Genomic DNA, 227508 nt, shown 5'->3' with positions numbered 1-227508 from the left:
GTAAAGGGGTTCCAGCCGTCGGCGATCTTCTTGGTGGTGGCTTCGGCCATCGCCTTGACGTCGTCGGGCATGTTGGTGAACGGCGCCAGCTTGACGGCGCCGTCCTTGATGCCGAGCCATACATTGTCGGGCTTCCAGGTGCCGTCGAGTGCCGCCTGGACCCGGCTGATGTAGTACGGGCCCCATTCGTCGGTCAGTGCGGTCAGCTGCGCGTGCGGTGCGAACTTGATCATATCGGAGGACTGGCCGAAGCCGTGCAGCTTGCGCTCCTCCGCCACCTGCAACGCAGCGGTCGAGTCGGTGTGCTGGACGATGATGTCGGCGCCTTGGTCGAACAATGCCTTGGCGGCGTCGGCTTCTTTGCCCGGATCGAACCAGGAGTTCACCCAGACGATTTTGGCTTTGAAGTTCGGATTGATCGACTGTGCGCCTAGCATGAAGGAATTAATACCCATCACCACTTCCGGGATCGGGAAAGAAACGATGTAGCCGGCGACCCCCGACTTCGATTGCTTGGCGGCGATCTGACCAAGTACGTAACGGCCTTCATAGAAACGCGCATTGTAGATGCCGAGATTTTTGGCGGTCTTGTAGCCAGTGGCGTGCTCGAACATCACCTTGGGGAATTTTTTGGCGATCTTCACTTCCGGGTCCATGAAGCCGAAGGATGTGCCGAAAATGATCTTGCATCCCTCGCGCGCCAGGCGCTCGAAGGCGCGGTCGGCATCGGGGCCTTCGGAGACGTTTTCGAGATAGGCGGTCTCGACCTTGTCGCCGAGTGCCTTTTCCACCTCGAGGCGGCCCTGGTCGTGCTGGTAGGAGTAGCCGAAATCGCCGATCGGGCCGGTATAGACCCAGCATGCCTTCAGCTTGTCCGCCGCCTCAGCTGAGGCCGCCAGCGACAATGCGGCCGTCGTCGCCAGCAGGGCAATAAGCAGTTTTTTCATTTTGTTACCTCTCTGAGTTAAGCCTTGGAGCTTCCGTCTTTTTGTTGTCAACGATCCGGAACGAATGGCTGGCCCAAGGAGGCCGGCGTGTTCATCATCGTCAAACGCTTGTTGCGTGAGATTAGAACGAGAACCACGACGGTTGCCAGATAGGGCAGCGAAGAAAGCAGTTGCGAGGGGACCGGAATGCCGAATGCCTGTGCATGAAGCTGGCCGATCCAGACCGCGCCGAAAATATAGGCGCCGGCCAGCACCCGCCACGGCCGCCAGGAAGCGAAGACGACCAGAGCCAGCGCGATCCAGCCGCGGCCGGCGGTCATGTTCTCCACCCATTGCGGCGTGTAGACCAGCGATAGGTGGCCGCCGGCTAGGCCGGCACAAGCGCCGCCGAAAATCACTGAGAGATAACGATAGCGGATGACATGGATACCAAGCGCATGGGCCGATGCGTGGCTGTCGCCGATCGAGCGCAGCGTGAGCCCGGTGCGGGTTCTGAACAGGAACCACATCACGGCAGCGGTCAGCGCGATCGAGATGTAGAAGATTGGATCCTGGCCGAACAGCAGCCTGCCGACGACCGGGATTGCGGTCAGGCCGGGAATGTCGAGGTTTGGCAGCCTCTCGCCAGGCTGGCCGACAAAATTCGTCCCCATCATGCCGGAAAGCCCGAGGCCGAGCAGTGTCAGCGACAGGCCGGTTGCCACCTGGTTGGTGGCCAGCGACAGCGTCATGACGGCGAACAGAAGCGAGAACACTGCCCCCATGGTGATTGCCGCCAACAGCCCTATCCAAGGCGAGCCGGTGAGATAGCCGGCGCCGAAACCGCCGACGGCACCCATGATCATCATTCCTTCGACGCCGAGATTGAGCACACCCGAACGTTCGACCACCAGTTCGCCGATCGCCGCGATCAGCAGCGGCGTCGCCGCCGTCGCGATCGTCAAGAGGATGTTGACGGTGACGTCCATCAGCGGGCTCCCTCCAGCTTCGGCGCTGCCTCGAGCTTCGGCGCGGAAAAGCCGATCAGGCGAATGCGGTAATGGATGAGCGTGTCGCAGCCGAGCACGAAGAACAAAAGCATGCCCTGGAACACGCGCGCCACCTTGTCGGAGATGCCGAGCGCGCTTTGCACTGCCTCGCCGCCCAGATAAGTCAGCGCCAGCACAAGGCCTGCGGCGACGATGCCGAGCGGATTGAGCCGGCCGAGGAATGCCACGATGATAGCGGTAAATCCGTAGCCGGGCGAAATCACCGGCTGCAATTGTCCGATGGCTCCCGAGACCTCCGAAATCCCGGCAAGTCCGGCCAGTGCGCCCGACAGCAGGAAGGCAAAGAAGACCATACGGTTAAGGCCAAACCCGGCGAAGCGCCCTGCCCTCGGGCTTGAGCCGAGCACGCGGACCTCGAAGCCTTTCAGCATACGGCTCATCAGGATCCAGATCAGTATCGCCGCGACCAACGCGAAGACAAATCCCCAGTTTGCCCGGCCGGATTCCGGGAGGAGTTCCGGCAGTATGGCCGAGTCGTTGAACTGGATGGTTTGCGGGAAACCGTGGCCCTGCGGATCGCGCCACGGCCCGCGTACGAGCCAATCCAGGAAGAGCTGGGCGACATAGACCAGCATCAGGCTGGTCAGGATCTCGTTGGTGTTGAAGCGCGTCTTCAGCAGTGCCGGGATTGCAGCATAGGCAGCCCCACCGACCATGCCGAAAAGAAGCATCAGCGGCAGCACCAATGGGCCTTCGAACTGCGGAAACAGCACAGGGAAGATCGAGCCGACAATGCCGCCCAGGATGAACTGACCTTCGGCGCCGATGTTCCAGATGTTGGCCTTGTAGCAGACCGACAGTCCGACCGCGATCAGGATCAGGGGGGCGGCCTTGATCGCCAGCTCATGCAACTGCCAGACCTGGCTGATCGGTTCGATGAAGTAGATGCGGAACGCAGTCAACGGGTTGACGCCGAGCAGCGCGAACATGATGGCACCGGCTATGATCGTCAAAACGAAAGCGATGAAAGGCGAGAGTGCCGAAAACAGCATCGAGCGCTGCGGGCGTTTTACAAGTTCGAGGCGCATCAAGCCGTCTCCAGCGTATGTTCGGCATGACCGGGTTCGGCGCCGCCCATCAGCAGCCCGATTTTCTCGAATGTCGCTTCAGCTATCGGCAGCGGCTTCGACAGTTCGCCATTGTGCATGACCGTGATCGCATCGGAAATCTCGAACAGCTCGTCGAGGTCCTGGCTGATCACCAGCACCGCCGAGCCGCTGCGCGCCAGTTCGATCAGCGCCTGGCGGATGTGGGCCGCCGCACCCGCATCGACCCCCCAGGTCGGCTGATTGACCACCAAGACGCTTGGCCGGCGGTCGAGTTCGCGGCCGACGATGAATTTCTGCAGATTGCCGCCCGAAAGGGCCGCAGCCTCTGGGTCCGGCGCGCTCTTGCGCACGTCCATTGCCTTTATGATGCGTTGAGCAGCGGTATAGATCGCATCGCTCTTGACCATTCCACCGGCGCCGACAAACATCTTGCCGTCGGTGGCGTGGCGCGACAGAAGCAGGTTTTCCGAAAGCTTCATGCGCGGTGCTGCGCCGTGGCCGAGCCGCTCTTCCGGAACGAAGGCAGCGCCCATCAGGCGCCTGCCGGTGATGGCGAGGCCGCCGGCATCCTTGCCGCGGATGCGGACCGAGCCGGTATCCTCCTGCAGCACCTCGCCGGAAACGGATTCGAAGAATTCACCCTGGCCGTTGCCGGCCACACCGGCAATGCCGATCACCTCGCCGGCCCGGACTTCAAGATTGATGTTCCTGAGCGGGATCGAGAACGGGGTCGCCGGCTTGCGGGTGAGTTCGCGGATTTGAAGCAGCACCGGCGCGGTCTCGATACCCTCGGCCGGCGCCCGCACCACGGCCTGGACCTCGTTGCCGACCATCATCCGCGCCAACGAAGACGCGGTTTCCTGGCGCGGATTGCAATGGCCGACCACCTTGCCGTGACGCAGCACGGTGGCGCGGTCGCAGATGCGTTTGACTTCTTCCAGCCGGTGCGAAATGTAGAGGATGGACTTTCCTTCCGAACGCAACCGTTCGAGCGTTTCGAACAGCTTATCGGCTTCCTGCGGCGTCAGCACCGAAGTCGGCTCGTCGAGGATGATGAGTTGCGGCGTCTGCAGCAGGCAGCGGATGATTTCGATCCGCTGACGCTCGCCGACCGACAGATCACCGACCAGCGATAGCGGGTCGAGAGGCAGGCCGTAACTGTAGGAGAGCGCCCTCGCCTTGGCCGCGATCGTGCTGATCGGCGAGCCGTCATCCAGCGACAGCGCGATGTTCTCCGCCGCCGTCAGCGCTTCGAACAGGGAAAAATGCTGGAAAACCATGCCGATGCCGAGCTTTTTTGCGGTGCCTGGGCTGGTGATCCTGACCGCCTGGCCATTCCAGAAAATCTCGCCAGAATTCGGTTCCAGCGATCCAAAAAGCATTTTCACCAGCGTCGACTTGCCGGCGCCGTTCTCGCCAAGCAACGCATGGATCTCGCCCTTGGCGATGTTGAGATCGACATGGTCGCAGGCTGTCAGCGTGCCGAATATCTTTGTGAGGCCGCGAACCTCAAGCAGGTTTGCGCCGTCCTGATCTGCACTCACGGTGCCTCCATCTGGTTTGCCAGACATGTTCTGTGTTCCCGCAAGCATCGTATGCGCGCCCTGCTCTCTACGGTAAGCGCCTCACGACTTGAAAGAGCTTCAAGAATTTCAGCGGAAACTCAAGCGGTAAAGAGCAGTTCGCAAGAACGGCGGCGTCGGCGGGCCGAAACTGCGGGCGCTCAAGGGATAAGTATCGTTGTCCCGGTGGTCCTGCGCCCTTCGAGATCGGAATGCGCCTTGCCGGCCTCGCTGAGCGCGTAACGCTGGTTGATCTTGATCTTGACGGCGCCGCTGAGCACCACGTCGAACAATGCGGCGGCGGAAGCCTCGAGGTCTTCGCGCCTGGCATTGTAGACGAACAGCGTCGGCCGCGTTGCGAACAGCGAGCCCTTCTGCGCCAGCAACGAGATGCTGAAGGGCGGGATCGGCCCAGACGATTGACCGAAGCTGACGAACGTGCCGAGCGGCCGCAGGCAATCGAGCGAGGCTGGAAACGTGTCGTTGCCGACCGAATCATAGACGACGTCGCATTTCTTGCCACTGGTGATAGCCGCGACGCCGGCAACGAAATCCTGTTCGCGATAGTTGATCACGTGGTCGAAGCCATGCGCCTTCGCGAGTTCGATCTTGTCGGTCGAGCTCGCGGTGCCGATCACCGTCGCGCCGAGATGCTTGGCCCATTGACCGAGGATCAGCCCGACACCGCCGGCCGCCGCATGAAACAGGATCGTGTCGCCGGCTTTCACCTTGAATGTACGGCGCAACAGATATTGGGCCGTCATGCCCTTTAGCATCATCGCCGCGGCCTGTTCGTCGCTGATGCCGTCCGGCACCTTCACCACTCGGTCGGCAGCGATCACGCGCTGCTCGGCATAGGCGCCGGTGGTCACGGCATAGGCGACGCGATCGCCGGGTTTGAGCCAGTCGACATCCGAGCCGACCTTCAAGACCACGCCGGCCGCCTCGCCGCCGGGGATCAGCGGAAATCCGCCCTGCGGCGGATAGAGGCCCGAGCGATAATAGACGTCGATGAAATTGAGACCGATCGCGCTGTGCTTGACCAGGATCTGTCCCGAGCCTGGCTGCCCGGGATCGGCGTCCTCATAGGTCAGGACCTCCGGACCGCCATGGGCATGGATGCGGATCGTTTTGGACATTTTCAGGCTCTCTTGGGATCAGGCTTTCTTGTCCGGCTTGGCGCCGAGATTTGGAAAGAACTGCATGATAGCGCCGATGCAGGCGAGGTAAAGCCCGGTGACCGTAATCCCGATCTTGATGAAATCGCTGACCTGCTCGCCCAGCACGCCGATCTGGTCGTAGAAGGAGGCAAGTGCCGCCTGCGCCAGCGCCAGCGCGCCGAAAGCGCACCAAAGCAGCGTCATGCCGAGATTGATTGGCCGCAGCCGCTTCACCCGCACCGGATGGATGAAATTGATCGGCACGAAGGTGAGAATGCCGGCCACCACGACCACGGCGAAGGAAACCCATTGTCCTGGTTCGATGACGAACAGCGTGAACACCACCATGTTCCAGACGACCGGAAAGCCTTTGAAGAAATTCTCCTTCGTCTTCATGCCGGTATCGGCATAGTAGATCGCGCTCGACACCACGATTATCGCCGCAGACAGGAACGACAGGCGCTCGCCCATGAAGCCGCGCTGATAGAGCGCGAAGGCCGGAATCAACACGTAGGTCACGTAGTCGATGATGTTGTCGAGCAGTTCGCCCGACCATGTCGGCAGGATTTCCTTGACGTCGAGCTTCCTGGCGATCGGCCCGTCGATGCCGTCGACGAAAAGCGCCAGGCCCAGCCACCAGAACATCGCCGTCCAGCGCTGCTCGCTTGCCGCCACCAGCGACAGAAACGCCAGGAATGAGCCCGACGCGGTCAAGAGATGGACCGAGAACGCCCGCGCCTGAGGCCATGTGACTTTCTTCTTCGGCCGCGGAATCCGGTCGGCGATTTTCCTGGCCGTCGTCTTCTTGCTCACGGGCCCCGCCAATCCAGCTTGCAGATTTCGGCCGAGCGGCCAGCAAAGTTCCAGTTGCGGCCAAAGGCCCGCATCTTGCTCTTGTCGGATTTGGCGACGATGATTTCCGGCGCAATCCAGTATTCCGAATTGCTGATGACCGTATCCTTGTCGCGATCCTTGCCGGTGATCGGCGTCACCGCACCATCGATAATCTTCGGTATCTGGAAGATACGTGTTTTCTCACGCGTCTCGTAGGTGATCGGCACCTGCTCGACGCCGAGGAACTGTCCGACCAGGATGGAGAGCAGCGATGTGGTTCCACCGGCCTTGCCGGTGAATATCTTCGTCAGTCCCTTCACAGCGTAAACCGAGGCGCGCTTGTCGATGAAAAGGCCGGCCGTCCAGTTGCCGCGGCTCATATAGCCGGGGATTTCCATGATCAGCCCAAGATTGAGACCGGACAGGTCGACCTCGCCGAAATGGCCGGCATCGATGCGGAACCCCGCCCAGGTTTGGCAATAGCCTTCCGTAGGCGGATGGTTGCCGAGCGACAGAACGCAAGGGCAAAAAACCGTGCAATTGCAGGAGAGGACGAGTTCTCCCTTCATTGCCCAGTTTTGGTCTGTCATCGAATTGTCCCCCTCATGTCGAGACTACTAGTAGCGCTGCTGCCCAGACAAGCAGTATCGCACCGGCCAGCCGCGTCGGCAGATTGCCTGCCGTCTGTTTTTCGACCAGGCTGAACAAGCCGATCAGCGCCATCCAGAACACGTTCATCACACCGACGGCAAACATTACCAGCATTAGAGCCCAGCAGCATCCAAGGCACCACAGGCCCTGCTTCATGCCGAGCCGCAAAATACGAATGGGCCTGGCGCTCCAGTTGGCGAACAGGACCGAGAACGGATTTCTGCACTTGTCCAGACAGACTCCCTTCAGCCAGCTGAACTGATAGAGACCAGCGATCGACAGCGCGGCTGCCCCGGCAATTCCAACCAGCGGATCGAGCATCTGCCCGGATGAGGCGAATGCATGGATTGCGAGCGTCAGGGCAGCGAACATTGCCGAGGCGACAAGCCAGACGCTCAAATATCCAGCGACCAGGATCAGCGGATGGACGGCCGGCTCCCTCTTGATCCGGGCGGTATCCGCGATCTCGCAATAGGTGCGGATCATCGGCGCCGCGGAGGGCAGCATGGTCGCGATGGCCATCAACAGCCACATCGCGGTGAGTGCCCCGCCTTGCGCGCCTAGGCTTGCGCGAAGCGGCGCCGGCGCAAGGCAGAGGGCGAAGAAACGCGCAAGGAAATCCGGCAACGGCAGTAGCTGCAGGTATTCCAGCACGGCGTCGCCGGGTACGTCGGCGCCCGGGAGCCGGCTCACCGCCCCCCGAACTGCCATTGCGCCGAGAAAGAGCCAGGCAAGGGCAACGCCCATGCCGGCAACAACGCTCACGGTCAGTCGAGGGCTGCGCGCAACGCTCGCCATCGCGCGGCCGGTACCGTCGAGGTGGCTGAAATCGTCTTGTTGGCCGGTCATGGCAACCGAATGGGCCGAATCGCCGCGTTGATCAAGCGGCATCACCTGACCTATATGGACCAGCAGGTCGGACAGGCCTCACCTCGCAATCCGGAAGCCGAATTTGAACCACCGGGAAACAGCACGGATACTGGTCGCCGGCAGCGGCCCTGCGGGGCTGATCGCGGCGCTTGGCTTTGCCGAGGCGGGCTTTCCCGTGACGCTCGTCGGACCCGACGCTGCCGGCCCCGACGGCCGGACGACAGCCTTGATGAACCCTGCCCTAAAGATGTTCGAACGGCTAGGGATCTTCGACGGAATCAGGCCGCACGCAGCGCCGCTCAAGGTGATGCGTATCGTTGACGCAACCAACCGGCTGATCCGCAGCCCGACAGTGACCTTTCGCGCCAGCGAGATCAACGAAGAGCAATTCGGGCTGAACTTGCCCAACAGCGTTCTCAACCGCACGCTAGCCGAGGCTGTCGCGCATTCGGGCATCGAATGGCGAAAGTCGATGGTGGAGGCATGGCGCCTCGATGCCGACCATGCACATGCCGTTCTCGCCGACGGTAGCGAGATCGAGGCATCGTTGGCAGTTGCCGCCGATGGCCGTCAATCGCCGGCCCGCGAGGCAGCCGGCATCCGGACCTCGGTCCGATCCTTTCCGCAGGCGGCGCTGGTGCTCAATTTCGGTCACCGCAGCGACCATGCATTCACCTCGACCGAATTCCACACCGAGACCGGTCCGTTCACACAGGTTCCCCTGCCCGGCAACCGGTCCAGCCTTGTCTGGGTGCTCGAACCCGAAATCGCCAAGGATCTTGCAGCACTCGACGAGGCGGAGCTTTCGACGCGGGTCGAACAGCGGATGCAATCGATGCTGGGCCGCGTGTCGGTTGAGCCCGGCCGGCAGGTCTACCCACTTTCAGCGGTGAGCCCGTGGCGGTTTGCGCATCGCCGCGTGGCACTTGTCGGTGAAGCCGCCCACGTGTTTCCCCCAATCGGCGCGCAAGGGCTTAATCTCGGCATCCGGGACATTGACGACCTGATTGGTACCGCAAGCAGAAACCGCTCGGACCCGGGCGCCGCCCAGGCGCTTGCAGCCTATGATTTCAAGCGGCGGCCGGACATTCTGGCGCGCAGCAGCGCGGTCAACCTACTGAACATGTCGTTGCTTTCCGACATGCTGCCGGCCCAGCTGATGCGCAGCGCTGGTCTTGGCGCGCTTGAGGGGTTTGCGCCGTTGCGGGCGTTTTTCATGCGCGAGGGTCTTCGACCCGGCAGCGGTTTTGCGGCGTTTTTTGGCGGATTGCGAAAAGCGGCCGCGCGATAGCGATCGTGGCGCCGCCCTTGATCCGCATCTTGTGATGCTCAAACCGGCATCAGTTGATCGGGATTGAATTGACGCGGCGTCTGCGCCAAATAATGACGATGTCGACCGTAAGGTCTGGGCCGATCTTTGCCTGACCGGTGCGTAAGAATCTAAAGTCCTGGAGCGTTTCCTTGCGTGTTCCAGGATGCGTGGCGTTCAAGAAGTTCAAGTGGTGAGTGCGATGAAGACAGCCAAATTCTCGATCGGACAGGTGGTTCGCCACCGGCTGTTTCCGTTCCGCGGCGTCATTTTCGACGTCGATCCGCAATTCGCCAATACCGACGAATGGTACGAGGCGATCCCCGCTGACGTGCGGCCGCGCAAGGACCAGCCCTTTTATCATCTGCTCGCCGAGAATTCGGAGACGGAATACATCGCCTATGTGTCCGAGCAGAATTTACTCGAGGACCGGTCGGGCGAACCGGTCCGGCATCCGCAGATTGGTGAAATGTTCGACAAGAAGCCCGACGGGCGCTACGAGCCGAAGCACCAATTGAGACATTGACTTAGTCGGGATCTGGCTGGGCTCGGACAGGCTTGAGACAAGTCTGGACCCGATAATCAGCCGATTCAATAAAAAAGCGGGGCATGAACCCCGCTTTTTGTTTTGTTCGAAAACCCGTCGATCAGTTGGCGGCCTTCGCCTTTTCCTGTTCTTCCTTGAGCTTCTTGGCAAAATCCTGATTGTTCTTGGCGACGAACTCCTGGAGCTTCTTCTGTCGGTCCTCGATGTCCGACTGCTGCAGCGGCGGGCCGTCGAAGGCGCCGCTGAAGCCGGTCAGCGCGATCTTGATCGGGTTCGGCTGGTTCTGGAAATTGACCGAGGTCAGCGTCAGGTTCGAACCTTTCTTGAAGGACGCGACGAGCTGATCGGTCAGCGGCACTTCCGCCACGCAGCGATCCGGGAAACAGATCACGTACTCGAGCTTCTGCGCCTTGCCGGCGTCGATCTGGAGGCCGATGCCGGGAGGAACCAAACGGCCGGTCGGAACCGTCACCTGGAACACCTTGCGGTTCACCTTGCCCTTCAATTCGATCAGGCTGACGCCGGTGATGAGCTGACCATTGCCGGCGGTGGTGATGTTCTGGACATTGCAAATGTCGACATCTTCCTGCTTGGTGCAGGCCTTGAACCAGCCTTGCGGAATCTGCTGTTGCTGCTGCGCGACAGCAGCGGGAATCCCGGCGCCCAGAATGCCGACCACGCCAGCGGCCATGACCGACAGGCGGTACGCGTTGCTGTTCAGGCTCGTCATGTCGTGCATTCCTCTCAAATGATCCCGGGACCGGCTTTTTTCATGCCGTGTGGTCCAGCTACCTGTTGCCGAAATGAGGCAACAGAATGACTTCGGACGGCGTGTTACACTGCAAGCGACGCCGAATCCAGCCCGGGCCACGCGAATCTTGGCCGAGGGACTGGGTTGAGGGATTGGCCGGTGCACGACCGGCTCATGTATGCTGCGCATCGAATCGGGAAGGAGACGGTCATGGGCCGCGTTGTCGTTTGGCTGATCGCCACAATCTTGTTTGTCGGCCTTTCCCTGCAGCCGGCCCTGTCGGAACCGAAGCACGCGCTTGCCATGCAGGGCGAGCCGGCGCTGCCGGCCGACTATGATCATTTCAACTACGTCAATCCCGACGCGCCGAAAGGCGGCAGCATTACCTATTGTGTCGTCGGCAGCTTCGACAATCTCAATCCGTTCATCCTGAGAAGTCTGCGCACCACCGCGCGCGGCATGATGGATCAAGCTTTTGGCAATCTTGTCTTCGAGCCGTTGATGCAGCGCAACTACGACGAGGCCTTCAGTCTCTACGGCCTGCTCGCCGATACCGCCGACATGGATCCCGAGCGCAAGAGCATCGAATTCCACCTCGATCCCAGGGCCAAATGGTCGGACGGCGAGCCGGTGACGCCGGAAGACGTGTTGTTCACCTATGATGTCTTCACCGAGAAGGGTCGGCCACCTTACAGCCAGCGAATGAAAGCGATCGCCAAGCTCGAAAAGACCGGCGACCGCAGTGTGCGCTTCACCTTCAACGAAAAGGCGGACCGCGAATTTCCCCTAATCATTGCGCTGACGCCGATCATCCCGAAACACGCGTTCAACAAGGACACTTTCGACAGGACGACGCTGAAGCCGGTGATCGGCAGCGGGCCTTACACGGTGGCGCAAGTCGTGCCCGGCCAGCGCATCGTGTTCAAGCGCAATCCGGACTATTGGGGCAAGGACGTGCCGTCCAAGCGCGGCTTCGACAATTACGACCAGATCACCATCGAGTATTTCCTCAACGCCAACGCCAAGCAGGAAGCGTTCAAGAAAGGCATCTGCGCCATCGACGACGACAGCGACCCGGTCAAACGCGAGCGCGATCTCGACTTTCCGGCCTTCCACAGGGGCGAGGTCATCGCCGAAACTTTCGATACCGGCATTCCGCCGGTGTTCAACGGTTTCCTGTTCAACACGCGGCTGCCGAAATTTTCCAATCCGATCGTACGGCGCGCGCTCGGCATGCTCTACGACTTCGAATGGGCCAACAAGAATCTGTTCGGCGGCAAATACACGCGCACGATGAGTTTTTGGCAGAATTCCGAGCTGTCCGCGCTCGGCCACCCGGCCAGCGAAAAGGAAAAGGCCCTGCTGGCCCCCTACCCCGGCCGCGTGCCCGCAGATGTCATGGACGGCACCTACAGGCCGCCCGTTACCGATGGCTCCGGCCAGGACCGCAAGGTGCTGAAGGCGGCATTCGAGCTGCTGAAGAGCGCGGGCTATACGGTGCAGGACGGCGCGATGCTCGATCCCCAGGGAAAGCCGTTCGGTTTCGAGATCCTGACCGCCTCGCAGGACGAAGAGCGACTTGCCGCTATCTATCAGCGCACGCTTGAGAAGCTCGGCATCGATGTCAGCATTCGCAGCCTCGACGGCGATCAGATCCAGTCGCGCAAGCAGCGTTTCGATTTCGAGGTGCTGGTCGGCTCGACCGGTTTCAACAACTCGCTGTCGCCCGGTATCGAGCAAGCCGGGCGCTGGGGATCCGCTGCCGCCAAGGCCGAAGGCTCGTTCAACCTAGCGGGTGTCGCCGACCCAGCAGTGGACGCGGCGATCGAGGCGATGTTGAGAGCTCGCTCGAAGGAGGACTATGTCGCTGCTGTCCGGGTCCTCGACCGGCTGCTGATCTCAGGCAATTACATGGTGCCGACCCAGCACAACAACCAGCAATGGCTCGCTTATTGGAACTATCTGGAACATCCGCAAAAGACGCCCATATACGGTTATCAGTTGCCGACCTGGTGGCGCAAACCGAAGTGACCTCTTCAGAACAGGAGATCAAGATGAACGACGAGAACTCGATTACCGTCGATGTGGTCTCCGACGTCGTGTGCCCCTGGTGCTTTATCGGCCAGAAACGGCTCGACAAGGCGATTGCCGCCGTTGACATCGACGTTCACATACGTTGGCGGCCCTTCCAGCTCGACCCGACGATTCCGCCCGAAGGCAAGAACCGCCGCGACTACATGGTAGCGAAATTCGGCAGCGAGCAACGCATCCGCGAGATCCATGCCCGGATCGAGCCGTTGGGCGAGGCTGAGGGGATTTCCTTTGCCTTCGACGCCATCAAGGTCGCGCCCAATACGCTGGATGCGCACCGGCTCATTCGCTGGGCCGGGACGGCCGGCGAGGCCGTTCAGAACCGGCTGGTGCGCCGGCTGTTCCAGCTGAATTTCGAAGAAGGCGCCAATCTCGGCGATCATGCCGTGCTGATCGAAGCCGCCCGCGAGGCCGGCATGGATGCCTCCGTCGTCGAAACGCTTCTGTCGACGGACGCCGATGTAGAGGCGGTGCGCACCGAAATCGCCACTGCTTCGCGCATGGGCATATCGGGCGTGCCGTGCTTTCTGCTTGAAGGCAAATATGCGGTGATGGGCGCCCAGGACGCCGATACGCTTGCCGATGCGCTGCGCCAGGTGGCTGCGGCCAAGGCACGCGGCGAACTGGAGACGGCGAACTGAGCCGGACTATTTTCGACTATTTCACCGTCACCTTGGCCTTGCTGACGAAAAGGCCATGGCCATGCTTGCCGGTTCAGGTCAATCCCTTGGTGGAGGACTGGCAGGAAAACAGCCCCTTGCTCCAGCTGTTGCCGTAGGCCTTGCTCGCCCGGGTTCGTGATCTGTGTCGGAATCGATGTCGGTCCGCATCCTGGACGTAGGGGCAACGTCGTTGCTTGGCTGATTACGGGCTCTCCCGACAAGGCGGCTTCACCCACGAATCATACAGGTCGCGTTCTGGCCGCCAACGAGGTCGGACCTGGCCGTAAGGGCGCGCTGAAGATCGGTTCAGGCTGTGAAGATCGACCGCTGGACGGCGCTTCTACGTTCACAAAGCTGTGTGAGGGCCTTCCCCAAGGGAAGGTCCCTACTTTCTCCGGTGCAGGCAAGTAACATATTGAAATTGCATTGATATCAAGCGCCTAGAATTCCGACGGCACAGCCCCGTGATCATCCACTCTGTTGCTCCACTGCAACGGCCGGCGAGTTAAGCCACCCGCGGCTGGTGAAAAGCTAATGGAAAATGATCAATTGGTGTTACTGTCCGTAATAAAAGAAAAATCGTTTGGGCGGGATAGTGATTCGGGTCGATAGACCAACGCGACATTCAATATCGGAAAAATGGCTCCGCGGTGCCGCAAGGCAGTCGCCCCTTACGCCCGTATCGTCGATGCGCAGCTTCTGGGGCCTGATGCGGGCCTACTGGTTTTCGGACAAGTGGGTGGAAGCCTGGACCTTGACGCTGGTGATCGCGCTGCTCACCGCGCTCTCCAGCAAGTCAGGCGTGTGGTTTGCCGTAGCATCCGGAGAGCTGGTCAACTCGATCGCCTTTTTCCATGATGCCGCGAACACCACCCCGCTTCAGACACTGCTGGCCAATGCCGGGATACTTGTCCTCCTGGTCTTGCTCAAGGATGCGGGTTTTACCGGTATCCGCAGCCTGGTATCCGCAACGTTGCATCGCAAGTGGCGCGGCTGGCTGGACAGCCAGTTCAACGAAGCCCTGCTTGATTCCAATCACACCCATTTCCACGCTCAGCATGGCTCGTCAGGTGCCGCCGCTCCCGACAATATCGACCAGCGCATCCAGGAATCGATCAAGGATATGACGGGCGGCGCCATCGGCCTCGCGATGGGGGTTTTGGCCGTTGCTACTTCATTGTATTTCGTCGGCCAGCAACTGCTTGCACACTCGGCGGAGGTCAAAGGGCTGGAGTTCCTCGGCAGCTATGGCAGCGCCGTCCTCGCCTTTCTGGCAGTCGCCACCTACGTGCCGTTGAACACCTGGATCGCCGTCAAGCTGGGCAGGCTGCTGGAACGGCTCAATGTCAGGATGCAGCAGGCCGAAGGCAGCTATCGCGGCGAGCTGATCACCTTTCTGCGCCGCAGTTTTCATGTCGCCGCATCGCAAGGCGAGAACGTGCAGAAGGCAGTGCACAGCCAGCGCTATGTCGACATCGACCGCACCTGGGCGCGGCTGAACATCGTCAACACAGGCTACAATTCGTTCGAGCTGATCTACAATTTCATCGGTGCCCGCATTGTCGCCTACGGGCCAGGCTTGGTTCCCTTCATCCATAACGGGTTCGATCTCAAGGGCTACATAACCGGCTCCGAGATGGTCAACTCGCTGATCAGTCAATGCTCGTGGTTCATCCATGTCATGCCTGCCATCGCCGCGCTGCGGGCCAACAGCCAGCGCGTCACCGAACTCGCAAACGCGATCGAAAACGTTCAGCACCCGCAGGAATTTTATCAGCAGACCGGCCGCTCCGATTTTCGCTACGACCGCCAAAACCCTGTTTTCGGCCTGACCATCCAGAAACTAGAGCTGGCGCATCAGGGCGAGGACGCAACGCCCTTCCTGAGTGCCGCGAACTTGCGCTTCCGGCGTGGCGAATGGACTTTCCTGAAGGGCGAATCCGGTTGCGGCAAGACCTCGCTGATCAAGGCGATCAACGGCCTTTGGCCCTATGGCCGCGGCACCATCGTCTTCCCGGAAGGGGTCAGGAGTTTCTACGCCGCCCAGGAGGTGAAGCTGCAGCAGGTTTCGCTGAAGCAATTGGTCTGCCTGCCGGGTTCCGAGCATGATTATCCCGACGTGCAGGTCGCATCCGCCCTGCACAAGGCCGGCCTCGGCGATTTCATCGAGCATTTGGCCGATGAGAGCCGTGAAGGAAAGATCTGGGATCAGGTTCTCTCGGGTGGGCAGAAACAGAAGCTGGTTGTCGCCCGTATCGTGCTGCAGCAGCCGGGATTGCTGTTCCTCGATGAAGCCACTGGCGCTCTCGATCCCGATGGACGGATCGCCTTCCACCAGGCGATCAAGGACAATTGCCCTGATGCAACTGTGATCTCGATCATGCATGAGGCGACGCCGCCGAGATCGCTCGCGGGCACCGAATTCTACCACAGCGTCGTTGCGATCGCCGACGGCGTCGCCACCAAGAAGCCGCTGGTTCCGAGCTTGCCGGTCGAGCTCACCACCATCCTCACGCAGCCGACGCGGCCGGCCGAGGACAAGTGGCTGCGCTTTCCCCGCCGGCTTAAGCAGAGATAGCTGCGGCACCGTTGCCAGCATCCAGCCAGCCTGCCACGTAGCCCGATCACAGTCTCGCGATCCAGTCGGTTTGCCGCCGTTTTAACCCGCTCTCGCGATTGACTTGGCAAGGCGCGCTCCTATGTTGCGCCGGCTTGCAGAATCTCAATCCGAACTCGCGAGCAGAAAGGTCACCGCGCCATGCCTGGCGACAGTCACAGTCGAACGCAACCGCCGTCCGCTTGACGTGATCTGACAGGCTCACGTCCTGCCGGACGGCAAGGAGTGAGCCATGAACGAGTTTTCCCCCGTTGCGGGCGGCGACGCCGTCGCCATCGCCCGCGTACTTGCCAACGAACACGTCGCCGACATGGTCGAGGCGCTGAACCAGGAGCCCCGCGAGACGGCATCGGAGCTGCTTTGCGAAGTGCCGTTCGAGCGGCTGGTCGAGATCTTCGACCAGCCGAAGCTCAACGGCGCATCCGAACTCGTCGAGGCACTACCCCGCATCAAGGCAGGCAGACTGCTTGCCGCCATGTCGGTCGACCGCGCCGCCGACATACTGCGCGATCTGAACGAACCGGCTCGTTCCGAGCTGCTCGGCGGCCTGGCGCCACCGCTGCGCGCGACGCTGCTTGCTATTCTCGGCTACCCCGAGGGCAGCGCCGCCTCGCTCATGACGACTGAATATGTCAGCGTGCCGCCGGACTGGAGCGTTGCCCGCACGCTGGATTACATTCGCAAGGTCGAGCGGACGCGCGAAACCGTCTACGCGATCTACATCGTCGATCCGCAAACGCAGGTCCTGTTGCGCTCGACCAGCCTGCGTCGACTGATCGCTGGCGAACCCGACGAACTGATCATGGCAATAGCGCCGGATCGTGCGCCTATCACTGTTTCACCGCTGACCGATAGTGAAAAGGTTGCTCAGTTGATCTCCAAATATGATCTGCTCGCCGTCCCGGTCGTGGACAACGGCAAGCTTCTCGGCATCGTCACCATCGACGACATTATCGATACGATGATCTCGGAAACGACCGAGGACGTGCATCGTTTCGGCGGCATGGAGGCTCTCGACGAGCCCTATATGAAGATGGGTTTTCTGGCGATGATCCAGAAGCGCGCCGGGTGGCTGTGTGCGCTGTTTATCAGCGAGATGCTGACCGCCAATGCGATGCAGAGCTACGAGGGCGAGCTGGAAAAGGCGATCGTGCTGACCCTGTTCATTCCATTGATCATGAGCTCCGGCGGCAATTCCGGCTCGCAGGCGACCTCGCTCGTCATCCGAGCCCTGGCGCTGCGCGAGATCGGCCTTGGCGACTGGTGGCGGGTGGCCCTGCGGGAGCTGCCCACCGGCCTGGTGCTTGGCTCGATCCTTGGCGTAGTCGGCGTCGGCCGCATCGCGCTCTGGCAATATTTCGGCTTCTACGACTACGGCCCGCACTGGCCGCTGATCGCAATGACGATCGGCGCCACGCTGGTTGGCATCGTCACTTTCGGCTCGCTGTCTGGATCGATGTTGCCGTTCGCCCTGAAGCGCATCGGCTTCGACCCGGCCAGCGCATCGGCCCCGTTCGTCGCCACGCTGGTCGACGTCACCGGGCTGGTGATCTATTTTTCTGTGGCGCTGGTAATCCTGCGCGGAACATTGCTGTAAGATCACGCACTTCCATCGCGGCAATCTCGTTGCCGCGATGGGTCGTCGTCGCGTCAGACGCGCTCACCATCTCTCACCCGGTAAGTCGGTTTGTACATGGTGACGAGTTCTTCCGCCGCGGTCGGATGCACCGCCATGGTGCGATCGAAATCATCTTTGGTCAGCCCGGCCTTCAGCGGTATGCCGAGAAGCTGCGCCATTTCGCCGGCGTCCGGCCCGAGGATATGGGCGCCGAGGACTCTTTTCGACGCGCCGTCGACGACCAGCTTCATCAGCATCTTTTCATCGCGGCCGGAAAGCGTGTGCCGCATCGGCCGGAAGGTGGCGCGGTAGATTTCAAGATCCGAAAAGCGCTTTGCCGCCTCATCCTCCGACAGGCCGACCGTGCCGATCTCGGGCTGTGAAAAGACTGCGGTAGCGATCGTGTCATGGTCGGGCGCCATCGGATTGTCCTTGAAGGCGGTCTCGACGAAGCACATCGCCTCGTGGATCGCCACCGGCGTCAATTGCACGCGGTGGGTGACGTCACCGATCGCCCAGATGTTGTCGATGTTCGTGCGGGAGTATTCGTCGACCTGGATTGCCCCGGTTTTGGTCATCTCGATGCCGACGCCTTCCAGCCCCATGTTCTCGGTATTGGGAATGCGGCCGATGGCGAGCATGACCTGGTCGACCGTCAGCACGGTGCCGCCGGTGACAAGCGCGTCGAGCCGGCCGTCAGGGCGCTTCCTGACCCACTCGGACACGGCGTGGCAGAGGATTTTTATCCCCTTCTTTTCCATCGTCTCGTGCAGCATGCGTCTGAGGTCCATGTCGAAGCGGCTGAGTATCTCCTTGCCGCGATAGACCAGAGTCGTGTCGACGCCCAGCCCATGAAAGATATTGGCGAATTCGACGGCGATATAGCCGCCGCCCTCGATCATGATTGCCTTCGGCAGCTCCTTGAGGTCGAAGGCTTCGTTGGAAAAGATGCAGTGCTCATGGCCGGGCAATGCCGGATGCGGCGCCGGGCGCCCGCCGGTAGCGATCAGGATCTGGTCGGCGGTAACGGTGCGATCCTCACCGAGAAGATGCACCACATGCGGATCGACCAGGGTGGCGCGCGAATGAAAGACCTCACCGCCGGCGCCCTGCACGTTCTTCTTGTAGACGGCCTCCAGCCGGCTGATTTCGCGGTCCTTGTTGGCGACCAGCTTCTGCCAGTCGAAATGCGCCTCAGGCACCGTCCAGCCAAAACCGGCAGCGTCGGCGAAATGCTCGGGGAATTGCGAGGCGTAGACATAAAGCTTCTTCGGCACGCAGCCGCGGATCACGCAGGTGCCGCCGTAACGAAATTCCTCGGCAATGCCGACACGCTTGCCGAGTAGAGCCGCGACGCGCGCCGCCCTCACCCCGCCGGAGCCGCCGCCGATGACGAAAAGATCGTAGTCGTAACCGGCCATGGTCCAGCTCCTGCCCCTCAAACAACGAGACAGGTAGGCTGCCAGCCACCAAAAGAAAAGCCCGGACTTGCCGGGCTTTCTGGTCCAGTGGCGGTCAGGCCACTCGGAAGTCCTTGATCAATTCGGCGTGGCGTCCGCGGGAGCAGCGCCGTCTGCCGGGGCGGCACCCTCGGCAGGTGCAGCCTGCGCCTTGGCATTCGCCGCTGCACCCAGGGTCTCGCCGACCTGCTGGGCGAGATCGCGAGCCAAGCCGTTCTGCCAGATCTCGGCAGCCTTCACCAGTTCGCGCGTCACGATCGGGCCGTTGTCGAGCAGCTTCTTGCCGGACTCGGAATTGTAGAAGGCGGCGATTTCATTGAGTTCCTTTTCCGAGAACACCTTTGCATAGGCAAGCGCTGCTTCCTTTTCCAGGTCGGCGCGGCGCGATGCCAAGGCCATCGCCTTCTCGTTGATCGTCTTGGCGATCAGTTCCTGCATGTCCGGGTTCTTCTGGATCAGCTGCTGCTCGAGCGCCGCGGCCGCTTGCGGCAGGATGTTGTCGAACGTATCCGTCGCATGGATCGCCGCGACCGCGGCACGCGCCGCCTTCAGATGCGCATCAGTGACGTCCTGCGAAAACGCCGGCGACGAAAACGCGAAAACGGCCGAGGCCGCCAGAATGGCAAAAAAGCGGCCAACCCGGTTATGCAACATCATGATCGGTAAAACTCCTTGGTTTTCGGGCGGCATGGACGGTTTGGATGCCGTCGCCGCCGGCTATGATGGCCGTTGTCGCCAGCCCGATGAAAAGACCGTGCTCGACCACGCCGGGAATGGAGTGGAGAGCATTCGAAAGCGCTCTTGTATCCGGAATGCGGCCAAAAGATGCATCGAGGATAAAATGGCCGCCGTCTGTAACAAATGGCTGGGTCCCCGTCATCCTCAATGTAACAGGGCCGGAAAGGCCCAGGTTTGCAGCCGCCACGCCAACCGCAATTTCGGTGGCGCGCAGGCCAAACCGGTTGACTTCGATGGGCAGCGGAAAGCGGCCGATCATCTCGACCATCTTGGAGCTGTCCGCGATGACGATCATGCGGGCGGAGGCCGCCGCGACAATCTTTTCGCGCAGCAGCGCGCCACCGCCGCCCTTGACCAATGTCAGCGCCGGATCGATCTCGTCGGCGCCGTCGATGGTGAGGTCGAGCTCCGGTGTTTCCTCGAGGGTCGACAGCGGCACACCAAGCTCGGTGCAAAGGACGGCGGTGCGCTCCGAGGTCGGCACGCCGATGACAGTCAGGCCGGTGGCGACCTTGTCGGCGAGCAGCCGCACGAACTCATCCGCTGTCGTGCCGGTGCCGATGCCGAGCCGCATGCCATCCGTCACATGGGCCAGCGCTGTCCGCGCGGCCTCAACCTTCAATTGCCTCGCATCCATGCCGGGCCCCAAGATTTGTTTCGGCGCTCGTAGCATTTTTGCCGAGCTGGTCAAAGGACCTTGCCCGCGGTGGATAAGCCGGCTTGCCTGAACGGGCCGCAGCGGTTATCGCCTGCCGGCAATCGAATCGTCACAGGACAGGCCATGACCCGACCGACCATCGTGTTCGACCTCGACGGGACGCTGATCGACACGGCGCCGGACCTGCTCGACAGTCTCAACCACAGCCTTGCCGCCAGCCAGCTCGCGGCCGTCGACGAAGCCGGCTTTAAGCGTTTCGTCGGCCATGGCGGCCGCGTGATGATCGAGCGCGCCCATGCAGCGCAGCACAGGTCGCTGGCCGTGGAGGAGCACGATCGGCTGCTAAAGCTGTTTCTGGACCATTACACCGTTAACATTCCCGGCAAGTCGCGCCCCTACCCGGGTGTTCCCGAGGCGATCGCACGGTTCGAGGCAGCCGGTTACCTGCTGGCCATCTGCACCAATAAATATGAGGCCAATTCGGTGGCGCTGATCGAGGCGCTCGGTATGACCAGGCATTTCGCGGCGATCTGCGGTCAGGATAGTTTTCCGTTCCGCAAGCCCGACCCGCGCCATCTCACGCAGACTATCGCGCGCGCCGGTGGCGACCCGCACCGTGCACTGATGGTCGGTGATTCGCAGACCGACATCGACACGGCGAAAGCCGCCGGGATTCCGGTAGTGGCAGTCGATTTCGGCTACACCGATCGTCATGTGCGGGAGTTCGAACCATCGGCGGTGATCTCGCATTTCGATTCGCTGACGCTCGATCTGGTACAAGGGCTGATGGCTGCGGCAGAAGGCTGAAGCCGCTCATAGTCCAGACGGCCAGATGACGGCCGACAAGTGGTTGACTTCGCAGGCCGGCCTCCCTTATATCGCGGCGCGCTTGGCCTTCGGGCAACGAGCGGGCGATTAGCTCAGCGGGAGAGCACACCCTTCACACGGGTGGGGTCGCAGGTTCAATCCCTGCATCGCCCACCATCTTTTCGGCACTTAGCCATCACCGACGGGGAAGGCTGCCGTGATCGAGAACCAGCGCATGATCGCATTGGTTTTCCGTGCGCTTTTCCGCAAGCTATAAGACTGACAGGCACACTTACGCTCGGCACAATTGCCGGTCTGGACGATCCGCAAGCCCGAGTCCGGGAACAAACCCGTATGTAGATGAGTTTCTGCTCATCGAAATGTGAGGGAAAGCCATGTCCAGACTTGTTTTGGCGGCCGCCGTGCTGCTTGTCGGCGGATCGGCCTTTGCCGCGGACAAAAATCCGGTGCCGCCGCAGAATGCCAAGAAGCTGTCGGAAATCATCGCCAAGGTCGAGCAGCGCGACGACTTCCGCTACATCAAGGAAATCGATTGGGACAGCGGCGCCTACACCGTCATTTATTACACGAACGACAAGGCGAAAGTTGAAATCACCTATGATCCGGTGACAGCCGCGCCGAAATGAAGCTGGGCGCCAACGGTCCAGATTCTAAAAAATGGCGCTCCTCGAAGGCCCCCGGCCTTCGGCACACCCTTGCGTAGATATGACTTTGATGGCTGACTGGGTGCTATCATTGCTCGCGGGGGTGGGCATGGCGACGGTAAAGCACGTATTGAAACGCTTTCTGATGATGCTCGCGGGTTATTTCATAGCGGTATTGGTCGGGCTGATCGCGGTGGCGGCGATCTATGGCGGGCTGAGTTCGCTGCCAAATGCGCCGAATTATTTCGATGTCATGGGTGTCACCCCCGTTGCGGTGCTGCTGTTGCCGCCGCTCGGCATGTTCATCTATTTTCTGACGATTGTGATGACCGGCCTGCAGACACTGATCTTCGCACTGATTGCCGAGTTTTTCTCGCTGCGCAGTTTTTGGCTGCACATGATCTTCGGCGCGGCGGCCGCGGTTGGCGGCTTCGCCTTGATCTGGCCCAGTGTACCGGACGACACGAACCCGGAGCGCTGGGCCGATATCGGCATCATTGCCGCGGCAGGCGTTGTCGCGGGCTTGGTCTACTGGCTCATCGCCGGACGCGATGCGGGTTTCCGGCGTCCACTGTTTCAGCGCTAGAACCGCATTCGTCAGCTTGCCGGCGAACGCACCGCTTCCGTGCTGTCGAGCGCCTGCTGCAGCCTTGTATCGCGGCCGTAGACGTCGTTGAAGTATTCGACCTTGCCGGACAGGTCCGGCCATGCGGTGAAATAGGCGACATAGACCGGGATCTTGCGTGTCACGTCCTCGGTCGAATGTCCGTGTTTCAGTCTGTCCTCGATGTAGTCGACCGAGGTGCCGAGCACGGCAGCCGCCATGCCGCGCGGATCCTGCAAGCGAACGCAGCCATGGCTGAGCGCGCGCATGTCGCGCTGGAAAAATGACTTCTGCGGTGTGTCGTGCATGTAGATGGCGTGCTTGTTGGGAAACAGTATCTTCAGCTCGCCCAGCGCATTGGCCTCGCTCGGCAACTGGCGCACGCCGTAGGGTATCTTTGCGCCATAGGCACCCCAATTGACCGAGGATGAGGGAATGCGCTTGCCGCGGGCATTGACCACCTCATAGCCGGCGCGGTCGAGATAGCCAGGATCCCGCCGCAGCCGCGGCAACATCTCGTTGACCAGGATCGACTGCGGCACGCCCCAATAGGGATGAAAGTCGACCTGCTCGATCTGATCATAGAAGAAAGCAGTCTGGTTGGTGGGCCTGCCGACCACGGCGCGGGTCTTCAGCCTCTCCTCGCCGTCGTCGATATAGCTCGCGGTGAAAGCCGGCTGGTTGATGAAGACGCGCGGGCTGCCGAGGTCGGAAGGCAGCCAGCGCAATTCCTCGAGCGCGACCCGAACCTTCTGAATTTTGTCGGCCTTGGACGTTCCGGCCAACGATGCGACGGTACGCGGGCCGATGACTCCGTCGCCTTTCATGCCGGCCCGTTTCTGCACCGCCTTGATCACCGGCACCAGTTCCGGATCGTAGACCTCGCTGGTGGCGAGCCTCGCCAGCACCTCGCCATAGGCACCGCCCATCTCGTCATCGAGATTGCGCGCGATCCTTGTCAAAAGCTTCGGCAGCTCGGGGCTGGTCTGCCCCGGTTTCAACAGCAGATTGGGATCGACGACGATCTCGTCCTCGGCGCTGGCCTGTAGCGATTCCAGTTCGACGCGCAGCGCCTGATACTCGGAATTCTGTGGATGCCGTGATTCGAGATAAGTGCGCACTTGCTGGGTATGGGCCAGCGTCTTCAGTACCCCTTCCATGTCGAGCGGCTTCGGCGGAAAATCGTAGTAGCCGGTGATGCGGTTGGGATCGACGCGGCCGCTTTGTGCGTCACGTGCGTAGCGCAGGACACGGGCCGACATCGCCATCTCGAAGCGAACCAGCTCTTTCAGGCGCTCATCGGCATTGCCCGCCGATGCGCTTGCTGCCGGAACTTCGACGGTGTAGTCGGCGGGCGTCAGGCCGTAGCTCGCGGCCTCGCCCAGCACCCGCACAGCATCCTCGGCACGGCTGTTGGGACTGGTTCCCGTCACCCAGATGAAATCCGGATTGGCTGAGTAGTACGCGATCAGCGCCTTGGCGATGTCCTTCTCGGCGTAGAGATCATAGCCGTCGAGCCCGGCAATGGCTTCGCGGAATGCAGCCCCGGTGGCCGTCGGCTCGAATGCAGCATCCTGAGGCGTTGCCGGTTCAGGCGCTGCCGACAGTGCCGAAAAATCGACGCGCACCAGCGGATCGCTCTTGTAGGTGTAATAGGACGGGCTGCTGATTTGCGCACCACCACCCCCACCGGAAGCGGCTGGCGCCTTGGGCTTGTATTTTGACGGTGGCGGCGGAAAGTTACCTTTCGGCGGTGCGTGTTTGACGCCGCCGCCGAAAAGCATGTCGAAGAACCCTTGCGCTTCAACCTGCGGCGTTCCGAAGGCCAGCATTGCTGCGGCAACCGCGAACGGCAGCACGGTTGCTTTGTTTACAAGGAGTTTCATGGATCACCCGCTCCGGTTGAACCGGATCCCGTTCCGCACCGCTTTCACGGTCTCGCCCACCCCATGGCGGATGTAAGGCGTGACTACACTGATTCATACTGATTTCGTTAAGCTTCCATAAATTTCGGAACGTCTGTTGCAGAACGGTTTCACAACGTCGTGACGGGTCAAGCGAATCCGTCGCCGTCCTCGGCCAGAACGGCAACCGTCCAGTGACCAAGTCTCACGCGTTTGCGCCGCCGTCGATGGTCAATGCCGCGCCTGTCACGAAGCGTCCTTCGGGACCGGCAAGCCAGGCGACCATGCCGGCGATCTCGTCGGCCGTTCCGAAGCGAGGCATCGCCATCTTCTGGCGCTGATGCTCGGCGTGCGGGCCGGCTGCCGGGTTCATGTCGGTATCGGTCGACCCCGGATGGACGACATTGGCGGTGATGCCGCGCGGACCGAGATCGCGGGCAAAGGCCTTTGGTCAGGCCAACCAAGGCAGCCTTGCTGGCCGAATAAGCGCTCGGCGCGTCGCGCTCGGCCCTTCTGGCGACGGTGGCCGGGGCAATGGCGGCTTGGATAGCGATGGCCGGCACCGGGGTGGCGGCGTGACGATCGAACCCAGCAGACAAGAACAGACATTCAGATCACTGCAGAGACGGCTCCAGCCTGCCGGCAACGAAGCCAACGGCACGCTCCACCACACCCCTGTCGGCGAGAATGCGGCGGTGGCCGAGCCCGTCGGCCCAGTACAGCCGCACATGGTCTCCGGCGCGCGCGTAGAGCCTTGCATGATCGGCGGACACTTCGCGGTCGTCCGGCGCGTGGATCACCAGCGTCGGCAGCAGCGTGCTTGCCAGCTGGCGATCACCGGTAAACTCGTGCAACGGCCGGCCGGCGATACGCTCGACCCGGTCGGCCATGGCGACCTGCGAGCGCGAGCCGACATTCAGCATGCGACTGAAATCAGCAAAGATTGCCGGCAGTGAGCTCGGCGCAGCGATAAGCACCAGTCGCCCGGCCGCCAATCGCGGGATGTTCCTGATTGAACCGGCAACTGCATTGGCGGCAACGGCACCACCAAAGGAATGGCCGACGATCGCGGCAAACGGCCCGAACCACTCGCCGGCAACCCGTGCCGCATCGACCGCACTGACCAGGGTAAGCCGGCGGCCCTGCGACTGGCCGTGGCCCGGCAGGTCGAGCGAGACGACCTTATAGCCAGCATCGCGATAGGCCTCGATCAGCGTGCGCATGTATTCGGTGCGCGAACGCCAACCATGGATGACGAGCACGGTGCCGGCAGTGGCCCTGCCCGGCTCGGGCCGGAATTCATGCACCATGACGCAGCCGGTTCTGGTCTTTAGCCGGTGATGTCGTGCCTGGGTCATGAAATCGGCGGCGCGATCGATTGCGCGGCGCTCGCCTTCACTCAAGCTCTTCTCATGCGGCGTGCGGCAGAACAGCTCGAATGCAGCGCGCCCGGTGAGTCGCGGTGCCACATGCTCAGCCACTCCGAACGTGCCGCGGATGACCTTCAGTCCAAATGATGCCATAGTGGCGATCCATTCATTGGTTCAAGCATGAACATAATAGTTCAAACATGAACATTAAGCAAGACCTGCCCTGGGACAACCCGCGCTTTCGCAACTGGGTGGCAGTGGCGCGCGCATGCCACGTGCTGGAACGCACCCTGGCGGTGAAGCTGGCGCCGCTCGACCTGAAGCCGGCGCAGCTCGACGTGCTGATGAACCTCTACCGTCATCCCGGCATGTCGCAGCACGACCTCGCTCGCCGGCTGCTGGTCGGTCGCTCCAACATCACCATGCTTTTGCCGCAGCTGGAGACTCGTGGCCTGCTGCGCCGCGAGGGCGACGAGAAGGACAAGCGCGTGCTGCGGCTGACGTTGACCGCGACCGGCGAGGCACTGCTGATGCAGGCGCTGAAGGTCCATATAGCGCTGATCGAGAAGGCGATGAGCCAGTCGACGCCGGAGCAATGCGACATGATCGGCGAACAGATGCGTAGGGTTGCCGAGGTTTTGAAGACCGCCTGACAGCCCAGCGCTCCACCAACAAGTGCTTCACCACATCGATTTTTTCGCGCGCTCCGGCCATTCCTTGTCGTAGACCTCGCCGTCGATGTTCTTGCGGCTGGTGATTTCCAGGATTTGGCCGGGAGTCGGCAGCGATCTCGGGTCGACATGCCTTGCCGGATTCCACAACTCCGACCGGTGGATGGCGCGGGCGCACTGGAAATAGACCGCATCGACCTCGATGACCGTCACCGAGCGCGCCGGCTTGCCTTCGACTGCGAACGAGTCGCAGAGCGCGGCATCGGTGGTGATGTGGGCGCGGCCATTGACGCGCAGCGTCGTGCCGGAACCCGGCACCAGGAACAGGAGCGCGACGCGCGGATCGCGAAGGATGTTCCTTAGCGAATCGGCACGGTTGTTGCCGCGCCGGTCTGGCATCATCACCGTTTTCGGATCGTGGATGCGGACGAAGCCGGCGAGATCGCCGCGCGGCGAGCAGTCCAGCCCTTCAGGCCCGCAGGTTGCGAGCACGGCGAACGGCGAAGCCTCGATGATAGCTGCGTATTCGGGAATCAGCTGATCGAGTTCTTTGACCACCGACGCCTCGCCAGGCGGGCCATAGAGCGTTTCGAGCTGTTCGACGCTGGTGATCATGGACATGTTTTCGTCTCCAAAGCTTTGCCGGCTGCTCCAGATGCATGACGTTTTCACGACATCGTGCCCGCTTGCCGGTCATCAGGAAACGGGTGTCGAGGCAACGCGAAGAAGGGCAAACCGCTTTCACCTACACAATCGCACCGACGGATACGGAGACCGAAAATGGATAAACCGCTCGACCGGCGACGCACCGCCATGGAACTTATTGAAAACATGTTCAATGTTGAAATGCGTTTCCTGCAATCAGGATCGGAAAGCCTCGATGTGCTTGCCAGCGCATTCCATGCCGAGATTGTGGTGCATGAGCCGCAGTCCCTGCCCTATGCCGGTGACTGGAATGGCCTCGACGGCGTTGGCGCTCTTTTCCGCAAGATGCGGGAAATCTGGAGCGACGTGGCGGTGGAGGATCTTCAAACCGCCCAGAACGATAACGTGGTGTTCATGAGCTGCATGCTTTCGCTGACGTCGCGAGCCACTGGTGCAACAATCATACAGCCGTTTGCCGAAGTCTTGCGCTTCAAGGATGACCGACTGATCGAAGGCACGCCGTTTTACTATGACACCGGCGAGATCCTGGCGATCCTGCGCTGAGCATACCGCGAAACCATTCAGCGGTCGCGGCTCAGCCCCTTCTCTTCCAGCTCGGCGAGATAGGCGGCCCAGCGTGCGTCCTTCTCATGACCCAACGTATGCAGGTAGTTCCAGGTGAAGATACCGGTGTCGTGGAAATCGTCGAAGGTGATGCGCACGGCATAGTTGCCGACCGGCTCGATCTTCAGGATCGCCACATTGCGCTTGCCGGGAACGGTGACGCGCTGTTCGGGCGAATGGCCCTGCACCTCGGCCGATGGCGAGGCGACCCGCAGAAGCTCGGCCGGCAACTCGAACGGCTGATGTCCCGGAAAGGTCACGGAAAGCAGCTTGCGATCTTTCGAGACCCTGAGTTCCTTCGGCGCTGTCATGGTGGTGGATCCTGCGGAGAACCGCCCTTCCCTACGCCGCTTCGTGTCGAGGGAAAAGGCCGCATCGAAAGTTCCGACATGATCTGTCGGCGTCGGAATGTTACCGGAGATCGCGAGCTGATATCTTGAATGGCAAGTTGGCTCGTATCACATAGCTATATATAACGAAGCCGTTCACGGCCACGGGAAGCGTACAGCATGGATATGATCGATCCTTTCGGTCGCACGATCACCTACCTGCGCGTGTCGGTTACGGACCGCTGCGATTTTCGCTGCACTTATTGCATGGCCGAGGACATGACGTTCCTGCCCAAGAAGGACCTGCTGTCGCTGGAAGAGCTCGACCGGCTCTGCACGGTCTTCATCGAAAAGGGCGTGCGCAAGCTTCGCCTCACCGGCGGTGAGCCGCTGGTACGCAAGAACATCATGCATCTTGTGCGCCAGCTTTCGCGGCATCTCGAGAGCGGTGCGCTGGAAGAGCTGACGCTGACCACCAATGGATCGCAGCTTTCCCGCTTTGCCGCCGAGCTCGCCGACTGCGGCGTCAAACGCATTAACGTCTCGCTCGATACTCTCGATGCCGACAAATTTCGACAGATCACCCGCTGGGGCAATCTGGACAAGGTCATGGATGGCATCGACGCCGCGCAGGCGGCCGGGCTGAAGGTAAAGCTCAACGCTGTGGCGTTGAAGGACTTCAATGACGCCGAATTGCCGGACATGCTACGCTGGGCGCATGGCCGCGGCATGGATCTGACGGTCATCGAAACCATGCCGATGGGCGAGATCGATGCCGACCGCACCGATCAGTATTTGCCGCTGTCGCTGCTGCGTGCAGCACTCGAGCGCCAATTCACGCTGAGCGATATTCCCTACAAGACCGGTGGCCCGGCCCGCTACGTCCATGTCGCCGAGACCGGCGGGCGGCTGGGCTTCATCACGCCGATGACGCATAATTTCTGCGAAAGCTGCAACCGGGTCCGGCTGACCTGCACCGGCACCCTTTACATGTGCCTCGGCCAGGAAGATGCCGCAGACCTGCGCGCGCCACTGCGTGCGTCGGAAGGCAACGAGCTGGTCGCCGATGCCATCGACGAAGCAATCGACCGCAAGCCCAAAGGCCATGACTTCATCATCGATCGCCGCACCAACCGTCCGTCGGTGTCGCGGCATATGAGCGTCACCGGCGGCTGATTTTTAGCCGATTTCGTGCAAGAACAATCGCCTTGGTATCAGCGCGAGGCAAGGCGTGCAGCGGTTTCTTTTAGTCCTGACGTTTTTCGGAGTGATGGCGGGGACCATGGCAGTTGCCGCGCCATTTACTTATACGAACGAGCGCTTCGGTACCGTCTGCACCTTTCCGGATGAAATCTTCACTCTTCGCCAGGCTGAGCCGGATAATGGCGATGGACAACGGTGGCTCACTGCCGATGGCGCCAGCCTGATCTGTTCAGGCATTCTCAATGTCGATGATGACACCCCGAAAGCCTTCCTCTCCGCCGAGAGGGCCAGCAAGGAACCTGGCTATAAGATCACCTACAGCAAGACCGGCAAGGACTGGGCGGTGCTGTCGGGCATCAAAGGCGGGAACATCTTCTACGAACGCCGCCTGTTCGGAAAAGATGGTGTCATCCGCACGGTCTGGATCGACTATCCGCCAGCCCTGAAATCGAAATACGACCCGCTCGTCGGTGCCATCGCCGGCAGCCTCAGGGGGCCGTGAGCATCCGGCCCGTCTCGACGTATTCGCAGCCTATTGTTTTTGCTGATGAATTAAGGCTGACGCGTGTAGTCGTACTGCACGGCGAGCCATTTCCTGCCGCTGCCATTGGCCGGGAGGAAATGCTGCTCGGCCACCTCGTGGTTGTCGCCATCCCTGGAAATGATGAAATCGGAGGCCGTGTATCGCCCTTCGACCTCGGGCCTGAAGCCGACGAAACCAAGCGGCTCGAACAGCAGTGAAATCTTGCCGTCCTCTTCGCCACCAAAACTCCAGGCGGGCATGATCCCTGCCGGGAAACGGGTGTCCATGGAGACATACTTCCAGCGGCCCTCCACCCGGTCATAGCTCAAATAGGCTATCCGCTGGAAGTCCGGGATTTTCGACCCGGGCGCCGGGCGCATCACCTCCTGCATGAAGGGGCCGATCATCGTACGTTCGGCCACCAGCCCGGTCATCACGATCGGCTGCGCACCGGGGGTTGGCCAGATCGTGTTGACGACGTTCCACTTCCCGATGCGGCGAGCGAGCTCATTCGCTTCGTGACCCGGCGTGGACATCCGTTCGACTGCCGATGCCGAAGCGCCGTTCTCGGCCAACGCAGGCGCTATCGCCATGAAGATGACCGCCAGTGCAGAAGAGAACCGGAAAGCCGACGAAACGTGCCGCCTGCTGCCTGTGCCAAGCCTGGCCGCATTGCCTCGTGCATTCGTCATGGACCACCTCCCCAGACAAGATCAGAAGCCTACAATGACCAATTTGGCGACTCTTGCCGAGCAAATTGATCTCGTCGAGAATTTTCCTCGAGCGGCAGTGTGATCGATTTGCCATCCGAACCGAACCTTTAAAAGGGCACCTTTCGGGGTCACACCAGAAAAGGTCTTGTCCGCAAACGGTCACCGGATTTACCGCAAGCCCATTCGGGCCTAGCCTCTGCTCTGGAGCGGTGCTTCGCCCAGTGGGGGAATACGATATGCGCAAACTCATTCTTTCTCTTGCATTGCTCAGCCTCGCGGCCCTGCCCGCGGCGGCCCAGTCGATCGGCGGCACCTATGCCGTGGCCGGCACCAATTTCGATGGGTCGTCCTATGGTGGCGACGCGACGATCACGCTGACTAGCGAGACGACCTGCACGATCCATTGGGAGACAGGCGGCTCGTCCTCGGACGGCATCTGCATGCGCAACGACGATGCCTTCTCCGCCGGTTATGTCATGGGCAAGGCGGTCGGTCTTGTCGTCTACAAGGTGCAGGACGACGGCTCGCTGCGTGGCCTGTGGACGATTGCCGGCAAGGAAGGCAACGGCACCGAGGTACTGACGCCCAAATAAGCCCTGCCGCTCTTGCGCGACAGATGTTACGGGCCATAGAAAGGCTGTGGCCCAGCCCTTTGACGTTGCTGTTTTGCGGGTGCCTGCTAGACGCTTGCTGCAGGACTCACCCGGTAATCTGCCTTGCCTCTTTCGCCAAACCTGCGCGGCGCGTTGTTCATGATGGTGGCCATGGCTGGTTTCACTCTCAACGACGCTATCACCAAATTCTCGTCGGAATCGATGAACATGGCGCAGGTCATGCTGATCCGCGGCGCCTTCGCTTCGCTTTTCGTTGGCCTGCTTGCGTGGCAACGCGGCGCGCTTGCCCGGCCAGGTTCGATGCTGCAGCCGACCGTTGCGCTGCGCGTTGCCAGCGAGGCCGGCGCCACGGTGTCCTTCCTGGTTGCTCTGGCGCATCTTCCGATCGCCAATGTCTCCGCCGTGCTGCAGGCGCTGCCGCTGGCGGTGACGATGGGCGCAGCGCTTGTGTTCAACGAGGGCGTCGGCTGGCGGCGCTGGCTGGCTATTGCCATCGGTTTTGCCGGCGTGCTGATCATCGTGCGGCCGGGCTTCGAAGGGTTCAGCGTCTTTTCTCTGCTGGCGCTGGCCAGCGTGGCATGCTGTTCGGTGCGCGATCTCGCCACCAAGCGGATACCGCAGGCAATTCCGACATTGCTGGTATCGAGCGCCACCGCCCTTGCCATGACGTTTCTGGGCGCGGCATTGCTTTCACCGATGGGCGGCTGGACACCGATGACAGGACAAAGCACGGCGTTCCTGGCGCTGGCGGCGGTGCTCGTGCTCATCGGCTACCACTTCATCATCACGGCGATGCGGGTGGGCGATATCTCCTTCATCGCGCCGTTCCGCTACACCGCCCTGCTCTGGTCGATCCTGCTTGGCTTCACGATCTTCGGCGATGTCCCGGATCTGCCGATGATCGGCGGTGCCACGATCATCATCGGCTCAGGCCTCTATGCACTCTACCGCGAACGGATCGTCGGCCGGCGAAAAACAGCCGCCGAAAGCACTGGACCGGACATGGCGCCGGACGGCATATAGAGTGACTGTCGACGACTGTCTGATTTGAAAACTGGATTTTGGGTCTGGGCAGCAAACGATGGGCCGACATATCGCAGGGATCATTCTGGCCGGCGGCCGGTCGAGCCGGATGGGCGGCGGCGACAAGACGCTGCTTGCGCTTGGCGACGGTACCCTGCTCGACCGTGTCGTTTCGCGCCTTGGCCCGCAGGTCGGTCCGCTTGCGCTAAACGCCAATGGCGATCCGACACGGTTTGCCGCGACGGGGCTTCCGGTGCTTGCCGACACCGTCAAAGGTTATGCCGGGCCGCTTGCCGGGATACTGACCGGCCTCGAATGGGCTTCCGACACGACCTGCCAGGGGCTGGTCACGGCTGCCGGCGATACGCCTTTCCTGCCCAGGGATATGGTCGAGCGGCTGCTCGCGGCAGCCGACGAACGCCCCGGCTCGATTGCGGTCGCCTGTTCCGGCGGCAAACGGCATCCGACCTTTGCACTCTGGCCGCTAGGGTTAGATCAGGTCTTGCGACAATTTCTCGTCGAGGAAGACAACCGGCGCGTTGCGGCGTTCATCGACCGGCACGGTTTTGTCGAGGTGGAATTTCCTATCCTGAAATCCGGCGGGGCCGAGATCGATCCGTTCTTCAACATCAACACTCCCGACGACCTTGCCCAGGCCGTGCATCTGTTGCAGAGCATCGAGCCATGAAAAGACGTATTTTCGGCATCACCGGCTGGAAGAACTCCGGCAAGACGACATTGACCGAAAAGCTGGTGGCCGAACTCGTCCGGCGCGGCTGGAAAGTGTCGACGGTAAAACACGCCCATCATGATTTCGACATCGACAAACCCGGAGCGGACAGCTTTCGCCACCGGCAGGCGGGAGCGATGGAGGTCGCGGTCGTGTCGGGCAGGCGCTGGGCGCTGATGCACGAATTGCGCGGCGAGGACGAGCCGACGCTAGACGCGATCCTGTCACGGCTGGCACCGTGCGACATCGTGTTGGTCGAGGGTTACAAGCGCGAAGCGCACAAGAAACTCGAGACGAGACGGCTCGAGGCCAAGGACCGGACACCGCTCTCGGCAGGCGATCCACACATTGTCGCCATCGCCTCCGACTTCCCCATTGTCGGCGAAGACCTGCCGGCCTTCGATCTCGACGACACGAATTCGATAGCTGACTTCATCGAGCGCGCCACAAGCCTGTCGCGCTGAAAATGCGGCAGAAGACAGTTTCCGCCCACTTGCTTTCCAATTTAGGCGTCTGACCCGGCGTCATCGCTTTCTGAACATGACCTTCCCTCAAGCGACGGTTTTGCAGTTGCTTTTTCTTGGGAAAGAATGGGAGTATCGCATCAGCGGGCGGTCAAAAGCACCGCCCACAGAGCCGTTCGGGAACGACGGCCGGGACCAACAGAGAGGACCATTATGCGTATTGCACTGCGTATCGCGCTTGCCGCTTCGGCTGCGCTGCTGACGCTTGGCGTTGCCCAGGCCCAGGAAAAGACCTTGAGGATCGGCACCGAGGGAGCCTATCCCCCATTCAACAATCTGACAGCCGACGGCCAGCTCGTAGGCTTCGATATCGACATTGCCAAGGCGCTCTGCGACGAGATGAAGGTGAAGTGCACCTTTGTCGCGCAGGACTGGGACGGCATCATTCCCGCCCTTCACGCAGGCAAGTTCGACGCCATCGTCGCGTCGATGTCGATCACGCCGGAACGCGCCGAGAAGGTCGACTTCACCCACAAATATTACAATACGCCGCCGGCGATTGCCGCCCCCAAGGACACTGACATCAAGGGTGTAACCAAGGAAGATTTGGCCGGCAAGACGATCGGCGTGCAGGCGTCCACCACGCATTTCAACTATTCGACCAAGACTTATACCGACAGCACCGTCAAGCCGTACCCGACCGCACAGGAATACCAGCTCGATCTGGCCAATGGCCGGCTCGATGCCGCCAATGACGACATCGTCGTGCTGCAGCAATGGCTGGATTCGCCGGACGGCGCCTGCTGCAAGCTGGTCGGCACAATCAAGCCGGTCATCGAAATCCACGGTCCGGGCGCCGGCATTGCCGTGCGCAAGGGCGAGACCGACCTGGTCAACCAGTTCAATGCGGCAATCGACGCCATCCGAGCAAACGGAAAGTACAAGGAAATCAACGACAAATACTTCAAATATGACGTTTATGGCGGCGAGTCCTGATCGACCGACATACGAGGACTTGAACGGCGGGAGATTCCCGCCGTTCTTATAAGGATGCCGCGCACGAGGGGTGACGCGGCACGGGTCTCAAAGAGCCTCAAGGAGAACAGGCAGGCGGATGCAGAGCGCACTGACGCTTCTCAGTTGGGGACCCGAAGGCTGGCTCGACGACATCGCCGCGGGTGTGTTTGTCACAGTATGTCTTGCGCTGGCCACTCTGCCCTTCGGGCTGACGCTCGGCTTTTTCGTGGCGCTGGCCAAACAGTCGGAAGAGCCGTCGCTGAGACTGGCCGGGAACATCTACACCACGATTTTTCGCGGAATACCCGAGCTGCTCACGCTGTTTCTGATCTTCTTCGGCATCCCATTGATCCTGCAGTACATTGTCCGCCTAGTGAGCCCTGGAACGTCCGCCGACGTCAACAGTTTCGTCGCCGGCATGATCGCGCTCTGCTTCATTTTCTCCTCTTATTCCAGCGAGGTGTTTTTATCCGCCTTCCGCGCCATTCCAAAAGGGCAATATGAGGGAGGCTATTCGGTTGGCCTGTCCAGCGGCCAGACGATGCGGCTGATCGTGCTGCCGCAGTTGATCCGCATCGCATTACCCGGACTTGCCAATCTCTGGCTTATCCTGCTCAAGGACACCGCGCTCGTCTCGGCCGTTGGCCTCAACGAGATCCTCAGGCAGAGCGGGGTTGCCGCGCGCGTCACCAAGCATGCCTTCCTGTTTTACGGTTTTGCCGGCCTGATCTATCTCCTGCTGGCGATCGTCTCCTCCTTCGGCATCAATGCGATCGAACGAGCGGTCGGCGGCAGCGAGGTCAAGAGATGAGCCTGGCCACCGACACGCTGAAGGTCGACCGGCCGCCGCCGCCCGCACGCGGCTGGTCGCGTCAACGCATCCTCGGCCATGTCCTGGTCGGCCTGTGGATCGCTCTCGGCATTGGCATGGTCGTCTACCTGGTCGCTGCGTGGAACCCGGAGTTCTTCCAGAAATATGCACCCGGCTACATATCCGGCCTCGGCATCACCCTGTTGCTGGTTGCCATCTCGATTGTGCTTGGCGCGATCCTGTCGGTGCCGATCGCCTATGCACGCATGTCGAAGAACCCGATCCTTTCGGGGTTCGCCTATGCCTATGTCTATTTCTTTCGCGGCACGCCGCTGTTGGCGCAGACCTTCCTGGTCTACTATGGGGTCGGCTCCTTCCGGCCGGAGCTCGAGATGGTCGGACTGTGGGGCTTCTTCCGCGAAGCGTTCAACTGCGCGATCTTCGCCTTTTCGCTGAATACGGCCGCGTACCAGGCCGAGATTTTGCGTGGCGCAATCGAGAGCGTGCCGAGGGGCCAGTGGGAAGGTGCCGCCTCGCTCGGCCTGCACAAACTGCAGACGATGTGGAAGATCATCCTGCCGCAGGCGCTGATCGTCGCGTTGCGCCCGTATGGCAACGAGATCATCCTGATGATCAAGGGCTCGGCAATCGTCGCCATCATCACGGTCTACGATTTGATGGGCATCACCCGGCTCACCTATGCGCGCACCTTCGACTTTCAGTCGTACATCTGGGCGGCGATCATCTATCTGATCATCGTGGAAACATTGCGCCACGGCGTCGAGTGGATCGAACGGCGCATCACCATCCATCTGCACCGCTGACTCCCATCGCCTTGCCTGATCCGGTAAGAAGACCGCAAAGCAGGCTACTAAGGGATTCGAAAACATGGCTTCGGTGGCATTTCTTGGTCTTGGCGTCATGGGCTATTCGATGGCCGGACATCTCAAGAACAAGGGCGGTCACGACGTCACCGTCTACAACCGCACCAGGGCCAAGGCCGAGCAGTGGGTTGCCCAGCATGGTGGCAGCTTCGCCGCGACACCAGCCGAGGCGGCCGCGGGCAAGGACTTCGTCTTTTCCTGCGTCGGCAATGACGACGATCTGCGCTCGGTGACGACCGGTGCCGAAGGCGCCTTCAATTCCGTGAAGAAAGGCGCCATCTTCATCGACAACACCACGGCATCGGCGGAGGTCGCGCGCGAACTGGCGCAGCAGTCGCAAGCGCTCGGGTTTGCGTTCCTCGACGCCCCGGTCTCCGGCGGCCAGGCAGGCGCCGAGAACGGCATGCTGACCGTGATGGTCGGCGGCGAGCCCGACGCCTTCGACAGGGCCAAGCCAGTCATAGATGCTTATGCCCGCATGGTCGGATTGATGGGACCGGCCGGGGCTGGCCAGCTCACCAAGATGATCAACCAGATCTGCATCGCCGGCCTCGTTCAGGGCCTGGCCGAGGGCATCCATTTCGGCAAGAAGGCAGGGCTCGACATCGAAAAGGTCATCGAGGTGATTTCCAAGGGTGCGGCCGGTTCCTGGCAGATGGAGAACCGGCACAAGACGATGAATGCCGGCAAATATGATTTCGGCTTCGCCGTCGACTGGATGCGCAAGGATCTTGGCATCTGCCTCGCCGAGGCCGACCGCAACGGCGCCAAACTGCCGGTGACGGCACTTGTCGACCAGTTCTACAAGGACGTGCAGGCGATGGGCGGCAAGCGCTGGGACACGTCCTCGCTGCTGGCGCGGCTGGAGAAATAGGACTTCACCGTGGCCGAGCTTTCGCCTCAATCCAGCGCCGATGAAATCGTTGCTCATCTGCGCTCGATCGCCTCGGAGGAAAATCGGCTTGGCATGCTGCGCTACGGCATCAAGATCGAACGTGCGCTCGGTATCTCGCATGGCGTGCAGCGGCAGATTGCCAAGAAAATCAAGCGCAACCATGAGCGTGCCTTTGAGCTTTGGCAGACAGGCATCATGGAGGCGCAGTTCATCGCTTCCGTGACAGCCGATCCGGAGCGGTTCTCCGCCGCGGATGCAAGACGATGGGCGGCGACTTTCGACTCGTGGGATATCGTCGACGGGGTCTCCGATCTCTTTGTCGATACGGATTGCTGGAAGGAATTGATCGCCGAATTCGCGGTCGACGAACGGGAATTCGTTCGACGCACGGCTTTTGCGATGATGGCCTGGTCGGTAGTCCACCGGAAGAAGGAACCCAAGACGACCTTCCTCGAATTCCTGTCGATCATCGAAGCGCATGCGACCGACGGCCGCAATTTTGTGAAGAAGGCCGTGAACTGGGCGCTTCGTTCGATCGGCAAGCGATCGATGAATTTGCACGGCCCTGCCCTTGCCGTGGCGCTAAAACTGGCGGCCTCGACAGACAGGACCGCACGCTGGATCGGCAAGGACGCCGTGAAGGAACTTTCCGATGCCAAGACGCTCGAGCGGCTCGCCGCCAGAAAAGCTTGACCTGAGCGAAGTGCGCTTCACGGAGGTGACGCAATCGACGCGCGCCGATTTCGAAAACCTGTTCGAGCAACCCGGCGGGCTGGTGTATGGCTTGGCGCAATCTCGACCGCCGCGAGCATGTCGAGAACGACGAGAAGAAACGCGCGATGATGACGCTGATCGACGCCGGCACGCCGGTCGGCATTGTCGCCCAGATCGATGGCCGGACCGTCGGCTGGTGCTCGATTGCGCCGCGCGAGACCTACCGCAAGCTGTCACGGCAGCAGGACGATAGCGAGATGGGCATCTGGTCGATCGTCTGCTTCTATGTACCGAGAGCGCTGCGCGGCGGCGGGCTGGCAAGCGCATTGCTCGACGCGGCCATCGATCACGCCTTTGCCAAAGGCGCCAGGACGATCGAAGCCTATCCGGTCGACCAGGCGTCGCCGAGCTACAGCTTTATGGGTTTTCGGGACACGTTCGCCGCCCGCGGCTTTCGCGAGATCGGCATGACCGGCTCGCGCCGGCATGTGATGCGGCTTGAACGTTGACCTGTGGGCAGCGGCGGTTTTACTTGATGTCACCGGCAGCAAGGTCAAGGCTCAACAGTGGAGCAGCAATGAGCAACCGTCTCAAATCAGGAGCGATCCTGGCGGCCGCGGTGTTCGTGTCCATTGTGGCAGACAGCGCTTGCGCCGGGACGATGCATATTTTCTGGAAGGATCTGCGCCCGGCGACCCAGGCAGCCGCCGAAAGCGTCGGACTGCCAATGATTGCGGCCAAAATGCCGGATCATGGCGAGACGCTCTCACTCAACTTGCAGGACAAGACCGTGCAGCTCGCGGGCTATGCGCTGCCGGTCGATCGCGACGGTGATCTCGTCTACCAATTCCTGCTGGTGCCGTGGACGGGAGCCTGCAGCCACATGCCGACGCCGCCGCCCAACCAGATCGTCCTCGTCACGCCTGCACACCCTTACAGGATGTCCGAGGCCTACCAGCCGGTTTCGGTGACCGGCGCATTACGGCCGGGCATGGAGAAGAGCCAGCTTTTCATCCTTGACGGCGTCAGCGTCATCCAGTCGGGCTACACCGTGCGCAAGGCCGAGGTGGTCAATGTCGACACCGTGCCGGACACGATCACGCTGCCGGTCAACTCGCCCTGGAGTTTCCTCAACAAAAAGAAGAACTAAACAGAAGAATCTCAGGCGGCGTTCGCGCCGGACTCCTTGTCGAGCATCATGTAATCCAGCGGCATCTCGGTCGTGTATTTGATCTGCTCCATGGCGAAGGAAGACGACACGTCGCGGATCTCGATCTTGGCGATCAGCCGCTTGTAGAAGGCGTCGTAGGCGGCGATATCGGGCACCACGACGCGCAAGAGATAGTCGACGTCGCCGCTCATGCGATAGAATTCGACCACTTCCGGGAATTCCTGGATGACCTCCGAAAAGCGCCGCAGCCATTCATGGCTGTGCGAATTGGTGCGGATCGAGACGAACACCGTGACCCGCACATTGACCTTTTCATGATCGAGGATGGCGACGCGCCGCTTGATGACGCCCTCTTCCTCGAGCTTCTGGATGCGCCGCCAGCACGGCGTCGTCGACAGGCCCACCTTCTTGGCGACGTCGGCGACTGCAAGCGTCGCATCCTCCTGCAGGAGGCGGAGAATTTTTCTATCAAGGCGGTCCATTGGGTGCTCCCCTGATGCAAGTCGTCCAAGTGCGCAGCGGCCTTGGCACAACGACATGCATAAAAACAAGAATTTAACGCGCGTCCCCTCATGCGCGACGCGCTTCGAGGAATGGATTACCATAATCCCTCTTGTTCGAGCCTATTACAAGAAAGAAATTCTGCCGCACAGTACGAAAGCGAGTGATTTCTTGCTGGATGCCTAGCCGAGGCGATAGCGGATTTCCGATCTCAGAAATGGCAGCAAATCCATTTCAAACCATGGATTGCGCTTCAGCCAGCCGGTGTTGCGCCAGGACGGGTGCGGCAGCGGCAGGACTTTCGGGTCGGTCGCCGCCGCCCAGATGGCACGCCAATCCATGACCGTTTCCGTCAGCGAGGGACGGCGCGCCGCGCCCATATGCCAGCTTTGCGCGTAGATGCCGATCGTCAGCACCATATCGACTTGCGGCATCAGCGCCATCAGCGATGTGCGCCATGCCGGCGCACATTCGCGGCGCGGCGGCAGGTCGGCGCCCCTGGCGTCCTGACCGGGAAAGCAAAAGCCCATCGGCACGATGGCGAATTTGTCCGTGTCGTAAAATTCCTCGCTGCCGACGCCCAGCCAGCTTCGCAGCCGGTCGCCGGAGGCGTCGGTGAACGGCATCCCTGTAATGTGAACCTTGGTACCCGGCGCCTGGCTGGCGATCAGGATACGCGCACTCGAAGATGGCCTGAGCACGGGCCGCGGTTGGTGCGGCAGCGGCCTGGCGGCCGGGTTATCGACGCAGATGCGGCAGGCGCGTACCCTCGCCGCCAAGGCTTCCAGCTCTTCGCTCATTCGGAACTCGTTGTCAGGCGGCGGCACTCGGCCGGCTGGAGATTTCCCGATGCCAGCGCAGCACGTTGGTGCACTCTTCGGGTACCTTGATGCGAGCCGGCTTCATGAAGTCGATGGCGACCAGCCCGGTGATGTCGGCGATCGAATAGGCATCGCCGGCGATGAATTCCCTGCCGGCGAGCTCAGTGTCCAGAAATCTCAGGAATTCGATCGCCTTCGGCTTGTTGGCCTCGCCCCATTCGGGGATTTGCGGGATCTCCCATTCCCTCATTGCGGGGTGGATGTGCCGGAACGCCGCGGCGACGCAGCCGAACAGATTGAACTCCACACGTCTTTGCCACATCTCGACGATCGCCTTGCCGAGCGCGCCACGCCCGAACAAAGCCGGCTCGGGGTGCAGTTCCTCGAAGTAACGACAGATTGCGACGGATTCGGTGATGACTGTGCCGTCGTCGAGCTCGAGCACCGGCAGACGCTTCAGCGGATTGCGCGAGCTGACCGGCTGCTCTTTGTGCTCCAGCGCGCCCATGTCGACGGGCATCAGCGGAACCTGAAGTCCCTTTTCGGCCAGAAAAATCCGAACCCGACGTGGATTGGGCGCGCGCCCGCCGTCGAACAGCTTCATCTCTATCCTCCTCGTCCGTCTCGACGAACTATAGGCGACAGCTCACCAGAAGCGAAAAATTTCGCGCAAGGCGTCGCCGATCGACGCCAAGGTACCGTGCTTTCTTTCGACCAGCTCATGGCCGTGGCTCTCGCGCCAGTTCTTCGGCTCGTCGAAAGTTCCGCCCCAGATGCCGGCTTTGCCCGCGCGCGCAGCAGCTTCCTCGGTCTCGAAATCGCCAAAGGCGACCGCCCAGCCGGCCTCGACCTGCGCGCGGTTGAGATCCTTGCCGCCGGCCTTGCAGTCGCCGAGCAGCCTGCCGTAGCGGTCGCGCTGCCAGCCGCTGCAGGAGACGGCTTTGCCGGCGATCAACCGCACCAGGGACTGCCGCGCGAGCTTGCCGCAGGGATAGTCGGCACCGTCCTTGCGGCAGATCTGCGAATATTCCGGCGCATCGATGCCGCGCATGCGGATACGCTCGCCGCCGAGCGTGATGCTATCGCCGTCATTGACGGTGGCCGCGCCCTCCGTCTTGCGCGTCTCGATCCGGTCGAGGCGCGCCGCCAGGAGGATCGCCAGGCCGAGCACGATGAGTGTCAGCCCATGATCCATTAGTCGGCGCCACAGGCTTCGCGGACGTGGCGCATAGTATCGCTGGCGCGGCCATCGCGACCACGAACGGCTCATATGGCAAACCGTTGGTTAATCATTCGAACGTAGCTTAACGATTTGAAATTGCTGCCCGTGTAAATTGAAGACTTCATGCCCCTGCAACGCTCGACCACGGCGGACAAGTTTATTGTGGACCGCAGGAAACGCCATCGCAACAGCGATGTCGCGCGCGCGGTGCGCAAGACGCGCGACCGTCTTTCGCAGCAAGCCGGAAATCCCGACTTCGACCGCGAGCTGTTGAAGCTCCACGCGCTTTCGATGACCGGCGGCGTGATCGTCCTTCCGCTGCTCGTTCTGGCAACGGCCGCGGCAGGCTTGCTCGCGGGCATCGGCAAGGAGATCGGCGTCTGGGCGCTGTTCACATTCATCTGCTATACCATCGTTGCATTCATGGCCAAACGCGTCACTCAAGCGTCCGAGCTCAACCCGCTGGAAACGCATAGGGATTTCCTGATCGGCCATTTTCTGTGCGGGCTTGGCTGGGCTTGGTTCGCATGGCTCGGCTGCGAAACTTGCCAAATGGATCAGTTCCAGGTCGCCAAGGCGGTGGTGCTGCTGCTCGCCATGTCGGCAACCGCGATCCTGGCATCGTCCCTTCGCGGTGCGCTGTTGGCGACCTTCGCCCTCCCGGTCGCCATCTATGCCTATGCCAGTGCAAAATTATGGATGCCGGTCGAAGTGATCATGGCCGGGTTGCTGATCTCGTCGCTGCCGTTCTTCGCCTATGTGGCGCGCCAGCTCAACCGTTCCTCGCTGATGCTGTTTTCGTTCCGCTCCGAAAAGGATGCGCTGATCGCCGAAGTGGAGACGGCGAAATCGATGTCGGACGAGGCACGGCGGCGGGCGGAAGACGCCAATCTGGCGAAATCGCGTTTCCTGGCCTCGATGAGCCACGAACTGCGCACGCCGCTCAACGCCATTCTCGGCTTTTCCGAAGTAATGGCCAACGAGGTGCTCGGCCCGATGAGCAACCCGACATATCGCGACTATGCCCGTGACGTGCACGACTCCGGACAGCATCTGCTCGACCTGATCAACGAAATCCTCGACCTGTCGCGCATCGAAGCGGGCCGTTATCAGCTCAATGAGGAGCCGATGATGCTGCTTTCCGTCGTCGAGGATTGCTGCCACATGATGGAGTTGAAGGCGCGCAACAAGGACATCCGCATCGTCCAGGATTTCGAAAACGCCTTGCCGCGCCTGTTTGCCGACGAACGCGCGGTGCGGCAGATTGTGCTCAACCTCTTGTCCAATGCCATCAAGTTCACCGCGACCGGCGGCGAAATCCGCGTGCGCGTCGGCTGGACGGCGGGCGGCGGGCAATATCTCTCCGTCAAGGACAATGGGCCGGGCATACCGGAAGACGAGATTCCGATCGTGCTCTCGGCCTTCGGCCAGGGCTCGATCGCCATCAAGAGCGCCGAACAGGGTACAGGGCTTGGCCTGCCGATCGTGCAAGGCCTGCTGGCCATGCATGGCGGCGAATTCCAGCTCCATTCCAGGCTGCGCGAAGGGACCGAGGCGATCGCCATCTTCCCGCTGAGCCGGGTGATGGAGGAACTGCCGGCGCTGCCGACCAAGGCGGTTGCTTCACGCCGCCGCTGAATGCTACCCGCCGACCGCGGCTGCCATGCCGGAGCTGGTCAGCGCGGCCGCCTTGACCAGGCCGGCGGCAAGCGCCGCCCCTACCCCCTCCCCTTGACTGACGCCCAGATCGAGCAGCGGGCGAAGGCCGAGGCGCTCGGCGGCCTTGGAATGACCAGGCTCCGGCGACAGGCTTGCGAGCAGACAATGATCGAGCGCGGCGGGGTTGGCGGTATGTAGGACGCCAGCGGCCGCAGTTACCGCAAACCCATCGAGCAGCACCGGGATCTTCTGCATCCGCGCCGCCAGAATGGCGCCGCAGATCGCTGCGAATTCCCGTCCACCGACCCGGCGCAGCGCTTCCAGCGGGTCCTTGAGGCTCGCGCCGTGAAACGCGATCGCGGCATCGACTAGCTCCGCCTTGCACCTTTGCATCGCCGTGTCGGCCCCTGATCCAGGGCCGACCCAGTCGGCGCCGGTGCCGCCGAACAGTGCCGTGCAAAGGGCCGCGGCGACAGTCGAATTGCCAACGCCGAGATCGCCAAGGCAAAGCAGGTCGGTGCCGCCGGCAATCGCCTCCATGCCGAAGGCCATGGTGGCGGCGCAACCGCGCTCGTCCAGTGCCGCATCCTCGGTGATGTCGGCTGTCGGAATGTGCAGAGCCAGATCGAACACCTTCAAGCCGAGATCGTTGGCGATGCAGATCTGGTTGATCGCTGCGCCGCCGGCGGCGCAGAGCTCGACTGCATTTGCCGTAGCGGCGGCGGGGCGCGGCGAAATGCCGTGGCGGGTGACGCCATGATTGCCGGCAAAGATCGCCACCAATGGTCGCGTCACCGCCGGCGGCGCGCGACCGCTCCAGCCGGCGAGCCAGGCGGCGATGTCCTCGATGCGGCCAAGCGAGCCTTCGGGCTTGTCTGCCTTGGCAAACAACTGGCGCACCCGGGTGTTGGCAGCCATATCTGCCGGCGGCAGGCTCACCAGGAGGTCGCGAAAATCGTCGAAGGGCAGTGCGCTGGTCATGTCGATGGCAATCGTCCTTGTGAATTGGTGAGCGGCATAGCCGCCTTGGCGGGCCGACACAACCTCGGCACAACTTCGAGGTATTGACGCGAAAGCACCTGCTGGCGGCGCATCCCGGAGGGCTTGCATTGACTTTGTCGTTGCACCATGTGGAGGCTAGCCAAGGAAATCCTTATGACGGCCATTGAATCCCCGTGCATCCTGGTCTGCTCGATCGATATGAAAACCGGCTTCTGTTTCGGTTGCGGCCGCACGCGCGAGGAAATCGCAGCCTGGATCGACATGACCCCGCAAACCCGCCGCAGCGTCATGGCCGAGCTCCCGGCAAGGCTGGAAACGGTCGAGCGACGCCCCCGCCGGGAAACCCGTCGCAGCCGCATGGCACGCGAACGCGACGCCCTCTCGTGAACCGGCCGCACAGATGAACCGACTGCTGTGGATTCTGATCGTCGCGATCGGGGCAGGTGTACTCCTGCTCATGCTCAACGATTCCGCCGGCAGTACATTCGGCATTGAGAATTACGATTTCAGCCAGTTGATCTGGCTTGGCGCTTTAGCGGCACTCGTCGGCGCCGGCCTGCTCAGATCGGGCAGGCCGTTGGGCACCATGGCCCGCAGCCTCGGCGCCTGGGGCGCCATCGTGCTGGCGCTGATCGCCGGCTATCAGTACCGCTATGAGTTGCAGGATTTCGCCAGCCGCGTCACCGCGGGCCTTGTTCCCGGCAGTCCGCTGGCGCTGGGCGTGGAAGAAGGCCATGCCACCGTCACCCTGGACAAGGCCGGCAGCGGCCATTTCGAAGCGCGCGTCACGATCAACGGCACGCCGATCCTGACGGTTGTCGATACCGGCGCGACCAGCACAGTGCTGACCGCCGAGGACGCTCTGGCGGCCGGGTTCAATTCGGCGGCTCTCCACTTCACCATCCCGATCTCGACCGCCAACGGCATGACGCGCGCAGCGTCGGTGCGAAGCGACGAACTGTCGATCGGCGGCATCGTGCGCAAGGACATGCCCATCATGATCGCCGCACCCGGCACCCTCGGTCAGAGCCTGCTCGGCATGAATTTCATTAGCTCGCTGTCGGGTTTCGACGTGCGCGGCGACCGCATGATCTTGCGGGATTGAGTTTGCTCAGGCCGCCTCTGCGGTCCTGCCGAAATCGACCTCGGCGAAGGCTGACTTCAGCACCTCCGGTCCGGCACCCGGCCGTGTCGCCTCGGTGGAGAGGATCTGCCGGTAGCGGCGTGCACCAGGCAGGCCGTGAAACAGCCCGACCATGTGCCGGGTGACATGCCCGAGCCGTCCACCCTGTTCGATATGGCGTGCTGCATAGTTCGCCATGGCGTCGATCAGCGCGGCAAAGTCGAACAACTCAGCTGTGCTGCCGTAAAACGCGGCATCCATGCCGGTCAGTATCCCTGGCGTGTGATAGGCAGCGCGGCCGAGCATGGCGCCATCGACATGGTCGAGATGCGTCAGCGCTTCTGCGAGAGATTGAATGCTGCCGTTGATGCCGATGAATTTGTTTTGTTTTCTGGCTTTCAGCCGATAGACGCGGTCATAGTCGAGCGGGGGGATGTCACGATTTTCCTTTGGGCTCAGTCCTTCCAGCCAGGCCTTGCGGGCGTGCACCCACAGCGCGTCGGCGCCAGTCGCGAAAACACCATCGGCCAACGCATCGAGTGCCGGTTCCGGATCCTGCTCATCGACGCCGATGCGGCACTTGACGGTAACCGGTATTTTCACCGCCGCCTTCATCGCCGCAACGCAATCTGCGACGAGCACAGGCGCCTTCATCAGGCAGGCTCCGAAGGTGCCCGACTGGACGCGGTCGGACGGGCAGCCGACATTGAGGTTGATTTCATCATAGCCGAAGGCTTCGCCGATGCGCGCCGCCTCGGCCAGCTTTCCCGGATCGGCGCCGCCGAGTTGCAGCGCCACCGGATGTTCGCTGTCGTCGAAGCCAAGCAGCCGCTCGCGTGCGCCGTGGATGACCGCATCGGCCACCACCATCTCGGTGTAGAGCAGCGCCTCGCGCGTCAGCTGGCGATGGAAGAACCGGCAGTGCCGGTCCGTCCAGTCCATCATAGGTGCCACGGCAACTTTGTGGCGTAACATATTCATTTTACTAGTTTCTCTGTCTCAGTCCGTCCGATACTCCGTTCGAATGACAGAGCAATTTAGCAAGAGATACAACACCTAACTAACCCGATATACGATTTTGCCGCCGCAACTGAAAGCAAATTGGCATGTCACAATGTCACTGTACGCACCAGTTAGATGCCTGCCGTGGAACGATGCACCGCCGGCGGCATACCAGTCAGCCAAGGCGAAGCGTGTTGCGGGCGATCTGCCACGCGGATTCGACATGCCGCCGCGCCGCCGCCGCCTCGTCCGGCTTGCGCGACCGGATTGCATCCATGATTTCGGTCATTTCGGTGATCGCCGGCTTTCAGGACCCGACTTCCGGCGATGTCTTGCTGGAAGGAAAATCACTGCTTGCAGTGCCTTCGCACAAGCACAACATCGGCATGGTCTTCCAACGCTACACGCTGTTCCGCATCTGACGGTGGCCGAAACCGTCGCTTTTCCGCTGCGGGTTCGCCGCCGGCCGGACACCGAGGTGAAGAAAAAGGTCGCCGACATGCTGGCCCTGGTGCGGCTCGAAAGCTTTGCCGGGCGCTTACCCGGTGCGCTGTCGGGCGGCCAGCAGCAACGCGTCGCGCTGGCCCGGGCGCTGGCCTACGATCGTCCGATCCTTTTGATGGACGAGCCATTGTCGGCGCTCGACAAGAAGCTGCGAGGAAATCCAGGGCGAAATCCGCCGCATCCATCGCCAGACCGGCGTCACTATTCTCTACGTCACCCACGATCAGGAAGAGGCGCTGCATCTGTCGGACCGAATCGCCCTGTTCAAGGATGGCCGCATCGAGCAGACCGGCACCGGCGAGGATCTCTATCTCAGGCCGGCGACCGATTCCGTTGCCGGCTTCACCGGCAATTCCAATTTCCTTGCTGCCGAACATCTCGGCACCACCAACGGCACGACAACGATCCGCATGACAGACTGTTGGGTCATATCCGGAGTCAGGGCCAACGGCACGTTCGGCAAAGGCCAGAAGACCAGGCCTGATGATCCGGCCCGAAGCCTTTAGCATGGAGCGGAGCCCGGCGAGCGCGGAACTGAATGTCGAGATCGTCGACATCGCATTTTACGGCTAGCGCCGGCGGATCGTCGCGCGCATCGCCGCTGGGCAGGAGGTTGACATCAGGCCGACCTCCGCCGCCATGCAATCGCAGGATGTGTCGCCCTGCACCCGGCAGGTCTTTTTCGATCCGGCTGCTGCATTCCTGTTTCCGGCCTGACTAAGCCGCGGTGGATCGCCGCCCTTCAACGCTTCGCAGCGATGGAGGCGTGCTTAGGATAAGTTGTGGTTCGGTCCATCATCAGCTTCGGTCGGCAAGCGCGTAACGTGTTCGACACTACCGGCTGCTGATTGGATGGCGGGGGTAGCTCGTGTATCCATTGACAGTCGTCATGCTCGGTTGGAAGATGAAGAAGGTCAGCGGCGATAGCCATACGGGAAGGCAATGGTCCAACCGCCAGATACCGGACACCATCCTGGCAGCGTCGTCGCGGTCATCGTCATTTGTTTGATCATCGTTGCTTTGTTCTTCATAGGCTTCAGATACTCAAGGCCGGGCCAGGGTACTCTCGTTATTCCTGGCGGTACGCAGCAGCAACCGTGAATCCGCCCCTTGGCGCGCGCTGATGCGGAGCCGTTCTCGTGCTGCCAAAAGTAGCCGGCGGGACTGGGGGACGCAGCAGAATGGTCCGGCGCGTCGCAGCCGGTCTTTTTGCTCCCGCCGCGCATTCCTTTCCCACCTAAAGAACCAAGCCTGGCCGGCGTGGTGTCGACCATGCTGGGAGATGACGAGCCCTCATCCACCAGGCACTAGACGGCCCTGATCAGCCGGAGCAAAGAAAGCGCTTCGAAAAAGGTCCCTTTGCGAAAGGCGAGATAGGTCGGCTCTTCGACACCATGGAACCGGCGCTTGAAGGCCGCCTGCCCCTGCAGGTTGAAGCGGGTGCGATTGACCCACGGCGATTCATAGGCACGCTGGAAGGCGCGCCGCCAGAAATCGCTTTCGGCAAACCCGCTAGGTCCGATTTCGACAAGCGGCGACAGGCCGAGGGTGACCACGGAAACACCTTCGTCGCGAAAGCGGTCGACCGCGAATTTGGTCAGGCCGATCTCGGCATGCGCCGAGGCATCGATGTGCTTGCGCTTGAACGACGTGGTGTAGCCGATGACCTTGCCGTCGCTGAACAGCGGATCGAAATCCAGCAAGGCCACGAGCTCTCCATCCGGACCGTGCAGGACGAAACGGCGCATATCGACGCCAAGGTGATCGGCAAAAGGCCTGTTGAGAAACCTCATCTCCCAGCGCTTGACGATGCGGTCGGCCCGCCAATTCTGGGAGAGCCTGGCAATCTCGTCGAGGAAGACGGTCCCATTGTCCTCCGCGAAGGAAAACCCCTTCCTCAAGAGCCAGCGTTCGGAATAACGCACTGTCTCATTGCGCTTTCCGGAAAAGTCGTGGCCGGGCAGGACAAGCCTGGTGTCGACGCCGAGGCGGTTGACCTGATAGCCAAGTCCGGCAAGCACGTGCGCCGTCTGTTCGCCGATCTGCACGAACCACGGGCTGCCGGCAACCTCGATGAAACGTTCGATATAGTCGCGCCGATCGGCCGGGGCAGCCATTGGATCACCGAGCGCGAAGTGATGTCGCGTTTTGGTTCCGTAAGCGATGTAGCCCTGGGCATCGCCGAAGTAGTGAAGCCCCTTCTGCACGGCGGTCGAATAGGCAAGGGAAAAATCACCATGGCGACGGACCAGCAACAGGCGCTCGACATGGTTCAGCCGCAGCCGCGGTATTTTACGCCCGCGGTTTTCCAGGAAACGATCGAGGCGTCTTCGCAGTGACGACATGGTCGACTTTCGCGTGCCGGCTAGGCCGATGAAAGAGCTGACGGACCCCAAACCGATCATATTGCCGCGAGCTGATCCTTATCTCAGCGCGTCATGCTTCCCCAGCCGGAACCGCCAGATTCCTAGGCGCAATCTGCCCCGGTCCCGCCCCGAGGCGGCACCACGCGTTGTTGCCGACGCCGATGCCACTTCGGAAGCGCCCAGGTCACCTGCCAAACACGATGCTCTTATCGAACTGCGCTCTGAGAAGATTCTGCCTGATCGGAAGCCAGGAACTCGTCGCGTTCTGCTATCCACAAGTCGGCATAGTCGACATTCTGCCACTCGGCAAACCACGGGCCGCCGCTCGTATAGTGGACCGCCTTAGGTGTGCCGACAGCAGGCTTTTCGTTCCAGCCTTCGAGCCAATTCCACTCTACCGGCAATGAACCCAAATCTTTGTCGGCAACCCACTGCATTCGGTGAAGATAGGCGCCACTTTCCTGATTCACGACCTCTGGCGTGAGCGATTTGACCGAAGGATGCGCGCAATTGAACAGCATCAGCGACGACCAGTTTTTCCGAGGATAGGATGTCTGGACCACGCCATCCATCTTGGTTGTGGCCTTCGGCGTATAGTCATGCTGGACGCAATAGACCGCCTTGTCCGAGTCCGTATATTTCAGCAGGCCTGCGACGTCACCAAGCCACAGGAAATCGCAATCACAAAACAGGGCCCAGCCCGTGTAGTCGGCGAGAAAAGGCGTGAGGAAGCGCGTGTAAGTGAACTCCGTCGAGGCGAGTGGATCTTTTTCCCGCCAATACAGCCGGCGGGCACGCATCTCGTCTTGTTTGATCGGAATGACGGAGACAGGCGCCGACGCATGTTTGAGCAGCGAGTGTCGCGCGACGTCGTACGCGATCGGCTCACGGCTGTCCCATCCGATAAATACCCTAAACGCATCAGTCATATTCACTACCCTGGCTTTCGATTTTATCGGTCGTACACTAACTAGTTGGCGATGGCTCGGCAACAATTGCGGTCAACCGAGCCGGTTTCTCACAGATTTGTCCTGGCCTCAGCCTTGCTTTTTTGGGTGGACCCGGCCTCGCATTCCCAATGCGACACGCGCCCATTTCTGATAGGTGTAGCTGGCCGAATACGCGGCCACCATCGCACCAATGGAACCGTCCAGAAATCCCAGCCGGAAAATATAGCTGCGCACATAGGCCCAGACGGAACGCAAAACTGCCTTGCCTATCGAGCTTTTTTTGCCCTCGGCAAGCAGCTGCGCGGCGGATGCTTCTGCGTACCGGCCGATCTTGTCGTGGGCATCTGCCAGGTCGGTGATCGAGTCGTGCTCGATCGGCTGGGACAATCGCCCGACCTTTCCGTTCAACACTACTTTCTCGTGCACGGTGTCGTCGCTGAAGCGCCCGGAGCGGCGACGGAAGAGCCTGAGCACTAGATCGGGCGACCAGCCACTATGGCGGACAATGTGCCCGCAAAAGCGCGATCTTCTCGGTATTTCGAAGCCGTCATAGGCTTTTGGGTCGGCGATTACGGCCCTGATTTCCGTGCCGAGCGGCGCCTCCACCCACTCATCGGCATCCAGCGAGAGGATCCAATCGCCCCTTGCCGCGGCCAGCGCACGGTTTTTTTGCGCGCCGAAACCGGGCCAATCAAGGGTCATCAAAACCTTGGCCCCCAAGTCACCGGCAATCTCCCTGGTGCTGTCGCTGCTGTCATTGTCGAGAACGATGATTTCGTCTGCAAAATCCACCGAGCGAAGGCAGCGCGCGATGGACGCCTCCTCGTTGCGGGTGATGATAATGACCGAGAGCGCCGGCACGGTCAGAAGGTTCCGGCATCAAAGCTGCCACTGTCATTCGAATGCATCTGCAGCATCGGCTCCCGGCCCGTTAGCACATTGAGGGTACTAATCTAATTCAACAAAGTCGAAAATCATTTCAGATCAAGGCTTTCATACAGCGCCATCATTCGCTTGATCATGACATTGAAATCATAGTGTTCGGCCGCCACTCTCACCCGGGCTCCGGTTTCAGGTCGTGACGCCAACTGCAGCGCGTGGGCGAGCGCTGCTGCGAGGTCACGTTCGCTGGCCGCATCGCAAACGAGCGTCGGCTCGAACCGCTCGACAAGCTCGCGCGCTCCACAGCCGGTGCTTACCACGGCGGGCAAGCCGCTGGCCATCGCTTCGATGACCACTGTGCCGAAAGGATCATAGATGGAAGGCAGCACGGCAATATCGGCCGCGCCGTACCACGGCAGCATGTCTTTCTGCGGCCCCAGCATCTTGAGCCGTGCGCCGAGACCGAGCCTGTTACCGGCCTGCCTGAAGGCGTTGGCGCGCGAATCATGGCCGATGACCCACAATTCCGGCTCGCCATCGAGCCTGGCGACAGCCTTCATCAGTGCAAGCAGTCCTTTTCGCGCAAAGCCCGAGCCGACAAACAGGACGACCGGCCTGTTTTCGTCGACGTCGAGCTGCGCGCGGACCGCGGCCCGATGCTGTTGGCGCAGTTGCGGATTGAAGCGGTCGAGATCCACCCCGTTGGGAATATGGTGCACATTTTCGGCCGGATAATCATAGTGACGGACAATGTCCTCGGCGACCATCTTCGAAATCGCTATGACAGCTTTGAGCCGTGGACTGGCATAGGTTGCGCGCTCGAGGCGCAGCGTCTGGCGGTGAAAGGGGCTCAGCGCCATTGCCGCCCTGCCGAGCCGCGTCTCGAAACGCCGCCGTTCGGCAAGATAGGCGGCATGAACGCCCTCCCCGGCCCGGAAAACATCGCAGCACGGGAGGCGATCGTTGCTCTGCACCAGCGCCGGTGGCATCTCGGCGATCTTGCGGCAGGCGGCTTGAGCAAAGGACGCCGCCCGCAGCGAACGCGGAAAGCGGCGGCCGGCGCAATGGATGAATTCTACGCCTTCATAGCGCGGCCAGTCACCCGAGAGCACGGCCACCGGCCGCTGACGCGCGGCAAATGCGGCCATGATGTTTTCCAGCATGATCTCGCCGCCCCCAAAGGGCGCATAACGCTGGCGCACGAACAGGATCGGCCTGTCGAATTGATTTTCGATGCCACGAATGCCGGCATGCATTGGGTCAGGGCTCCGGCCTTGTTGCCATCTGACGATGTCTATAGAGGCCAGCGCGCATCGGCAACAGTTGGAAGGCTCACTCGCGGAACTCAGAACAGGCCTGTGTCCATTGTCCGCGACTGCTTGCGATTTGCCTGACGGTGCTGCATGTAGAAATTAACTGCAAACAGCGGATCAGCGCCAGCCGGGTAGTGACCGCTATGAGGGGGAAGCGACGGCTTGAGCAAAGCAACCTGGCCCGCCATTGTCCGCCGGACGATTACCGACACCGCCATATATCGGCTGAGACGCACCTTCGGAAGGCGGGCAGAAGTGTCATCGCTACGGCCGATAACGCCCCTTAAAGCGAATGACCTGCCTTTGATCCTCGTCATCCGCAACGAGGCGGACAGGCTGCGCCCGTTCCTGAAGCACTATCGCGAGCTCGGCGTCACCAGATTCGCCGTCCTCGATGATCGCTCAACCGACGGAACAGCTGAGCTTCTGGCCGAGCAGCCAGATGTCGATCTATTCAGCTCGCCGCTCACCTATTCTCAGTCGGACCTGGGAAACCTTTGGCGGCAGCGTCTTGTGCAGATTTATGGTCAGCCTCGCTGGTATCTGACCGTCGATGCGGACGAATATCTTGTCTATGACGGCATGGATCAGAATCCGCTCGGCGCGATGGCCGCCTGGCTCAAGCGGCGCGGAATGACACGCCTGCTGGCGCCGATGATCGACATGTATCCGAGCGGAAACATCTGGGACGTACCCTTCGATCCCATCGTGCCGCCATGGCAGGTTGCGGACCATTTCGACGGCAGCGGCTATGAGGTGACGAGGAGCCCCCGGCATCTCAAGATCACAGGCGGCCCGAGGACCCGGCTTTTCGCCAGGCAGCACAAGTTGACCAAGTTTCCTCTGATATATGTTGATCGCCAGACGATTTTTACGTCGATTCACGCACCGCTGCCCTACTGGCGAAACTATATAAAGGGATTGGCCGGCCTGCTTCATTTCAAGTTCTTCGCCGATTTCAACGACAAGGCGCAGGTCGCGGTGGCGGAAGGTCAGTATTGGAACGGCGCTTCCAAATATCGCCAGTATCATGAGGTATCGAGCGGTAAAGCCGCTCTCAGCGCGATGAGCGAACAGTCAATGCTGTACGAAGGCGCTCACAGCCTATTCCAAACGGGTTTGATCGACAAAATTGATTGGTAGACGGCACTCCGGCAGATGCCGAACCAACATCATGCATAACCGAACGCTTTCATGAGCTGGGCACCTCGTCCTTGTACCAGGTCCTGTAACTCGGCGTTTCCAAGTTCGGAGCGCCATCTCCCGCTCCCGTCATAGATTGGCTGATTGACCTGGTGGTTCCGGAGCACCTCGTGTGGCGTCTCGACGCTGGCGTCGGTCGGCTTGAACCATTGCTGCGGGTTCTTGTGGTAGTCGAGGAGATCCGGGCTGAAGGTCACATCAAGAAAGCCGCATATCTGCTCGACCACTTTGGCCGGTTTCTCGACCAGATCCTCATAGCGATAGATCAGCACATCCGGCTTTCCCCGTTCCGCGAGAACCAGCGCATTATCGTTGATCCAGCGGTCGAGAGCCTCCTGTGGGTCGTCAAGTCGTTTCGTCAGCGACGCCACGACGTCGCGCCCGTCTCGCACCGGCATGATGAAACGCGCGCCGGGCACGAGCCGGCGAATGCGGGCCACACGGCGGATATGCCGCGGCGTCTTTTCAAGCAGCACGTTCTTTCCAGCCTCGCGCGCCGCCCGCTTCAGTTTCCAGAAGCGGAACATGGCCAGTGGCGTCCACTTGAAGAAAATGTTGGTTTCCTGAAGCGGCAGGTAGACGTCAGGATGCGACGCAAGGATCGTCGCAATCAACGTCGTCCCGCTATGGCCGCAGCCGCAAATGAATCCGGTCCGCATCACCATGTCGGCAATGCCCCCTAACCCAAGGCGACCCGGGCGCGGTTATCGACGCGAGCGTAGCACAAGCCGTTCGTGCTAAAGACCTTGTCCAGCTTCTCCCAATATTCGAACTTGGCTAACTGCTCGTCACAATAGGCCACGTCGTTCTCGGAAAGATATTCGCCGTAACCGCCTATCTTACCCTTGCGCACCTTGAAGCTTTCGGGATCATTCGCATCGCGCGGCTGTAATATCTTGCCGTATCGATCGGACAGATCACCGGTCGATTCACTCACTTTCATCTTGTCGAAGGTTCGGTTGTTCGCCACGTCGACAAGCGTCTGATCGTCAGCCTGCTGGTTCAGGAATCCAAGGATCGCGCGAAGGACACCAGCCGTATCCCGATGCATATCTTCATATTGAAGATACCGGATTTCGCGCATCCGGGGCATGGCCGCGAACCAATGCAGATTGAATCTGATGATCTTTTCAATCCCATGATTGTCGCTTCTGATAAAATCACTGAACGATCCGGCTGGAAGCATGTGGCGCTTCTGAACCTGAAAGTACCCTGAGACCACCGTATCTCTTGGATCGCGAACAAGCATTATTGTTCTTCTCTTCTTGTATCGAGATTTATTCTCCTTGAGGCTCGATTTTGGTCGAAGTAACTTGTGGTCGGTTCCGTCGTGAATGTATTGAACTTCAACTCCGAGATCGTCCAGCATGACACGCAGCCACGTGCGCCCTGATTTTGGAAAGGATACGATAAGAGGAAGAGGCGGCGCTTTGGCCTGGAAAAATTTTAGAAAGGACATGGGAGAGACCTCCTTTAGATTATCAGAGCTGGCGCCCGAACCGCTGCAGGCCAGACCAACCCCATTACTGGGCGCCTAAGCCTACGGCTGATTCGAACACAAGGCAGAAATGCCGGCAAGAATTGCGATCCTCTGCGGGGCGAATTGGCCTTTACTATATCCCGGTTCGGAATGCCTTATGTTTTTTGGCCTGTTGCGACGAGTGTTCGACACGGGCGCTCCATTCCGCGATCCGTCGGCCGAACGCTTAATGCGGATCGCGTCGATGCGTATTCAGTGACGCGCTTTCGGACGACATGCATTAGCCACTCACTTTTGTGATCCATGGCGCCAGGATGGCCTCGGCCTCGCTCATCACCACGGACCAGGGGCGTTCCCGTTTCGAGACCAGCACGGCCGATGGATAGTAGGGCGTGCGGTCGCCCTCGACCGGCCAGGAGCGCTTGAAGCCGTCGCCCAGAATGAAAACCGAGGGGATGCCGAGCGCGCCCGCCAGATGCGCTCCGGTATTGCTGATGGTCACCACGGCGTCCATCGCGGCAACCTGCGCGGCGAAAAGGTCCATGTCGACGAGCTGATCGACCGATCTGTCATAAAGAATGCGCTCCGGCTCACCGTCGGTCAGGATCTTCAGATCGGTCTCGATCTGGCCGTACTGCAGCGAGACGAACCGGAGGTCCCGGCGGCCGATCAGGTTTCGCCAGGCGGCAAGCGGCGGCAGGTCTTTGCCGGGATTGGAGCTGCCCCATGCGACACCGACCAACGGCCGCCCTTCCTTCCGGTAGCGGGCGCGAAGTTCAGCGACCCGGGCCGGATCCGGCTTAAGGGGCACGAAATGCTCGCGGATCGTCGCCTCGTCGGTCTCGAAAACGGCAGTCAGATGCTGGACGCCGGCGAAGGCCTGCGCCTCGGCATAGACGGCCTTGCCGCCAGCACCGACCGGCCGCACATCGGCAGTTGGAAAAGTGCGCTGAAAGAGCGGTACCAGGCGGCGCTCGACGAGGACGATCGAACGGGCGGCGCGCGCCAGGGCACAGCCGACGGAGCTGGCATGATGGATCGCGGTGGCCAGACCCTGCTTTTCGGTTTCCATCAGATCGATCAGCAGTGTCTGGCCAGAAATATCCTGGCCCAGCCACTCGCCATCGACGCGGCCGTTGACGATGTGGCGTCGTGCAATCCTGAGTTCGGCGGCTGCGCCATAGGCGCCCATCCGCATCAGCGCCTTGCTGAGCTCGTCGATCAGGTGGACCTCGCCCCTCGATTTCGCAATGGATCCAAGAGCCAGGGCTTTCGGCAGTGCCGCCGGCCAATCGCGGGACTCGACGCTTCGCCGATAATCCGCCATCTGATCGGCAATGTCGCCGTCACGCCAGCGAAGGAAGAGCTGCCGCCGGTGACGTCGGAACCAGACCTTGTATTTGTAGCCTGCAAGCGCGACAGCGCGGCGCAACCGGCCGAGAAGTAGGCTACCTTCCATCGCCAGCTCCGCCGATGATTTGCATGACCCGTCCGCCTGCTTCCTGCACTGCCGACGCCCAGGTTCGGCCGCCTTTTCGGACCAGTCGAACGCTCGGATATGCGGCGACGGTCTCGCCGAAGGCAGGCCAGGACAGTCGAAACCCGTCGTCGAGCATGACAACCGTCGGCACGCCGAGCGCTCCGGCCAGGTTGGCGCCGGTATTGCTGACCGTCACCACTGCGTCGAGCGCCGCGATTTGGGCGGCAAAGCGGTCCATGTCCGTCAACTGGTCGACGGAAGCGTCATGGATGATGCGGCCCGGCGCGTGGCGCTCGAACTCGGAGAGAGCCGGCCCGACATCGCCATATTGCAAGCTGACGAGGCGCCCCGGCAGGCTGCCGAACAGCGTCCGCCAATCGTCCAGAGCCGGCAGATCCTTGCTCTTGTTCAGGCTTCCCCAGGCAAATCCGATCAGCGGACCTGGGCCGCCATCGAGATAGGTGCCGCGCAGCTCGGCAACCAGTCGGCGGTCCGGCTCCAGCGGAACGAAGGGCGCGCGTGCCGCCGGGTCGTCCGGCCAGAAATGCTTTGCGAGTGTCTCGAAACCGGCAACGACATCGGCGTCCACTGCCGCCATGTCCTCTTCCCCTTCAATCCTAACATCGAGCGCAGGATATGTTCTGCGATAAAGCGGTGCCAGTCGCGGCTCGACGAAGACGATGCATCGACCGGCAGCCGCGACGACTGGACCAAGCAGCGACGCGAACTGGAAAAAGATCGCCAGGTCGCCTTCGCGACGATCGACGAGAAGCGTGCGACCCGCAAGATCACTGCCATCCCAATCGGGTCTGCCGCGCTGCTTGCTCGCCGCCATCAACTGCCAGATGCGATTTCCGCCGTCGAGACGCCTCAGTCCGCGCCCCGCTTTCTTGATCAGGCCGAGATCGCCAAGCTGCTCACCAAGCGCGCCAAGCGCCAGTGCATGGTCGCGAGCAGTTTGCCAGTCACCACGCTGCACGCTTTCCTCCATCAGCCTCATATGCCTTTCGGCACTTTCGTCGGCGTGGCGCGAGGGACGTCTAAGAAGTTCCTTTGCCCGCTCGAGAACCTTCTGCAGCCGCTTGCCGGCGGCGCCTTGCGGGCGCAGATCGGCGGTTTTTGCTTTCTGAAGGATGGTTCGTCTGTTCTGCACGGCGATGTTCTATCGTCCTCGGGGAGCGTCGGAAAGCGCCGTCAGGATCGATGAGAGCCGCCGGCCGGCCTCGTCGAGCACCAGCGACCAAGTGCGCCCCTCCTTGCGAATGACAATGCCCTTCGGATACCAGGGTGTCCGGTCGCCGGTCACCGGCCATGCCGTCTGAAAATTATCGTCGATGAGGAAAACAGTCGGCACGCCAAGGGCTCCGGCAAGATGGGCCGCCGTATTGCTGATCGTCACGACAGCATCGAGTGCGGCGACCTGTGCCGCGAAACCGTCCATGTCGACCATCTGGTCGACGCCGTCGTCAAAGATCAGACGCGCTTCATTGCCGTTGCGAAGGCGCCGCAACGCCGGCTTGATCTGTCCGTACTGGAGCGAAACGAAGGTCGCTTGTGTCTGGGCGATGAACCGTGCCCATTCAGGAAAATCAGGCACGTCCTTGGTGTGGGATTTGCTGCCCCAGGAGAGGCCGACCAGCGGCAGATCCGTCATCGCCCGATAGCGCTTGCGGAATGTCTCGACGTGTTCAGGATCTGCCCGCAGCGGCACGAAGTCGGCAGCAAGCTTTTCGGCATCGCGTCCGAACACCCAGGCGAGATCTTCGAAAGTCGCACGTTTGTTGGCGACCACATTCCGCTGCGCCGGGACCACGGTCGCCTTCGGGAACGTTCGCTGCAGAATTGGTACCAGGCGCGGCTCGACCCGGATTGTTGCGCTTTGCGCATAGGCAGCGGCAGCGCCGGCCAGTCGCGCGTGGCGGATAACCCGGCCAAGGCTGCGCGGGTCATCCTCCACAAGGTCGATCAGCAGTGTATCCGATCCGAGATTCTCGCCGGTCCACTCGTTCGCGCTTTTCCCTTTCCGCAGCCGGCGAGCGGAAAGCCGAAGCTCAGCTGCCCGCGCAAAGTTGCCAAGCCGTTCGAATGCCTGGCCCGCCTTCTGCATCAGCTCCGGGTCGCGATTATGATCGGCCGCGACAGCTATCTCATTGGTACCGGCTTCAAGGCCTTTCCAGTCCCTGCGAACGATCAGGGCCTCAACCCTGGCTTGCAGCTCAAGAATGGACCGCGGCTGCTTGGGGCCGGAAAACAACCTGCGCACCGCCTTTTTGTACCGGCGCACCTGAAGGCCCAGTCCACCAATCACATACCGAACATAGGAACCGTGATAAAAGCTGGTCATCGGCCTTCAGCGCAATACGCTCTGCCGCAGCTTTTTGCCGCTTTCGACCATCGGATCGGGCGTCTCCAGGTGGAATATCGAACGATATATCTCGCTGTGCTTGGCAAGCTGGTCATGCGTTCCAGCATCGACAAGCTGTCCGGCGTCAAATACGAGAATACGATCGGCCGCCTTGATTGTAGACAGCCTGTGCGCAATGCAGATCACTGTGCGCTGAAATGTGTTGTCGAAGGCTGCCTCCATGACTGCCCGTTCGTTTTCACCGTCAAGCGCCGATGTCGCTTCATCATAGACGATTACCGCAGCATTCTTGAGCAGGGCGCGTGCGATGGCGACGCGTTGTTTCTGCCCGCCCGACAGATTGGTGCCGCTCGGCCCGACAAGCGTGTCGAGCCCGTTTTCGAGCGCCGAAGCGAAGCTGGTGACCCGGGCGAGGTTCGCAGCGGACTCGATTTCCTGATCCGTGGCGTTCGGGCGGCCGTCGCGAATGTTGTCGCGGATCGAGCCTTCGAACAGGAAGACGTCCTGTGACACCAGTGCGATATTATCGCGAACGTCGGCCAGGCTGATCTTCGAAATGTCCTTTCCGTCGATCAGGATCCTGCCCTTGTCCGGCTCCATCAGGCGCAGGATCAGATTGACGATGGTGGTCTTGCCGGCGCCGGAGCGGCCGACGATCGCCAGCTTCTCACGAGGTCGCACGTCGAAGGAAACACCCTCGAGCGCCGGGCTGTTGCCGTCATAGGAAAAGGCCACATCTTCAAAGCGGATACCACCATCGACGTCGGCCAGGCGCTCGCCCGCGATTGCAAGTCGCCGCTGCTCGGGCGTGTCGATCAAATCATACATCTGTTCGACGGCGACCATTTGCTTCTGGATGTCGACATTGACCCGGGCCAACCGCTTGGCAGGCTCATAGGCAAGCAGGAACGCGGTAATGAAGGCCATGAATTCGCCGGGCGTCTTGCCGTTGCCGAGGGTCTGCCAGCTGGCGTACATAACGAAAAGCCCGATGATCACGCCGCCGCCGGTCTCCATCAATGGGCTCATCAATGCTGACGTCCGGTTGATCTGGATGCCACGTCTTTCCATCTTGCGGACGGCCTTTGCAAAGCTGGCAACCGCCTTGTCCTCGAGCTGGAAGGACTTGATGGTGCGGATGCCTTCGACGGCTTCCGTGCCGATCGACTGGACCTGTGCGGCCAATTCCGTCTCGCCCCTCGCCAGCGCCTTGAGCTTCCTGGTTATCGCGCCGACTGACAGGAACAGCATCGGCAGAACCGCCACGGATATTAGCGACATTACCGGGTCCTGCTTGACCATGACGCTGGCCAAGGCAATCAGGGTCAGCAGATCAGAGACGGCGCTGCTCGTGAGGGTGAGAATAACGGTCGCCCCGGCGCGCGCGTTGAACATGATCTTGGAGATAAATTTTGCCGGATGCTGGTTCGCGAAACGGCTGATGTCGAAATACACCATTCGGGAAAATTGACGGTTTTGAAGGTCTGAAACGATAGCCCGGCGAATCTTCCCCGTGGTGATGGTCTGGCAGTAGGCAGCTATGCCCTTGACCAGGAAAATGCCGATAATGACGACGCTGATACCCGATACAGCGGCAGCGTCTCGCTCGACATAGATGGTGTTGATCATGACTTTCATGATCCAGGCCGCTGCCCCGGTCGCCGCAGCAGCAGCGATCGAGCACAGCAAACCTGTCACATACAGCATCTTGTGCGGCGGCAGATTTTCGCCAATCAGACGCTTGATCAGCGGATATGCTGGGGCCGTTGACACTCGTTTCTTTGCAATCATCTCGTCGCCGCCCGTTGCGATCCCGTCCGGTCTTTGTGTTGTCTTGAAGCGCGAAACGGTTTCGATCACCTGTCTGTGGCTTCGTTCCCGACCGCAGTCAATGCCGAACCGGACCCTTGCACGTCATCGGCTTACGACCGTCGGTTCCTCGCATACGAGCATAGCGGACCCAGCCACGCGGCTCTTGCGCCATTCGCTGTCGGCCGCGCTATGCCCGGTCAGTGTTTCGCGAGGACCATGAGATGGCTTCCAAGAGGCGAGGTGTGATTGCTTTTGATTGAAAAGCCCACATCCGAAAGCACCGCGATCATCTCTCTATCCTTGCCAGGAGGAACGCGGGCAACGATCGTTTGAGCACGCCTGGCGATATCGCACAGCACGCGTCGCGCCTTGTCCGCGCCGAGGCTCCACTGCATGTGATGGTAGACCGCCAGCAGCATGACGATGTCATACTGCGGTTGGAGAACATTTTGCAGCTTCCGGCTGCCAAGATCGAGACAATCGAACCGGCTTTGAACCGGACAACCCAGGAAGATCATCCTGGCCGTCTCGATATGCGGCTTGAGAATGTCGATCCCATGGATCGAACTCGGTCCTAGCTTGGATATCTCATAGGCGACAACACCCATGTTGCAGCCAACATCGAGAATGGACTTCCCGGCGTAGTCGACCTCTGCTGAGAATAGGCCGTCCAGTCGGTCGTCCCACGTTCCCTTGAATCTCTTTTGCTTATTTGACCACCACAAATCATTGTTCTCCAAAAGCGGCGCCGGACTGGTTTCCTTGACGGAGGACGACTGTGCGCTGGGCCTTGGCCCCGGACCAGTTGCTGGCGCGCAAACGACACTGTCCAGAATGTCCTGTAAACGTAACCGCGGGAGAAAGGAACTCCTGATCACAGCATCCTGCGAAGACGTTTCGGGAAGCTGACGAACATCAGCCCAACAGATCGACACATCGGTTGGAAACCGCAATGTCGCTTGGCGCCCCCTACCCGGGCCTGCCCTCGAGTTCCTGAAACGTACGCCCTTTCGGCAAGGCAAGCCATGTTTGTTCTTGCTTTGTGCCGGCAGCTATGCTACTAATTTGCCTATGGTGCTGATTTGCACCAACGACCGTCTTGCCGCGAGATGCGGTTTTTCAGCCAGGCTCGATCAAAGCTCGCCCGCATTGCCGGGCTTTTTGGCCAACAAGGTCGAGCGCCGGCCTTTTCGGCAGCTTCCGAGAAGGGAAATCGGAAAAGCAGCTTCCGGTTCTCGTCGCAGATTTCGAAGGAAAGGTCTGTCAGGACTGGGCTGCCGCTGAGCAGACCCTCGGCCAGGATTTCCTTGGCCGAAGCCATGGCGTTGTCCTGGGCGGCAGACAGGCCATCCAGGTCCTGCCCCTCGAAATCTTCCGTCAAGCGGCCGTCATTGTTGGTAGTGTCTCAGTTTGAAATTTGAGACCGGTCAGCCTATCAGAATGCATGAAGTCATATTTCTTGGTTGGGACAATAGGGAAGGCCCAAACTGAAGCGGAGTTGGACCGACAACTCCCCGGCCAACGGCACCCTTGGGTGCTACCCAGACTCGGTGGAGGCGATGCTATCGCCTACGTCAGTTTGGAAGCCAACGGGGATGTCCAAGTCGATGTTAGCGGTCGGCACCACCCGAAGGATCAAGTCGTATTGCGCCTGCTGCGATTGCTCCGAAATGAAGTCGGCGGCACTATCGAAGATGACGGCTAGATGCCGCGTTTTTGTACGGCCCACGCTTGCCCGGCTTCGGCCCCTCCAAGAAGAACAACGGCGAAGGCAAAGAAAAGATGCTCACTTGGACCACGCTGAGCTCATTAAATGAAAACGATCTCCTCTACCGTGGCGCGGTGTTTCGCTTCCGTGCAGTAACACCAATCGAAGAGATCCGAGAATATATGCTGTTTGAAACCTTCGAAGCATCCGGTCTAGGGCTTGTCCGGTGCAGCGGCTATGGCGCGGGCCACGTCTCGTCTATTTGCCGAAGGAAGCGAGGGCAAAGGGCGCAATGGCAATATCGCCAATTTGGCTTGCCTCGCATTGGCGCAAATGGATCGGTCATTCTACCCCAAGCGAAGTTTGGGTATCCAAGGCGGCGCGGGAGCCGCCGGAGCGGCTGCCAGCCAGTGATGCCTTCGAGATGAAGCCGGGCAATCTTCCGCCCGATAAAAAATGAATTCAAACTGAGACACTACCTCATTGTTTCAGAAATGAAAAAATATCTCGGCATGCCTGCTCCGGCTGGTTGGTTTATGTCGTCGCGAGCGGTCTCAGGAACAGCGTTGGATTCGTACAGGACAGCACTGTACGATTTTGACATCGGGATTCATGGCATTCAGGCCTTCATGCGTCAGGTCGATCGAACAGCACCCCCAGCCCATGCTCGAACGCACATGCCGCAATCATTTCGTCCAGGGCTTTTCCGGAGACCGGGCAATTCGGCATGACAGCCGTGATCGCCATCTCAGCCGCTGCGGTGGAAACCTCATCGTGGCGCCTCTTCCTGGTCTCGATATATTGCTCGATCAGAATTTTCAGGCGCCGCGCTGCAATCTCGTCAACGACCATCGTTCTCCCTCGATTCGGCACAATGTCCGTCTTCCGGGTGAAAGGTCCGCTGCCATTGGGTAGCAGCGGACCACTCGGCTGGGTGACCCAATGGCCCGAGGCGGGGGTCTCGGACCGTCACACAATAGCTTCGAGAGGCCACTCGTTCCACAGAACGCTGTCGTTGGTAATATTCGTACACTGAACATTGCCGCAGGCAGTCGGCGACTGTGCGATTTTTCGGCCAAGCTGCAGTCGCCGGATACCGGATCAGCTCCGGCTTTGATAGCTGTAGATGCCTGCGCCGATCGCGACCGCTCCTACGGTGATCAGAATCGATGGCACCCCCATCAACGTCGCGACGATCCCCCAGACGATGGCGACGGCGATTGCGCCGGCAGTTCCCAGGACCAGTCTAAGCCGTTTCGACATTATCCATTCCCCCAAAAAATGCATCTTTGGCCCTTCCGGTCGAAATACCGCAATGCGGCACCATTGTCTGCGCTTCGTCCAACTTTCTATGCCCGCCCCTGAGCCCGACCGCTGAGGCGTAAGCGATCCGTATGCGGCCCTGTTGCAAACACCCACTCGACAGCGAGGAAGCTTTGGGCGCGAGCCCGAGAAGCGAGGCGTCAGAAAGCGAGGTATCTATGCAAAATTTTCGGAATTTACTCCGGTTCTCGATCATGGCCATGGCGGCCACGACAACCGCAATAGTCATCACGGGCCTTACGCCTAAGACAACCGAAGCGACTTTGATTTGCCATAGGTTGGTCTGCCAGAAGGCGAGCAATGAACCCAGTGCCTTCGGCACCAAAAATCAGCGTAAATCCACCTGCGAAAATGTAAGCGAGGGCGCTAACAACCGTCCCTCCCCGCACAATGTCAACAAGGGGCCCATCGGCAGCTCAAGCAGCAGCGGTTCGAGCGGACAAGCAGTTCGAGTGGCCGCAGCGGCTCGAGCGGCAGCAGCGGATCAAGCGGCAGCGGTGCTTCGAGCGGCGGCAATGACGGCAGTAGCGGGTCCAGCAGCGGCAACGATGGGACAAGCAGCAGCGCCGCAAGCGGCTCCAGCGGTTCGAGCGGCGGCAGCAGCGGATCGACGGCGGCGGATCGACCAGCGGAACAGGCGGTACCAGCGGCGGTGGCCACTCTACTTGACCCATGCCGGCGACCTGGCGGCCGCCAACGGCAATCAATCCTCATAACAACGGGAGTAGTAGCTTGACGCTCCAACCGAAATCGGCGACCGCGCCCCTCACCGGCCCCGCAGGATTGCTTGGTCTTGCGCTGGCTGTCGCGATGCTCGTCGACAGAAGCTGGCCTGTGCATTTGCAGGCCATGAACGCGTCTGTTCGCAAAAGCGCGTCGGTCGCCGATCGGGCGCTCCGGCTGAATGCCACCCGTGATCTGACGGTCTGCGGCAGTTGGCGCGCCTATCGCCTCAGCGCGTGATCGCGATGCCGCTCCTCGCCGCTCATCGGCAACGGCCGATCGCCCTCGAGCAGGCGGGTGATCCGTGCGAAGCCGGTAAAAGCCTTTCGCGCTTCCTCGGCCGACATCCGGCCGGCCATGGCAGCAGCGCAGCAATTCACGGCGCACTGGTAAACTGGCCCGCGCCGCCCGGCCGGCCATTTTCGCAAGAATGCCATTGCTTCGGCAACGCTGTCGATCTCCTCCACGGGCTGTCCCTGTCCGCGCAAAATCCGCACAGGTGAAAAGAATTGCAAACGGTCCATCGTTCCTCCCCGTCGACCGGTTGCGTGCGATCGAACCCCACTAAACTCGCGAACCGGGCTTTGGTTCCCGGCAAAGAGGGCTTGGCTTGGAAAATGTTGGCCGGACCAGACGAGCAGCGGTGGAAACGCCCGGCAGCCCCTATCGGATGACATCTTGCCCCAATTGGATGACATCTTGCTATGGTACGGGAACGTTAGCGCGGCTGATGCATTTCGATGCCACGAACAGTCTTGTTTGAGGGAAATGCCAAAACATGAGAATAGCCCATGTGGCGCCGCTCCATGAATCCGTGCCACCCCGGTTCTATGGAGGGACGGAGCGCATCGTCTCCTATCTGACCGAGGGATTGGTCGAGCTTGGCCATGACGTGACCCTGTTCGCCAGCGGCGATACCAAGACATCGGCGAAATTGGTGGCGTGTCGCGAGCGCGCGCTCCGTCTCGATCCGCGCCCGCACAAATCCGAAACCGCGGCGCATCTCGCGATGCTCGCCGAGGTGAGGAACCGGGCGCAACAGTTCGACATCATCCATTTCCATCTCAGCCACTTCCTGCATTTTCCTTTCTTCGAACACATACCTGACCGCACGGTGACGACACCGCATGGCAGGCTCGACTATGTCGACCTGGCCCCGGCCTACGAACGTTTTCCGCGCTTTCCGATGATCTCGATTTCGCGCAGCCAGAGAACCGGGCTACCCACGGCCAATTGGCTGGCGACCATCCATCACGGGCTGCCGATCAATATCTACGAGCCGACTTTCGAGACGGATGCGGACGAGCCGTATCTGGCCTTTCTGGGCCGGCTGTCGCGCGACAAGCGGCCGGACCGTGCCATTGAGATCGCCTTGCGCTCCGGGCTGAAACTGAAGGTTGCGGCAAAGATCGGCGACGACGACCGCGCTTTTTTTCACGACACGGTCGAGCCGCTGATCGACGGCGACCGTGTCGACTACATCGGCGAGATCGAAGAGGACAGAAAAGCGGAATTCCTCGGCAAGGCGGCCGGCCTGCTGTTTCCGATCGATTGGCCGGAGCCGTTCGGTCTTGCCGCGATAGAGGCTATGGCCTGCGGCACGCCGGTGATCGCCTGGAAATGCGGTGCCCTGCCGGAGATCATCGACCACGGCGTGACCGGTTTCCTTGTCGATTCAGTCGATGCTGCTGTCGCCTCGATACCGGAATTGCTGCGCCTCGACAGGCGACAGGTGAGAGCCGTATTCGAAAACCGTTTTTCTGCCACGAGAATGGCCCACGACTATGTGACTGCCTATGCGCGCCTGATCGGCACTCCCGGTGAAGCGAGAGCGTCCTGATCGGCGTCATTGTGGACGTTGGAAACGAAACGACAGAGCTTGTGACGTATGAATCAACTCGACGAGCGTAAGCTTGATCCCGCTGTAGCCCTTGCCTCGCTCGACGAGGTTGCGCCCCGGGAGCCGCACCGACTGTTCGCCCTCAAGCAAGGCGACTGCTTCGCGGTGGCCGACGCTTATGGCGACATCCGCGGCGCCGGCGACGGCTTTTTCCGAGACGACACGCGTGTGCTTTCGGAATTCCGGCTGACGATCGGTGGCCGGCAAATGTCGCTGCTGGGCGCATCGCTCAGCCAGGACAATGTGCTTTTCACCTCGAACCTGACCAATCTGCCGATCCAGAGTGTCGGTGGCCGCGACATTCCGCAGGGCGCGATCCACATAGAACGCGTCAGGCTGCTTTGGCAGGACCGGCTGTTCGAGCGCATCACCCTTTCGAACTACAGCCAGGAATCGTCGGCCATTCGGGTTTCCTTGCATTTCGCAGCAGATTTCCGCGACATGTTCGAGGTGCGCGGTTCGACCCGGCTCAAGCGCGGAATAGCCCACGCCGCCGAGACCAGTCCGACATCCGTGGTGCTTCGATATGACGGGCTGGACCAGCTCGTACGCCTGTCGGCGATCTCGTTCTCGCAGGCGCCGGACAATTTGACCGCCAGCCGTGCGGATTTCCTGGTTGCGGTGACGAAGCGCAGTAGCGAGGTCCTCTATATCGAGGTCGGCCCGGAGGTGGCGGAGACACCCGACCGCGACCGTTTTCGGGCTGCCGCCGCCCGCGCTCGCTTCGGCATGCGCGCCAAACGCCGCCACGGCGCGACGGTGCACAGCTCCGGCCGCGTCTTCAACGACTGGATCGAACGCGCGCGCGCAGACGTGGCGTTGCTGACCACCGAGCTTGCAACCGGACCTTACCCCTATGCCGGCATACCCTGGTTCTCGACGGCGTTTGGCCGTGACGGGGTGATTTCCGCACTGCAGATGCTGTGGTTGAATCCTGGGCTGGCGCGCGGCGTACTTGCCTTTCTCGCCCAGCATCAGGCAACCGAAACGTCGCCGTTCAGCGATTCGCAGCCGGGCAAGATCATGCACGAGACCCGCAAGGGCGAGATGGCGGCGCTGCGGGAGCTCCCGTTCGGCCGCTATTACGGCGGTGTCGATACCACGCCGCTCTACATTCATCTCGCTTGCGCCTATGCGGATCGTACCGGCGACATGGCGTTCGTCGACAGCCTGTGGCCATCGCTCTGTGCAGCGGCCGAATGGACGGAAGAGACAAGCCGCGCGACCGGCTTCGTTACCTACCAGCGCGGCGCCGAGACCGGCCTCGCCAACCAGGGCTGGAAGGACAGTTTCGATTCCGTCTTCCATGCCGATGGCCGCATGCCCAAGGGGCCGATCGCCCTGGTCGAGGTGCAAGGCTACGTCTTTGCTGCGTTCCGTGGGCTGGCGGCGCTCGCCCGCCGCCGCGGCGAGGACGACAAGGCCGATCATTGGGAGGAACGCGCCGAAACCATGCGCGCCGCGGTGGAACGCCATTTCTGGATGGACGATCTCAATTTCTATGCACTGGCGATCGATGGTGCAGGCGAGCTCTGCAAGGTACGGACGTCGAATGCCGGCCATCTTCTCTATGTCGGGCTGCCCGAGCCGGAACGGGCGCAGATGGTCGCCGATCAGCTGCTCTCCGCGTCGTTCCACTCTGGTTGGGGAGTGAGGACGCTGGCCGACGATGCGATATTCTTCAATCCGATGTCCTACCACAATGGCTCGATCTGGCCGCACGACACCGCCATGTGCGGTGCCGGCCTGGCACGTTACGGCGTGCGCGACAGCGTGGTCCGGCTGATGAGCGGCACGTTCGAATCGGCTGTCCATTTCAACATGCGGCTGCCGGAACTGTTCTGCGGCTTTACCCGGTCGCCGGGCGAAGCGCCGATCGCCTATCCCGTCGCGTGCCTGCCGCAGGCCTGGTCGGCGGGATCGGCCTTCATGCTGATGCAGGCCTGCCTTGGCCTCGAAATCGACGGCTGGAAGAGCGAAATCCGGGTCACCCGCCCAAGGCTGCCGATCGGCATCGACACGCTGACATTGCGGCATCTGGGTGTCGGCTCGACGGTGGTCGACCTCACATTCCAGCGTGTCGGCGACCGGGTCGTCGCCTTTCTCGCCGATCGGTATGAGGGGATGGTGCCGCTCATCGTGCGCACTTGATGCCGCCGCGCTGCGACGCATCGAAATGATGCCCGGCATTGCAATCGTCCGGAACCGATAGCCTCTTTGTGCGTTGCAAAATGGGCAGCGGGGGATGCTGTCGTCGTCACACGGCAGCGAACCAGAAAAACAAACAGAAACGGCTATCGGCCGGCCGGAGGCGAGATCACATTCGATGTCAGATTATACTGTAAACCTGCTCTGGGTTTTGCTGATTGCAAGTTTTGGCTTTTCCGCTTTTGCCATTCTCCTATCGATATCCCGCCAGCGCCGCGGCCGCGCAACGGCGGCCGCATACACGCCGAGCGAGGATGTCGCGTCGGAAGCGGCACGCAAGGTGCTGCGCGAGTTCGAAAAGAACGGCCAATCGGCCGATGCGGCACTCGTCACGTGGTCGCCCGACACCTTGCGCAAGATCCTGGCCGATGACCTGCCGGACGCACAGGTCATCGTCGTGTCCAACCGCGAACCCTACATCCACAACATCAAGGATGACGGCGTGCAACTTTTAGTGCCGGCCAGCGGGCTGGTTTCGGCACTCGAGCCCATCACCCGCGCCTGTGCCGGCACCTGGATCGCCTATGGCGGCGGCACGGCAGACCGCCTCACAGTCGACAAGGACGACCGGGTGCAGGTGCCGCCAGGCAATCCGTCCTACACGCTGCGCAGGGTCTGGCTGACGGAGGAGGAATATCAAGGCTATTATCTGGGTTTCGCCAATGAGGGGCTATGGCCGCTTTGCCATATCGCCTTCACCCGCCCCGTGTTTCGCGCCTCGGACTGGGACGCCTACGAGGCCGTCAACCGCAAATTCGCCGATACGGTGGTTGCCGAAGCCCGCAACGAACGGCCGATCGTGCTAGTGCAGGACTACCATTTTGCGCTGCTGCCGCGCATGATTCGCCAGCGCCTGCCGGACGCGATAGTCATCACCTTCTGGCATATCCCCTGGCCCAATTCGGAAGTGTTCAGCATCTGTCCGTGGCGTGAGCGGATCCTGGAGGGACTGCTCGGCAGTTCGATCATCGGCTTTCATACCCAATTCCATGCCAACAACTTCACCGAAAGTGTCGACCGCTTTCTGGAGAGCCGGATCGAACGGGCAGACGCGGCAATCTCCTATGGTGGGCAGACCACATTGGTCCACGCCTATCCCATTTCCATAGAATGGCCGGCCCAATTGCTGGCAAAACTGCCGTCTGTCGAGGAGTGCCGCGCCCGTGTCCGCGACAGATTCGGCCTGTCAGCGGATACCAAACTGTGCATCGGAGTCGAGCGCCTCGACTACACGAAAGGCATTCTCGATCGCTTCCATGCCTTGGACGAATTGTTCACGAAATATCCCGAATGGATAGGCAAGGTGGTTTTCCTGCAGATCGCGGCGCCGAGCCGGGGGACATTGCCCGCCTACCAGCAACTCCACGACGAATGCCGCCGCTATGCCGACGAGCTCAACCGGCGCTATGGCAGCGAGACATACAGTCCTATCCTGATGGTCGCCGAACATCATCGGCAGGAGCAGGTCTACGAGGTCTATCGCGCCGCCGACATCTGCATGGTCACCAGCCTGCATGACGGCATGAACCTTGTCGCCAAGGAATTCGTCGCAGCGCGCGACGACGAACAGGGCGTGCTTTTGCTCAGCACCTTCGCCGGTGCGTCGCGCGAGCTGCTGGAAGCACTGATCGTTAACCCCTACGATGCGGCCATGATGAGCGAGGCGCTGTTGCAGGCGCTGACGATGACGCCGGAAGAGCAGCGCGAACGTTTGCGGCCGATGCGTGAGATGGTCCGCGACAACAACGTCTACCGCTGGGCCGGCAGCATGCTGCTGGACGCCGCGCGCCTGCGCAAACGCGGCGATCTCGACAGGGTGACCGGAACCGGCGAGCGCCCGCCATCGAACACCAACAACGTCATCTCGATGTTCGAGCGGGCACGGAAGGCAGCATCGTGAAAAGCTTTGAACAACCGCCGGCGTTGAACCTGTCGGAAGGGCAATGGGCGCTCTTCCTCGACATCGACGGAACCTTGCTGGAACACGCTGCCCATCCCGACGCGGTGTTCGTCGGCGAGGAATTGCGCAATCTGCTTGGACGCATCGAGCGGCGGCTGGATGGTGCGGTCGCTTTCATCACCGGCCGATCGATCCCCGCCGTGGACAAGCTGTTCCATCCGCTGAAGCTGCGGATCGCCGGACTATATGGGCTGGAGCACCGGCTGACGCCGACGGGTCCCATCGATGCCGCCGACGCGCCGGCCGACATCGCCGCCCTTGCCGACGAGATCGAGGCCGAACTGGGCAGCGGCAAGGTCTATGTCGAGCGCAAGGGGCCGGTCCTTGCCGTTCATACAAGAGCAGCACCGCAACTGCTTGCGCCCGCAATCCAGCTCGTCGAACAGGCATTGGCCCGGCTTCCGAAGGGTTATCGGGTGCTTCCGGGAAACGCCGGCGTCGAGCTCATGCCCCTGGAAGCCGTCAAAGGTGCAGCCATCCGGCGTTTTATGGACATTCCGCCCTTTGTCGGCCGGCGGCCGATATTCCTCGGAGACGATACATCGGACGAACACGGTTTCGAGGCGATCAATGAAATTGGCGGCATCTCCATCCGTGTGAAGCCGAACGGGCCGACGGCCGCAAACTATGCCCTCGACGACGTGACCGGCGCAATAGCCTGGCTCAAGGCCAGTTTCGAGACATCGGCGGTCTCCGGTGCTCTACCGGCCGACAAGCAGGCAGAGACCGAATCAAGGGCGAAGATCAACATCGCAGCCACGGCATCGTCCGGCCGATAAGCGCGGTTCTCATTGAATGTCTTTAAGGCCAAAGCCGGCAAATCGTCTGCTTGCCGGTTCCCCTGCGTCAGGCTTAACCTGCTCCCATGCGTGGAGGCGCGTGCCATAACGAGGGGAGGACATAGCAATGACCATACAAGGCGCATCACCGGACCTGTACAATGACGATCTCGCCCCGGCGAAGGTTCGAAACTGGGGACCGTTCTCGATCTTCAACGTCTGGACGTCGGATGTCCACAGCCTGTGGGGCTACTATCTGGCGGCCAGCCTGTTCCTGTTTTGCGGCGGCTTCGTCAACTTCATCATCGCCATCGGTATCGGTTCGCTGATCATCTATGCATTGATGAACATGGTCGGCTATGCCGGCGTGAAGACCGGGGTGCCCTACCCTGTCCTGGCGCGTGCCTCCTTCGGCATCTGGGGCGCCAACATACCGGCGCTGGTGCGCGCCATAGTCGCCTGCTTTTGGTACGGCGCGCAGACGGCGGCTGCCTCAGGCGCGATCGTAGCTCTGCTGATCCGCTCGCAGTGGTTCGCCGACTTCAACCAGAGCACACATTTCCTCGGCCACTCCGGGCTCGAGGTGATCTGCTTCGCCGTCATCTGGGCGCTGCAGCTCCTGATCATCCAGAAGGGCATGGAAACGGTGCGCCGCTTCCAGGATTGGGCCGGACCGGCGGTGTGGGTGATGATGCTGATCCTGGCCATCTATCTTTGCATCAAGGCAGGCACCTTCGCCTTCACCAGCGACATCCCGATGGATGTGCTGCTGGAAAAGACGAAGGACGCGGGCGTGCCGGGCACGCCGGGCTCCTGGACCTCGCTGTTTGCGGTGGCGGCTATCTGGGTGACCTATTTCTCCGCCCTCTATCTCAACTTCTGCGATTTCGCCCGCTATGCGCCGGACAAGGCATCGCTGCGCAAGGGCAACATCTGGGGCCTGCCGGTCAATCTCATCCTGTTCTCGCTTGTCGCCGGCGTCACCACGATCGCCGCCTTCGACGTTTATGGCGAAGTGCTGCTGCATCCCGACCAGATCTCGGCGAAGTTCGACAGCTGGTTCCTGGCGGCGCTCGCAGCGCTGACTTTTGCGGTGGCGACGCTCGGCATCAATGTGGTGGCGAACTTCGTGTCGCCGGCCTTTGACTTCTCCAACGTTTTTCCACGCCAGATCGACTTCAAGAAGGGCGGTTACATCGCGGCGTTGATAGCGCTTGTGCTTTATCCTTTCGCGCCCTGGGAAGGCAGTGCTGCCTCGTTCGTCAACATCATCGGCGCGACGATGGGGCCGATCTTCGGCGTGATGATGGTCGACTATTACCTGATCCGGAAGGGCGAGGTCGACGTCGAGGCGCTCTACAGGGAGAATGGCGAATTCCGCTTCCAGGGCGGCTGGCATGTCAATGCCTTCATCGCCGCCGGTATCGGCGCGGTCTTCTCCTCGATCCTGCCCAACTTCACCAGCCTGCTGCCGTCATGGTGGGGCGTCTATGGCTGGTTCTTCGGCGTGGCAATTGCCGGCGTCATCTATTACGTGCTGCGCACGATGGCACTCGGTGCCGGAGCCAGGATAGCCAAAGCTTGAGCGATTCGGGGCGGCGCAAGCCGCCCCGTTCATTCTGCGACCATCTCGGCCAGGCGGCGTACGGTGTTCCAGTTGCGCGAGGTGCCGATGCCCAGGCGTTTGTGACTGACCGCTGCAAGCAGCCGCGAACTCGGCGTCTCGCGCGAAAAGACGATCCAGATGTCGCCGCCGACAATCCGCAGCTTCTCGCCCTTGCCGGCATAGGCCTCAAGCGCCGCGGCGGCCTCGTCGCGAACGGGCGCCCGCATCACGCGCACCGCCACCTGGTCCGCGGCCTCAGCCGATTCGGCTGGGAACGGATTGCCGGCCGCCAGCCCCAGCCAGCAGTCGGCGCGGCGCACGATGATGTCCACGTGGCGGCCGAAAGTCTTTACGAACGCCGCCTCCAGCCGCTGCTCCAACGCCGCAAGTTCTGTTTCTTGCGCCTCGAAAACAAGATTGCCGGTCGCCACCAGCGTGCGCGGGTTATTCAGGCCCAGGCCTTCGGCCATCGCCTTCAGATCGGACATGACGACCCGCCGCCCCTCGCCCAGAACAATGCTATAGAGCAGCGCGACGTAAGTTTGCATGGGCGGCTGTTTAGACCAGACGCGACTGCTCTACCGCCGCTTCGATGAAGCTGGCAAACAGCGGGTGTGGATCGAGCGGCCGGCTTTTCAGCTCGGGATGGTACTGCACGCCGATGAACCAGGGGTGGTCTGGATATTCGACCGTTTCCGGCAGCACGCCGTCCGGCGACATGCCGGCAAACACCAGGCCGCAATTCTCGAGCCGCTCCTTGTAGTCGACATTGACCTCGTAGCGGTGACGATGGCGTTCGGAAATCTGGGTATCGCCATAGATCGCAGCGATCTTCGATCCCTTGGCGAGGTCGGCCTGGTAGGCACCAAGCCGCATGGTACCGCCAAGGTCGCCGGTTTCCCTGCGCTTTTCCAGCATGTTGCCCTTCAGCCATTCGGTCATCAAGCCGACGACCGGCTCCTCGGTCGGGCCGAACTCGGTCGATGATGCGTGCTCGACGCCGGCCAGCGAGCGCGCCGCCTCGATGCAGGCCATCTGCATGCCGAAGCAGATGCCGAAATACGGCACCTTGCGCTCGCGCGCGAACTTCGCCGCCAGGATCTTGCCCTCCGAGCCGCGCTCGCCAAAACCGCCGGGGACGAGAATGCCATGGACCTTCTCCAGCCATGGCGCCGGGTCTTCCTTCTCGAATATCTCGCTTTCGATCCAGTCGAGCTTGACCTTCACCCGGTTGGCGAGGCCACCATGCGACAGCGCCTCGATCAGCGATTTGTAGGCGTCTTTGAGGCCGGTATATTTGCCGACGACGGCAATGGTCACTTCGCCTTCCGGATTGTGGATGCGGTTGGACACCGCTTGCCACCGTTCCATGCGCGGCTTCGGCGCCGGATCGATGCCGAAGGCGGCCAGCACTTCCGAATCCAGCCCTTCATTGTGATAGGCCATCGGCACGTCGTAGATGTGCGGGACGTCGAGCGCCTGGATGACGGCGCTTTCGCGGACATTGCAGAACAACGACAGCTTTCTGCGCTCTTCCTTGGGGATCGGCCGGTCGGCGCGGACCAGCAGTATGTCGGGTGCAATACCGATGCCGCGCAACTCCTTGACTGAATGCTGCGTCGGCTTGGTCTTCAGTTCGCCCGCGGTCGGAATGTAAGGCATTAAGGTCAGGTGGACGTAGACGGCGTTGTTGCGCGGCAGGTCGTTGCCGAGTTGGCGGATCGCCTCCAGGAACGGCATCGCTTCGATGTCGCCGACGGTGCCGCCGATCTCGCACAGCACGAAATCGTAATCGTCATTGCCGTTGAGGACGAAGTTCTTGATCTCGTCGGTGACGTGCGGAATGACCTGCACGGTGGCGCCGAGATAGTCGCCACGCCGCTCGCGCTCGATGATGTTCTTATAGATGCGGCCGGTGGTGATGTTGTCTTGCTGGTTGGCCGAGCGGCCGGTGAAGCGCTCATAATGGCCAAGATCGAGATCGGTCTCGGCCCCGTCATCGGTCACAAAGACTTCGCCGTGCTGATAGGGCGACATCGTGCCGGGATCGACATTGAGATAGGGATCGAGCTTTTTGATGCGTGCGCGATAGCCCCGCGCCTGCAAGAGAGCCCCAAGGGCCGCCGCAGCAATGCCTTTTCCAAGTGAGGAAACCACGCCGCCTGTGATGAATACATATCGCGCCATGGGAGTCATCGCTTAACGCGGCCGAATTGATTCCGCCAGAGAAAAAACCGCCGCGAAGGCTTTTTCCCAAGAAGGCGCTCTGGTCGTTGGCGTATCAAAACAAAAGGGCCGGCGAGGCCGGCCCTTTTGGCACGATCTGTCAAAGCGTCAGATGATGACGACTTTGGTGCCTACTTTCACCCGGCGGTAAAGGTCCATGACGTGCTCGTTGATCATGCGGAAGCAGCCATTGGAGGCGCTGGTTCCGATCGACTGCGGCGCGATGGTGCCGTGAATGCGCAGGTGGGTATCCTTCTTGCCGTCGTAAAGATAGATGGCGCGCGCACCGAGCGGATTGTCGCCGCCGCCGGGCATACCGTCCTTGTATTGGCCATAGTGCTTGGGTTCGCGCTTTTGCATATCCAGCGTCGGAATCCAGCGCGGCCATTCCTGCTTGTCGCCGACGGCAACCGTACCCTTGAACTGCAGGCCTTCCCGGCCGACCGCGATGGCATAACGGCGGGCGGTTGACGATGATTCGACGAGGTAGAGACGGCGAGCGCTGGTATCGATGACGATGGTGCCCGGGTTGTAGCCAGTGAATTCGACCTCCTGCGGCACGAATTCCGGCTTGACCTTGAACTGCCGCTTGGCCTGCTTCCTTTCGAGTGCGGCGTCGAGCGCGCGTGTTTCCGGAAGCAGCGACATTGACGACGAAGTTGTGCCGCCGAACAGTCCCGCGAACAGCCCGACGCTCTGCGGCTTCTGCCCCACCGGTTCGCTGCGCAACTCGCCATTGTTGCCGGTCAGGGCAACGTTCATGGCCTCGGCCGGGATCGGCTCGGCCGACTGGATCGGCGCAATCGGTTCGATGATGTTGAGGGTCTTCTTCTTCTTGGCTGGCGTAGCGTCAGCCACCTTCGCCGCCGCGAGCGGCTGGCTCTTCTTGGCAAGGAATGCCTGCCGTTCCGCATCGGCTTTGGCTTTCGCCGCCTCCCGCATCGCCAGCTTCCTGGCTTCGAGTGCTTTGGCGCGAGCGGCTTCCTTGTCGGCTGCGATCTTGGCTTCGATCTTGCGGATCTGCGCAAGGTCGTCCGGCGTCGGATCTTTCTTCTTCTTGAGAAGCTTCAATTGCGCCGCATCGCTTTTGGCAGCGACGTTGACGACGTCGGTTGTTGCTGCGGCTTTATGGGCCGAGTTTGCCGTCGGCATGGCCGCGTAAGCGGGCGCACCTAGGCTGAGCACGGCACAAAGGCCGGCAAAAATGAAGCTGCGAAGCTGCATGGGGAAGATCCGATCGTTCAATGCTTGTTGCCCACGGCATCGCCCGGCGCCCCCCAAGGACGCCGAGAATGCCGCGTGCAACCTATAATCGATTAGCCGGAAGCGCCTCAAGCGCGCGGTGCGGTCGAATCTTCGTGATCGTGCGGCATTTGCCGCGACTGTGTTCAAACGACAACAGATCGCGGCATAAGATGCCCGATTACTGGTTGGGGACCTGCGGCGTGGCCGGCGCGGTGGCGCCGTTTGTCGCTGGCGGCGTCGCCGGAGCGGTTGCCGGCGGCGTCGTTGCCGCGCCATTGCCGGACGGCGGGGTCGGCGCCGTGGTGCCCGAAGGCGGCGTCGGCGTCGTGGTTCCGGGCAATTGGTTGAGTACGCCCTTGCCTGCCCCGTCCGAGGTCGCCGGCACGCGATCGAGAATGTCGATCGGCTTTTCGCCATAGCGCGCTACGATCGACAGTGTCAGCGAAGTGACGAAGAAAGCTGCGGCCAGGATCGCCGTCGCCCGCGTCAGCGCATTGGCGGCGCCACGCGCGGTCATGAAGCCCGATCCGCCGCCGATGCCGAGGCCGCCGCCTTCGGAGCGCTGCAGCAGCACCACGCCGACAAGCGCGAGCACGACCATGAGGTGGACGACGATCAGTACGGTTTCCATAATTTATCCTGGCAAGGCCTGGTGCGGCCGCTGATTTGGAGGCGGCTCAATACAATGCTTTGACGGCATTTCCAAGCCCGTGGCCGGAATATGGGAAGCAATGCGTCCTTTGCAACGATTTCGGCGCCGGCCGTCCGCTCAAATGCAGCAAGCAGCCTTGTATCAAGCGATGTTTCGATAGGCTTCCGCGATGCCGAGGAAGTCCGCCGCCTTTAGGCTGGCGCCGCCGACCAGCGCGCCATCGACATTCCTGACGCCTAGCAACTCGACGGCGTTGGACGGCTTGACCGAGCCGCCGTAGAGAATGCGCATCTTGGCCGCCGTATTGCCGAGCTTCCGGGCCAGTTCTTCGCGGATATGCGCATGTGCCTCGGCGACGTCGGCGGCGGTCGGGGTCAAGCCGGTGCCGATCGCCCATACCGGCTCATAGGCAATGACGGTGTTGGAAGCCGTGGCGTTTGGCGGGACCGAGCCAGCGACCTGGCGCGACAGCACGTCGAGCGTGGCTCCTGCTTCGCGTTCGGCTCTTGTCTCACCAATGCAGATGATGGCCACCAGCCCGGCACGCCATGCGGCGGAGGCCTTGGCCTGCACTAAGGCATCGTCCTCCTTGCGATCGGCGCGGCATTCGGAATGGCCGACAATGACATGGCTGGCTCCTGCATCCTTCAGCATCTCGGCCGAAATGCAGCCGGTATAGGCGCCGCTTTCCTCGGTGTGGCAATCCTCTCCGCCGGCCCGCACCGGTGTGCGCGACAGAATCTCGGCGGCGTGCGCAAGTAAGGTCGCCGGCACGCAGAGCACCGCTTCGGTCTCGGCGTCGAGCCCGCTCATGAAGCCGTTGCCGATCATCCTGAGCTCGTTGAGCGAGGCGCTGGTACCGTTCATTTTCCAGTTGCCGGCGACGAGCGGGCGGATTCCAGGCGTCATGGGATTGTTTCTCCGGGCAATTTCCAGCTGGCCCTCACTATCAAAATCAGGCCACAAAGCAATCGACAGTGAGCAGGAAGGGCGCTATTGCGCTTGTTTCAGACTCGGCGCATGCGAAATGCGCAAAAATCGGAAGTACTCATGCTTGGTATGTTGAGAAGTGCGGCAGGGACCTGGGTCGCGAAACTGCTGCTGTCATTGTTGGTGTTGAGCTTCGCCGTCTGGGGTATCTCGGGACGGCTGATGGGCGGTCTTGCCGGCCATGACGCCGTGATCACGGCCGGAGTCACCAAGGTCTCTATCAACGAATACCGCCTCGCCTATGATCGCCAGCTCAGCGTCATGTCGCAGCAATTCGGCCAGCGCATCAGCCGTGAGCAGGCGACGGCGCTCGGCATCGACAACCAGGTGCTGGCGCAACTCGTATCGGGTGCCGTCCTCGACGAGCAGGCCCGCAAGCTCGGCCTCGGCCTGTCCAAGGACCGGCTCGCCGAACTGACGCGTGAAGACCCGGCGTTCAAAGGGCCTGCCGGAACCTTCGACAGGAGAACGTTCGAGTACCTGCTTCGGCAGATCGGCATGCGGCCGGAAGACTATTTGAAGAACCGCGCCCAGGTCGCGGTCCGCCAGCAGATCGTCGAGGCGGTTTCGGACGGCCTCAAGGCCCCTGATACATTCTTCAAGGCGGTCGCGCTCTATCGCGGCGAAGATCGCACCATCGACTACCTGACCTTGCCGAAATCGCTTGTCGAGCCGATAGAAGCGCCGTCCGACAGCGTGCTTTCGGCCTATTTCGAGGACAACAAGAAAACCTACGCCGCGCCCGAATACCGCAAGTTCTCCTATGTCAGGCTCGAGCCGGAAGACATCATGGATTTGAGCGCGGTGACCGACCAACAGGTCAGCGACGACTACAACAAGAACAAGGCGCGCTACACCACGCCGGAGATGCGCACCATCGAGCAGCTTGTATTCAAGACGCCTGATGCCGCAAAGGCGGCGCTCGATTCGCTCAGGACCGGCGCGACTTTCGACAAGATCGTCGCCGCCGAGGGCAAGACCCCGGCCGACACGCTGCTCGGCACGCTGGCCAAGGACAAGATCGCCGACAAGGCGGTCGCCGACGCCGTCTTCAAGCTCAACGTCAATGAGGTCAGCCCGGTCGTACAAGGCGCATTTGGTCCCGTTCTGCTGCGCGTCACCGAGATCAAGCCGGAAGTGGTGAAGCCGCTGGCCGAAGTATCCGAGCAGATACGCAAGGACCTGGCACTGGGCGAGGCAAGCCGCATCTTGCTGGACGTGCACGACAATTACGAGGATACGCGCGCCTCGGGCAGTTCGCTCGCCGAGGCAGCCGCCAAATTGAAGCTGAAGGTCGTCACCATCGACGCCATCGACCGCACCGGCCAACGGCCGGATGGAAGCATCGTCAAAGACCTGCCGGAATCGCCGGCGCTCATCAAGGCGGTGTTCGAATCCGAACCCGGAACCGACAATGAAGGTCTCACCACCGCCGATAACGGCTTCGTCTTCTACGACGTGAGCGCGATCACGCCGGCCCGTGACCGCACATTGGACGAAGTCCGCCAGAAGGTCGTGGCCGACTGGACCGCGGCGGAGACCACCAAACGGCTCACCGCAAAAGCGCAAGAGCTCGAGAAGCGTCTCAAGGCCGGCGCGACGCTCGAGGTGATCGCCGGTGAGCTCAAGCTCGAAAAACAGACCAAGCGCGGCGTCAAGCGCGATGCTGACGACGTCGATTTCGGCAAGGAAGGGGCCGCCGCGATGTTCGGCGTCGGCGAAGGCGGCACCGGGCTGATCCCCTCGCCCACGGGCGACGGACAGATCTTGTTCAAGGTTGCCGAGGTATTCGAGCCCGCCGGGGCCGACGCCAGCTCAGTACCCCAGGACGCACAGAAATCCTTCACATCCGGCATGTCCGACGACCTGCTCGACCAGTTGGTAGCGCAGTTGCAGACGCAATATGACGTCCGCATCGATCAGACGGCCGTAACCCAAGCCCTGGCCAGATGAGCGCACTGAAGATCCACATCGCCAAGGTCGCCGCCGGCAGCGCTCTTTCTTTCGAGGAGGCGCGCGAGGCCTTCGACATTATCATGTCGGGCGATGCTACTCCGGGCCAGATAGGCGGCTTCCTGATGGCATTGCGCGTGCGCGGCGAGACCGTCAGCGAGATCGCCGGCGCCGTCGCCACCATGCGCGCCAAGATGCTGCGCGTCGAAGCCCCCGAGGGCGCCATCGACATTGTCGGCACCGGCGGCGACAATTCGCACAGCGTCAACATTTCGACCGCATCCGCCTTCGTCATCGCCGGCAGCGGCGTGCCCGTCGCCAAGCACGGCAATCGCGGACTGTCCTCGCTGACCGGCGCCGCCGATGTGCTGATCGCATTGGGCGTCAAAATCGACATCCCTCCGGAGACGATCGGCCGCTGCATTCACGAGGCCGGCGTTGGCTTCATGTTCGCGCCGGCGCATCACCCGGCGATGAAGCATGTCGGCCCGACCCGGGTCGAGCTCGGCACCCGGACCATCTTCAACCTGCTGGGCCCGCTTTCCAATCCGGCCAGTGTCAGACGGCAAATGGTCGGCGTGTTCCTGCCCGAATGGATCATGCCGGTGGCAGAAACGTTGAAGGAGCTTGGCGCCGACCACGCCTGGGTCGTCCATGGCGACGGCTATGACGAGATCACCACCACCGGCGAAACGCAGGTCGCCGAATTGGCCGGCGGCGAGATACGCAGCTTTGTGCTGACCCCGGAAGCAGTCGGGCTGACGCGTCACACCAAGGACGAGTTGCGCGGCGGCGACGCCGCCCACAACGCCCAGGCACTGCGCGACATGCTGGGCGGCGCCGCTGGCGCCTTTCGCGATACGGTGCTGATGAATGCCGGCGCCGGGCTGGTGGTGGCCGGCAAGGCGACGACGCTTGCCGACGGCATGGTAACGGCGGCGCAGGCCATCGACAGCGGCCGCGCGCTGAAAGTGCTCGACAGGCTGGTCGAGATTTCGAACGGTTAAAACCATGTCCGACATCCTGCGCAAGATCGAGGCTTACAAGCGCGACGAGATCGCGGCGGCCAAGGCACGCGTGCCATTGGCCGAGATCAAGGCACGGGCGACGGATGCCGACGCGCCGCGCGGCTTTCTTTCCGCCCTTGAGACTAGGCGCAAATCCGGCGGGTTCGCGCTGATTGCCGAAATCAAGAAAGCTAGCCCATCCAAAGGCCTGATCCGCGCCGATTTCGATCCGCCGGCGCTGGCCAAGGCCTATGCGAAAGGCGGTGCCGCCTGCCTTTCGGTGCTGACCGACACACCCTCTTTCCAAGGCGCGCCCGAATTCCTCACCGCTGCGCGCGCTGCCGTCGAGTTGCCTACCTTACGCAAGGATTTCCTGTTCGACCCCTATCAGGTCTACGAGGCCAGGGCATGGGGCGCCGATGCCATCCTGATCATTATGGCCAGCGTCGACGACGCGTTGGCAAGAGAACTCGAAGCGATAGCTTTCGGGCTCGGCATGGACGCGCTGGTCGAAGTGCATGACGAGGCGGAAATGGAACGTGCGCTGCGGCTGTCGTCGCGGCTGATCGGCATCAACAACCGCAATCTCCGGACCTTCGAAACCAGCCTCGAGACCTCGGAACGGCTGGTAGCGATGGTACCGAGCGGCCGCCTTCTAGTCAGTGAGAGCGGGATCTTTTCGCATGACGATTGCCGCCGGCTGGAGCGGAGCGGCATCGCTACTTTCCTGGTCGGCGAGAGCCTGATGCGTCAACAGGACGTGGCCGCGGCAACGCGCCTGCTGTTGACGGGCAAGGCGCCGGCAGAGGCGATCTGAGATGGCGGCCGCCCTCACCCATCTTGGCGCGCAGGGCGAAGCCAACATGGTCGATGTCGGCGACAAGGCTGAGACGGTGCGCACGGCAGTCGCGGAAGGTTTTGTCGCGATGCGGCCCGAGACGCTGGACATGATCCTCGCCGGCGACGCCAAGAAGGGCGACGTGCTGGGCACCGCGCGCATTGCCGGCATCATGGCGGCCAAGAAGACGCATGAACTGATCCCGCTCTGCCATCCGCTGCTGCTGACCAGGATATCTGTCGACATCGAGCCGGACGTCGCACTGCCCGGCCTGAAGGTGACGGCATTGACCCGCGTCACCGGCAAAACCGGCGTTGAGATGGAGGCCCTGAGCGCCGTCTCGGTCGCTTGCCTGACCATCTACGACATGGCCAAGGCGGTCGACCGCGCAATGGTCATCTCCGGCATCAGGCTGGTTGAAAAGACCGGCGGCAAATCCGGCGACTACAAGATCACCGGGGCCACCGAGGCAGGCCGCTAATGGCGCTGGTCCCAGTTGCCGAGGCGCTCGAGCGCCTGCTGGACGGAGCAGTTGCACTGCCGGGCGAACGCGTCGCGCTGCTGGATGCCGCCGACCGCGTGCTGGCGGAGCCGGTTGTGGCGCTCCGCACCCAGCCGCCGTTCAACGCCTCCGCCATGGACGGCTATGCCGTGCGGGCGGCCGACATCGCGTCCCTACCGGCAAGGCTTTCGGTGATCGGCATGGCGCCGGCCGGACGCGGCTTTGCCGGAACGGTGCAGCAGCGGCAGGCCGTGCGCATCTTTACCGGCGCGCCGCTTCCCGAAGGCACCGACACTATCGTTATCCAGGAGAACGTCCGCGACCTCGGCGGCGGCAGCGTCGAAGTGACAGAGCCGACGGTGCAGGGGCGCAACATCCGCCGCCTTGGGCTCGATTTCGCCAAGGGCGATGTCCTGCTGCCCAAAGGCCGCCTGCTCGATTCGGCCGCCTTGTCGCTGGCGGCATCGGCCAATCACCCCGAGGTCGGCGTGGTCAAACGGCCGCTGGTCGCCATCATCGCCACCGGCGACGAATTGCTGCCGCCGGGCAGCGAGCTTGGCCCCGACCAGATCATCTCCTCTAACGCCTATGGTGTCGCTGCCGCCGCACAGTCGGTCGGTGCGCGGGCGCTCGACCTCGGTATCGCGCCGGACCGCAGGGAGGCGATCGCGGCATTGGTTGAAAAGGCCGTGAAGGCTGGCGCGAACGTCATCGTCACACTGGGCGGTGCCTCGGTCGGCGACCACGACTTCGTCCATGACGTGCTGACCGGGCAAGGCATGACGCTCGATTTCTGGAAGATCGCCATGCGACCGGGCAAGCCGCTGATGTTCGGGTGGCTGGGCGACATTCGCTGCATCGGCTTGCCCGGCAACCCCGTGGCGAGCCTGGTCTGCGCTCAGCTCTTCCTGAAGCCGCTGCTGGCGCGCCTCGGCGGCCGCGCCTTTCAGCAGGATATCCGTCGGGCACGGCTCGGTGCTGCCATGCCGGCCAACGATCTCAGGCAAGATTATGTGCGGGCTGTTGTCACAGACGACGCCGGTGCGCTGGTGGCGACGCCGTTCGGCATCCAGGATTCCTCGATGCTGAAAATGCTGGCCGATGCCAACGGGCTGATCGTCCGCGCGCCGTTCGCGCCTGCTGCGGCGGCGGGCTCCCCCTGCGACGTGCTGATGCTACGCTGAACCTGCCTCACTCCGAGGTCAAGGTCCGGGTCAGCGGATGGTCTGGATCGGCCAAACCGTCGATGATGTTGAAATGATGCCGGTCGGGCTCGACTACGGAGCTGGTCGCGGCACCCAGGCCGATCCAGATGTTGGCCAGCAACGCGCTCTGGCGCAGGAATTCGGCGCGCTCGCCGCCGCCGGCCCAGCAGGTCAGGCGGGCCTTTTCCATCGGGCGCAGCAGCACCGGACTTTCGGCCTGCGCCTCGGCCTCATCGATCGCCAGCGTCTCGTTCATGCCGGTGCGCATGATCGGGCGCAAATCATGCACCCCCGAGATCGACACCACGTGACGAACGCGCCGGACCACTTCGGGCGCCAGCGGCGTCGTCCTCGTAACCATCCGGCTAACAAGATGGCCGCCGGCCGAGTGCCCGGTCAGCATCAGCGGCCCTGCGACCATCGCCGCCGCCTTGCCTATCGCCGCGCCGACTTCCTTGACGATGCTGCCAATGCGTATCTGCGGACAGAGCGTGTAGGACGGCATGGCAACTGCATAGCCGCGATCAACAGCGCCCGCGGCAAGATGTGACCAGAAACTCTTGTCGAATGCCATCCAGTAGCCGCCATGGACGAACACCACGACCCCCTTCGGCTTGGTGGCCGGCAGGAAAAGATCGAGCCGGTTGCGTGGGTTGTCGCCATAGGCCAGGTCGAGCCGCGCCCTGCCCTCGGTCAAAAGCGCGTCGCGGAAAACCTGCGCGGGCTCGACCCAGGCCGCCGGCCAGCGATCGCTGCCGGCTATGTTGGCGCCGTTGGCATAGGCGTTGTCCCAATCGGCAATGTGACGTTCGAACACCCTGCGCCCTCCCTGGCAATATGGCCTTGCAACCTGGCCGCGAGCATCGCGCGGCGCGTCGTCGCCAGCCTCACGATTCCAGCTCTCGCATCGATCTCAAGTGACAGCCGCCTTGATGGCGAAGCGCGCATCCTTCCACGCACCGGTGCGCAGGATGTCCTCAAGCACTTCGACGGCCTGCCAGACATCGGCATAGCCGACATAGAGCGGGGTGAAGCCGAAGCGCATGGTCGATGGCGCGCGAAAATCGCCGATCACGCCACGTTCGATCAGCGCGCGCATGATCTGGTAGCCATGCTCATGCATGAATGAAATCTGGCTGCCGCGTTTTTCCCCATCGCGCGTGCTTTCGAGCGTGAGGCCGTAAGTGCCGCACTTTGCCTCGACAAGCTCGATGAACAGATCGGCCAGTGCGATGCTCTTCTTGCGCACCGCCGTCATGTCGACATCGTCCCAGATGTCGAGCGCGCCCTTCAGCGTGCGCATCGAAAGGATCGGCTGGGTGCCGCACAGAAACCGGCGGATGCCGGTGCCGGCCGCATAGCCTGGCTCGAAGGAGAAGGGCCGTGCATGGCCCCACCAGCCGGTGAGCGGCTGCTGAATGTCGGCAAGATGCCGCTCAGCCGCATAGATGAAGGCAGGCGCGCCCGGGCCGCCATTCAGATATTTATAGGTGCAGCCAACGGCAAAATCGGCGTTGGCTTTGTCGAGCTCGACTGGCATCGCGCCGGCGGTGTGGCAGAGATCCCAGACGATCATCGCCCCGGCTTCCTGGGCCCTGCGCGTCAGCGCCGGCATGTCGCGCAGTTCGCCCGATTTGTAGTTGACGTGGTTGACCAGCACCACGGCGGTGCGATCGTCGATCAGCTCCTCGATGGTCGGCGCGTCGACCGCCGAGAGGCGCAGCAGCGCATCTTTTCGCGTCGAAACCACACCCTCAGCCATGTAGAGGTCTGTCGGAAAACTATCGCCCTCGGCGACGATGACCTGCCGCTCCGGTCGCATGGCCATGGCGGCGTGCAGCAGCTTGTAGATGTTGACCGACGTCGTATCGCAGACCACCGTCTGGCCGACCGCGGCACCGATCAGGCGCCCTAGCTGGTCGCCAAGTTCAAGCGGCATGTTGAACCAGCCGGCCGTGTTCCATGCGCGGATGACATCATGCGACCATTCTTCGGTCGCGGCCTTGTACAATTCATCGAAAGCGGCACGTGAAGCAGCTCCTAGCGAATTGCCGTCGAGATAGATCACTCCTTGCGGCAAGACAAAGCGGTCGCGCATCGCGCCCAGCGGATCCGCGGCATCCATCGCCTTTACGGCCACGAGATCGGGAATTCCCGTCATGATTTGCCTGCTCCCCCAAAAAATCCAACGCAACGCCGGACACGCATCAACTGTTCTTCTGTTCTTCCATTACCTGGTTGCGCGTGCAAGGCTCCACCGGCGAGAAGCAGCCTGACCAGGCGGTGGAAACCTGGAGTTAGCCCGAGGTTGGCGTTTTGAGTTCGTTTCGTTCACGGCGCATTGACCAAACCGCACAGTCGATAGGGGTTCACTTCCGTGCCCTTTGCCGACCGACGGCCGATGCCAGTACCGCCTTCTAGGAGGCCAGAACGGCGCAAATGAAAGCAGAATCAATGCGATGAGGCTCGCGGCGGCGAAAATACGGTACGCCGGTAGGGGACGTCGTTTGTTTCCCGAGCCTTAACGCATTCATTAAACTTTAAACAGTTGCGGAACACAACTGGAACAGATAGTGTCTGTTCTGGGTTTGTTTTCTGATTCTGTTGGGGGTCGCTATGCTGACACGCAAACAACACGAACTGCTTATGTTCATCCACGAAAGGTTGAAGGAAAGCGGTATCCCACCGTCCTTCGACGAGATGAAGGAAGCGCTCGACCTGGCTTCCAAATCCGGAATCCACCGACTGATTACGGCGCTGGAGGAGCGCGGCTTCATTCGCCGTTTGCCCAACCGGGCCCGTGCACTGGAGGTGCTACGCCTGCCTGACTCGATCGCCCCCGGCCTCAATGCGGCACGCAAGTTCTCGCCGAGTGTCATCCAGGGCAGTCTTGGGCAAGGTGCCCCTCGGCAGGGCAAGCCGACATCGTCGCGCGTCCCTGCAGCCGGCAATGACGACGATGTCGTCGCCGCCGTTTCGATCCCGGTGATGGGCCGCATCGCCGCCGGTGTGCCGATCGATGCTATCCAGCACCAGACGCATTCGATTTCGGTGCCGCCGGATATGATCATGGGCGGCGAGCATTATGCGCTCGAGGTCAAAGGCGATTCGATGATCGAGGCTGGCATTTTCGACGGCGACACGGTGATCATCCGCAATGCCGATACGGCGAGCCCCGGTGAGATCGTGGTGGCCCTGGTCGACGAGGAGGAAGCGACACTGAAGCGGTTCCGCCGCAAGGGCGCCTCGATCGCCCTGGAGGCCGCCAATCCGGCCTACGAGACGCGCATCTTTGGACCAGACAGGGTCAAGGTGCAGGGCAAGCTCGTTGGGCTGATCCGCCGCTACTGAGTTGCGCCCTTGGTGCCGGCTTTTGGATTGTCGGCCCGGTATGGCGGCAGGCCGCGCGCCGCGCGTGAAAATTTCCGCTGCACGTGCCAGGGCCGGTATGATTTTTCGACGGCGAAGCGGATTTCGGCGCGTGTTGCCGCTTGTGGATCGAAATAGACGGCCGCACTTCCTGCGCGCGCCAGTTGCCGTTTTGTGACGACGAGGACCAGCCGGTCGTAGTAGCAGGGATTATGGGCGGTGGCGTCGTCGATGACGATCAAGCTGGCGAAGGCGCAGGCTGGCCGTGCGGTATCGCGATCCTTGGCTTGCGCAATGATCGCGCCGGATGGATGCCTGGCGAGGCAGAGACCGTCCGTGCAAATGAACGGCATGCCCGGCGGTAGGTCGGCCGGATCGGCAATGTCGAATTGCGGATCGTTCTTTCCAGGTGTTTCCGGCGCGACGATAGCCTCTGATGTGAGCGCGCGTTTCCAGTTGTCGATGGTGAACTCATTCGGGCGTGCCCGGTTGACCGCGAGCTCACCGCTGCCGATCGGCAGCGCGACCAGCCGTGCGTCCTCCGAGATCAATACGTCGGGTACGCGTGTCTGCGTTGTCGTCAGCAAGCCGGCGAGCGCAAAAGGAAGTGCCGCCAGCCGCAACCAGGTCGTCGCCATGCTGGCAATGACGAGGGCGATCGTCACCAGAAGGACGGATCTCAGCGAAATCAGCCCGACCGCATCGATCGGCGAGCGCTCCGAGATCCACCCGGACAGGGCGATCATCGCCGTCAGCCCCTTGCCCATCACGTATAGGAAAGGCCCATCCGCGCCGAACGGCATCGCCAGCGCACTGAGGACGGCGAAGGGCATGACGACCAGTGAGACGATGGGCATGATGGCCAGATTGGCGAACAGGCTGAGCGGCGCCACGCGCTGGAAATGCCATATGGCGAAAAGCGCCGTGGCGCTCCCTGCAATGATCGAGGTCATCGCCAGGCCGCCCATGCCCAGCAGGACCTTTCGCGTGGCGAGGCGTAGCGGCGACCGCCGCGGCGGCGGCGTGGTGGCCCTGCCGGCGCGGTAGTCGGACCAGCCGGCATAGGCGCCGACAAGGGCCGCCGTCGCGGCGAAGGACATCTGGAAGCTCGGACCGACCACCTCGTGTGGCGACACCAGAATGACCGCGATGGCCGAGATCGCCAGGTTGCGCATGGTGAGCGCGGCCCGGTCGAACAGCACGGCGATAAGCATCACCGCCAGCATGATGAAGCTGCGTTCGGCCGCTACCACAATGCCGGAAAAGACGAGGTAGGCCGCAATCGAAAAAAGCGCGGCGGCCGCGGCATATTTCTTGACCGGCCGTCGCGATGAGAAATCGGGAAACAGCGCAAAGGCGCCGCGTAGCAGCGCCATGATGGTGCCGGCGACCAACGCCATATGCAGCCCCGAGATAGAGATGATGTGATAAATGCCTGTACGCCGCATCGCTTCGTTGATCTCCTCGGGAATGCCTGCGCGCACGCCGACGATCAGCGCAGCAGCAATCTCGCCCTCGGCGCCGCCGATGCGGCTGCGGATATGGTCGGCGATGGATTCGCGCGCGTCTTCGATCGCGGAAGAAAGCCGCGCGGCAAGCGGCATGCTGCTCGACGACACGACTTTCGGATTGCCGAGAAAAAAGCCGCTGCCGCCGATACCGGCGAAATAGCTGTCGAAGGAGAAATCATAGCTGTCGGGCCGCACCGGGCCGGTCGGCGGCAGCAGCCGCACATAGCCGGTGATCTCGGAACCGGCGGCCAGCTCATCCGGTATCTTCATCGCCGAAACGCGGACCCGTTCCGGCATGTAGCGCAGCGTCGGCCTGGCGGTTGAGATCACATCGATTGTCAGCCGGATGCGGCCGCTAGCCATGGGTTCGTACGATACGACGCGACCCGTCAGCCGCGTCGAGATTTCAGAACCGAGCACATGCGTCCCGACACGCCAGGTCTCGAACTTGGCGGCAAGCACGCCAAGCACGCAGAACAACGCCACCATGAAGCACAGGCGGGCTCTGGGCCAAGAGCGCGAGACGACGGCACAAAGGGCCGCGAGGAGCACGAGTGCGATCGGCTGTGGAAAGGCCGGCTCCACCGCCATCGCGAAATACACGACCACCCCGCATGCGAGGAACACCGGCACCAGCAGGAAGGCGATGCCACGGTCGAGTTCCAGGCCGGCCGCCGAGGTTACGCTGTTGCGGATACGGGACGGTGACGAGAGGCGGAAACGCCTGGGCAGGCGTACGATGGGCTCGCCCGCGGGCACGAGAACCGTTGCTGGGTCGCTGGCCGGCAGCGACGGAGCATCGAAGCGCGGAGCGGGTAGCAATGCCGGTGCCGGCAGGACAGGCGGGGGAGCGGCAAACAGCAAGCGTTCGCTGACGCCGCTGCCAACGTCCTCGCCCTCGCCCGCACCACGGCCTCGCACAGCCATCGGGTCTGCCCCTTGCGCCCTCGACCTCCTATGCTACATGAACGCGCAACGCGCGAAAGTCCGCGCAACAACATTCGCTTCCTACGCCCGCCTGGGTCGCTTCCTTTATCTTCACCGCGCCTCGCGTTCGGCAGGGTAGCCCGCCGGGCTCTCGGCCCGACTTCATCGGCCGGTTTCAACCTGACGACAGCCCTCTTAGCTGACCTCCGTGACCGGCTCGCTGGCGTCTTAGTCGAGCAGCTTGGCTGGTCCGCCTTCATCGACTGCTACGACCGGCCGAAACCCTGTTCTAGCTTGACCCGCCCTATTTCGGCAGCGACGGCGACTACGCCAAGGAGCTTTTCGGCGGTGACCAGTTCGAGGCAATCGCGACCAGACTGTCTGTCAATCAACGACGTGCCGGAGATCCGCGCGGCCTTCCGGGCCAACAGCATCGAAGAGGTTCAACTGCTCTACAGCCTGGCTGGCGGCAAGGGGACAGCCGCGCGAGATTTGATTATAAGCGGCAGTCGATATTAGAGAGGGAGCGGATGACCGAAAAGGAAGAGACCGAGAAATCGGCACGATCTGGGTGGGTGGTATTCGGGTTTGCGGCAACCGCAGTTTATTTCACGGCATTGGGCTCGATCCTAGGCAATAGCGGGCCGGATAGCCTTTTGCCAATCAACAAGGCCAGCCTCGCGCTAAACACATTCGGCGATTTTGTCGCAGGGATCTGCGCTCCACTTGCCTTTCTTTGGTTGTTCGTGGCCACCATGGTCCAGTCACAAGAGCTTGCTCTGCAACGGCAGGAACTGCGGCTGACGAGGAGGGAGTTCGAACTCAATCGAGACATTTTAAAACAACAGGCAGAAGAGGCCCGCGCCCAAGCCGCATTCATAGGCAAACAGACACAACTCCTGGAAGGCGCCGAGGTAGATCGGTTGATCGATACGCACCAAGCCGCCTTTATTCGCCGGTATCGCAAAGTGGGTGGACGTACGATAATGGTTGGCGAAGCTGACGACGAGGACAGGCAGATGATCCAAATAGGGGTTCAATCTTCAGATCCCCTGAATTTCGTCGGGGCGGCCACAGATGTCCGGGTGATCGCCTCACAACTTCGCCGCGCCAAAAATAAATCTCCTGACAAAGTAGCTTATTTTTCTAAGCCACACTTTCAGCCACTCGGAGATGCGCTCAATGAAATTGCGGAGATGATGGACCGCTCATCGCCAACCATGAAAGCCAAGCTCAAGGAAGCCAACTTCGCTACCGCTGTGGCCGCTGCGGATTACCTTCTCGCCCAGTGCGTGGATTACCCCAAGAACTTAAAGTTAAATGATCGCCTCTAAACACTCTGGCAGCTATTCAGCGCACGCTAACTGAATCGCAGTTGGTTTGCCGGCTAGATGGTGCCTTTAGTCCTCGGGCGGGATATTCCACGTTTTTAATTCGGCTTGCAGGCTGCTAATCTCGTGCTTTCGTTCCGGTGGGGCCTGGAGACGCACAATCTCAAGTTTCCCTTGCCATCCATGCCGAATAGCCAACAGGAACCGTCGTCGATCCCCAGTTGCGGACTGCAATTCTTCCGCGAGGTTCGTCAAACGCATTCGGCATTTGTTCAATTGCATATCGAGGTCGCCAACCACCCCAGAAATTAGGTGCTGTCCGATAAGACAAGCACGGCGTCCGTGTTTTTTCATTTGGTTGGTCGTCGAGCGTAATTCCATCAAGAGCACTCCCAAGGACGTCTGCACTTTCTCTTGAGGCGTCTCTGGAAATTCTTCATGCAGGCTATTGAAGTGCAGCGCGGAGATGTGCCCGGCGATCTTCTGGTCAGAGAACGAAACTGGCTCCCAGCTGTGTGCAAATTCGTTCCTAATCCGCCGAAGCCTCTCCAGATCGTCGTACTGGGGCTTTGTCACCAATCCCAGAGAGTAGGCCATTTTGATTCGTGCTGACAGCGTTCCAAGAGGGGCGTTGAACCCTTCAAGGAGTGTCGATGCTGGCGCGCCCTCAATTAGAAATGCCGCTATAAGATCGCCGAGCGCTTCTTCTGCGAAAGCTGCGAGCGCGAGAACCAATCCACGCTCGTCAAGCGTGCCCATGATTTGATTAAGGCGATTGAGGTCCCCAAAGACCTCATCTTCTTTCGCTTTCTCTTCAGCTTTGTCGTTCATCTGGCCTTTGAAATCCTGGTTTTCCGCCTTTCGCTGACACGCGCCGCCTCGCGCATAGTCGGCGCGAGGCTGCTATCGTGCGGTGAAGCTGGCGGCGGTCTGACGGTACGCCAAAACGGAGCTCAAACACCGAAAATTCCCGCCTTTGACGATAATGAGCTAACTCCGATCTGCTGCCAAGTGAAGTTGCCCGGAGGTGCCAAACGATTGCGCGCTACACGGCAGGACGGGAACCGATGCGGCAAACAGCAAGCGTTCGCTGACGCCGCTGCCAGCGTCCTCGCCCTCGCCCGCACCACGGCCTCGCACAGCCATCGGGTCTGCCCCTTGCGCCCTCGACCTCCTATGCTACATGAACGCGCAACGCGCGAAAGTCCGCAAACCCACTTCCTTCGCCCGCCTGAGAGTTCCATGCCCGATAAGGTCGTCACCCGTTTTGCCCCCTCGCCCACCGGCTATCTGCACATTGGCGGCGCGCGCACGGCGCTGTTCAACTGGCTGTACGCCAAGCATACGGGCGGCACGATGCTGCTGCGTATAGAGGATACCGACCGTGAGCGGTCGACGGATGCGGCGACGGCAGCCATTCTCGACGGACTTTCCTGGCTCGGACTCACCTGGGACGGCGCGCCTGTCTCGCAGTTCGAGCGCGCGCCGCGCCATCGCGAGGTGGCCGAGGAGCTGGTGCGCGTGGGCAAGGCCTATTACTGCTACGCGACGCCGGCGGAGCTGGAGGCGATGCGCGAGGCAGCGCGAGCCAAGGGGCTTCCGCCCCGCTATGATGGACGCTGGCGCGACCGCGACCCGTCGGAGGCGCCGCCCGGCGCCAAGGGGGCGATCCGCATCAAGGCGTCGACAGACGGCGAGACGGTGGTGCATGACCGCGTCCAGGGCGACGTGCGCTTTCCCAACAAGGATCTCGACGATTTCATTATTCTGCGCTCGGATGGCAATCCCACCTACATGCATGCCGTCGTCGTCGACGATCACGACATGGGCATCACCCACATCATCCGCGGCGACGATCATTTGACCAACGCGGCACGCCAGACCGTAATCTATCAGGCCATGGGCTGGGAGGTGCCGTCGATGTCGCATATCCCGCTGATCCACGGTGCCGACGGCGCCAAGCTGTCGAAGCGGCACGGTGCGCTTGGCGTCGAAGCCTATCGCGCTATGGGCTACCTGCCGGAGGCGCTGCTCAACTATCTGGCGAGGCTTGGCTGGAGCCACGGCGACGATGAGATCATGTCGATCGCCGACATGATTGCATGGTTCGACATTGGCGACGTCAACAAGGGCGCCGCCCGTTTCGACTTCGCCAAGCTCGAGGCGCTTAACGGCGTGCATATGCGCCGGATGAACGACGCGGCGCTGCTCGACATCTTCATCGCCACTCTGCCCTATCTTGAAGGCGGCCCGGCAATCGCCGCGCGCCTCGACGACAGACGCAGGGCGCAACTGCTTGCCGCTTTGCCGGGCCTGAAGGAGCGCGCCAAGACGCTGGTCGAACTTGTTGAAGGGGCTGCATTCCTTTTCGTCGAGCGGCCGCTGCCGGTCGACGAGAAGGCGGCGGCGCTGCTCAGCGGTGAGGCGCGCGCGATCCTGCGGGGCGCTCATGCGGCACTAGCCACGGTTTCGGAGTGGTCTGCCGCCTCAGCCGAAGCCGCGATCCGCGACTATGCGCAGGCCGCCGGCCATAAACTCGGCGCCGTGGCCCAACCTTTGCGCGCCGCGGTCACCGGCAAAAGTACCTCGCCAGGTGTCTTTGATGTGCTTGCCGTGCTTGGCCGCGAGGAAAGCCTGGCGCGGATCGCTGATCAAATCGATTAGCAAACTGGCCTAAGAAGATTGGCATTGAAAGGTGTGTTTCGCAGTGCAACATTGGGTCTTGGCCTAATCTGCCGCGCAGATTCAATTGCGGGCGCAAATGTGCGTATTCCGATGCTTTTGACGTGTTGGGTTCAGATATTTTGCCTTTGCCGGCCTGAGGAAACAAAAAGGAGTTTGCTATGACCGAACCTGCGACAAAAATGGAATTTGGCGGCAAAACCCAGGCATCGACGGCCAAGCTGGAACTCGGCGGCAAAACCCATGAATTCAAGATACGAAGTGGTTCGGTAGGACCTGACGTCATCGACATCGGTTCGCTCTACAACACCGCCGGCATCTTTACCTACGATCCCGGCTTTACGTCGACGGCGAGCTGCGAATCGGAAATCACCTTCATCGATGGCGATGCCGGCATTCTTTTGCACCGCGGCTACCCGATCGACCAACTGGCCGAGCACGGCGACTTCCTCGAAGTCTGCTATCTCTTGCTCTATGGTGAACTGCCGACCAAGGCGCAGAAGGACGATTTCGACTACCGGGTGACGCGCCACACCATGGTGCATGAGCAGATGTCGCGCTTTTTCACCGGCTTCCGCCGTGATGCGCATCCGATGGCGGTGATGTGCGGCGTGGTCGGCGCACTGTCGGCCTTCTATCACGATTCCACCGACATCTCGGATCCTTATCAACGCATGGTCGCCTCAATGCGGCTGATCGCCAAGATGCCGACAATCGCGGCGATGGCGTACAAATACCACATCGGCCAGCCGTTCATCTATCCGAAGAACGAGCTGAATTTCGCAGCCAACTTCCTGCATATGTGCTTCGCCGTGCCTTGCGAGGAATACAAGATCAATCCGGTGCTGGCGCGTGCGATGGAGCGCATCTTCATCCTGCACGCCGATCACGAACAGAACGCCTCGACTTCGACCGTCCGCCTGGCCGGCTCGTCGGGCGCCAATCCCTTTGCCTGTATCGCTGCCGGCATCGCCTGCCTGTGGGGTCCTGCACATGGCGGCGCCAACGAGGCAGCCCTGAACATGCTGGGCGAGATCGGCCATGTCGATCACATCCCGGAATTCATTGCGCGCGCCAAGGATAAGAACGATCCGTTCCGATTGATGGGCTTTGGCCACCGCGTTTACAAGAACTACGATCCGCGCGCCAAGATTATGCAGAAAACCGCGCACGAAGTCCTGGGCGAGCTCGGCATCAAGGACGATCCGCTGCTCGACATCGCCATGGAGCTGGAAAAGATCGCACTGACCGATTCCTATTTCATCGAGAAGAAGCTCTACCCCAACGTCGATTTTTATTCCGGCATCACCCTTAAGGCGCTGGGCTTCCCCACCACCATGTTCACCGTACTGTTCGCGGTCGCCCGCACCGTCGGCTGGATCGCGCAGTGGAAGGAGATGATCGAGGATCCGCACCAGAAGATCGGTCGCCCGCGCCAGCTCTATACCGGCGCGCCGGAACGGGATTACGTGCCGATCGCGAAGCGGTGAAGGTAGCGAGTAGCGAGTAGCGAGTAGCGAGTAGTAGCTGAAGCAGCTTGGCCGTTACCGCCAGCACCATTTCCTACTCGCTATTCACCATTCACCACTTCCTCACCATCCCCGTCACCACCCCCGCAGCAATCTCGCCTGACGGCGTGGCGGTTGCCATACGCCCGGCAATGTCGGCAAAACCGTGCTTCTGCCAGGTGCGGTAGGCGGTATCGGAGAACAGCGCTTCCAGTTGCCGCGCCAGATAATGCGGCCGCACATATTGATTGTAGTGTTCCGGCACAATCGGCCGGTCGGCAATGAGATTGGGCAAGGCTGCGCTCCATACTTTGATCAGCGGCTGCGCCATGCGCATGACCGGATCGAGCCGGTAGCAGGAGATCATCGGCACACCTGCCAGTGCAAGTTCCAGCGATACCGTCCCCGACGCGATCAGCGCCGCATCCGCCTTGCCGAAGGCCTGCCATTTGCGTTCGGCATCAAGGATGATCTCCGGCTTCTCGTCCCAGCTCGCAACCGAGGTCCTGACCAGATCGGCGACGTGCGGGACCGTCGGCAACAGCAGGCGCAAGCGGTGCCCGCGCGCCCGCAGGATCGACACCGTCTCGCCGAACGGCCCGACCAGGCGTCGCACCTCGCCGCGACGCGAACCGGGCAATACAAGCAACGTTTTGACGTGATCTGCGGACAGGTCACGTGGCTGCGCCTGCGCCCTGGCGGCACCGACTATGCCCGGATCGTGTGCAAGGCGATGCCCGACATAGGTCCCGGGCGGCCCGCCCAGGCGAGCGAGTTCCTTCACCTCGAACGGCAGGATGCAAAGAATGTGATCGACATACGGTTTCATCGCCGCCGCCCTGCCCGGCCGCCAAGCCCACACGCTCGGGCAGACATAGTGAACGATCGGGATAGTCGGATCGGCGGCACGCACCTTTTTGGCGACGCGCAGCGAGAAATCCGGACTGTCGATGGTGATAAGGCAATCGGGCTTTTCACCGGCAATCGCGCTTGCCGTCTGGCCGATCCGCCGCATCAGGCGCGGCAGGTCGCGCAGGATAGCGCTAAGCCCCATCAGCGCGATCTCGCTGCCGTCGAACAATGGCGCCAGGCCGAGTGCCTGCAAATGGCGGCCGCCGATGCCGACAAGCCGAACGTCGCGCCCGGTCATGCGTTTTAACGCCTGCACAAGATCGGCACCAAGCAGGTCGCCGGACTCCTCGCCGGCGACGACGGCTATCTTCAACGGCCGCTCATTCGCCATGCGCCGGCTCCGCAGCAGGCAGCCCGATCACGAACAGGCCGAGCGCATTGGCACGCCCGATGGTGGCGGGACCTTCGAGCACCAGCGAGCGGCCGGCTTCTACGGCAATGCCGGCCAGTCCGGCGGCATGCGCCGCCTCGACGGTCAGCGGGCCAATGGAGGGCAGATCGGCACGCAGTTCCTGACCGGGCTTGGCGCATTTGACCAGGACACCGCGCGTCCGGCCAGCCAGCCTGCCGTGCCCGCGCAATTCCCTTGTCCGCTCGAGCAGCCCGTCAGTCCCTTCGACGCCTTCCAGCGCAATGGCGCGGCCGCCGACCGCAACAGCCGCTTGGCCGATATCCAGCGCGCCGATGGCTTTTGCCGCCGCGTGCGCTGCCTCGATGTCGCGCCAGTCGGCTTTGCGTGGCGCCGCCTTGGTCAGCAGGCCTTCGGCTGCGACCAGCTCCGGCACGATCTCGTGAGCGCCGACGACTTTGATGCCGCTGCGCTCGATCCTGCGCACGAACAATTTCAGCACCGTATCGTCTCCCCGGGTTACACCGACGAAGAGGCTGGGCAGCCAGGCGAGCAGGCCCAAATTGAGGCGCATGGCGCTCAGCCTGGGGCGGCGCGTGATATGACCCGCGGTCACCAGATGCGTAACGTGATGCCGCTTGAGGATCGGCACCAGCGAGCCGACGTCTTCCAGCCTCAAGACCACCTGCTCATATGGCTCGAAATCGGCTATGCGATCGACCTCGCCCGCCGCCATCACGATGAAGGGCAATTTGCCTTGCCGGGCGAGCGCTCGGGCAATTTCGACCGGGAGGCTGCCGCCGCCGGCGATGATGCCGACCTTGGCATCTGGCGCGAGATCAAGGCCCTTTCCGGCAGCCTCAATCTTCGTCATCTGCTCTCAGTCTTCATCATCGGTATCGTCGCCGTCGCCACCCTTGAGCGACGGCACGGCATAGTGCCGCTTGCCGCGACCGGCGATGAAATCGACAATCTTCATGGCAGTCGGCGACGAGGCGAACTCCGCCTTGGCGAATTCGATGTTTTCGCCGACGGTCCGGGAGCGATCGAAGATCGTCTTATAGGCTTTGCGCAGCAAATGGATCTCCGAACGTGGCAGGCCGGCGCGCTTCAGCCCAATGATGTTGAGGCCGCGAAGGCTGGCACGGTTGCCAACGGCGATGGCGTAGGGAATGACGTCGCCGACGATCGCCGAGCAGCCGCCGAGAAACGCGTTATCGCCGATGCGGACAAACTGATGAACCGCGGTCAGGCCGCCGATGTAGACATTGTCACCGACTTCGCAATGCCCGCCTAACGTCGCTTGATTGGCGAAGGTGGCGTTCTTGCCGACCACGCAGTCATGGGCAATGTGGGCATAGGCAAGGAAATTGCCGTTGTCGCCGATCGTCGTCTCGCCGCGGCTGGAATCGGTGCCGACATGCATGGTGACGCCTTCGCGGATCGTGCAGTTCTCGCCGATCACCAGCGTGGTACGGCCGCCCTTGTGCTTGGTGTTCTGCGGTGGTCCGCCCAGTATCGCCATCGGATAAACCTTGGTCGATGCACCGATGGTGGTCGCGCCAATCACCGAGACATGGCTGACCAGCTCGACGCGGTCGCCGATCACGGCATCGGGGCCGACGTGACAGAAGGGCCCGATGCGGGCGCCTTCGCCGATTTGGGCGCCTGCCTCGATGACCGACGATGGATGGATGACTGTCTGGATTTTCATTAGCATTCGTTTGTCAGCCGCTTGCGACCATCATCGCCGAGATCTCGGCTTCCGCCGCCTTGGCGCCATCGACGAGGGCCTCGCAAGCGAATTTGAGAAGATTGCCGCGTTTCTTGATTTTCTTCACATGAATTTTCAACTGGTCGCCTGGAACGACCGGCTTGCGGAACTTGGCATTGTCGATGGTCAGGAAATAAACCAGCGACGGCTTTTCCGTACCAAGGCTGCGGATGCAGATGGCGCCGGCCGTCTGCGCCATCGCCTCGATGATCAGCACGCCGGGCATGACCGGCTGGTCAGGGAAATGACCTTGGAAATGCGGCTCGTTTATGGTGACGTTCTTGATGCCGATTGCGGATTCGTCGCCATCTATGTCGACGATACGGTCGATCATCAAGAACGGATAGCGGTGCGGCAGGAGCTTCATCAGCCGCATTATGTCAACCGCTTCGAGCGTCGCCGCTGCGATGTCAGCCATTTCCCCCCTCACCCTGTCTGCGCGTCCGTGCAAGTCTGCGCAAGGCCGCTATCTCGCGCATGGCTTCCGCCATCGGCTGCGCCGGATATCCTCCCCAAATCTCACCGGCAGGCACATTGCTCATAAACCCGCTTCTTGCCGCAAGCTTGGCGCCGGACCCGATGGTCAAATGATCCGCAAGGCCGACGCCGCCACCCATGGTGACGTTGTCGCCTATCGTCACTGAACCGGAAATACCCGAAAGCCCGGCTATTATGCAATTGCGGCCGATGCGAACGTTGTGCGCGATCTGCACCAGATTGTCGATCTTGGTGCCCTGGCCGATGATCGTGTCGGACATGGCGCCGCGATCGACGGTCGTATTCGACCCGATCTCGACGTCGTCCTGGATGATGACGCGGCCGATCTGCGGAACCCGCTCAGGACCCTTTGCGCCGGCCACAAAGCCGAAGCCATCCTGGCCGATCCTGGCGCCGCCATGAATGATAACGCGATTGCCGATCAATGCATATTGCACGCTGGCACCTGGACCGACATAGCCGTCGCGGCCAATCTGCGAGGAAGGACCGATAACCGCATGAGGGGCAATGACGGTTCCGCTGCCGATGGCAGCGCGCGGTCCGATGACCGCGCCCGCTTCGATGATCGCACCGGGCTCGACATGGGCGGTCGCATCGATATGGGCGTGCGGCGAGATACCGGTTTCGCCGGTCATCGGTCCAGGCGTCGCAGCCGCCGGGAAAAGCAGGCGCCCGACCATTGCGAAAGCCTGCTGCGGGCGCGGATGCACCAGAACCGCGATGCCCGCTGGCGCCTTGGCGGCAAATTCGGCAGGGCAGAGAACCGCTGCCGCCCGCAGTGACTGCATCAGGGCGAAATTGCGCCTGCCATCGACGAAGACAAGGGCGTTCTCGCCGCCTTCGTTGGCGGGAGCCAGAACGTCGATCGAAACATCGGAGAGAGCGGAATCGACAAGCATCGAGCCGGTCAGATTCGCGACTTCGCCGGCCGTATACCGGCGTGAGGGCGCGAAGAACACCGGATCGGTCATTCCAGAAGCAATATCCAGCTAGCGCATGACCCCGAAATCGGAAATCGATCCTCGGAAAGGATCATGCGCAAAATCAAATTGCTACAACGTTCTTTGAGCGTCCGATAGGACGCACTGCGCTGTAGTGTCGGATCACTGACATCCGGATCCAAACGAGCCGGAAGCATCGTTACCCGCACATTAGAAGCGGGTCGATATGCCGAAGTTGAATTCCTGCACGTCGTCGGTCTTTTCCTTCTTGACCGGGATCGCATAGTCGATGCGGATGGGGCCGAAAGGCGATGCCCACATCAGACCGACGCCGACAGAAGCGCGCCATTCCATGCCGGTCGTCGACTGATTGACGAGGTTGGAGGCAATCTTGCTGCCGTAGAGCGTTGCCGCATCGGCGAATACCGCGCCGCGCAAACCGAAGCTTTCCGGGATGACCGGCAGCGGGAACTGCGCTTCCGCCGAGGCATTGAAGTAAGTGGTGCCGCCGAGATGGTCATTGCTGTTGTCCGAGGCAACCGGACCGATGCCGCCATATTCGAAACCGCGGATCATTCGATCGCTGCTCTGGAAATGGTCGAAGACACGCAGGTCGCCGCTGCCATATCCCTGGACATGGCCGGCACCGCCAGAAATGAGGCCTACCAGATCCAATTGTTCGGACAACGTCTGATAAATGCTGCCGCGCGCTGTCACCTTGATGAACTTGGCGTCGCCGCCCACGCCAGCCACTTCCGTGCCGACGTTGGCAAAAATGCCTTCATGGGGATTCTTCATGTCGTCAATGGTATTGTAAACTAGGCCGAGACTAACCGACGATTTGAGCCACGGACTCTCTTCGACACCGTTTATAATCGCCTGGGAGACATCGCAGGTGGCAGGGTCGCAGTCCTCGTCGAACTCATACTTCTCCTGAGCGATATTATACGCGAGCTGCGTCGAGATGTTGTCGGTAATCGGCAGGCCGAAGCGCACTGTCGCGCCCGTCGTGTCGCTATCGTAATGGTCATAGTTTCGAGTCTGCTTGTAGATGTCGAATCCGGCAGCGATACGGCGACCAAGGAAGTACGGTTCGGTAAACGAGAAGCTGTAATCGCGCGAGTTCTTGCCGCCGCCAGCCGCCACCTTGATGAATTGGCCGCGGCCGAGGAAGTTCCGCTCACTGATTGAACCTTCTACGGACGGACCAGCCGTCTCGCCACCAGTCGAATAACCGGCACCGACCGAGAACTCACCGGTCGATTTCTCGACCACGTCGACCACCAGCACGACTTGATCAGGCTCAGAGCCCGGAACGGTGGAAATCTCGACTTTCTCAAAATAATCGAGTGCTTCCAGCCGCCTCTTCGCGCGCTGGATGAGAACCTGATTGAAAGCGTCGCCTTCGCTGACATCGAACTCGCGGCGAATGACGTAGTCGCGCGTCCGATCGTTGCCGCGGATCTCGATGCGCTCGATATAGGCCTTGGTGCCCTGGTCGATCGTATAAACGACAGAGATGGTGTGGTTTTCGAAGTTGCGGTCACCGCGCGGCGTCACCTGGGCAAAGGCATAACCAGAACCGGCGACCTTTTCGGTCAGCGCGATGATCGTGTCCTCGACATCCTTGGCGTTATAGACATCGCCCTTGTGGGTCTCGACCACCGATTCAAGCGACTTGCTGTCGACCTCGGGGATCGTGCTTTCGACGCTGACGTCCCCGAACGTATACCGCTCGCCCTCCTGCACCGTGATGGTAACGGTGTATTTGTTGGTTGTGTCGTCGAGTTCGCCGACAGCCGAGACGACCTGGAAGTCGGCATAGCCGTGATTATAATAGAAGCGGCGCAGCAGCTCCTGGTCGGCGCGCAGCTTGTCCTCGTCATAAACATCGTCGCGCAGCACGAACGACAGGAAGGACGAGCGCTTGGTGGAGATGATGTCCGACAGACGGCGGCTCGAATAGGCGCTGTTGCCGACGAAATTGATCGCCGCAATCTGGGTGCGGCCGCCTTCGTTGATGTTGAAGACCACGTTTACCCGGTTGTCGCCGAGATCCATGATCTGGGTGGTCACGGCGGCATCGTCGCGGCCGATACGCCGGTAGGCGGCCTTGACCGCCTCGACATCGGCGTCGAGCTGTTGTTGCGAGAAGGTGCCGCGCGGCTTCAATTGCACCGCGGCTGCAAGCGCGTTGTCCTTGAGCTTCTTGTTGCCCTGGAACAGCACCTGGTTGACGACCTGGTATTCGGAAACCTTGATGACCAGCGTCGATCCGACCTGGTTGATCTGCACGTCCGAAAACAGCCCGGTGCCAAACAGCGCCTTGACCGCATCGTCGATGTCGGAGCTGGAAAACGCCTTGCCGGGCTTGATTGTCACGTAATTGCGGATGGTGTCCGCGTCGACACGCTGATTGCCGGTGACTTCGACTCTGGAGACGACAGCCGCCTCGGCGGCCGATGTGGCAACGAACTGCACTGCGAGCGCGCCTGGTACAACCAGAGCAGCGGACATAGCCACCGCGGACGCGGCGCTCAGAAACTTGGATGCTGCCTTCATCGGGCTTTTGTACCTTTTCTCGAAGTCCCCACGGCGAGAAAACCGGACGTGCGGTAATTTCCCCTACCGTATTAACCGGATTTTCCCTACACGCAAGGCTTCTGGTTAATTTGTATTTACTTAACCCTGTGGCGTGGCTTTCGCGTCACGCATATCCCCACGCATGGTAAACGGCGTCTCAACATTGGTCGCGCTGAAGCCAAATTTCTTCATGATTTCAGCACCCAAACAGATCGTTCCAGAAAACAAAACCCATGAAGCCGAGCACCAGGATGAGGCCGCTCCGATAAGCCATTTCCATCATCCGTTCGGACACCGGCCGTCGGATGACAGCTTCCACGCCGTAGAACAGAAGATGCCCTCCGTCGAGGGGGGGAATCGGCAGAAGATTGAGAATTCCTATCCCGACTGACAGATATGCAACAAGCTGGACGAGCAATTCGAAGCCGAGCTTTGCCGCCTGGCCCGACATCTTGGCGATCTTGATGGGCCCGCCCAGCTGGCACTTGTCCTCGCGGCCAACAACGAAACGCTGCAGGAACTGGCCGGTGCGCTGGATGACGTGGCCGGTTTCCTGGATGGCCGCCCCGACTGCCCCGGCCGGGCTGTAGGTGATCAGCCGCGGCTGGCCGAGTTCCTTGTTGTTGATGACGCCGATCACGGCCACCTGGGCTTTGTTGCCCAATGCGTCTTGTTGTTCCATCAAACGCGGCGTCGCCGTGACGGTGATTTCCTTGCCGCCGCGTAACATAACGAAGGTGATGCTGTCGCCGGCGCGGCCCGAAACCAGACGCTGGACGTCGGCAAAGGTCTCGACCTTGCTGCCGTCGACGCTGACGAATCGGTCACCGGGCATGATGCCGGCCGCCGCTGCCGGACTGCCTTCGGTGACTTCAGCCACCATCGGCTCGTATACCGGCCGACCATATATGGAAAACAGCACGGCAAAGACGGCGATCGTCAGCAGGAAGTTGAACAGCGGCCCCGCCACGACGGTCGCCGCCCGCTTCCAGATCGGCTGCGTGTGGAAGGCAACCTTGCGTTCGTCGTCGCTCAGCGCCTCGACCTCCTCCGAGCTGGGCTGGCTCGACGTCGCGTTCATATCGCCGACGAACTTGACGTAGCCGCCGAGCGGTATGGCGCAAAGCTTCCAGCGGGTGCCGCGGCTGTCGTTGAAGCCGATGATCTCTGGGCCGAAACCGATCGAAAAGGCTTTTGCGCCGATACCGCACCAGCGGCCGACGAGGTAATGGCCCATTTCGTGGACGAACACGACCACGGTCAGCACGAACAGGAAAGGCACCAGCGTACCGAGGACAAGGCCGTCCGTGCTGAAAACCGCGTGAAGAATCTCGTTCAATTCATGCCCTCAAATTCATCCACGGCGCAGATCACGCCGCGACTGTGACATCAATCCAGGCGAATCCATGACGCAGCCCCGCGCCGGCCCACCGACGATGCCGTTCAAACCGGAAACAGCCCCTGTGCCGGATGGTCGGCGGTCGCGGAAATCCAGCCGATGACGTATAGGGCGAAAGCCGCCGCGACAAGCCCATCGACCCGATCCATGATGCCGCCATGGCCGGGTATCAGCGTGCCGGAATCTTTACGGCCGTGGCGTCGCTTGACCCATGATTCGAACAGGTCGCCGGCCTGCGCGACGATCGAAAGCACCAGTGCGACCACGCCAAGCACGGCGAGGTTGCCCGTTCCGGCTACTGCGGCCAGAAGCAGACCGGCCACTACGCCGCCGACCACCCCACCGAGCGCCCCGCTCCGCGTCTTGCCCGGCGAGATCGACGGCGCCAGCCTTGGGCCACCGACGGAGCGGCCGACGAAATAAGCAAAAATATCGGTCGCCCAAACCACGGCGAATAGGAACAGAATGGCCAGCAGCCCTGAATGGTCGCCATCACGCAAGAAGGCCAGCGATAAGCCCGATACGGCCGCATAGGCAAGGCCGGATGCTTCCCACGGTCCTGCCTTTCGCATCGACGCCGCGATGGCAGTGACAGCAACCAGAGCCGCCACGAGCGGCAGCAGCAAAGACGCAGGCAGGCCGGCGACGAGGGCACCAATAAAGACCACGATCAGCGCCTCGGGCAGAAAGCCGAGACCTGCCATAGGACTAGCACCTGCCGGGGCAACGGGGCGGCTCATCCGCGTCCACTCGTAGAAGATCACCGCCGCCATGGCAGCGCAAAGCAACCGGAAGGGCAGTCCGCCGAGCCAGGTCAGGCCAAGCGTCACGATGGCAAGCACGACGGCCGAAATGACCCGGAGTTGGAGGTTGCTCATTCCTCAGCCTGAGGCGACATCTTGGGCGGCAAGTCCGCCGAAGCGGCGCTCGCGGCCGGCGAAATCGCGCAGTGCATCGGACAGGTGCTCGCGACTGAAGTCGGGCCAATAGCAAGGCAGAAAAACGAGTTCACTATAGGCAGCCTGCCATAACAGGAAATTCGACAACCGAAGCTCGCCGCTGGTGCGGATGACCAGTTCCGGATCCGGAATGCCCTCTGTATCGAGCGAGCTGGCAAAGGACTCGGCCGTGATCGCCTCGCTGTCGATCTCACCGCGCGCCACCGCAGCTGCGAGCTTGCGCGCGGTGCGCACGATCTCGTCGCGCCCGCCGTAATTGAAGGCAATGACCAGCGTCAGCGCTTCGTTGCGGAGAGTGAGCGTTTCGGCTTCCTCAAGCAGGCCCCTTATGTCGGGCTGCAGCCCTGCCCTGTCACCGATGACCCTGATCCGCACCCCACTCTGGTGCAGCTCGGCGAGGTCACGTCGGATGAAAAGCTTCAGCAGGCCCATGAGGTCGCTGACTTCAGATTTCGGTCGTGACCAGTTTTCCGACGAAAAAGCGTAGACGGTCAGGAAGGAGATGCCGAGGCCGGGGGCGGCGCGCACTGTCTTGCGCAGCGCCTCAACGCCGGCGCGGTGACCAGCCAGCCGAGGCAAGCCGCGCGCCTTGGCCCAGCGTCCGTTTCCGTCCATGATGATCGCGACATGCGCGGGCGTTGCCATGTTCTCACTTCCGGGCCAGCCGTGGCCAGACCCTAGACCTGCATGATTTCCGCTTCCTTGTCGGAAAGCAGGTGGTCGATGGTGCTGATTGTCTCGTCGGTCAGTTTCTGAACCTGGTCGGCCCGTTTGCGATGGTCGTCCTCACTGATGTCGCCGTCCTTTTCCGCCTTTTTCAGAAAGTCCATGCCGTCCCGGCGAACGTGTCGTGCGGCGACACGGGCATTCTCGGCATAACCGTGCGAGATCTTCACCAGCTCCTTGCGGCGCTGTTCGTTGAGCTCGGGCAGCGGAATCCTGAGATTGGTACCGTCGACGATAGGATTGAACCCGAGATTGGCTTCACGGATGGCACGGTCGACCGCGCTGACCATCGACTTGTCCCAGACCGAAACCGAAATCATGCGCGGTTCCGGAACCGACACTGTTGCCACCTGGTTGATCGGCATGGTGGTGCCATAGGCCTGCACCTGGACGGCATCGAGCAGGTTGCTCGACGCGCGGCCGGTGCGCAGCGAAGCCAGATCATGCTTGAACGCGGCGATCGCCCCGTCCATGCGCCGTTTGAGATCGTCGTATTCGCCATTCATCATCGTCTCCTCGACCCGTTAACCCGGGTTCACTGCTTAGGGTAAGCCCTGTTCGAGCCTCATCCGCAACCGATCCCTTTCGGGTTCATGGTCCGGTCAATCGTCTGCGACGACCGTGCAACGGCCGCCACCCCTCAGGATATCGCCGAAACCACCCTTCTCGTGGATCGAATAGACGATTATCGGAATGTTGTTTTCGCGCGCAAGTGCAATCGCCGCCGTATCCATGATCGAAAGCCCGCGTTTGATGACTTCGTCATGGCTGATCCGCTCGAAACGTGTCGCGTGCGGGTCCTTCTTGGGATCAGCCGAATAGACACCATCGACCTGGGTGCCCTTGAACAGAGCATCGGCTCCGATCTCGGCGGCGCGAAGGGCTGCAGCCGAATCGGTGGTGAAGAACGGATTGCCGGTGCCGCCGGCGAAGATAACGACCTTGCCCTGGTTCATGTAGGCGGTCGCCTGACGCTGCGAAAAACTTTCGCAAAGCTCGGGCATGGCGATCGCCGACAGCACCACGGCGTCGACGCCGATCTTGTTGAGCGAGGTGCGCAGCGCCAGCGAATTGATGACGGTGGCAAGCATGCCCATATGGTCGCCGGTGACGCGGTCTCCGCCTTTTGACGCGACTGCGACGCCACGGAAGATGTTGCCGCCCCCTATGACGACACCGACTTCGATGCCCAATGCGCGGGCCTCGGCGATGTCGGCGGCGATGCGGTCGACCACCGATACGTCGATGCCGAAATGCTGCTCGCCCATTAACGCTTCGCCCGATGCTTTCAGCAAGACACGTCGGTAGAGGGGCTTCACCGTCATCTGGTCCTCGTCATCGTGCGTGTGACGCGTTTCGGTGCGCCCCGAAACACTGGGCGTTCCGATACACGAAGGGCGCCACGATGTCACGCGGCGCCCGAGCCCGAAAACTCTCTTCCAGCTTCAGCTTACACGGCAAAAGCACCTTGCATGAACGGGTTCGGCATGTTGCCAGCCGGCTTGTCACCGACTGTCTGACCTCCGGTAAGGCCATCCTGTATTTCCGAGCCGAAGAACGAATACGAAAAAGGGTGTGAAAGACCGGCTCACCGCATCGAGCCGTGCCCGAAGGTCCTGCGCAATGTCGAAATCGAGCGCGCCGAGGTCGTCCTTGAGTTGATCCTACGCCGCGCAAGAATCGGCCGGGCATCCTCGCGGACACCCGGCCGAAAAAGACTTTTAAACGAATAGTTTACTTCTTGACCGCTGCCGCGACTTCCGCCGCGAAATCGGTCTCTTCCTTCTCGATGCCCTCACCGAGCGCGAAGCGCAGGTAGGCAGCGATTTTGGCTGGCGCGCCGATCTCGCTTTCGGCATCCTTCAGCGCCTTCTCGACGGTGATGTCGGGATTGAGCACGAAAGCCTGCTTGAGCAGCACGACCTCTTCGTAGAACTTGCGCAAACGGCCCTCGACCATCTTCTCGATAATCGCTTCTGGCTTGCCGGACTGGCGTGCCTGGTCGGCGAAGATCGCCTTCTCGCGCTCCACCGCGGCCGGATCGAGCTCTTCAGTGGTCAAGGCCATCGGATTGGTGGCAGCGACATGCATGGCAACCTGACGGGCGAAGGCGTTCGCGGCATGCGCGTTGCCTGTCGTCTCGATGGCCACCAGCACGCCGAGCTTGCCAAGGCCGTCGGCGACCGCATTGTGAACGTAGGTTGCGACAGCGCCGTGCTCGACGGTGAGCTTGGCCGAGCGGCGGAAGCCCAGATTCTCGCCGATGGTGCCGACGGCGTCCTTGATGGTCTCGGCGACCGACTTGCCCGAGCCCGGATAGGGAGCGGCGGCAACGGCTTCGGTCTTGCCGCCATAGGCAAGCGCGACCTTCGCGACATTGGCGACGATCTCTTGGAACGCAGCATTGCGGGCAACGAAGTCCGTCTCGGAATTGACCTCGACGATCGCTGCCTCGCGGACGCCCGAATCGACGCCGATCAGGCCTTCGGCAGCGGTACGGCCAGCCTTCTTGTCGGCCTTGGAAATGCCCTTCTTGCGCAGCCAGTCGATGGCTTCTTCCATATTGCCGTTGGTCTCGTTCAACGCCGCCTTGCAGTCCATCATGCCCGCGCCGGTCAAGTCGCGGAGTTCTTTGACCTGTGCAGCCGAAATGCTCATTGTCGCCTCTTTGTCTAAATGCACTGACGCACCATCGATTTTCGATGATGCGCCTGGTGCCGGTAGCGCTTACCGCGCCAACATATTGGAAAGATGAAGGCCGCAGCCGGCCTTCGCTACTATGCTTCCGGGGTCTGGGCTGCCGGGCTCTCGGCGGCCGGGGTCTGCTCGAGCGCCGGCTCGACCGGAGCCTCGACCGATGCGCCGATATCGACACCGAGCGCGCCCTGCTGACGGGCGATGCCGTCGATAGCTGCCTTGGCGATCAGATCGCAATACAGCTGGATGGCGCGGGCCGCGTCGTCATTGCCGGGGATCGGGAAGTCGATCTTGTCCGGGTCGCAGTTGGAATCGATGATGGCAACGACCGGGATGCCGAGACGCTTGGCCTCGAGAATGGCGATCGCTTCCTTGTTGGTGTCGATCACGAACATCAAATCGGGCGTCGAACCCATATCCTTGATGCCGCCCAGCGCCTTGTCGAGCTTTTCACGCTCGCGATCGAGGTTGAGGCGCTCCTTCTTGGTCAGGCCCTGAGCCTCGCCGGCCAGCATCTCGTCGAGCTTGCGCAGGCGCTGGATGGAATTCGAGATCGTCTTCCAGTTGGTCAGCATGCCGCCGAGCCAGCGCGAATTGACATAGTACTGGGCCGAGCGCTGCGCGGCATCGGCGACAATGTCGGAGGCCTGGCGCTTGGTGCCGACGAACAGCACGCGGCCGCCCTTGGCAACAGTGTCGGAAACCTGCTTCAGCGCCTGGTGCAGCAGGGGCACCGTCTGCGAGAGGTCGATGATGTGGATGTTGTTGCGGGCGCCGTAGATATAGGGCGCCATTTTCGGATTCCAGCGGTGGGTCTGGTGGCCGAAGTGAATGCCAGCTTCCAATAGCTGGCGCATGCTGAAATCAGGCAGAGCCATTCTTATTTCCTTTCCGGTTAGCCTCCACGGACACAGGCATTTTTGGACTTTGTCCTCAAACGCCACCGGAGGTTTCAGCCGGATTTCTCCCGGGCAGACACCAAAGTCCGTGTGTGGAATGAGCGCGCATATAGAGGGGAAGCGCGACAAACGCAAGCGGTGTGGCGTCTTGCGGCTCAGCGTGCGGCGATCAGCGCACCGGTGTCATTGTCGCATCTTCCCCTTCGGCACCCGCACACGCCGGAAAACAGCGACGATCTCCTCGCGGGTGCATTCGATGGCGCCTAACCGCACTGCGCGGTCACGCTCCAGCCCGGTTATGTCATAATGCGGCGCCGATGTCTTGGGTGGCCCTTGATAGGACGAGCGCTTGACGCCGAGCTGCGCGGCGAAGCGATGCAGCTCGTCGGTATCGTCTGCCAGCAGATGACACCAGCGGTGGCCGACCCATTTCCAGATCGCCGCATCGACATAGACCGCCATGAGGTTTGCCGCACTCCTTCATCTTGCGCCGACCAACACGCCGCTAACGATGATAGAAGGGATTGGCACAGAAAATGAAGGCGCCGCCGGCCTCGAGTTGCGTCATCGTCCTGGTGACGGTCTCCTGCATCCGGTCGTGCAGTTCGGCGAGTGCCTCCTCTACGGAGCCTTGATAGGCGTGCAAGCCAAGCGGCTCCGGTACCCGGACATAGGCGCGGCGTGGGCCTGCCGGCTGCGGCACGAAACGGTTGATCGTATCGCGCAGCGTACCTTTGCAATAGTCGTTGCGGATCCGCTTCAAATGTTCGGCGATCTCCTCCTGCGTGATGCGCGGATTGGCTGAGGCCCACGGCCCGACACGCTGCAGTCGCTGGATCGTATCTGCCAGCGTTCGGACCTGCGCCTGGTTTTCGGCGCCGTCTATGTTCTCCCGCAGCCAGCGCCGCGAGCGCCGCAAAAGCTCGGCAGTGTCGAGCGTGTCGGCGTCGACCGAGACAAGTTCAGCAAGGCGACGGCCGAGTTCCGCGAGCAGGTCTTTTTGACGTGCGTCATACGAAACCCGCTCATCGGACCGCAGGCCATATGCAGCCTCATCGCGCGACAGCAACGTCGCATAGATATGATGGATGCGCTCCGGCAGCGAATCGGCGGCACGGCGTTCGATCTTCAGGCTGTGCTCGACATAGGCACATTCCTTTGCCAGCGGTGCCTCGACATTCCCCGTGAAAGCAAGCTTCCAGATCACGGGCGCGATCCAAACCTTGAAATCCGGATCCGTCAGGCGGCCGCGCTTCAGCGCCTCGAACCGCATTTCGACCGCACCTGGCAGCAGCGGGGCAACGATGTTGGCATGCCAGCCGACACCGCCTTCGGGATGCAGGAGCACGCCGTGCCCCTTCAGCGCCCAGGCCACCGAATGTTCCTTGGCGGCCGCGCTGTTGCCCGGGATTTGCGCGATCAGATTGTTGGCCAACCAGAATTTCTGCATTAGCCGGCCAAGCCCGTTGACGACGCCGTGCGTGGCCCAGGATGCCGTCAGCGGGCTTACCCGCGAGACGACCTCCTTGTCGATCATCCAGTCGGTAAAGAATTCGGGATGGTTGGGCGTGATGAACGTCGCCTTGCCCGCACCGCAACAAGCCTTCAGCCTTTGCCGGTCATCCTCTGGAAAATAGATGTGGCGGACATTGGCGACGCCGCGCAAACCGGCCAGACGGTTGAACGGCAACAGGTCGCGAAAGCCTGGAATGCCGTGCAGCATGACAATTCGGTTGACGAACGTCATGGCCTTGATCAGCGTCGCATTGGGCCGCGGCGCCACAAAAACGTCGATCCTGCTCAACCTGCTCCCCCACGGCGCTTACCGTCGTTAGGCGATGATGGGCAATTGCGGCATGCTCAAGTCGATACGACACGCCCGCAAGATCAAGCGCTACTATCCCGGATAGCGGCCGGCGGCTTGTCGTTGGTTCGAGCCTATTTCGACGGGCAGGTCTTTGGCTGATCGAACAGCGACAGATTGACCAGTTTGCCGGTCATCGAGAACTCGCCATAGTCCATGACGAGATCGCGCGTGATGCCGTTCTTGTGCAGCTTGAAGCTGATCCGGTATTCCGGCACCTCCTCGCCGCCTTTGTCGGCATCATCGAAATAGGCGATGTCGACCGGCCAGTATTTGTCGGTGGCGAGCTTGGCCAGCGCCGGCGCTTCCGGATCGGCGTTGTCGGCATCGGCTTGCTTGCCGACGACGACGGTGGTGGTCACCACCTTGTTGGCATCCTCAGAGCCGTCGAACAGGTTGGTTTCGTAGAAGCGCTCGCCCTTTTCCGCCTTGCCGATCATTTCGACCATTTGCTGGGTCGGGAACTGGGTCGGCGCGAGTTCCAGGCTGTTCTTCTCGGGCTTGTCGATATCGACCTTGAGACCGTTGGCCTCCTTCGTTGCGGTACCCTTGACCTCCTTGTCGAGGTTCTGGTCAACAAAGGATTTGTTCACGAAGGAGAAGGTCTTGCCCTCGGCGTCCTCAAAGGTGGTCATCTGCTGGTCTGTCAGCCTGGTGTTGTCGCTGGTTACGATCTGGGTCACCAAACGGAACTTTACCGTATAGCCCTCGCAAGGGGAGCCGTTGAACTCGTAGACCATGCGGCCAGTGATGCCGGTGATGCCGGAGCGGTCGGAGGCTTTGTCGAGTGAAATGTCGTAAACCGCGCGATGCGCCTGCAGCGCCGGCACCGCAAAAGCGGGAGCCGCCCAGGAAGCCGCTGTCAAGAGAACGGCGTTGAATGCGAGGCGCGTTGCGCGCATGGGGTGCTCCGATCATCGCGGCTAATGGCAGGCCGCATGGAAAGATGGTCCAGCTTAAAAAAAGTCGTGGCGGAAGCGAGGCAAAAATAGCAATTTCGGCCCGGCCTGCGCGGCACCTTCAAGCAATAGGGAAATAGCATGAGCGAAACAATCGAAAAGCGGCTAAGCGATCTCGGCGTGACGCTGCCGGCCGCCGCCGCGCCCGCCGCCAATTACGTGCCCTATTGCAGGACCGGCAATCTGCTGTTCACCGCCGGGCAGTTGCCGCTCAAGGACGGCAAGCTCCAGGCGAGCGGACTGCTTGGCAGCGATGTCGACACCGCGACCGGCAAGGAAGCCGCAAAATACTGTGCGATCAACATATTGGCGCAAGCCCAGGCAGCACTTGGCGATCTCGAGAAAATCCGTCGCTTGGTGAAGATCACCGTCTTCGTCGCCTCGGCACCGGACTTTGTCGAACAGCATCTGGTTGCCAACGGTGCCTCGGATTTTCTCGCCGCGGTGCTCGGCGATCGCGGCACGCACGCTCGCTCCGCCGTCGGCACCGCCTCCCTGCCGCTTAATGCCGCAGTGGAAATCGAAGCGATCTTCGAAGTCGAATGACCGGGACTGCAACCATGACCGATCTTTCCTGGCTGACCGCCCGGCCCGTCGCCCATCGCGGCCTCCACGACATGAACAAGACGCGCTGGGAGAACACCCTTTCCGCCTTCGCCGCGGCGGCCGAGCGTGGCTACGCGATTGAATGCGACGTGCACCTGTCTTCCGACGGCGTCCCCGTCATCATCCACGATGGCGATCTGCGGCGGCTGACCGGCGAAAACGGCTTCGTCTGGCAGCGTACGGCTGCCGAAATCACCGCGCTGAAGGTCGGCGGCACCGCCGACCATTTGCCGACGCTGCAGCAGGCGCTTGATCTGGTCGACGGCCGTGTGCCGATGGTTGTCGAACTGAAAGGAGCTGCCGGGCACGACGACGGCCTGGTCGAAAGCGTCGGTAAGATGCTCAAGCAATACAAGGGCAAGACTGCGATCATGTCGTTCGACCATTGGCTGATCCGAGAGTTCCCGAAATATGCTCCCGGCATACCCGGCGGGTTGACCGCCTACGGCAACGACAACCACCTGATCGAGGCGCATTTCGCCATGCTGGCGCATGACATCGCCTTCACCTCCTACGCCGCCGGCGATCTGCCGAACCGGTTCGTCTCCTTCGTGCGAGAAAAACTCGGCATGCCGGTGATCACCTGGACCGTGCACGACCGGCCTGCCGTCGACCTGACCTTCAAATATGCCGACCAGATGACGTTCGAAGGATTCGAGCCAGATCTGGTACGGCTTGCTTGAGCGGGCTTGTATGGGTCAGCAGCGAGCTTAAGTAAGCCTCATGGATCAAGGGGACGACTGCGAAAGACAAACGGCGAACGCGGAGCTGTCGATCCGCATCGCGGCGGGCATCGGGGCCTTTACCAGCGCTGAATGGGACAACCTCGGCGGCACTACACGCGGCGATGCCGAAAACGGCTACAACCCACTTGTTTCATTAGCTTTTTTGAGCGCGCTGGAAGATTCCGGCTGCGCTGTTCGGCGTACCGGCTGGCAAGGCCATCACCTGAGGCTGGAAACCGCCCGAGGCAAGCTGCTCGGGGCGGTCCCCTGCTATCTGAAGTCGCACAGCCAGGGCGAATATGTATTCGACCATGGCTGGTCGGACGCATTCGAACGCGCCGGCGGGCGCTACTACCCGAAGCTGCAATGCGCGGTGCCGTTCACGCCCGTCACCGGCCCTCGCCTGCTGGTCGGCAAGGGCGAGCACAGTCCCACCGTCAAGGCCGGTCTTGCGGCCGGCCTGAAGGCGGTGACGGATAAGCTCGGCGTGTCTTCCGCCCATGTCACCTTCGCGCCGGAGGACGATGTCCAGATATTCGCGGCGGCCGGTTTCCTGCATCGCACCGACCAGCAGTTTCACTTCTTCAACGAAGGTTTTTCGAGCTATGACGATTTTCTCGCGACATTAGCCTCGCGCAAGCGCAAGGCAATTAAGAAAGAGCGGCGCGAGGCGCTCGCCAACGGCATCTCGATCGACTGGCTGACCGGCAAGGATCTGACCGAAAAGGCCTGGGACGACTTTTTCGCGTTCTACATGGATACCGGCAGCAGGAAGTGGGGCCGGCCCTACCTCAACCGCGATTTCTTCTCCCTAATCGGCGAGCGCATGGCCGACGACACCCTGCTGGTCATGGCCAAACGCAACGGACGCTACATAGCGGGCGCCATCAACTTCATCGGCTCAGACGCGCTCTACGGCCGCAACTGGGGCTGCATCGAGGACCACCCATTCCTGCATTTCGAAGTCTGCTACCATCAGGCAATCGATTTCGCCATCTCGCGCAAGCTGAAGGTGGTTGAAGCCGGTGCTCAGGGCGAGCACAAGCTGGCGCGCGGCTACCGGCCCGTGACGATGCATTCGGCGCACTATATCGCCCATCCAGGTCTGCGCAATGCAGTGGCCGACTACCTCCAGCGCGAGCGGCGCGAAGTCGAGCGAATGAGCGAATATCTGGAAGAGCACACCCCGTTCCGCAAGGACATGGCGGAGTAGGGTAGCGAGCCCAATCGCCCAGCCGCGCGGGCCCGCACGGCCGATGTCGATCGATCATCTTGCCCGCCCGGAACAGCTTCGCTACACGAGACAGCGAGCCAAGAACCGGAGCGCGCGCCATGGCCGAAGCAACCTACGACAGCAGCAACATCTTCGCCAAAATCCTGCGCGGAGAAATCCCTTCGCATCGCGTCTACGAGGATGAAGCGGTCATTGTCTTCATGGATGTGATGCCGCAAGGACAGGGTCACACGCTGGTGGTGCCGAAAGCGCCGTCGCGCAACCTGCTTGACGCGGATCCGGCGGTGCTTGGCCCGCTCTTCGCTCACGTCCAGAAAGTTGCGCGGGCCGTAAAGAAGGCCTTCGATGCCGATGGCGTCACGGTTATGCAGTTCAACGAACCAGCTTCGGGGCAGACTGTCTTTCACCTTCACGTCCATGTCATTCCGCGCTTCGAGGGGATTCCCCTGAAACCGCACAGCGGACAGATGGAAAAGCCTGAAGTCCTGGCCCAGAACGCCGGCAAGATAAGGATGGCGCTGGCAAGCTGAACCGGCGCAAACTGCTCCGGCGGGCGCCGGGTGCTTAACCGGAGGGTGTCACAAAAAAAGCCCCGTTTCCGGGGCTTTTTTACTGGCTGGTTCGTCAGTTCTTACGCGGCAGTTGCGGCACGAGACTGCGCTTGCCGCCGTCCTTACCTTTGGGCTCCGGCTTCTGCGCCACCGCCTTTTTTGCAGCGGGCTTCTTCGCCACCGCCTTCTTGGCCTTCGGCATGTCGTCCGGCTCTTCCTTCTTCGGCTTCACCGGCGCCTCGTCGGCGAGCGATTCGAGCTTCAGGCCGGTCTCGCCGGTTTCCTTCTTCTCGACGGTGACACGCACCGTGCCGCCCTTTTTGAGCTTGCCGAACAGCACCTCGTCGGCCAGCGGCTTCTTGATGTGCTCCTGGATGACGCGGCCAAGCGGCCGGGCGCCCATGCGCTCGTCATAGCCCTTGTCGGCCAGCCATGCGATTGCATCCTGCGACAAGTCGAAGGTCACGCCACGCTCGGAAAGCTGCGCTTCCAACTGCATGACGAACTTCTGCACCACCTGATGGATGACCGGCACCGGCAGCGAGCCGAACGGAATGATCGCATCGAGACGGTTGCGGAACTCCGGCGTGAACAGCCGGTTGATCGCCTCGACATCGTCGCCTTCGCGCTTGGTCGAACCGAAACCGATCGCCGCGCGCTGCGCATCGGATGCGCCCGCATTGGTAGTCATGATCAGGATGACATTGCGGAAGTCGATCTGCTTGCCGTTATGGTCGGTCAGCTTGCCGTGGTCCATGACCTGCAACAGGATGTTGAACAGGTCCGGATGCGCCTTCTCGACTTCGTCGAGCAACAGCACGCAATGCGGATGCTGGTCGACGCCGTCGGTCAGAAGGCCGCCCTGGTCGAAGCCGACATAGCCGGGAGGCGCGCCGATCAACCGCGAAACGGTGTGGCGTTCCATATATTCCGACATGTCGAAGCGGATCAGCTCCACGCCGAGCGAGGCGGCGAGCTGCTTGGCCACTTCCGTCTTGCCGACACCGGTCGGGCCCGAGAACAGGTACGAGCCGATCGGCTTTTCCGGTTCCCGCAGGCCGGCCCGCGCCAGCTTGATGGCCGAGGTCAGCGCTGTGATCGCGGTGTCCTGGCCGTAAACGACGCGCTTCAACTCGATGTCGAGGCCTTGCAGCACCTTCTCGTCGTCTGCGGAAACCGTCTTCGGCGGGATGCGCGCCATGGTGGCGATCGTCGCTTCGATCTCCTTGATGCCGATGGTCTTCTTGCGCTTGGCTTCCGGCACCAGCATTTGCGAGGCGCCGGTCTCGTCGATCACGTCGATCGCCTTGTCCGGCAGCTTGCGGTCGTTGATGTAACGCGCCGAGAGTTCGACCGAAGCCTTGATCGCCTCGCTCGTGTAGCGGACCTTGTGGAACTCCTCGAAATAAGGCTTGAGGCCCTTCATGATCTCGATGGCGTCCTCGACCGTCGGCTCGTTGACGTCGATCTTCTGGAAGCGCCGCACCAGCGCGCGGTCCTTCTCGAAGAACTGGCGGAATTCCTTGTAGGTGGTCGAGCCGATGCAGCGGATGGCGCCGGACGACAGTGCGGGTTTTAACAGGTTCGATGCATCCATGGCGCCGCCGGAGGTGGCCCCTGCCCCGATCACGGTGTGGATTTCATCGATGAACAGCACGGCGCCGGGATAATCCTCGAGCTCCTTGACGACCTGCTTCAGCCGCTCCTCGAAATCGCCGCGATAGCGGGTGCCGGCCAGCAGCGTGCCCATGTCGAGCGCGAAGATGGTGGCATTGTGCAGCACTTCGGGAACGTCACCCTCGACAATGCGCTTAGCGAGGCCTTCGGCGATAGCCGTCTTGCCGACGCCGGGATCACCGACATAGAGCGGGTTGTTCTTGGAGCGGCGGCACAGCACCTGGATGGTCCGGTTGATCTCGCTCTCGCGACCGATCAATGGATCGATCTTGCCGGCCTTGGCCTTGTTGTTCAGGTTGACGCAATAGGCAGTCAGCGCGTCCTGCTGCTGCTTCTTCTTGCCGCCTTCCTCCTGCGGCTCGGCTCCGCTCTGGCTGCCCTGCTCGTCGTCGGCGCCGCGCGGGGTACGCGTCTCGGAAGCGCCGGGGCGCTTGGCGATGCCATGCGAGATGTAGTTGACCGCGTCGTAGCGGGTCATCTGCTGTTCCTGCAGGAAGTAAGCGGCGTGGCTTTCACGCTCAGCGAAGATGGCGACGAGCACGTTGGCGCCGGACACTTCCTCGCGGCCTGACGACTGCACATGGATCACCGCGCGCTGGATGACGCGCTGGAAACCGGCAGTCGGCTTGGAATCTTCATCGTAGCCGGTGACGAGATTGTCGAGCTCGGTGTCGATATAGGTGAGAACCGTATGCTTCAACTCGTCGAGATCGACGTTGCAGGCACGCATGACGGCCGCCGCCTCGGTGTCGTCGATCAGGGCGAGCAGCAAATGTTCAAGGGTTGCATATTCATGGTGCCGCTCATTGGCGAGCGTCAGCGCTTGGTGAAGCGCCTTTTCCAGGCCTTGGGAGAAAGCCGGCATGTTACCTCACTTCTTCTCCATCACGCATTGCAGCGGATGCTGATTCTGTCGGGCGAAATCCATGACCTGAGACACTTTGGTCTCGGCCACCTCGAATGTATAGACCCCGCACTCGCCCACCCCATGATTGTGAACATGAAGCATTATGCGTGTGGCGGCTTCGCGGTCCTTCTGGAAAAAGCGCTCCAGCACGTGGACCACGAATTCCATGGGTGTGTAGTCGTCGTTAAGAATGAGGACCCGATACAGACTGGGCTTCTTGGTCTTGGTTTTTGTGCGCGTGATGACGGCCGTGCCGCGACCGGCCTCATTGCCGTTGCTGCCGTTCTGCATTCGCACCACGTAGCTCGTGGCAGTCAAACCTGTAGTCACGTAGTCCTGCCTCTTTCGAATCCTCATGCATGCTCGACATGTAGGTGTTCGATGGACGATTTTAAGCCCTTCTGTTTAGCTGACAATATGGCTAGGTGGCCAAACTTGCCCGATTTTTCAAATCGTGAAGACCGTAGGCCCCCGATTTCGAGCTGGCATGAAAAAACCCGGCCGTGCGTTCGCGACCGGGTTTGTCTTTGCAAGCCCAGGGGCCGGCTCGGAATGTTCGTCGAATTTACTTCGCCTTGGCGACGATCGATTCGAACGGCTTGTAAGCTTCCTTGGCGAGTTCGGCATAGAGATCGCCAAGCTTGGTGGCCTCGGTGACGAAGCTCTCATAGGACTGCTTGGCATAGTCGGACTGGATCTCGATCGCCTTGTCCAGCGACTTGGCGGAAAAGAGCTTCTCGACAGCGGCGCTACCGGCTTCGAAGCTTTTCTTGGTGTACTCGCCCGCCTCGGCGGCGATAGCCTGTGCACCCTTGGACAGCGAGGCGAAGCTCTTCAATCCGGTGTCCGCAAATTCCTTGCCGTATTTGCTGAAATCTTCATAGGTCTGGGTCATTTCACGCTTTCCCTTGAACGGTTGCCTTGGACGATAGACGCGCCTTGTCGGGCCGCGTTGTGCAATGCGTGTAAATATATTGTGCAGTGCACAAAAGTCAAGATTCCCGCGGCAATGCGCATCGTGAGCTGCCGGCAATCGCTAAGATTCGAATAAAGAGAAGCTCAATCCCGCAGAAAATGGTGAACGCGGCGGTTACCATAAACGGATTGGTAACGCTGCCCGCGTTAGCGTGGCCGAAGGTGAGGCAGGACCCCTTTGCCGCCTCCAAGGCAACGGAAATTCAAAGGAACTATCAGTGCGTAAGGCGTTGTCGGGCTTCGTTTCCAAATCCGCGTCCCCCCTCAAAACGATCATGATCCTCGCTATGGCGATGAGCTTCGTCGTCGCGGACGCGGCTTCATCCATGGCGGCCAAGTCGGCGGCCATCGTCATCGATGCCAAGACCGGCAAGGTGCTTTATTCGTCGGATGCCGATGGCCGGCGCTATCCGGCTTCGCTTACCAAGATGATGACGCTTTATCTGACGTTCGAGGCATTGGCGAAGGGCAGGATCAGCAAGAATTCCCCGGTCGTGTTCTCGGCCAATGCCGCTGCCGAGCCGCCGACGAAGCTAGGCGTCAAGCGCGGCAGCTCGGTCACGGTCGAGACCGCGATCCTGTCGATGGTGACCAAATCGGCAAACGATTCCGCAACGGCGCTTGGCGAGATGCTCGGCGGCAATGAAGCCAATTTCGCCCGCATGATGACCGCCAAGGCGCGGGCGCTGGGCATGAGGGGAACCGTTTTCCGCAACGCCAACGGCTTGCCTGATCCCGGCCAGTTCACAACCGCGCGCGACATGGCGATGCTCGGCATCGCCCTGAGAGAGCATTTTCCGCAATATTACGGCTATTTCTCGCAGCGCTCCTTTCTTTATGGGCGGCAGCGCATCAACGGCCATAACCGTCTGCTCGGACGCATCAAGGGCGTCGACGGCATCAAGACCGGTTACACCCGCGCCTCCGGTTACAATCTGGTCTCCTCGGTCTCGGATGGCGATCGGCGGATCGTAGCGGTGGTCATGGGCGGCAGATCCGGCGGCAGCCGCGACAGCCAGATGGCCGGGTTGATCAATGCCTACATGCCGAAGGCCTCGTCGAGCGGCGGCGGCGTGCTGATTGCCAAGGCTGGCGGTGGCAATCCGATTTCAGCCTTGGCCAAGGTATTTCTACCGAACCATGACGCGCCGACACCGGACAGTAAGCCGAACGACGATGCCGTTGCCTCCCTTGTCGAGGAAAATGCGCCCGTCGTTGAAGAAACCACTCCGGTCGTTCAGGCCAAGAGGGTCAAGACGACGGCCGCGGCGACCGTGGACGACGTGGCGACAGCCCGGGTCGCCGCAGCCTATGCCGAACCGGCGGCAGAGGTCGATCCGGTCAGCACGGCCTCGGTGCCATCCGGCTGGGCAATACAGGTCGCCTCGTCGCCAAAACAGGCCGAAGCGAAGGCTTTCCTCGACAAGGCGACGAAGCAGGCACCCTCCGTTCTGGCCGATGCCTCCGGTTTCACCGTCGCCTTCGACAAGGACGGCGTCACCTACTACCGCGCCCGGTTCGGTGGTTTCGGTTCGAAGACCGCTGCCTGGAAGGCCTGCAACGCTTTGAAAAAGAAGAAGATCGAGTGCTACGCCGTCCAGCAGTAAGCGGCGCGCGAAACGATATCTTTCCCGAAAGTTCTGCGTCGAAGGAGACTAGTTGTGATTGGAGAGCAAGACGTCCTTGGCTTCATTGATCCGCGCCGCCAGGAAAGACGTGCCACCGATATCGGGGTGCAGGCGCTGCATCAGGCGGCGGTGCGCCTTGCGGACATCCGCCGCGGCAGCCCCCGCTTCAAGACCAAGGATCTTGTAGGCCTCCTCCTTAGTCATGGCGCCAGAACCTGGCGCAACACCCAGCCCTTCGCCGTCATTCGCATCAGCGTCTTTGCGCCAGATGGGAAATCTGCCGTCAAGATACGTCTCTAGCAATTGGCGGCTCTCCGGATCGCCGGAGAGTTCGCGATAGAGTTGCTGCAATTCGGCACGCCCCATCGAGCCAAGCATCTTGCCTTCATGGCGCCCGGCCAGCACGAGGCCTTCGAGGCCGCCGGTATCGTGATCGAGTTCCATTTCAAGCGCCGCGGTACGAACTGTCGAACGCTTGCCTTGTGCCAGTTTTGCCGCCGGCCGATTCATGCGCATGGAGCCGTACCAGGCGAGCGCAACCGACAGGATCAAGCCGCCGATGCCCTCGCGCCCGACCAGCAGCACGGCGACGCCGACCAGCCCGAGCAGTACAGGTCCAAGCGTTCTCATGCCGCCTGCAAGCTTCGCCGCATCGGCGCGCAGGAAGATGGTGAGCATGCCGAGAAGCACTAGAAGCAACGCTACAAAAGCGATAATTGCGCTCATCAGTTTCCGCCGCCCCGCATATGCTCGATCATCAGCCGGTCTTCCGGTCTGCCCCGGGCCTCCAGTGCTTTCAGCCCGCCGGTCGCAAACACGGCGACGGACGAAAGCAGGCCGGCCAAGGTTGCGGCAGCCCGCCGATCGAAGCGGAACCAGGCCCCTTTCGACAGCCGCGCAATCTCCTTGAACGCCTTTTCCGCGGCGGCATCATCGCCCTCCTGAAAGACGAAGACAGGAACGCCGTGCAGACCGAGGCTGCCGGCCTTTTCGGCCAGATCATCTATGTTTTCTTCCATCGCGTCGCCGATATAGACCAGCGCGTTGACCTTGGCCGCCGCCGTCTGTTTCAGGGCATGGGCGAGCACCTTGCCGATCTGGGTATGGCCGCTGCGGCAGTCGATGCGCGTCATCAGCTGCTTCAGAGCTTCGGTATCGGTGACGAATGCGGAGGAGCGGCACTCGCCAAGGCCGCGAAAATAGACAAGTTGAACCTTGAGCGCCCCGGCCTTGCCGACGGCGTCGAACATCTCGGCCTGCAGCGCACAGGCGAGATCCCAGGTCGGCTGGCGGCTCATCGTCGCGTCGAGGGACAGGATCAGCCTGCCTGACCCGGTGGCGGATGCAGCGAGCGTCCTTGCCTGACGGAGAAACGCGTCGATCTCGCCGGTGCTCGATTGAGACTCGACCGGTGCAGGATTGGCCCTTGCAGGCACGGGCTGCTTCTTGTCGCTCATGACATTCAAGATGTGGCGTTGTTCCCCGGCTTGCAAGCCCAGATGAGGCGACCTGGAGGACCGATGATGCAATTGCGGACAAGCACTTCGGCTGGCGGTCTTGGCGTTGCGGTTCTCGGCGTCAGAGCAGGCCGAGATCGGCAAGCTCTCGCCTGAGCTTCGGCGGCATCTCGATCAGCCCGGCTTTGCCCTTGCCGAGATCGGCCGGCGCGTCCGCCTGCTTCAGGTAGCGCCATCCCTGGAATGCACGGCGCGGTTGCCAGTCAGTGCGCACGACGTCGGGATCGAGGATCAGATGGCAACGGCCGATGCCCTCGTCATCGGTGAAGGGGCGGATTTCGGTGATCAGCTGGCGGCATTGGACATTGCCCTTGATCACCCAGTAGAGCGAGCCGCCGTCGGTAATCTCGACGCCGCGTGTCGGCACCATGCGGGTGGTGTGGTAGTGCTCGGCCGGTTCGCCGGCGCGGCGCCGCTCGTCGAGACGGAAGGCAATCCACTCTTCCAGATCCTCGACGCTGTCACAGCCGACGCAAAGCTTTATGAGATTGAGAGACATCGTTTAAGGTTTAGTCCAGCACGCGAACGCGTCAACGGCCTGATCGACTTCTCCACAGTGGTGGTCCAGGCCACCAGATTGGCTCTCAGCACTCCACGACATTGACTGCCAATCCGCCAAGGCTGGTTTCCTTGTACTTTTCGTTCATGTCGAGGCCGGTCTGGCGCATCGTCTCGATCGCGGCATCGAGCGGCACGAAATGAACGCCGTCGCCCTTGATGGCCAGCGAAGCGGCGGTCACCGCCTTGACGGCACCAAGCGCATTGCGCTCGATACACGGCACCTGCACCAGCCCGCCGACCGGATCGCAGGTCATGCCGAGATGATGTTCCAACGCGATCTCGGCAGCGTTCTCGACCTGCTCGGGCGTGCCGCCCATGACGGCGCACAATCCCGCCGCAGCCATTGCCGAAGCCGAACCGACCTCGCCCTGGCAGCCGACTTCCGCCCCCGAGATCGAAGCATTGGTTTTGATGATGCCGCCGACGGCCGCCGCCGTCAGCAGGAAATCGCGTATGCTGGGCTGGTCGGCTTCTGGATGGAAATGCAACCAGTAGCGCAGCACTGCGGGCAGAGTGCCGGCCGCCCCATTGGTTGGCGCGGTGACGACACGGCCGCCGGCGGCGTTCTCCTCATTGACCGCCATCGCATAGATCGACAGCCAGTCGTTGGCGAGCAGCGGGTTGGGCCGGTTCTGCTGCCATTGCTCCTGCAGCTTGTCGTGCAGCATCCGGGCACGGCGGCGCACCTTGAGTCCGCCCGGCATGATGCCGCCTTGCGACAGGCCGCGCTCGATGCAGCCCTTCATGGCGCTCCAGATGCCGTCGAGGCCGGCGTCGAGCTCCTCGCGCGACATCTGCGTCTCCTCGTTGACGCGCTTCATCTCGGCAATGGAAAGCCCGCTTTTCGCTGCCATGGACAGCATTTCGACGGCGTTCTTGAACGGATACGGAACCTTCTTGCCTTCGGTTGTCGCCGAGCCCCTTGCTTTCATCCGCTGCAGTTCCTCCTCGGACACTACGAAGCCGCCGCCGATCGAATAATAGACGCGCCTCAGCAGCAACCGGTCGCCGGCGTCATAGGCAGAGAAGGCCATGCCATTGGCGTGACCCGGCAGCGGCGTCTTGCGATCCAGCACCAGATCCATTGCCGGGTCGAAACGATAGGACGGATGGCCGGGCGGCGAGATCCGCTTCTCGGCGGCGATGCGAGCGACGATGCCGTCCGCCTGGTCGGGATCCACCGTCTGCGGCGTCTGGCCGGCGAGGCCGAGCACCACGGCACGATCGGAGCCATGGCCGATGCCGGTATAGGCGAGCGAGCCATGCAGGCTGGCCGCGATCCGGTCGACCTTGGCGCCGGCCGGGCGCGGCCAGTCGTCTCCCGCAATCTCGTCGAGAAACCGCCGTGCAGCCGTCATCGGCCCCATCGTGTGCGAACTCGATGGGCCGATGCCGATCTTGAACAGGTCGAAAACCGAAAGGAACACGTGGGCGTTTTCTCCTGGGACCTTGTTGAGGTCTACATATAGGAATTCCCATGGTGTTGTCCGCTGTTTTGAAGATTGCGGCGCTGCACCTGCCGACCTTGTTTGCTCCGGCAGCGACATTCCAGCTTCGGCCATCGAAGCGTCCCCTCCGCCTGTGGTAAAAGCAACGCATGAGCGATTCCTTTCATCTATCGATGGCCGACCTTGCGGCGCTGGGGTTCTTCCTTGCCGCGTGGGTGCTGCATACGCTCGCCGCGGACGGAATGCTGGTCAGCCGCGTCTCGCTGACGAGGGCGATGAACGCGCAGCGCGAGGCCTGGATGCGGACCATGGCCGAGCGCGAGATCCGCATCGTCGACACCGCCATCATGAGCGGCCTGCAGCAGGGAACCGCCTTCTTTGCCTCCAGTTCGCTGATTGCGATCGGCGGCTGTTTTGCTTTGCTCGGCGCCTCCGACCAGGTTCTGACCGTGCTGAGTGACCTGCCGCTTGGCGCCACGTCCTCACGCGCGGCGTTCCAGACGAAGGTGTTCGGCCTGGTGCTGATCCTGGCCTTTTCCTTCTTCAAGTTCGGCTGGGCTTACCGGCTGTTCAACTATTGCTCGATCCTGATCGGCGCCGTGCCGATTCCGCATGGCGAGGCGTCGCGCAATCCGGTCACCGAAACGGCAGTCTGGCGTGCGGCGCGCATGAACATGCTGGCCGGGAAGCATTTCAATTCGGGCCTGCGCGGCGTGTTCTTCTCGATTGGCTATCTTGGCTGGTTCGTCGATCCCGCCGTTTTCGTGCTTTCGACGCTGCTGCTGCTGGCGGTGCTGGTGCGCCGCCAGTTTTTCTCGGCGGCGCGGCAGGCGGTGCTCGGTCAGCCGCCCGGCCCGGGAAAAGGCCGATCGATGCGGCCCGACAGCCAGTAGGCGGTGAGCCCTATCCATTCGCGGATCGCAACAGTGGTGACCTCCAGCCAGTCGCCGGGATAGGGGAACGTGGCGATGCCTTCCCTACCGGAGGTGCGATAGTCGACTGGCCACGGAATGGTCGAAAAGCCGGCTTTGTCGAACAGCGCCTTGGCGCGTGGCATGTGGAAGGCCGAGGTCACCAGCAACCAGGTCTCGCCTGGTTTCGGCATCACCAGTTCCCTGGTAAAGACAGCGTTCTCGTAGGTGTTGCGGGATTTGCTCTCGAGGATCAGCCGATCGGCCGCCACGCCGAGAGCGGCAAAAAGACGCGGTGCGGTATCTGCATCGCCTTCGCCTCCGCGGAAGATTTCGATGCTGCCACCGGAGATAACGACTTTCGCTGTCGGAAACCGCCGCGCCAGCACGGCCGCCTCGACCATCCGGTCGCCACTGGAGTTCATTTCATAGCCGCCACGCACCAGATTGACGGCACCATCCAGACTGCCGCCAAGCACTATGATACCGTCGACCTTTTCCGGCAGCGGCGGCCTGGGGAAGCGCTCCTCCAGCGGATTTAGCATCATGGGGCCGAGCGGGCTCCATGTCGCAACAACAAGGATGAGGAAGGCAAGAGTGCTGCCAACGGCCGCCAATCGCCGCCGGCCGAACATCGCCGCGACCAGCCCCGCCAGCAGCAGGAAGATCGCGAGATTCAACGGCTGAACGAAGAACCAGAGAATCTTGGAGACATAGAAGAACATCCCTCACCCCCTCAGATGAGAAACGATCCTACCACCATTTATCCGGCTGAAATGTGCCGGCCGCCTGTTCGATGACATGGGCGGTCTGGAACAGCGTTTCCTCGTCGAAGGGCCGGCCGATCAGCTGCAGGCCGAGCGGCAGCCCCTTGGCGTCGAGCCCAGCCGGAACCGCTATGCCGGGCAGGCCGGCCATGTTCACTGTCACCGTAAAAATGTCGTTGAGATACATCTTGACCGGGTCGGCGGCCATGTCCTCGTCGGCGATGCCGAAGGCGGCGGAAGGCGTTGCCGGCGTCAGGATGACGTCGACGCCTGCGGCGAACACATTTTCGAAGTCGCGCTTGATCAGGGTTCGAACCTTCTGCGCCTGTAGATAGTAGGCATCGTAGTAGCCGGCGGAAAGCACATAGGTGCCGATCATGATGCGGCGCTTGACCTCGCGCCCGAAGCCGGCGGCGCGGGTCTTTTCATACATGTCGACAATGTCCTTGCCGGGCACGCGCAACCCATAGCGGACCCCGTCGTAACGGGCGAGGTTGGACGAGGCTTCGGCAGGCGCCACGATGTAATAGGCCGGCAGCGCGTATTTGGTGTGCGGCAGCGAGATATCGACGATCTCGGCGCCGGCATCCCGCAGCCAGGCAATGCCTTTCTGCCACAGCGCCTCGATCTCCGCGGGCATGCCGTCGACTCTATATTCCTTGGGGATGCCGACCTTCATGCCCTTGATCGGGCGGCCGATCGCCGCCTCGTAGTCCGGCACCGGCAGGTCGACGGACGTCGTGTCCTTCGGGTCGACCGAAGCCATCGACTTCAACAGGATCGCGGCATCGCGGACGTCGCGCGCGATCGGCCCGGCCTGGTCGAGCGACGAGGCGAACGCTACGATCCCCCAGCGCGAGCAGCGGCCATAGGTCGGCTTGATGCCGACTGTGCCAGTGAAGGCGGCGGGCTGGCGGATCGAGCCGCCGGTGTCGGTGGCGGTGGCGCCTGCGCACAGGAAGGCCGAGACGGCTGATGCCGATCCACCGGACGAACCGCCCGGCACCAGTTGGGCATTGTCCAACGTGCGCGCGGTCCTGGTGCCGCACGCCGAAACGAAGCCACCCTCGCCCTGATGTGTCGTCGGCATCACCACCGTGTCGAGGCGCGAACGCCGCCACGGGTTGATCACGGGCCCATAATACGAGGTCTCGTTGGACGAGCCCATGGCGAACTCGTCCATGTTGAGCTTGCCGAGCATGACGGCGCCATCCGCCCACAGATTGGCCGTGACCGTCGATTCGTAGCGCGGCATGAAGCCGTCTAGCACATGGCTGCAGGCCTGGGTGTGGACGCCTTCGGTGCCGAACAAATCCTTGATGCCGAGCGGGATACCCTCGAGCGACCCGCCCTCGCCCTTGGCCAATTTCGCGTCGGAGGCCTTGGCCATGTCGCGCGCCTTGTCGTCGGTGACCACGACATAGGCATTGAGCGCCGGATTGGCTCGCTCGATCGCCGATAGATAGGCCTCGGTGATTTCGGTGGCAGTGATCTCCCTGGAGCGCAGTTTGGTGCGGGCCTGCGAAATCGTCAGCTGGGTCAGGTCGGTCATCAGGCAAGGCTCTTTTCGTAAAACACCGACCACTCGGAATCGGGATAATCCAGTACCGGGCCGCAGCGCGAAAAGCCGGCGCGTTCGTAGACGGTCCAGGCGGCGGGATGACGGTCGCCCGTCTCCAGCACCAGACGCTTAAGCCCTTCTTGGCGCGCCAGCGCCTCGATACGCTCGACAATCTTCGCGCCGATCTTGCGGCCGCGATGCGAAGGTCGCGTATACATCCGCTTGACCTCGCCGACCACAGCATCGTGGCGCTTCAGTGCGCCGCAAGCGATGGCAAGGCCGTTATCGCGGGCGATGAAAACGGTCGTGCCGCGATCCGCCATCTGCTCGACGGTCAAATGATAGCAATGCTCCGGCGGCGTCAGTTCCAGCAATGTGGCGTTCAGCTCTTCGACCAGCCCACGCACATCGTCCTGCAGCGGCGTCTCAGCGGCGATGTCGATTGCCATCGGCCTGCTACTCCACGACCTTCGGCACAAGGAAGAAATTCTCTTCGGTCGCTGGCGCGTTGGCGACGATGTCAGCTGCCTTGCCGCCGTCGGTGACGACATCCTGGCGCTTTTTCATTGCCATCGGCGTGACCGAGGTCATCGGCTCGACGCCGGAAACATCGACCTCATTCAACTGCTCGACAAAGCCCAAAATGGCGTTCAATTCGCCGGTCATACGCTCTGCATCCTCCTCGCTCACCGCAATACGGGCAAGGTGCGCGACGCGCTTCACGGTTTTTATATCAACGGACATGTTTGTGCCTCGGGGAAAACCAGCGCTATAGCGGCGCAACGCGTGCCGCGCAACATGCATCGTGCCGACAACTGCCCTATGGCATCGTGACGCCGTCGCAGAGGAAATAACTGCCGCCGTTACCGCTCTGCTCGCCTTCGTCGGCGGCAGGCCGAACCGATACCAGGTCGATCTGCTTCGGGCTCATCTGTGTCAGTGAGAGAACATCGGGAAAGACGTAGCCCGGCTCCTGGCATATAGCGGTCACCGCCCAGCTTGGTGAGCGTGTCGCTTTGGTGATCTGCAGGAATTCACAATTATATTCGATGCTTTCCACCCCATTTGCCGACAGCACGATATTGCCGCCCTCGATCACCGTCTGCAGCGTATCCTTTTTGGTCTGCGCGCAGAGATCCTCCGATTGCAGATAGACCCCGTTGATGAAATCCCCGGCGGCCAGCGCCGGCGACGCGGCAACCAGCATGGAAATGCAAAGAGAATTTCTCAGATCCATGTCGTCATTCCGGTTCGCTGTCGCTACAGCGTAATCGTCTCGCCGATCTTCGGCAACGCCACTTTCACACCCGATCCGTCCAGCCCGGCCACAAACTTATCGGCGGTCTGATCTATCATCGGAAATGTGCCGAAATGAGCGGGAACGACCGTCTCGAACTTGAAGAAACGCTGGCAGGCAAGGGCTGCCACCGCGCCGCCCATGGTGAAGCGATCGCCGATCGGCACGATGCCGATCTTCGGTTCATGCAACTCGTTGATCAGGGCCATGTCGGAAAAGATGTCGGTGTCGCCCATGTGATAAAGGGTCTTGTCCTCGGGGAAGTGCAGGACAAGCCCGCCCGGATTGCCGAGATAGGTATTCTCGCCGCCCTCGCCCGGAAACGACGATGAATGCAGAGCCTGAACGAAGGTGGTGGTGAAGCCGCCGCAATCGACCGTACCGCCGATATTGCCGGGATTGATCTGCTTGTTACCGACGCCCTTGCCGACCAGGTACATGCAAATCTCGAAATTGGCGACCACCATCGCGCCGCTCTTCTTGAGCACTTCGATGGCGCCGCTGATGTGGTCGCTGTGGCCATGGGTGAGCAACACGTGCGTGACCCCTTCGGCCGGCCCTTCCCACCCACCCGTCCACGACGGATTACCGACCAGATAGGGGTCGATGAGGATTTTCGCGCCTTCGATGTCGATTCGGAATGCCGAATGTCCGTACCAGGTCAGTTTCATCAATGCTTTCCTCGATTTTTGCTTCGGTAGAGGATAGAACGCCGACGGCGAAATTAAAGTGCCGCGCACGCTTTGCGCGTATAGGACGTGCGGCGTCGCGGTCAAAGGAAAAGCCATTGGGCATCATCACCATCGAGGAGTTGCCGGCCCGGCTCGGCGGCGGCAAGACCCTGGCCGGTCTCGACCTCGGCGACAAGACGATCGGCGTGGCGGTTTCCGATCGCGGCTTGTCCTTCGCCCACCCGCGCGCTGTCATCATGCGCAGGAAATTCTCGCTCGATGCCGCAGTGCTGCTCGCTCTGCTACAGAAGGAAAATGCCGGCGCCGTGGTGATCGGCCTCCCCATCAATATGGACGGCTCGGAAGGCGCGCGCGCCCAAAAATCCCGCGCTTTCGTGCGCAATATGGCTGGATTGACCGATCTGCCCTTCGTCTTCTGGGACGAGAGGCTGTCGACGGTGGCGGCCGAGCGGACGTTGATCGAGATGGATTTTTCCCGCAAGAAACGCGCCGGCAAGATCGATTCGGCAGCTGCGGCCTTCATTCTACAGGGTGTTCTCGACCGGCTTCAGAGCCTGCTTGCAAACCCTTAACGCCAAGACCAATTGCTTCGCAGATCGCTAGTTTTTCACCACCCTTCGACACGCCAAGGATGGCCCGTATCTGTTCGTCGCGAATATGAACGAATTTTTCCGAAAGGACTTCGACGCGACTGAGGGCCGACAAGTTGTCAACTTGTCTGGAAGATTGCACCTGCCAATCTTGAAATGCCCTCTGTATTGATCTTCTGAAGCCGTCATCATCGCTTACCTGCCGCGGTGCGATTGGCGCAATCGGGAAAAGGCTCCTCCGTGCACATCAGTGGCCCGTCACGCTGCATCAACCCTTTCGAGCTTGGAAGCTTTAATCATTTCGCGCGCCAATTTTTTGGCTGTTTGTAGACCTTGCTTGTAATCGTCCGCCGCCATTGAAAGAGATTCGGGAGATGTTGCCCCTTCAAGATCGTCGGCCGACCAGTCGTCAGAAAGACGCTTGCTGATGGCGTAGCAAGTCACTTTCCCGACGCGAAACGCCGCTGATCGGCGTGCTGCACGGAGGCATTCCGATCGCACAACCTCGGGCTCCCCCGTGCCTACGAGTTCCCGTTCCAAATCGGCGGCCATACGTTCTATGATTGGGTACAGGCCATTGACAAAGAGCGTTTGAGATTCGCTGTAGTATCGTCCAGCACGGCCTTTTACGCCCTTGTCGGAAATCTCATCGGGGTCTAACAGGATCGTGATGGTGGGCACGCGCTCCAGCGCCTGCATCGCTTTGGAGGGCTTAGAACCGGCTGGTGCTTTGCGAACTTTTTCCTGCGTAGCACGTGCACCACTGCGGCCAGTCGGCTCATCGGGGCCGATGAATTCAGTGTTCCCAGGAAGATCTTGGTCGATATCTACGCGCTCGCTTGCGTCGCTACCCTCAAAGTGGCTTTCCATGTTCAACGCGCTAAAGTTTCTAGAAGGTTTGAACGCCACCGTAGGCACGCGAAACTCATCTAAAAGTTTTTGGAGGTCGGTTTGGATGTCATCCAGATTGTCATCGGATTCCGGTGACTCGGATCGAATGACATCTTTCACCCAATCCGGCATCAACTCCCGGACATAGTCGACAAAGTCTTCTGCGGTCAGTGGTGCACGGTCTTTGGGCCACATGAGCCCATCGCGATATTGGTTGGAAAGCGCCATCGTGTCAGGGATTTCGATTTCAACCGTAAGCACCTTCGAGCCAAACGGGATACCGAATTTCGGTGCTGCTGCTGACCAAGCTTTGCTGGTTTTGATGTCATAGCGTTCGCTCTTATGCACCACCGCGCAGAAGGTGGTGGACGAGGTTGCCGGATTGGCTCGAGCACTGAGCGAATGACTCGACATCGGGTGCTTCGGGTCGTGAATGTAATGGATAGTCAGGCCGGTGTCAGCGTCGTGGACGCGCTGGCTATTGGGCAGCTTATCGAGAACGTCCGCGAGTGGTCTGAGTTGCCGGTATTTGCCAGTTTCATCTTTGCCGCCTCCTTTGGTCATCGCGACGTCGATGCGAACTTCAACTCCCTCGGAGAAGGCGGCGAAGCGACGAAAGATGGTACTTGGTACATAGCTGCGATCGACAGATTTTCCTCTGCCCAAAGGTTCCGCGACGGTGTCATGATCCTCGCTTTCACCGAAAAGAATCACTTCGGTCCAGTCGTATTGCGTTTGTCTGCCTTCGGCGACAGCCGCCGCAGTGACGTCATAGACGGTATCGTAACTGCCGTCCGGCAGCATCGCAGGGAAGCGGACATATGTGCCTTCTTCCTTGTCGTAGCCGATGGTTATTTCGGACACTGAGCCGTTCTTGCATGAACGATATCTGATCCCGGCCTTAGACATCGTCAGTCCGGACACTTTGGCTCCGATCCCAAAATTGGCATCAAGAGCCATGTCCTTGCCGATCGATGAGGATAGGTCGGTCGCCCTCTTAAGCTCCGCACCGTCCATGCCAGGACCGGTATTCCAGAAGGCTAATTTGCGCACTCTATCGATCTCGACAGGATAAATCTCGATGCGCCGATTTCCGACCGGTGCCAGCGCCGCGCTTTCATCTGCGTTCTTGAAGAACTCTCGAATTAGGGTGCTGACAGGCGCCTGTTCAATCAGGCGATTAATAAGGAACCGTTTGTCGTTGATGTTAAGCGGTTCGGCTTTCACTGCGGTTGCCCCTTGAGCTTGAACTTGTTGAAAGTCTCACCTGTGGTGGAACTGAATTTTCGCTCTATTTCCGTCGTCGCGTCACGCAAGGCTTTGACGATCGTTTTAACATCAGCATCCGTGTATTCGTACGCTCGACTGTTCGAAAGATTGCCGATTTTCCTGATAGCGTCCAGCGCAAGCTGGGTACGCCCTTCCGCCAGTCTTACAAAATTTTCACGTTTCTCATTTTTTCCTGCCAAATCTTCCTCCGCATACATCCGATGAATATCAGATAGCCAAGACGCTCGGCAAAAGTCAAACATATTTTCATGAATTTCACGATGATATTCACATCATGAATTACGGAAAATGCTAAGTGGCGGAGATGCGTGACCCCTATCGCTTGGCGCGCCTTGGCATGCTGGAGAATTCCATATCGCGAAACACGGATTGCGATGTTTGTATTGTCGCACGTTGCTGCGTGCCCCGTCCGACCGGGATTCTTTGCTGAGAAAGCTAGCTTTGAAGCTTCTTGGCCAAATCTGTTGGTATCAAGAGAGCTCCATCAGGGCCGAGATCGACATACTCCATCAGATTCGCACGGCTAAAAATCTTCCAGATTTTTTGGCTTGCGCGTGCGAAAATGGCCTCTAGTCTAGAAAAAGGAGCATTCGACACTGCCGTTGAAGGGCCCGAAAGCCTAGCTCTCCCGGCCACGCGCCCTCATTGAAGAGGCGGTGAACGAAGAAGTCGCGTTTCGATTTCACCCATTGAGGTATGCGATACCTGCATGTGCCACCCCATGCTTCGACAAGGTCGTGATAAGATTTCCTAGGGTCGAGCTTTGAAGCTGGTCTCGCTTCTGGATCAGTTCCCACGCGGCGCTATCGGCTCCGAGGAGCTTCGACACCTTAATCCGGCCACAAATCGACATCGCATTGATGATGGCATCCTCCATCAGAGAGAGATGCACGAACGTGGAACCAATTTGGTAGCAATAGTGAATTCGTTCGGCGTTGATGTCCTCTTCCTGCGCAACAATCGTGCGAAAGCCTTGAGCATCAAGTGGTGCCCTTTTGCTCATGAGCGTCGAGCTATCTCCTCCAGGTTCAGCCCACTGGCCGCGAAATGTGCCTTGAGCACTTTGCGGTACTCCTGGCTCGTGCCGTCAATTGCTTCAGCTAGATCGATCTCAGTAACCTCGAATTTATCGGGAATTGAGAAAAGCAGTTCGTGGCCGATGACGCAGTCAACGACATAGTCGTAGCCAACACTGTGATCTTCGTGATGTTCGACAGCGCACAGACCAAAATGTTTGTTTATGAGTGGATTTATATTCTTGTACAAGAACTTAGCGCGAGCCTACGAAGGTCCACGTTCTCGCCAGGCGAGCAAAAATGCTGGATAGCATTGCGCGCTTTGCGCAACTTTTCAAAGCTATCCAAGTCGGGAAGGCGTTCGCCGGTAGCTACCCAGAGCAGTTTTGCAAGATGTTCAAAATTGTAGGTCTTTCCCTTCTCGATGATATGTTCGATTTTTAAATCTTGATTGACCGGGTCGTCGAGTTGAAATAGGTCGCGAAATATTAGGAGCGGATGCTCCTTTGCTACGATCGCTTTGATGAACAATTCGCCGGCCATGGCGGCGTTTAGAACAGACATATCGGTCCAGTGATCCATGCCAGGATCGTAATAAACCGCATGTTGATTAGCTTGGGTTAGCGCCCCAATCGCTACGTCGAGGATTCGAGCGGGTATATTTTTCAAAGCCTCATGCATATGCTTCAGGTGCTCGGCGTCGATGCCTGGTCGAAATAGCGGTTGCGCATCGCCGTGATCCAGCCACCAATCGCCTTGCGGCGGCGAAATGCCCAGAACCCCGTCAGCAGCAGCCCATCGAACACGCAAGCTTTCGCCACCATGCCCGGAATGAGTGCCGGATCGACGCCGAGCATCTGTCCATAGAGCTGGAAGACGAGATCGTGCAATTGACGGCTCAGCATGACGTAGCCGAAATTGATGTCGTTGAGCGACAGAAAGAACCAGCCCCAAAACAAGAGGAGCGGAGCCGCCCAAAGCGCGAACAAGGTGCGCATCAGCGGTCGTCCCTCGAATCCAGCCGGCCGGAAATGCGGGCAAGCGGGGAATTATGCGCCGCTGCCTTGGCCATGACATGCGCGGCCGCTCGGATGTCGCCGGTCCCTGGAACTGCCGCGGCAACGGCCGACCGCCTCTCGGCGAGCATCGCGACATAGGACGCCAGAAGTGCCGCCAATTGCACCGCGACAACCATGAACAGCCCATTGATGCCTTGCGCGGCGCCGCCGATGACTATCAGCGACAGCACGCCCAAGGCGGAGATGAAGGCGATCCGCACGACACTGTCGGCAGGATCCGGGTTGGTCGCGTGGCTGGTCAGTGCTTCAACAAAGGCCCAGCAGAACAACACCGCGACGACAAGCAGTGCCACGGCGAGGGGTGCCACGACGACGGCGTTTTCGAGATCGGCAAATCGAGTGTTCTGGACGGGAACGCCCAGTACGCCAAGGGCCGTCGCCACGCCTCGATTCCCGTCGATGCAGATGAACGCCAGCAGGGCGAAAACGGCCGCCCAATGCAATGCCAGAAAAGAGCTCAGAATATGCCGCATGACGCTCCCGCTTCGCAGGGCAAAGCCGCTCAAGCTGAACAGTCCTTGCCTTAACCATAACATTGGGCTTTGCCACCGGCCGCCGCAATGGAAACCATTCGTTAAGGTTAACGGCCATCCACAGGGGCGCGAGAGCGGCAGCGAATTTGGCGACGGCACCTAGTTGATCGGCGGGTAGAGCGTATCGATGATCATGCGGGCATCATGGCGCGAATCGATCATACCATAGGTATTGCGCCACTGGCCGGCGAGGCGCGTTTCCACGAAGGCGTCGGCGATCCGCCCTGCCCCCAGCCTGCGAAGCTCTGCCGCCGCCGCCGACAATGCCAATTGCTCGGTCAACAGCCGCGCCGAGCCCTCGTCGGTTGCTGCGACCTGCATTGCCGCCTTGAGCACGCCGACGGTGCCGCGTCCGCCGGCGCCTAGATCGCGGTCGATGCCGGCCAGCACGTCGTCGAACAGGCCTGGCGCGCGGCCGAGCACGCGCAAGACGTCGAGCGCCATGACGTTGCCTGAACCTTCCCAGATCGCGTTGACCGGAGCTTCGCGATAGTAGCGGGCGAGCGGCCCCTCCTCGACATAGCCATTGCCGCCGAGGCACTCCATCGCTTCATAGAGCAGCGGCGGCGCAATCTTGCAGACCCAGTATTTGACGACAGGCGTCATGGCGCGGGCGAAGGCTGCCTCGCCGCGGTCGCCGGCCGCCTCGTCGAAGGAGCGCGCCAGCCGGAACGACAGCGCGGTAGCGGCGGCAACGTCGAGCGCCATATCGGCCAACACACGCTGCATCAGCGGCTGCTCGATCAGATTGGTTCCAAACACCTTGCGGTGGCGCGTGTGGTGGACAGCCTCGGCCAGTCCGGCCCGCATGATCGCCGACGAGGCGACAGCGCAGTCGAGCCGCGTCAGGGTCACCATATCCATGATCGTCTTCACGCCGGCGCCGGGCTCGCCGACCATCTCGCCGATGGCACTGACGAATTCCACCTCCGACGAGGCATTGGAGCGGTTGCCGAGCTTGTCCTTCAGCCGTTGAAAACGGAAGCCGTTACCGGATCCGTCGCCGAGCAAGCGGGGCACGAGAAAGCACGACAGTCCCTCCGGCACCTGTCCGAGCACCAGGAAGGCATCCGACATCGGCGCCGACATGAACCATTTGTGGCCGGTCAGGCGATAAAACCCGCTGCCGGCGCGCTCCGCCTTGGTGACGTTGGAGCGGACATCGGTGCCGCCTTGCTTCTCGGTCATGCCCATGCCGAGTGTCAGCCCTGCTTTTTCGACCGGCGGCTTTTGGCTTTGATCGTACTTGCGCGTCGTCACCCGCGGCGCCCATTCGCGAAACAGCTTCGGGCTGGCCATCAGCGCTGCCAGCGAAGCGCTGGTCATGGTGATCGGGCAGAGATGCCCGGTCTCGAGCTCAGCCGTGAGATAAAAGCGCGCAGCGCGCACCTGGTGGCGACGGCCGATCTCGGCGTCGCCATTCTCCCAGACCGACGAATGCAACCCGTTGGCAACAGAGCGGCGCATGAGCGCGTGATAGGCGGGATGGAACTCGACCTGGTCGATGCGCCGGCCCTGGCGATCATGGGTCCTGAGCTTCGGCGTCTCGACATTGGCAAGACGAGCCAGCTCCTGCGCCTCATGGGTCAGAACGAAACGGCCAAGCCCGTCGAGGTCTTTACGCACCGGATCGGAAAAGCGCTCGGCAAGCTGGATCAGCAACGGATCGCCCCGCCAGGCGTTACCGCCGGCCAGCGGCGGCGGCTGGTTGGTCACGTCGTCAGTCACGCTTCGTCCTTATCACCTGAAGGCTGCGAATCCAAAGCCAAGGCGGTTTATAGCCTATGGCCAGCGGCGCGCGACGAAAATCCCGGGGAGAACCGATCCAATCCCAAGCCGATGCTTGCAGCCGCGGAGCCTCCCCCCTATAGCAGCGACTTGAGATGACCGACGCATCGTCCCTGCCACTTTATCCCCACCGCCATCTTCTGGGCATCCGCGATCTTTCCCCCGCCGACATAGAGCTTCTGCTCGACCGGGCGGACCGGGCCGTTGCCATCTCGCGGCAATCGGACAAGAAGACATCGACGCTGCGCGGCCGCACCCAGATCAATCTGTTCTACGAAGCCTCGACCCGTACGCAATCGTCGTTCGAGCTGGCCGGCAAACGGCTCGGCGCCGACGTCATGAACATGTCCGTAGCGAGCTCTTCGGTGAAAAAGGGCGAGACGCTGATCGATACTGCGATGACGCTGAATGCCATGCGTCCCGACATATTGATCATCCGCCATCAATCGGCCGGCGCGGCAGCACTTCTTGCCCAAAAAGTCGGCTGCTCGGTGGTCAATGCCGGCGACGGCGCCCATGAGCACCCTACCCAGGCGCTGCTCGACGCACTGACCATCCGCCGCGCCAAGGGTCCGCTGTCGAAGCTGATCGTGGCGATCTGCGGCGACATCCTGCATTCGCGCGTGGCCCGCTCCAATATCATCCTGCTCAACGCGCTTGGTGCCCAGGTCAGGGTCGTCGCCCCTTCGACGCTTTTGCCCGCCGGCATCGAGAAGATGGGCGTCATCGTCACCCGTTCCATGGCCGAGGGTCTGAAGGACGCCGACGTGGTAATGATGCTGCGCCTGCAGCGCGAACGCATGGAAGGCGCTTTCGTACCGTCGGTGCGCGAATATTTCCGCTATTTCGGCCTCGACGCCGAGAAGCTGAAGGCGGCCAAGGACGGTGCGCTGGTTATGCATCCCGGCCCGATGAACCGCGGCGTCGAGATCGCCTCGGAGATCGCCGACGGCCCGCAAAGCGTCATCCAGGAACAGGTTGAGATGGGCGTCGCCGTACGCATGGCGGTGATGGAAGCGCTGCTCGACCCGCGTCGAAACCACGAGGGTCGGGGCCGATGAGCATAACGGTCTTCAGCCGCGCCCGCATCGTCGACCCATCGCGCGGCATCGATGAGATCGGCACCGTCATCGTCGAAGGGCGCAAAATTGTTGCCGCTGGCAAGGCGGCCTTGAACCAGGGCGCGCCCGAAGCCGCCACGATCATCGAGTGCGCCGGCAAGGCGATCATCCCCGGCCTGATCGATGCGCGTGTCTTCATCGGCGAACCGGGCGGCGAACACCGGGAGACCATCGCTTCGGCCAGCGTGGCGGCAGCGGCCGGCGGCGTCACCTCGATTGTGATGATGCCCGATACCGACCCGGTGATCGACAATGTCGCATTGGTCGAGTTTGTGCTGCGCACCGCCAAGGATACAGCCATCGTCAACATCTTTCCGGCAGCGGCGATCACCAAGGGTCTCGAAGGCCGTGAGATGACCGAGTTCGGCCTGCTCCTCGAAGCCGGCGCGGTCGCCTTCACTGACGGTCGCCACACCATATCCAGCGCGCTGGTGATGCGCCGGGCGCTGACCTATGCGCGCGATTTCGGTGGCGTGATCGCCCACGAAACCCAGGATGCCGATCTCGCCTCGTCAGGCGTGATGAATGAAGGCCTATATGCAAGTTGGCTCGGCCTTGCCGGTATTCCGCGCGAGGCCGAATCCATCCCGCTGGAGCGCGATCTGGCGCTGGCGCGGCTGACCGGCGGCGCCTATCACGCGGCCAAGATCTCGACGGCGATGGCGGCGGCTGCTGTGACGCGAGCCAAGGCCGAAGGCGCCAATGTCACATCCGGCGTGTCGATCCACAATCTGTCGCTCAACGAGAACGATGTCGGCGAGTACCGCACCTTCTTCCGGCTGACGCCGCCGCTGCGCGCCGAGGAAGACCGGCTGGCGATGATCGAAGCGATCAAAGACGGCACCATCGACCTCATCGTCTCCTCGCACGACCCGCAGGACGTCGACACCAAGCGCCTGCCCTTTGCCGATGCTGCGGCCGGCGCCATCGGGCTGGAAACGCTGTTAGGCGCAGCGCTGCGGCTCTATCACAATGGCGACGTGATGCTGCTGCGGCTGATCGAGACGCTATCGACCGCGCCGGCAAGGTTGTTCAGCCTGCCCGGCGGCACGCTGAAACCGGGGGCATTGGCCGACCTTGCGCTCGTCGATCTGGACGAGCCATGGGTCGTTAGCGAGAGCGGCATCCGGTCACGCTCGAAAAACACCTGTTTCGAAGGCGCGCGACTGCAAGGCAAGGTCTTGCAAACGATGGTGGCGGGCCGCACAGTGTTTTCGGCCTAGGACGAAGCGGGTGTCACGTCTTCAAATTCGCTCAGCCAAGGAAAGTTCGGGGGAACAATGGTTTACAGTCCCGTATTGGCATTGGTGTTCGGCTATCTTCTCGGCTCGATCCCGTTTGGCCTGCTGATCACCCGTGCCGCCGGCCTCGGCGACGTGCGCAACATCGGCTCCGGCAACATCGGCGCCACCAATGTGCTGCGCACCGGCAACAAGGGCTTGGCCGCGGCCACGCTGCTGCTCGATGCGCTGAAGGGCACTGCGGCGGTGTTGATCGCAGGCCGCTTTGCGCCCGAACTCGGACTTTGGGCCGGATTCGGCGCGTTTTTAGGTCATCTTTTTCCGGTCTGGCTCGGCTTCAAGGGGGGCAAGGGTGTCGCCACTTACCTCGGCGTGCTGATCGGCCTTGCCTGGCAAGTGGCGCTGATCTTCGCCGTCGTCTGGCTGGCGGTGGCCTTCCTGTTCCGCTTCTCCTCGCTTGCGGCACTGACGGCAGCGGTCGTCGTGCCCGTTGCCCTGTATTTCCTGAGCACCCAGCAGATTGCCGGGTTTTTCGCGGCGATGAGCCTCATCGTCATCGTAAAGCACCGCGCCAACATTGCGCGGCTGCTTGCCGGCACCGAGGGTAAGATCGGGGCCAAAGAGTGAGCGAGCCCGACGCCGGGCCGCGCCTCAGCGACCGGCAGCGGCTGAGCTGGCTTCGTCTGATCCGCACGCCGAATGTCGGCCCGGCTTCCTTTCGCGACCTGATCAACCGGTTCGGTTCGGCCGAAGCAGCATTATCGATGCTGCCCGAGCTGATGATTTCGGGTGGCGCCAAAAAAATCGTCCGCATCCCGTCCATTGCCGAGGTCGAGGCGGAGCTGGAGACGGCCCGGCGGGCCGGCGCCCGCTTCGTCGGCATCGGCGAGGCGGATTATCCGCCGCTGATGAAAAGCATGGATCATCCGCCGCCGCTGCTCGCGGTCAGGGGCAACAGCGCGGTGTTCCGCTTGCCAGCGGTCGCTATCGTCGGCGCTCGCAACGCATCGCTGGCAGGCATCAAGATGGCGCGGATGCTGGCGGCGGATCTCGGCCGCGACGGCTATGGCATTGTTTCCGGCCTGGCGCGCGGCATCGATACGGCCGCGCACCGGGGCAGCCTTTCGACCGGCACGATCGGCGTGCTCGCCGGCGGCCTCGATTTGCCCTACCCGCCCGAAAATGCCGGCCTGTGCGACGAGATCGCCGAGGGTGGCGGCGCCATCATTTCCGAAATGCCGTTTGGCTGGCAGCCGCGCGCACAGGACTTTCCGCGCCGCAACCGGCTCGTCGCCGGTGCTGCATTGGGATTGGTAGTGGTCGAGGCCGCACAGCGCTCCGGCTCGCTGATCAGCGCCCGCCTCGCCGGCGAGATGGGGCGGCTGGTTTTCGCCGTTCCCGGTTCACCGCTCGATCCGCGCGCCGCCGGCGCCAATGGCCTGCTCAAGGACGGCGCCACCCTTGTGACCGAGGCCGCCGATATCACCGGTGCCATAGCGCCGCTGGTCGGCGGCTGGTCGCCAAGGACATCGCCGCTTGAAGAGCCGCCCGACTTTTCGGCAACACCGCCGCCGCGCGAGGACGATCGCGACCGCGTCGTCGAAGCGCTCGGCCCGACGCCGGTATCAGTGGAAGAGATCATCCGCCACACCGGCCTGCATCCCGCCCAAGTGTTCATGGTGCTGCTGGAGCTCGACCTCGCCGCCCGGCTCGAACGCCATGCCGGCGGCAACGTCTCACTGATTTGACCCAGAACTTGCGCATGTCCCGGCAAGCAATTCCGACGTGATCCGATGGCCGATCCGAGCAACAAACCAAAGCAGACGCTGTTCACTCGTATGACGGCCCTTGTCTGGTCAGCTCTGAGCGTCATGCTGGCGCTGCAATGGTCGATGGATCTCGGCATGTCGGGTTTTCCCGACGGCTACATCACGCCCTTTGCAAGAGCGACCAGCACGCTTCTGGGCCTTCTGACGGCAGCCTGCATGGCCCAGGGTCTCTACTTTTTCCTGGCCGGCGCGTTCGGCAGGAAGGTAAGCGCCGTCGTTCTTTTCCTGCAAATCCTTGCCGCGGCGGTTCTTACCGTGGCGCCAGTGCTTATCGTGAAGGATTGTCCGGGTTCTCAGGTGTGCAGCAGAGCCTATGAGGCGCTCACCGGCACGATGATGGACGATGGCGCGGGCGGCTAACGCCACTGCATGCGTTCGGCACGAGGCTGTCACCCATGTCGTAGGTACAAACTGTTACCCATGTCTCCGGGCCGTACACAAAATCACCTATGATGACGACGTGAAGGGCTTTGGCATCCGCGTCAGCAAGGCCGGTGCCCGTGCCTTCATCCTGAACTACCGGACTCGCTCGTCGATACACGATCGGCTCTTTCCCTGACTGGAAGTGCGGCGCGGCCCGTGAGGAAGCGAAGCACCTCTAGAACGACGCAAGGTCAGCGAGTATTCAACCCTCGCCGACGAATTTCTTCTCGGTATGTCTCTAGGACCCTATCAGCCCAAGAATTAGGGGGATCCAAAAGAACCGGGAATTTCTTCGCAAGGCCGCCGTATGTCGAAACTAATTCCGTGTCTGTCATAAGGGGGATTTTTTCCAGCACGTCGGCAAATTGGTCATCGAGTTCGGTCATTGTCTACCGCCGTTCCAGTTCACTAACTCTGGCCTCCAGCGAAGCGATTTGCTGCGCCAGTTCCCGGAGCAATTTCTGCTGATTGTTGTGGTTCTCGACCTCCCGGTCGTTGATAAAGTTGACGCAGGCCACCAAGCGCTCGCTTACGGCATTGATGTGATCGGCGAGATCGAAGCCGTACATCGTCGCGCCTCGTTTACACGTGCCTTCATCCATGAGGCCGCTTCCGGCTGGCAAAGCGGTCATCATCAGGATTATTCCCGAAAGTAGAAGCGTTAGCCGGCACATCTCAAATCTCCCCGCATTGAGCGCGCGAGCTTTGTCCCTTGTTGAGGAAAACGCAAGCTCGCCGGCCAGTGCAGTGACCTTAATCCACCATGTCACGCAACGGCTTTTTGCGCTTGGGCGGCCTGTACTTCTCGACCGGCTTGACCTTCCCGAGATCGACCGTCACCAGCGGTCCCAGGTCGATTGTCACCTTGCCGCCTTCCTCGTCTATGCGCGTGACCTCGCCCATCAGCTCGATCTGCTGACCCCGCTTGACCTTGGATTTGCTGTCCACGATCGAATGCGGGAAGTTGTAGGAGGGGATTGAGACGCTGATACGGTCGTCGGTGACCCGCCTGCGTACCGTGGCCGTGATCGCAACCACGTCACCGATGCCAATGCCCCGCGCCATGTACGGGAGTCTGGGGCGGCCGGTGCCTTAATCAAGATTTTGCTAATATAGACTCAGACTGCAAGCTTCGTGCGTTTCCTCCTCTCTACTGCCCCGATTTGGCGAATTTGGCCCGCTGCCTCACGGTGGCGGGCTTCTGACTTAGCCTGTTTGCTCACCCGTTTACACAACGGGCTCTGAACTGACTTCCGACGCTTTGAGGGCCAAGTCTGTCATTGCCCTTCCCCAGCGGATAGCGTCTTGCATTTCCTCGATCGAGGTGACTTCAACGGCCAAGCCGTCACCTTCCCTTTCGTAGCGCAGAAACACAATCCAGTTCGGTCTGCTGTTAAGGTGACCTGCACAATTCGAATGAGCGATTCGATTTCGCACCTTTGACCGCAATTCATACTGCCGCTTGTGTTTCTTCATGCTACGCGCCGCGGCCTCGCCGCCTGGTTGTGATCTTAGCTTTCGATAAATCTCATTAAACCGCTTTGGTGTAGAGAGCTGCTGAACAAAGTCGGCACCGTCCACCGGGTGCATATTGAGTATCTTCGCGACCATCAGGCCCATTGCGCCGTCTAACTTGGCCCAGACCAGGATGACATCCAACATGACCTCGCGGTGTCGAGCGGTCAGTTGATTTAGCGCTATGTCATTCAAGGCAATGTTGATGGGCGTCATAGTCTGGCCTTTCATTTGGCGCATCTGTTCGGACATAGTGCGGACACCAACTTCCGCGGACACAAAAACCCGCCCTCACCTCTCGCAACCTGTTGAAAACTGTGGATTTGGTGAGCGCGATGGGATTCGAACCCATGACCTACTGATTAAAAGTCAGTTGCTCTACCGGCTGAGCTACGCGCTCCCGCGGGCTCAGAAAGGCCGCCCTCGAAATTGCGCGGAACATAGGGAGAGTGCCTCTGCCGGTCAACCGGAAAAAGACGGCTCCCAAACCGGACTTTCCTGTCGCGTCATCATGCCGTGCGGTGCGCTTCGGCGTTGACGGAATTGCCTCCGTCTCGCGCAAGTCCGAAGCTCGCGCTTTGCGGGACAAGCGCAAGCAGCGAATCGAGAGAACCTTTGCAGATCAGCAACTTGGGATTCTTAGCGGAACAATTTGCGCAGCCTGCCCGTTTTTCCGCGACAAGGGACACGCGTTTCAAGGAGAAGATCATGAATAGAATCATGTCGGGCCTGCTGGCGACCACCCTTTCGATCTCATTCGCTGCCGCGGAGATCGTGCCAGTCAACGCTCAGCCCAGCTATGCGCCCCCTGCCCAAGGGCTCACCTCGAATGTCCAGACCGTTCAGTACGAGCCGTGGCGGAGGCACCGGAATTTCAATCGCGATTTCTCGCGTCGCGATTTCTCCCGGCGCAGTTTTGCGCGTGACGACGGCATGTATTGGCGTGGCCATCGCGGCTATCGCGAATATCGTCGCGGCTATCGCCGCCATGGCGACTACTGGTTCCCGCTGGCCGCTTTCGCCACCGGTGCGCTGATTACCGGCGCTATCATCAACAACCAGAATCGAGTCTATCGCGGCGATGCCCATGTGCAGTGGTGCTATGACCATTACCGGAGCTATCGTGCCTCTGACAACACCTACCAGCCCAATTACGGTCCGCGCCGGCAGTGCCGGTCGCCTTACTGAGTCGTGATTAGAGACTGTAAGCCCGCGCCCGCAACGGCGCGGGTTTCATGGGTGCGAAGCCGGTGCCCTCCCTGCTTATTGCACGCTTAGCGTCCTGCGCACAGCGTGGCGCCAACCTGCCAGCTTGGCGGCACGTGTCGAAGCATCCATCTCCGGCTTGAACCGGCGCTCGAGCGCCCAACTCCTGGCGAATTCCCGCGCCTTCGGCCAGACACCGGCCTTCGAGCCGGCCAGCCATGCCGCACCAAGCGCGGTCGTCTCGAGAATTGTCGGCCGGTCGACCGGCGCATCGAGAATGTCGGCCAGCCGCTGCATGGTCCAGTCCGACGCCACCATGCCGCCATCGACCCTGAGCACAGTCTTGGCCGAAGCGCCCTTCCAGTCCTTGCGCATAGCGTCGAGCAGATCGCGCGTTTGGAACGCAACGGATTCCAGCGCCGCGCGGGCAAATTCCGCCGGCCCCGAATTGCGGGTCAGCCCGAAGATGGCGCCCCGCGCCTCGGCATCCCAGTGCGGTGCGCCGAGCCCGACGAAAGCCGGCACCAGATAGACGTTCTGCGTCGGATCGGCCTCCGCCGCCAATTTGCCGCTCTGCTCGGCCTTGCCGATCACCTTGATGCCGTCCCGCAGCCACTGCACGGCGGCGCCGGCGATAAAGATAGAGCCCTCCAAGGCATAGGTGGTGTTGCCGTTCAGCCTGTAGGCGATGGTGGTCAAAAGCCGGTTCTTCGAACGCACCAGATCGCTGCCGGTGTTGAGCAACGCGAAGCAACCGGTTCCGTAGGTGGATTTCATCATGCCCGGCTCGAAACAGGCCTGGCCGATCGCCGCCGCATGCTGGTCGCCGGCCACACCGAGGATTCTGATCTCTGCGCCGAACAGACTTTTGTCGGTCATTCCAAAATCATCGGCACAGTCTTTCACCTGCGGCAGCATTCTTGCAGGTATACCAAGAATGGCCAGCAACTCGTCATCCCAGGCGTTTTGTTCGATGTTGTAGACCAGCGTGCGCGAGGCATTGGTGGCGTCAGTGGCGTGGACCTTGCCGCCAGTCAGGCGCCAAATCAGGAAGCTGTCGATGGTGCCGGCCAGCAGTTCGCCCTTCTCGGCGCGTTTTCTGGCGCCCTTCACCTTGTCCAGCATCCAGGCGATCTTGGTGCCGGAGAAATAGGGATCGAGCAGCAGGCCGGACTTTTTCGTGAATTTCTTCTCCAGCCCCAGCTTCTTCAGTTTCTGGCATAGCGGCGCGGTGCGGCGGTCCTGCCAGACAATCGCGTTGTGGATCGGCTCGCCGGTCTCCTTGTCCCAGATGACGACGGTTTCGCGCTGGTTGGTGATACCGATCGCGGCAACGTCCGCTGCGTTGCGGCCGGCTGTCTTCAGCGCGGCCCTCACCGTTTCCACGACGCTTGACCAGATTTCCTCGGGATCATGCTCGACCCAGCCGGAGGCCGGATAATACTGGGTGAATTCCTTTTGCCCGCTGCCGACGACCTTCATCTTGTCGTCGAACAGGATCGCCCGGCTCGATGTCGTGCCCTGGTCGATTGCGAGGATATATCCGGTCATTCTCTCTCCCGTCGAAGCGAATTCAAGGTGCTACGATGTCTCGACGCCCGATGGCGCGGAGCCGTTCACGCAAACAGGGGAGACGGCAACATGCCGCCTCCCCTGAGTATGGCGATGCGGGCGCGAACGCCCGCATCAAACAGCCCTATTGCTGCCAGCTCTTCACCAGCTCGTCATAGTTGATGGTGACCGGTTTTTCCTTCTCGTTCTCGATCTTGAGCTGAGGAGCGAGATTGCCCTTCTTGACCGCATCGGCGTTCCAGTAGGCGAGGTCATGCTCTTCGGCCATCTTCGGGCCGATATCGCCCTGGACGCCCGACTTCTCGATGCGGCTCATCACCTTTTCCTGCTCGGCGCAGAGCGAGTCCATTGCTTCTTGCGCGCTTTTGGCGCCCGACGAAGCATCGCCGATCGCCTGCCACCAGAGCTGTGCCAGCTTCGGATAATCCGGCACGTTGGTGCCGGTCGGGGACCATTGGACGCGTGCCGGCGAGCGGTAGAACTCGATCAAGCCGCCGAGCTTCGGCGCACGCTCGGTGAAGCTCTTGTCGTGGATCGTGCTCTCGCGGATGAAGGTCAGGCCGACATGGCTCTTCTTCACGTCGACCGTCTTCGAGGTGACGAACTGCGCGTAGAGCCAGGCGGCCTTGGCGCGGTCGGTCGGCGTCGACTTCATCAGCGTCCAGGAACCGACGTCCTGATAGCCAAGCTTCATGCCGTCCTTCCAGTAGACGCCATGCGGCGACGGCGCCATGCGCCACTTCGGCGTGCCGTCGTCGTTCAGCACCGCCTTGGCGCTGGCGTCGACCATGCTGGCGGTGAACGCGGTATACCAGAAGATCTGCTGGGCAACCGCGCCCTGCGCCGGCACCGGCCCTGACTCGGAGAAGGTCATGCCCTGGGCTTCCGCCGGTGCATAGGCCTTCAGCCAATCGAGGTACTTCTGGATGGCATAGACGGAAGCCGGACCATTGGTGTCGCCGCCGCGCGCCGTGCAGGAACCCACCGGACGCGAATTCTCGTCGACCTTGATGCCCCATTCGTCGACGGGCAGACCGTTCGGAATGCCCTTGTCGCCATTGCCGGCCATCGACAGCCATGCGTCGGTGAACCGCCAGCCGAGCGACGGGTCCTTCTTGCCATAATCCATATGGCCGTAGACCTTCTTGCCATCGATCTCGCGGCCGGTGAAGAACTCGGCGATGTCCTCATAGGCCGACCAATTGACCGGCACGCCGAGGTCGTAGCCGTATTTGGCCTTGAAGTCCGCCTTGTTCTTCTCGTCATTGAACCAGTCGTAACGGAACCAGTAGAGGTTCGCGAACTGCTGGTCGGGAAGCTGGTAGAGCTTCTTGTCGGGCGCGGTGGTGAACGAGGTGCCGATGAAATCCTTCAGGTCGAGATTCGGGTTGGTGACATCCTTGCCGTCGCCTGCCATCCAGTCAGTCAGGTTGCGCACCTGCTGGTAGCGCCAGTGCGTGCCGATCAGATCGGAATCGTTGACCCAGCCGTCATAGAGGTTCTGGCCGGTCTGCATCTGGGTCTGGATCTTCTCGACGACGTCGCCTTCCTGGATGACGTCATGCGTGACCTTGATGCCGGTGATGGCCGTAAAGGCCGGCGCCAGCACCTGCGATTCATACTGATGCGTGGCGATGGTTTCGGAGACCACCTTGATATCCATGCCGGCGAAAGGTTTCGCGGCATCGATGAACCATTGCATTTCGGCTTCCTGGCCGGCGCGGTCGAGCGTCGAGAGGTCGCCAATTTCCTTGTCCAGGAAGGCCTTGGCCTCGTCCATTCCGGCATAGGCATTGCTGGCCCCGAGCAACAGGACAAGCGCAGTTGTTGATGTCAAGAATTGCCGTCGCATGTATTTCCTCCACTGTTAAAGTTCAAAGTGCGATCTGGATCGGCGGCCGGCACGCCGCCGTTCCAACAGTTTCCCCCTCTATACGTAGCGGAACACGCCGACGGCGAAGACCACGGAGAGAGCGAGAGCCCACCACAGATTGGGTCCGACTAGACCCAGCCAAGCGAGATGGATAAAGGCGCTGCCCAGCAGCGACAGGAACAGGCGGTCGCCGCGCGTCGTTTCGAAGCGCAGCACGCCGACGCGCGGATTGCCGCCCGGCGAGACGTATTCCCACACCGCCATGCCGCAAAGCAGCAGAAAGATGGTTCCAAAGAAGGCCGCGGTCGGCCACGTCCAGGCCATCCACGAAAAATCGAGGTTGGACGAGAGGTTAAATCCCCACAGGCGGATATTGGCCGGGTCGCTGAAGCCCACCGTTATCGCCACGAAATCGATTTGAAGTGCCACCCAGGCCACGACGACCAGGGCAAGAAACAGCACGGCCCACCACCATGGGCTTCTGTCGACCTGCTCCATCATACCCTCCCCAGGGCAAAGCCCTTGGCGATGTAGTTGCGCACAAACCAGATGACGAGCGCGCCGGGAATCAGCGTCAGCACGCCGGCGGCGGCAAGCAACCCCCAATCCATACCGGCGGCCGAAACGGTGCGGGTCATGGTCGCGGCGATCGGCTTGGCATCCGTGGTCGTCAGCGTGCGGGCGATCAAGAGCTCCACCCACGAGAACATGAAGCAGAAGAAGCACGCCACGCCGATGCCGCTCGCAATCAGCGGCATGAAGATCTTGATGAAGAAGCGCGGGAACGAATAGCCGTCGATATAGGCGGTCTCGTCGATCTCCTTGGGCACGCCCGACATGAAGCCTTCGAGGATCCACACCGCCAGCGGCACGTTGAACAGGCAATGCGCCAGAGCCACGGCGATATGGGTGTCGATAAGGCCGAAGGCCGAATAAAGCTGGAAGAATGGCAGCGCGAACACCGCCGGCGGCGCCATGCGGTTGGTCAGCAGCCAGAAGAACAGATGCTTGTCGCCGAGGAAGCGATAGCGCGAAAAAGCATAGGCAGCAGGCAGTGCCGCAGCCACCGAAATCACCATGTTCATAACCACATAGGTGATCGAGTTGATGTAGCCCGAATACCAGGACGCGTCGGTGAAGATGGTGCGGTAATTCGCCAATGTCGGCGCGTGCGGGTAGAGAGTCAGCGACGAGACGATCTCGCCATTGGTCTTGAAGCTCATATTGATGAGCCAGTAGATCGGCAAAAGCAGAACGACGATGTAGAGCGTCGGCACGATCCACCACCAGCGCGACTCCTCGCCGCGACGGCGCATCAGCCGTGCGATCTCGTCCTGTCGTAGCGTGCTGGCGAGCCCTTCCGAAGCTGTCGTCTCGCTCACCCTATCGGCTCTCTCTTCGGTGCGGCTCATCTCAACGCTCCGCGTCGTAATTGGTCATCACGGTGTAGAACACCCACGACAACAGCAGGACGATAAGGAAGTAGACCAGCGACATCGCCGCCGCCGGGCCGAGGTCGAACTGGCCGAGCGCGGTCTTGACGAGATCAATCGAAAGAAAGGTCGTCGAGTTGCCGGGGCCGCCACCGGTGACCACGAACGGCTCCGTGTAGATCATGAAGCTATCCATGAAGCGCAGCAGCACGGCGATCAGCAGCACGCGGTTCATCTTCGGCAGCTGGATGTAGCGGAACACCGCCCAGCGCGAGGCACCGTCGATCTTGGCTGCCTGATAAAAGGCATCCGGGATCGAGACCAGGCCGGCATAGCAGAGCAGGACGACGAGGCTGGTCCAATGCCAGACGTCCATGATGATGACCGTGACCCAGGCGTCATATGGGTCTTGCACATAATTATAGTCGATGCCGAGCGCGTTGACGTAATAGCCGAGCAGGCCAATGTCGTTGCGCCCGAACACCTGCCAGATGGTGCCGACGACGTTCCACGGGATCAGCAGCGGCAACGCCATCAAAACAAGGCACACAGGCACGCCCCAACCCTTCTTCGGCATATTGAGCGCAATGAAGATGCCGAGCGGCACTTCGATCGCCAGGATGATAAAGGAGAAGACAAGGTTGCGGATCATCGCCTGCCAGAAGCGGCTCGAGGAAAGCAGTTCCTCGAACCATTCCGTGCCGGCCCAGAAGAAGACGTTATTGCCGAAAGTGTCCTGCACCGAATAATTGACGACCGTCATCAGCGGTATGACCGCCGAGAACGCCACCAGCAGCAACACCGGCAGCACCAGGAACCAGGCTCTGTTGTTCCAGGTCTTTTCCACTTCAGGCTCCCATCTCGACGCGCCAGGAATCGGCATAGATGTTGATGCCGGCTGGGTCGAACCGCACCTTCGGATCAGCCGGAACTGTCTCGTCCTCGCCGATGACGGCGGCGATCTCGCGCCCTTCGAGATTGGCACGGACCACCTTGTGGCGGCCGACGTCCTCGACCTTGCTGATCCGGACGGCCATGCCCTGTCTGCCCAGGCGCACATATTCGGGACGGATGCCGAGCTCGATGGCGCCCTCACCCGCCTTGGGCACGCCCGGCAGTTCGATCTGCTGCGAGCCCAGCCGCGCAGTCTTGCCGTCGATCGCCACCGGCATGACGTTCATGCCGGGCGAGCCGATGAAATAGCCGACAAAGGTGTGGCGCGGGCGCTCGAACAGCTCTGCCGGTGTGCCGATCTGTACGATTTCGCCGTCATACATGACGACCACCCTGTCGGCGAAGGTCAACGCCTCGGTCTGGTCGTGCGTGACATAGACCATGGTGTAGCCGAAGCGGCGGTGAAGCTGCTTCAACTGGGAGCGCAGCACCCATTTCATATGCGGGTCGATGACGGTCAAAGGCTCGTCGAACAGGATGGCGTTGACGTCGGAGCGCACCAGCCCGCGCCCGAGCGAGATCTTCTGCTTCTGATCGGCTGTCAGTCCGCGGGCCTTTCGTTTGGCCATATCGGCCAGCCCGGTCATCTCCAGCGTTTCGCGCACCTTACGGTCGACGTCGGCCTCCGGCACGCCGCGATTGCGCAGCGGGAACGCCAGATTGTCGTAGACCGTCATCGTGTCGTAGATCACCGGGAACTGGAAGACCTGGGCGATGTTGCGCTCTTGGGTCGACAGATTGGTCACGTTCCTGCCGTTGAACAGCAACTGGCCGTGTGAGGGATGCAGCAATCCCGAAATGATATTGAGCAGCGTAGTCTTGCCGCAGCCGGACGGGCCGAGCAGCGCATAAGCGCCGCCATCCTCGAAGGTGTGGTGCACTTCCTTCAGCGCGAAATCGGCATCCGTGCGCGGGTTCTGCAGATAGGAGTGACGGATATGATTGACATCGATGCGCGCCATCGCTTCCTCCTAAGCCGCCAGCTTCGGCGCGGCCACGGCGCGGCCGTGCTCGTCGAAGACCATGATGTGGCGCGGGTCGATGAACACCTCGACCTCCTCGTCCGGCTCGAAGTCGCGAATACCGTGGGTCAGCATGACCCAGCGCGCATCGGCAAAATCGAGATGGATGAAGCTTTCCGATCCGGTGATCTCAGTGATCGTCACCTTTGCGCGCACCGGCACTGCGGCGGCGTTGGGCCGATCGAGGGACAGATGATGCGGCTGGAAGCCGATCGTATAGATCGCATCGGCAATGCCGAAGAGTTCCGCCGGCACCGGCAATTTCACGCCGCCCTCGAGCAGGAAATCCAGGCCCTTCTTGGCAAGCACGATGGTGTTGAGCGGCGGATCGGCGAAGGTCCTCGCCGTCACCAGATCGACCGGTTTGCGGAACACTTCGATGGTCGGCCCAAACTGGGTGATGCTACCCTCGGAGAGCGTTGCCGTGTTGCCGCCGAGCAGCAAGGCCTCGTGCGGCTCGGTCGTGGCATAAACAAAGATTGTGCCGGCGGCCGCGAAGACTTTCGGCAGTTCCGCGCGTAATTCTTCACGCAGCTTGTAGTCGAGATTGGCGAGCGGCTCGTCGAGCAGCACGAGGCTGGCATTCTTGACGATGGCGCGGGCCAGCGCGGTGCGCTGCTGCTGGCCGCCCGACAGGCTGAGAGGCGTCCGGTCGAGATAGGGCGTGAGTTTGAGAAGGGCGGCCGCATTGCGCACCTCCCTGTCGATCGTTGCCTGATCCGTGCCGGCTACCCGCAGCGGTGAGGCGATGTTTTCGTAGACCGTCATCGCCGGATAATTGATGAATTGCTGGTAGACCATGGCGACGTTGCGCTTTTGCACCGGCATGCCGGTGACATCCTTGCCATCGAACCAGACTGAGCCCGAGGTCGGCACGTCGAGGCCCGCCATCAGCCGCATTAGGCTGGTCTTGCCGGAGAGCGTCGGCCCGAGCAGGACGTTGAGCGAGCCGTGCTGAAGCGTCAGCGAGACATCGCGGATATGTTCCGCCGCGCCCACCGTCTTCGTCACGTTTCTCAGTTCAAGCATGATGCCTCCTCCCAGGCTTTCTGCATCAGTCGGCCGTTCCTATTCGGCAGCCGCTACGTGCTGCCGGCTTATTCCGCGCATGAACTCCTCGAGCACTGCCGCCTGCTCACGGCTGAGACGCAGGCCGCGCTTGGTCCGGCGCCACAATACATCCTCGGCAGTCATTGCCCATTCGTTTTCGGCGAGGTAGCGCACCTCGGCTTCGTAGAGATCGGCGCCGAAGTTGCGGCCAAGATCGACGTTCGATTTGGCGAGGCCCAGCAGCTTCCTTGCGCGGGTGCCGTAGAGCCGGGTCAACCGGCGGGCCAGCCGGGCGTCGAGGAACGGGTACGCCGTTTTCAGTTTCGCCAGCTCGGTATCGAAGCCAGTGACGGGAAAGTCACCGCCCGGCAGCGGCGCGTTTGCCGTCCATGGCTTGCCGCGCCTGCCGAGAAAACCCTCGATCTTCTCGAGCATCGATTCCGACAATCGGCGGTAGGTGGTGATCTTGCCGCCAAAGGCATTGACGATCGGGGCGGCACCCTCGCCTCCATCGGCCTTCAGCACATAGTCGCGGGTGGCTTCCTGCGCCTTTGAGGCGCCATCGTCGTAGAGCGGGCGCACCGCGGAATAGGTCCAGACGATATCCGACGGCTTGACCGGCTGCGCGAAATATTCGCTTGCCGCAGCGCAGAGATAGTCGATCTCGACATCACTGATCCTGACGTCGTGCGGATCGCCGGGATAGTCCCGGTCGGTGGTGCCGATGAGCGTGAACTCGTCTTCATAGGGGATGGCGAAAATGATGCGCCCGTCCTTGTTCTGAAAGAAATAGGCGCGTGGGTCGTCGAATTTCTTGCCAACGACGATGTGGCTGCCTTGCACGAGGCGTACATTGTGCACGTCGTTCAAGCCGACGGTGGCCGACAGCACCTGATCGACCCACGGGCCGGCGGCATTGACCAGCAGCCGCGCCTTGACCTCCTCGGTATCGCCGGTCCGCACGTTTTCAAGCCTGACCGTCCAGAGATTGCCTTCGCGGCGTGCGCTGACGACCTTTGTTCGGGTTCGAATGGTTGCGCCGCGTTCGGCAGCGTCGCGGGCGTTCAACACAACCAGCCGGGCATCGTTGACCCAACCGTCCGAATATTCGAACGCCTTTCGAAACAGCGGCTTTAGCGGTTTGCCGGCCGGATCCTTGGCCATGTCCAGCGTTTTCGTCGGCGGCAGCAATTTGCGCCCGCCGATATGGTCGTAGAGGAAAAGCCCGAGACGAATCAGCCAGGCCGGACGCAGCCCCTTGGCGTATGGCAGCACGAAGCGCATCGGCCAGATGATATGCGGCGCGTTCCTCCACAGGACCTCGCGTTCCATCAGCGCTTCGCGCACCAGGCGGAACTCGTAGAATTCGAGATAGCGCAAGCCGCCATGGATCAGTTTGGTCGAGCCGGAAGAGGTTCCGCTGGCCAGATCGTTCATCTCGGCAAGAAATACCGAAAACCCACGCCCAACGGCATCGCGGGCGATGCCGCAGCCATTGATGCCGCCACCGATGACGAAAATGTCATGGATCGGTGATGCGCCCAAACAATCCTCCCTCGATTTCGCATTGCAGCATTTTTGGGTTCTTGCGAAACCGTACGGGAATTATTTCGAAATGATAACGAATGTCAAACGATATATGATTGGCGACAGGATGCCGCAACGGCATCTCTAGGAGAGCGACGTTTCGATCAGCTGAACTTCTGCCTCCTGGCAGATCTTACGCACCGATGGGATGTCGCAACGATCGGTGATAAAGGTGTTGACCTGCGACAGATGGCCGATGCGGACGGGCGCGGTGCGCTCGAACTTGGTCTGGTCCGACACGAGGATCACATGCCGCGCGTTGGCGATGATCGCCTGCGCGACTTTCACCTCGCGAAAATCGAAGTCGAGCAGTGCGCCGTCGTGATCGATGGCCGAGGCGCCGATCACCGCAAAATCGACCTTGAACTGCCGGATGAAATCGACCGCTGCCTCGCCGACCACACCGCCGTCGGAACCGCGTACGACACCGCCGGCGATCACCACCTCGATCGAAGGATAAACGCGCATCCTATTGGCAACATTGATGTTATTGGTGATGACCATCAAGCCGCTGTGATCGAGCAGCGACTTGCTGACAGCTTCCGTCGTTGTTCCGATATTGATGAAAAGAGACGCGTTGTCGGGGATCAGCCGGGCTGCTGCGCGGCCGATCGCCTCCTTCTCCTCGGCGGCGATCTTGCGCCGAGCCTCATACTCCATGTTCTCGATGCCGGACGGGAACAATGCCCCGCCATGAATGCGAGACAAAAGCCGCTGGTCGCAGAGATCGTTGAGATCCTTGCGGATCGTCTGCGGCGTCACGTTGAAATGCGTCGCCAACTCCTCGACCAGTACGCGGCCATGGTCCTTGGCCATCTGGATGATTTCGGAATGACGCGGCGACAGATACATCTAGCAACCTCTCGTTTTCGTTTTACTTGTCTATAACGGAAAACGAAAGCCATGAACAGGAAGATCAGGTGACTGCAAGAAAAGCCCCGGCGCACCCTCGATGATGCCGGTCAGCCCAGGCCGCGCGCAATTTCAGTAATGACCTCGAAAGCAGTATCGACATCCGCCGCTGTCGTTTCGAACTGCCCGACCTGAAAGCGGATCGCCACCTTCCCGTCCACCCGGGTTTGCGTCAGGTAGATGCGGCCGTCATCGTTGATCGCGCTGACCAACCGCAAATTGTGCTCGTCAGAGTCGGCGCCCGCAGCCGCGAGATGCCGGAACGAGAACAGCGACAGCATCGGCTCGGTGACGATCTCGAAATCCGGTTCCTTTGCCAGCCTTGCGGCGAGGCTCTCGCTCCAGGCGACATGGTTGCGGACCATGGTCCGCAGATTTTCCAAGCCATGTGCACGCAGCAGGAACCAAAGTTTCAGCGCGCGGAACCTCCGGCCAAGCGGCACCGACCATTCGGAGTAGTTGATGACTCCGTCGCGGCCATGCGTTTTCAGGAATTCGGGCTTGATCGCCAGCGTGCGCACGAGGTCTTCCGGCTGACGGATGAACTGCATCGAGCAATCGAACTGTGCGCCCAGCCATTTATGCGGGTTGAAGACAATGGAATCCGCATGTTCGGCGCCTGCCCAGAAATGCCGGAACTCGGGGCAGATCATGGCGGAGCCAGCCCATGCGGCATCGACATGCAGGTAGAGCCCGTGCCGCTTAGCCACCGCGGCAACAGCCGCCACATCGTCGGTGCCGCCGGTACTTGTGCCGCCGACGCTGGCGATGATCCCCGCCGGCAGCATGCCGTTTTCGCGGTCGGTGACGATCGCGGCTTCCAGAGCCGCCGTCTGCATGGCGCGGAAGCGTCCGGCGACCGGAATGCGCACGAGGTTCGCCTCGCCGATGCCCGACACCCAGATCGCCCGGTCGATGGAAGTATGGACTTGGCCGGAAGAATAGACCCGCACGACCGGCTGGCGTTGCAAGCCGTTCTTGTTACCTTGCCAGTCGAGCGCGCGCTCGCGCATGGTCAGCACGGCGGCAAGCGTCGCCGACGAAGCCGAATCCTGCATGACGCCGGAAAATCCCTCCGGCAGACCAAGCGCCTGCCGCATCCAGTCGACGACACGCGTCTCGAGTTCGGTTGCCGCCGGCGAGGTCTGCCAAAGCATGCATTGCGCGGCCATGGCGGCAACCAGATACTCGGCCACGACCGAGGCCGGTGCCGCATTGGCCGGGAAATAGGCGAAGAAACGCGGATGCTGCCAGTGCGTCATGCCCGGCAGAATCTTTTGCTCGAAATCGGCGAAGATTGCCTGCATCGTTTCGCCATTTTCCGGCGGTGCGACATCGATGCTTTTGAAGATTTCGCCCGGCTCGACAAACGGCCGCACCGGTCTTTCGCGAAGGCTGTCTCTGTAGTCGGCGCCCCATTCGGCCGCTCGCAGCGACCATTCGCGGAATTCGTTGCTATTCATCTTCGCCTCCGTAGCGGCTCGTCGAGCCGCCATCAAAGAGCACGAAAAACGAAGGTTTTCATTCGGGAAAATCAGGCAAGCTGGCAAAGGCAGTCTTCAGCGCGTTCGACCAGCTATCCGAGATCGTGCGATAATATTGATCATCCTGGGTTATTCGCTTTTTGAGGCCGACCTTGAAGGTGTCCTTTTCATAGAACAGCAGGTCGAGCGGCAGGCCGACCGACAGGTTCGACTTCAGCGTCGAGTCGAACGACACAAGCAGCAACTTCACCGTCTCGGCGAAACTCATCGTCCTTTCATAAGCGCGGATGATGATCGGCTTGCCGTATTTGGTCTCACCGATCTGGAAGAACGGCGTGTCGTCGGTGGATTCGATGAAATTGCCTTCCGGATAGATCATGAACAGGCGCGGCGCGCTGCCCTTGATCTGACCGCCGAGGATGAAGGAGGCGTTGAAATAGGAATCCGCCTTTTCGCCCGCCGGCGACGAACTGGCGATGACCTCCTTGACGGTGTCTCCGACCAGCCGCACTGTCTGGTACATGGAAGGCGTTTCGAGCAGCGTGGCACGGCGCTCCGCCACTGCCTTGGTGCGTTCGTCGAGCAGGCTGACCACGGCCTGCGTCGTCGCCAGATTGCCGGCCGACATCAAAACGATGACGCGCTCGCCCGGCTCTTCCCAGACATGCATCTTCCTGAAGGTCGAGATCGAATCCATGCCGGCGTTGGTGCGCGTGTCCGACATGAACACGAGCCCGCGATCGATCTTCAGGCCGACGCAATAGGTCATCGAATCTCTTTGGCAACAATCTTGGCGGAGATTACTGCTCCACGGTGACGGTGACGGCAAGCTGTTCTTCCGCCTGTCCCAGCCGAATTCCCGATACCGGTGTGGCGTCGCGATAATCGCGGCCAGTCGCCACCTTTACATAACGCTCGTCGGGAGAAATGCCGTTGGCGACGTCGAAGGCGACCCAGCCGAGGCCCGAGACATGCGCCTCGGCCCAGGCGTGGCTTGCCGCCTGCTCGATCGCTGCATTCATCATAAGGTAGCCACTGACATAGCGCGCCGGAAAATCCATGGCGCGCGCCGCCGCAACGAAGATGTGGCTGTGGTCCTGGCAAACGCCGGTCTTGAGCGCCAGGGCCTCTTCGGCCGGCGTCGTCGCGTTGGTGGTGCCCGGCGTATAAGCGACGCGCTCGCCGATCATCGCCATCAACCGGTGCAGCCTTTCGATGTCGGTGCCCTTGCCGACCGAGGCAGCAAGCTCGCGAATGCCGCTGCCGATCATCGTCAGCGGCGTTTCGTGGCCGAACAGCCAGAGCGGCACGAAACCCTGGTGCGGCCCGCAGACGCCGGCGGTGTCGCGCGTCACCACTTCGCCGGCTGCTTCGACGGTGATGAAGTCGCGCTCGCCCTCGACGCTCAACAGCCGGGTATCATTGCCGAAATGGTCGGTGAAGCGCACTTCCTCGCGTGCGCCTTCGATCTTCAGCGCCCAGGACAGTACCGTCTGGGTGCGCCCGTTTACCGGGAGCAGCCGCAAACGCTGCAACAAATAATGCACCGGCGCATCGTAGCGGTATTCGGTCCGGTGGGTGATCTTCAGCCGCATCGCACTCGTCCCTGGAGCATGAGCTTTTCCGAAAACCGGTCTCCGCTTTTTGGGGTCATGCTCAATAGAACCTGTAATCCTGCGCGATCTCGTCGCCGAGTCTGGTGTTGTCGCGGATGAAATTGGCCAGGAATTCATGCAGGCCGGCGTCGAAAATATCCTTGATCGAGCCGGCGGTAAGCATGGCCTGGGTCTTGGCAGCCGTCGCATGGCAGGCGTGGCGCTCACCATAGTCGTCACCCAGGAATTTGAGATGCTCCGTCAGGAAGCGATAGCAAAAGGTCAGCGAGCGCGGCATGCGGACATTGAGGATCAGATAGTCGGCGATGTTGCTCGGCTTGTAGTCGGCGTCATAGACCCAGCGGTAGGAGCGGTGCGCCGATACAGAGCGAAGGATCGATTCCCACTGGTAGTTGTCGAGCGTCGAGCCGACCCAGGAAATCGACGGCAACAGCACGTAGTATTTCACATCCAGGATGCGCGCGGTGTTGTCGGCGCGTTCGACATAAGTGCCGAGCTGCGAAAAATCGAAAATCTCATTGCGCAGCATCGTGCCGTAGAACGAGCCGCGGATCAGCGCCGTCTCGCGTTTGATTGCGTCGAGCGCGTTGGGCAGGTCGCGCTCGTCGATCGGCTTGGCTAGCATCCGCTTCAGCGACATCCAGGCTTCGTTGATGCTTTCCCAGGTTTCACGCGTCAACGCGGTACGCACCATGCGGGCATTGTTACGGGCCGTTTCGATAGACGACATCGTGCTCGACGGGTTCGATGTGTCGCGCAGCAGATAGTCGGCGACATTGGCGGCGGTGTAGTCGGAATATTTCTGCGTGAAGCTGGCGTCCGAACCGGCGCTAAGCAGCACCGAATTCCACTCCTCCGAAGCGTTCTGAGTACGGGTTAGCGCCATGCGCAAGCCAGCATCCACCAGCCGCGCCATGTTTTCCGCCCGCTCGATATAGCGGTTCATCCAATAGAGCCCGTTGGCGGTGCGACCGAGAAGCATGTCAGGCGGCCCTGAGGCGAATGGTGGACGGTGGACGGTGAATGGTGACTATCCAGAACCTAAGCCACGATGCCGCGTGCTTCATTTCAGGGCATTTCACCAACATTACGACCCATATCCTTATCTATTCACTATTCACTACTTCCACTCTAATCATCCAACACCCAGGTATCCTTCGTGCCCCCGCCTTGCGAGGAATTGACGACCAGCGAGCCTTCCTTGAGCGCTACTCGGGTCAGCCCGCCGGGCACGATCTGGATACGGTCGGAAACCAGCACATAGGGGCGCAGATCGACATGACGCGGCGCCAGCCCCTTGTCCGTCAGGATCGGACAGGTCGACAGCGCCAGCGTCGGCTGAGCAATGTAGTTCGATGGTTTTGCCGCGAGCTTTTTGGAAAAATCCTCGCATTCCTTCTTGGTCGCCGCCGGACCGACCAGCATGCCGTAACCGCCGGACCCGTGGACCTCCTTGATGACCAGTTCATCAATGTGCTCGAGCACGTATTTCAGGCTGTCCGGCTCCGAGCAGCGCCAGGTCGGGATGTTGCCGAGCATCGCCTTGCGGCCGGTGTAGAATTCGACGATCTCGGGCATGTACGAATAGATCGCCTTGTCGTCAGCGATGCCGGTTCCCGGCGCATTGGCGATCGTGATGTTGCCGGCGCGGTAGACGTCCATAATGCCCGGCACGCCAAGTGCCGAGTCGGGGCGGAAGGTCAGCGAATCGAGGAACGAGTCGTCGACACGCCGGTAAAGCACGTCGATCTGCTTGTAGCCCTCGGTCGTGCGCATCGCGACATGGCCATCGACGACGCGCAGATCCTGCCCTTCGACGAGCTGCACGCCCATCTGGTCGGCAAGGAAAGCATGTTCGAAATAAGCTGAGTTGAAGCTGCCCGGCGTCAGCACGGCAATCGTCGGCGTGCCCTTGGTGCTTTGCGGCCGTACCGCCGCCAGCGACTGGCGCAGGAGCTGCGGGTAATTCTCCACCGGCCGCACCTTGATCTGCTGGAACAACTCGGGAAACAGCTGCATCATCGTCTCGCGGTTTTCCAGCATGTAGGAGACGCCGGACGGCGTGCGCGCATTGTCCTCCAGTACGTAGAACTCGTTCTCGCTAATGCGTACGATGTCGACGCCGATGATGTGGGTATAGACGCCGGCCGGCGGCCGCACCCCGATCATCTCGGGCAGGAACGCCTCGTTCCTGGCGATCAACTCCTTCGGCACCCGGCCGGCGCGCAAGATCTCCTGGCGATGGTAGATGTCGTCGAGAAAGGCGTTCAGCGCCTGGACGCGCTGCTCGATGCCTTGCGTTAGCCGTCGCCATTCATTGCCCGAAATGATGCGCGGAACGATGTCGAAGGGTATCAGCCGCTCCGATGCTTCCTGCTCGCCGTAGACGGCGAAAGTGATGCCTGTCTTGCGAAAGACGCGTTCGGCGTCCTGCATCTTCTCGGTAAGTCTGGCCGGGTCCTGTTCCTTCAGCCAGCGATCGTAAGCCGAATACGGTTTTCTCAGCCCGGAAACTTCCGGAAGCATTTCGTCGAACGCTGCCAATCGCATACTCCCCTGTGACGCCATTTCACTGGCCTCGCTGGAGAAAATCAAGCGCAATCGGCGATTTGGCGGGCGCCGGCGATCAGTATATCGCGGTTGCCTAAAATTAAGGCAGCACCAATAGGGCCCTGATCAGGCTTTGCCTTGTGTCCGGGCAAATGTCGGATGGAGATCAAAACGCGCGAAAGGTGACGACCGTAAACGTATCCTTGATTCCCGGGAGAATCTGCACTTTCTCGTTGACGAAGTGGCCGATGTCTTCCTCGTCGTCGACATAGAATTTGGCGAGCAGGTCGTAGTTGCCGGCTGTCGAGTAGATTTCCGAAGCAATCTCGGCATCGGCCAGGGCGCTGGCAACGTCGTAGGCCTTGCCCAGATCGCACTTTATCTGCACGAAAAATGCCTTCATTGCCTGGTCCTGTCCAACATCGCACGCTCTAATCGAGCGGCCCTTGTGGCAGACTGCCGCCCGGCTTTCAAGCATCGCCAATCGCTCAGGCTGTCTCGCCTCGACAATGCTTTCTCGGCTCGGACACGGACTGCCACGCCGAATGTTTACGCTCGGCTGAAACCCTGAAGCACGGCAAAGCGTATGGTATCATGTACCTTCAGGCAGCGATTTCTCGGGGACAACGGAGACAGGCCATGCGCCGCGCGTTTTTCGCATTCACAGTCCTTCCATTCATTTTCGCATCCCAGGCCTTTTCTGGCGACGCCGAAGTCAAAGCGGCGCAGACGGTCATCGATGGTCAGTTGAGGGCCTTCATCGCCAATGACGGAATGACGGCCTACAGCTTTGCCGCACCGAATGTGAAGCGCATCTTTCCGACCGTCGATACCTTCATGAACATGGTGACCAACGGCTATCCGCCGGTGCGCCAGCCGCAGACCTACTCCTTCGGCAAGGTTCGCGAGACGAGCCCGACCTCGATCATCCAGCAAGTGCTGATCGTCGGCCCGGATGGCAAGGACTACGAGGCGGTCTACACGCTCGAACTACAGCCTGACGGCAGCTTTCGGATCACCGGCTGCAGCCTGCGCGCGTCCACGTCGCTCAGCACTTGAGCCTTCGATCACCTCACTGGGACATCGCCCCGCCTCCAGCTTTCGGAAATCTCAGCTGAGCGTGCTTCCAACCTGCCAGCCTCGATCGCTTCACGAATGTCGCGCATCAGCTGCTGGTAATAGGACAGATTGTTCCAGGTAAGGAGCATCGCCCCAAGTGCCTCTTGCGAGCGCACCAGATGGTGCAGATAGGCGCGCGAATAGTCGCGTGCGGCCGGGCAGTCGCTTTCCTCATCGAGCGGACGCGGATCGTCGGCATGGCGGGCGTTGCGAAGATTGACCTTGCCGCGCCGCGTGTAGGCAAGACCGTGGCGCCCTGCCCGCGTCGGCATCACGCAATCGAACATGTCGATGCCGCGCGCTACCGACTTCAAGATGTCGTCCGGCGTGCCGACACCCATCAGGTAGCGCGGCCGCTCAACCGGCAGCTCCGGGCAAGTGATGTCGAGCATCTCCAGCATCACCGCTTGCGGCTCGCCGACAGCCAGCCCGCCGATCGCGTAGCCCTTCAGCTCCATTGCCTTCAGCGCCTGCGCCGAGCGCAGCCGCAGATCCGGCACGTCGCCGCCTTGTACAATGCCGAACATCGCCTTGCCGGGCTGCTCGCCGAATGCCGTCTTGCAACGCTCGGCCCAGCGCAACGACAACTCCATGGCACGCTCGATCTCGTTCTGCTTGGCCGGCAGAGCCGTGCATTCATCGAGCTGCATCTGGATGTCGGAATCGAGCAGCCCCTGGATCTCAATCGAACGCTCCGGCGACATCTCGAAGGCGCCGCCGTCGATATGCGAACGGAAGGTCACGCCGTTCTCGGTCAGTTTCCTCAGCTTCGATAGCGACATCACCTGGAAGCCGCCGCTGTCAGTCAGGATCGGATGCGGCCAGCGGGCGAACTCATGCAGGCCGCCGAGCCGCGCCACGCGCTCGGCGCCGGGTCTCAGCATCAGGTGGTAGGTATTACCAAGGATGATGTCCGAGCCGACGCCGCGCACCTGATCCATATACATGGCCTTCACCGTGCCGCCGGTACCGACCGGCATGAAGGCAGGCGTGCGGATTTCCCCGCGCGGCATGGTGATTGCACCACGCCGCGCCCTGCCGTCGGTCGCCAGCACCTTGAAGGTGAATGCGTCAGTCATTGAATTCCCTAGCCATCGAACTCCTTGTCAAATACCGGCGCGTCCGCAGCCTGCTTATCGAGCGATTGACGGTAGCGGATGCAGCCGCGCATGAATTTCGGCCACGGCGGCACGGCAATCGCCGGCTCGGTCTTTTCGGGCAAAAGCGACCACAGGTCGGGATGATGCCAGCACAGATCATGGCCGGTGGCGTCGCGGTGTTGGCGGATGCCGGCGCGTAATTTCCTGACCTCGCCGATCAATGCTTCGCGGTCGAAGGTTTCCAGGTCATCGTCCATTACTATCCTCCCTGAACAGAAGACTTGCGTCTCCATAGGAATAAAACCTGTAGCGATTCTCGATGGCATGCGCATAGGCCGCCCGCATCGTCTGCAAACCGCAGAAGGCCGAAACCAGCATGAACAGCGTCGAACGCGGCAGATGGAAATTGGTCATCAGCATGTCGGCGGTCTTGAAGCGATAGCCGGGGGTGATGAAGATGTCGGTCAGGCCTGACCATGCGGCCAGCCTGCCCTCCTCGCCAGCCGCGCTCTCCAGCAAGCGCAGCGATGTCGTGCCGACAGCGATAATGCGCCCTCCTTTTGCTTTCGCCGCATTCAGCGCCTCGGCGGTTTCCGCGCTGACCGAACCGGTTTCGGCGTGCATCTTGTGGTCCGCGGTGTCGTCCGCCTTCACCGGCAGGAATGTACCGGCGCCGACATGCAGCGTGACGAAACGGCGCTCTATGCCCTTGGCGTCGAGCGTCGCAAACAGCTCCGGCGTGAAATGCAGCCCTGCCGTCGGCGCGGCGACCGCGCCCTCCTCCCTAGCATAAATGGTCTGATAATCGCTGCGGTCGCGTTCGTCGTCGTCACGTTTGGAGGCGATGTAGGGCGGCAGCGGGATGTGGCCGACAGCGTGCAGCGCCTCGTCGAGGAACGGACCTGACAGGTCGAAGCCGAGCAGCACCTCGCCGCCTTCCCCCTTCTCGATCACGGTCGCATCGAGTTGGCCGAGAAAGCAGGAATTGGCATCATGACCGAAATGGATGCGATCTCCGGCGGCGATGCGCTTGCCCGGACGCATGAAGGCGAGCCACCGGTCGGGCGCCACCCGCATATGCAGCGTGGCTTCGACCTGCGCTGCTGCTTCGCCGCGCCGCCTGATGCCCTTCAATTGTGCCGGAATGACCTTGGTGTCGTTGAAGACCAGCACATCATCACCGGCCTTGAGCAGGGCCGGCAGGTCGCGCACCGTCAGGTCTTCGAGCCCCTCACCCGGCCTGACCACCAGCATCCTGGCGCTGTCGCGCGGCTCGGCTGGGCGAAGCGCGATGCGTTCTTCCGGCAGATCGAAGTCGAAAAGGTCGACGCGCAAGAAAACCCCGCCTCAAGGTTCCGGGCAGGTCACCGCCCAGGCACTGACACCGTCAATGCTCAACGTGCCGCCCATTGCGAAACTGGACTGCTCGCTGGCCTTGACCAGCCGCAATTTGGCGACGATCGAGCTGAGGCCCTCATCAGTGAGATCGATCAGCATGCGCTCGTCGTCTTCGAATGCCTGTCCAACGATGACTTTCGTTGAGCCTGGCTGGCCGTCCGTGGTCCATGTCTTGCCGCCGGCATCCAGCCACACCCGCGCCACCGCAATGACGGCCGTGTGTCCCATCAAAACATCAATCGATGCCGCGCCGCCGTCGGCGCTGCAAACGATCGATTCCGTCGCCAACGCCGGAGTGGCCGCCGCGACGAGCACAAGTACGATGGCCGCGACAGCCCGGCTGGTCATTTCACGTCGGCCGCGACCTTGAGCGATACGATCTTGTCGGGGTCCTGCACCGGTTCGCCGCGCTTGATCTTGTCGACATTGTCCATGCCTTCGATGACCTGGCCCCATACAGTGTACTGGCGGTTGAGGAAGGCGGCGTCGTCGAAGCAGATGAAGAACTGCGAATTGGCCGAGTTCGGGTTTTGCGAGCGCGCCATCGAACAGGTGCCGCGGCCATGGTTGGCGTTGGAGAACTCGGCCTTCAGATCGGGCTTGTCGGAACCGCCAGTGCCGGCGCGCGACGGCGCGAAAGACGGCTTGTTGGAATTGCCGAACTTCACGTCGCCGGTCTGCGCCATGAAGCCGTCGATGACGCGGTGGAAGACCACGCCGTCATAGGCGCCTTCGCGTGCCAGCTCCTTGATACGGCCGACATGGCCGGGCGCCAGATCTGGAAACAATTCGATGACGACCTTGCCCTTCGTCGTGTCCATGATAAGCGCGTTCTCGCGGTCCTTGATTTCGGCCATGTCAGAAATATCCTTTTGAAACTTGGGTTTACTTGCCGTCGGCGGCGATGCGCACCTTGATCATGCGATCGGGATCGGTCACCGTCCCGTTCTGCGCCTCGTCGCCTTTCTTGATGTGGTCCACCAGCTCCATGCCGCTGACGACATTGCCAACGATGGTGTACTGGCCATCGAGCGGCGGTGCCGGCGCGAACATGATGAAGAATTGCGAATTGGCGGAATTCGGATCGTCGGAGCGGGCCATGCCGACCACGCCGCGCTGGTAGTGCTCGGTGCTGGAGAATTCGGCCGGCAGGTCGGGAAGATCGGAGCCGCCGGTGCCGACAGCGTCGGCATTGAAGCCGCTCTTCATGTTGCCGAACTTGACGTCGCCGGTCTGCGCCATGAAGCCGTCGATGACGCGGTGAAAGGCGACGTTGTCGTAGGCGCCCTGGCGCACCAGCTTTTTGATCTGCGCGACGTGTTTCGGCGCAAGGTCGGGCCTCAGCGCGATGGTCACGTCGCCGTCCTTCAGCGTTACGATCATGGTGTTTTCCGGATCAGCGGCAAAGGCCGACACGGATGCGGTCACAAGACCGGCAAACACGGCAAGCAAGAAGGCAAGCTTTTTCAGCTGCATGGATCTTTCTCCGAATATCTTCGTTCATGCATGTCGTTACCCAAAGCCGGGTTCCACTTTTGGGTGACATGCATTTATTTCGCGAATTTGGCGGCGAGCGCGCCGGCCACGGCCGCCGGCACGAAGGGGCGGATGTCGCCTCCCATCGAAGCTATCTGGCGCACAAGTGTGGCGGTAATGGTGCGCACCGAGGGGCTGGCGGGCAGGAACACCGTCTGCAGCTCCGGCGCCATGGTCTCGTTCATGCCGGCCATCTGCATCTCATAGTCAAGATCGGTGCCGTCGCGCAGACCGCGGATCATGATCGAGGCGCCATGCTTCCTGGCCGCATCGATGACCAGCCCGTCGAAGGCGACCACTTTGATACGCGCACCGTCGCTGCCGAATTCCGCCTTCGCGGCCGTTTCGATCAGGCCAACCCGTTCCTCGAAGGAAAACAACGGCTTCTTGCCGGGATGGGTGCCGATCGCCGCATAGATTGTATCCGCCACGGCCAGCGATGCCTTCAGCACGTCGAGATGGCCGTTGGTCAGCGGGTCGAAAGAGCCGGCATAAAGGGCGATGCGTTCGGTCATGGCAGGTGCTTCTAGCGAGCCTCTCTCCTAAAGGCAAATCCGATCACCAGCCCGCCTGTTGAACCCTTTGGCCGACGTAAACGACAGATGAATGTGCCGCTCACAACAGCTTCACGCAGTGTTCACTAAGTTGCAGCTGCAGAAGATGAAACCAAACACCCATCTAATCGTTGTTAGGCGCAGGAGAACACGCACATGCTGATCTACATGCTTGCCACCGCAATGACCGTCGCCATGCTGATCGCTACCGTATTCGGGTTGCATCAGGAGGCACAGCGCGTCCGCGCCAAGGCCAATACCAAGCAGTTCGAAGGCTTCGGCATCCGTAGGCCTTATCGGCATTTCTAGAGCGTTTGCTGACAACGCCGGACCGACCTATCGGGCTGGCGGCGTCGTGGCAACTCACTCGACGTTGTTGTTGTCAGGCTCCCCACCTTCGGTAGCAGCGCCGCTTTCAGCCTCGACACTCTCTTCGATCTCTTCGTCTGCCTGCGGCTCCGAAATCCGCTCCACCGAAACGACCTTCTCGCCCTCTGCGGTATTAAAGATCGTAACGCCCTTGGTGGCGCGGCTGGCGAAACGAATGCCGTTAACCGGGACGCGAATGACGGTTCCGCCATCCGAAACCAGCATGATCTGATCATCATTGCCGACCGGGAAGGTCGCCACCAGACGGCCGATTTCGGCCGTTTTCGAAACGTCGGTAGCGCGGATACCCTTGCCGCCGCGACCGGTCAGGCGGAAATCGTACGACGACGAACGCTTGCCGTAGCCATATTCCGTCACCGTCAGCACGAACTGCTCGTGTGCCTTGAGGAATTCGTAGCGCTCGTCGGAAAGCTCCGCCTCTTCGCCGACCTCTTCGTTGGTAAGCTGGATTTCTTCCTCCTCACCGGCGGCGATGTCGGCGGCGAGCCGGCGTTCAGCCACCACCCGCTTAAGGTAGGCGGCACGTTCCGCCGGCGGCGCGTCGACATGCTCGATCACCGCCATCGAGATCACCCGGTCGCCATCGGCCATGGCGATGCCGCGCACGCCGACCGAATTGCGGCTCTGGAAGACGCGTACGTCGCTGACCGGGAAGCGGATGCACTGGCCGGAACTTGCCGTCAAAAGCACGTCGTCATTATCGGTGCAGGTCTCGACGCCGAGGATCTCGTCGCCTTCCTCGTCCAGCTTCATGGCGATCTTGCCGTTGCGGTTGACCTGGACGAAGTCCGACAGCTTGTTGCGACGCACGGTGCCGCGCGTGGTGGCAAACATGACGTCGAGCTCGCCCCAGCTCGTCTCATCCTCCGGCAGCGGCATGATCGTGGTGATGCGCTCGCCCTGTTCGAGCGGCAGCATATTGATCAACGCCTTGCCGCGCGATTGCGGGTTGCCGATCGGCAGGCGCCAGACCTTTTCCTTGTAGACGATGCCACGCGAGGAGAAGAACAGCACCGGCGTGTGCGTGTTGGCGACGAACAGCCGGGTGACGAAATCCTCTTCCTTGGTCGACATGCCGGAGCGGCCCTTGCCGCCGCGGCGCTGCGCCCGGTAGAGCGACAGCGGCACGCGCTTGATGTAGCCGGAATGGCTGACCGTGACGACCATGTCCTCGCGCTGGATCAGGTCCTCGTCTTCCATGTCCGCCCCGCCCTCGGCGAGCTCGGTGCGGCGCGGCGTGCCGAACTCGTCGCGCACGGCGATGAGCTCGTCCTTGACGATCTGCTGGACGCGGGCGCGGGACGACAGGATGTCCAGGTAGTCCTTGATCTCGTCGCCGATCGTGTTCAGCTCGTCGGCGATCTCGTCGCGGCCGAGCGCGGTTAGGCGCTGCAGGCGCAGTTCGAGGATGGCGCGCGCCTGCTCCTCGGAGAGATTGTAGGTACCGTCCTCGTTGATGCGATGGCGCGGGTCGTCGATCAGAAGAATCAGCGATTCCACGTCGCCCGAAGGCCAGCGCCGCTCCATCAACTGCTCGCGCGCCGTCTGCGGGTCCGGAGCGCTGCGGATCAGCTTGATGACTTCATCGATATTGGCAACAGCGATGGCAAGGCCGACCAGCACATGGGCGCGGTCGCGCGCCTTGCGGAGCAGGAATTTCGTGCGCCGGCTGATCACCTCCTCGCGGAAGGCGACGAACGCCTTCAGCATGTCGGTGAGCGTCAGCAATTCCGGCTTGCCGCCGTTCAGCGCCACCATGTTGGCACCGAAGGACGTCTGCAGCGGAGTGAAGCGGTAAAGCTGGTTGAGGATGACGTCGGCGACGGCGTCGCGCTTCAGTTCGATGACGACGCGGTAACCCTGGCGGTCGCTCTCATCGCGAATGTCGGAAATGCCCTCGATGCGCTTGTCGCGCACCAGTTCGGCCATCTTCTCGATCATCGATGCTTTGTTCACCTGATAGGGAACCTCGGTGATGACGATCGATTCACGGTCGTTGCCGCGCGCCTCGATGTTGACGCGGCCGCGCATGACGATGGAGCCGCGGCCGGTCGAATAGGCGCTGTAGATGCCGGAACGGCCAAGCACGATGCCGCCGGTCGGGAAATCCGGTCCCGGAATGATCTCCATCAGCGCCGGAAGATCGATCGCTGGATTGTCGATGAGGGCAATGGCGCCGTTGCAGACCTCGCCCAGATTGTGCGGCGGGATGTTGGTGGCCATGCCGACGGCGATGCCGCCGGAGCCGTTGACCAGCAGGTTCGGAAAGCGCGCCGGCAGGACTTTCGGTTCGCTGCCCGACGCATCGTAAGTGTCCTGGAAATCGACGGTGTCCTTGTCGATGTCTTCCAGCAACTCATGCGCGACCTTGGTCAGCCGCGATTCCGTGTAGCGCATCGCCGCCGGCGGATCGCCGTCGATCGAGCCGAAATTGCCCTGCCCGTCAATCAGCGGCACGCGCAGCGACCAGTCCTGCGCCATGCGCACCAAAGCGTCGTAGATAGAGGCGTCGCCGTGCGGATGGTATTTACCCATCACGTCGGCGACCGGGCGTGCCGATTTCACATATTTACGGTTCCAGTGATAGCCGCTCTCATAGGCGGCGTAGAGGATGCGGCGATGCACCGGCTTGAGGCCGTCGCGCACGTCCGGCAGCGCGCGACTGACGATCACGCTCATGGCGTAATCGAGATAGGAGCGCTGCATCTCCTCGATGATGGATATCGGCTCGATGCCGGTGGGGCCGCCGTCGGCGCCGCGCGGTGTCTTCTGGTCGGTCAAATCGGATCACAATCTAATCAGGAATCACTTGGTGCTTATATAGGAAGCCGGCCCGAAACTCCAACAATCGCGGCAGTTTTCCAATGTGGTTTTTAGCGGCAAATTCAAAAGGATACACCAATTGCGACGATATGGCCGTGGCACCCTTTCACCGGCGTCGCCGGCGGGCGCGATAAGTACCCGGCGCCTCGCCCATCAGCCGCCGGAAACGGCGGTTGAAGGTTGATAGATCGTTGAATCCCGCCGCAAAGGCGATCGCCGAAATTGTGTTATCTGACGTCCGCAGCCGCACGGCTGCCCTGTGCAGCCGCGTTCTCAGCAGGAATTGGTAGGGCGTCATGCCGGCAACGTGCCGGAAGGTGCGCAGGAAATGGTAAGGGCTGGTGGCGGTCTCGTCGGCGAGTTCGGCAAGCGAGATCGGCCGGTCGGCATCGACTTCAATGCGCCGCACCGCTTCGGCGACACGCTTCTGGTCGCGGCGGCTCGGGGTCCGTCCCCGATCCGTGGCGCTGCAAGCCGCTGTTACCGCGGCACCGGCAATGCGCAGGGCGAGTTCCTCGAACGCGCCGGTGTCGGCCATCTCGCGCGCCGCCTCCGCTTCGGCGAGCAGCGGCACCAGCGCCGGCAAGGGCGGCAGGCGCGGCGTGCTGAAATCGAGCGTCTTGGCGCCCGGCACGTCGGCGACGATCCGCTCCATACAGGCCGGTCCGAAATGGAAGGAGAGGCAGCGGTCGCCGGCGCCATGCTCGTGCCCGCACTCGTAGCATGTGCCGGGATTGCCGAGCAGGAGCGCGCCCGGCGCCAGCATCGCCGTGCCTTGGCGGGCACGATAGCGGAAGGTGCCGCTGGTTACGGCAGCAACGCAGAAATGCCGATGCTCCTCCTCGAATGGCCTGTCGGCGGCGCTGGCGGTGCAGATGACATCCGACACCTGCCAGCCTCGGCCCGACGCCAGCCTATGCGCGCTCGTCGTCATCGCCCAAACATAGCAATTTTTCCCAAGCGCAGAACCCCTGCCGGCCTCTATGCTTGCCGGTCTCCTGACAAGATGAGAGCGAAGCCATGTCCAATTCCTTTGCCAAGGCCCTGCACAGCGATGGGCCCACACCGGCCCTTGCCGAGAAACTGAACCTTTACGGCCGCTTCGTCGGCGCCTGGACGTTCGACGCCACGCGCCATCTCGAAGACGGTCAGGTGCTGACCGGGCGCGGCGAGGTGCATTTCGGCTGGGTCCTTGAAGGCCGCGCGATCCAGGACGTATGGATCCTGCCAGCTCGTGACGCTGGTTCCTCCCCTTCGCTCGGCAAATGGACCTTCTATGGCACGACGTTGCGCGTCTATGACCCAGGCGTCGACGCCTGGCACATCTTCTGGAGCGACCCGCGCAACCGGTATTACAGCCGCCAGTTGGGCCGCGTCGAAGGCGACACGATCGTCCAATTAGGCGCAGACGGCACCGGCCCTTCGGTACGCTGGAGCTTTTCCCGGATCACCGGAGATTCCTTCCGCTGGCTGGGCGAGCGTTCGTTTGACGACGGCGCCACCTGGCGTCTCGAAGTCGAGTTTCTGGCGCGCCGCACCGCCAGCCCCTGATCCGCACGGTTTCCACTGGCTTCGCTTTGCTCTACCAATCCCGTTAACCGGCATTGCCGGCGGGGAGGGTCAGCATGCCGAGCTTCGACAGCCTGTTCAACGCCTTCGTCACCATACTGGTGACGATCGATCCGCCCGGCCTGGCGCCGCTCTTCCTTGCCGTGACCCGCGGCATGAACCGCGAGGAGCGCAACCAGGTCTCCGTGCGCGCCTCGATCATCGCTTTCCTGGTGATGGCATTGTTCGCAATCGCCGGCGCGTCGATCCTGTCGGTCTTCGGCATCACCCTGCCGGCCTTCCGCGTCGCCGGCGGCTTTCTGCTGTTCTTCATCGCCTTCGAAATGGTGTTCGAGCGCCGGCAGGACCGTAAGGAGAAGATCGGCGACGTCGCCATCACCAGGGACATGATCCACAACATCGCCGCCTTTCCGCTGGCGATCCCGCTGATTGCGGGTCCCGGCGCGATTTCGGCGACCGTCCTGCTCTCAAGCTCGTTTCAGGGTTTTGGCGCGCAGACAGCCCTTGTCGGCATCATCGCCATCTGCCTCGTCATCACCTACCTGGTGTTCGTGCTGTCAGAGCGCATCGATCGTATCCTCGGCCAAACCGGCCGTTCGATCCTGACACGGCTGCTCGGCGTCATCCTGGCGGCGCTCGCCATACAGTTCGTCGCCGACGGCATCAAGGCGCTGATGGCGACCTAGGAACTGCCCTACTTCGCTGTCGTTTCAATGACTTCGAAGTCATGGGTAATCTCGGCAGTCTTGGCCATCATTGCCGAGGCCGAGCAGTATTTCTCGATCGAAAGCCCGATCGCCCGCTTCACCTTGTCGTGTGACAGCGCCCGGCCCTTGACGACAAAATGCATGTGAATGCGGGTGAACACCCTGGGATCGGCTTCTGCACGGTCGGCATCGAGTTCGACCACGCAATCTTCGACCGCCTCGCGCCCCTTTTCGAGGATATGGACCACGTCATAGGCCGAGCAGCCTCCGGTGCCGATCAGCACCAGTTCCATTGGGCTCGGCCCCGGCGTCTTGCCCTCCAGCCCGAACGCCGTGCCTAGCACCAGCTTGTGCCCACTGGCGGACTCGCCAACAAAAGTGCGCTCCTCCACCCATTTGACCCTTGCTTTCACTTGATACGTCCTTTCACCGCTCAAACGCACAACGTCCCGAAAATCCAAGACAGATTTTCGGGACGCCATTTCGTGGCCAAGGTGCTGGCGCTTGTCGCCGCAAGGGCAGTCCGCCCCGAGAAATCAGAACGGGATTTCGTCGTCCAGCTCGCGCGATGAACCACCGCCGCCGCCCTTGTTGGCGCCACCCCGATTGAAACTTTCGCCCGGGCCGGACTGGCCGAAATCGGAACCGCGGCTCGCACCGCCACCGGCATAGTTGCCGACCTGGCCGCCGCCCTCGCCCCGTGCGTCGAGCATCTGCAGCTCGCCGCGGAATTTCTGCAACACGATTTCAGTCGTATAGCGGTCATTGCCGGTCTGGTCCTGCCATTTGCGCGTCTGCAGCTGGCCCTCGACATAGACCTTCATGCCTTTCTTCAGATACTGCTCGGCCACCTTGGCGATCTGGTCGTTGAAAATCACGACATTGTGCCACTCGGTCTTTTCCTTGCGCTCTCCAGATGTCTTGTCGCGCCAGCTTTCCGACGTCGCGATGCGGATATTGACGACCGGGTCACCCGAATTCAGGCGGCGGATTTCAGGGTCCGCCCCGAGGTTGCCCACCAGAATGACCTTGTTGACGCTACCCGCCATGACACTTCTCCGCGCTCATCCGAAACCAAATTCCTTGTCGCTCCACCTTACAGGCTATGGACAATCCCTGCCTGCCGTGGCTGCCTTTTCCCACAAGGTTTTTGTTCTCTTTTCGTTCTAGTTTAAAGGTCCTGCACTGTCAATAGATGTCAGTAACAAGTAGGGTCTTGGCGCCGAATTTTCCACGAACCCTGAGATCGAGGCGAACTCAATGAAGATGGTCGAGCATGACGATCAGCCGCAAGAAGAATGGCGGACGGGAGTAAAGACCCGCATGCATGTCTCGGCCTGCAACGGCGCAACTCAACTTTGCATATTTGAACAATGGGTCGAACCCGCGGTTGGCGCCCCGACACATTGGCACCCGGTCGAGGAAGTGCTTACCGTCATCGCTGGCAGGGCCGAGATGTGGATCGATGACGAGCATCTCGTCTTGACTGCCGGACAGTCGCTTGTTGTTGCCGCGCACAGGCAACATGGCTTCCGAAACGTCGGCTCCGAACTGCTTCATATCCATGCCGTGCTCGCGTCACCAGTTTTTGAGGCAACGTTTAACGGATCGCCAGACATGGTGAGACGCTGGCTTCCGACGCGTTTGTAAAATCTCGCCCGTCGCAAAAAACACTGCCTGTCTTAAAAACGCGACTTGCCAAACCGATAAGTATCGACTTATGCTTCTGGAATGATCGAAGCAGAGATTTTTCGGGCACTGGCCGATCCAACGCGTCGCGCCGTCTATGAGCGGCTCGCCGACGGCGAGATGACGGTATCGGAACTCCGCAATGGCATGCCGGTTTCGCAGCCGGCAGTATCGCAGCATCTCGCGGTGCTGCGAGGTGCCGGCCTCGTGGTCGAACGCCGGGCCGGCCGCAATGCCTATTATCGCGCCGATCCGAACGGGCTTGCGCCGCTGCTCGGCTGGATCGAACGCTACCGCGCGTTCTGGCCAGAGCGCATCGAAAGGCTCAAGACGGTTTTGAAGGACATGGACCAATGACCAGCCGAGGCAAAGAACGCGCGGAAATGGCGGCAGACAAGATCGAGTTCGAGTGCGAGCTGCCCGAGCCGCCGGAAAAAGTGTGGCGGGCGCTGACAGTGCCGGACCTGCTCGCGGCCTGGATGATGCCAAACGACATTGAACCAAAGGTCGGCAACCGCTTTGCCTTTAAAGCGCCGGATGCGCCGATCGAGTGCGAAATCCTCGACGCGGATCCCGGACGGCTGCTGCGCTATTCCTGGCGGGAGCGGCCGGCGCCCGGCGATACGCGGGTGCCGCCCGGCAGCCCGGTGGAAAGCCCAATGAACGATAGGCCAGTGGATAGCATCGTCACCTTTACGCTCGACCGCACCGTTTCCGGCGGCACGCATCTGCGCATCGTCCATGATGGTTTTGCTCGGGCAGCAGTGCCGGAGATCGCCATGGCAGGCGCCGGTTGCCGACTTTCGTTTGAAGCGCGTACTCCCAAGTACAAGCAGATCGCCGCAAACACCGCGCGCCTCTTTATGCGCGCGGCCTGAACGACGACAGTCAAAGGAGATAACGATGAGCGGCCTTGCCAATTTGGTGCCGATGGTGATCGAGCAGTCGAGTCGCGGCGAACGTGCCTTCGATATATTTTCGCGGCTGCTGCGCGAGCGCATCGTCTTCATCAACGGGCCGATCGACGACGGCACCTCGGCGCTGGTCTGCGCCCAGCTTCTGTCGCTGGAATCCGACAATCCCGACAAGGAGGTCTCGCTCTACATCAACTCGCCGGGTGGCGTGGTGACCAGCGGTTTCGCCATCTACGATACGATGCAGTATATCAGCTGCCCGGTCTCCACCGTTTGTATGGGCTTCGCCGCCTCGATGGCCTCGTTTCTCCTGATGGCGGGCACGCCAGGGCGGCGTATCGCGCTACCCAACACCAGCATCGTGCTGCATCAGCCTCTCGGCGGTTTCCAAGGCCAAGCCTCCGATATCCAGCGCCATGCCGAGGGCATCCTTCGCACCAAGCGGCGCATGACCGATCTTTACGCCCATCATTGCGGCCGCACCTACGAAGAAGTGGAACGCACGCTCGACCGCGACTTTTTCATGACCGCCCAGGAGGCCAAGGATTGGGGACTCGTCGACCATGTTTTCGACACCCGCAAGCAGGCCGCATGAACGAGCAGGGCCGGCGGACGCAACCGACGCGATTGAGCGCCCGCAATTTCAGCGCCATCGGTCTGGTCTTGCCGCCATCACGGCACTATAGTCCGGCGATGACCGCCAGCCGTTCATCCAGCCTGTTGTGCCTTGCTATCGCTACTGTGGCCGGCACGAACATGCTGGTGGACATGGCATTTGCCCAAGATAATTCGACGTCTTCGCAAAAGGGCGCCCTGCCCGGCGTGACCAGCGACTATCGCATCGCCGAGCCAGGGCCGCAGCCTGAGCCCGACGACGCGGTTCCAAGCAGCGGCAACGGCACGTTCAAGATCGGCGATACCGACGTTCGAATTTCCGGCAGCATAACCATCGATGTCGCTACCGGCGGAATCAGGCCCCCCAGCCGGTAAGTTCGCCTGGCATGCACCACAAATGTGCCCTTCAAACGAACAGCCCCGTCATTGCTTGTGCAATTGACGGGGCTTCTTGGATCTAAAATCCAAATTGCCGGGAGTGTACTGCCGGCTTTTTATTTCGGATGCTTCGCGGCGTTCAGCCGACGATCCGACTAGCAGTCTCTGATTGTTGTGGGGATCGGCAGGTCAACGTTGGCAGGTAGCGCAAAACGCTTGGCCTAGCCACTTATACCTGCCGCGGCTCCAGCGACACGTGGAGCCTCAAGGAACTGTCCGGTGGAGTCATGCCTCTGCTCTCCTTCTGTTCGTTGCGACTGTCGTCGAAGCGCTCATCGCATAACCCGCGGCGTCTCGCAGGCTAGCCCCAGGCCGCGAGGCCATCGAAAGACGGCCGGCTTCGTTGACGTTTGGAGTCTGCCCCCGTGACAGATGGACGTCAACCTTGAATGGCCGATTACCGAAAAATGTGATCGCGAGACGCTTTGTGAACCCCGGGTGAACCCAGCCGCACGGGCAGCTTTTGTCAGGAGCGTGTTCGGCCTTTGTTCTTTCCGCTTGCCCGTTCGCGCGAAAGGCGGTTAAACGCTTTGGTCGAGAGTTGTGGCGTCTCTCGAAAAGGCGGCGAAATTACCTACATAGGGGATGGTCGGGAAAACCCGCCCATCCCACGAATTCCAGATTCTGAGGCGGCGACCGGCGATGGCCGACCATAAATATCTCTCCATTCGCGGGGCACGCGAACACAATCTGAAGAATGTCGATCTCGACCTGCCGCGTGACAGCCTGATCGTCATGACCGGGCTGTCGGGGTCAGGCAAGTCGTCGCTTGCCTTCGACACGATCTATGCCGAGGGCCAGCGCCGCTATGTCGAGAGCCTTTCGGCCTATGCACGACAATTCCTCGAAATGATGCAGAAGCCGGACGTCGACCAGATCGACGGCCTGTCGCCAGCCATCTCCATCGAGCAGAAGACCACCTCGAAGAACCCACGTTCGACTGTCGGCACCGTCACCGAGATCTACGATTATATGCGGCTTTTGTTCGCCCGCGTCGGTGTACCTTATTCGCCGGCCACCGGCCTGCCGATCGAGAGCCAGACGGTCTCGCAGATGGTCGACCGGGTGCTTGCAGTCGAGGAAGGCACCCGGCTGTTCATCCTGGCGCCGATGGTGCGCGGCCGCAAAGGCGAGTACCGCAAGGAACTGCTGGAGCTGCAGAAGAAGGGTTTTCAGCGCGTCAAGGTCGATGGCGTCTTCTACGAGATCGCCGACGTGCCCGCGCTGGACAAGAAGTACAAGCATGACATCGACGTTGTCGTCGACCGCATCGTCGTGCGCGGCGATCTGGCGACGCGGCTCGCCGATTCCATCGAGACCGCGCTGAAGCTTGCAGACGGACTGGCGGTAGCGGAATTTGCCGACAGGCCGCTCGACGCCAGCCAGACCGGCGAGGATTCGGTCAACAAATCGAAGAACGAGACGCATGAACGCATGCTGTTCTCGGAAAAGTTCGCCTGCCCGGTGTCCGGCTTTACCATTCCCGAGATCGAGCCCAGGCTGTTCTCCTTCAACAATCCGTTCGGCGCGTGCCCGACCTGCGATGGGCTCGGCAGCCAACGCGCCATCGATGCCAGCCTGGTCGTGCCCGACGAGAATGTCTCGCTGCGCGCCGGCGCCGTCAGCCCTTGGGCGAAATCGACGTCGCCCTATTATGCGCAAACGCTGGAAGCGCTGGGCGTTGCCTACGGCTTCAAGCTCGGCGACAAGTTCAAGGATCTGAGCGAAGAGGCAAAGCAAGCCATCCTGCACGGCACCGGCGAGCGCGAAATCACCTTCCACTACGATGACGGCCTGCGCTCCTACAAGACGACCAAGACCTTCGAGGGCGTCATCCCCAACCTCGAGCGCCGCTGGAAGGAAACCGAATCCGCCTGGATGCGCGAGGAGATCGAGCGCTTCATGTCGGCCACGCCCTGCCCGGCCTGCCGCGGCTATCGGCTGAAGCCCGAGGCGCTCGCGGTCAAGATCGCCGGCAAGCACATTGGCGAGGTCACCGAGCTGTCGATCCGCAAGGCCGACCAGTGGTTCACCGATCTGCCCGCTTCGCTCAACGACAAGCAGAACGAGATTGCGGTGCGCGTGCTCAAGGAAATCCGCGAGCGGCTGCGCTTCCTCAACGATGTCGGGCTCGATTATCTGACGCTGTCGCGCAACTCCGGCACGCTGTCAGGCGGCGAGAGCCAGCGCATCCGTCTTGCCTCGCAGATCGGCTCCGGCCTGACCGGCGTACTTTACGTGCTGGACGAGCCGTCGATCGGTCTGCACCAGCGCGACAATGCCCGCCTGCTCGATACGCTGAAGCATCTGCGCGACATCGGCAACACAGTGATCGTCGTCGAGCATGACGAGGACGCCATCCTGCACGCCGACTATGTCGTCGATATCGGCCCGGCCGCCGGCATTCATGGCGGCCACATCATCGCCCAGGGCACGCCGCAGCAGATCATGGCGACGCCCGCTTCGATCACCGGCAAATATCTGTCGGGCGAGCTCGAAGTGGCGACACCGGCAGTGCGGCGCGAGGCCAAGAAGAGCCGCCGGCTGAAGGTCGTCGGCGCGCGCGGCAACAATCTGAAGAACGTCACCGCTGAAATCCCGCTCGGCACTTTTACCGCCGTCACCGGCGTGTCCGGCGGCGGCAAGTCGACCTTCCTGATCGAGACCCTGTTCAAGGCGGCGTCGCGCCGCATCATGGGCTCGCGCGAGCATCCGGCCGAGCACGACCGCATCGAGGGGCTCGAATTCCTCGACAAGGTCATCGACATCGACCAGTCGCCGATCGGGCGCACCCCGCGCTCCAACCCCGCCACCTATACCGGCGCCTTCACGCCGATCCGCGACTGGTTCGCCGGCTTGCCGGAGTCGAAGGCGCGCGGCTACCAGCCGGGCCGCTTCTCGTTCAACGTCAAGGGCGGCCGCTGCGAGGCCTGCCAGGGCGACGGCGTCATCAAAATCGAGATGCACTTCCTGCCCGACGTCTACGTCACCTGCGACATCTGCCACGGCAAGCGTTACAACCGCGAGACACTGGACGTCCTGTTCAAGGGCAAGTCGATCGCCGACGTTCTCGACATGACGGTCGAGGAAGGCGTCGATTTCTTCGCCGCCGTGCCCGGCGTGCGCGACAAGCTGGAGACACTCAAACGGGTCGGCCTCGGCTACATCCATGTTGGCCAGCAGGCAACGACCTTGTCGGGCGGCGAGGCGCAGCGCATCAAGCTTGCCAAGGAACTGTCGCGCAAGGCGACCGGCAAGACGCTCTACATTCTCGATGAGCCAACCACCGGCCTGCATTTCCACGACGTCGCCAAGTTGCTTGAAGTGCTGCACGAGCTGGTCGACCAGGGCAACACGGTCGTCGTCATCGAGCACAATCTAGAGGTGATCAAGACCGCTGACTGGGTTCTCGATCTTGGCCCCGAAGGTGGTGACGGCGGCGGCGAGCTGGTGGCGTCCGGCACGCCGGAGGACATCGTCCGCGAAAAACGCAGCTATACCGGGCAGTTCCTGAGGGAATTGCTGGAGCGGCGCCCCGGAGGCAAGCGCGAAGCGGCGGAGTGATGGCAAAGAACGGTCTCATCACGGTCCAAAGCCGCTTCGGCGTGACCGAAACCATCGATCGCCTGGTCGAAACTGTCGAACGTGCAGGATTACTGGTCTTCGCCCGCATTGATCACGCCGCTGGTGCGCGCAGCGTCGAAACATCACTGCGTCCAACCCAGCTCCTGATTTTCGGCAATCCGAAAGGCGGTACGCCACTGATGCAGGACCGGCAGCTTGCCGGCATCGATTTGCCGGTCAAGGCACTGGCTTGGGAGGACGGGCAAGGCAAGGTCTGGCTCTCCTACAATGACGCGCACTGGCTCGCTGAGCGCCACGGCTTGGGCGACGCCAGTCGCAATGCCGTCGCTGCGATCGCCGACGGCATGGACAAGGTGATTGCGGCCGCTGCCGGCGCGGGCCAGTTTTGATGACGAGAGCCGCTCGGGCCGATGATCTCTCCACGGTGATTTCGCTCACCACCGACGCCTACGCGCCCTACACTGCCCTGTTCGGAGCGCCGCCGATCCCCGTCACACAGGACTATGCGCCGCGCATCCAACGCGGCGAGGTCTGGCTTTTGGAGCAGAATGGACAGCCGGCCGGCTTGATCGTTCTCGAACGAAATGCGGACCATACAATGATCTTCAGCGTTGCCGTTGCGCCAGCCTTTCAGGGCAAGGGTTTCGGCATCGGGCTGCTCGACTGGGCCGAGCAACAGACGCGCTTGTGGAGCTTGCCTGAGATCCGACTCTACACCAATGCCAGAATGGAACGGAACGTTTCGTTGTATAAGGCCTACGGCTTTCGCGAAACGGGTCGCCGGCCCAATCCATATCGGCCAGGATGGACGGTCGTCGACATGGCGAAAGCCGTCGAGACGACCGCCATCGCGTGATCCTTTTCTGCAAACCGGGAGGACGACCATGACTCAATCAGGAACAATCCGCGCCGGCATGGGCGGCTGGACCTTCGAGCCGTGGGACACGTCCTTCTACCCGGACAAATTGTCGAAGGCCAAGCAACTGCATTATGCCAGCCGGCAGGTGCCCACCATCGAGGTCAACGGCACCTATTATTCGAGCTTCAAGGAGCCGACCTTCGTCAAATGGGCCAACGAGGTGCCGGATGGTTTCGTCTATTCGCTGAAGGGCAACCGCTTTGTCACCAACCGCCGCGTGCTCGGCGAGGCCGGGGAATCGATCATGCGCTTCCTCGGGTCGGGCGTCGCCGCACTTGGCGACAAGCTCGGGCCGATCCTGTGGCAGTTCGCGCCGACCAAGAAATTCGACCCGGACGATTTCGAGGCCTTCCTCAAGCTGTTGCCGGAAAAGCAGGACGGCGTTGCGCTGCGCCACGCGGTCGAGGTGCGCAACGACAGCTTCGTCGTGCCGGAGTTCGCCGCCTTGGCGCGAAAGCACAAGGCCGCCATCGTCTATGCCGACCACGCCAAATATCCTGGGATTGGCGACGTTACCGGCGATTTCATCTATGCGCGGCTGCAGACCGGCAGCGACGACAATCCCGATTGCTACACGCCAAAGGCGCTCGACGAATGGGCGGCGCGCGCAAACACCTGGGCGGAAGGCAAGGTGCCGGTCGACCTGTCGCGTGCCGATCCTTCAACCGACGCGCCGGTCAAGCCACGCGATGTGTTCGTCTACTTCATCACAGAGGGCAAGGTCCGCGCTCCATTCGGCGCCATCGCCCTGATGAAGCGGGTCGCAGGCTGACGCCGCTGTCGGTGGTCCGCCTGGCTTGGTCCTAAACTACCGGCTATGCGGCGCGTTCGTCCGGACGCCGATCAACCCTGACGATCTCATTGAAAGCATCGAGATCGACATAGAAGACCTTGGTGATCTCCGCGATGAGTTCGTCGTGGTCATACCCCTGCGATTTCAGAATGTTGATGGCTGTCAGGATGTCGACGCGCTCCGTGAGCCGTCGTTTCTGATAGTCCTCGACATAGCACTCCATTGACTGGCCCTGGCTCCCAAGCACCCGAAATGTTGGACGACAACAGATCGCTCGAAGGGAAGGGCTTGCGCGCAAGCGTGCCGACGCATCCGCGCCTTCCCCTGATCTGCCAAGTTGAAACTGGTACGGAAAGCGGCCGACTCACCAAGGCCAAGCAAAATCTAGCACGCAATCTGCAGCGCGCCAGAGTTGCAAAGTAATAGAATCAATAAGAATTCAGACGGTCAGGAATTTGCGGACGTCCGCCCGGTCGAGATCCTCGGCCGAGCCGGTATGAACGATCTGGCCACGGTCCATGATGTTGACCTCGTCGGCCAATTCCCGGCAGAAGTCGAGATACTGTTCGACCAGGAGCACGGGGATGCCGGCCTGGTCGCGCAGATAGCGGATGGCGCGGCCGATATCCTTGATGATCGACGGCTGGATGCCTTCGGTCGGCTCGTCGAGCACCAGCAGTTTAGGCCGCATCACCAGTGCCCTACCGATGGCAAGCTGCTGCTGCTGGCCGCCGGAAAGATCACCGCCTCGGCGCGCGAGCATCTGCTTCAGCACCGGAAACAATTCGAAGACGTGACCGGGAATGTTGCGGTCGGCGCGCTTCAGCGGCGCGAAGCCAGATTCGAGGTTTTCCCGCACCGTAAGCAGCGGAAATATCTCCCTGCCCTGCGGCACGAATGCGATGCCCGACCGGGCGCGATCATACGCCGCGCTCCGGTCGAGCGCCTTCCCCTCGAAGGCAACGCTTCCGCTCGTCAGCCGATGATGGCCGACGATCGATCTCATCAAACTGGTCTTGCCGACGCCGTTGCGACCGAGCACGCAGGTGATCTTGCCGGCGCGGGCTGTCAGCGAGACACCGCGCAGCGCCTGAGCGGCGCCGTAATGCAGCGTGGCATTGGAGACTTCGAGCATGGTCAGCGCTTTCTCCAACGCGTGAAGAACGAAAGGTCGAAATGATGGAACGGAACGCGCCAGACCATGATCATCTCCCCAGGTAGACTTCGACGACGCGCTCGTCGGCCGAAACGAAGTCGAGGCTGCCCTCGGAAAGCACCGAGCCTTCGTGCAGGCAGGTAACCTTGACGCCGAGCTCGCGCACGAAATGCATGTCGTGCTCGACGACGATGACCGAATGGTCGCGCGCGATATCCCTGAGCAGCCGCGCGGTTTCCTCGGTCTCGGCGTCGGTCATGCCGGCAACCGGCTCATCGACCAGCAGCAGCAGCGGATCCTGCGCCAGAAGCATGCCGATCTCGAGCCATTGCTTTTGGCCGTGGCTCAGATTGGCGGCGAGTTCGTCGCGCTTGTCGCCAAGCCGGATGATGCCGAGGATGTCGTCGATCTGCCGCACTTCCGCGGCCGAGCGACGATGGAACAGTGCCGGGAAGATCGAGCGCGGGCCTTTCAGCGCCAGCATCAGATTGTCCTCGATCGTGTGGCTTTCAAAGACGGTCGGCTTCTGGAATTTACGGCCGATGCCCATCATGGCGATTTCGGCCTCGTCGTGTTTGGTCAGATCGACCTCACCGTTGAAGAAAACCTCGCCCGCATCGGGCCGCGTCTTGCCGGTGACGATGTCCATCATCGTCGTCTTTCCGGCGCCGTTGGGGCCGATGATCGCCCGCATCTCGCCTTTGTCGAGCACCAGCGAAAGGTTGTTGATGGCGCGAAAACCGTCAAAGGAAACCGAAACGCCGTCGAGATAGAGGATGGTGTTGCTCTTCGACATCAGACCATCACTCCGCCGGCTGCGGTTCGGCGCTGGAGGCCGACCAGTCGCCCGGCCTTCTCGCCGCCGAACGGTCGGTTTTCGGCGGCACCGGCGCATCGGGATCGATCCCGGCTTCCTCGGCAACCGAGGCCGCCCGCAACGCCTTGGCGTTGCCGCGCCAGGAATCCCACATGCCGATGATGCCCTTGGGCAGGAACAGCGTGACGGCGACAAACAGTCCGCCCAGCGCAAACAACCAGAATTCAGGCAGCACGCCGGTGAACCAGGATTTACCGGCATTGACCAAAAGCGCGCCGATGATCGGCCCGACGATGGTGCCGCGCCCGCCGACGGCCGCCCACACCACCACCTCGATCGAATTGGACGGCTCGAATTCGCCAGGGTTGATGATGCCGACCTGCGGTACGTAAAGCGCACCGGCGATGCCGGCCATCACCGCCGACACGGTGAAGGCGAACAGTTTGACGTTCTCCGCCCGCCAGCCGAGAAAGCGCGTGCGGCTTTCGGCGTCGCGCACCGCCATCAAAAGCTTGCCGTATTTGGAACCGACGATTGCCCAGGTGACGAAGACGGCGAGCGCCAGCATGACGGCGCTAGCCGCGAACAGCGCCGAGCGTGTCATGTCGGCCTGCACGTTGAAGCCTAGAATATCCTTGAAGTCGGTCAGGCCGTTATTGCCGCCGAAACCCATGTCGTTTCGGAAAAAGGCAAGCAGCAGCGCATAGGTCATCGCCTGGGTGATGATCGACAGATAGACGCCGGTGACGCGACTGCGGAAGGCAAACCAGCCGAAGACGAAGGCGAGCAGGCCGGGTACTGCAAGCACCATGATTGCGGCAAACCAGAAATGGTCGAAACCGTACCAGAACCACGGCAGTTCCTTGTAGTTCAGGAACACCATGAAGTCCGGCAGCAGCGGATTGCCGTAGACGCCGCGCGAGCCGATCTGGCGCATCAGATACATGCCCATCGCATAGCCGCCGAGTGCGAAGAAGGCGCCGTGGCCGAGCGAGAGGATGCCGCAATAGCCCCAGACGAGATCGAGGGCCAAGGCGAGCAGCGCATAGCAGAGATATTTGCCGGTGAGCGCGACGATATAGGACGGCACGTAAAACGCACTTGTCGGCGAGACCGCAAGATTGAGCAGCGGCACGACGATCGCAACCGCCAGCAGGATGAAGATGGTGATGGCGACGCGGCGGTCGGCGCCGGCGGCAAAGAAGCGTCGCGTGATCATGCTTCCACCGACCTGCCCTTGAGCGCGAACAGGCCGCGCGGGCGTTTCTGGATGAACAGAATGATCAGCACCAGAACGACGATCTTGCCGAGCACCGCTCCGGCATACGGTTCGAGGAATTTGTTGACAATGCCGAGCGAGAAGGCGCCGACCAGCGTGCCCCAGAGATTGCCGACGCCGCCGAAGACGACGACCATGAAGCTGTCGATGATGTAGCCGCGGCCGAGATTGGGCGAGACATTGTCGATCTGGCTGAGCGCGACGCCGGCGATGCCGGCAATGCCGGACCCCAATGCAAAGGTCAGGGCATCGACCCACGGCGTCCTGATGCCCATAGAGGCGGCCATCCGGCGATTGGCCGTGACGGCACGCATCTGCAGCCCCCAGGGCGTGCGTTTCATCACGTAAAGCAGCACAGCGAAGACGCCGAGCGCAAAAGCCAGGATCCAGAGCCGGTTCCAGGTGACCGAAAGCTGGCCGATCGCGAACGAACCTGACATCCAGGATGGGTTGCCGACCTCCTGGTTGGTCGGCCCGAAGATGGTGCGCACGGCCTGCTGCAGGATCAGCGAGACACCCCATGTCGCTAGCAGGGTCTCCAACGGCCGGCCATAGAGGAAGCGGATCAGCCCGCGCTCTATGATAAGGCCGACGAGCGCCGCCACCAGGAAGGCCAGCGGCAGGGCGATGACCAGCGACCAGTCGAACAGGCCGGGAAAGGAATTGCGGATAACCTCCTGCACGACGAAGGTCGTGTAGGCGCCCAGCATGACCATCTCGCCATGCGCCATGTTGATGACGCCCATGACGCCGAAAGTGATGGCAAGGCCGATCGCCGCCAGCAGCAGCACCGATCCGAGCGATATGCCGTACCAGATATTCTGGCCGGCGTCCCACAGCGCCAGCGTCGAATTGATGTTGGATATCGCCGCAGTCGCCGCGTCCTTCACCGCACCTTCGGAACTGGCCTCCACCGACGTGAGCAGCGACACCGCATCCCGGTCGCCGCGCGCACCGATGAGCGCTATCGCCGCCAATTTGTCGGCCTCCGGCCTGTCTGAAACGAGAACCGACGCGGCGTGGGCCTGTTCGAGCAGCGCCTTGACGCTTGCCGCGCTCTCATTGGCGATCGCGGTGTCGAGCGGCTCGATGTTTGCCGCGTCCGGCGTCTTGAACATGGTGTCGGCGGCGGCAATGCGCACCGCCGGATCCTTGGAGCCCAGCGTCAGCGTGCCCAGCGCGTCGCGGATGACGCGGCGCAGCGTGTTGTTGACCTTGATCTTGGTGATGTCGGCCTTGGCTGCTTCGCCAGACTTTTCGCCGGTGAGCGCATCGAGCAGTTCGATGCTGTCGCCGCTCTCCTTGCCGACAAAGACTACTGAATCGGCCTTGCGGACGTAAAGGCTGCCCTCCGCAAGCGCGGCAAGCGGCCGTTCGACGGCTGTGTCGCCGGTTGCCGCAAGCTCGCGCACGATGGCTTCGATCGCTGAAAAATTGGAGGCGGTGGCGAGTTTGGCGACGACCGCGCGCAGATCGGATTCGCTGGCGTTCGACGGCAGCAGCATTCCCAGAAGGAGGAGCAGCATCAAGCCAATCGCGCGGATCAGGATCATCGGTTTCTGGTGGCTCTTGGAGGTTGAATGTCGCCTCCGGGCAGGCTGGAGGACGAGCCCGCCCGGAGGCTTTTGCGGTCTGGGAGGACAGACCGGGAGGATCAGTTGGTTCCCTTGCCGCCGCATTTGCCTGTGGCGACATTGAAGTTGCCGCAGGACAGAGGCGCGCGCCAATCGGAGATCAGGTCCTTGGAGTCAGGCAGGTAGTCGGACCACTCGTCGCCCATCACCAGGCCCGGCGTCTGCGAGACGGTTTCGAACTGGCCGTCGGCCTGGATTTCGCCGATCAGCACCGGCTTGGTGATATGATGGTTCGGCATCATGGTCGAATAACCGCCGGTCAGGTTCGGCACCGAGACGCCGACCATGGCGTCGATGACCTTGTCCGGATCGGTGGTGCCGGCCTTCTCGACCGCCTTCACCCACATGTTGAAGCCGATATAGTGGGCTTCCATCGGATCGTTGGTGGTGCGCTTGTCGTTCTTGATGAACTTGTGCCAGTCGGCGATGAACTTCGCGTTCTCGGGCGTATCGACGCTTTCGAAATAGTTCCAGGCGGCGAGATGGCCGACCAGCGGCGCAGTGTCCAGACCGGCAAGCTCTTCCTCGCCGACCGAGAAGGCCATGACCGGGATGTCCTCGGCCTTGATGCCCTGGTTGCCGAGCTCCTTGTAGAACGGCACGTTGGCGTCGCCATTGACGGTCGAGACGACGGCGGTCTTCTTGCCGGCCGAGCCGAACTTCTTGATCGCCGAGACTTCGGTCTGCCAGTCGGAGAAACCGAACGGCGTGTAGTTGACCATGATGTCTTCGGCGGCAACGCCCTTCGCCTTCAGATAGGCCTCGAGGATCTTGTTGGTGGTGCGCGGGTAGACGTAGTCGGTGCCTTCGAGCACCCAGCGCTTCACCGAACCGCCATCCTCGCTCATCAGATAATCGACGGCCGGAATGGCCTGCTGGTTCGGCGCCGCACCGGTGTAGAACACGTTGCGCTCGCTTTCCTCACCCTCATACTGGACCGGGTAGAACAGGATGTTGTCGAGCTCGCTGAACACCGGCAGCACCGATTTGCGCGACACCGAGGTCCAGCAGCCGAACACCGCGGCGACCTTGTCCTTCGAGATCAGCTCGCGCGCCTTTTCGGCGAACAGCGGCCAGTTGGAAGCCGGATCGACGACCACCGCCTCGAGCTTCTTGCCGAGCAGGCCGCCCTTGGCATTCTGCTCTTCGATGAGCATCAGCATGGCGTCCTTCAGCGTTGTCTCCGAGATCGCCATGGTTCCCGACAGCGAATGGAGGATGCCGACCTTGATGGTGTCGTCGGCCGCCTTGGCGGGAACGCTCATCAGCAGGCCGGCGGTGACCACGCCGGCCGAAAACATTTTTGCTATTGTCGAGAAACTGCCCCTCATACTTTTAAACTCCCAAGCTGGTTAACTGCATCGGGACAGACCATGCAACGGCTGTGCCAATCACCGGAGCAAGGTCGGAGGATTTGAGATTTCCCAGCTCTGTCAGTCGGTTAATGTATTAGCTGCAGGAGATGAACCTCGCCTGCTATGTTCGAAACGAGAAAGGATCACCCATATCAGCCTAAGTTTTGCTCACATATAGGCCAATGCCTGAATTTTGAGCAGCATCATATGAGTGCTGGCGAGGATTGCAGCGCCGCGGCGAAATGGGCAAGTTTGAACCCCTTTAACGAGCGATCAAATGGCTTTCAGAGCTTCTTGCATTTTCACCGCCATGCTTCTGCTGGCGGCGACGACCGTAGCGCGCGCCGGCTTCAGCGACGGCAAGCTGCCGGACGGCTCCTATCATTGCGAAGTCTATCTGCTTGGCATGTTCCTCAGCCTCGGCGACATCACCATCAAGGGAAACGTCTATAGCGGTCCTGTGAGCTTCGGCATCGCGCCGCAGAGCTACAATTACCAGATGGATGCAGACGGCGTGATCACCTGGCTAGGTCCGCTGGGTGGCTATACCAGTGGCGGCAACTCGATCTCGCTTACGCAGGCGACGCTGGAAAGCGGAACCACCCCGTCCTTCGACATCATCATGAAGCAGCCAGACGGCGCCTTTACCGCCTCGACCTGCACGAAGCGTTGAAAAAAGTACGGAACCTGGCGAGGTTCCGTACTCCGAAGCACAAAGCCGCCTAGCTCTCCGCCGCCAGATCGAGCGCCAGCCGGGTCATATCGGTGAAAAGCCCCTGGCGTTCGGAATAGTCGGTCTGCTCGCCGGTTGCCACGTTGTCGACGACGGTCAGGATCGACAGCGCCCGAGCGCCGAAATCGGCCGCAATGCGGTAAAGTGCGCTGGTTTCCATGTCCACGGCGAGCGCGCCCTGTGCCTGTGCTTCGGCAAAGCGTTCGCGCCCCAGCGGATGATAGAAAATATCGCTGCAAATGGTCAGCCCGGCCCGATGGTCGATGCCGAGTTCCGAAGCTCGGGCCAATGCCTGGGTCAACAATGCCGGATCGGGGCCGGCATCGGCACGATAGAGCCCAAAAACCTGGCCGCTCTCCGCATTTTCGCCACGCACCGATTGCGCGATCACCAGGCTGCGCAGCGCCATCTCGGCGGTCAGGCCACCGCAGGTACCAGTGCGGATCAGTGTTTTCGCACCATAGAAGTCCAGCAGCTCATGCACATAGACCAGGAACGAAGAGACGCCGATGCCGGTGGATTGGATGCTGACAGGTTTGCCGCGAAACAGCCCGGTAAAGCCGAGCGCGCCGCGGCGGCGGTTGACGCAGCGCGGCGCTTCCAGAAAGGTTTCCGCCATCCATTCAGCGCGCTGCGGGTCGCCCGGCAGCAGCACCGTGCTTGCGTAGTCGCCTTTGCTAGCTTCGTTGTGTGGCGTCACGGCATGCTTTCCAAAACCCGTCGCCCGTTTCGCCTGCCATCATGGCAGTCTCACGACATTGCGCAAGCGGAGCGTTGGAAGGGTCAGGATTCCAGCATGTCCTTTACGATCGTGGCCAATTGCTTGAGCGAAAACGGCTTCGGCAAGAAGCCGAAATGCGCGTCGGCCGGCAAGTTCCTGGCGAACGCGTCTTCGGCATAGCCGGACACGAAGATGAACTTGATGTCGGGCTGCCGTTTGCGCAATTCGCCAAGCAGCGTCGGGCCGTCCATTTCCGGCATCACCACGTCCGACACCACGACGTCGACCTTGCCGCCGAGCGCTTCGTAGACCTCAAGCGCCTCGACGCCCGACGACGCCTCGTGGACGGTGTAGCCGCGCGATTTCAGCGCCCGCATGCCGCCCATGCGCACGGCGTCCTCGTCCTCGACCAGCAGCACCGTGGCCGAGCCCGACAGGTCCTTGGCTGAGTCGGCGATCTTGGCAGGTGCGGCCGGCGCCTCTCCAGCCTCGCCCGCCTTCCTTGCCTCCGCAATGTGCCGCGGCAGGAAGATGCGGAACACGGATCCCTTGCCGACTTCGGAATCGCAGAAGATGAAGCCGCCTGTCTGCTTGATGATGCCATAGACCATGGACAGGCCGAGGCCGGTTCCCTTGCCAACCTCCTTTGTCGTGAAGAAGGGCTCGAAGATCTTTTTCAGCACATCAGGCGCAATGCCGCTACCGCTGTCCTCGACCTCGACCAGCACATAGTCGGCCGGTGTAAGTTCGCGATAGGAAAAGGTCTTGCATTCCCCGGCGCTGACGTTGCGGGTACGTACGGTGAGTTCGCCGCCGGCCGGCATCGCATCGCGCGCATTGACCGCCAGATTGACCACCACTTGCTCGAATTGCCCGATATCGACCCTGACCGGCCACAGGTCGCGGCCATGGTCGATCTTGAGCTTGATGTCGTTGCCGACCAGCCGGGCAAGCAGCATCCTTAGATCCGCGAGCACGTCGGTCAGGTTGAGCACCTCCGGCCGCAGTGTCTGCTTGCGCGAGAAGGCCAGCAACTGCCGCACCAGCGAGGCCGCCCGGTTGGCGTTCTGCTTGATGTTCATGATGTCCGGGAATGACGGATCGGACGGCCGGTGGTTGGTCAACAGCAGGTCCGAGGCCATGATGATGGCGGTCAGCACATTGTTGAAATCATGCGCGATGCCGCCGGCGAGTTGGCCGACCGCCTGCATTTTCTGGCTCTGCGCCATCTGGCCCTCGAGGGCCTTTTGCTCGGTGGTCTCCACGGCATAGACGATGGCCGATTCCTCGGCGCCCTCGCCGCCGGTGCCGTCAGCGACCGCATTGACGTAGAAGCGTATGTGGCGCTCCTCATTGCCGGGCAGCACCGTATCGATCGGCTCGATGTCAGCCTGTTGCTGACGTGCCTTTTCAAAGGCCGCGGCGAAAGCCGGCCGGTCGCGCTCGTGGATCACCGTATCCAGCCGCACACGCCGATCGACCGCGTCGCGGTCGACGACCGAGGAAAACAGCGACAGGAACGGCGCATTGGTGCGCAGGATGCGGCCGGCATGATCGACGCCGGCTATCGCCATCGGCGTCGAGTTGAAGAACCGCGTGAAGCGTATTTCCGATGCACGGAGGTCGGCCGAAGCGTCCTCGCCTTGCGTCCGGTTGAGCACGATGGTGCGAGTCGGGCCGTTGAGCCCCTCTCGGCTGGCCGAGACACGATGCATGAAGCGCACCGGCAGCGCCTCGCCGGTCATCGTCGTCAGATCGAGGTCGATAACGGCATTGCGCGTGGTACCAGCGTCGGCCTTGACCGAACGGACCAGCGCCATGCCGTCGCCGGCGACGATCTCCGGCAGCGTGATGGCGCCGGGAGTGAAGCTGGCCAGGTCGATGCCCAGCCACTCCGCAAGGGTCGCGTTGATATAGGTGACGCGGCCTTCCTGGTCGGCCGAAAAGAAACCGGCCGGCGCGTGATCGAGGTGATCGATCGCCTTTTGCAGGTCGAGAAAGAACCGCTCCTGCTCGGCCCGTTCCTGCGAGATATCGGCAAGCTGCCAGGCAAGCATCGGCAGCCGCTGGCCTGGAACGCTGAACGCGCGGGCCCGGACGCGGTACCAGCGCGCGCCCGGTTCGGCGCCTGGCCGAATGGACTGCGCAAGCCGAAACTCGCCGTCGCCCGGCTGGCCGTCGCGCAGGCCCGACGCCAGCCGGTATATGGTCACCGAGGCCTCGGGAACGTCTGAAAGCAAACCTTCGACCGTCTTGATGTCGGCGGCCGACTCGGCACCCGTCATATCGGCATAGGTCCGGTTGGCGTAGATGATACGGCCTTTGGTGTCGGTGACCAGGAGACCTTGTGACATCGAATCGACGAAAGCTTTCGACAGTTCGTCGCTTGTCGAGCGCGGCGTGATATGCACGAAGCCGATCGCAGTGGCGAATAGAAAGCCGACGCCGATCATCGCCAGCACGCCAAGCATGCCGAGCAGGAATGGATCGCCAAGTCGCTCTCGGAAAAGGCCGAAGACGATCGCTGCCCCTGTCAGGACGACGATGAAAACGATGAGCCGGGTGACCGCGCCCGGTCGCGTGTTCTGGTCGACGATAGGTACCGGATAGAAATCGCCGCGCGCTTCCTTGGCCATGTGCCCCCTGCTCGTGAATTCCGGCGTCGGTTGAATCATATTCTCAGGGTCGGGAAAAGGCCCGGCGGCAGATGTCCGCTAAAAATGACGCCGTTCGGCTCCCGGTTTCGAGCTGTTCACGAAGCGTGAAAGGCAACTTGCGGTGGCCTGCCGCAACAGTCTAGTGTCGCCTCTCTTCGAAAGCTGATTTTGGGGGAACCAATGCTGCAATGGCTGGATGGCGTGGCGGGGCCTGGTTATGCCGCAGCAATCCTATGGACGTTTGCAGTACTTGTCCTGCTGCTCATCATTCTTCTTATCATCAGGCTGGTCCGCAGCCTGACATTCGGAACATTCGTCGCCGGGGGCAGGAACCGCAAGACGCGGCTGGCTGTCATGGATGCCACAGCGGTCGACAGTCACCGGCGGCTGGTGCTGGTGCGCCGCGACGATATCGAGCACCTGCTCTTGATCGGTGGTCCGACCGACGTCGTCGTCGAGCGCGACATCAGGCTCTCGGCGCTGCGCCGCCCGGCATTGACCGGAGACAACAGCCATCAGCCGGCAGCAAGGCCAGCTCAGACCACAGCCGCGCCGGCGAGGCAAGCGCCGCCGCAGCCGGCAAGCGCGGCCACACCCCCTGTCCGAGCCCGCCAGACGGCGACGATGGCGGCAACAATGCCGGCGCCTACGCCGGCGCCGAAACCGGCATCGAACGTTACACCGTTGCCAAGTTATGGATCCGTCAATGCCAATGCCTCGCGGCATGCGCCGCAGCCGGCAAGACAGGACTCCCCGGCAAGATACGAGCCGCCGGCACAGCATGAGTCGATCGACGATGCGCTGATGAAGGAGCTGGAGGTTTCCCTCGACGAGCCACGCTTCAGCCAAACGGCGAGCAAGCCGGTGGCGAAGGCATCGCCCTCTCTCGACGACGAGATGACGAAGCTCCTCGGCGAGTTGTCCAATCAGAAAAGATAGGGCGATAGCGAACGGCCAATGAAAATGGCCGGAAAACCGGCCATTTTGAACGCTCTACCGATGCCGTGTTTTTCCCGCCTGCTCAGTCGTCGCGGTAGACCTTCTCGCGCCGCTCATGGCGCTCCTGTGCCTCGATCGACAAGGTGGCGATCGGGCGCGCGTCGAGCCGCTTCAGCGCGATCGGCTCGCCCGTCTCCTCGCAGTAACCGTAAGTGCCTTCGTCAAGGCGCTGGAGGGCCGAATCGATCTTGGAGATGAGTTTTCGCTGGCGATCGCGGGCGCGAAGTTCGATCGCGCGGTCGGTTTCGGAGGAGGCGCGATCGGCGAGGTCAGGGTGGTTGGCGTTTTCCTGCTGCAGGATTTCGAGAGTTTCGCGCGCTTCGCGCAAGATGTCGTTCTTCCAGGTGACGAGCTTCATGCGAAAGTAGGATTTCTGCCGCTCGTTCATAAACGGCTCGTCTTCGGAGGGTACGTAATCGGCGGTAACGATGTCGTTCATTCGACTCACCCAACAAACCCCAAATTTGGCGCCTATATATTCGCGGACCGAAAACTGCACAAGCGCAATCGACGACAGTTTCACGCATTTGTTTATGTGGGACAAACCGACATTGGCGACATCATTCGCATGAACGGCACGCCCGAATTCGCGCATGATTCATTATGCTTGAGGGGGCATCGGCATTGCGCGCGAAGCGCTTCTGATGGCTAATTCCTGCGGCCGCATTTGACCGGTCGGTACCCGACATATCGGGGGTTTCGTGACCAAACTTTACCTGCTGAGGCATGCGAAGGCCGGCTGGGCGCTGCCTGGCGTGACTGACTTCGACCGCCCGCTCGATCCATCCGGCTTCGCCGACGCCGAAGCGATGGGCGTGCTGATGCGTTCCCGCAAATACGCACCGGCCCTCACCCTTTGCTCAAGCGCCAAGCGCGCCCGCCAGACGCTGGAAAGCTTGGCTGGCCATACCAACACGGGCCGGGTGCTGTTCTGTGACACCTTCTACAGCGACGATGCCGCGGCGTACCTCACTGCCATCCGGCAAAATGGCGGGCTGGATGCCTTGCTCGTCATCGGTCACAAGCCGATGATTGGGGATCTCGCCATGGCGCTGTCGGGCGACGGCAACGAGACCGCGCGGGCCATGCTGAACCACGGCTTCCCGACCTCCGCACTTGCCGTGGTCCGGTTCAACGGCGGACTTGCCGAGGCTGCGCCAGGCACCGGCTATCTCGAAGCCTTCCTGACGCCTGCGGATATCTGAGGCCATTTCAAAGCCGCGCATCAAAGCCTATATCGGAGCCTGACCGGCCCGCGAGAACAGATTTGGCATCATCGCTGACGACTTTTACCGACGAGGCCAAGATTGCCTTGGATACGTTGTCAGGCCGCGCTGCCGGGCTTTTCGCTCCGTCGCTGCGGCTTGGCGTGACCGGGCTGTCCCGCGCCGGCAAGACGGTGTTCATCTCGGCCCTTGTACACAATCTGGTCCATGGTGGACGCTTGCCGCTGTTTGAGGCACAAAAATCGGGGCGCATCGCCCGGGCTTTTCTCGAAGAGCAGCCGGACGACGCCGTACCACGCTTCCAGTACGAGGATCACATCGCGGCTCTTGTCGACGAGCGCGTCTGGCCGGATTCGACGCGTGCGATTTCCGAACTGAGGCTCACCATCGAATACGAATCGGCCTCTGGCTGGAGCCGCATGTTTTCCGCCGGCAAATTGTCGGTCGACATCGTCGATTATCCCGGCGAATGGCTGCTCGACCTGCCGCTGCTCGGCAAGTCCTACGCCGATTTTTCGCGTGAGGCCTTCGAGATGGCCGTGTTGCCGGTGCGTGTCGATCTTTCGCGGGAATGGCGGGCGCTCTCCAATCCGGTCGACCCCAACGCCGACGCCGACGAGATGACGGCGCGCCGTCTCGCCGAGAGCTTCGCGGCCTATCTCAAGGCCTGCAAGCTCGATGAGCGGGCGCTTTCGACCTTGCCGCCCGGCCGCTTTCTGATGCCCGGCGATCTTGAAGGCTCGCCCGCTCTCACCTTCGCGCCGCTGCCGAATCTGGACGGCCGGCGCTCCCGCTCGGGATCGCTGCAGGCTATGATGGAGCGGCGCTACGAGGCTTACAAGACGCATGTCGTTAAACCGTTCTTTCGCGAACACATCACGCGTCTCGACCGCCAGATCGTGCTCATCGACGCATTGCAGGCATTGAATGCGGGCCCCGGCGCGATGGCCGATCTGGAGCGCGCGGTCACCGAAATCCTGTCCTGTTTCCGGCCCGGCCGGGGCAACCTCCTGACCGACCTGTTTTCGAGGCGCATCGACCGCATATTGGTGGCCGCGACCAAGGCCGACCACCTGCACCACGAAAGCCACGACCGCCTGCAGGCCATCGTGCGGCGGCTAGCCGACCGCGCCGTGGCGCGGGCGAATTTCACCGGAGCCGACGTCGACGTCGTCGCCATGGCGGCCATGCGCGCGACCCGTGAAGGCACGGTCAAGCAGGGCCGCGAGACTTTGCCGGTCATTATCGGCACGCCGTTGCGTGGCGAAAAAATCAACGGCGAAACCTTTGACGGAAAGACCGAAACAGCCATATTTCCCGGAGACTTGCCGGAGAAAGTTGATGCGTTGTTCGACGTTGCCGAATCGATCCGCCGGCAGAACAATGACGACCCCGCAATCCGCTTCGTGCGCTTTCGCCCGCCGAAGCTCGAGCGCACCGCCGAGGGCGTCACGCTGTCGCTGCCACATATCAGGCTCGACCGCGCGCTGCAGTTCCTGATCGGAGATCATCTCGCATGAGTGCGCCCCGCAGACCGGCGGCCTTTCGCATCGAGCCGGAGCCCCAGCAGAAGGAAGATTCGACGGCTCGCCATGCTGCGTCCGAGGCCGCGCCGGCGCGAAAGCCGCGTACCGTGAAGGCGGATCTAGCTGTGGTCACACCGGCGGAGATCGACGTCTTCGACGAGCCTGATATCGTCGCTGCCGAGCCGCCGCCGGCGATTGCGCCGCGAAAACGTTCGCTGCTTGGCAGCCTGTTCTTCGGCGCGCTGGGCGTTCTGGTTTCGCTCGCCGTCGGCCTCTGGACCGACCAGCTGATTCGCGACCTGTTCGAGCGCGCCGAGTGGCTGGGCTGGCTGGCCGCCGGCATGGCCGCGATCGCCATCCTGGCGCTTCTGATCATCCTCGTGCGCGAGTTCATGGCGATTGCCCGGCTTGCCGAGGTCGAAAAGTTGCAGAAGCGGGCGCTCGATGCGATTGCCCGTGACGATCCGAAGACCGCCCGAGCCGTGGTCGACGAGTTGTCGGTCTTTGTCTCGGCCAAGCCCGAAACCGCGGCCGGCAGGCGCTCGCTGGCCGAATTGCGCGGCGAGATCATTGACGGCGGCAATCTGGTGCGCCTGGCCGAGACCGAGATCCTCGGCCCGCTCGACGCCCGCGCGAAGGTGATGATCCTCGAGGCGGCAAAGCGTGTGTCCCTGGTGACCGCGGTCAGCCCGCGCGCGCTGGTCGACGTCGCCTATGTCGTATTCGAAGCCGGGCGGCTGATTCGGCGACTGTCGGAGCTCTATGGCGGCCGCCCGGGCACGCTTGGCTTCTTTCGCCTGGCGCGCAGCGTTCTCGCCCATCTCGCGGTCACCGGGTCGATCGCCGTCGGCGACAGTTTCGTCCAACAGCTCGTCGGCCACGGCCTTGCGGCCCGGCTGTCGGCAAAGCTCGGCGAAGGCGTCGTCAACGGCATGATGACGGCGCGCATCGGCATTGCAGCGATGGAAACCGCAAGGCCCCTGCCCTTTTACGCGGTCAGGCGGCCTGGATTAGGCGATTTCCTCTCCGCGCTGACGTCCTTTGCAGCAAAGAAAGAAAAAGAAACATCCGTTTCGCGAACGTGACTATTGCCTTGGGGTGACAAAGCATTAACCAATCTTGTTCATGGTCGGAAGCGTCCAAACCAGTCTCTTTGTTGCCGGGTGTCGTCGATGAAAAGCGTTATTCTGTCCAGCGGGCTGCCCGTGGCGCTCGCGCTTGTCGCAACCGTCGGCATTGCCGGAAGGGCTACGGGGGCGGAACCGGACAAGCAGTTCTTTCGATCGGTCGAAGGCAAATGGGTCGGCCCCGGAGAAATCGTCGCTGGCAAATACAAGGGCACGAAATTCACCTGCAGCTTCACCGGCTCGACGCCTGACGGCAAAGTCGGCATGTCGCTCGACGGCGGCTGCCGGGTCGGCATGTTCACCCAGCAGATGTCGGCAACGATCGAGCACAAGGGCCGCCAGGGCTACAAGGGCAGCTTCATGGGCGGCGCCGCCGGGTCCGGCCTCGACATTATCGGTGGTAATGTCGTCGATGCGCACAAGGTGGTTTTCACCATCAATCGCAATCAGTTGCGCGGCGTTATGCAGGCGCTTGTCCCAGACGACAACTCGATGACGGTGACCGTTGCCGTGCGCGTCGACCAGCAACTGGTCCCGGTCATCGGGATGAAGTTGAAGCGGGTCGATGGGGTAGAAGTTGGCTCCATCGCTCCGAACTGAGCCTCCGGCATGAAAAACGCGGCAGCCAAACGGCGCCGCCCTCTTTGACATGCAATGGGCGCTCAGCCTTTGATCGCCGCAGTCAGCTCGTCATAGGCCTTGCAGGCGTCAGCCGCTGTTGTGCCACCCGGATACTTGGTTGTGACCGCTTGGACCTTGGCTGTGAGATCGGCTGCCTTGGCCGGATCCTTGGTAATCGCAGCCTGAAGCGCTGCAGTCATGTCCTGAGCCTTCTTGCTCAGCATCTCGGTCGTGCACTCCGGTGCCTTGGAACAGGCGGAGCCGGCAAGTGCCGCGATACCAACGGCAACCAGCAAAAACGTCTTCATGTCAGTCATCTCCTCAAAAAGGGCCGCGACTTGATCGTCGCTCACCCTCCACTGGCCGAAGCCGGGCGTCCTTAGCGCCGGATCGCTGGAACAAGCAACGCCCGGAGGCCCATTATCCTGTGCAGTGCGCCTGCAATATCGCTTCCACGACGCACCGGATTCGCACTGTTCGATCCGCTCCGAAGCCCCTATCTTGGCCGCTTGTTGCAAGAGAGCGGAACGGCAGGCATGGCGGCAGAGGCATCGAACAGCGATCTGATCCAGGTGGTGGCGCTGCTTGCCGCCGGCGTCGTTGCGGTGCCGATCTTCAGGCGCATGGGACTTGGCTCCATCCTCGGCTATTTGACGGCCGGCGTCGTGATCGGCCCGTTTGGGCTGCGCATCTTTTCCGAATCGGAAGCCATTCTTCATGTCGCCGAACTCGGCGTCGTCATGTTCCTGTTCATCATCGGACTGGAGATGCAGCCGTCACGGCTGTGGGGCCTGCGCCGCGAGATTTTCGGGCTTGGCGCGCTGCAGGTCGGCGTCTGCGCGGTCCTGCTGACCGGCGTCGGGCTGGCGGGAGGTTTTCCTATCGCGCAATCCTTCGTCGCCGGCGCCGGTTTCGTGCTCACCTCGACGGCCATCGTCATGCAATTGCTGGAAGAACGCGGCGAGCTGGCCACGCCCAAGGGCCAGCGCATCGTTTCGGTCCTGCTTTTGGAAGACCTGGCCATCGTGCCGCTGCTGGCGCTGATCGCCTTCCTCGCGCCGGGCGGTGCCGATATGAGCCTGTCGGATCGGTTGACGGAGGTCGGTATCGGCCTTGCCGCGATCGTCGGGCTGGTGCTTGCAGGACGCTATCTGCTCAATCCGTTCTTCCGTATCCTGGCGGATGCGCGCGCCCGCGAGGTGATGACCGCAGCCGCCCTTCTGGTCGTTCTCGGATCGGCGCTCGCCATGCAGCTTTCCGGCTTGTCGATGGCGATGGGCGCCTTCCTGGCCGGCGTACTCTTGTCGGAATCGACCTTCCGCCACCAGCTGGAGGCCGACATCGAACCGTTCCGCGGCATTCTGCTCGGGCTGTTCTTCCTCGCCGTCGGCATGTCACTTGACCTGCATGTGGTCGTCGTCAACTGGCAGCTCATTGCCATCTATGTCGTCGCCTACATGATGATGAAGGCGATCGGCATCTATATCGTTGCCCGCGTCCTCAAAACCGGCCACCGGGAAGCGCTCGAGCGCGCGGTCTTCATGGCGCAAGGCGGCGAATTCGCCTTCGTCCTCTATTCCGCAGCAGCGGCAGTCGGGATCATCGATAGCCAGGCCAATGCGATGCTGACCGCTATCGTCATCATTTCCATGGTGCTGACGCCGTTGGCAATCGTAGCCCTGCGGTATCTGACGCCGCGCGACGAGCAGTCGCTTGAAGGCGTTGATGTCGCCAACGGCCTGACCGGCAGCGTGCTGATCATCGGCTTTGGCCGGTTCGGCCAGATCGCCAGCCAGCCGCTTTTGTTGCGCGGCATCGACGTATCGATCATCGACAATGAGGTCGAAATGATCCAGGCGGCAGCCGATTTCGGCTTCAAGGTCTATTATGGCGACGGCACGCGGCTGGACATCCTGCGTGCCGCGGGAGCCGGGCGGGCACGCGCAGTGCTGATCTGCGTCGACAAGCCCGATGCCGCCGTGCGCATCGCCGAACTGATCAAGGCGGAATTTCCCTTGCTGACGGTGCTGGCACGGGCTTTCGACCGCGGTACGGCGTTGCAGCTCATTCGTGCCGGCGTCGACTATCAGCTCCGCGAGACCTTCGAATCGGCGCTTGTCTTCGGCGGCTCGACACTGGAAGCCCTTGGCGTCGACCCGGAAGAGGTCGCCGAGGTCATCGAGGATGTCCGTCGCCGCGACGTTGCCCGTTTCGAACTTCAGCTGGCCGAAGGCATCCGCGCCGGGCGACGCTTTCTCAAAGGCAATATCGGCACCCCCATTCCGACGCCGCTCAGCACGCCACGACGCGCGGGCCAGGCGCTCAACGAAGAGACCGCCGGCGTGCTGCAGAAATCCGAACCGGCCGATTAAACCTTGGAATGACGCGAATGATGAACGAACTGGACGAGCGCGCTCTCTCCGTCACCAGATTCTGGCGCGACGCCGGGGAGGAGGCATGGTTCGAGAAGAACGACGCCTTTGATGCCGACTTCCGCACCCGGTTTTTCGATCTGCACTTCGCCGCCGCCGGCCGCGAATGCGACGGCTGGTCTGAACACGCCGAAGGGTCGCTGGCACTGATGATCCTCCTCGACCAGTTTCCGCGAAACTGCTTTCGCGGCACCGGCCACATGTACGCCACGGACCCGCTGGCGCGGCATTTCGCCGGGAAGGCGATCGCTGACGGCCATGACCTGGCGCTCGACGAAGAGCTCCGCGTTTTTCTCTATCTGCCCTATGAGCATTCGGAGGACCTCGCCGATCAGCTCAAATCGGTGGAGCTTACAGCCGCCAAGGCGCCATCCTACCTGAAATATGCGAGCGAGCATCGCGACATCATCCAGCGCTTCGGCCGTTTTCCGCACCGAAACAGGATGCTTGGCCGCGAGACGACACCGGACGAACAAATGTTCCTCGACGGAGGTGGGTTTTCCGGCTGATTTCGGGCTCCGATGGCGGCAGCGTCAGGCCTTCCACCAATCCCGGCCTGACGGCAGCCGTTCAATGCCCGATGTGTCGACTGCGGCCAGCCGCTCCGACACGCTCTTGCTGTCGACCACGAGCTCCGGCGCAATTTCTGCCAGCGGTGCCAGCACGAAGGCGCGCTCCAGCATGCGCGGATGCGGCACCTCCAGCCCGGTCTCGTGGATAACGCGGTCGCCGAACACCAGAATGTCGATATCGATCAGGCGCGGCCCCCAGCGCTCCTCGCGCACCCGCTTCAGTTTTCGCTCGGCATCAAGGCAGAGGTCCAGCAACTCTCGCGGTGCGAGCGCGGTCCAGATTTCGGCCGCCGCATTGAGGAAATCCGGCTGATCGAGCTTGCCCCAAGGCGGCGTGCGGTAGAGCGACGAAACGGCAACGACGCGCGTGCTCTCGTCGGCATCCAGAATGCCCAGTGCCGCAGCCATCGACCTCGCCGGATCACCGAGATTGCCGCCGAGACTGAGATAGACGGTATTATTCTGGCCAGACAACGGTCACCTCGACATGATCGAGCACACCCGGCACCGGGGCATTCGGCTTGCGCACGGTGATCTCGGCCTTTTTTATCTGCGGAAACCGCGCCGTCAGCGCCCTCGCCACTTCGAGCGCCAGCGCTTCGATCAGAAAGCGCCGCTCGCCTGTAATGATCTTCTCGATGACCGCAAAAGCGATGCCGTAATTGACGGTGTCCTCGATGGAATCCTCGACCAGCGCCCGCCCGGGATCCACCGTGAGTGCCGCATCGACATAAAAGCGCTGGCCGAGCGTCTCTTCTTCGTCCAGCACACCGTGCCGAGCGAAGAAAGCGCAGTTTTTCATGCGGATGACATACATGGCTCAGCTTTCCCCGATCTCACGCGCCAGCATAGCATCGGCAATGGCCAACGCATCCACGTTGATTGCGACATCGTGGACGCGAAAGAGATGCGCGCCTCTGAGCCTCAGGATGACGCTGGTGGCCGCGGTTCCGGCGCCCCTTGCGGCTGCATCGCGGCCGGTGACGGTGCCGATAAAGCGCTTTCGCGATGTGCCGGCCATCAGTGGAAAACCCAGCGCACGAAGCTCGGAAAACCGTGCCATCAGGTCAAGATTTTCAGCGGCCGTCTCCTTGGCGAAGCCGAAGCCCGGGTCGAGCACGATATGGTCGTCGGCAACACCGCTCCGTCGCGCAATTTCCAGCGACTTCCTGAGGAAGAAGAGCTGATCGGCAATCACGTCGGGTAGTTTCTGTCGATCCCGTCCCGTGTGCATGATGACAAGCCCGGCGCCGGTTTCGGCCGCGACGCGGGCAATGCCCGGTTCGCGCTGCAGGCCCCAGACATCATTGACGATATGTGCGCCGGCTTGAACGGCGAGCCGGGCCGTTTCCTCGCGATAGGTATCGACCGAGATCAGCGTTCCGCCAGACGTCGCGAGCGCCTCGATGACCGGCAATATGCGAGCCTGCTCTTCCTTTGCGGAGATCGCAGACGCCCCGGGACGTGTCGATTCTCCGCCGATGTCGATGACGGAGGCCCCCTCCCCGACCATGCGGCGCGCCTGGTCAACTGCTCTTTCAGGCGCATCGAACAGGCCGCCGTCGGAAAAACTGTCCGGCGTGATGTTGAGGATGCCGACGACCACGGCCTTGCCACCAATGTCGAGATGGCGTCCGTGGGCTAACTGCCATCGCCCTGTCATCATTGCCCATCAACCATGCCCGATCCCGCGGCGTGGCCGGGGATCAATTCCGTTGCGCCGGAGACGGCGGTAAAGCAAGGTGGGCAAAGAGGCAACACAATGAAACGATCCTTCCTTTGCGCCCTGATGCTCGCCCTGACCGCATTCCCGGCCAGCGCTGCAACTCTCGTCAAGACATATAGTTATTTCCCGATCGGCGGCAGGACGCTCGACGACATCGAGACCCAGCTGTCGAAACTCGGGCCTCGGGTGAAAAGCACCGGGTCGCGGCATCCAGGCGCTACCCAGATGGCGTTCACCACCCGCGTCAGCTATGCGCAAAAGCCGGGCTCGTGCTGGATTGCCGACGCTGTCGTCACCGTCAAGGTCAAGGTGATCCTTCCGCAGTGGCGCCGCCCGCGGAAAGCCGATGCAGGCGTCAGGCTGTTCTGGGATACGTTGTCCGCCGACATCAAGCGCCATGAGGAACGCCACGTCGAGATTGCCAAGAACCATGGCCGCGAACTCGAAGACGCCTTGAAGGCGAGCTACCCGGAAAAGACCTGCGAACTGGCCAAGGCCAAGGCCGCAAAAATAACGGCGGCCATGCTCGCCAAGCACGACCAGGAGCAGATGCGCTTCGATCGTGTGGAAAGCGTCAATTTCCAAAGCCGCATCCTGCGGCTCTTGAATTACCGCATCGAGCGCATTGAGAACGGCCGACTCGCTCCCGGCTGAACTTCGCGTCGTCGGAAAAGCCAATTTGGACCAAAGCCAATTTTGCCGAAACATGGTGCCAGCTTCGAAAAACTTTCGAGCCGCTGTCGAAATCGGCCTATAGCGAACGACATATATCGAGTTCGCAGGGCTCATCTCAAAGGCACGAGAACACGGCCAATCTGTACACTCGACGCACTCCAGCGCCTCGCGGACGTGCACCCAAGCGTAATGGGATGAATGGATATGGACCAGGCTATCGACAAGCAAGCGATGGTGGAAACCAGCACGCCGCTGACCGAAACCGAGAAAAACGCCATCATCGGCGGCGTGCTCTTGTCGATGCTGCTGGCAGCGCTCGACCAGACCATCGTCGCGCCGGCGATGCCGACGATGGCACGTCTGCTCGGGCATGCCGAGTATCTGCCGTGGATCGTGACCGGCTATCTTCTGACCGCGACCGCCGTGGCGCCGCTCTACGGCAAGATCTCCGACATTTATGGTCGCCGGCCGACCGTCTATGCTGCAATCCTGATCTTTCTCGCCGGCTCGCTGGTCAGCGCCACCGCCCCCAACATGCTGGTCCTGGTTGTCGGCCGGGCGATCCAGGGCGCAGGCGGCGGCGGGCTGTTCGCCCTGACGCAGACCGTGATCGGCGACCTCGTGCCGCCGCGTGAGCGGGCTCGCTACGCCGCCTGGATCTCGGGCACCTGGGCCGTCGCCAGCATCGCCGGGCCGCTGCTCGGCGGCACCTTCGCCGAACATCTGCATTGGTCGCTGATCTTCTGGATCAACATTCCGCTCGGCCTGCTGGCGATGGCGATCATCAACAACCCGCTCAAGAAGCTGCCGATCGCCGCAAAACATCACCGCATCGACGGCCTCGGCGCGCTGCTTCTGGTCGCGGCCACCTCGCTGCTGCTGCTTGCCTTGAACTGGGGCGGCAGCGAGTATCCCTGGCTGTCGCCTGAAATCCTTGGACTGCTCGCCGGCTCAGCGGTGTTCTGGAGCGCGTTCGCGCTGAGGCTGCTGCGTGCGGCCGAACCGCTGATCTCGCTCGAAGTGCTCGGCAATCCGATCGTTCTCGCCGGGACGCTGTCGATGTTCCTGCTGCAGGCCGCCAATGTCGGCTTGTCGGTCTATCTGCCGGTCTACCTGCAATCGGTCGTCGGCCTGTCGGTCAGCGAATCGGGCACCGCGTTGCTTGGGCTGATGCTCGGCACGGTGGCCGGTGCGACCTTCAGCGCGCGAATGATCCCGCGCTTTTTCCACTATAAACGCATTGCCATGATCGGAACGGTTTTCTCGATCCTGTGCCTCGGCGTGCTCAGCCTGGTCGCCGGGCATGCCTCACTGTTGCTCGTCGAGGTGTTGACGACCTGCGTAGGCCTGGGCACAGGCACGACCTTTCCGGTTGCCACTGTCTCGGTCCAGAACGCCGTCGATCGTATGCACCTTGGCGTGGCGACCGGCGTTCTCACCTTCCTCCGCTCGCTGGGCAGCGCGCTTGGCGTCGCCATGCTTGGTGCCGTCGCCCTTGGCTACGGCCTGCCGCTGGCCAGCGAAGGCACGCAGCCGGCCGGCCATGTTGCCTCGGCCATGCCGTTCGTGATGATCTTTCTTGCCGCGGCAGCAACCTTGCTGTTGTCGTTCATCACGCTCTGGCTGATGCCGGAAAAAACGCTTCGCGGCCATGCCGAGGCTGTGGCCCCAGCGTTGGCGGAGTAGACCGGCCCGACAAAAATACAGCGAGGGTCAGTCGACCACGCCGAGCTTCTTCTGCAAGCTGGTCGACGAGGTCGTATACTGGAACACAATGCGCTCGCCGGGGCTGACGATGCGCTTGGCTGCTTGCGCCATCAAAGCGACCTCATGGAAGCCTGACAGGATCAGCTTCAACTTGCCGGGATACCAGTTGATGTCGCCGACGGCGAAGATGCCGGGTACCGACGTCTGGAATTTTTCGGTGTCGACCGGGATCAGGTTCTCGTGGAGATTGAGGCCCCATTCGGCGATTGGGCCGAGCTTCATCGTCAGGCCGAAGAATGGCAGCATCCGCGTACACGGTACTTCGATATCGCCCTCCGGTCCCTTGATGATGGCGGAGGCGAGCTGGCCGTCGGCGCCGGTCAGGCCAGTCACTTGTCCGACCTGGAATTCCAGCTGCTTCATCTCCTGCATGGCATACATCTTGTTGACGCTGTCGGGCGCTGCACGGAATTCGGGCCGCCGGTGCACCAGTGTCACGCTCTTGGCCACTGGCTGCAGATTCAGCGTCCAGTCGAGCGCCGAATCGCCGCCGCCGACGATGACGAGGTCATGGCCGCGAAAGTCCTCCATCCGGCGCACCGAGTAGAACACGCTCTTGCCTTCATAGGGTTCGATGCCCGGGATCGGCGGCCGCTTCGGCTGGAAAGAGCCGCCGCCAGCGGCGATCACGACGATTTTGGCTTCGAACACCTCGTTTTCGTCGGTAGTGACGCGGAAGCTGCCGTCCTCCAGTCTTTCCAGGCCCGAAACCATGCGGTTATAGGTGAACTCGGGCTTGAACGGCGCGATCTGCTCAAGCAGCTTGTCGACCAGACCTTGCGCCGAGATCGAGGGCCAGCCCGGAATGTCGTAAATCGGCTTTTCCGGGTAGAGTTCGGCGCACTGCCCCCCGGGCCGGTCGAGTATGTCGATCAGATGGCACTTCATGTCGAAGAGGCCGAGCTCGAATACCGCAAACAGGCCGACAGGCCCTGCCCCGACAATGAGTACGTCTGTCTTGATGATAGCGGTCATGAAGCATGCGCCTTTATGGGAAAACGGCGCGACACTGCATGACCATTGGTCCGCTGCCAAGCGGCAGCGGCAAAAATCGGCTTCAGCCCTGGCGGGCCGGCACGCGCACGACCAGCCCGTCGAGGGCGTCGCGCACCTTGATCTGGCATGACAGCCGCGAATTCGGCTGGACGTCGTAGGCGAAGTCCAGCATGTCCTCTTCCATGGCTTCCGGCTCGCCGACCTCCGCCGTCCAGGCTTCGTCGACATAAACATGGCAGGTCGCGCAGGCGCAGGCGCCGCCGCATTCCGCTTCTATTCCCGGCACCGCATTGCGGATCGCATTTTCCATGACGGTCGAGCCGTTTTCGGCATCCACGTCAAAACGCGTGCCGTCATGGGCGATGAAGGTCAGCTTGGTCATTTGTCACCTGAAGGGAGTCTGAGCCGACATAATCACTCTGCCGGACAAGTCAACTGCGGCGCCAAAGCGCCGCTGTGTGGCATTTCGGGAATAAGTGCTATCGGCTGATGGCGGCGACGAAGTCGCGCACTTCTTCGATCAGCGAGCCAAGCCGCTTCAGCGTGCCGGCGTCTTCGGGCCGGCATTCGATCGCACTGGCGCAATCGGCGATGGCGAAGGCGCCGACCCCGCGCGCCGAGCCTTTGAGCCCGTGTGCCAATAGCAGCCGCTGCCCGACATCCGCATCGACGATCTTGTCGCGCACCGACAGCGCCTGCTGCACGAACAGAGCCAGCACCTCCTGCTCGAGGCTCCGATCGCCCATCGTCTGGCGCGCAAGATGCCCCAGGTCGATCGGCCGCGCCCCGGCTGTCCCCGACACATCGCCGCCGGGCATCGAGAAGGCAATGCCGTTTTCGCCACGTATCACTTTGAGACTCCGTTCTTCGACCCGCAAAAACTAGGCGTATCCGGTGGACAACGGGTTAATGATTGGCCCGGAAAAATGTCGCGATAACGGCGCCGGAATCACGGCTGTGTTAACCTTATATTTAAAGTTTTACGTATCGGGCGGAATGCATGTTTTCTTTACCCGGCTGTGTCATTACGATACGACAGGTCCATTTTCAGCCTCCTGCGCGGGACACGCTAGGCAGAATCAATAGCAGAACCATAAGTCCCGCGGCAGCTTGTACAGGGTAGCGAAGGCATGGCGAAGAAACCAACGACGACAAGAACGCTCGACAGCGACGTAGCCAGGGAACTCGAAAAGGCACTCGATATCGACCTGAGCGGCGATGCCGGCGGCGACTTCGACATGGCGGCATCCATGGAAGATCTGGAAGCGCAAATATCGCAAGCCGCCGACGAGCTGGCGCGCGAAGGTCGCAGCCAGAACGAACCGCCTGCCCCGGACCAGACCCAGAGCGCGGCACCAGCCGCCAATCAAAGCCAGAACGCAAATTCCGCGCCAAAGGCCAAGCCGGCTGAGTTGCGTCCTGTCACAACGCGCAATGGCTCGCAGCCGGCAGCTTTCTCGCCGGCCAACGACGATCGTCAAAAAGACTATAAGACGCTCCTGCACACCCTCAATCGGCGCGCTTCGAACACGATCTATTGGGTCGTGGCTTTCGTGTCGCTTGCCTGGATCGCCGGTGCTGGCGGCCTTGCGAACCTGTTGTTCGGACCTGGCATCTGGAACATCCGCACCTTCGATCAGTTTTTCGCCCGTCCCGAGCTGATCGGCCTGGCGGTCGCGGCAATCGTGCCCGTCATCCTGTTCTGGGCATTCGCGGTGATGATTCGCCGCGCTCAGGAGATGCGTCTTGCCGCGCAGTCGATGACCGAGGTGGCCTTCCGTCTGGCCGAGCCGGAAAATCTTGCCCAGGATCGCGTCATGATGATCGGCCAAGCGGTTCGCCGCGAGGTGGCAGCCATGGGCGAAGGCATCGAACGCACGCTTGCGCGTGCCGTCGAGCTCGAAACGCTGGTTCACAGCGAGGTGAACCAGATCGAGCGCTCCTATTCAGAGAACGAGTCCCGCATCCGCTCGCTGGTCGATGGACTGGGCAGCGAGCGCGAAGCGGTCGTCACCCATGCCGAGCGCGTGCGCGCCTCGATCACCGGCGCCCACGAGACACTGAAAGACGAGATCAACGCCGCCAGCGATATCATTCGCGACAGCATTCTCAACGCCTCGACCAAGCTGTCGATGACGATCAACGAATCCGGCGACACGCTGATCGACAGGATCAACGGAAGCTCGATGTCGATCTTCGATTCGGTGGAAGGCCGGCTCGAATCGATCACCGATCGGCTGTCGACGTCGGGCGAGGCCTTCGCCAGCCTGCTCGACACCCGCATCGCCAAGCTGACGGACACCACCGATGGCCTGACGCGGTCGCTGACCGACCTGCTCGACGACCGCACGAGCGGCATGGTGTCGCTGCTCGGCGGCGCCGCCCGCACACTCAATTCGGAATTCGAAGCCAGCCTCAACGGCATCGAGCGGACGCTTGCCGAACGTGGCCAGGCGCTGATCAGCGAATTCCAGACCCGCGCCGAGGCGCTCGACACCGGCACGCAGAAGCTCAACGCCGCGCTGGAGGCTCGCGCACGCCAGATCAACGAGACGCTGGTCGAGCGCGCGCGCGAAATCGCCCACACCTTCCAGGATAGCAAGGAGACGCTGTCGGCAATGATCGATCAGGGCAAGACCCAGATCGGTGCCGACATGGCCGACATCATTTCATCGACCTCGACCATGCTTGAAGCCCGCGCCGGCGATTTCGCCGGGCGCATGGAAGCGGCACGCCATGTCGTATCGCGTTCGTTCGACACGGACGTCGAGCGGCTTGCCGATGCTCGCGCCGGCATAGAGGAAGCCGTCGAAAACCATAGCCGCAAGCTTTCCGAAAGCCGCGACCGGATGGCGGCGGCAATGCAGGCCGATTTGGCGAAGTTCGCCGAGGGTCGCGCCGAAATCGACGCAGCGGTGGCCAACCAGGTGCAGAAGCTTGCCGAAGGCCGCAGCCTTATCTCGCGCGCCCTTGAGGAGGATCTGCGCAAGGTCAACGAATCGCGCGCAGCGATCGACGCTTCACTGGGCAGCCATCTCGAAAGCCTTGAAGAGGGTCGCAACAGGCTGGCCCAGGCCCTGAACGAAGACTCCGGAAAACTCGTGCAAGCTCGTACGATAATTGATGAAATGGTTGCCGGGCACGTCGGCAAGCTCGCCGAAGGCCGCAGCATCCTTTCGCGCGCGCTCGAGGCCGACCTCGGCAAGTTGGCAGAGAGTCGCGCCGCCATCGACGGCCTCGTCGCCGGTCAGGTCGAAAAGATCGCCGAGGGTCGCGCCATACTCGCCAGTGCGCTGGAAGCCGACATCGCCGGCATCAATGGTCTCATCGAGGCGCATTCGGCGAAATTGGCGCAAGACCGCAGCGGCCTTTCCCAGTCACTCGATAACGACCTGTCCGACATCAGGAGTCTGATCGCTGATCATTCTGGCAGGCTCACCGATGACCGCAGCCTGCTTTCGAAGACGCTTGAGGACGATCTTGCCAAGCTGGCCGAAAGCCGGTCGAGCATCGATGGGCTGGTTGCCGGCCAGGTCGAGAAGCTGGCGGAAGGCCGCGACATCCTCAAGCGCGCGCTTGAATCGGACCTGAACGCGATCAAGGGCGTCATCGCCAGCCAGTCTGAAAAGCTGGCGGAAGACCGTGGCCAGTTGTCACGGGCGCTGGAGAGCGACCTGGAGGCTGTGCGGGGCGTTGTCTCCGATCACATGAACAAGCTTGCCGAAGACCGTTCGACCCTTTCGAAGGCGCTCGAAGACGATCTCGCCAAGTTGGCCGAAAGCCGCTCGAGCATCGATGTGATGGTTGCCGGCCAGGTCGAAAAGCTGGCAGAGGGCCGCGACATCCTCAAGCGTGCGCTCGAAGCCGATCTGAGCACTGTCAAGGGCGTCATCGCCAGCCAGTCCGAAAAGCTGGCGGAAGACCGTGGTCAGCTGTCGCGGGCACTGGAGACCGATCTCGAGACCGTGCGGGGCGTCGTCTCCGAACATATGAACAAGCTTACCGAAGAGCGTTCGGCCCTCTCGAAAGCGCTCGAGGACGATCTTGCCAGGCTGGCAGAGAGCCGTTCGAGCATCGACGGGCTGGTCGCCGGCCAGGTCGAGAAGCTGGCCGAGGGTCGCGACATCCTCAAGCGCGCCTTGGAAGACGATCTTGCCAAGCTGGCCGAAAGCCGCTCGAGCATCGACGGACTGGTTTCCGGCCAGGTCGAGAAACTGGCCGAAGGCCGCGATATCCTCAAGCGCGCCTTGGAGGCCGATCTCAACACGATCAGGGGCGCCATCGCCGATCAGTCGCAGCTATTGACCGATAATCGCGCGCAGTTTTCGCGTGCGCTAGAAGCCGATCTCGGCAACGTCAACAGCCTTGTCGCAACCCACGCAGAGAAGCTCGTCCAGGACCGCTCGACCCTGTCGAAGGCGCTCGAGGACGATCTCGCCAAGCTGGCCGAAAGCCGTTCGAGCATCGATGGGCTGGTTGCCGGCCAGGTCGAGAAACTGGCGGAAGGCCGCGACATCCTCAGGCGCGCGTTGGAAGCCGACCTGGAGAGGCTTGCAATGAGCCGCAGCGAGGTCGACGAGATCGTCGCCGGTCATGTCGGCAAGCTGAGCGAGGGCCGCGACATGCTGACCCGCGCATTGCAGGACGATCTCTCCAGGCTCGCCGAAACGCGCAAGGATGTCGACCGTTCGCTGTCGGGCCATATCGACCAGATCGCCGCCAGGAGCACCGACATCTCCGATGCAATCGCTGCCGACGTAGAAAAGATCGAGCAGGCGTTCAGCCGGCAGACAGGCATCATCGAGGAGCGCGCCAGCACCATGGAGCGGGCGCTGTCGACGGGTGTCGACAACGTTCGCAGTGTGCTCGAAAAAAGCGCGGTCTTCGTCGCCGGGGCGCTGCGCGAGAAGGTCCTGGAAGTCACCAGCGCGCTGCATGAGCAGGCGGGCTCGGCATTCAGCGATGCCGACCGCAAGATCGCTGAGCGCGCCGAGCAGACCTCCGCTGCCCTGCTCGCCAGGGCGGAGGACATCGCCCGCACCTTTGAAGAGGCGGACCGTCGCCTTGCCGCGCGCGCCGAGGATACGTCGAGCGCACTGATTGCCCGCGTCGACGACACGTCGAACACCTTGCTCGCGCGCGCCCAGGAAACGGCCGATCAGCTGGCAGCCAGAGCAAGTGAGATTGCCGGCACCTTCGACGCGGCGGACCACAGGCTGGTCTCTCGCGCCATCGAAACGGCCCAGTCGCTGGCGGCACGTGCCGGCGACATACTGCGCAATTTCGAAACGGCCGACGAGCGGCTGGGCGTGCGCATCGGCGAATCCGCCGAAGCGCTCGCGGCACGCGCGTCGGATCTGGGTCGCATTTTCGATGCCGCCGACCAGCAACTTATTTCGCGCATTGCCGAAGGCTCCGAAGCACTTTCGGCCCGTGCGTCCGAGATCGGCCGCATCTTCGAGGAGGCGGATCATCGCCTGGTATCCCGTATCGCCGACAGCAGCACTGCCATCGGCGAACATGCCGACACCATTGTCGGCGCCTTCACCAGCACCGAGCAGCGGGTTGCCGAGCGCGCCAGACAGACTGGCCAGGAACTCGCCGTCCATGCCCGTGAAATCGAGCAGGTGCTTGCCGGTGCCGACGAACGCCTGGCATCGAGTGCGGCTGCCACAGCGGCCCGCGTCGAGGAGCAGGTCGCCGGCGTCGAGAACCGCCTCGCCTACTCCGCCGAGACAATGGGCCAAAAGCTCAACGAGCAGGTCGCGAACGCCGAGGCGCAGTTGGTCTCGCGTGCCAACACGATCGCCGAAACCTTCACCGCGGTCGGCCAGCATATCGGCCAGAGCACCAATGACGCTGCAAAGACCATCGGTGCCAATACTCGCGAGCTCAATACGATGCTTGCGGCACGTTCGGCCGAAATATCGAAAATCCTGGACGAGACGGCACGGCCTCTGGTCGAGCGCTTTGCCCAGGGCGGCTCCGAGCTGCAAAAGAGCATGGAAGAGGTCACAGAACGTGCGACCGAGAAGCTGCGCACTCAAAACGCCGCCCTCGTCGACGCCCTCGCCAGCCGCACGGCAGAAACCCTGTCGGCCGTCGAAGGCGCGCGCTCGACGCTTGCCGACAGCGTTGCCGACCTCATCGGCCGCATGACCACCTCCAGCTCGCAGCTCGGTCAATTGATCGAGCAGGCGGCGGGCAATCTCGGCCAGGTTGAAGAACGCCTGACCGGGAGCACGCAAAGCTTCGCAGCGACCACGGAAAAGACCGCGCAGACCTTCGCCAGTTCGGCGCGCCTGGTCGATTCGAACACGACGCGGCTCACCGAGCTGTCGTCCTCGACCTTGCGCGAGGTTGCTTCCATCGCCACCAAGTTCGACGAGCACAGCCGGTTGCTTTCCAGTGCCTCGGACCTGTTGAGCTCGGCCCAGAGCAATCTCGAGCACACGCTCGAAAGGCAATCGTCGCTGGAGGACCTCGCCGTCGGCCTTGTCAAGAAATCGGAAGATCTCGAAAGGGTCATGCGCTCGTTCGAGAATCTGGTCGGCCAAACGCTGCAGAACGCCGAAGGCAAGACGCTGGAATCCGCCGACAAGATCCGTACCGCGATTTCCGAAGTGGTCGATTCGGCCACCAAGCGCTTTGCCGATGCGACCGAGGAGATGCGGCGTACCGCCGGCTCGATCAAGAGCGAGCTCGACCTCACCCGCGCCGAGCTCAAGAAAGGCGTCATCGAGATGCCGGAAGAGGCAAAGGAATCGACCACGGCTATCCGCCGTGCCGTTTCAGAGCAGATCAATGCGCTGAAGGAACTTTCTGAAATCGTTGCGAAATCTGGCCGTAGCGCCGACAGTTCGGAACAGCGCAACCTGCGTCCGGCGCCGCAAGCGCCTGCCGCACGCGCCGCTGAGCCGCCACGTCGCCCGGCTCCGGCTCCAGAACAGCGCCGTCCCCCGCAGGCGCCTTCGGGCGAGGCGGCGCTGCGCGGCACGCTCGACCTCGAACGTCCCGCAGACCAAGCGCCACGCCAGCGCGACCCCAACGGCCGCACGCCGCAAGGCGGCTGGGTGCGCGACCTCCTGACCGGTGCATCGCGCGAAGACGACGCCAAGCCGGCGGTGCCCGCCGAAGCGCCGCGCCCTGCTCCCGCTGCTCGTTCGCCGCTTCATGTCGTGGAATCGCTGAACTCGCTCTCGGTCGATATCGCGCGCGCCATCGATCACGATGCCTCGATCGAGCTCTGGAACCGCTACCGGCGCGGCGAGCGCGACGTCTTCACGCGCCGACTTTACACGCTGAAGGGCCAGCAGACGTTCGACGAGATCCGCCGCAAATATCAGTCGGAGGCGGAGTTCCGAGCTGCTGTCGATCGTTACTGCGACGATTTCGAAAAGCTGCTCGAGGACGTGTCGCGCAACGACCGCGACAACATCATGGCACAGACCTACCTGACCTCGGATACCGGCAAGGTCTACACGATGCTGGCACACGCCAGCGGCCGCCTTCACTAGAGCGGGCGATAGAGAATAAATGAAAAGGCGGGATTTCCCGCCTTTTTCATGCCGTACTGAATTCCATTGGCGCTGTAGAGTGCCGTGCCAGCAGTTCCGGCCGCGTCAGATCACAGTGTCGGTCCAGCGGACGATTTGCCCGGCCGCATCGCCGAACGCGGCATCGAGCGCGCCGACATAGGCCTGGTTGCCATTGCCCGAAACGGGCGCGATGGCGCTAAACGTCTTCGAAGCGCGCACTTCACCGTTGCGGTCGTTCAACAGGCGCACGAACAGCTCGACCTCGGCATGTTCGCCGCCATCGACACGCACCTCGAACGAGCGGATCTCGACGATCACCTGATAGTCGATCGCCAGCCCCTCGCCTGGCTTGCCGACGCCGGTGAAGCTGCCCGAGCGCTGGAACGTCTCTGCCAGCCGCGCCTGTACGATCATCGGCAGCCGGTCGGCCCATTGCGCGCCCTTGAGATACTGGATCGATCGCGGTGATGGCTTGATGACGATGTTCTGGCTATCCAGCGCCTTGAGCGCCGAAGGCTGGGCGATGAGTATCTGGCGCCGGCTGCGGGCACGCGCTTCCAGCGACGGCGCCGAAAGCTCGAACGTATCCAGCGGCGCCGGTCTGCCGCCCGGCAAGGCCGCGCAGCTTGCAAGCGAAAGCGCCAGCAACATCGCCCCGACCTTAGACCCGCCCGATGTGATGCTGCCTGAACTGATCGACTTCAAACGCGATCCCCCCCGGATCGTGGAAACAATGCGCATCTGCCAGCTATGTTCTTGCGGTGGTCGGGGATCGAAGTCAACGGCGCACCCTGCCGTCGAACTGCCGGACCTCGCCCTCGCCGCCCGACAAGATCCTTTGTGGGTTGCGGCTGAGATCGGTTACCGCCTCTTCGATGCGGTTGATCGAACGGCGGCTGTCCTGGACCAGCGCTTCGACGTTTTGCAGCCCTTGTCCCGAGAACCGCGCCAAATTGTCGGTAATGGTACCGAGACGGGCGTTCAGCGTGTCGGCGACCTGCTTGAACGATTTCAGCGTCGCTCTGGCGTCGGCCATGACGCCGTCGGCCTGGCCGGAGCCGAGCAGTTTGTCGACCTTGGCAAGGATACCGTCGACTCGCACCGAGGCATCGTTGAGGCGTCCTGCGAGTTGGTGCGCGTCTTTGATGGTTTCATCGATGTCATCGGCTCGGTTGGCGAACTTGTTGGTCACCTTGGCGATGTCGGCGGCAGCCTCGTTGGCGTTTTCGCTGGCCTTCTGGATATTGGCCAGCGCGGTGCGCACCTCAGCCGGATCGATGCCGTCGAGAACGCCGTCGACCTTGGCCAGCGTGCCTTGTGTCTTCTGGGCGAAGTCGTTGATCGAGCCGACCGCCGTGTCGACATTCTTGATGACCGTGTCGAACTGTTTGCTGGTTTCCTTGAGATTGGCGGTGACCGTGTCGACGTTGGCGACGATGCTCTTGATCTGGTCCTTGTCGACGGCGTTGAGTAGCCCTTCCGCCGCCTTCAGCGTGCCGTCGAGCTTGCCCGAAACACCCTTCAGTTCGTCCGCCAGCGAGCTGACGCTGGCCAGGAACTTGTCGACGCCGTCCGCATTCCTGGCCAGTGCATCGGAGAAGGTCTGGACATTGTTGACGGTCTGCGTCAGCGGCCCGCGAACATCTTTGGTGAAGCCTTCGAGCTCCGAAAGGACCTTGTCGGCCCGGGTGAAGATGTTCTGCGCCGTCTGCAACAGGTTGGTGACCGCCGACGGGTTGGCAACGATCTCGGCGACGCGGCCTTCCTTTTCCGCCTCGTCGAGGAGTTTTGGCTCCTTGGGGTCGGCGCCCTTGAGCTCGATGTTGGCCTGGCCGGTGAGGCCGGCAAGCCCGATATCGGCCTGCGTCGACTTGGTGATAGGCGTGTTCCGGTCTATTTCGGTGTCGGCGATAGCAGCGGTGGGATTGTCGACGTCGATATAGACACGGCGCACGTCGCCGACTTTGACGCCATTGAACAGCACGAAACTGCCACGGCCGAGCCCCGAAGCGGAGCCTGGAATGCGCACGCGCAGCACCGCCGTCTCGCCCCTTTCGCCGATAGCCGCCGTCCAATACACGAAAGCGAAAGCCGCGAGGATCGCGGCCAGCGTGAAAATGCCGACAATGACGTAGTTGGCCCTGGTTTCCATTGCTCACTTATGGCTATGCGCGCGCCGCAAGATCAAGTTGCCGGGCGCGTTTTCCGCGGAAATAGGATTTTACCCAGGGTTCCTCGCTCCTGAGCATGTCGTCGATCGTGCCCTCGACCAGCACTTTCTTGTTGCCAAGCACCGCCACGCGGTCGCACGCGGTAAACAGCGTGTCGAGATCATGCGTGACCATATACACGGTCAAATCCATCGTATCGCGCAGCTTGACGACCAATTCGTCGAATTCAGCCGCACTAATTGGATCGAGGCCGGACGTCGGCTCGTCGAGAAAAACGATGTCCGGATCGAGCGCCAGGGCGCGCGCCAACGCGGCACGCTTGATCATACCGCCGGAGAGCTCGGAGGGGAATTTCTGCGCCGCCTCCGGCGGCAGTCCGACCAACTCGACCTTGAGCATGGCAAGTTCGTCCATCAGCTTCTTCGGCAAATCGAGATATTCACGCATCGGCACCTGGACGTTTTCGAGGACCGTCAGCGCCGAAAAAAGGGCGCCATGCTGGAACAGCACGCCAAGCCGCATGTCGATTCGAAGGCGCTCCCTTTCGGTTGCCTTCTCGACGTCGACGCCGAAAAGTTTGATTGTTCCCGATTGCTTGCGCGTCAAGCCAAGGATGGTGCGCAAGAGAACAGATTTGCCCGCACCGGAGGCACCAACAAAGCCGAGAATCTCCCCGCGCCAGATATCGAGCGACAATTTGTCGAGAACGACCTGGTCGGCGAACGATACCGTGATGTCGTGTGCCGACAGCACGATCTCGTCTTCTTTGGCCTTCGTCGCCACCTTGGTCGTGTTTGTGCCCGGCAGCGCCATCTCAGAACTCGATCGCTGCATAGAACATGGCGAAAAGCCCGTCGAGGATAATGACCACGAAGATCGACTTCACCACTGAGGCGGTCACATGCTGGCCGAGCGATTCGGCGCTGCCGCCAACCTTCATGCCCTCGACCGAGGCGATTATGCCGATGATCATGGCCATGAACGGCGCCTTGATCAGGCCCGCAAAGATGGTGCTGAGGTCGATTGCGACACGCAGCCGGTCGATGAACGCTGCCGGTGCAATATCAGAGTAGAGCCATGCAGCCAAAATGCCGCCGCCCAGTGCTGCAAAGTTGGCGATGATCGTCAGGCAAGGCAGCGCGACGACCAGCGCGACCAACCGCGGAAACACCAGCACGCCGATCGGATTAAGACCGATCACCTTCAGCGCATCGACCTCCTCGCGCATCTTCATCGAGCCGATCTCGGCGGTAATCGCGCTACCGGAGCGGCCGGCGATCATGATCGCCGTCATCAAAACGCCGAGCTCGCGCAGGATCAGCACGCCGACCAGGTCGACGACGAAGATGTCGGCGCCGAAATAACTGAGCTGATAGGCGCCTTGCTGGGCAACGATCGCACCGACGATGGCCGACATCAGCACCACCACCGGTATGGCGCCGACGCCCATGCGATCGATCTGGTTGAAGATCGCCGCCATATTGACGGCATGGCCACGGCCAAGCTTCATCTGAGAGCCGCGTATCGTGGCGCCGAGGATGTTCATTGCGGCCAGGAAATCGTCGCGCATCTCATAGACGCGACGGCCTACCGCCTCGAGCCCCCGAATGATGAAGTTGGGCGGCTTTGCCGGACCGGATCCGGGCTCGCGTCGAACCGCATCGCCGACGGCGCCAAGCAGGATCGAGGCAATCTCGCTTTGCCCCTGCATCTTGATCTCGACGCCCTTCTTTTCGAAGCTGCTGACCAGGCGATCGAGCAGCCAGGCGCCGGCAGTGTCCATCTTCTCGATCTGCGACAGATCGAGCGCCAGCGTCTTGAAGCCGCTGCGCTTCTCGATCTTGCGCATCTCGGCATCGACCAGCGCCACGGTGCGTGTCGTCCAGCTTCCCGAGAAAGCGCAGCCGAGAACGCCGCCCTCCTCGCCGATCGCGATGCGCGGCTGGTGGTCGGGCTCCTTGGCAGGGCCGCTTGCGTCGCGTTTGCGGATGGTCAACATGGCGTCCTGTTTAGCCTGACGGGGCCGAGCTGTCGATTTGCCGACATCCTCCTTGTTGCAGCCGGAGCAGAAAAATATGGCGCGTGTCATTTCGGTCGAGGCCGAGGGCTTTCCGATAGCCGGGACCTTTACCATTTCGCGCGGCTCGAAGACCGAAGCGGAGGTGATTTCCTGCGCCATCACCGAAAACGGCCGTACAGGGCGCGGCGAATGCGTTCCTTACAAGCGCTATGGCGAGACCATGGAGGGTGTGCGCGACGCGATCGAGGCGATGCGCAGTGAGATCGCGCACGGCATCAGCCGCATCGCCCTGCTCGGTGCCATGCCTGCCGGCGCGGCACGCAACGCCATCGACTGCGCGCTCTGGGACCTGGAAGCGAAGATCAGCGGAACACCGGTGGCGCATACGATACGAACCGTTCCGTTACGACCGCTTGAGACGGCGTACACATTGTCGCTCGCCGAGCCGGAAGCGATGGCGGCGCAGGCCCGCGCCAACGCCCAGCGCCCGCTGCTCAAGGTCAAGATCGGCGGCGACAACGACATCGCCCGCATCCGCGCAGTGACGGCGGCGGCACCCGACAGCCGTATCATTCTTGATGCCAACGAAGGCTGGACGAACGACAACATCGTAGAAAACCTCGCCTTTGCCGCTGAGCAAGGTATCGCCTTGATCGAACAGCCGCTGCCGGCGGGACATGACGGTATTCTTCGCCACATCGCGCATCCGGTGCCGATCTGCGCCGACGAAAGCGTGCACGAGGCGAAGGATATTGAAGCGCTTGTCGGCGTCTACGACGCCATCAACATAAAGCTCGACAAATCCGGCGGCCTGACCGCAGCGCTCGTGCTTCGCGACCGCGCCCGCGAACTGGGTCTTGGCGTTATGGTCGGCTGCATGGTCGGCACATCGCTTGCGATGGCGCCGGCCGTTCTGTTGGCGCAGGATGCCGATTTCGTCGATCTCGACGGTCCGTTGCTGCTAGCCCGCGACCGCATTCCCGGTCTCGTCTATCAAGGGTCGCTGGTGTCACCGCCCGAGCCGGCGCTGTGGGGCTGAACGCGCCGCAAGTCCGATCAGCGCCAGGCCCGTCAGGGCGATCGGGATCATGGCAAAGAAGCCGTTCGCGCCGAAGCGGTCGTAAAGAGGACCGGAAATGAGCGTCGCCACCGCCATGAAGAAGCCGTTGGAAAAATAGGCGATGCCTTGCGCCGCCCCGGTGCGTTCTTCCACGACCGTCTCACCGATCATCTTTTGCAGGCCGATCAGCACCAGCGCCACCGAAACCGCGTGCAGCGTCTGGATCGCGAAAAACCCGCCAACGCCAAGTCCAAGCGGCCAGATCAAAGGGAAGGCGATCCAGCGCACGATAGCGCCTGTCCCGGCAATCAGCATGATCGACACGATCGAGAAGGAGGCGAAAGCCCGAGTGAAGACGACGAACATGCATATCTCGGCGACGACGCCCCACCCCCAGAGCAGCCCAACAACCGAATCGCTGATGCCGATCGACTTCCAGTAGATCGACACGAAGCCGTAGAGAAACGCGTGGCTGGCGGTGATGACGCCGACCCCGGTCGAAAAATAAAGAAAATACGGGTTGAGGAGTTTTGATGCCGATTGCTGGATGTCGGCAGCCGAAAGCGGCGAGGCGCGGCGCGGGCGGCCGAGGCGCGGCGCAATCAGCCCGGCGGCTAGCGCGGCGCATAACGACACGAAGATGATCACCGGGACAGCCTGAGCACCGCTCGCCGACAAGATGAAACCGCCGGCGAGATTGGCACAGAGATAGGAGATCGAGCCCCATTTGCGCATGCCGGCGTAGTTCGAGCCGAAGCGGCGAACACCAGAAAGGGCGAGCGAATCGGCAATCGGCGAATGCGGCGTCCAAACGACCGTCAGCGCCAGGGATACGGCAAGTACCATTGCGTAGGTCGGCGGCAGGAGGTAGCCGGCGGACAGGATCAGCGATGCGGCGACCAGCGCAACATAGACATTGGCGCGATCGCTCGCTTTGTCTGCCAGCGCGGTAAGAAAAGGTGTCGTTGCCACACGCAGGAACATCGGCGCGGCGAGGATCACGGCTATCTGCTCGGCGTGGAACCCCTTGGCCTGCAGCCACAGGGGAAAATACGGCACATGCGTTCCGAGCGGCACGAAGAGCGTGAAGAAGATCAAGCTCATGCGCAGTTCGAAATGGCGTGGCTTGACGAGCTGTTCGGGCGAAAGCGGCGGCAGCGAGGACATTGACAGGCGATCCGTCGGCACGGCATTCAGCCGGGTCGGCCCACCACACCTGCCGCTGCATAACACGGCGAAAAAGTCGATGAAACCGCTGGACTAACCGATTGAAGCGAGGGGGGCCGGGTTTTGGTCAAGCCGCCTGGACTGCCCTGCCCTTGATGTCGATCGGCACGAGCACCTCGCCGCCGACCGGAGTCTCCGGCAGGACATGCGCCCAGTGCAGGATCTCCATCCGGCCGTCAAAATGCTCGACCACCGCCGTGCAGCTCTCCACCCAGTCGCCGGTGTTGATGTACTGCACGTCCTCGTAGCTTTCGATCGCGGCGTGGTGGATGTGCCCGCAGATGACGCCGTCGACGTGCGAGCGGCGCGCCTCCTCGGTCAGCACGGTCTGGAACGAGCCGATGAAATTCACCGCCTTCTTGACCTTGACCTTGGCCCAGGACGAGAACGACCAGTAAGGCAGGCCGAGCACCTGGCGCAGGCGCGTGATGACGCGGTTGACCAGCATCGCCGCGTCATAGGCGTAATCGCCGAGATAGGCGAGCCAGCGCGCATTGTGGACGACGGTGTCGAACTGGTCGCCATGAATGACAAGAAGGCGTTTGCCATCGGCGGTCTCGTGGATGGCGCGGTCGGCGACGACAATGCCGCCGAAATGCACGCCCTGGAACTGGCGCGCGAACTCGTCGTGATTGCCGGCGATGTAGGTGATGCTGGCGCCCTTGCGCGCCTTGCGCAGCAATTTCTGGACGACGTCATTGTGGCTCTGCGGCCAATGCCAGCTTCGTCTCAAGCGCCAGCCGTCGACGATGTCGCCGACGAGATAGATGATATCGGCATCGTGATGGCGCAGGAAATCGATCAGGAACTCGGCCTTCGCCGCTTTCGATCCGAGATGGACGTCGGAGATGAACATGCTGCGGAAAGTGCGGGGCTCTGCGCCGGACATCATTTGTCACCGTTGCTTTCGCGTGAGGCTATGCCCCGATTCATGCAACAACCGTATGACGGTTGCGATTGGTCCAGCCATCCGGATAGGTTGCCGCGGCAATCAGAGGAGAAAATCACCATGGATCTCGGCATTCGCGGCAAGAAGGCCATCGTCTGCGCTTCGAGCAAAGGCTTGGGACGCGGCTGCGCCATGGCACTGGCGGAGGCAGGCTGCGATCTGGTAGTCAATGGCCGCAGCGCCGACGTGCTGGCCAAAACCGCCGCTGAACTGCGGGAGAAATTCGGCGTCAAGGTGACCGAGATCGTCGGCGACATATCCAAGCCCGATGTCCAGAAGGCGCTGCTTGCCGCCTGCCCCGATCCCGACATCCTCGTCAACAACAATGGCGGTCCGCCGTTTCGCGATTTCCGCGCGCTCGACCGCGAAAAGATCCTCGAGGGCGTCACCCAGAACATGGTAACCCCTGTCGAACTGGTTCAGGCCGTGATCGACGGCATGGCGGCGCGCGGCTTCGGCCGCATCGTCAACATCACCTCGCTGTCCGTCTATGTGCCTATCCCCGGCCTCGACCTGTCGTCCGGCGCCCGCGCCGGCCTCACCTCGTTCCTCGCCGGCGTCGCGCGGACGGTGATCGACCGCAATGTGACGATCAACAACATGCTGCCGGGAAAACTCGACACCGACCGGCTGCGCGGCCCGCATGAACCCGGCAGTGTCGAGGATCCGGCGGCCGCTGCCGCGCGCAAGGCGCAAGCAGCAGCCAATGTTCCGGCCAAACGGCTCGGCACGCCGGAGGAGTTCGGCCAGATCTGCGCCTTCCTGTGCTCGGTCCATGCCGGCTACCTGACCGGGCAGAACATACTGGTCGACGGCGGCCTCTACGTCAGCGCGTTCTAGTGGTAGTATCCAACGCTTGGTTACCGTCTGGACGGCGGAAGAACGACCCTTTGCGGTTGTTGGGTTGCGAGCGCCGCATGATGCGATCTGACCTTTCCTGACATTCGCAGAAGGGAGAATTCCTTTGCCAATACATGCAACCTAGCGAGCGAATCCGATACCCGCGATCCCAATTCCCCCCACCAGGATCAGGCTCACGGCCCACACATTGTCGAGATTGAACCAGCTTTGTGAGATGAACTTGGGTCCGAGCCATCGATAGACGGCAATGGCGATAACACCGCCGCTTACAATCATCGCGGCCGTATGGACCACGGAGACGGCGGTGGCGGTGATCAGATTACCGGCCATGAGCGTGATAGCCGCCTGGTGTCCAACATCGAGATCGCCTGCCTGGCACAGGCCGAGATAAATCGGCACCAGCATTAGCCCGGCGCCATGCGCGGTGGCGGCCGCGAAAGACCACAAGGCCAATTGCGCCGGCGGGATACGGGCAAGAACACGCGGGTGGCGCCGGTTGATCAGGAGATAGATCCCGGCTGCGATCACAATCAACCCCGCCGCGATGCGAATCTGTCGTTCCCAGACGATGAGCGTCAGCATCGCGCCGAAGGGGAGCAGGATACCGATCATCGCCACGAAGTGGCCTATTGCCAAAAGCCCGAGCGCCCGAAACAATTCGCCGGCACGTCTGTCCAAAAGACCGGCCGAAACGGCCAACGGCCAGCCCATGCCAGGATTGATGCCGTGATAAATGCCGCTGGCGACGACGGCCAGCCAGAGACCGGCCGTCGTCCACTCGCTCATCGCTTCATTGACCCGGGCAGTCGGTTACACCGACGGATAGCAGAACGAATCCGTCGAGCAATCGCCGCCTTCCAGACGAATCTGGTGCGAGCGATACCCCTCGGGGAACTCGACATAAAAGTCCTTGTCCAGGGTGATCCCACCGTTCTCGCCGACATTGGCCTTGACCATGGCTGCCGGAATACCATCGCGATAGAACTGGTCGTCCCAAGTCGAATACAGGGAGTTGGTCCAGTAAACGCGTTTGCCGTCGCGGCTGATCTCGACCATTTGCGGTCCGCCCCTGTAGTCGCCGCCGCCGGGATGCTTGGTCTTGCGCGTGATTCCGCCAATATGGATGGACCCTGCAAGCTTAGGCTTCATCGGATCGGTCACATCGTATTGGCGCATCTCGCCGGTGCCCCAGCAGGATACGTAGAGGAATCGGTCATCGAGCGACAGGTCGATGTCGGTTACTAGCGGCGGCACCGCCTCGAAGCCCTGAAGCAACGGCGGCAGGTCATCCTTGGCGGCTGCCTCGGGCGGGATGGTCGCCGTCTTTTCGCAACGGAATTTGCCGCCCTCGCGCCACCAGGTCCAGATCGATCCCTCGAGGTTTGTCGTGTCGACGACCACTCCAAGGAAACCGTATTCCTTGACCGGGTCATGGGCGGGGCGGACTTCCAGCGCCATCTGGTGGTTGGCGCCCAGATCGATGGTCTGCACGTTCCTACGTTCGCGCAAATTCCAGAAATGCACCCGGTGTCCATATTTGTTCGACAGGAGGTCTTCAGGCACGATGCCCTGCTCGAACTGGGGCGGAAGGGCCCACTCGCTCGACACCATGTAGTCGCGTGGCAGGTTCCACCAGAAATCATACTGCTTGTCCTGCGGCCCGCGATCGATCTCGTAGCGCCCGATGACGTCGAACGTCTGGCAATCCATGACAAAGATGCCGGGAGGTCCGTCGGTGCCGTCAGGGCCCCCGCCCCCAAGCGTCGAGACATAAATACCTTCCGGACCGCAGTGAATCGTATGAGGCCTGGAATAGCCCGTCTTGGCAAACACTTCTTCTGGCTCGATGACCTTGTGGATCTTGGCCTTGGTCGGTCCGCCCTTGGTGTCGATGACGTAAATGCGCGAAGATCGAATACCGGGAATGATCAGAAAGCGGCGCTCGAGAAACGGGTGACCATTCAGCGGCGAAAGGGCCGAAGAGCACGCGTTCCAGCCGAAATGGTGAAACTCGTCGCCCTTGTTCGGCATTATCACGCTATGGACGACCTTGCCGTAGTCCTTCGACTTCGGGTTTACGTCAACTATGGCTAGTCCATCTGGCTGAGAGAAGTCGGGACTCAACATCAAAGTGTAGGCAAAATTTTCGACTGGCGCCTGCATTGCGAGCTTGGCAGTCGCGTGGAAAGTCGGGTCTGGCCGTACAGTCATTGTCGTCCTCCCTTGGCAGGTTAAGCAGTCCGACCGACAATCAGGGGCACGATCTGTGATGCGTTTGGATGTCCGCCGAAAACGTCGGGGCGCTTTGTTGTTCGCACGCTATTTCGTGCGACTTTTCGAAGAATCTCACGGATTTTGGAGAACTGCAATGTCGACTTGTTTCGCCGCAAGGCCTCTGTGAGCGACGAGCGCCACCAGACATTCGAACTGGGCGGCGTACCTCGCCGCAGCACCCCGCCTATCGCCCCAACATCTCAATGGCAGACCGCACAGGAGGGCGGGGGTGCAAGCCGCAAGCTCGCGCTTGCGACATATCACCTCTCGAAAAGCCTCGGCTGCATGCTAAGAGACTCAAAACACCAAACGGACTGAACTGAGGAGGCGGCCGTCATGACAGGCGAAAGCAAGAAGGCGGCCCGATCCGACCTCGACGAAGCGGCGCTCTATTTCCATAAGCACCCCCGTCCCGGAAAGCTTGAAATCCAGGCGACGAAGCCGCTGGGCAATCAGCGCGACCTGGCGCTTGCCTATTCGCCGGGCGTCGCCGCCCCCTGCCTTGAAATCCGCGACGACCCGGCAACCGCCGCCGACTATACAGCCCGCGCCAATCTGGTCGGAGTTGTCACCAACGGTTCGGCGGTGCTGGGCCTCGGGAATATCGGTCCGCTCGCCTCCAAGCCGGTGATGGAAGGCAAGGCGGTGCTGTTCAAGAAGTTCGCCGGCATCGATGTCTTCGACATCGAGATCGACGCACCGGGCATCGAGCGCATGGTCGAAACGATCTCGGCGCTGGAACCAACCTTCGGCGGCATCAACCTGGAAGACATCAAGGCGCCCGAATGCTTCGAAGTCGAGGAGCAGTTGAAAGCCCGCATGGGCATACCAGTCTTCCATGACGACCAGCACGGCACCGCCATCATCGTCGCCGCCGCCGTGCTCAACGGGCTGGAATTCGCCGGCAAGTCCATCTCGGACATCAAGATCGTCACGTCGGGCGCTGGTGCTGCGGCGCTTGCCTGCCTCAACCTGCTGGTCTCGCTCGGCGCGCGGGTCGAAAACATCTGGGTCACGGACCGGTTCGGCGTCGCCCATAAGGGCCGCGTCGAGGAGATGGACCGCTGGAAAGACCCTTATGTGAAGGACACCGAGGCGCGTACGCTGGCCGACGTTCTGCCCGGCGCCGACGTGTTTCTCGGCCTGTCTGCTGCCGGCGTGCTGAAGCCGGAATTGCTCCACCACATGGCGCCAAAGCCGCTGATCCTGGCGCTGGCCAATCCCAATCCCGAAATCATGCCGGAAGCAGCACGGGCGGCGCGGCCCGACGCGATGATCTGCACCGGCCGCTCCGATTTCCCCAATCAAGTCAATAACGTACTCTGTTTTCCTTACATCTTCCGTGGCGCGTTGGATTGCGGCGCAAGCGCCATCAACGAAGAGATGAAGATGGCTGCTGTGCGAGCGATTGCAGCGCTCGCCCGCGAAGAGCCGTCCGACGTTGCCGCGCGTGCCTATTCCGGCGAGACGCCGATCTTTGGTCCGGAGTTCCTGATCCCCTCGCCTTTCGATCCGCGGCTGATCCTGCGCATTGCCCCTGCTGTCGCCAAGGCAGCTTGCGAGACCGGCGTCGCGACCCGGCCGATCACCGATTTCGCCGCTTATGTCGACAAGCTGAACCGCTTCGTCTTCCGCTCCGGCCTGGTCATGAAGCCGGTGTTCTCGATGGCCAAGACGTCGAGCGCCAAACGCGTCATCTATGCCGACGGCGAGGACGAGCGCGTGCTTCGCGCCGCCCAGGTCGTGCTCGAGGAAGGCATTGCCGAACCGATCCTGATCGGCCGCCCGCATGTCATCGAGGTGCGGCTGAAGCGCTACGGGCTGCGCATCAAGCCGGGCGTCGATTTCGGCTTGATCAACCCGGAAGACGATCCGCGTTACCGCCACTATGTCGACCTTTTGATCGAGCTTGCCGGCCGGCGTGGGGTGACGACGGAAGCCGCGCGCACCATGGTGCGCACCGACAATACGGTGATCGCGGCCCTTGCCCTGAAGCGCGGCGACGCCGACGCCATGGTCTGCGGGCTCGAAGGCCGTTTCGAGCGCCATTTGCGCAACGTAACGCTGATCATCGGGCCGCGCCCCGGCATTAGGGATCGCGACCTGTCGACGCTGTCCATGCTGATCTCGCAGCGCGGCATCATTTTCCTCACCGACACCCATGTCTCCGTCGATCCGACCGCCGAAGAAATTGCGGAAATGACCGTTTTGGCGGCCGAGGAAATTCAGCGTTTCGGCATTGAGCCCAAGGCAGCGCTGCTGTCGCATTCTGATTTCGGCTCCCGCGATTCGCCAAGCGCCATGAAGATGCGGCAGGCGGCGGCGATCCTGGCGCGCATCGCGCCCGACCTGCAATGCGACGGCGAGATGCATGCCGACTCGGCACTATCGGAGCAGCTGCGCCAACGCGTCTATCCGCATTCGCGGCTGAAGGGCGAAGCCAATCTGCTGGTGTTTCCCAATCTCGATTCGGCGAACATCACGCTGACCGCGCTGCGCACGATGATGGACGCGCTGCATGTCGGCCCGATCCTGCTCGGCACCGACAGCCCGGCGCACATATTGACACCGTCGGTCACCTCGCGCGGCGTCGTCAACATGACGGCACTGGCAGTGGTCGAAGCCGCGCATAAGGCGCAAGCCATCATCGATCTGGGCTAGCGATGGGCCTTCTCAGACTGGCTTGAACCGGAAATGCCCTGTCTGCCTGAAGGCAAACAAAGTGTCCTCTTCTCTAGCGCCGTCGCCGATGTTGTGAATAACCAGCCTTCTTGTCGGCACCACAGTGGGGTGATTGGACGACACGATGGCAATATGCGACAGATTGCCGGGCAGCATCTGAGCGACGAGATCCCCAGGCCGATAATCGGCGGGGTCTTGGGTGACGGGCAAGGCAGCACCGCGCCGCTCGAAATAGACCGCAAGATTGGGCACACGGCGGTGGTCGATGTTGCGGTCAGGCGCCTTCAAGCCCCAAGCCTTCGGATAGGCGGCAAAATTGGCCCGCATATCCTCATGCACCAATTCTTGCAGGTCGAGATCGAAGGCGCGGCGATAGGCACGGATCACGACATCCGTGCACACACCCCGCTCTGGCTCAACGTCCCCGCCAGGATAGGCCAGGCGTGTATAGGTCGGATCGTAGAGCGTGGTGACGCCGATCTGCTCACGAGCGGCTTCGACCAATCTGGTGCCCCAATCCGGCGTGACAAGCTTTTCCTGCGACATGGCGACCGGCATCGCCAGGCATAAAAGACCAAATTGCACCGCGGCTCGACGGGTAATCGAGGTCATCCCAAGCCTCCGGGCATTACTGAATCCAGGCATTCTTCTCGGCGAATACGCCTTTTTCGTGCAACGCCAGGATGTCGCGGTACTGGCTCTGTCCGAAAAGGCCGTGGGGGTGGTCGGCATGACAGCCCTCGTCGTGATCGCGCACAGGCGCAAGCCATCGCCGATTTGAGCCGAAGCCGGAATCGGCGGTATGCTAAACGAACGGTTAACCGCGAGCGCGGTAGTTCTGAATGACAGGCAGGTGGAGGTCCGGAGGGATGACGGGCGCACATTGCAAGCTGACGCGGGCAGCCGCGCTGCTCGGCGTCCTGCTACTGTGCGGCATTGCCGTCACTCAGTCGCAGGCCGCTTCGCGCCTCTGCCGCCAGCTTGAAGCCGATCTTGGCGCCGCTTCTCGTGGTGGCGGCGGCAAGCCGGGCCTGCTCAGGAAATACGACGACGCGATCGTCCGGCAGCGCCAGCAGATTTCAAAAGCCGTCAGCCAGTCCAGCAGCGCCGGCTGCGGCTTCTCGCTGTCTCGCCGCAACGCCAACGCATGCGCGGCACTCGACGCCACCATCGATCGCATGGCTGCCAATCTCGACGCCTTGCAGGCCAAGCGCAGTGAGCTTGCCGACGGTGGTTCGCGACGCGATCGCGCGCGCATATTGGCCTCGCTTGACGCCAATGGCTGCCGCGATGATGCGGCGTCGACGCCCACACCTGACCGCGAAGCCAGCCGTGAAAACGGCAACCGAAGCCTGCTCGACCAGCTTCTGGGCAGTGAACCTGGTGCGCCCGACCAGCCCGAAGAGCTCGACCAGGCTGAAGAGCTAAGTCAGCCGCGCAACATCCGCAGCATCCTCAACAACGCCGACGAGTTGGGCCAGCCGCGACGCGAATTCCGCACCATGTGCGTGCGGACCTGCGACGGCTATTTCTTCCCGATGTCGAATGCTGCCTCGCTGGGCGATTTCGAGCGCGACCAGAAGAACTGCGAATCGAGCTGCCCCGGCACCGAGATGCAGGTTTTCTACACGCGCGGCATGAACGACGATTCGGCGTCGATGACGTCTTCAGTGACCGGCAGGCCTTATATCGAACTGTCGACGGCCTACCTTTACAAGCAATCCGACACGCCCCGGCCGCCGACCTGTGGCTGCAATGCCGTGCAGAATTTCCAGATCATCGCCGGCAACCCGCCAACCCCGGCACAATCCAAGGCGAGCGTGGAGACCACCCCGTTCATTCCGCTGCCGGTTGCCAAGCCTGATCCGGGCGCCGACCCGGAGACCTTGGCCAATTCGCAAGGCGGCCTCAACCGTGAGGCGATCAGACGGCTTGCCGCCAAACCTGTGCCCTCGCCGACGTCGCTGCCGCCGCCGGAGCAGCGCAAGGTCAGGGTCGTCGGGCCAACGTTCCTTCCCGACCCAGCAGCGGCAACAGATCTGCAAGCTCCGGACCGGAAGACTGTCCCGTAAGCGCCAGCCTGAGCGGCATGAACAGGGCCTTGCCCTTGCGGCCGCTCGCCGCTCGGATCTTGCCCGTCCAGTCCTTCCAGACAGTGCCGTTCCAAGGCTCTTCCGGCAGCAGCTCGAATGCCTGGCGAAGAAAGTCGCGGTCCTCGTCGGAAAACTCCGCCGGCTCCTCTGGACCGTCTCGAAGCGTACGCCACCAGATCGCCGCATCGGCCAGCCTGTCGAGATTGCCGCGCACCGCCAGCCAGAAAGGCTCGGCCTGTTCGCCGGAGATGCCGAGCACGATCAGCCGGTCGCGCGCCTCTGAAAACGGCATGTGGTGCAGCAGCGTGCGGTTAAGCACGAAGAGCTCGTCCGGGTCGAATTTGGCGGCGGATTTCGATGTTGCAGCCGGATCGAAGCGCTCGGCTAGCTCGGCCATCGCTGGCACCGCTACGACGTTTTCCGAGGTACCGACGAGCACCGCCAGCGAAGCCACCGCCATCGGCTCGATGCCGCTCTCACGCAGGCTCTGGATGGACAGCGCGCCGGTGCGCTTCGAAAGTCCCTCGCCTGATGCCGTTGTCAGGAGATTGTGGTGGCCGAACGCCGGCGGCTCCGCGCCAAGTGCTTGGAACAGGGCTATCTGGACGCCGGTATTGGTGACGTGGTCGTCGCCGCGAATGACATGGCTGACGCCCATGTCGATGTCGTCGACGACCGAAGGTAATGTATAGAGGTAGGTGCCGTCCTCACGCCGCAGAACCGGGTCTGAAAGCGAGGCGAGGTCGACGGTTTCTTCGCCGCGCACCAGGTCGTTCCAGTGGATTTCGGTGCGCTCCGGCTGCAGCGGATCACCGGTGAAGTTGGGCAGCAGAAAGCGCCAGTGCGGCCGCCGCCCATCGGCCTCATATTCCGCCACCTGCTCAGCTGTCAGCGTCAACGCCTCGCGGCCATAGACTGGCGGCAGGCCACGCGTGCGGCGCACCTTGCGCCTCAGGTCGAGCTCTTCGGGCGTCTCATAGCAAGCATAGACGAGGCGCGCCTCCTTCAGCCTCTCCAGTGCGGAATCGTAGATTTCCACGCGCCGCGACTGGTACTCCGTGGCGTCGGGGAAGATGCCCAGCCAATGCAGGTCATACAGGATAGCGTCGGAAAACTCCTGCGTCGAACGGGCAACGTCGGTGTCGTCGAAGCGCTGGATGAAGCGGCCTTTGTTCTTGATGGCGAACAGCCAATTGAACAAAGCGGTGCGCGCATTGCCGATATGGATGCGGCCGGTCGGTGACGGGGCGAAACGGACGGTAACTGTCATGAGGGGGGCGTACCGGATGGTTTTGCTGTTGACAAGACGCGCCCCCGCGCTCGGCGGCAGACATAGAACATGACAAAGGCTAAGAAAAGACTGCAGCGCCGCACGTCTATCAAGACGGGCGGCGGCGCCACCCGCAGAAAAACAAGGCATTTGGAAGTTGAAACGGCAGGCGGTCGCACAACCCGCGGGTTATGCCCCCGTGCCGCCCGGT

The 227508-nt window shown here is 61.6% G+C and carries 223 protein-coding genes, 2 tRNA genes and 4 pseudogenes (1 of these 229 only partly in view); 87 read left to right on the top strand and 142 right to left on the bottom strand.

What is annotated here, in order from left to right:
- From NKI63_RS12655 to NKI63_RS12620, 8 genes are all read right to left on the bottom strand, one after another.
- Window positions 1-947: the 5' portion of a BMP family ABC transporter substrate-binding protein gene (locus NKI63_RS12655; RefSeq protein WP_352508441.1), read on the bottom strand. 121 nt of this gene lie to the left of the window's left edge; only the first 947 of its 1068 coding nucleotides appear in the window; it begins with the start codon at window positions 945-947; the stop codon falls past the left edge of the window.
- 47 nt (window positions 948-994) lie between these two features.
- Complete coding sequence (locus tag NKI63_RS12650; protein ID WP_352508440.1) at window positions 995-1915, bottom strand: ABC transporter permease; 921 nt, start codon at window positions 1913-1915, stop codon at window positions 995-997.
- Window positions 1915-3027 carry an ABC transporter permease gene (locus tag NKI63_RS12645; protein WP_352478850.1) on the bottom strand — a complete coding sequence of 371 codons (1113 nt, stop codon included), beginning with the start codon at window positions 3025-3027 and terminating at the stop codon, window positions 1915-1917. The genes NKI63_RS12650 and NKI63_RS12645 overlap by 1 nt, the downstream gene beginning before the upstream one ends.
- Window positions 3024-4616 carry an ABC transporter ATP-binding protein gene (locus tag NKI63_RS12640; RefSeq protein WP_502896087.1) on the bottom strand — a complete coding sequence of 531 codons (1593 nt, stop codon included), beginning with the start codon at window positions 4614-4616 and terminating at the stop codon, window positions 3024-3026. Before NKI63_RS12640 ends, NKI63_RS12645 begins: the two co-directional genes overlap by 4 nt.
- 152 nt (window positions 4617-4768) lie before the next feature.
- The gene (locus NKI63_RS12635; protein WP_352508438.1) at window positions 4769-5746 is read right to left on the bottom strand and encodes a quinone oxidoreductase family protein; all 978 of its coding nucleotides are present in this window, start codon (window positions 5744-5746) and stop codon (window positions 4769-4771) included.
- Window positions 5747-5764: 18 nt separating this feature from the next.
- Entirely contained in the window at window positions 5765-6541 is a 777-nt protein-coding gene (gene pcsA / locus NKI63_RS12630; protein ID WP_502893794.1) for a phosphatidylcholine synthase, read from the bottom strand.
- Window positions 6542-6576: 35 nt separating this feature from the next.
- On the bottom strand, window positions 6577-7191 hold the full coding sequence (locus tag NKI63_RS12625) for a DUF1326 domain-containing protein (protein ID WP_352703944.1): 615 nt from the start codon (window positions 7189-7191) through the stop codon (window positions 6577-6579).
- Window positions 7192-7204: 13 nt separating this feature from the next.
- Window positions 7205-8143 carry a DUF2182 domain-containing protein gene (locus tag NKI63_RS12620; protein ID WP_352689320.1) on the bottom strand — a complete coding sequence of 313 codons (939 nt, stop codon included), beginning with the start codon at window positions 8141-8143 and terminating at the stop codon, window positions 7205-7207.
- Window positions 8144-8204: 61 nt separating this feature from the next.
- Between NKI63_RS12620 and NKI63_RS12615 the strand changes: the two genes are divergently transcribed.
- Together NKI63_RS12615 and hspQ are read left to right on the top strand one after the other, a co-directional pair.
- Complete coding sequence (locus NKI63_RS12615; protein WP_352508435.1) at window positions 8205-9413, top strand: UbiH/UbiF family hydroxylase; 1209 nt, start codon at window positions 8205-8207, stop codon at window positions 9411-9413.
- Window positions 9414-9633: 220 nt separating this feature from the next.
- A complete protein-coding gene (hspQ, locus tag NKI63_RS12610; RefSeq protein WP_023675043.1) occupies window positions 9634-9957 on the top strand; it encodes a heat shock protein HspQ in 324 nt (107 codons plus the stop codon).
- 121 nt (window positions 9958-10078) lie between these two features.
- Here hspQ and NKI63_RS12605 read toward each other — a convergent pair whose 3' ends face one another.
- Window positions 10079-10708: an invasion associated locus B family protein gene (locus tag NKI63_RS12605; protein WP_352478856.1), complete on the bottom strand. Its 630-nt coding sequence runs from the start codon at window positions 10706-10708 to the stop codon at window positions 10079-10081.
- 231 nt (window positions 10709-10939) lie between these two features.
- Between NKI63_RS12605 and NKI63_RS12600 the strand changes: the two genes are divergently transcribed.
- The 4 genes from NKI63_RS12600 to mgtE all read left to right on the top strand — a co-directional run bounded on the left by NKI63_RS12600 (window position 10940) and on the right by mgtE (window position 17696).
- Window positions 10940-12760 carry an extracellular solute-binding protein gene (locus NKI63_RS12600; protein ID WP_352508434.1) on the top strand — a complete coding sequence of 607 codons (1821 nt, stop codon included), beginning with the start codon at window positions 10940-10942 and terminating at the stop codon, window positions 12758-12760.
- Window positions 12761-12783: 23 nt separating this feature from the next.
- On the top strand, window positions 12784-13461 hold the full coding sequence (locus NKI63_RS12595; protein WP_254817233.1) for a DsbA family oxidoreductase: 678 nt from the start codon (window positions 12784-12786) through the stop codon (window positions 13459-13461).
- Between the two features lie 709 nt (window positions 13462-14170).
- Entirely contained in the window at window positions 14171-16060 is a 1890-nt protein-coding gene (locus tag NKI63_RS12590) for an ABC transporter ATP-binding protein/permease (protein WP_352478859.1), read from the top strand.
- Between the two features lie 271 nt (window positions 16061-16331).
- Window positions 16332-17696, top strand: coding sequence for a magnesium transporter (mgtE, locus tag NKI63_RS12585; RefSeq protein WP_352736473.1), 1365 nt, complete (start codon window positions 16332-16334; stop codon window positions 17694-17696).
- 53 nt (window positions 17697-17749) lie between these two features.
- Here the strand turns inward: mgtE and gor are convergent, their stop codons facing one another.
- From gor to rpiA, 3 genes are all read right to left on the bottom strand, one after another.
- The gene (gene gor / locus NKI63_RS12580) at window positions 17750-19138 is read right to left on the bottom strand and encodes a glutathione-disulfide reductase (protein WP_352508432.1); all 1389 of its coding nucleotides are present in this window, start codon (window positions 19136-19138) and stop codon (window positions 17750-17752) included.
- Window positions 19139-19255: 117 nt separating this feature from the next.
- Window positions 19256-19834 (bottom strand): DUF2059 domain-containing protein, encoded by a 579-nt coding sequence (locus tag NKI63_RS12575; protein WP_352508431.1) that lies wholly within the window; start codon window positions 19832-19834, stop codon window positions 19256-19258.
- A complete protein-coding gene (rpiA, locus tag NKI63_RS12570; RefSeq protein WP_352736477.1) occupies window positions 19821-20552 on the bottom strand; it encodes a ribose-5-phosphate isomerase RpiA in 732 nt (243 codons plus the stop codon). The genes NKI63_RS12575 and rpiA overlap by 14 nt, the downstream gene beginning before the upstream one ends.
- Window positions 20553-20696: 144 nt before the next feature.
- On the opposite strand from rpiA, the gene NKI63_RS12565 reads away from it, so the two are divergent.
- The 4 genes from NKI63_RS12565 (at window position 20697) to NKI63_RS12550 (ending at window position 22631) form a co-directional block, all read left to right on the top strand.
- Window positions 20697-21380: a phosphoglycolate phosphatase gene (locus tag NKI63_RS12565; protein ID WP_254817239.1), complete on the top strand. Its 684-nt coding sequence runs from the start codon at window positions 20697-20699 to the stop codon at window positions 21378-21380.
- Window positions 21381-21482: 102 nt separating this feature from the next.
- Window positions 21483-21557 (top strand) — tRNA-Val (locus NKI63_RS12560).
- Window positions 21558-21775: 218 nt separating this feature from the next.
- Window positions 21776-22027: a PepSY domain-containing protein gene (locus NKI63_RS12555; protein WP_352508429.1), complete on the top strand. Its 252-nt coding sequence runs from the start codon at window positions 21776-21778 to the stop codon at window positions 22025-22027.
- A 127-nt stretch (window positions 22028-22154) separates the two neighbouring features.
- Window positions 22155-22631, top strand: a complete 477-nt coding sequence (locus tag NKI63_RS12550; RefSeq protein ID WP_254817402.1) for a hypothetical protein — start codon at window positions 22155-22157, stop codon at window positions 22629-22631.
- 11 nt (window positions 22632-22642) lie between these two features.
- On the opposite strand, the gene NKI63_RS12545 is transcribed toward NKI63_RS12550, so the two are convergent.
- The 3 genes and pseudogenes from NKI63_RS12545 to NKI63_RS12535 form a co-directional block, all read right to left on the bottom strand.
- Entirely contained in the window at window positions 22643-24535 is a 1893-nt protein-coding gene (locus tag NKI63_RS12545; RefSeq protein WP_352508428.1) for a L,D-transpeptidase family protein, read from the bottom strand.
- Window positions 24536-24758: 223 nt separating this feature from the next.
- Window positions 24759-25044 (bottom strand): annotated as a pseudogene (locus NKI63_RS12540) (SDR family oxidoreductase); the annotation flags it as partial.
- Between the two features lie 123 nt (window positions 25045-25167).
- Entirely contained in the window at window positions 25168-26076 is a 909-nt protein-coding gene (locus tag NKI63_RS12535) for an alpha/beta hydrolase (RefSeq protein ID WP_352508427.1), read from the bottom strand.
- Between the two features lie 47 nt (window positions 26077-26123).
- Here NKI63_RS12535 and NKI63_RS12530 point away from each other — a divergent pair, with 47 nt between their 5' ends.
- On the top strand, window positions 26124-26576 hold the full coding sequence (locus NKI63_RS12530; protein ID WP_352508426.1) for a MarR family winged helix-turn-helix transcriptional regulator: 453 nt from the start codon (window positions 26124-26126) through the stop codon (window positions 26574-26576).
- A gap of 27 nt (window positions 26577-26603) precedes the next feature.
- On the opposite strand, the gene NKI63_RS12525 is transcribed toward NKI63_RS12530, so the two are convergent.
- A complete protein-coding gene (locus NKI63_RS12525; RefSeq protein ID WP_352508425.1) occupies window positions 26604-27215 on the bottom strand; it encodes a pyridoxamine 5'-phosphate oxidase family protein in 612 nt (203 codons plus the stop codon).
- Between the two features lie 159 nt (window positions 27216-27374).
- Between NKI63_RS12525 and NKI63_RS12520 the strand changes: the two genes are divergently transcribed.
- Window positions 27375-27803 carry a nuclear transport factor 2 family protein gene (locus NKI63_RS12520; protein WP_352508424.1) on the top strand — a complete coding sequence of 143 codons (429 nt, stop codon included), beginning with the start codon at window positions 27375-27377 and terminating at the stop codon, window positions 27801-27803.
- Window positions 27804-27820: 17 nt separating this feature from the next.
- On the opposite strand, the gene NKI63_RS12515 is transcribed toward NKI63_RS12520, so the two are convergent.
- On the bottom strand, window positions 27821-28174 hold the full coding sequence (locus tag NKI63_RS12515) for a gamma-butyrobetaine hydroxylase family protein (RefSeq protein ID WP_023717628.1): 354 nt from the start codon (window positions 28172-28174) through the stop codon (window positions 27821-27823).
- Window positions 28175-28372: 198 nt separating this feature from the next.
- Here NKI63_RS12515 and moaA point away from each other — a divergent pair, with 198 nt between their 5' ends.
- Together moaA and NKI63_RS12505 are read left to right on the top strand one after the other, a co-directional pair.
- The gene (gene moaA / locus NKI63_RS12510) at window positions 28373-29368 is read left to right on the top strand and encodes a GTP 3',8-cyclase MoaA (RefSeq protein ID WP_352478871.1); all 996 of its coding nucleotides are present in this window, start codon (window positions 28373-28375) and stop codon (window positions 29366-29368) included.
- A gap of 106 nt (window positions 29369-29474) precedes the next feature.
- A complete protein-coding gene (locus NKI63_RS12505) occupies window positions 29475-29897 on the top strand; it encodes a hypothetical protein (RefSeq protein ID WP_352508423.1) in 423 nt (140 codons plus the stop codon).
- 50 nt (window positions 29898-29947) lie between these two features.
- Here the strand turns inward: NKI63_RS12505 and NKI63_RS12500 are convergent, their stop codons facing one another.
- Window positions 29948-30493: a hypothetical protein gene (locus tag NKI63_RS12500; RefSeq protein WP_352821671.1), complete on the bottom strand. Its 546-nt coding sequence runs from the start codon at window positions 30491-30493 to the stop codon at window positions 29948-29950.
- 16 nt (window positions 30494-30509) lie between these two features.
- Between NKI63_RS12500 and NKI63_RS12495 the strand changes: the two genes are divergently transcribed.
- From NKI63_RS12495 to NKI63_RS12440, 12 genes and pseudogenes are all read left to right on the top strand, one after another.
- Window positions 30510-30713, top strand: coding sequence for a hypothetical protein (locus NKI63_RS12495; protein ID WP_352508421.1), 204 nt, complete (start codon window positions 30510-30512; stop codon window positions 30711-30713).
- A 154-nt stretch (window positions 30714-30867) separates the two neighbouring features.
- Window positions 30868-31224 (top strand): hypothetical protein, encoded by a 357-nt coding sequence (locus tag NKI63_RS12490; protein ID WP_352448884.1) that lies wholly within the window; start codon window positions 30868-30870, stop codon window positions 31222-31224.
- A 123-nt stretch (window positions 31225-31347) separates the two neighbouring features.
- Window positions 31348-32268 (top strand): DMT family transporter, encoded by a 921-nt coding sequence (locus NKI63_RS12485; protein WP_352508420.1) that lies wholly within the window; start codon window positions 31348-31350, stop codon window positions 32266-32268.
- A gap of 58 nt (window positions 32269-32326) precedes the next feature.
- Window positions 32327-32956: a molybdenum cofactor guanylyltransferase MobA gene (mobA, locus tag NKI63_RS12480; RefSeq protein WP_352508419.1), complete on the top strand. Its 630-nt coding sequence runs from the start codon at window positions 32327-32329 to the stop codon at window positions 32954-32956.
- Window positions 32953-33462 (top strand): molybdopterin-guanine dinucleotide biosynthesis protein B, encoded by a 510-nt coding sequence (mobB, locus tag NKI63_RS12475; protein WP_352508418.1) that lies wholly within the window; start codon window positions 32953-32955, stop codon window positions 33460-33462. Before mobA ends, mobB begins: the two co-directional genes overlap by 4 nt.
- Before the next feature lie 213 nt (window positions 33463-33675).
- Window positions 33676-34458 carry an ABC transporter substrate-binding protein gene (locus tag NKI63_RS12470; protein ID WP_352821667.1) on the top strand — a complete coding sequence of 261 codons (783 nt, stop codon included), beginning with the start codon at window positions 33676-33678 and terminating at the stop codon, window positions 34456-34458.
- A 118-nt stretch (window positions 34459-34576) separates the two neighbouring features.
- Entirely contained in the window at window positions 34577-35290 is a 714-nt protein-coding gene (locus tag NKI63_RS12465) for an ABC transporter permease (RefSeq protein WP_023675013.1), read from the top strand.
- Complete coding sequence (locus NKI63_RS12460) at window positions 35287-36114, top strand: ABC transporter permease (protein WP_023675012.1); 828 nt, start codon at window positions 35287-35289, stop codon at window positions 36112-36114. Before NKI63_RS12465 ends, NKI63_RS12460 begins: the two co-directional genes overlap by 4 nt.
- A gap of 61 nt (window positions 36115-36175) precedes the next feature.
- Window positions 36176-37048, top strand: a pseudogene (locus NKI63_RS12455) (NAD(P)-dependent oxidoreductase); the annotation flags it as partial.
- A 9-nt stretch (window positions 37049-37057) separates the two neighbouring features.
- Window positions 37058-37762, top strand: a complete 705-nt coding sequence (locus NKI63_RS12450; RefSeq protein ID WP_352508417.1) for a DNA alkylation repair protein — start codon at window positions 37058-37060, stop codon at window positions 37760-37762.
- Between the two features lie 86 nt (window positions 37763-37848).
- Window positions 37849-38292 carry a GNAT family N-acetyltransferase gene (locus NKI63_RS12445; RefSeq protein WP_352508416.1) on the top strand — a complete coding sequence of 148 codons (444 nt, stop codon included), beginning with the start codon at window positions 37849-37851 and terminating at the stop codon, window positions 38290-38292.
- A gap of 68 nt (window positions 38293-38360) precedes the next feature.
- Entirely contained in the window at window positions 38361-38933 is a 573-nt protein-coding gene (locus tag NKI63_RS12440) for a DUF3299 domain-containing protein (RefSeq protein ID WP_023675008.1), read from the top strand.
- An 11-nt stretch (window positions 38934-38944) separates the two neighbouring features.
- Here the strand turns inward: NKI63_RS12440 and NKI63_RS12435 are convergent, their stop codons facing one another.
- The 4 genes and pseudogenes from NKI63_RS12435 to NKI63_RS12420 form a co-directional block, all read right to left on the bottom strand.
- The gene (locus tag NKI63_RS12435) at window positions 38945-39436 is read right to left on the bottom strand and encodes an Lrp/AsnC family transcriptional regulator (RefSeq protein ID WP_023675006.1); all 492 of its coding nucleotides are present in this window, start codon (window positions 39434-39436) and stop codon (window positions 38945-38947) included.
- Window positions 39437-39637: 201 nt separating this feature from the next.
- A pseudogene (locus tag NKI63_RS12430) lies at window positions 39638-40255 on the bottom strand (uracil-DNA glycosylase family protein); the annotation flags it as partial.
- Window positions 40256-40268: 13 nt separating this feature from the next.
- Window positions 40269-40880 (bottom strand): glutathione S-transferase, encoded by a 612-nt coding sequence (locus NKI63_RS12425; RefSeq protein ID WP_352508415.1) that lies wholly within the window; start codon window positions 40878-40880, stop codon window positions 40269-40271.
- Window positions 40881-40922: 42 nt separating this feature from the next.
- A complete protein-coding gene (locus NKI63_RS12420) occupies window positions 40923-41546 on the bottom strand; it encodes a thermonuclease family protein (protein WP_352821664.1) in 624 nt (207 codons plus the stop codon).
- A 75-nt stretch (window positions 41547-41621) separates the two neighbouring features.
- On the opposite strand from NKI63_RS12420, the gene NKI63_RS12415 reads away from it, so the two are divergent.
- Complete coding sequence (locus NKI63_RS12415) at window positions 41622-43136, top strand: sensor histidine kinase (protein ID WP_352508413.1); 1515 nt, start codon at window positions 41622-41624, stop codon at window positions 43134-43136.
- Window positions 43137-43139: 3 nt separating this feature from the next.
- On the opposite strand, the gene NKI63_RS12410 is transcribed toward NKI63_RS12415, so the two are convergent.
- Window positions 43140-44138 carry a nicotinate-nucleotide--dimethylbenzimidazole phosphoribosyltransferase gene (locus NKI63_RS12410; protein ID WP_352508412.1) on the bottom strand — a complete coding sequence of 333 codons (999 nt, stop codon included), beginning with the start codon at window positions 44136-44138 and terminating at the stop codon, window positions 43140-43142.
- Between the two features lie 174 nt (window positions 44139-44312).
- On the opposite strand from NKI63_RS12410, the gene NKI63_RS12405 reads away from it, so the two are divergent.
- Both NKI63_RS12405 and NKI63_RS12400 read left to right on the top strand, forming a co-directional pair.
- Window positions 44313-44546 (top strand): DUF1289 domain-containing protein, encoded by a 234-nt coding sequence (locus NKI63_RS12405; RefSeq protein WP_031193575.1) that lies wholly within the window; start codon window positions 44313-44315, stop codon window positions 44544-44546.
- A 13-nt stretch (window positions 44547-44559) separates the two neighbouring features.
- Window positions 44560-45264, top strand: a complete 705-nt coding sequence (locus tag NKI63_RS12400) for a TIGR02281 family clan AA aspartic protease (RefSeq protein WP_352478885.1) — start codon at window positions 44560-44562, stop codon at window positions 45262-45264.
- A gap of 6 nt (window positions 45265-45270) precedes the next feature.
- Here the strand turns inward: NKI63_RS12400 and dusA are convergent, their stop codons facing one another.
- Entirely contained in the window at window positions 45271-46263 is a 993-nt protein-coding gene (dusA, locus tag NKI63_RS12395; RefSeq protein ID WP_352821661.1) for a tRNA dihydrouridine(20/20a) synthase DusA, read from the bottom strand.
- Window positions 46264-46580: 317 nt separating this feature from the next.
- Here dusA and NKI63_RS12385 point away from each other — a divergent pair.
- A pseudogene (locus tag NKI63_RS12385) lies at window positions 46581-47505 on the top strand (ABC transporter ATP-binding protein); the annotation flags it as partial.
- Between the two features lie 590 nt (window positions 47506-48095).
- Here NKI63_RS12385 and NKI63_RS12380 read toward each other — a convergent pair.
- The 4 genes from NKI63_RS12380 to NKI63_RS12365 all read right to left on the bottom strand — a co-directional run bounded on the left by NKI63_RS12380 (window position 48096) and on the right by NKI63_RS12365 (window position 52242).
- The gene (locus tag NKI63_RS12380) at window positions 48096-49133 is read right to left on the bottom strand and encodes a phosphatidylglycerol lysyltransferase domain-containing protein (protein WP_352507287.1); all 1038 of its coding nucleotides are present in this window, start codon (window positions 49131-49133) and stop codon (window positions 48096-48098) included.
- 227 nt (window positions 49134-49360) lie between these two features.
- The gene (locus tag NKI63_RS12375; RefSeq protein WP_254817270.1) at window positions 49361-50083 is read right to left on the bottom strand and encodes a glycosyltransferase; all 723 of its coding nucleotides are present in this window, start codon (window positions 50081-50083) and stop codon (window positions 49361-49363) included.
- 108 nt (window positions 50084-50191) lie between these two features.
- The gene (locus tag NKI63_RS12370) at window positions 50192-50965 is read right to left on the bottom strand and encodes a glycosyltransferase family 2 protein (RefSeq protein WP_352507288.1); all 774 of its coding nucleotides are present in this window, start codon (window positions 50963-50965) and stop codon (window positions 50192-50194) included.
- A 113-nt stretch (window positions 50966-51078) separates the two neighbouring features.
- A complete protein-coding gene (locus tag NKI63_RS12365) occupies window positions 51079-52242 on the bottom strand; it encodes a glycosyltransferase family 4 protein (protein WP_352507289.1) in 1164 nt (387 codons plus the stop codon).
- 219 nt (window positions 52243-52461) lie between these two features.
- Here NKI63_RS12365 and NKI63_RS12360 point away from each other — a divergent pair, with 219 nt between their 5' ends.
- Window positions 52462-53442, top strand: a complete 981-nt coding sequence (locus NKI63_RS12360) for a glycosyltransferase family 2 protein (RefSeq protein WP_352507290.1) — start codon at window positions 52462-52464, stop codon at window positions 53440-53442.
- A 29-nt stretch (window positions 53443-53471) separates the two neighbouring features.
- On the opposite strand, the gene NKI63_RS12355 is transcribed toward NKI63_RS12360, so the two are convergent.
- The 11 genes from NKI63_RS12355 to NKI63_RS12310 form a co-directional block, all read right to left on the bottom strand.
- The gene (locus tag NKI63_RS12355; protein WP_352777871.1) at window positions 53472-54167 is read right to left on the bottom strand and encodes a sulfotransferase family protein; all 696 of its coding nucleotides are present in this window, start codon (window positions 54165-54167) and stop codon (window positions 53472-53474) included.
- Window positions 54168-54181: 14 nt separating this feature from the next.
- The gene (locus NKI63_RS12350) at window positions 54182-54961 is read right to left on the bottom strand and encodes a sulfotransferase domain-containing protein (protein WP_352688356.1); all 780 of its coding nucleotides are present in this window, start codon (window positions 54959-54961) and stop codon (window positions 54182-54184) included.
- Between the two features lie 301 nt (window positions 54962-55262).
- Window positions 55263-56441, bottom strand: a complete 1179-nt coding sequence (locus NKI63_RS12345) for a glycosyltransferase family 9 protein (protein WP_352507293.1) — start codon at window positions 56439-56441, stop codon at window positions 55263-55265.
- Complete coding sequence (locus tag NKI63_RS12340) at window positions 56431-57615, bottom strand: glycosyltransferase family 9 protein (protein WP_352507294.1); 1185 nt, start codon at window positions 57613-57615, stop codon at window positions 56431-56433. Before NKI63_RS12340 ends, NKI63_RS12345 begins: the two co-directional genes overlap by 11 nt.
- 9 nt (window positions 57616-57624) lie before the next feature.
- On the bottom strand, window positions 57625-58806 hold the full coding sequence (locus NKI63_RS12335; protein WP_352507296.1) for a glycosyltransferase family 9 protein: 1182 nt from the start codon (window positions 58804-58806) through the stop codon (window positions 57625-57627).
- Window positions 58807-58812: 6 nt separating this feature from the next.
- On the bottom strand, window positions 58813-60525 hold the full coding sequence (locus NKI63_RS12330; protein ID WP_254817279.1) for an ABC transporter ATP-binding protein: 1713 nt from the start codon (window positions 60523-60525) through the stop codon (window positions 58813-58815).
- Between the two features lie 311 nt (window positions 60526-60836).
- A complete protein-coding gene (locus tag NKI63_RS12325) occupies window positions 60837-61379 on the bottom strand; it encodes a class I SAM-dependent methyltransferase (RefSeq protein ID WP_254817280.1) in 543 nt (180 codons plus the stop codon).
- A 329-nt stretch (window positions 61380-61708) separates the two neighbouring features.
- Window positions 61709-62020 carry a DUF6894 family protein gene (locus NKI63_RS30705; RefSeq protein WP_502896086.1) on the bottom strand — a complete coding sequence of 104 codons (312 nt, stop codon included), beginning with the start codon at window positions 62018-62020 and terminating at the stop codon, window positions 61709-61711.
- A gap of 954 nt (window positions 62021-62974) precedes the next feature.
- Window positions 62975-63199, bottom strand: coding sequence for a hypothetical protein (locus NKI63_RS12320; RefSeq protein WP_352507298.1), 225 nt, complete (start codon window positions 63197-63199; stop codon window positions 62975-62977).
- A 249-nt stretch (window positions 63200-63448) separates the two neighbouring features.
- Entirely contained in the window at window positions 63449-63610 is a 162-nt protein-coding gene (locus tag NKI63_RS12315) for a hypothetical protein (protein WP_352507299.1), read from the bottom strand.
- Between the two features lie 453 nt (window positions 63611-64063).
- Window positions 64064-64330, bottom strand: a complete 267-nt coding sequence (locus NKI63_RS12310; RefSeq protein WP_352507300.1) for a hypothetical protein — start codon at window positions 64328-64330, stop codon at window positions 64064-64066.
- Window positions 64331-64402: 72 nt separating this feature from the next.
- Here NKI63_RS12310 and NKI63_RS12305 point away from each other — a divergent pair, with 72 nt between their 5' ends.
- Window positions 64403-64633, top strand: coding sequence for a hypothetical protein (locus NKI63_RS12305; RefSeq protein WP_352507301.1), 231 nt, complete (start codon window positions 64403-64405; stop codon window positions 64631-64633).
- Here the strand turns inward: NKI63_RS12305 and NKI63_RS12300 are convergent.
- Window positions 64615-64917: a DUF982 domain-containing protein gene (locus tag NKI63_RS12300; RefSeq protein ID WP_352507302.1), complete on the bottom strand. Its 303-nt coding sequence runs from the start codon at window positions 64915-64917 to the stop codon at window positions 64615-64617. The genes NKI63_RS12305 and NKI63_RS12300 overlap by 19 nt on opposite strands.
- A 254-nt stretch (window positions 64918-65171) precedes the next feature.
- Between NKI63_RS12300 and NKI63_RS12295 the strand changes: the two genes are divergently transcribed.
- From NKI63_RS12295 to NKI63_RS12275, 5 genes are all read left to right on the top strand, one after another.
- Window positions 65172-66233 (top strand): glycosyltransferase family 4 protein, encoded by a 1062-nt coding sequence (locus NKI63_RS12295; protein WP_352507303.1) that lies wholly within the window; start codon window positions 65172-65174, stop codon window positions 66231-66233.
- A gap of 48 nt (window positions 66234-66281) precedes the next feature.
- On the top strand, window positions 66282-68444 hold the full coding sequence (locus NKI63_RS12290; RefSeq protein ID WP_352478897.1) for an amylo-alpha-1,6-glucosidase: 2163 nt from the start codon (window positions 66282-66284) through the stop codon (window positions 68442-68444).
- A gap of 175 nt (window positions 68445-68619) precedes the next feature.
- Window positions 68620-70401: an alpha,alpha-trehalose-phosphate synthase (UDP-forming) gene (locus NKI63_RS12285; RefSeq protein ID WP_254817288.1), complete on the top strand. Its 1782-nt coding sequence runs from the start codon at window positions 68620-68622 to the stop codon at window positions 70399-70401.
- Entirely contained in the window at window positions 70398-71240 is an 843-nt protein-coding gene (gene otsB, locus NKI63_RS12280; protein ID WP_352507304.1) for a trehalose-phosphatase, read from the top strand. Before NKI63_RS12285 ends, otsB begins: the two co-directional genes overlap by 4 nt.
- A gap of 127 nt (window positions 71241-71367) precedes the next feature.
- Window positions 71368-72825, top strand: coding sequence for an NCS1 family nucleobase:cation symporter-1 (locus NKI63_RS12275; RefSeq protein ID WP_254817290.1), 1458 nt, complete (start codon window positions 71368-71370; stop codon window positions 72823-72825).
- Between the two features lie 29 nt (window positions 72826-72854).
- On the opposite strand, the gene NKI63_RS12270 is transcribed toward NKI63_RS12275, so the two are convergent.
- The 5 genes from NKI63_RS12270 to tpiA all read right to left on the bottom strand — a co-directional run bounded on the left by NKI63_RS12270 (window position 72855) and on the right by tpiA (window position 77878).
- Entirely contained in the window at window positions 72855-73394 is a 540-nt protein-coding gene (locus NKI63_RS12270; protein WP_352507306.1) for a DUF1697 domain-containing protein, read from the bottom strand.
- 10 nt (window positions 73395-73404) lie between these two features.
- Window positions 73405-75033: a CTP synthase gene (pyrG, locus tag NKI63_RS12265; RefSeq protein ID WP_352478901.1), complete on the bottom strand. Its 1629-nt coding sequence runs from the start codon at window positions 75031-75033 to the stop codon at window positions 73405-73407.
- Window positions 75034-75180: 147 nt separating this feature from the next.
- Window positions 75181-76296: a L,D-transpeptidase gene (locus NKI63_RS12260; protein ID WP_352507307.1), complete on the bottom strand. Its 1116-nt coding sequence runs from the start codon at window positions 76294-76296 to the stop codon at window positions 75181-75183.
- Between the two features lie 199 nt (window positions 76297-76495).
- Window positions 76496-76948, bottom strand: a complete 453-nt coding sequence (secG, locus tag NKI63_RS12255; protein ID WP_254817294.1) for a preprotein translocase subunit SecG — start codon at window positions 76946-76948, stop codon at window positions 76496-76498.
- A 162-nt stretch (window positions 76949-77110) separates the two neighbouring features.
- Entirely contained in the window at window positions 77111-77878 is a 768-nt protein-coding gene (tpiA, locus tag NKI63_RS12250) for a triose-phosphate isomerase (RefSeq protein WP_352507308.1), read from the bottom strand.
- Between the two features lie 141 nt (window positions 77879-78019).
- On the opposite strand from tpiA, the gene NKI63_RS12245 reads away from it, so the two are divergent.
- From NKI63_RS12245 to NKI63_RS12225, 5 genes are read left to right on the top strand one after another with little or no spacing between them, the layout of a single operon-like run.
- Window positions 78020-79912, top strand: a complete 1893-nt coding sequence (locus tag NKI63_RS12245; protein WP_352507309.1) for a peptidyl-prolyl cis-trans isomerase — start codon at window positions 78020-78022, stop codon at window positions 79910-79912.
- Window positions 79909-80919 carry an anthranilate phosphoribosyltransferase gene (gene trpD / locus NKI63_RS12240; RefSeq protein ID WP_352507310.1) on the top strand — a complete coding sequence of 337 codons (1011 nt, stop codon included), beginning with the start codon at window positions 79909-79911 and terminating at the stop codon, window positions 80917-80919. The genes NKI63_RS12245 and trpD overlap by 4 nt, the downstream gene beginning before the upstream one ends.
- Before the next feature lie 4 nt (window positions 80920-80923).
- The gene (trpC, locus tag NKI63_RS12235; RefSeq protein WP_352821652.1) at window positions 80924-81736 is read left to right on the top strand and encodes an indole-3-glycerol phosphate synthase TrpC; all 813 of its coding nucleotides are present in this window, start codon (window positions 80924-80926) and stop codon (window positions 81734-81736) included.
- Between the two features lies 1 nt (window position 81737).
- A complete protein-coding gene (gene moaC / locus NKI63_RS12230) occupies window positions 81738-82238 on the top strand; it encodes a cyclic pyranopterin monophosphate synthase MoaC (protein ID WP_352821650.1) in 501 nt (166 codons plus the stop codon).
- On the top strand, window positions 82238-83443 hold the full coding sequence (locus NKI63_RS12225) for a molybdopterin molybdotransferase MoeA (RefSeq protein ID WP_352821648.1): 1206 nt from the start codon (window positions 82238-82240) through the stop codon (window positions 83441-83443). The genes moaC and NKI63_RS12225 overlap by 1 nt, the downstream gene beginning before the upstream one ends.
- 7 nt (window positions 83444-83450) lie before the next feature.
- Here NKI63_RS12225 and NKI63_RS12220 read toward each other — a convergent pair whose 3' ends face one another.
- Together NKI63_RS12220 and kynU are read right to left on the bottom strand one after the other, a co-directional pair.
- Window positions 83451-84281, bottom strand: a complete 831-nt coding sequence (locus NKI63_RS12220) for a hormone-sensitive lipase (protein WP_352821646.1) — start codon at window positions 84279-84281, stop codon at window positions 83451-83453.
- 96 nt (window positions 84282-84377) lie between these two features.
- Window positions 84378-85625 (bottom strand): kynureninase, encoded by a 1248-nt coding sequence (kynU, locus tag NKI63_RS12215; protein WP_352821643.1) that lies wholly within the window; start codon window positions 85623-85625, stop codon window positions 84378-84380.
- Window positions 85626-86080: 455 nt separating this feature from the next.
- On the opposite strand from kynU, the gene lexA reads away from it, so the two are divergent.
- Complete coding sequence (gene lexA, locus NKI63_RS12210; RefSeq protein ID WP_023674949.1) at window positions 86081-86815, top strand: transcriptional repressor LexA; 735 nt, start codon at window positions 86081-86083, stop codon at window positions 86813-86815.
- Here the strand turns inward: lexA and NKI63_RS12205 are convergent.
- Window positions 86809-89271, bottom strand: a complete 2463-nt coding sequence (locus NKI63_RS12205; RefSeq protein ID WP_352821640.1) for a ComEC/Rec2 family competence protein — start codon at window positions 89269-89271, stop codon at window positions 86809-86811. The two genes, lexA and NKI63_RS12205, sit on opposite strands and share 7 nt — an antisense overlap.
- A gap of 530 nt (window positions 89272-89801) precedes the next feature.
- Here NKI63_RS12205 and NKI63_RS12200 point away from each other — a divergent pair.
- Window positions 89802-90605 carry a hypothetical protein gene (locus NKI63_RS12200; protein ID WP_352688328.1) on the top strand — a complete coding sequence of 268 codons (804 nt, stop codon included), beginning with the start codon at window positions 89802-89804 and terminating at the stop codon, window positions 90603-90605.
- A gap of 66 nt (window positions 90606-90671) precedes the next feature.
- On the opposite strand, the gene NKI63_RS12195 is transcribed toward NKI63_RS12200, so the two are convergent.
- Window positions 90672-91433, bottom strand: a complete 762-nt coding sequence (locus tag NKI63_RS12195; RefSeq protein WP_352688326.1) for an MltR family transcriptional regulator — start codon at window positions 91431-91433, stop codon at window positions 90672-90674.
- A gap of 411 nt (window positions 91434-91844) precedes the next feature.
- Here NKI63_RS12195 and gltX (NKI63_RS12190) point away from each other — a divergent pair, with 411 nt between their 5' ends.
- Complete coding sequence (gene gltX, locus NKI63_RS12190; RefSeq protein WP_352688324.1) at window positions 91845-93266, top strand: glutamate--tRNA ligase; 1422 nt, start codon at window positions 91845-91847, stop codon at window positions 93264-93266.
- Window positions 93267-93445: 179 nt separating this feature from the next.
- Window positions 93446-94774 carry a citrate synthase gene (gene gltA, locus NKI63_RS12185; RefSeq protein ID WP_352688322.1) on the top strand — a complete coding sequence of 443 codons (1329 nt, stop codon included), beginning with the start codon at window positions 93446-93448 and terminating at the stop codon, window positions 94772-94774.
- A gap of 91 nt (window positions 94775-94865) precedes the next feature.
- Here gltA and lpxB read toward each other — a convergent pair whose 3' ends face one another.
- The 16 genes from lpxB to NKI63_RS12105 all read right to left on the bottom strand — a co-directional run bounded on the left by lpxB (window position 94866) and on the right by NKI63_RS12105 (window position 111295).
- Entirely contained in the window at window positions 94866-96035 is a 1170-nt protein-coding gene (gene lpxB / locus NKI63_RS12180; RefSeq protein ID WP_352821635.1) for a lipid-A-disaccharide synthase, read from the bottom strand.
- Window positions 96025-96927 carry an LpxI family protein gene (locus tag NKI63_RS12175; RefSeq protein WP_502896085.1) on the bottom strand — a complete coding sequence of 301 codons (903 nt, stop codon included), beginning with the start codon at window positions 96925-96927 and terminating at the stop codon, window positions 96025-96027. Before NKI63_RS12175 ends, lpxB begins: the two co-directional genes overlap by 11 nt.
- Before the next feature lie 6 nt (window positions 96928-96933).
- Complete coding sequence (gene lpxA, locus NKI63_RS12170; protein WP_352478915.1) at window positions 96934-97767, bottom strand: acyl-ACP--UDP-N-acetylglucosamine O-acyltransferase; 834 nt, start codon at window positions 97765-97767, stop codon at window positions 96934-96936.
- Window positions 97768-97780: 13 nt separating this feature from the next.
- Entirely contained in the window at window positions 97781-98245 is a 465-nt protein-coding gene (fabZ, locus tag NKI63_RS12165) for a 3-hydroxyacyl-ACP dehydratase FabZ (protein WP_023674942.1), read from the bottom strand.
- A complete protein-coding gene (lpxD, locus tag NKI63_RS12160; RefSeq protein ID WP_352688320.1) occupies window positions 98238-99296 on the bottom strand; it encodes a UDP-3-O-(3-hydroxymyristoyl)glucosamine N-acyltransferase in 1059 nt (352 codons plus the stop codon). Before lpxD ends, fabZ begins: the two co-directional genes overlap by 8 nt.
- 180 nt (window positions 99297-99476) lie before the next feature.
- Window positions 99477-101828, bottom strand: a complete 2352-nt coding sequence (gene bamA / locus NKI63_RS12155; protein ID WP_352508490.1) for an outer membrane protein assembly factor BamA — start codon at window positions 101826-101828, stop codon at window positions 99477-99479.
- A gap of 217 nt (window positions 101829-102045) precedes the next feature.
- Window positions 102046-103188, bottom strand: coding sequence for an RIP metalloprotease RseP (gene rseP / locus NKI63_RS12150; protein WP_352508489.1), 1143 nt, complete (start codon window positions 103186-103188; stop codon window positions 102046-102048).
- A 104-nt stretch (window positions 103189-103292) separates the two neighbouring features.
- On the bottom strand, window positions 103293-104126 hold the full coding sequence (locus NKI63_RS12145) for a phosphatidate cytidylyltransferase (RefSeq protein WP_352508488.1): 834 nt from the start codon (window positions 104124-104126) through the stop codon (window positions 103293-103295).
- 3 nt (window positions 104127-104129) lie between these two features.
- Window positions 104130-104852 carry an isoprenyl transferase gene (locus tag NKI63_RS12140; RefSeq protein ID WP_352508486.1) on the bottom strand — a complete coding sequence of 241 codons (723 nt, stop codon included), beginning with the start codon at window positions 104850-104852 and terminating at the stop codon, window positions 104130-104132.
- 32 nt (window positions 104853-104884) lie between these two features.
- Entirely contained in the window at window positions 104885-105439 is a 555-nt protein-coding gene (gene frr, locus NKI63_RS12135) for a ribosome recycling factor (RefSeq protein ID WP_352508485.1), read from the bottom strand.
- A gap of 96 nt (window positions 105440-105535) precedes the next feature.
- Complete coding sequence (gene pyrH, locus NKI63_RS12130; RefSeq protein ID WP_023674934.1) at window positions 105536-106258, bottom strand: UMP kinase; 723 nt, start codon at window positions 106256-106258, stop codon at window positions 105536-105538.
- Between the two features lie 409 nt (window positions 106259-106667).
- Window positions 106668-107591 (bottom strand): translation elongation factor Ts, encoded by a 924-nt coding sequence (tsf, locus tag NKI63_RS12125; protein ID WP_352471655.1) that lies wholly within the window; start codon window positions 107589-107591, stop codon window positions 106668-106670.
- Window positions 107592-107710: 119 nt separating this feature from the next.
- The gene (gene rpsB / locus NKI63_RS12120) at window positions 107711-108508 is read right to left on the bottom strand and encodes a 30S ribosomal protein S2 (RefSeq protein WP_254817316.1); all 798 of its coding nucleotides are present in this window, start codon (window positions 108506-108508) and stop codon (window positions 107711-107713) included.
- A 204-nt stretch (window positions 108509-108712) separates the two neighbouring features.
- Window positions 108713-108991, bottom strand: coding sequence for a DUF4031 domain-containing protein (locus NKI63_RS12115; RefSeq protein WP_352508484.1), 279 nt, complete (start codon window positions 108989-108991; stop codon window positions 108713-108715).
- A gap of 43 nt (window positions 108992-109034) precedes the next feature.
- Window positions 109035-110333, bottom strand: coding sequence for a lysophospholipid acyltransferase family protein (locus NKI63_RS12110; RefSeq protein WP_352688317.1), 1299 nt, complete (start codon window positions 110331-110333; stop codon window positions 109035-109037).
- A gap of 134 nt (window positions 110334-110467) precedes the next feature.
- Window positions 110468-111295: a cell envelope integrity EipB family protein gene (locus NKI63_RS12105; protein WP_023674927.1), complete on the bottom strand. Its 828-nt coding sequence runs from the start codon at window positions 111293-111295 to the stop codon at window positions 110468-110470.
- A gap of 138 nt (window positions 111296-111433) precedes the next feature.
- Between NKI63_RS12105 and NKI63_RS12100 the strand changes: the two genes are divergently transcribed.
- The 4 genes from NKI63_RS12100 (at window position 111434) to NKI63_RS12085 (ending at window position 114447) form a co-directional block, all read left to right on the top strand.
- On the top strand, window positions 111434-111898 hold the full coding sequence (locus NKI63_RS12100; protein ID WP_352508482.1) for a RidA family protein: 465 nt from the start codon (window positions 111434-111436) through the stop codon (window positions 111896-111898).
- A 14-nt stretch (window positions 111899-111912) separates the two neighbouring features.
- Complete coding sequence (locus NKI63_RS12095; RefSeq protein WP_352508481.1) at window positions 111913-112641, top strand: glycerophosphodiester phosphodiesterase; 729 nt, start codon at window positions 111913-111915, stop codon at window positions 112639-112641.
- A 40-nt stretch (window positions 112642-112681) separates the two neighbouring features.
- Window positions 112682-113896 (top strand): GNAT family N-acetyltransferase, encoded by a 1215-nt coding sequence (locus NKI63_RS12090; protein WP_352508480.1) that lies wholly within the window; start codon window positions 112682-112684, stop codon window positions 113894-113896.
- Window positions 113897-114015: 119 nt separating this feature from the next.
- On the top strand, window positions 114016-114447 hold the full coding sequence (locus NKI63_RS12085; protein ID WP_352508479.1) for an HIT family protein: 432 nt from the start codon (window positions 114016-114018) through the stop codon (window positions 114445-114447).
- Window positions 114448-114541: 94 nt separating this feature from the next.
- Here NKI63_RS12085 and clpA read toward each other — a convergent pair whose 3' ends face one another.
- From clpA to NKI63_RS12070, 3 genes are all read right to left on the bottom strand, one after another.
- A complete protein-coding gene (clpA, locus tag NKI63_RS12080; protein WP_352821628.1) occupies window positions 114542-117010 on the bottom strand; it encodes an ATP-dependent Clp protease ATP-binding subunit ClpA in 2469 nt (822 codons plus the stop codon).
- Window positions 117011-117016: 6 nt separating this feature from the next.
- Window positions 117017-117343, bottom strand: coding sequence for an ATP-dependent Clp protease adapter ClpS (gene clpS / locus NKI63_RS12075; RefSeq protein ID WP_023717744.1), 327 nt, complete (start codon window positions 117341-117343; stop codon window positions 117017-117019).
- Between the two features lie 274 nt (window positions 117344-117617).
- Window positions 117618-117947 (bottom strand): phasin family protein, encoded by a 330-nt coding sequence (locus NKI63_RS12070; protein WP_023674920.1) that lies wholly within the window; start codon window positions 117945-117947, stop codon window positions 117618-117620.
- A 298-nt stretch (window positions 117948-118245) separates the two neighbouring features.
- Here NKI63_RS12070 and NKI63_RS12065 point away from each other — a divergent pair, with 298 nt between their 5' ends.
- Window positions 118246-119634, top strand: a complete 1389-nt coding sequence (locus NKI63_RS12065; protein ID WP_352508478.1) for an SPOR domain-containing protein — start codon at window positions 118246-118248, stop codon at window positions 119632-119634.
- Window positions 119635-119682: 48 nt separating this feature from the next.
- Here the strand turns inward: NKI63_RS12065 and NKI63_RS12060 are convergent, their stop codons facing one another.
- From NKI63_RS12060 to NKI63_RS12045, 4 genes are all read right to left on the bottom strand, one after another.
- Window positions 119683-120381, bottom strand: coding sequence for a DnaJ domain-containing protein (locus tag NKI63_RS12060; RefSeq protein ID WP_254817325.1), 699 nt, complete (start codon window positions 120379-120381; stop codon window positions 119683-119685).
- On the bottom strand, window positions 120381-121112 hold the full coding sequence (locus NKI63_RS12055; protein ID WP_352508477.1) for a vWA domain-containing protein: 732 nt from the start codon (window positions 121110-121112) through the stop codon (window positions 120381-120383). Before NKI63_RS12055 ends, NKI63_RS12060 begins: the two co-directional genes overlap by 1 nt.
- A gap of 121 nt (window positions 121113-121233) precedes the next feature.
- Window positions 121234-121671, bottom strand: coding sequence for a DUF1489 family protein (locus tag NKI63_RS12050; RefSeq protein WP_352508476.1), 438 nt, complete (start codon window positions 121669-121671; stop codon window positions 121234-121236).
- 85 nt (window positions 121672-121756) lie between these two features.
- A complete protein-coding gene (locus NKI63_RS12045) occupies window positions 121757-123160 on the bottom strand; it encodes an L-serine ammonia-lyase (RefSeq protein WP_352688313.1) in 1404 nt (467 codons plus the stop codon).
- A 170-nt stretch (window positions 123161-123330) separates the two neighbouring features.
- On the opposite strand from NKI63_RS12045, the gene NKI63_RS12040 reads away from it, so the two are divergent.
- Window positions 123331-124074 carry a DUF599 domain-containing protein gene (locus NKI63_RS12040; RefSeq protein WP_352508474.1) on the top strand — a complete coding sequence of 248 codons (744 nt, stop codon included), beginning with the start codon at window positions 123331-123333 and terminating at the stop codon, window positions 124072-124074.
- Here NKI63_RS12040 and NKI63_RS12035 read toward each other — a convergent pair.
- The 6 genes from NKI63_RS12035 to NKI63_RS12010 all read right to left on the bottom strand — a co-directional run bounded on the left by NKI63_RS12035 (window position 124023) and on the right by NKI63_RS12010 (window position 128388).
- On the bottom strand, window positions 124023-124817 hold the full coding sequence (locus NKI63_RS12035; RefSeq protein ID WP_352751690.1) for a YdcF family protein: 795 nt from the start codon (window positions 124815-124817) through the stop codon (window positions 124023-124025). The genes NKI63_RS12040 and NKI63_RS12035 overlap by 52 nt on opposite strands.
- Before the next feature lie 28 nt (window positions 124818-124845).
- On the bottom strand, window positions 124846-126411 hold the full coding sequence (locus NKI63_RS12030) for an amidase (protein ID WP_352821622.1): 1566 nt from the start codon (window positions 126409-126411) through the stop codon (window positions 124846-124848).
- Complete coding sequence (locus tag NKI63_RS12025) at window positions 126411-126869, bottom strand: GNAT family N-acetyltransferase (RefSeq protein ID WP_352821619.1); 459 nt, start codon at window positions 126867-126869, stop codon at window positions 126411-126413. Before NKI63_RS12025 ends, NKI63_RS12030 begins: the two co-directional genes overlap by 1 nt.
- Window positions 126870-126876: 7 nt before the next feature.
- On the bottom strand, window positions 126877-127164 hold the full coding sequence (gatC, locus tag NKI63_RS12020) for an Asp-tRNA(Asn)/Glu-tRNA(Gln) amidotransferase subunit GatC (RefSeq protein WP_023674910.1): 288 nt from the start codon (window positions 127162-127164) through the stop codon (window positions 126877-126879).
- 76 nt (window positions 127165-127240) lie between these two features.
- Complete coding sequence (locus NKI63_RS12015; RefSeq protein ID WP_352705470.1) at window positions 127241-127657, bottom strand: hypothetical protein; 417 nt, start codon at window positions 127655-127657, stop codon at window positions 127241-127243.
- A gap of 23 nt (window positions 127658-127680) precedes the next feature.
- The gene (locus NKI63_RS12010) at window positions 127681-128388 is read right to left on the bottom strand and encodes a metal-dependent hydrolase (RefSeq protein ID WP_352705472.1); all 708 of its coding nucleotides are present in this window, start codon (window positions 128386-128388) and stop codon (window positions 127681-127683) included.
- 116 nt (window positions 128389-128504) lie between these two features.
- Here NKI63_RS12010 and ruvX point away from each other — a divergent pair, with 116 nt between their 5' ends.
- Window positions 128505-128981 carry a Holliday junction resolvase RuvX gene (gene ruvX, locus NKI63_RS12005; protein WP_352508467.1) on the top strand — a complete coding sequence of 159 codons (477 nt, stop codon included), beginning with the start codon at window positions 128505-128507 and terminating at the stop codon, window positions 128979-128981.
- Between the two features lie 276 nt (window positions 128982-129257).
- Here ruvX and NKI63_RS12000 read toward each other — a convergent pair whose 3' ends face one another.
- The 8 genes from NKI63_RS12000 to NKI63_RS11965 all read right to left on the bottom strand — a co-directional run bounded on the left by NKI63_RS12000 (window position 129258) and on the right by NKI63_RS11965 (window position 135536).
- Window positions 129258-131117 carry a hypothetical protein gene (locus tag NKI63_RS12000; protein ID WP_352508466.1) on the bottom strand — a complete coding sequence of 620 codons (1860 nt, stop codon included), beginning with the start codon at window positions 131115-131117 and terminating at the stop codon, window positions 129258-129260.
- Window positions 131114-131359, bottom strand: a complete 246-nt coding sequence (locus tag NKI63_RS11995) for a hypothetical protein (protein WP_352508465.1) — start codon at window positions 131357-131359, stop codon at window positions 131114-131116. Before NKI63_RS11995 ends, NKI63_RS12000 begins: the two co-directional genes overlap by 4 nt.
- A 503-nt stretch (window positions 131360-131862) precedes the next feature.
- On the bottom strand, window positions 131863-132183 hold the full coding sequence (locus NKI63_RS11990) for a hypothetical protein (RefSeq protein WP_352508464.1): 321 nt from the start codon (window positions 132181-132183) through the stop codon (window positions 131863-131865).
- Window positions 132180-132446 carry a hypothetical protein gene (locus NKI63_RS11985; protein WP_352508463.1) on the bottom strand — a complete coding sequence of 89 codons (267 nt, stop codon included), beginning with the start codon at window positions 132444-132446 and terminating at the stop codon, window positions 132180-132182. Before NKI63_RS11985 ends, NKI63_RS11990 begins: the two co-directional genes overlap by 4 nt.
- Complete coding sequence (locus NKI63_RS11980; RefSeq protein ID WP_352508462.1) at window positions 132431-132877, bottom strand: hypothetical protein; 447 nt, start codon at window positions 132875-132877, stop codon at window positions 132431-132433. The genes NKI63_RS11985 and NKI63_RS11980 overlap by 16 nt, the downstream gene beginning before the upstream one ends.
- A gap of 5 nt (window positions 132878-132882) precedes the next feature.
- Window positions 132883-133194, bottom strand: coding sequence for a DUF6105 family protein (locus NKI63_RS11975; protein ID WP_352478942.1), 312 nt, complete (start codon window positions 133192-133194; stop codon window positions 132883-132885).
- Window positions 133194-133748 carry a hypothetical protein gene (locus tag NKI63_RS11970; protein ID WP_352821613.1) on the bottom strand — a complete coding sequence of 185 codons (555 nt, stop codon included), beginning with the start codon at window positions 133746-133748 and terminating at the stop codon, window positions 133194-133196. Before NKI63_RS11970 ends, NKI63_RS11975 begins: the two co-directional genes overlap by 1 nt.
- Window positions 133749-133907: 159 nt before the next feature.
- Window positions 133908-135536, bottom strand: coding sequence for a DNA alkylation response protein (locus NKI63_RS11965; protein WP_352508461.1), 1629 nt, complete (start codon window positions 135534-135536; stop codon window positions 133908-133910).
- Between the two features lie 155 nt (window positions 135537-135691).
- Here NKI63_RS11965 and NKI63_RS11960 point away from each other — a divergent pair, with 155 nt between their 5' ends.
- The 5 genes from NKI63_RS11960 to NKI63_RS11940 are packed head-to-tail and all read left to right on the top strand — an operon-like array spanning window position 135692 to window position 140147.
- The gene (locus NKI63_RS11960; protein WP_352688303.1) at window positions 135692-136657 is read left to right on the top strand and encodes an aspartate carbamoyltransferase catalytic subunit; all 966 of its coding nucleotides are present in this window, start codon (window positions 135692-135694) and stop codon (window positions 136655-136657) included.
- A complete protein-coding gene (locus tag NKI63_RS11955; protein ID WP_352821610.1) occupies window positions 136654-137940 on the top strand; it encodes a dihydroorotase in 1287 nt (428 codons plus the stop codon). The genes NKI63_RS11960 and NKI63_RS11955 overlap by 4 nt, the downstream gene beginning before the upstream one ends.
- A gap of 57 nt (window positions 137941-137997) precedes the next feature.
- Entirely contained in the window at window positions 137998-138585 is a 588-nt protein-coding gene (gene plsY, locus NKI63_RS11950; RefSeq protein WP_352821608.1) for a glycerol-3-phosphate 1-O-acyltransferase PlsY, read from the top strand.
- Window positions 138582-139706 (top strand): DNA-processing protein DprA, encoded by a 1125-nt coding sequence (dprA, locus tag NKI63_RS11945; protein WP_352821605.1) that lies wholly within the window; start codon window positions 138582-138584, stop codon window positions 139704-139706. Before plsY ends, dprA begins: the two co-directional genes overlap by 4 nt.
- A gap of 45 nt (window positions 139707-139751) precedes the next feature.
- Window positions 139752-140147 (top strand): hypothetical protein, encoded by a 396-nt coding sequence (locus NKI63_RS11940; protein WP_352508456.1) that lies wholly within the window; start codon window positions 139752-139754, stop codon window positions 140145-140147.
- Window positions 140148-140599: 452 nt separating this feature from the next.
- On the opposite strand, the gene NKI63_RS11935 is transcribed toward NKI63_RS11940, so the two are convergent.
- The 4 genes from NKI63_RS11935 to NKI63_RS11920 form a co-directional block, all read right to left on the bottom strand.
- Complete coding sequence (locus NKI63_RS11935; protein WP_352508454.1) at window positions 140600-140845, bottom strand: hypothetical protein; 246 nt, start codon at window positions 140843-140845, stop codon at window positions 140600-140602.
- A 118-nt stretch (window positions 140846-140963) separates the two neighbouring features.
- Complete coding sequence (locus NKI63_RS11930) at window positions 140964-141275, bottom strand: hypothetical protein (protein WP_352508453.1); 312 nt, start codon at window positions 141273-141275, stop codon at window positions 140964-140966.
- 162 nt (window positions 141276-141437) lie between these two features.
- Entirely contained in the window at window positions 141438-141977 is a 540-nt protein-coding gene (locus tag NKI63_RS11925; RefSeq protein WP_352821601.1) for a hypothetical protein, read from the bottom strand.
- 72 nt (window positions 141978-142049) lie between these two features.
- A tRNA-Lys gene (locus NKI63_RS11920) sits at window positions 142050-142125 on the bottom strand.
- Between the two features lie 308 nt (window positions 142126-142433).
- Between NKI63_RS11920 and NKI63_RS11915 the strand changes: the two genes are divergently transcribed.
- Window positions 142434-142913: a BA14K family protein gene (locus NKI63_RS11915; protein WP_254817344.1), complete on the top strand. Its 480-nt coding sequence runs from the start codon at window positions 142434-142436 to the stop codon at window positions 142911-142913.
- A 75-nt stretch (window positions 142914-142988) separates the two neighbouring features.
- On the opposite strand, the gene glpK is transcribed toward NKI63_RS11915, so the two are convergent.
- The 15 genes from glpK to NKI63_RS11840 all read right to left on the bottom strand — a co-directional run bounded on the left by glpK (window position 142989) and on the right by NKI63_RS11840 (window position 159387).
- A complete protein-coding gene (glpK, locus tag NKI63_RS11910) occupies window positions 142989-144482 on the bottom strand; it encodes a glycerol kinase GlpK (RefSeq protein ID WP_352821598.1) in 1494 nt (497 codons plus the stop codon).
- A gap of 145 nt (window positions 144483-144627) precedes the next feature.
- Complete coding sequence (locus NKI63_RS11905; protein WP_254817346.1) at window positions 144628-146355, bottom strand: ABC transporter substrate-binding protein; 1728 nt, start codon at window positions 146353-146355, stop codon at window positions 144628-144630.
- Window positions 146356-146433: 78 nt separating this feature from the next.
- Window positions 146434-146700, bottom strand: coding sequence for a DUF2160 domain-containing protein (locus NKI63_RS11900; protein WP_352508493.1), 267 nt, complete (start codon window positions 146698-146700; stop codon window positions 146434-146436).
- A 173-nt stretch (window positions 146701-146873) separates the two neighbouring features.
- Entirely contained in the window at window positions 146874-147788 is a 915-nt protein-coding gene (locus NKI63_RS11895) for a carbohydrate ABC transporter permease (protein WP_352478954.1), read from the bottom strand.
- Window position 147789: 1 nt separating this feature from the next.
- On the bottom strand, window positions 147790-148656 hold the full coding sequence (locus NKI63_RS11890; protein WP_023674893.1) for a carbohydrate ABC transporter permease: 867 nt from the start codon (window positions 148654-148656) through the stop codon (window positions 147790-147792).
- Window position 148657: 1 nt separating this feature from the next.
- Window positions 148658-149725 carry an ABC transporter ATP-binding protein gene (locus tag NKI63_RS11885; RefSeq protein ID WP_352508450.1) on the bottom strand — a complete coding sequence of 356 codons (1068 nt, stop codon included), beginning with the start codon at window positions 149723-149725 and terminating at the stop codon, window positions 148658-148660.
- Between the two features lie 9 nt (window positions 149726-149734).
- Window positions 149735-150814: an ABC transporter ATP-binding protein gene (locus tag NKI63_RS11880; RefSeq protein WP_254817350.1), complete on the bottom strand. Its 1080-nt coding sequence runs from the start codon at window positions 150812-150814 to the stop codon at window positions 149735-149737.
- Window positions 150815-150853: 39 nt separating this feature from the next.
- The gene (gene glpD / locus NKI63_RS11875) at window positions 150854-152380 is read right to left on the bottom strand and encodes a glycerol-3-phosphate dehydrogenase (RefSeq protein WP_352508449.1); all 1527 of its coding nucleotides are present in this window, start codon (window positions 152378-152380) and stop codon (window positions 150854-150856) included.
- Between the two features lie 126 nt (window positions 152381-152506).
- Entirely contained in the window at window positions 152507-153274 is a 768-nt protein-coding gene (locus NKI63_RS11870) for a DeoR/GlpR family DNA-binding transcription regulator (protein ID WP_254817352.1), read from the bottom strand.
- 110 nt (window positions 153275-153384) lie between these two features.
- Entirely contained in the window at window positions 153385-154797 is a 1413-nt protein-coding gene (locus tag NKI63_RS11865) for a pyridoxal phosphate-dependent decarboxylase family protein (protein WP_352508448.1), read from the bottom strand.
- A 58-nt stretch (window positions 154798-154855) separates the two neighbouring features.
- On the bottom strand, window positions 154856-155587 hold the full coding sequence (locus tag NKI63_RS11860; RefSeq protein ID WP_254817354.1) for a proteasome-type protease: 732 nt from the start codon (window positions 155585-155587) through the stop codon (window positions 154856-154858).
- A 31-nt stretch (window positions 155588-155618) separates the two neighbouring features.
- Window positions 155619-156413, bottom strand: coding sequence for a transglutaminase family protein (locus tag NKI63_RS11855; RefSeq protein WP_352507888.1), 795 nt, complete (start codon window positions 156411-156413; stop codon window positions 155619-155621).
- 61 nt (window positions 156414-156474) lie between these two features.
- Window positions 156475-157416, bottom strand: a complete 942-nt coding sequence (locus tag NKI63_RS11850) for an alpha-E domain-containing protein (protein WP_023674885.1) — start codon at window positions 157414-157416, stop codon at window positions 156475-156477.
- 149 nt (window positions 157417-157565) lie between these two features.
- Complete coding sequence (locus NKI63_RS11845) at window positions 157566-158978, bottom strand: circularly permuted type 2 ATP-grasp protein (protein WP_352821593.1); 1413 nt, start codon at window positions 158976-158978, stop codon at window positions 157566-157568.
- A gap of 172 nt (window positions 158979-159150) precedes the next feature.
- On the bottom strand, window positions 159151-159387 hold the full coding sequence (locus NKI63_RS11840; protein WP_023674883.1) for an Lrp/AsnC ligand binding domain-containing protein: 237 nt from the start codon (window positions 159385-159387) through the stop codon (window positions 159151-159153).
- Between the two features lie 236 nt (window positions 159388-159623).
- Here NKI63_RS11840 and NKI63_RS11835 point away from each other — a divergent pair, with 236 nt between their 5' ends.
- Window positions 159624-160043 (top strand): DUF4864 domain-containing protein, encoded by a 420-nt coding sequence (locus tag NKI63_RS11835; RefSeq protein ID WP_352688286.1) that lies wholly within the window; start codon window positions 159624-159626, stop codon window positions 160041-160043.
- 8 nt (window positions 160044-160051) lie between these two features.
- On the opposite strand, the gene tgt is transcribed toward NKI63_RS11835, so the two are convergent.
- From tgt to coaD, 7 genes are all read right to left on the bottom strand, one after another.
- Window positions 160052-161182, bottom strand: a complete 1131-nt coding sequence (gene tgt, locus NKI63_RS11830) for a tRNA guanosine(34) transglycosylase Tgt (RefSeq protein WP_352821590.1) — start codon at window positions 161180-161182, stop codon at window positions 160052-160054.
- An 8-nt stretch (window positions 161183-161190) separates the two neighbouring features.
- Window positions 161191-161460, bottom strand: coding sequence for a hypothetical protein (locus NKI63_RS11825; protein WP_352507885.1), 270 nt, complete (start codon window positions 161458-161460; stop codon window positions 161191-161193).
- The gene (queA, locus tag NKI63_RS11820) at window positions 161450-162538 is read right to left on the bottom strand and encodes a tRNA preQ1(34) S-adenosylmethionine ribosyltransferase-isomerase QueA (protein ID WP_352507883.1); all 1089 of its coding nucleotides are present in this window, start codon (window positions 162536-162538) and stop codon (window positions 161450-161452) included. The genes NKI63_RS11825 and queA overlap by 11 nt, the downstream gene beginning before the upstream one ends.
- Window positions 162539-162550: 12 nt before the next feature.
- Window positions 162551-162949, bottom strand: a complete 399-nt coding sequence (locus NKI63_RS11815; RefSeq protein ID WP_352507882.1) for a hypothetical protein — start codon at window positions 162947-162949, stop codon at window positions 162551-162553.
- Window positions 162946-163458 (bottom strand): peptidylprolyl isomerase, encoded by a 513-nt coding sequence (locus NKI63_RS11810; RefSeq protein ID WP_254817363.1) that lies wholly within the window; start codon window positions 163456-163458, stop codon window positions 162946-162948. The genes NKI63_RS11815 and NKI63_RS11810 overlap by 4 nt, the downstream gene beginning before the upstream one ends.
- Before the next feature lie 28 nt (window positions 163459-163486).
- The gene (locus tag NKI63_RS11805; protein ID WP_254817364.1) at window positions 163487-164077 is read right to left on the bottom strand and encodes a peptidylprolyl isomerase; all 591 of its coding nucleotides are present in this window, start codon (window positions 164075-164077) and stop codon (window positions 163487-163489) included.
- Window positions 164078-164151: 74 nt separating this feature from the next.
- Window positions 164152-164652: a pantetheine-phosphate adenylyltransferase gene (coaD, locus tag NKI63_RS11800; protein ID WP_352507881.1), complete on the bottom strand. Its 501-nt coding sequence runs from the start codon at window positions 164650-164652 to the stop codon at window positions 164152-164154.
- Between the two features lie 195 nt (window positions 164653-164847).
- Here coaD and NKI63_RS11795 point away from each other — a divergent pair, with 195 nt between their 5' ends.
- Window positions 164848-165000: a hypothetical protein gene (locus NKI63_RS11795; protein WP_352478968.1), complete on the top strand. Its 153-nt coding sequence runs from the start codon at window positions 164848-164850 to the stop codon at window positions 164998-165000.
- Window positions 165001-165054: 54 nt separating this feature from the next.
- Here NKI63_RS11795 and gyrA read toward each other — a convergent pair whose 3' ends face one another.
- Together gyrA and NKI63_RS11785 are read right to left on the bottom strand one after the other, a co-directional pair.
- Window positions 165055-167862 (bottom strand): DNA gyrase subunit A, encoded by a 2808-nt coding sequence (gene gyrA, locus NKI63_RS11790; RefSeq protein ID WP_352507880.1) that lies wholly within the window; start codon window positions 167860-167862, stop codon window positions 165055-165057.
- Between the two features lie 148 nt (window positions 167863-168010).
- Window positions 168011-168838, bottom strand: a complete 828-nt coding sequence (locus tag NKI63_RS11785) for a helix-turn-helix transcriptional regulator (protein ID WP_352507879.1) — start codon at window positions 168836-168838, stop codon at window positions 168011-168013.
- An 86-nt stretch (window positions 168839-168924) separates the two neighbouring features.
- Here NKI63_RS11785 and NKI63_RS11780 point away from each other — a divergent pair, with 86 nt between their 5' ends.
- The gene (locus tag NKI63_RS11780) at window positions 168925-169455 is read left to right on the top strand and encodes a hypothetical protein (protein ID WP_352507878.1); all 531 of its coding nucleotides are present in this window, start codon (window positions 168925-168927) and stop codon (window positions 169453-169455) included.
- A 74-nt stretch (window positions 169456-169529) separates the two neighbouring features.
- Window positions 169530-170159, top strand: coding sequence for a MarC family protein (locus NKI63_RS11775; RefSeq protein WP_254817370.1), 630 nt, complete (start codon window positions 169530-169532; stop codon window positions 170157-170159).
- Between the two features lie 8 nt (window positions 170160-170167).
- On the opposite strand, the gene NKI63_RS11770 is transcribed toward NKI63_RS11775, so the two are convergent.
- Complete coding sequence (locus NKI63_RS11770) at window positions 170168-170593, bottom strand: OsmC family protein (RefSeq protein WP_352507877.1); 426 nt, start codon at window positions 170591-170593, stop codon at window positions 170168-170170.
- A gap of 123 nt (window positions 170594-170716) precedes the next feature.
- Entirely contained in the window at window positions 170717-171229 is a 513-nt protein-coding gene (locus NKI63_RS11765) for a single-stranded DNA-binding protein (RefSeq protein WP_352448761.1), read from the bottom strand.
- 211 nt (window positions 171230-171440) lie between these two features.
- Between NKI63_RS11765 and NKI63_RS11760 the strand changes: the two genes are divergently transcribed.
- From NKI63_RS11760 to NKI63_RS11720, 9 genes are all read left to right on the top strand, one after another.
- Window positions 171441-171830, top strand: coding sequence for a cupin domain-containing protein (locus tag NKI63_RS11760; RefSeq protein ID WP_352478972.1), 390 nt, complete (start codon window positions 171441-171443; stop codon window positions 171828-171830).
- Window positions 171831-171911: 81 nt separating this feature from the next.
- On the top strand, window positions 171912-172226 hold the full coding sequence (locus tag NKI63_RS11755) for an ArsR/SmtB family transcription factor (RefSeq protein ID WP_352478973.1): 315 nt from the start codon (window positions 171912-171914) through the stop codon (window positions 172224-172226).
- Window positions 172223-172747: an SRPBCC family protein gene (locus NKI63_RS11750; RefSeq protein WP_352507876.1), complete on the top strand. Its 525-nt coding sequence runs from the start codon at window positions 172223-172225 to the stop codon at window positions 172745-172747. Before NKI63_RS11755 ends, NKI63_RS11750 begins: the two co-directional genes overlap by 4 nt.
- A gap of 25 nt (window positions 172748-172772) precedes the next feature.
- Window positions 172773-173378 carry an ATP-dependent Clp protease proteolytic subunit gene (locus tag NKI63_RS11745; protein WP_254817374.1) on the top strand — a complete coding sequence of 202 codons (606 nt, stop codon included), beginning with the start codon at window positions 172773-172775 and terminating at the stop codon, window positions 173376-173378.
- 98 nt (window positions 173379-173476) lie between these two features.
- Window positions 173477-173773: a hypothetical protein gene (locus tag NKI63_RS11740; protein WP_352479042.1), complete on the top strand. Its 297-nt coding sequence runs from the start codon at window positions 173477-173479 to the stop codon at window positions 173771-173773.
- A 705-nt stretch (window positions 173774-174478) separates the two neighbouring features.
- Complete coding sequence (gene uvrA, locus NKI63_RS11735; protein ID WP_352507875.1) at window positions 174479-177400, top strand: excinuclease ABC subunit UvrA; 2922 nt, start codon at window positions 174479-174481, stop codon at window positions 177398-177400.
- Window positions 177400-177810, top strand: a complete 411-nt coding sequence (locus NKI63_RS11730; RefSeq protein WP_352507874.1) for a DUF302 domain-containing protein — start codon at window positions 177400-177402, stop codon at window positions 177808-177810. The genes uvrA and NKI63_RS11730 overlap by 1 nt, the downstream gene beginning before the upstream one ends.
- Entirely contained in the window at window positions 177807-178277 is a 471-nt protein-coding gene (locus NKI63_RS11725; protein WP_502896224.1) for a GNAT family N-acetyltransferase, read from the top strand. The genes NKI63_RS11730 and NKI63_RS11725 overlap by 4 nt, the downstream gene beginning before the upstream one ends.
- A gap of 28 nt (window positions 178278-178305) precedes the next feature.
- On the top strand, window positions 178306-179112 hold the full coding sequence (locus tag NKI63_RS11720; RefSeq protein WP_352507872.1) for a DUF72 domain-containing protein: 807 nt from the start codon (window positions 178306-178308) through the stop codon (window positions 179110-179112).
- A 43-nt stretch (window positions 179113-179155) separates the two neighbouring features.
- Here the strand turns inward: NKI63_RS11720 and NKI63_RS11715 are convergent, their stop codons facing one another.
- From NKI63_RS11715 to urtA, 6 genes are all read right to left on the bottom strand, one after another.
- Window positions 179156-179356 (bottom strand): hypothetical protein, encoded by a 201-nt coding sequence (locus NKI63_RS11715; RefSeq protein ID WP_352507871.1) that lies wholly within the window; start codon window positions 179354-179356, stop codon window positions 179156-179158.
- Between the two features lie 216 nt (window positions 179357-179572).
- Entirely contained in the window at window positions 179573-180268 is a 696-nt protein-coding gene (gene urtE / locus NKI63_RS11710) for an urea ABC transporter ATP-binding subunit UrtE (protein WP_352688276.1), read from the bottom strand.
- A 70-nt stretch (window positions 180269-180338) separates the two neighbouring features.
- A complete protein-coding gene (gene urtD / locus NKI63_RS11705) occupies window positions 180339-181085 on the bottom strand; it encodes an urea ABC transporter ATP-binding protein UrtD (RefSeq protein WP_352478979.1) in 747 nt (248 codons plus the stop codon).
- 7 nt (window positions 181086-181092) lie between these two features.
- On the bottom strand, window positions 181093-182325 hold the full coding sequence (urtC, locus tag NKI63_RS11700) for an urea ABC transporter permease subunit UrtC (RefSeq protein WP_352688273.1): 1233 nt from the start codon (window positions 182323-182325) through the stop codon (window positions 181093-181095).
- Window positions 182322-183938 carry an urea ABC transporter permease subunit UrtB gene (urtB, locus tag NKI63_RS11695; RefSeq protein ID WP_352507868.1) on the bottom strand — a complete coding sequence of 539 codons (1617 nt, stop codon included), beginning with the start codon at window positions 183936-183938 and terminating at the stop codon, window positions 182322-182324. The genes urtC and urtB overlap by 4 nt, the downstream gene beginning before the upstream one ends.
- A 101-nt stretch (window positions 183939-184039) precedes the next feature.
- Window positions 184040-185350, bottom strand: a complete 1311-nt coding sequence (urtA, locus tag NKI63_RS11690; protein WP_502894309.1) for an urea ABC transporter substrate-binding protein — start codon at window positions 185348-185350, stop codon at window positions 184040-184042.
- A gap of 301 nt (window positions 185351-185651) precedes the next feature.
- Here urtA and NKI63_RS11685 point away from each other — a divergent pair, with 301 nt between their 5' ends.
- The gene (locus NKI63_RS11685) at window positions 185652-186047 is read left to right on the top strand and encodes a hypothetical protein (protein ID WP_023674851.1); all 396 of its coding nucleotides are present in this window, start codon (window positions 185652-185654) and stop codon (window positions 186045-186047) included.
- A gap of 49 nt (window positions 186048-186096) precedes the next feature.
- On the opposite strand, the gene NKI63_RS11680 is transcribed toward NKI63_RS11685, so the two are convergent.
- Together NKI63_RS11680 and cckA are read right to left on the bottom strand one after the other, a co-directional pair.
- On the bottom strand, window positions 186097-186807 hold the full coding sequence (locus NKI63_RS11680) for a purine-nucleoside phosphorylase (protein ID WP_254817383.1): 711 nt from the start codon (window positions 186805-186807) through the stop codon (window positions 186097-186099).
- An 83-nt stretch (window positions 186808-186890) separates the two neighbouring features.
- Window positions 186891-189464, bottom strand: a complete 2574-nt coding sequence (gene cckA / locus NKI63_RS11675; protein ID WP_352752753.1) for a cell cycle histidine kinase CckA — start codon at window positions 189462-189464, stop codon at window positions 186891-186893.
- Between the two features lie 201 nt (window positions 189465-189665).
- Between cckA and NKI63_RS11670 the strand changes: the two genes are divergently transcribed.
- Window positions 189666-190424 carry a hypothetical protein gene (locus NKI63_RS11670; RefSeq protein WP_352705521.1) on the top strand — a complete coding sequence of 253 codons (759 nt, stop codon included), beginning with the start codon at window positions 189666-189668 and terminating at the stop codon, window positions 190422-190424.
- An 82-nt stretch (window positions 190425-190506) separates the two neighbouring features.
- On the opposite strand, the gene dksA is transcribed toward NKI63_RS11670, so the two are convergent.
- Entirely contained in the window at window positions 190507-190923 is a 417-nt protein-coding gene (gene dksA / locus NKI63_RS11665) for an RNA polymerase-binding protein DksA (RefSeq protein WP_023674847.1), read from the bottom strand.
- 262 nt (window positions 190924-191185) lie between these two features.
- On the opposite strand from dksA, the gene NKI63_RS11660 reads away from it, so the two are divergent.
- From NKI63_RS11660 to NKI63_RS11645, 4 genes are all read left to right on the top strand, one after another.
- The gene (locus NKI63_RS11660; protein ID WP_352705523.1) at window positions 191186-191689 is read left to right on the top strand and encodes a SixA phosphatase family protein; all 504 of its coding nucleotides are present in this window, start codon (window positions 191186-191188) and stop codon (window positions 191687-191689) included.
- 62 nt (window positions 191690-191751) lie between these two features.
- Window positions 191752-193230 carry a YcjX family GTP-binding protein gene (locus tag NKI63_RS11655; RefSeq protein WP_352705525.1) on the top strand — a complete coding sequence of 493 codons (1479 nt, stop codon included), beginning with the start codon at window positions 191752-191754 and terminating at the stop codon, window positions 193228-193230.
- Complete coding sequence (locus tag NKI63_RS11650; protein ID WP_352705527.1) at window positions 193227-194321, top strand: YcjF family protein; 1095 nt, start codon at window positions 193227-193229, stop codon at window positions 194319-194321. Before NKI63_RS11655 ends, NKI63_RS11650 begins: the two co-directional genes overlap by 4 nt.
- A gap of 87 nt (window positions 194322-194408) precedes the next feature.
- Window positions 194409-194963: a hypothetical protein gene (locus NKI63_RS11645; protein WP_352705529.1), complete on the top strand. Its 555-nt coding sequence runs from the start codon at window positions 194409-194411 to the stop codon at window positions 194961-194963.
- A 62-nt stretch (window positions 194964-195025) separates the two neighbouring features.
- On the opposite strand, the gene NKI63_RS11640 is transcribed toward NKI63_RS11645, so the two are convergent.
- Entirely contained in the window at window positions 195026-195292 is a 267-nt protein-coding gene (locus NKI63_RS11640) for a hypothetical protein (RefSeq protein ID WP_352507861.1), read from the bottom strand.
- A gap of 228 nt (window positions 195293-195520) precedes the next feature.
- Here NKI63_RS11640 and NKI63_RS11635 point away from each other — a divergent pair, with 228 nt between their 5' ends.
- Together NKI63_RS11635 and NKI63_RS11630 are read left to right on the top strand one after the other, a co-directional pair.
- On the top strand, window positions 195521-197356 hold the full coding sequence (locus NKI63_RS11635; protein WP_352705532.1) for a monovalent cation:proton antiporter-2 (CPA2) family protein: 1836 nt from the start codon (window positions 195521-195523) through the stop codon (window positions 197354-197356).
- A 17-nt stretch (window positions 197357-197373) separates the two neighbouring features.
- Complete coding sequence (locus NKI63_RS11630; RefSeq protein ID WP_502896223.1) at window positions 197374-197925, top strand: DUF924 family protein; 552 nt, start codon at window positions 197374-197376, stop codon at window positions 197923-197925.
- Window positions 197926-197949: 24 nt separating this feature from the next.
- Here NKI63_RS11630 and folK read toward each other — a convergent pair whose 3' ends face one another.
- The 3 genes from folK to folP are packed head-to-tail and all read right to left on the bottom strand — an operon-like array spanning window position 197950 to window position 199654.
- Window positions 197950-198462, bottom strand: a complete 513-nt coding sequence (folK, locus tag NKI63_RS11625) for a 2-amino-4-hydroxy-6-hydroxymethyldihydropteridine diphosphokinase (RefSeq protein ID WP_352507859.1) — start codon at window positions 198460-198462, stop codon at window positions 197950-197952.
- The gene (gene folB / locus NKI63_RS11620; RefSeq protein WP_023674838.1) at window positions 198446-198805 is read right to left on the bottom strand and encodes a dihydroneopterin aldolase; all 360 of its coding nucleotides are present in this window, start codon (window positions 198803-198805) and stop codon (window positions 198446-198448) included. The genes folK and folB overlap by 17 nt, the downstream gene beginning before the upstream one ends.
- A gap of 3 nt (window positions 198806-198808) precedes the next feature.
- On the bottom strand, window positions 198809-199654 hold the full coding sequence (gene folP, locus NKI63_RS11615) for a dihydropteroate synthase (RefSeq protein ID WP_352752755.1): 846 nt from the start codon (window positions 199652-199654) through the stop codon (window positions 198809-198811).
- Between the two features lie 96 nt (window positions 199655-199750).
- Here folP and NKI63_RS11610 point away from each other — a divergent pair, with 96 nt between their 5' ends.
- A complete protein-coding gene (locus NKI63_RS11610; protein ID WP_254817394.1) occupies window positions 199751-200368 on the top strand; it encodes a DUF922 domain-containing Zn-dependent protease in 618 nt (205 codons plus the stop codon).
- A gap of 225 nt (window positions 200369-200593) precedes the next feature.
- Window positions 200594-202075, top strand: a complete 1482-nt coding sequence (locus tag NKI63_RS11605; RefSeq protein ID WP_254817395.1) for an MDR family MFS transporter — start codon at window positions 200594-200596, stop codon at window positions 202073-202075.
- Window positions 202076-202102: 27 nt separating this feature from the next.
- Here the strand turns inward: NKI63_RS11605 and NKI63_RS11600 are convergent, their stop codons facing one another.
- The 3 genes from NKI63_RS11600 to NKI63_RS11590 all read right to left on the bottom strand — a co-directional run bounded on the left by NKI63_RS11600 (window position 202103) and on the right by NKI63_RS11590 (window position 204000).
- On the bottom strand, window positions 202103-203131 hold the full coding sequence (locus NKI63_RS11600) for an NAD(P)/FAD-dependent oxidoreductase (RefSeq protein ID WP_254817396.1): 1029 nt from the start codon (window positions 203129-203131) through the stop codon (window positions 202103-202105).
- A gap of 82 nt (window positions 203132-203213) precedes the next feature.
- Window positions 203214-203534: a 2Fe-2S iron-sulfur cluster-binding protein gene (locus tag NKI63_RS11595; RefSeq protein WP_254817397.1), complete on the bottom strand. Its 321-nt coding sequence runs from the start codon at window positions 203532-203534 to the stop codon at window positions 203214-203216.
- A gap of 97 nt (window positions 203535-203631) precedes the next feature.
- Window positions 203632-204000: an Hpt domain-containing protein gene (locus NKI63_RS11590; RefSeq protein ID WP_254817406.1), complete on the bottom strand. Its 369-nt coding sequence runs from the start codon at window positions 203998-204000 to the stop codon at window positions 203632-203634.
- Window positions 204001-204282: 282 nt separating this feature from the next.
- Here NKI63_RS11590 and NKI63_RS11585 point away from each other — a divergent pair, with 282 nt between their 5' ends.
- A complete protein-coding gene (locus tag NKI63_RS11585) occupies window positions 204283-210669 on the top strand; it encodes an apolipoprotein A-IV repeat region-like domain-containing protein (RefSeq protein WP_352821573.1) in 6387 nt (2128 codons plus the stop codon).
- A 105-nt stretch (window positions 210670-210774) separates the two neighbouring features.
- Here NKI63_RS11585 and NKI63_RS11580 read toward each other — a convergent pair whose 3' ends face one another.
- From NKI63_RS11580 to NKI63_RS11565, 4 genes are all read right to left on the bottom strand, one after another.
- The gene (locus NKI63_RS11580) at window positions 210775-211341 is read right to left on the bottom strand and encodes an ABC-type transport auxiliary lipoprotein family protein (protein WP_352479047.1); all 567 of its coding nucleotides are present in this window, start codon (window positions 211339-211341) and stop codon (window positions 210775-210777) included.
- Window positions 211342-211468: 127 nt separating this feature from the next.
- Entirely contained in the window at window positions 211469-212842 is a 1374-nt protein-coding gene (locus NKI63_RS11575; protein WP_254820180.1) for an MlaD family protein, read from the bottom strand.
- Window positions 212843-212855: 13 nt separating this feature from the next.
- Window positions 212856-213674, bottom strand: a complete 819-nt coding sequence (locus NKI63_RS11570; protein WP_352705544.1) for an ABC transporter ATP-binding protein — start codon at window positions 213672-213674, stop codon at window positions 212856-212858.
- 1 nt (window position 213675) lies between these two features.
- Window positions 213676-214860 carry an ABC transporter permease gene (locus NKI63_RS11565; protein ID WP_352507852.1) on the bottom strand — a complete coding sequence of 395 codons (1185 nt, stop codon included), beginning with the start codon at window positions 214858-214860 and terminating at the stop codon, window positions 213676-213678.
- 76 nt (window positions 214861-214936) lie between these two features.
- Here NKI63_RS11565 and dgcA point away from each other — a divergent pair, with 76 nt between their 5' ends.
- A complete protein-coding gene (gene dgcA, locus NKI63_RS11560) occupies window positions 214937-215920 on the top strand; it encodes an N-acetyl-D-Glu racemase DgcA (RefSeq protein ID WP_352821569.1) in 984 nt (327 codons plus the stop codon).
- Here the strand turns inward: dgcA and NKI63_RS11555 are convergent.
- A complete protein-coding gene (locus NKI63_RS11555; RefSeq protein WP_352507850.1) occupies window positions 215891-217108 on the bottom strand; it encodes an MFS transporter in 1218 nt (405 codons plus the stop codon). The two genes, dgcA and NKI63_RS11555, sit on opposite strands and share 30 nt — an antisense overlap.
- Window positions 217109-217235: 127 nt before the next feature.
- Entirely contained in the window at window positions 217236-218057 is an 822-nt protein-coding gene (locus NKI63_RS11550) for a UDP-2,3-diacylglucosamine diphosphatase (protein ID WP_352645534.1), read from the bottom strand.
- A 120-nt stretch (window positions 218058-218177) separates the two neighbouring features.
- Between NKI63_RS11550 and NKI63_RS11545 the strand changes: the two genes are divergently transcribed.
- Entirely contained in the window at window positions 218178-218957 is a 780-nt protein-coding gene (locus NKI63_RS11545; RefSeq protein WP_352821565.1) for an SDR family oxidoreductase, read from the top strand.
- Window positions 218958-219098: 141 nt separating this feature from the next.
- Here the strand turns inward: NKI63_RS11545 and NKI63_RS11540 are convergent, their stop codons facing one another.
- The gene (locus NKI63_RS11540) at window positions 219099-219764 is read right to left on the bottom strand and encodes a hypothetical protein (RefSeq protein WP_352645532.1); all 666 of its coding nucleotides are present in this window, start codon (window positions 219762-219764) and stop codon (window positions 219099-219101) included.
- Window positions 219765-219788: 24 nt separating this feature from the next.
- Window positions 219789-221189: a selenium-binding protein SBP56-related protein gene (locus NKI63_RS11535; protein ID WP_352821561.1), complete on the bottom strand. Its 1401-nt coding sequence runs from the start codon at window positions 221187-221189 to the stop codon at window positions 219789-219791.
- A gap of 399 nt (window positions 221190-221588) precedes the next feature.
- On the opposite strand from NKI63_RS11535, the gene NKI63_RS11530 reads away from it, so the two are divergent.
- On the top strand, window positions 221589-223913 hold the full coding sequence (locus tag NKI63_RS11530; protein ID WP_352821558.1) for an NADP-dependent malic enzyme: 2325 nt from the start codon (window positions 221589-221591) through the stop codon (window positions 223911-223913).
- A gap of 12 nt (window positions 223914-223925) precedes the next feature.
- Here NKI63_RS11530 and NKI63_RS11525 read toward each other — a convergent pair whose 3' ends face one another.
- On the bottom strand, window positions 223926-224546 hold the full coding sequence (locus NKI63_RS11525; RefSeq protein ID WP_352688250.1) for a DUF1287 domain-containing protein: 621 nt from the start codon (window positions 224544-224546) through the stop codon (window positions 223926-223928).
- A gap of 257 nt (window positions 224547-224803) precedes the next feature.
- Here NKI63_RS11525 and NKI63_RS11520 point away from each other — a divergent pair, with 257 nt between their 5' ends.
- Window positions 224804-226006 carry a DUF2865 domain-containing protein gene (locus NKI63_RS11520; protein ID WP_352688248.1) on the top strand — a complete coding sequence of 401 codons (1203 nt, stop codon included), beginning with the start codon at window positions 224804-224806 and terminating at the stop codon, window positions 226004-226006.
- On the opposite strand, the gene gltX (NKI63_RS11515) is transcribed toward NKI63_RS11520, so the two are convergent.
- On the bottom strand, window positions 225924-227297 hold the full coding sequence (gltX, locus tag NKI63_RS11515) for a glutamate--tRNA ligase (protein WP_352688246.1): 1374 nt from the start codon (window positions 227295-227297) through the stop codon (window positions 225924-225926). The genes NKI63_RS11520 and gltX (NKI63_RS11515) overlap by 83 nt on opposite strands.
- Window positions 227298-227508 lie beyond the last annotated feature (211 nt).

This window comes from Mesorhizobium sp. M0410 (assembly GCF_040321435.1).
Taxonomy (GTDB): Bacteria; Pseudomonadota; Alphaproteobacteria; order Rhizobiales; family Rhizobiaceae; genus Mesorhizobium.
This window is presented reverse-complemented; position numbering and strand designations above follow the sequence as displayed.

Coding starts and splice junctions, on each gene's coding strand:
- NKI63_RS12650 (WP_352508440.1), bottom strand. CDS start 1,915: ATGGACGTCACCGTCAACATCCTCTTGACGATCGCGACGGCGGCGACG.
- NKI63_RS12640 (WP_502896087.1), bottom strand. CDS start 4,616: ATGTCTGGCAAACCAGATGGAGGCACCGTGAGTGCAGATCAGGACGGC.
- NKI63_RS12635 (WP_352508438.1), bottom strand. CDS start 5,746: ATGTCCAAAACGATCCGCATCCATGCCCATGGCGGTCCGGAGGTCCTG.
- NKI63_RS12625 (WP_352703944.1), bottom strand. CDS start 7,191: ATGACAGACCAAAACTGGGCAATGAAGGGAGAACTCGTCCTCTCCTGC.
- NKI63_RS12620 (WP_352689320.1), bottom strand. CDS start 8,143: ATGCCGCTTGATCAACGCGGCGATTCGGCCCATTCGGTTGCCATGACC.
- hspQ (WP_023675043.1), top strand. CDS start 9,634: ATGAAGACAGCCAAATTCTCGATCGGACAGGTGGTTCGCCACCGGCTG.
- NKI63_RS12605 (WP_352478856.1), bottom strand. CDS start 10,708: ATGACGAGCCTGAACAGCAACGCGTACCGCCTGTCGGTCATGGCCGCT.
- NKI63_RS12600 (WP_352508434.1), top strand. CDS start 10,940: ATGGGCCGCGTTGTCGTTTGGCTGATCGCCACAATCTTGTTTGTCGGC.
- NKI63_RS12595 (WP_254817233.1), top strand. CDS start 12,784: ATGAACGACGAGAACTCGATTACCGTCGATGTGGTCTCCGACGTCGTG.
- NKI63_RS12590 (WP_352478859.1), top strand. CDS start 14,171: ATGCGCAGCTTCTGGGGCCTGATGCGGGCCTACTGGTTTTCGGACAAG.
- mgtE (WP_352736473.1), top strand. CDS start 16,332: ATGAACGAGTTTTCCCCCGTTGCGGGCGGCGACGCCGTCGCCATCGCC.
- gor (WP_352508432.1), bottom strand. CDS start 19,138: ATGGCCGGTTACGACTACGATCTTTTCGTCATCGGCGGCGGCTCCGGC.
- NKI63_RS12575 (WP_352508431.1), bottom strand. CDS start 19,834: ATGATGTTGCATAACCGGGTTGGCCGCTTTTTTGCCATTCTGGCGGCC.
- rpiA (WP_352736477.1), bottom strand. CDS start 20,552: ATGGATGCGAGGCAATTGAAGGTTGAGGCCGCGCGGACAGCGCTGGCC.
- NKI63_RS12565 (WP_254817239.1), top strand. CDS start 20,697: ATGACCCGACCGACCATCGTGTTCGACCTCGACGGGACGCTGATCGAC.
- NKI63_RS12555 (WP_352508429.1), top strand. CDS start 21,776: ATGTCCAGACTTGTTTTGGCGGCCGCCGTGCTGCTTGTCGGCGGATCG.
- NKI63_RS12550 (WP_254817402.1), top strand. CDS start 22,155: ATGGCGACGGTAAAGCACGTATTGAAACGCTTTCTGATGATGCTCGCG.
- NKI63_RS12545 (WP_352508428.1), bottom strand. CDS start 24,535: ATGAAACTCCTTGTAAACAAAGCAACCGTGCTGCCGTTCGCGGTTGCC.
- NKI63_RS12535 (WP_352508427.1), bottom strand. CDS start 26,076: ATGGCATCATTTGGACTGAAGGTCATCCGCGGCACGTTCGGAGTGGCT.
- NKI63_RS12530 (WP_352508426.1), top strand. CDS start 26,124: ATGAACATTAAGCAAGACCTGCCCTGGGACAACCCGCGCTTTCGCAAC.
- NKI63_RS12525 (WP_352508425.1), bottom strand. CDS start 27,215: ATGTCCATGATCACCAGCGTCGAACAGCTCGAAACGCTCTATGGCCCG.
- NKI63_RS12520 (WP_352508424.1), top strand. CDS start 27,375: ATGGATAAACCGCTCGACCGGCGACGCACCGCCATGGAACTTATTGAA.
- NKI63_RS12515 (WP_023717628.1), bottom strand. CDS start 28,174: ATGACAGCGCCGAAGGAACTCAGGGTCTCGAAAGATCGCAAGCTGCTT.
- moaA (WP_352478871.1), top strand. CDS start 28,373: ATGGATATGATCGATCCTTTCGGTCGCACGATCACCTACCTGCGCGTG.
- NKI63_RS12505 (WP_352508423.1), top strand. CDS start 29,475: ATGGCAGTTGCCGCGCCATTTACTTATACGAACGAGCGCTTCGGTACC.
- NKI63_RS12495 (WP_352508421.1), top strand. CDS start 30,510: ATGAAGATGACCGCCAGTGCAGAAGAGAACCGGAAAGCCGACGAAACG.
- NKI63_RS12490 (WP_352448884.1), top strand. CDS start 30,868: ATGCGCAAACTCATTCTTTCTCTTGCATTGCTCAGCCTCGCGGCCCTG.
- mobA (WP_352508419.1), top strand. CDS start 32,327: ATGGGCCGACATATCGCAGGGATCATTCTGGCCGGCGGCCGGTCGAGC.
- mobB (WP_352508418.1), top strand. CDS start 32,953: ATGAAAAGACGTATTTTCGGCATCACCGGCTGGAAGAACTCCGGCAAG.
- NKI63_RS12470 (WP_352821667.1), top strand. CDS start 33,676: ATGCGTATTGCACTGCGTATCGCGCTTGCCGCTTCGGCTGCGCTGCTG.
- NKI63_RS12465 (WP_023675013.1), top strand. CDS start 34,577: ATGCAGAGCGCACTGACGCTTCTCAGTTGGGGACCCGAAGGCTGGCTC.
- NKI63_RS12460 (WP_023675012.1), top strand. CDS start 35,287: ATGAGCCTGGCCACCGACACGCTGAAGGTCGACCGGCCGCCGCCGCCC.
- NKI63_RS12445 (WP_352508416.1), top strand. CDS start 37,849: ATGGCTTGGCGCAATCTCGACCGCCGCGAGCATGTCGAGAACGACGAG.
- NKI63_RS12440 (WP_023675008.1), top strand. CDS start 38,361: ATGAGCAACCGTCTCAAATCAGGAGCGATCCTGGCGGCCGCGGTGTTC.
- NKI63_RS12435 (WP_023675006.1), bottom strand. CDS start 39,436: ATGGACCGCCTTGATAGAAAAATTCTCCGCCTCCTGCAGGAGGATGCG.
- NKI63_RS12425 (WP_352508415.1), bottom strand. CDS start 40,880: ATGAAGCTGTTCGACGGCGGGCGCGCGCCCAATCCACGTCGGGTTCGG.
- NKI63_RS12420 (WP_352821664.1), bottom strand. CDS start 41,546: ATGAGCCGTTCGTGGTCGCGATGGCCGCGCCAGCGATACTATGCGCCA.
- NKI63_RS12415 (WP_352508413.1), top strand. CDS start 41,622: ATGCCCCTGCAACGCTCGACCACGGCGGACAAGTTTATTGTGGACCGC.
- NKI63_RS12410 (WP_352508412.1), bottom strand. CDS start 44,138: ATGACCAGCGCACTGCCCTTCGACGATTTTCGCGACCTCCTGGTGAGC.
- NKI63_RS12405 (WP_031193575.1), top strand. CDS start 44,313: ATGACGGCCATTGAATCCCCGTGCATCCTGGTCTGCTCGATCGATATG.
- NKI63_RS12400 (WP_352478885.1), top strand. CDS start 44,560: ATGAACCGACTGCTGTGGATTCTGATCGTCGCGATCGGGGCAGGTGTA.
- dusA (WP_352821661.1), bottom strand. CDS start 46,263: ATGAATATGTTACGCCACAAAGTTGCCGTGGCACCTATGATGGACTGG.
- NKI63_RS12380 (WP_352507287.1), bottom strand. CDS start 49,133: ATGTCGTCACTGCGAAGACGCCTCGATCGTTTCCTGGAAAACCGCGGG.
- NKI63_RS12375 (WP_254817270.1), bottom strand. CDS start 50,083: ATGACTGATGCGTTTAGGGTATTTATCGGATGGGACAGCCGTGAGCCG.
- NKI63_RS12365 (WP_352507289.1), bottom strand. CDS start 52,242: ATGCATGCCGGCATTCGTGGCATCGAAAATCAATTCGACAGGCCGATC.
- NKI63_RS12355 (WP_352777871.1), bottom strand. CDS start 54,167: ATGGTGATGCGGACCGGATTCATTTGCGGCTGCGGCCATAGCGGGACG.
- NKI63_RS12350 (WP_352688356.1), bottom strand. CDS start 54,961: ATGTCCTTTCTAAAATTTTTCCAGGCCAAAGCGCCGCCTCTTCCTCTT.
- NKI63_RS12345 (WP_352507293.1), bottom strand. CDS start 56,441: ATGGAAGGTAGCCTACTTCTCGGCCGGTTGCGCCGCGCTGTCGCGCTT.
- NKI63_RS12335 (WP_352507296.1), bottom strand. CDS start 58,806: ATGACCAGCTTTTATCACGGTTCCTATGTTCGGTATGTGATTGGTGGA.
- NKI63_RS12320 (WP_352507298.1), bottom strand. CDS start 63,199: ATGGTCGTTGACGAGATTGCAGCGCGGCGCCTGAAAATTCTGATCGAG.
- NKI63_RS12315 (WP_352507299.1), bottom strand. CDS start 63,610: ATGTCGAAACGGCTTAGACTGGTCCTGGGAACTGCCGGCGCAATCGCC.
- NKI63_RS12300 (WP_352507302.1), bottom strand. CDS start 64,917: ATGGACCGTTTGCAATTCTTTTCACCTGTGCGGATTTTGCGCGGACAG.
- NKI63_RS12295 (WP_352507303.1), top strand. CDS start 65,172: ATGAGAATAGCCCATGTGGCGCCGCTCCATGAATCCGTGCCACCCCGG.
- NKI63_RS12290 (WP_352478897.1), top strand. CDS start 66,282: ATGAATCAACTCGACGAGCGTAAGCTTGATCCCGCTGTAGCCCTTGCC.
- NKI63_RS12285 (WP_254817288.1), top strand. CDS start 68,620: ATGTCAGATTATACTGTAAACCTGCTCTGGGTTTTGCTGATTGCAAGT.
- NKI63_RS12275 (WP_254817290.1), top strand. CDS start 71,368: ATGACCATACAAGGCGCATCACCGGACCTGTACAATGACGATCTCGCC.
- NKI63_RS12270 (WP_352507306.1), bottom strand. CDS start 73,394: ATGCAAACTTACGTCGCGCTGCTCTATAGCATTGTTCTGGGCGAGGGG.
- pyrG (WP_352478901.1), bottom strand. CDS start 75,033: ATGGCGCGATATGTATTCATCACAGGCGGCGTGGTTTCCTCACTTGGA.
- NKI63_RS12260 (WP_352507307.1), bottom strand. CDS start 76,296: ATGCAGCTTCGCAGCTTCATTTTTGCCGGCCTTTGTGCCGTGCTCAGC.
- secG (WP_254817294.1), bottom strand. CDS start 76,948: ATGGAAACCGTACTGATCGTCGTCCACCTCATGGTCGTGCTCGCGCTT.
- tpiA (WP_352507308.1), bottom strand. CDS start 77,878: ATGACGCCTGGAATCCGCCCGCTCGTCGCCGGCAACTGGAAAATGAAC.
- NKI63_RS12245 (WP_352507309.1), top strand. CDS start 78,020: ATGCTTGGTATGTTGAGAAGTGCGGCAGGGACCTGGGTCGCGAAACTG.
- trpD (WP_352507310.1), top strand. CDS start 79,909: ATGAGCGCACTGAAGATCCACATCGCCAAGGTCGCCGCCGGCAGCGCT.
- trpC (WP_352821652.1), top strand. CDS start 80,924: ATGTCCGACATCCTGCGCAAGATCGAGGCTTACAAGCGCGACGAGATC.
- moaC (WP_352821650.1), top strand. CDS start 81,738: ATGGCGGCCGCCCTCACCCATCTTGGCGCGCAGGGCGAAGCCAACATG.
- NKI63_RS12225 (WP_352821648.1), top strand. CDS start 82,238: ATGGCGCTGGTCCCAGTTGCCGAGGCGCTCGAGCGCCTGCTGGACGGA.
- kynU (WP_352821643.1), bottom strand. CDS start 85,625: ATGACGGGAATTCCCGATCTCGTGGCCGTAAAGGCGATGGATGCCGCG.
- lexA (WP_023674949.1), top strand. CDS start 86,081: ATGCTGACACGCAAACAACACGAACTGCTTATGTTCATCCACGAAAGG.
- NKI63_RS12205 (WP_352821640.1), bottom strand. CDS start 89,271: ATGGCTGTGCGAGGCCGTGGTGCGGGCGAGGGCGAGGACGTTGGCAGC.
- NKI63_RS12200 (WP_352688328.1), top strand. CDS start 89,802: ATGACCGAAAAGGAAGAGACCGAGAAATCGGCACGATCTGGGTGGGTG.
- NKI63_RS12195 (WP_352688326.1), bottom strand. CDS start 91,433: ATGAACGACAAAGCTGAAGAGAAAGCGAAAGAAGATGAGGTCTTTGGG.
- gltX (WP_352688324.1), top strand. CDS start 91,845: ATGCCCGATAAGGTCGTCACCCGTTTTGCCCCCTCGCCCACCGGCTAT.
- gltA (WP_352688322.1), top strand. CDS start 93,446: ATGACCGAACCTGCGACAAAAATGGAATTTGGCGGCAAAACCCAGGCA.
- lpxB (WP_352821635.1), bottom strand. CDS start 96,035: ATGGCGAATGAGCGGCCGTTGAAGATAGCCGTCGTCGCCGGCGAGGAG.
- NKI63_RS12175 (WP_502896085.1), bottom strand. CDS start 96,927: ATGACGAAGATTGAGGCTGCCGGAAAGGGCCTTGATCTCGCGCCAGAT.
- lpxA (WP_352478915.1), bottom strand. CDS start 97,767: ATGAAAATCCAGACAGTCATCCATCCATCGTCGGTCATCGAGGCAGGC.
- fabZ (WP_023674942.1), bottom strand. CDS start 98,245: ATGGCTGACATCGCAGCGGCGACGCTCGAAGCGGTTGACATAATGCGG.
- lpxD (WP_352688320.1), bottom strand. CDS start 99,296: ATGACCGATCCGGTGTTCTTCGCGCCCTCACGCCGGTATACGGCCGGC.
- bamA (WP_352508490.1), bottom strand. CDS start 101,828: ATGAAGGCAGCATCCAAGTTTCTGAGCGCCGCGTCCGCGGTGGCTATG.
- NKI63_RS12145 (WP_352508488.1), bottom strand. CDS start 104,126: ATGAGCAACCTCCAACTCCGGGTCATTTCGGCCGTCGTGCTTGCCATC.
- NKI63_RS12140 (WP_352508486.1), bottom strand. CDS start 104,852: ATGGCAACGCCCGCGCATGTCGCGATCATCATGGACGGAAACGGACGC.
- frr (WP_352508485.1), bottom strand. CDS start 105,439: ATGAATGGCGAATACGACGATCTCAAACGGCGCATGGACGGGGCGATC.
- pyrH (WP_023674934.1), bottom strand. CDS start 106,258: ATGACGGTGAAGCCCCTCTACCGACGTGTCTTGCTGAAAGCATCGGGC.
- tsf (WP_352471655.1), bottom strand. CDS start 107,591: ATGAGCATTTCGGCTGCACAGGTCAAAGAACTCCGCGACTTGACCGGC.
- rpsB (WP_254817316.1), bottom strand. CDS start 108,508: ATGGCTCTGCCTGATTTCAGCATGCGCCAGCTATTGGAAGCTGGCATT.
- NKI63_RS12115 (WP_352508484.1), bottom strand. CDS start 108,991: ATGGCGGTCTATGTCGATGCGGCGATCTGGAAATGGGTCGGCCACCGC.
- NKI63_RS12105 (WP_023674927.1), bottom strand. CDS start 111,295: ATGCGCGCAACGCGCCTCGCATTCAACGCCGTTCTCTTGACAGCGGCT.
- NKI63_RS12100 (WP_352508482.1), top strand. CDS start 111,434: ATGAGCGAAACAATCGAAAAGCGGCTAAGCGATCTCGGCGTGACGCTG.
- NKI63_RS12095 (WP_352508481.1), top strand. CDS start 111,913: ATGACCGATCTTTCCTGGCTGACCGCCCGGCCCGTCGCCCATCGCGGC.
- NKI63_RS12090 (WP_352508480.1), top strand. CDS start 112,682: ATGGATCAAGGGGACGACTGCGAAAGACAAACGGCGAACGCGGAGCTG.
- NKI63_RS12085 (WP_352508479.1), top strand. CDS start 114,016: ATGGCCGAAGCAACCTACGACAGCAGCAACATCTTCGCCAAAATCCTG.
- clpA (WP_352821628.1), bottom strand. CDS start 117,010: ATGCCGGCTTTCTCCCAAGGCCTGGAAAAGGCGCTTCACCAAGCGCTG.
- clpS (WP_023717744.1), bottom strand. CDS start 117,343: ATGCAGAACGGCAGCAACGGCAATGAGGCCGGTCGCGGCACGGCCGTC.
- NKI63_RS12070 (WP_023674920.1), bottom strand. CDS start 117,947: ATGACCCAGACCTATGAAGATTTCAGCAAATACGGCAAGGAATTTGCG.
- NKI63_RS12060 (WP_254817325.1), bottom strand. CDS start 120,381: ATGAGCGCAATTATCGCTTTTGTAGCGTTGCTTCTAGTGCTTCTCGGC.
- NKI63_RS12055 (WP_352508477.1), bottom strand. CDS start 121,112: ATGAGCGACAAGAAGCAGCCCGTGCCTGCAAGGGCCAATCCTGCACCG.
- NKI63_RS12050 (WP_352508476.1), bottom strand. CDS start 121,671: ATGTCTCTCAATCTCATAAAGCTTTGCGTCGGCTGTGACAGCGTCGAG.
- NKI63_RS12040 (WP_352508474.1), top strand. CDS start 123,331: ATGAGCGATTCCTTTCATCTATCGATGGCCGACCTTGCGGCGCTGGGG.
- NKI63_RS12035 (WP_352751690.1), bottom strand. CDS start 124,817: ATGTTCTTCTATGTCTCCAAGATTCTCTGGTTCTTCGTTCAGCCGTTG.
- NKI63_RS12030 (WP_352821622.1), bottom strand. CDS start 126,411: ATGACCGACCTGACCCAGCTGACGATTTCGCAGGCCCGCACCAAACTG.
- NKI63_RS12025 (WP_352821619.1), bottom strand. CDS start 126,869: ATGGCAATCGACATCGCCGCTGAGACGCCGCTGCAGGACGATGTGCGT.
- gatC (WP_023674910.1), bottom strand. CDS start 127,164: ATGTCCGTTGATATAAAAACCGTGAAGCGCGTCGCGCACCTTGCCCGT.
- NKI63_RS12015 (WP_352705470.1), bottom strand. CDS start 127,657: ATGGATCTGAGAAATTCTCTTTGCATTTCCATGCTGGTTGCCGCGTCG.
- NKI63_RS12010 (WP_352705472.1), bottom strand. CDS start 128,388: ATGAAACTGACCTGGTACGGACATTCGGCATTCCGAATCGACATCGAA.
- NKI63_RS11990 (WP_352508464.1), bottom strand. CDS start 132,183: ATGAGCAAAAGGGCACCACTTGATGCTCAAGGCTTTCGCACGATTGTT.
- NKI63_RS11980 (WP_352508462.1), bottom strand. CDS start 132,877: ATGCATGAGGCTTTGAAAAATATACCCGCTCGAATCCTCGACGTAGCG.
- NKI63_RS11975 (WP_352478942.1), bottom strand. CDS start 133,194: ATGCGCACCTTGTTCGCGCTTTGGGCGGCTCCGCTCCTCTTGTTTTGG.
- NKI63_RS11970 (WP_352821613.1), bottom strand. CDS start 133,748: ATGCGGCATATTCTGAGCTCTTTTCTGGCATTGCATTGGGCGGCCGTT.
- NKI63_RS11960 (WP_352688303.1), top strand. CDS start 135,692: ATGACCGACGCATCGTCCCTGCCACTTTATCCCCACCGCCATCTTCTG.
- NKI63_RS11955 (WP_352821610.1), top strand. CDS start 136,654: ATGAGCATAACGGTCTTCAGCCGCGCCCGCATCGTCGACCCATCGCGC.
- plsY (WP_352821608.1), top strand. CDS start 137,998: ATGGTTTACAGTCCCGTATTGGCATTGGTGTTCGGCTATCTTCTCGGC.
- NKI63_RS11940 (WP_352508456.1), top strand. CDS start 139,752: ATGGCCGATCCGAGCAACAAACCAAAGCAGACGCTGTTCACTCGTATG.
- NKI63_RS11935 (WP_352508454.1), bottom strand. CDS start 140,845: ATGATGACCGCTTTGCCAGCCGGAAGCGGCCTCATGGATGAAGGCACG.
- NKI63_RS11930 (WP_352508453.1), bottom strand. CDS start 141,275: ATGGCGCGGGGCATTGGCATCGGTGACGTGGTTGCGATCACGGCCACG.
- NKI63_RS11925 (WP_352821601.1), bottom strand. CDS start 141,977: ATGTCCGAACAGATGCGCCAAATGAAAGGCCAGACTATGACGCCCATC.
- NKI63_RS11915 (WP_254817344.1), top strand. CDS start 142,434: ATGAATAGAATCATGTCGGGCCTGCTGGCGACCACCCTTTCGATCTCA.
- glpK (WP_352821598.1), bottom strand. CDS start 144,482: ATGACCGGATATATCCTCGCAATCGACCAGGGCACGACATCGAGCCGG.
- NKI63_RS11905 (WP_254817346.1), bottom strand. CDS start 146,355: ATGCGACGGCAATTCTTGACATCAACAACTGCGCTTGTCCTGTTGCTC.
- NKI63_RS11900 (WP_352508493.1), bottom strand. CDS start 146,700: ATGGCCTGGACGTGGCCGACCGCGGCCTTCTTTGGAACCATCTTTCTG.
- NKI63_RS11895 (WP_352478954.1), bottom strand. CDS start 147,788: ATGAGCCGCACCGAAGAGAGAGCCGATAGGGTGAGCGAGACGACAGCT.
- NKI63_RS11885 (WP_352508450.1), bottom strand. CDS start 149,725: ATGGCGCGCATCGATGTCAATCATATCCGTCACTCCTATCTGCAGAAC.
- NKI63_RS11880 (WP_254817350.1), bottom strand. CDS start 150,814: ATGCTTGAACTGAGAAACGTGACGAAGACGGTGGGCGCGGCGGAACAT.
- NKI63_RS11870 (WP_254817352.1), bottom strand. CDS start 153,274: ATGTATCTGTCGCCGCGTCATTCCGAAATCATCCAGATGGCCAAGGAC.
- NKI63_RS11865 (WP_352508448.1), bottom strand. CDS start 154,797: ATGAATAGCAACGAATTCCGCGAATGGTCGCTGCGAGCGGCCGAATGG.
- NKI63_RS11860 (WP_254817354.1), bottom strand. CDS start 155,587: ATGACCTATTGCGTCGGCCTGAAGATCGATCGCGGGCTCGTGTTCATG.
- NKI63_RS11855 (WP_352507888.1), bottom strand. CDS start 156,413: ATGCGGCTGAAGATCACCCACCGGACCGAATACCGCTACGATGCGCCG.
- NKI63_RS11850 (WP_023674885.1), bottom strand. CDS start 157,416: ATGCTTCTCGGTCGCACCGCCAACGGGCTCTATTGGATGAACCGCTAT.
- NKI63_RS11840 (WP_023674883.1), bottom strand. CDS start 159,387: ATGAAGGCATTTTTCGTGCAGATAAAGTGCGATCTGGGCAAGGCCTAC.
- NKI63_RS11835 (WP_352688286.1), top strand. CDS start 159,624: ATGCGCCGCGCGTTTTTCGCATTCACAGTCCTTCCATTCATTTTCGCA.
- tgt (WP_352821590.1), bottom strand. CDS start 161,182: ATGACTGACGCATTCACCTTCAAGGTGCTGGCGACCGACGGCAGGGCG.
- NKI63_RS11825 (WP_352507885.1), bottom strand. CDS start 161,460: ATGGACGATGACCTGGAAACCTTCGACCGCGAAGCATTGATCGGCGAG.
- NKI63_RS11815 (WP_352507882.1), bottom strand. CDS start 162,949: ATGACCAGCCGGGCTGTCGCGGCCATCGTACTTGTGCTCGTCGCGGCG.
- NKI63_RS11810 (WP_254817363.1), bottom strand. CDS start 163,458: ATGGCCGAAATCAAGGACCGCGAGAACGCGCTTATCATGGACACGACG.
- NKI63_RS11805 (WP_254817364.1), bottom strand. CDS start 164,077: ATGCAGCTGAAAAAGCTTGCCTTCTTGCTTGCCGTGTTTGCCGGTCTT.
- coaD (WP_352507881.1), bottom strand. CDS start 164,652: ATGACCGAACGCATCGCCCTTTATGCCGGCTCTTTCGACCCGCTGACC.
- NKI63_RS11795 (WP_352478968.1), top strand. CDS start 164,848: ATGCTGATCTACATGCTTGCCACCGCAATGACCGTCGCCATGCTGATC.
- NKI63_RS11785 (WP_352507879.1), bottom strand. CDS start 168,838: ATGACGACGAGCGCGCATAGGCTGGCGTCGGGCCGAGGCTGGCAGGTG.
- NKI63_RS11780 (WP_352507878.1), top strand. CDS start 168,925: ATGTCCAATTCCTTTGCCAAGGCCCTGCACAGCGATGGGCCCACACCG.
- NKI63_RS11775 (WP_254817370.1), top strand. CDS start 169,530: ATGCCGAGCTTCGACAGCCTGTTCAACGCCTTCGTCACCATACTGGTG.
- NKI63_RS11765 (WP_352448761.1), bottom strand. CDS start 171,229: ATGGCGGGTAGCGTCAACAAGGTCATTCTGGTGGGCAACCTCGGGGCG.
- NKI63_RS11760 (WP_352478972.1), top strand. CDS start 171,441: ATGAAGATGGTCGAGCATGACGATCAGCCGCAAGAAGAATGGCGGACG.
- NKI63_RS11755 (WP_352478973.1), top strand. CDS start 171,912: ATGATCGAAGCAGAGATTTTTCGGGCACTGGCCGATCCAACGCGTCGC.
- NKI63_RS11750 (WP_352507876.1), top strand. CDS start 172,223: ATGACCAGCCGAGGCAAAGAACGCGCGGAAATGGCGGCAGACAAGATC.
- NKI63_RS11745 (WP_254817374.1), top strand. CDS start 172,773: ATGAGCGGCCTTGCCAATTTGGTGCCGATGGTGATCGAGCAGTCGAGT.
- NKI63_RS11740 (WP_352479042.1), top strand. CDS start 173,477: ATGACCGCCAGCCGTTCATCCAGCCTGTTGTGCCTTGCTATCGCTACT.
- uvrA (WP_352507875.1), top strand. CDS start 174,479: ATGGCCGACCATAAATATCTCTCCATTCGCGGGGCACGCGAACACAAT.
- NKI63_RS11730 (WP_352507874.1), top strand. CDS start 177,400: ATGGCAAAGAACGGTCTCATCACGGTCCAAAGCCGCTTCGGCGTGACC.
- NKI63_RS11720 (WP_352507872.1), top strand. CDS start 178,306: ATGACTCAATCAGGAACAATCCGCGCCGGCATGGGCGGCTGGACCTTC.
- NKI63_RS11715 (WP_352507871.1), bottom strand. CDS start 179,356: ATGGAGTGCTATGTCGAGGACTATCAGAAACGACGGCTCACGGAGCGC.
- urtE (WP_352688276.1), bottom strand. CDS start 180,268: ATGCTCGAAGTCTCCAATGCCACGCTGCATTACGGCGCCGCTCAGGCG.
- urtD (WP_352478979.1), bottom strand. CDS start 181,085: ATGTCGAAGAGCAACACCATCCTCTATCTCGACGGCGTTTCGGTTTCC.
- urtC (WP_352688273.1), bottom strand. CDS start 182,325: ATGATCACGCGACGCTTCTTTGCCGCCGGCGCCGACCGCCGCGTCGCC.
- urtB (WP_352507868.1), bottom strand. CDS start 183,938: ATGATCCTGATCCGCGCGATTGGCTTGATGCTGCTCCTCCTTCTGGGA.
- urtA (WP_502894309.1), bottom strand. CDS start 185,350: ATGAGGGGCAGTTTCTCGACAATAGCAAAAATGTTTTCGGCCGGCGTG.
- NKI63_RS11685 (WP_023674851.1), top strand. CDS start 185,652: ATGGCTTTCAGAGCTTCTTGCATTTTCACCGCCATGCTTCTGCTGGCG.
- cckA (WP_352752753.1), bottom strand. CDS start 189,464: ATGGCCAAGGAAGCGCGCGGCGATTTCTATCCGGTACCTATCGTCGAC.
- NKI63_RS11670 (WP_352705521.1), top strand. CDS start 189,666: ATGCTGCAATGGCTGGATGGCGTGGCGGGGCCTGGTTATGCCGCAGCA.
- dksA (WP_023674847.1), bottom strand. CDS start 190,923: ATGAACGACATCGTTACCGCCGATTACGTACCCTCCGAAGACGAGCCG.
- NKI63_RS11650 (WP_352705527.1), top strand. CDS start 193,227: ATGAGTGCGCCCCGCAGACCGGCGGCCTTTCGCATCGAGCCGGAGCCC.
- NKI63_RS11645 (WP_352705529.1), top strand. CDS start 194,409: ATGAAAAGCGTTATTCTGTCCAGCGGGCTGCCCGTGGCGCTCGCGCTT.
- NKI63_RS11640 (WP_352507861.1), bottom strand. CDS start 195,292: ATGAAGACGTTTTTGCTGGTTGCCGTTGGTATCGCGGCACTTGCCGGC.
- NKI63_RS11635 (WP_352705532.1), top strand. CDS start 195,521: ATGGCGGCAGAGGCATCGAACAGCGATCTGATCCAGGTGGTGGCGCTG.
- NKI63_RS11630 (WP_502896223.1), top strand. CDS start 197,374: ATGATGAACGAACTGGACGAGCGCGCTCTCTCCGTCACCAGATTCTGG.
- folB (WP_023674838.1), bottom strand. CDS start 198,805: ATGTATGTCATCCGCATGAAAAACTGCGCTTTCTTCGCTCGGCACGGT.
- folP (WP_352752755.1), bottom strand. CDS start 199,654: ATGATGACAGGGCGATGGCAGTTAGCCCACGGACGCCATCTCGACATT.
- NKI63_RS11610 (WP_254817394.1), top strand. CDS start 199,751: ATGAAACGATCCTTCCTTTGCGCCCTGATGCTCGCCCTGACCGCATTC.
- NKI63_RS11605 (WP_254817395.1), top strand. CDS start 200,594: ATGGACCAGGCTATCGACAAGCAAGCGATGGTGGAAACCAGCACGCCG.
- NKI63_RS11600 (WP_254817396.1), bottom strand. CDS start 203,131: ATGACCGCTATCATCAAGACAGACGTACTCATTGTCGGGGCAGGGCCT.
- NKI63_RS11595 (WP_254817397.1), bottom strand. CDS start 203,534: ATGACCAAGCTGACCTTCATCGCCCATGACGGCACGCGTTTTGACGTG.
- NKI63_RS11585 (WP_352821573.1), top strand. CDS start 204,283: ATGGCGAAGAAACCAACGACGACAAGAACGCTCGACAGCGACGTAGCC.
- NKI63_RS11580 (WP_352479047.1), bottom strand. CDS start 211,341: ATGTTGCTGGCGCTTTCGCTTGCAAGCTGCGCGGCCTTGCCGGGCGGC.
- NKI63_RS11575 (WP_254820180.1), bottom strand. CDS start 212,842: ATGGAAACCAGGGCCAACTACGTCATTGTCGGCATTTTCACGCTGGCC.
- NKI63_RS11570 (WP_352705544.1), bottom strand. CDS start 213,674: ATGGCGCTGCCGGGCACAAACACGACCAAGGTGGCGACGAAGGCCAAA.
- NKI63_RS11565 (WP_352507852.1), bottom strand. CDS start 214,860: ATGTTGACCATCCGCAAACGCGACGCAAGCGGCCCTGCCAAGGAGCCC.
- dgcA (WP_352821569.1), top strand. CDS start 214,937: ATGGCGCGTGTCATTTCGGTCGAGGCCGAGGGCTTTCCGATAGCCGGG.
- NKI63_RS11555 (WP_352507850.1), bottom strand. CDS start 217,108: ATGTCCTCGCTGCCGCCGCTTTCGCCCGAACAGCTCGTCAAGCCACGC.
- NKI63_RS11550 (WP_352645534.1), bottom strand. CDS start 218,057: ATGTCCGGCGCAGAGCCCCGCACTTTCCGCAGCATGTTCATCTCCGAC.
- NKI63_RS11545 (WP_352821565.1), top strand. CDS start 218,178: ATGGATCTCGGCATTCGCGGCAAGAAGGCCATCGTCTGCGCTTCGAGC.
- NKI63_RS11540 (WP_352645532.1), bottom strand. CDS start 219,764: ATGAGCGAGTGGACGACGGCCGGTCTCTGGCTGGCCGTCGTCGCCAGC.
- NKI63_RS11535 (WP_352821561.1), bottom strand. CDS start 221,189: ATGACTGTACGGCCAGACCCGACTTTCCACGCGACTGCCAAGCTCGCA.
- NKI63_RS11530 (WP_352821558.1), top strand. CDS start 221,589: ATGACAGGCGAAAGCAAGAAGGCGGCCCGATCCGACCTCGACGAAGCG.
- NKI63_RS11525 (WP_352688250.1), bottom strand. CDS start 224,546: ATGACCTCGATTACCCGTCGAGCCGCGGTGCAATTTGGTCTTTTATGC.
- NKI63_RS11520 (WP_352688248.1), top strand. CDS start 224,804: ATGACGGGCGCACATTGCAAGCTGACGCGGGCAGCCGCGCTGCTCGGC.
- gltX (WP_352688246.1), bottom strand. CDS start 227,297: ATGACAGTTACCGTCCGTTTCGCCCCGTCACCGACCGGCCGCATCCAT.